At 61.7% G+C, this 228,743-nt stretch carries 215 protein-coding genes, 1 tRNA gene, 1 other RNA gene and 1 pseudogene (2 of these 218 only partly in view); 109 read left to right on the top strand and 109 right to left on the bottom strand.

The genetic code is table 11. The features are described 5' to 3' along the window. The 4 genes from LPB73_RS23045 to LPB73_RS23030 form a co-directional block, all read right to left on the bottom strand. Positions 1-738, bottom strand: the start of a protein-coding gene (locus tag LPB73_RS23045; RefSeq protein WP_231078327.1) for an ATP-binding protein. Its footprint begins 876 nt before the window's first position; only the first 738 of its 1,614 coding nucleotides appear in the window; the start codon lies at positions 736-738; its stop codon lies off the left edge, out of view. A gap of 93 nt (positions 739-831) precedes the next feature. Next, positions 832-1,242, bottom strand: coding sequence for a response regulator (locus tag LPB73_RS23040; protein ID WP_231078326.1), 411 nt, complete (start codon positions 1,240-1,242; stop codon positions 832-834). 221 nt (positions 1,243-1,463) lie between these two features. Beyond that, a complete protein-coding gene (locus LPB73_RS23035; RefSeq protein WP_089266877.1) occupies positions 1,464-1,922 on the bottom strand; it encodes a PaaI family thioesterase in 459 nt (152 codons plus the stop codon). Between the two features lie 1,209 nt (positions 1,923-3,131). Beyond that, positions 3,132-4,133: an NADP-dependent oxidoreductase gene (locus LPB73_RS23030; protein ID WP_231078325.1), complete on the bottom strand. Its 1,002-nt coding sequence runs from the start codon at positions 4,131-4,133 to the stop codon at positions 3,132-3,134. A 234-nt stretch (positions 4,134-4,367) separates the two neighbouring features. Here LPB73_RS23030 and LPB73_RS23025 point away from each other — a divergent pair, with 234 nt between their 5' ends. Both LPB73_RS23025 and LPB73_RS23020 read left to right on the top strand, forming a co-directional pair. Then, on the top strand, positions 4,368-5,663 hold the full coding sequence (locus tag LPB73_RS23025) for a dicarboxylate/amino acid:cation symporter (RefSeq protein WP_120288203.1): 1,296 nt from the start codon (positions 4,368-4,370) through the stop codon (positions 5,661-5,663). An 8-nt stretch (positions 5,664-5,671) separates the two neighbouring features. After that, positions 5,672-6,589, top strand: a complete 918-nt coding sequence (locus LPB73_RS23020) for an amino acid ABC transporter substrate-binding protein (RefSeq protein WP_231078324.1) — start codon at positions 5,672-5,674, stop codon at positions 6,587-6,589. Positions 6,590-6,740: 151 nt separating this feature from the next. Here the strand turns inward: LPB73_RS23020 and LPB73_RS23015 are convergent, their stop codons facing one another. Both LPB73_RS23015 and LPB73_RS23010 read right to left on the bottom strand, forming a co-directional pair. Further along, on the bottom strand, positions 6,741-8,060 hold the full coding sequence (locus tag LPB73_RS23015; protein WP_231078323.1) for a bifunctional folylpolyglutamate synthase/dihydrofolate synthase: 1,320 nt from the start codon (positions 8,058-8,060) through the stop codon (positions 6,741-6,743). Beyond that, on the bottom strand, positions 8,053-9,060 hold the full coding sequence (locus tag LPB73_RS23010; protein WP_231078322.1) for an ATP-grasp domain-containing protein: 1,008 nt from the start codon (positions 9,058-9,060) through the stop codon (positions 8,053-8,055). The genes LPB73_RS23015 and LPB73_RS23010 overlap by 8 nt, the downstream gene beginning before the upstream one ends. A gap of 374 nt (positions 9,061-9,434) precedes the next feature. On the opposite strand from LPB73_RS23010, the gene LPB73_RS23005 reads away from it, so the two are divergent. Further along, positions 9,435-10,208 (top strand): ferredoxin--NADP reductase, encoded by a 774-nt coding sequence (locus tag LPB73_RS23005; protein ID WP_231078321.1) that lies wholly within the window; start codon positions 9,435-9,437, stop codon positions 10,206-10,208. Positions 10,209-10,420: 212 nt separating this feature from the next. Next, positions 10,421-12,070, top strand: a complete 1,650-nt coding sequence (locus LPB73_RS23000; protein WP_231078320.1) for an FMN-binding glutamate synthase family protein — start codon at positions 10,421-10,423, stop codon at positions 12,068-12,070. 49 nt (positions 12,071-12,119) lie between these two features. Here LPB73_RS23000 and LPB73_RS22995 read toward each other — a convergent pair whose 3' ends face one another. The 3 genes from LPB73_RS22995 to LPB73_RS22985 form a co-directional block, all read right to left on the bottom strand. Further along, complete coding sequence (locus LPB73_RS22995) at positions 12,120-14,105, bottom strand: carbohydrate porin (protein ID WP_231078319.1); 1,986 nt, start codon at positions 14,103-14,105, stop codon at positions 12,120-12,122. Positions 14,106-14,516: 411 nt separating this feature from the next. After that, a complete protein-coding gene (locus LPB73_RS22990; RefSeq protein WP_068733822.1) occupies positions 14,517-14,777 on the bottom strand; it encodes a hypothetical protein in 261 nt (86 codons plus the stop codon). Between the two features lie 191 nt (positions 14,778-14,968). Continuing rightward, positions 14,969-15,790, bottom strand: a complete 822-nt coding sequence (locus LPB73_RS22985) for a creatininase family protein (protein WP_231078318.1) — start codon at positions 15,788-15,790, stop codon at positions 14,969-14,971. An 88-nt stretch (positions 15,791-15,878) separates the two neighbouring features. On the opposite strand from LPB73_RS22985, the gene LPB73_RS22980 reads away from it, so the two are divergent. From LPB73_RS22980 to LPB73_RS22955, 6 genes are all read left to right on the top strand, one after another. Then, positions 15,879-16,901 (top strand): ABC transporter substrate-binding protein, encoded by a 1,023-nt coding sequence (locus LPB73_RS22980; protein ID WP_089266314.1) that lies wholly within the window; start codon positions 15,879-15,881, stop codon positions 16,899-16,901. 8 nt (positions 16,902-16,909) lie between these two features. Beyond that, positions 16,910-17,716, top strand: coding sequence for an ABC transporter ATP-binding protein (locus LPB73_RS22975; protein ID WP_231078317.1), 807 nt, complete (start codon positions 16,910-16,912; stop codon positions 17,714-17,716). Between the two features lie 56 nt (positions 17,717-17,772). After that, complete coding sequence (locus LPB73_RS22970) at positions 17,773-18,549, top strand: ABC transporter permease (RefSeq protein WP_231081230.1); 777 nt, start codon at positions 17,773-17,775, stop codon at positions 18,547-18,549. Beyond that, complete coding sequence (locus LPB73_RS22965) at positions 18,549-19,532, top strand: 2-hydroxyacid dehydrogenase (protein ID WP_089266316.1); 984 nt, start codon at positions 18,549-18,551, stop codon at positions 19,530-19,532. Before LPB73_RS22970 ends, LPB73_RS22965 begins: the two co-directional genes overlap by 1 nt. A gap of 56 nt (positions 19,533-19,588) precedes the next feature. Continuing rightward, complete coding sequence (locus LPB73_RS22960; RefSeq protein ID WP_231081229.1) at positions 19,589-20,239, top strand: AprI/Inh family metalloprotease inhibitor; 651 nt, start codon at positions 19,589-19,591, stop codon at positions 20,237-20,239. A gap of 155 nt (positions 20,240-20,394) precedes the next feature. Further along, positions 20,395-21,201 (top strand): tetratricopeptide repeat protein, encoded by an 807-nt coding sequence (locus LPB73_RS22955; RefSeq protein ID WP_231078316.1) that lies wholly within the window; start codon positions 20,395-20,397, stop codon positions 21,199-21,201. A 15-nt stretch (positions 21,202-21,216) separates the two neighbouring features. On the opposite strand, the gene radC is transcribed toward LPB73_RS22955, so the two are convergent. The 4 genes from radC to LPB73_RS22935 all read right to left on the bottom strand — a co-directional run bounded on the left by radC (position 21,217) and on the right by LPB73_RS22935 (position 25,034). Continuing rightward, positions 21,217-21,936, bottom strand: a complete 720-nt coding sequence (gene radC / locus LPB73_RS22950; protein WP_231078315.1) for a RadC family protein — start codon at positions 21,934-21,936, stop codon at positions 21,217-21,219. Positions 21,937-22,033: 97 nt separating this feature from the next. Then, entirely contained in the window at positions 22,034-22,861 is an 828-nt protein-coding gene (gene map / locus LPB73_RS22945; RefSeq protein WP_231078312.1) for a type I methionyl aminopeptidase, read from the bottom strand. A gap of 131 nt (positions 22,862-22,992) precedes the next feature. Beyond that, complete coding sequence (gene sfsA, locus LPB73_RS22940; RefSeq protein ID WP_231078311.1) at positions 22,993-23,706, bottom strand: DNA/RNA nuclease SfsA; 714 nt, start codon at positions 23,704-23,706, stop codon at positions 22,993-22,995. A gap of 5 nt (positions 23,707-23,711) precedes the next feature. Then, the gene (locus tag LPB73_RS22935; protein ID WP_231078309.1) at positions 23,712-25,034 is read right to left on the bottom strand and encodes a mechanosensitive ion channel family protein; all 1,323 of its coding nucleotides are present in this window, start codon (positions 25,032-25,034) and stop codon (positions 23,712-23,714) included. A gap of 239 nt (positions 25,035-25,273) precedes the next feature. Between LPB73_RS22935 and LPB73_RS22930 the strand changes: the two genes are divergently transcribed. Beyond that, the gene (locus LPB73_RS22930; protein WP_231078307.1) at positions 25,274-27,070 is read left to right on the top strand and encodes a potassium/proton antiporter; all 1,797 of its coding nucleotides are present in this window, start codon (positions 25,274-25,276) and stop codon (positions 27,068-27,070) included. 5 nt (positions 27,071-27,075) lie between these two features. Here LPB73_RS22930 and modC read toward each other — a convergent pair whose 3' ends face one another. From modC to mepA, 6 genes are all read right to left on the bottom strand, one after another. Further along, positions 27,076-27,756, bottom strand: a complete 681-nt coding sequence (gene modC, locus LPB73_RS22925; RefSeq protein WP_089263657.1) for a molybdenum ABC transporter ATP-binding protein — start codon at positions 27,754-27,756, stop codon at positions 27,076-27,078. 2 nt (positions 27,757-27,758) lie between these two features. Continuing rightward, on the bottom strand, positions 27,759-28,454 hold the full coding sequence (gene modB / locus LPB73_RS22920) for a molybdate ABC transporter permease subunit (RefSeq protein WP_068733848.1): 696 nt from the start codon (positions 28,452-28,454) through the stop codon (positions 27,759-27,761). Positions 28,455-28,457: 3 nt separating this feature from the next. Continuing rightward, the gene (modA, locus tag LPB73_RS22915; RefSeq protein WP_089263656.1) at positions 28,458-29,243 is read right to left on the bottom strand and encodes a molybdate ABC transporter substrate-binding protein; all 786 of its coding nucleotides are present in this window, start codon (positions 29,241-29,243) and stop codon (positions 28,458-28,460) included. A 192-nt stretch (positions 29,244-29,435) separates the two neighbouring features. Then, positions 29,436-29,933 (bottom strand): hypothetical protein, encoded by a 498-nt coding sequence (locus tag LPB73_RS22910; RefSeq protein WP_231078305.1) that lies wholly within the window; start codon positions 29,931-29,933, stop codon positions 29,436-29,438. A 2-nt stretch (positions 29,934-29,935) separates the two neighbouring features. After that, a complete protein-coding gene (locus LPB73_RS22905; RefSeq protein ID WP_089262895.1) occupies positions 29,936-30,145 on the bottom strand; it encodes a TOBE domain-containing protein in 210 nt (69 codons plus the stop codon). A 152-nt stretch (positions 30,146-30,297) separates the two neighbouring features. Beyond that, complete coding sequence (mepA, locus tag LPB73_RS22900; RefSeq protein WP_175368545.1) at positions 30,298-31,233, bottom strand: penicillin-insensitive murein endopeptidase; 936 nt, start codon at positions 31,231-31,233, stop codon at positions 30,298-30,300. Between the two features lie 378 nt (positions 31,234-31,611). Between mepA and LPB73_RS22895 the strand changes: the two genes are divergently transcribed. Next, positions 31,612-33,846 carry a putative bifunctional diguanylate cyclase/phosphodiesterase gene (locus LPB73_RS22895; protein ID WP_231078304.1) on the top strand — a complete coding sequence of 745 codons (2,235 nt, stop codon included), beginning with the start codon at positions 31,612-31,614 and terminating at the stop codon, positions 33,844-33,846. Positions 33,847-34,239: 393 nt separating this feature from the next. On the opposite strand, the gene LPB73_RS22890 is transcribed toward LPB73_RS22895, so the two are convergent. The 3 genes from LPB73_RS22890 to LPB73_RS22880 form a co-directional block, all read right to left on the bottom strand. After that, positions 34,240-35,217, bottom strand: a complete 978-nt coding sequence (locus LPB73_RS22890) for a Bug family tripartite tricarboxylate transporter substrate binding protein (RefSeq protein WP_176454493.1) — start codon at positions 35,215-35,217, stop codon at positions 34,240-34,242. A gap of 154 nt (positions 35,218-35,371) precedes the next feature. After that, positions 35,372-36,595, bottom strand: coding sequence for an FAD-dependent oxidoreductase (locus LPB73_RS22885; protein ID WP_231078303.1), 1,224 nt, complete (start codon positions 36,593-36,595; stop codon positions 35,372-35,374). An 89-nt stretch (positions 36,596-36,684) separates the two neighbouring features. Beyond that, complete coding sequence (locus tag LPB73_RS22880; RefSeq protein WP_068733870.1) at positions 36,685-37,071, bottom strand: cupin; 387 nt, start codon at positions 37,069-37,071, stop codon at positions 36,685-36,687. Positions 37,072-37,275: 204 nt separating this feature from the next. On the opposite strand from LPB73_RS22880, the gene LPB73_RS22875 reads away from it, so the two are divergent. Next, the gene (locus LPB73_RS22875; protein WP_120288225.1) at positions 37,276-38,256 is read left to right on the top strand and encodes a LysR substrate-binding domain-containing protein; all 981 of its coding nucleotides are present in this window, start codon (positions 37,276-37,278) and stop codon (positions 38,254-38,256) included. A gap of 67 nt (positions 38,257-38,323) precedes the next feature. Here the strand turns inward: LPB73_RS22875 and LPB73_RS22870 are convergent, their stop codons facing one another. Beyond that, positions 38,324-38,863: a DUF6428 family protein gene (locus LPB73_RS22870; RefSeq protein WP_231078301.1), complete on the bottom strand. Its 540-nt coding sequence runs from the start codon at positions 38,861-38,863 to the stop codon at positions 38,324-38,326. Positions 38,864-38,905: 42 nt separating this feature from the next. Between LPB73_RS22870 and LPB73_RS22865 the strand changes: the two genes are divergently transcribed. The 4 genes from LPB73_RS22865 to LPB73_RS22850 are packed head-to-tail and all read left to right on the top strand — an operon-like array spanning position 38,906 to position 41,944. Next, a complete protein-coding gene (locus LPB73_RS22865) occupies positions 38,906-39,259 on the top strand; it encodes an ArsR/SmtB family transcription factor (RefSeq protein ID WP_231078300.1) in 354 nt (117 codons plus the stop codon). Then, positions 39,252-39,704, top strand: coding sequence for an arsenate reductase (glutaredoxin) (gene arsC, locus LPB73_RS22860; protein ID WP_231078298.1), 453 nt, complete (start codon positions 39,252-39,254; stop codon positions 39,702-39,704). The genes LPB73_RS22865 and arsC overlap by 8 nt, the downstream gene beginning before the upstream one ends. 31 nt (positions 39,705-39,735) lie before the next feature. Continuing rightward, the gene (arsB, locus tag LPB73_RS22855; RefSeq protein ID WP_231081228.1) at positions 39,736-40,767 is read left to right on the top strand and encodes an ACR3 family arsenite efflux transporter; all 1,032 of its coding nucleotides are present in this window, start codon (positions 39,736-39,738) and stop codon (positions 40,765-40,767) included. Between the two features lies 1 nt (position 40,768). Continuing rightward, positions 40,769-41,944 carry an MFS transporter gene (locus LPB73_RS22850; RefSeq protein ID WP_093759866.1) on the top strand — a complete coding sequence of 392 codons (1,176 nt, stop codon included), beginning with the start codon at positions 40,769-40,771 and terminating at the stop codon, positions 41,942-41,944. An 88-nt stretch (positions 41,945-42,032) separates the two neighbouring features. On the opposite strand, the gene LPB73_RS22845 is transcribed toward LPB73_RS22850, so the two are convergent. The 3 genes from LPB73_RS22845 to lepA form a co-directional block, all read right to left on the bottom strand. Beyond that, complete coding sequence (locus LPB73_RS22845) at positions 42,033-43,253, bottom strand: ABC transporter substrate-binding protein (protein ID WP_231078297.1); 1,221 nt, start codon at positions 43,251-43,253, stop codon at positions 42,033-42,035. 205 nt (positions 43,254-43,458) lie between these two features. Then, positions 43,459-43,929 carry a DUF1801 domain-containing protein gene (locus LPB73_RS22840; RefSeq protein ID WP_231081227.1) on the bottom strand — a complete coding sequence of 157 codons (471 nt, stop codon included), beginning with the start codon at positions 43,927-43,929 and terminating at the stop codon, positions 43,459-43,461. A gap of 47 nt (positions 43,930-43,976) precedes the next feature. Beyond that, entirely contained in the window at positions 43,977-45,782 is a 1,806-nt protein-coding gene (lepA, locus tag LPB73_RS22835; protein ID WP_089262869.1) for a translation elongation factor 4, read from the bottom strand. Between the two features lie 126 nt (positions 45,783-45,908). On the opposite strand from lepA, the gene LPB73_RS22830 reads away from it, so the two are divergent. Beyond that, on the top strand, positions 45,909-47,540 hold the full coding sequence (locus tag LPB73_RS22830) for a glycosyltransferase family 39 protein (protein WP_231078296.1): 1,632 nt from the start codon (positions 45,909-45,911) through the stop codon (positions 47,538-47,540). 33 nt (positions 47,541-47,573) lie between these two features. Here LPB73_RS22830 and LPB73_RS22825 read toward each other — a convergent pair whose 3' ends face one another. The 5 genes from LPB73_RS22825 to LPB73_RS22805 form a co-directional block, all read right to left on the bottom strand. Further along, a complete protein-coding gene (locus LPB73_RS22825) occupies positions 47,574-47,876 on the bottom strand; it encodes an HPr family phosphocarrier protein (RefSeq protein WP_231078294.1) in 303 nt (100 codons plus the stop codon). Then, on the bottom strand, positions 47,873-48,274 hold the full coding sequence (locus LPB73_RS22820) for a PTS sugar transporter subunit IIA (RefSeq protein WP_068733893.1): 402 nt from the start codon (positions 48,272-48,274) through the stop codon (positions 47,873-47,875). Before LPB73_RS22820 ends, LPB73_RS22825 begins: the two co-directional genes overlap by 4 nt. A 131-nt stretch (positions 48,275-48,405) precedes the next feature. Beyond that, entirely contained in the window at positions 48,406-48,870 is a 465-nt protein-coding gene (locus LPB73_RS22815) for an HPr kinase/phosphorylase (RefSeq protein WP_374725710.1), read from the bottom strand. Positions 48,871-48,926: 56 nt separating this feature from the next. Further along, positions 48,927-50,732 carry a sensor histidine kinase gene (locus tag LPB73_RS22810; protein WP_231081226.1) on the bottom strand — a complete coding sequence of 602 codons (1,806 nt, stop codon included), beginning with the start codon at positions 50,730-50,732 and terminating at the stop codon, positions 48,927-48,929. Between the two features lie 135 nt (positions 50,733-50,867). After that, complete coding sequence (locus LPB73_RS22805; protein WP_068733897.1) at positions 50,868-51,569, bottom strand: response regulator transcription factor; 702 nt, start codon at positions 51,567-51,569, stop codon at positions 50,868-50,870. Between the two features lie 215 nt (positions 51,570-51,784). Between LPB73_RS22805 and LPB73_RS22800 the strand changes: the two genes are divergently transcribed. The 3 genes from LPB73_RS22800 to LPB73_RS22790 all read left to right on the top strand — a co-directional run bounded on the left by LPB73_RS22800 (position 51,785) and on the right by LPB73_RS22790 (position 54,938). Then, the gene (locus LPB73_RS22800) at positions 51,785-52,522 is read left to right on the top strand and encodes a HugZ family protein (RefSeq protein WP_231078293.1); all 738 of its coding nucleotides are present in this window, start codon (positions 51,785-51,787) and stop codon (positions 52,520-52,522) included. 183 nt (positions 52,523-52,705) lie between these two features. Next, positions 52,706-54,319, top strand: a complete 1,614-nt coding sequence (locus LPB73_RS22795; RefSeq protein ID WP_093759852.1) for a phosphoenolpyruvate carboxykinase — start codon at positions 52,706-52,708, stop codon at positions 54,317-54,319. A gap of 181 nt (positions 54,320-54,500) precedes the next feature. Continuing rightward, positions 54,501-54,938: an EamA family transporter gene (locus tag LPB73_RS22790; protein ID WP_231078292.1), complete on the top strand. Its 438-nt coding sequence runs from the start codon at positions 54,501-54,503 to the stop codon at positions 54,936-54,938. A gap of 12 nt (positions 54,939-54,950) precedes the next feature. On the opposite strand, the gene LPB73_RS22785 is transcribed toward LPB73_RS22790, so the two are convergent. Continuing rightward, the gene (locus tag LPB73_RS22785) at positions 54,951-57,482 is read right to left on the bottom strand and encodes a glycogen/starch/alpha-glucan phosphorylase (RefSeq protein WP_374725709.1); all 2,532 of its coding nucleotides are present in this window, start codon (positions 57,480-57,482) and stop codon (positions 54,951-54,953) included. 230 nt (positions 57,483-57,712) lie between these two features. Between LPB73_RS22785 and LPB73_RS22780 the strand changes: the two genes are divergently transcribed. Continuing rightward, positions 57,713-58,144 carry a hypothetical protein gene (locus LPB73_RS22780; protein WP_089262853.1) on the top strand — a complete coding sequence of 144 codons (432 nt, stop codon included), beginning with the start codon at positions 57,713-57,715 and terminating at the stop codon, positions 58,142-58,144. A gap of 1 nt (position 58,145) precedes the next feature. Here the strand turns inward: LPB73_RS22780 and LPB73_RS22775 are convergent, their stop codons facing one another. The 3 genes from LPB73_RS22775 to pyrE all read right to left on the bottom strand — a co-directional run bounded on the left by LPB73_RS22775 (position 58,146) and on the right by pyrE (position 61,111). Next, on the bottom strand, positions 58,146-58,967 hold the full coding sequence (locus LPB73_RS22775) for a DUF2865 domain-containing protein (protein WP_414716819.1): 822 nt from the start codon (positions 58,965-58,967) through the stop codon (positions 58,146-58,148). A gap of 100 nt (positions 58,968-59,067) precedes the next feature. Next, entirely contained in the window at positions 59,068-60,432 is a 1,365-nt protein-coding gene (locus LPB73_RS22770) for a sodium:proton antiporter (protein ID WP_231081224.1), read from the bottom strand. Positions 60,433-60,547: 115 nt separating this feature from the next. After that, complete coding sequence (pyrE, locus tag LPB73_RS22765; protein ID WP_231078288.1) at positions 60,548-61,111, bottom strand: orotate phosphoribosyltransferase; 564 nt, start codon at positions 61,109-61,111, stop codon at positions 60,548-60,550. A 175-nt stretch (positions 61,112-61,286) separates the two neighbouring features. On the opposite strand from pyrE, the gene LPB73_RS22760 reads away from it, so the two are divergent. Continuing rightward, on the top strand, positions 61,287-61,913 hold the full coding sequence (locus tag LPB73_RS22760; protein ID WP_231078287.1) for a glutathione S-transferase family protein: 627 nt from the start codon (positions 61,287-61,289) through the stop codon (positions 61,911-61,913). 219 nt (positions 61,914-62,132) lie between these two features. Here the strand turns inward: LPB73_RS22760 and LPB73_RS22755 are convergent, their stop codons facing one another. From LPB73_RS22755 to polA, 3 genes are all read right to left on the bottom strand, one after another. Next, positions 62,133-62,768: a LysE family translocator gene (locus tag LPB73_RS22755; protein WP_089262849.1), complete on the bottom strand. Its 636-nt coding sequence runs from the start codon at positions 62,766-62,768 to the stop codon at positions 62,133-62,135. Positions 62,769-62,940: 172 nt separating this feature from the next. After that, a complete protein-coding gene (locus LPB73_RS22750; RefSeq protein WP_231078286.1) occupies positions 62,941-63,228 on the bottom strand; it encodes a GIY-YIG nuclease family protein in 288 nt (95 codons plus the stop codon). Positions 63,229-63,325: 97 nt separating this feature from the next. Further along, positions 63,326-66,412 (bottom strand): DNA polymerase I, encoded by a 3,087-nt coding sequence (polA, locus tag LPB73_RS22745; RefSeq protein WP_231078285.1) that lies wholly within the window; start codon positions 66,410-66,412, stop codon positions 63,326-63,328. A gap of 139 nt (positions 66,413-66,551) precedes the next feature. Between polA and LPB73_RS22740 the strand changes: the two genes are divergently transcribed. Continuing rightward, positions 66,552-67,157, top strand: coding sequence for a hypothetical protein (locus LPB73_RS22740; RefSeq protein ID WP_231078284.1), 606 nt, complete (start codon positions 66,552-66,554; stop codon positions 67,155-67,157). Positions 67,158-67,160: 3 nt separating this feature from the next. Here the strand turns inward: LPB73_RS22740 and LPB73_RS22735 are convergent, their stop codons facing one another. Further along, positions 67,161-68,225 carry an acyltransferase family protein gene (locus LPB73_RS22735; protein WP_231078283.1) on the bottom strand — a complete coding sequence of 355 codons (1,065 nt, stop codon included), beginning with the start codon at positions 68,223-68,225 and terminating at the stop codon, positions 67,161-67,163. Positions 68,226-68,516: 291 nt separating this feature from the next. Here LPB73_RS22735 and hrpB point away from each other — a divergent pair, with 291 nt between their 5' ends. From hrpB to LPB73_RS22720, 3 genes are all read left to right on the top strand, one after another. Next, positions 68,517-70,991: an ATP-dependent helicase HrpB gene (hrpB, locus tag LPB73_RS22730; protein ID WP_231078281.1), complete on the top strand. Its 2,475-nt coding sequence runs from the start codon at positions 68,517-68,519 to the stop codon at positions 70,989-70,991. A gap of 141 nt (positions 70,992-71,132) precedes the next feature. Continuing rightward, positions 71,133-71,651, top strand: coding sequence for a TIGR02281 family clan AA aspartic protease (locus LPB73_RS22725; RefSeq protein WP_093759832.1), 519 nt, complete (start codon positions 71,133-71,135; stop codon positions 71,649-71,651). A 144-nt stretch (positions 71,652-71,795) separates the two neighbouring features. Then, positions 71,796-73,295, top strand: coding sequence for a phosphomannomutase/phosphoglucomutase (locus LPB73_RS22720; protein ID WP_231078280.1), 1,500 nt, complete (start codon positions 71,796-71,798; stop codon positions 73,293-73,295). Between the two features lie 57 nt (positions 73,296-73,352). On the opposite strand, the gene LPB73_RS22715 is transcribed toward LPB73_RS22720, so the two are convergent. The 6 genes from LPB73_RS22715 to LPB73_RS22690 all read right to left on the bottom strand — a co-directional run bounded on the left by LPB73_RS22715 (position 73,353) and on the right by LPB73_RS22690 (position 78,333). Continuing rightward, a complete protein-coding gene (locus LPB73_RS22715; protein ID WP_231078279.1) occupies positions 73,353-74,234 on the bottom strand; it encodes a LysR family transcriptional regulator in 882 nt (293 codons plus the stop codon). A gap of 10 nt (positions 74,235-74,244) precedes the next feature. Further along, complete coding sequence (locus LPB73_RS22710; RefSeq protein WP_231078278.1) at positions 74,245-75,282, bottom strand: YeiH family protein; 1,038 nt, start codon at positions 75,280-75,282, stop codon at positions 74,245-74,247. 145 nt (positions 75,283-75,427) lie between these two features. After that, complete coding sequence (locus tag LPB73_RS22705; protein WP_089262825.1) at positions 75,428-75,937, bottom strand: Lrp/AsnC family transcriptional regulator; 510 nt, start codon at positions 75,935-75,937, stop codon at positions 75,428-75,430. A gap of 78 nt (positions 75,938-76,015) precedes the next feature. Next, entirely contained in the window at positions 76,016-76,948 is a 933-nt protein-coding gene (locus LPB73_RS22700; protein WP_231078277.1) for a sugar kinase, read from the bottom strand. 18 nt (positions 76,949-76,966) lie between these two features. Then, on the bottom strand, positions 76,967-77,905 hold the full coding sequence (gene nudC / locus LPB73_RS22695) for an NAD(+) diphosphatase (RefSeq protein WP_231078275.1): 939 nt from the start codon (positions 77,903-77,905) through the stop codon (positions 76,967-76,969). 5 nt (positions 77,906-77,910) lie between these two features. Further along, entirely contained in the window at positions 77,911-78,333 is a 423-nt protein-coding gene (locus tag LPB73_RS22690) for an HIT domain-containing protein (RefSeq protein WP_231078274.1), read from the bottom strand. Between the two features lie 180 nt (positions 78,334-78,513). On the opposite strand from LPB73_RS22690, the gene ffs reads away from it, so the two are divergent. From ffs to LPB73_RS22665, 5 genes are all read left to right on the top strand, one after another. Further along, positions 78,514-78,610: signal recognition particle sRNA small type (ffs, locus tag LPB73_RS22685), an RNA gene on the top strand. Between the two features lie 170 nt (positions 78,611-78,780). Then, entirely contained in the window at positions 78,781-80,658 is a 1,878-nt protein-coding gene (locus LPB73_RS22680; RefSeq protein ID WP_231078272.1) for a DNA polymerase III subunit gamma/tau, read from the top strand. A 21-nt stretch (positions 80,659-80,679) separates the two neighbouring features. Beyond that, positions 80,680-81,000 carry a YbaB/EbfC family nucleoid-associated protein gene (locus LPB73_RS22675; RefSeq protein WP_089262819.1) on the top strand — a complete coding sequence of 107 codons (321 nt, stop codon included), beginning with the start codon at positions 80,680-80,682 and terminating at the stop codon, positions 80,998-81,000. A 1-nt stretch (position 81,001) separates the two neighbouring features. Further along, on the top strand, positions 81,002-81,604 hold the full coding sequence (gene recR / locus LPB73_RS22670) for a recombination mediator RecR (protein WP_089262818.1): 603 nt from the start codon (positions 81,002-81,004) through the stop codon (positions 81,602-81,604). A gap of 16 nt (positions 81,605-81,620) precedes the next feature. After that, positions 81,621-82,067, top strand: a complete 447-nt coding sequence (locus LPB73_RS22665; protein ID WP_231078271.1) for a hypothetical protein — start codon at positions 81,621-81,623, stop codon at positions 82,065-82,067. Between the two features lie 11 nt (positions 82,068-82,078). Here LPB73_RS22665 and LPB73_RS22660 read toward each other — a convergent pair whose 3' ends face one another. Next, positions 82,079-83,446 (bottom strand): AmpG family muropeptide MFS transporter, encoded by a 1,368-nt coding sequence (locus LPB73_RS22660; RefSeq protein WP_231078270.1) that lies wholly within the window; start codon positions 83,444-83,446, stop codon positions 82,079-82,081. Positions 83,447-83,679: 233 nt separating this feature from the next. Here LPB73_RS22660 and LPB73_RS22655 point away from each other — a divergent pair, with 233 nt between their 5' ends. Next, positions 83,680-83,976 carry a GIY-YIG nuclease family protein gene (locus tag LPB73_RS22655; protein WP_120288249.1) on the top strand — a complete coding sequence of 99 codons (297 nt, stop codon included), beginning with the start codon at positions 83,680-83,682 and terminating at the stop codon, positions 83,974-83,976. A gap of 194 nt (positions 83,977-84,170) precedes the next feature. Here LPB73_RS22655 and LPB73_RS22650 read toward each other — a convergent pair whose 3' ends face one another. Beyond that, the gene (locus LPB73_RS22650; protein WP_120288250.1) at positions 84,171-85,385 is read right to left on the bottom strand and encodes a DNA recombination protein RmuC; all 1,215 of its coding nucleotides are present in this window, start codon (positions 85,383-85,385) and stop codon (positions 84,171-84,173) included. A 231-nt stretch (positions 85,386-85,616) separates the two neighbouring features. On the opposite strand from LPB73_RS22650, the gene def reads away from it, so the two are divergent. Genes def through truA form a run of 3 tightly spaced genes read left to right on the top strand, consistent with a single transcriptional unit; the run spans position 85,617 to position 87,850 of the window. Further along, the gene (gene def / locus LPB73_RS22645; RefSeq protein ID WP_089262812.1) at positions 85,617-86,138 is read left to right on the top strand and encodes a peptide deformylase; all 522 of its coding nucleotides are present in this window, start codon (positions 85,617-85,619) and stop codon (positions 86,136-86,138) included. A gap of 39 nt (positions 86,139-86,177) precedes the next feature. Continuing rightward, positions 86,178-87,110, top strand: a complete 933-nt coding sequence (gene fmt, locus LPB73_RS22640; RefSeq protein ID WP_231078269.1) for a methionyl-tRNA formyltransferase — start codon at positions 86,178-86,180, stop codon at positions 87,108-87,110. After that, positions 87,110-87,850: a tRNA pseudouridine(38-40) synthase TruA gene (gene truA, locus LPB73_RS22635; RefSeq protein ID WP_184513178.1), complete on the top strand. Its 741-nt coding sequence runs from the start codon at positions 87,110-87,112 to the stop codon at positions 87,848-87,850. Before fmt ends, truA begins: the two co-directional genes overlap by 1 nt. Here the strand turns inward: truA and LPB73_RS22630 are convergent. The 12 genes from LPB73_RS22630 to rpmH form a co-directional block, all read right to left on the bottom strand. Continuing rightward, positions 87,847-88,407: a 5'-methylthioadenosine nucleosidase gene (locus tag LPB73_RS22630; RefSeq protein WP_089262806.1), complete on the bottom strand. Its 561-nt coding sequence runs from the start codon at positions 88,405-88,407 to the stop codon at positions 87,847-87,849. The genes truA and LPB73_RS22630 overlap by 4 nt on opposite strands. After that, on the bottom strand, positions 88,404-89,573 hold the full coding sequence (dapE, locus tag LPB73_RS22625) for a succinyl-diaminopimelate desuccinylase (RefSeq protein WP_231078268.1): 1,170 nt from the start codon (positions 89,571-89,573) through the stop codon (positions 88,404-88,406). Before dapE ends, LPB73_RS22630 begins: the two co-directional genes overlap by 4 nt. Then, a complete protein-coding gene (locus LPB73_RS22620) occupies positions 89,573-90,049 on the bottom strand; it encodes a DUF805 domain-containing protein (RefSeq protein ID WP_093759806.1) in 477 nt (158 codons plus the stop codon). Before LPB73_RS22620 ends, dapE begins: the two co-directional genes overlap by 1 nt. Positions 90,050-90,117: 68 nt before the next feature. Further along, entirely contained in the window at positions 90,118-90,963 is an 846-nt protein-coding gene (gene dapD, locus LPB73_RS22615) for a 2,3,4,5-tetrahydropyridine-2,6-dicarboxylate N-succinyltransferase (RefSeq protein WP_231078267.1), read from the bottom strand. 100 nt (positions 90,964-91,063) lie between these two features. Continuing rightward, positions 91,064-91,771 carry a pyrimidine 5'-nucleotidase gene (locus tag LPB73_RS22610; RefSeq protein ID WP_231078266.1) on the bottom strand — a complete coding sequence of 236 codons (708 nt, stop codon included), beginning with the start codon at positions 91,769-91,771 and terminating at the stop codon, positions 91,064-91,066. Between the two features lie 23 nt (positions 91,772-91,794). After that, positions 91,795-92,778: a DUF1036 domain-containing protein gene (locus tag LPB73_RS22605; RefSeq protein ID WP_231078264.1), complete on the bottom strand. Its 984-nt coding sequence runs from the start codon at positions 92,776-92,778 to the stop codon at positions 91,795-91,797. Between the two features lie 80 nt (positions 92,779-92,858). Then, positions 92,859-93,755: an acetylglutamate kinase gene (gene argB / locus LPB73_RS22600; protein ID WP_120288257.1), complete on the bottom strand. Its 897-nt coding sequence runs from the start codon at positions 93,753-93,755 to the stop codon at positions 92,859-92,861. A gap of 92 nt (positions 93,756-93,847) precedes the next feature. Beyond that, on the bottom strand, positions 93,848-94,225 hold the full coding sequence (locus LPB73_RS22595) for a DUF423 domain-containing protein (protein WP_231078263.1): 378 nt from the start codon (positions 94,223-94,225) through the stop codon (positions 93,848-93,850). Beyond that, complete coding sequence (gene yihA, locus LPB73_RS22590; protein ID WP_089262794.1) at positions 94,225-94,875, bottom strand: ribosome biogenesis GTP-binding protein YihA/YsxC; 651 nt, start codon at positions 94,873-94,875, stop codon at positions 94,225-94,227. Before yihA ends, LPB73_RS22595 begins: the two co-directional genes overlap by 1 nt. Positions 94,876-95,010: 135 nt before the next feature. Next, on the bottom strand, positions 95,011-96,879 hold the full coding sequence (yidC, locus tag LPB73_RS22585) for a membrane protein insertase YidC (protein ID WP_231078261.1): 1,869 nt from the start codon (positions 96,877-96,879) through the stop codon (positions 95,011-95,013). Between the two features lie 73 nt (positions 96,880-96,952). After that, on the bottom strand, positions 96,953-97,315 hold the full coding sequence (gene rnpA / locus LPB73_RS22580; protein ID WP_089262790.1) for a ribonuclease P protein component: 363 nt from the start codon (positions 97,313-97,315) through the stop codon (positions 96,953-96,955). A gap of 24 nt (positions 97,316-97,339) precedes the next feature. After that, positions 97,340-97,474 carry a 50S ribosomal protein L34 gene (gene rpmH / locus LPB73_RS22575; protein ID WP_011471298.1) on the bottom strand — a complete coding sequence of 45 codons (135 nt, stop codon included), beginning with the start codon at positions 97,472-97,474 and terminating at the stop codon, positions 97,340-97,342. Between the two features lie 447 nt (positions 97,475-97,921). Here rpmH and LPB73_RS22570 point away from each other — a divergent pair, with 447 nt between their 5' ends. Beyond that, positions 97,922-99,349 carry an ATP-binding protein gene (locus LPB73_RS22570; RefSeq protein WP_175368586.1) on the top strand — a complete coding sequence of 476 codons (1,428 nt, stop codon included), beginning with the start codon at positions 97,922-97,924 and terminating at the stop codon, positions 99,347-99,349. A 159-nt stretch (positions 99,350-99,508) separates the two neighbouring features. Next, positions 99,509-99,585 (top strand) — tRNA-Arg (locus tag LPB73_RS22565). A gap of 453 nt (positions 99,586-100,038) precedes the next feature. Here LPB73_RS22565 and LPB73_RS22560 read toward each other — a convergent pair. Together LPB73_RS22560 and LPB73_RS22555 are read right to left on the bottom strand one after the other, a co-directional pair. After that, on the bottom strand, positions 100,039-104,865 hold the full coding sequence (locus LPB73_RS22560) for an NAD-glutamate dehydrogenase (protein ID WP_231078260.1): 4,827 nt from the start codon (positions 104,863-104,865) through the stop codon (positions 100,039-100,041). A 436-nt stretch (positions 104,866-105,301) separates the two neighbouring features. Further along, complete coding sequence (locus LPB73_RS22555; RefSeq protein ID WP_414716817.1) at positions 105,302-106,090, bottom strand: IclR family transcriptional regulator; 789 nt, start codon at positions 106,088-106,090, stop codon at positions 105,302-105,304. 135 nt (positions 106,091-106,225) lie between these two features. Between LPB73_RS22555 and LPB73_RS22550 the strand changes: the two genes are divergently transcribed. From LPB73_RS22550 to LPB73_RS22525, 6 genes are all read left to right on the top strand, one after another. Continuing rightward, positions 106,226-107,191 (top strand): Bug family tripartite tricarboxylate transporter substrate binding protein, encoded by a 966-nt coding sequence (locus LPB73_RS22550; RefSeq protein WP_231078256.1) that lies wholly within the window; start codon positions 106,226-106,228, stop codon positions 107,189-107,191. A gap of 3 nt (positions 107,192-107,194) precedes the next feature. Further along, positions 107,195-107,803, top strand: coding sequence for a flavin reductase family protein (locus LPB73_RS22545; protein ID WP_068732840.1), 609 nt, complete (start codon positions 107,195-107,197; stop codon positions 107,801-107,803). An 89-nt stretch (positions 107,804-107,892) separates the two neighbouring features. Then, positions 107,893-108,753 carry a fumarylacetoacetate hydrolase family protein gene (locus LPB73_RS22540; protein WP_231078255.1) on the top strand — a complete coding sequence of 287 codons (861 nt, stop codon included), beginning with the start codon at positions 107,893-107,895 and terminating at the stop codon, positions 108,751-108,753. Continuing rightward, on the top strand, positions 108,750-109,559 hold the full coding sequence (gene hpaH / locus LPB73_RS22535) for a 2-oxo-hept-4-ene-1,7-dioate hydratase (protein ID WP_374725708.1): 810 nt from the start codon (positions 108,750-108,752) through the stop codon (positions 109,557-109,559). The genes LPB73_RS22540 and hpaH overlap by 4 nt, the downstream gene beginning before the upstream one ends. A gap of 22 nt (positions 109,560-109,581) precedes the next feature. Then, positions 109,582-109,974 (top strand): RidA family protein, encoded by a 393-nt coding sequence (locus tag LPB73_RS22530; protein ID WP_175368592.1) that lies wholly within the window; start codon positions 109,582-109,584, stop codon positions 109,972-109,974. A gap of 12 nt (positions 109,975-109,986) precedes the next feature. Further along, positions 109,987-110,859: an amidohydrolase family protein gene (locus LPB73_RS22525; protein ID WP_231078253.1), complete on the top strand. Its 873-nt coding sequence runs from the start codon at positions 109,987-109,989 to the stop codon at positions 110,857-110,859. A 152-nt stretch (positions 110,860-111,011) separates the two neighbouring features. Here the strand turns inward: LPB73_RS22525 and LPB73_RS22520 are convergent, their stop codons facing one another. After that, on the bottom strand, positions 111,012-111,923 hold the full coding sequence (locus tag LPB73_RS22520) for a DUF2189 domain-containing protein (RefSeq protein WP_231078252.1): 912 nt from the start codon (positions 111,921-111,923) through the stop codon (positions 111,012-111,014). Between the two features lie 601 nt (positions 111,924-112,524). Between LPB73_RS22520 and coxB the strand changes: the two genes are divergently transcribed. The 7 genes from coxB (at position 112,525) to LPB73_RS22485 (ending at position 117,699) form a co-directional block, all read left to right on the top strand. Continuing rightward, positions 112,525-113,358 (top strand): cytochrome c oxidase subunit II, encoded by an 834-nt coding sequence (gene coxB, locus LPB73_RS22515; protein ID WP_231078251.1) that lies wholly within the window; start codon positions 112,525-112,527, stop codon positions 113,356-113,358. Positions 113,359-113,439: 81 nt separating this feature from the next. Beyond that, a complete protein-coding gene (locus LPB73_RS22510; protein WP_175368595.1) occupies positions 113,440-115,215 on the top strand; it encodes a cbb3-type cytochrome c oxidase subunit I in 1,776 nt (591 codons plus the stop codon). Then, positions 115,212-115,916: a cytochrome c oxidase subunit 3 gene (locus LPB73_RS22505; RefSeq protein WP_231078250.1), complete on the top strand. Its 705-nt coding sequence runs from the start codon at positions 115,212-115,214 to the stop codon at positions 115,914-115,916. The genes LPB73_RS22510 and LPB73_RS22505 overlap by 4 nt, the downstream gene beginning before the upstream one ends. Before the next feature lie 16 nt (positions 115,917-115,932). Beyond that, entirely contained in the window at positions 115,933-116,655 is a 723-nt protein-coding gene (locus LPB73_RS22500; RefSeq protein WP_231078249.1) for a heme-copper oxidase subunit III family protein, read from the top strand. A gap of 9 nt (positions 116,656-116,664) precedes the next feature. Beyond that, positions 116,665-117,030 (top strand): cytochrome C oxidase subunit IV family protein, encoded by a 366-nt coding sequence (locus LPB73_RS22495; RefSeq protein WP_089262764.1) that lies wholly within the window; start codon positions 116,665-116,667, stop codon positions 117,028-117,030. 36 nt (positions 117,031-117,066) lie between these two features. Further along, on the top strand, positions 117,067-117,360 hold the full coding sequence (locus LPB73_RS22490) for a GYD domain-containing protein (protein ID WP_120288269.1): 294 nt from the start codon (positions 117,067-117,069) through the stop codon (positions 117,358-117,360). Positions 117,361-117,495: 135 nt separating this feature from the next. Continuing rightward, a complete protein-coding gene (locus LPB73_RS22485) occupies positions 117,496-117,699 on the top strand; it encodes a hypothetical protein (RefSeq protein WP_089262760.1) in 204 nt (67 codons plus the stop codon). A gap of 98 nt (positions 117,700-117,797) precedes the next feature. Here the strand turns inward: LPB73_RS22485 and LPB73_RS22480 are convergent, their stop codons facing one another. The 3 genes from LPB73_RS22480 to LPB73_RS22470 form a co-directional block, all read right to left on the bottom strand. Further along, entirely contained in the window at positions 117,798-118,562 is a 765-nt protein-coding gene (locus tag LPB73_RS22480) for a slipin family protein (protein WP_093759775.1), read from the bottom strand. Next, complete coding sequence (locus LPB73_RS22475) at positions 118,559-119,962, bottom strand: NfeD family protein (protein WP_231078248.1); 1,404 nt, start codon at positions 119,960-119,962, stop codon at positions 118,559-118,561. The genes LPB73_RS22480 and LPB73_RS22475 overlap by 4 nt, the downstream gene beginning before the upstream one ends. 330 nt (positions 119,963-120,292) lie before the next feature. Beyond that, on the bottom strand, positions 120,293-120,712 hold the full coding sequence (locus tag LPB73_RS22470) for a CBS domain-containing protein (protein ID WP_120288271.1): 420 nt from the start codon (positions 120,710-120,712) through the stop codon (positions 120,293-120,295). A gap of 327 nt (positions 120,713-121,039) precedes the next feature. Between LPB73_RS22470 and LPB73_RS22465 the strand changes: the two genes are divergently transcribed. Then, a complete protein-coding gene (locus tag LPB73_RS22465; RefSeq protein ID WP_089262752.1) occupies positions 121,040-121,840 on the top strand; it encodes an AMP nucleosidase in 801 nt (266 codons plus the stop codon). Positions 121,841-121,932: 92 nt separating this feature from the next. Here the strand turns inward: LPB73_RS22465 and LPB73_RS22460 are convergent, their stop codons facing one another. Further along, positions 121,933-122,403, bottom strand: coding sequence for an aminoacyl-tRNA deacylase (locus LPB73_RS22460; protein ID WP_089262750.1), 471 nt, complete (start codon positions 122,401-122,403; stop codon positions 121,933-121,935). 547 nt (positions 122,404-122,950) lie between these two features. Here LPB73_RS22460 and LPB73_RS22455 point away from each other — a divergent pair. Beyond that, complete coding sequence (locus LPB73_RS22455; RefSeq protein WP_231078247.1) at positions 122,951-124,129, top strand: M20 aminoacylase family protein; 1,179 nt, start codon at positions 122,951-122,953, stop codon at positions 124,127-124,129. A 30-nt stretch (positions 124,130-124,159) separates the two neighbouring features. Here the strand turns inward: LPB73_RS22455 and LPB73_RS22450 are convergent, their stop codons facing one another. Further along, positions 124,160-124,837 (bottom strand): GntR family transcriptional regulator, encoded by a 678-nt coding sequence (locus LPB73_RS22450; protein WP_231078245.1) that lies wholly within the window; start codon positions 124,835-124,837, stop codon positions 124,160-124,162. Between the two features lie 179 nt (positions 124,838-125,016). Here LPB73_RS22450 and LPB73_RS22445 point away from each other — a divergent pair, with 179 nt between their 5' ends. The 5 genes from LPB73_RS22445 to LPB73_RS29210 all read left to right on the top strand — a co-directional run bounded on the left by LPB73_RS22445 (position 125,017) and on the right by LPB73_RS29210 (position 129,555). Further along, positions 125,017-125,640, top strand: coding sequence for a TRAP transporter small permease (locus LPB73_RS22445; protein ID WP_231078244.1), 624 nt, complete (start codon positions 125,017-125,019; stop codon positions 125,638-125,640). 1 nt (position 125,641) lies between these two features. Then, positions 125,642-126,907, top strand: a complete 1,266-nt coding sequence (locus tag LPB73_RS22440; protein ID WP_089262743.1) for a TRAP transporter large permease — start codon at positions 125,642-125,644, stop codon at positions 126,905-126,907. Between the two features lie 28 nt (positions 126,908-126,935). Further along, positions 126,936-127,919 carry a TRAP transporter substrate-binding protein gene (locus LPB73_RS22435; protein WP_089262741.1) on the top strand — a complete coding sequence of 328 codons (984 nt, stop codon included), beginning with the start codon at positions 126,936-126,938 and terminating at the stop codon, positions 127,917-127,919. Positions 127,920-127,989: 70 nt separating this feature from the next. Then, positions 127,990-128,916: a dihydrodipicolinate synthase family protein gene (locus LPB73_RS22430; protein ID WP_231078242.1), complete on the top strand. Its 927-nt coding sequence runs from the start codon at positions 127,990-127,992 to the stop codon at positions 128,914-128,916. Between the two features lie 171 nt (positions 128,917-129,087). After that, entirely contained in the window at positions 129,088-129,555 is a 468-nt protein-coding gene (locus LPB73_RS29210) for a hypothetical protein (RefSeq protein WP_349768793.1), read from the top strand. A gap of 37 nt (positions 129,556-129,592) precedes the next feature. On the opposite strand, the gene LPB73_RS22420 is transcribed toward LPB73_RS29210, so the two are convergent. Both LPB73_RS22420 and LPB73_RS22415 read right to left on the bottom strand, forming a co-directional pair. After that, positions 129,593-129,847, bottom strand: coding sequence for a hypothetical protein (locus LPB73_RS22420; RefSeq protein WP_089262737.1), 255 nt, complete (start codon positions 129,845-129,847; stop codon positions 129,593-129,595). Further along, positions 129,847-130,083 carry a hypothetical protein gene (locus LPB73_RS22415; protein ID WP_068732887.1) on the bottom strand — a complete coding sequence of 79 codons (237 nt, stop codon included), beginning with the start codon at positions 130,081-130,083 and terminating at the stop codon, positions 129,847-129,849. Before LPB73_RS22415 ends, LPB73_RS22420 begins: the two co-directional genes overlap by 1 nt. 219 nt (positions 130,084-130,302) lie before the next feature. Here LPB73_RS22415 and LPB73_RS22410 point away from each other — a divergent pair, with 219 nt between their 5' ends. Beyond that, complete coding sequence (locus LPB73_RS22410) at positions 130,303-131,358, top strand: HoxN/HupN/NixA family nickel/cobalt transporter (RefSeq protein WP_175368607.1); 1,056 nt, start codon at positions 130,303-130,305, stop codon at positions 131,356-131,358. A 10-nt stretch (positions 131,359-131,368) separates the two neighbouring features. Here the strand turns inward: LPB73_RS22410 and LPB73_RS22405 are convergent, their stop codons facing one another. Both LPB73_RS22405 and LPB73_RS22400 read right to left on the bottom strand, forming a co-directional pair. Further along, positions 131,369-132,199, bottom strand: a complete 831-nt coding sequence (locus tag LPB73_RS22405) for a class II aldolase/adducin family protein (RefSeq protein ID WP_231078240.1) — start codon at positions 132,197-132,199, stop codon at positions 131,369-131,371. 50 nt (positions 132,200-132,249) lie between these two features. Beyond that, complete coding sequence (locus LPB73_RS22400) at positions 132,250-133,290, bottom strand: MBL fold metallo-hydrolase (RefSeq protein ID WP_120288278.1); 1,041 nt, start codon at positions 133,288-133,290, stop codon at positions 132,250-132,252. 145 nt (positions 133,291-133,435) lie between these two features. Here LPB73_RS22400 and LPB73_RS22395 point away from each other — a divergent pair, with 145 nt between their 5' ends. Both LPB73_RS22395 and LPB73_RS22390 read left to right on the top strand, forming a co-directional pair. Then, positions 133,436-134,116, top strand: coding sequence for a DUF938 domain-containing protein (locus LPB73_RS22395; RefSeq protein ID WP_231078239.1), 681 nt, complete (start codon positions 133,436-133,438; stop codon positions 134,114-134,116). Positions 134,117-134,230: 114 nt separating this feature from the next. Next, positions 134,231-135,469, top strand: a complete 1,239-nt coding sequence (locus LPB73_RS22390) for an MFS transporter (protein ID WP_231078238.1) — start codon at positions 134,231-134,233, stop codon at positions 135,467-135,469. Positions 135,470-135,557: 88 nt separating this feature from the next. On the opposite strand, the gene LPB73_RS22385 is transcribed toward LPB73_RS22390, so the two are convergent. Both LPB73_RS22385 and LPB73_RS22380 read right to left on the bottom strand, forming a co-directional pair. Beyond that, the gene (locus LPB73_RS22385) at positions 135,558-136,781 is read right to left on the bottom strand and encodes an LON peptidase substrate-binding domain-containing protein (RefSeq protein ID WP_231078237.1); all 1,224 of its coding nucleotides are present in this window, start codon (positions 136,779-136,781) and stop codon (positions 135,558-135,560) included. Between the two features lie 221 nt (positions 136,782-137,002). Further along, positions 137,003-138,319, bottom strand: a complete 1,317-nt coding sequence (locus LPB73_RS22380; RefSeq protein ID WP_089262725.1) for an ActS/PrrB/RegB family redox-sensitive histidine kinase — start codon at positions 138,317-138,319, stop codon at positions 137,003-137,005. Between the two features lie 109 nt (positions 138,320-138,428). On the opposite strand from LPB73_RS22380, the gene LPB73_RS22375 reads away from it, so the two are divergent. The 4 genes from LPB73_RS22375 (at position 138,429) to LPB73_RS22360 (ending at position 142,625) form a co-directional block, all read left to right on the top strand. After that, positions 138,429-139,223 (top strand): ABC transporter ATP-binding protein, encoded by a 795-nt coding sequence (locus LPB73_RS22375; protein WP_231078236.1) that lies wholly within the window; start codon positions 138,429-138,431, stop codon positions 139,221-139,223. Beyond that, on the top strand, positions 139,220-140,035 hold the full coding sequence (locus tag LPB73_RS22370; RefSeq protein ID WP_231078235.1) for an ABC transporter permease: 816 nt from the start codon (positions 139,220-139,222) through the stop codon (positions 140,033-140,035). The genes LPB73_RS22375 and LPB73_RS22370 overlap by 4 nt, the downstream gene beginning before the upstream one ends. A 136-nt stretch (positions 140,036-140,171) precedes the next feature. Then, positions 140,172-141,497, top strand: a complete 1,326-nt coding sequence (locus tag LPB73_RS22365) for a polyhydroxyalkanoate depolymerase (RefSeq protein ID WP_231078234.1) — start codon at positions 140,172-140,174, stop codon at positions 141,495-141,497. A 291-nt stretch (positions 141,498-141,788) separates the two neighbouring features. Then, positions 141,789-142,625 (top strand): M48 family metallopeptidase, encoded by an 837-nt coding sequence (locus LPB73_RS22360; protein ID WP_089262719.1) that lies wholly within the window; start codon positions 141,789-141,791, stop codon positions 142,623-142,625. 51 nt (positions 142,626-142,676) lie between these two features. Here the strand turns inward: LPB73_RS22360 and LPB73_RS22355 are convergent, their stop codons facing one another. Continuing rightward, positions 142,677-144,947 carry a transglycosylase domain-containing protein gene (locus LPB73_RS22355; RefSeq protein ID WP_231078233.1) on the bottom strand — a complete coding sequence of 757 codons (2,271 nt, stop codon included), beginning with the start codon at positions 144,945-144,947 and terminating at the stop codon, positions 142,677-142,679. 918 nt (positions 144,948-145,865) lie between these two features. Here LPB73_RS22355 and LPB73_RS22350 point away from each other — a divergent pair. The 4 genes from LPB73_RS22350 to LPB73_RS22335 all read left to right on the top strand — a co-directional run bounded on the left by LPB73_RS22350 (position 145,866) and on the right by LPB73_RS22335 (position 148,459). Continuing rightward, positions 145,866-146,789: a ParA family protein gene (locus tag LPB73_RS22350; RefSeq protein ID WP_231078232.1), complete on the top strand. Its 924-nt coding sequence runs from the start codon at positions 145,866-145,868 to the stop codon at positions 146,787-146,789. Next, positions 146,789-147,232 carry a hypothetical protein gene (locus LPB73_RS22345; RefSeq protein WP_175368616.1) on the top strand — a complete coding sequence of 148 codons (444 nt, stop codon included), beginning with the start codon at positions 146,789-146,791 and terminating at the stop codon, positions 147,230-147,232. Before LPB73_RS22350 ends, LPB73_RS22345 begins: the two co-directional genes overlap by 1 nt. Before the next feature lie 12 nt (positions 147,233-147,244). Continuing rightward, positions 147,245-147,949, top strand: coding sequence for a hypothetical protein (locus tag LPB73_RS22340; RefSeq protein WP_175368617.1), 705 nt, complete (start codon positions 147,245-147,247; stop codon positions 147,947-147,949). A gap of 147 nt (positions 147,950-148,096) precedes the next feature. Then, complete coding sequence (locus LPB73_RS22335) at positions 148,097-148,459, top strand: hypothetical protein (RefSeq protein WP_231078231.1); 363 nt, start codon at positions 148,097-148,099, stop codon at positions 148,457-148,459. Positions 148,460-148,626: 167 nt separating this feature from the next. Here LPB73_RS22335 and LPB73_RS22330 read toward each other — a convergent pair whose 3' ends face one another. The 3 genes from LPB73_RS22330 to LPB73_RS22320 all read right to left on the bottom strand — a co-directional run bounded on the left by LPB73_RS22330 (position 148,627) and on the right by LPB73_RS22320 (position 152,528). Beyond that, positions 148,627-149,829, bottom strand: coding sequence for an ABC transporter substrate-binding protein (locus LPB73_RS22330; protein WP_231081223.1), 1,203 nt, complete (start codon positions 149,827-149,829; stop codon positions 148,627-148,629). A 404-nt stretch (positions 149,830-150,233) separates the two neighbouring features. Continuing rightward, on the bottom strand, positions 150,234-150,599 hold the full coding sequence (locus LPB73_RS22325; protein WP_231078230.1) for a DUF1304 domain-containing protein: 366 nt from the start codon (positions 150,597-150,599) through the stop codon (positions 150,234-150,236). Between the two features lie 174 nt (positions 150,600-150,773). After that, positions 150,774-152,528 carry a phosphodiesterase gene (locus tag LPB73_RS22320; RefSeq protein ID WP_231078229.1) on the bottom strand — a complete coding sequence of 585 codons (1,755 nt, stop codon included), beginning with the start codon at positions 152,526-152,528 and terminating at the stop codon, positions 150,774-150,776. A gap of 207 nt (positions 152,529-152,735) precedes the next feature. Between LPB73_RS22320 and LPB73_RS22315 the strand changes: the two genes are divergently transcribed. Then, positions 152,736-153,062 carry a hypothetical protein gene (locus tag LPB73_RS22315; RefSeq protein ID WP_231078228.1) on the top strand — a complete coding sequence of 109 codons (327 nt, stop codon included), beginning with the start codon at positions 152,736-152,738 and terminating at the stop codon, positions 153,060-153,062. A 15-nt stretch (positions 153,063-153,077) separates the two neighbouring features. On the opposite strand, the gene LPB73_RS22310 is transcribed toward LPB73_RS22315, so the two are convergent. The 3 genes from LPB73_RS22310 to mtgA all read right to left on the bottom strand — a co-directional run bounded on the left by LPB73_RS22310 (position 153,078) and on the right by mtgA (position 155,167). Next, complete coding sequence (locus LPB73_RS22310; protein WP_231078227.1) at positions 153,078-153,746, bottom strand: hypothetical protein; 669 nt, start codon at positions 153,744-153,746, stop codon at positions 153,078-153,080. Between the two features lie 274 nt (positions 153,747-154,020). Further along, on the bottom strand, positions 154,021-154,206 hold the full coding sequence (gene rpmF, locus LPB73_RS22305) for a 50S ribosomal protein L32 (protein ID WP_068732923.1): 186 nt from the start codon (positions 154,204-154,206) through the stop codon (positions 154,021-154,023). Positions 154,207-154,504: 298 nt separating this feature from the next. Further along, on the bottom strand, positions 154,505-155,167 hold the full coding sequence (gene mtgA, locus LPB73_RS22300) for a monofunctional biosynthetic peptidoglycan transglycosylase (RefSeq protein ID WP_231078226.1): 663 nt from the start codon (positions 155,165-155,167) through the stop codon (positions 154,505-154,507). Positions 155,168-155,335: 168 nt separating this feature from the next. Between mtgA and LPB73_RS22295 the strand changes: the two genes are divergently transcribed. The 3 genes from LPB73_RS22295 to LPB73_RS22285 all read left to right on the top strand — a co-directional run bounded on the left by LPB73_RS22295 (position 155,336) and on the right by LPB73_RS22285 (position 158,747). Further along, on the top strand, positions 155,336-156,262 hold the full coding sequence (locus LPB73_RS22295) for a polyprenyl synthetase family protein (RefSeq protein WP_231078225.1): 927 nt from the start codon (positions 155,336-155,338) through the stop codon (positions 156,260-156,262). A gap of 13 nt (positions 156,263-156,275) precedes the next feature. Next, the gene (locus LPB73_RS22290) at positions 156,276-156,974 is read left to right on the top strand and encodes a DUF1345 domain-containing protein (protein WP_231078224.1); all 699 of its coding nucleotides are present in this window, start codon (positions 156,276-156,278) and stop codon (positions 156,972-156,974) included. A 168-nt stretch (positions 156,975-157,142) separates the two neighbouring features. Next, complete coding sequence (locus LPB73_RS22285; RefSeq protein ID WP_231078223.1) at positions 157,143-158,747, top strand: Na+/H+ antiporter; 1,605 nt, start codon at positions 157,143-157,145, stop codon at positions 158,745-158,747. A gap of 6 nt (positions 158,748-158,753) precedes the next feature. On the opposite strand, the gene LPB73_RS22280 is transcribed toward LPB73_RS22285, so the two are convergent. The 5 genes from LPB73_RS22280 to LPB73_RS22260 form a co-directional block, all read right to left on the bottom strand. After that, entirely contained in the window at positions 158,754-159,143 is a 390-nt protein-coding gene (locus LPB73_RS22280) for a hypothetical protein (protein ID WP_231078222.1), read from the bottom strand. A 240-nt stretch (positions 159,144-159,383) separates the two neighbouring features. Beyond that, a complete protein-coding gene (ispG, locus tag LPB73_RS22275) occupies positions 159,384-160,667 on the bottom strand; it encodes a flavodoxin-dependent (E)-4-hydroxy-3-methylbut-2-enyl-diphosphate synthase (protein ID WP_089262692.1) in 1,284 nt (427 codons plus the stop codon). A gap of 49 nt (positions 160,668-160,716) precedes the next feature. After that, positions 160,717-161,631 (bottom strand): DMT family transporter, encoded by a 915-nt coding sequence (locus LPB73_RS22270; RefSeq protein WP_231078219.1) that lies wholly within the window; start codon positions 161,629-161,631, stop codon positions 160,717-160,719. 42 nt (positions 161,632-161,673) lie between these two features. Further along, positions 161,674-162,159 carry a Fur family transcriptional regulator gene (locus tag LPB73_RS22265; RefSeq protein ID WP_092139844.1) on the bottom strand — a complete coding sequence of 162 codons (486 nt, stop codon included), beginning with the start codon at positions 162,157-162,159 and terminating at the stop codon, positions 161,674-161,676. Between the two features lie 158 nt (positions 162,160-162,317). After that, positions 162,318-163,313, bottom strand: a complete 996-nt coding sequence (locus LPB73_RS22260; RefSeq protein ID WP_231078217.1) for a helix-turn-helix transcriptional regulator — start codon at positions 163,311-163,313, stop codon at positions 162,318-162,320. Positions 163,314-163,571: 258 nt separating this feature from the next. Here LPB73_RS22260 and LPB73_RS22255 point away from each other — a divergent pair, with 258 nt between their 5' ends. The 4 genes from LPB73_RS22255 to LPB73_RS22240 all read left to right on the top strand — a co-directional run bounded on the left by LPB73_RS22255 (position 163,572) and on the right by LPB73_RS22240 (position 167,796). Beyond that, positions 163,572-164,414 (top strand): outer membrane protein, encoded by an 843-nt coding sequence (locus LPB73_RS22255; RefSeq protein WP_231078216.1) that lies wholly within the window; start codon positions 163,572-163,574, stop codon positions 164,412-164,414. 179 nt (positions 164,415-164,593) lie between these two features. Next, a complete protein-coding gene (locus tag LPB73_RS22250; protein ID WP_231078214.1) occupies positions 164,594-165,073 on the top strand; it encodes a MarR family winged helix-turn-helix transcriptional regulator in 480 nt (159 codons plus the stop codon). Further along, entirely contained in the window at positions 165,066-166,220 is a 1,155-nt protein-coding gene (locus LPB73_RS22245) for an HlyD family secretion protein (protein WP_175368626.1), read from the top strand. The genes LPB73_RS22250 and LPB73_RS22245 overlap by 8 nt, the downstream gene beginning before the upstream one ends. 4 nt (positions 166,221-166,224) lie before the next feature. Further along, positions 166,225-167,796 (top strand): DHA2 family efflux MFS transporter permease subunit, encoded by a 1,572-nt coding sequence (locus tag LPB73_RS22240; RefSeq protein WP_231078213.1) that lies wholly within the window; start codon positions 166,225-166,227, stop codon positions 167,794-167,796. 205 nt (positions 167,797-168,001) lie between these two features. Here the strand turns inward: LPB73_RS22240 and pcaG are convergent, their stop codons facing one another. The 3 genes from pcaG to pcaF are packed head-to-tail and all read right to left on the bottom strand — an operon-like array spanning position 168,002 to position 170,552. Beyond that, the gene (gene pcaG / locus LPB73_RS22235; protein ID WP_231078212.1) at positions 168,002-168,583 is read right to left on the bottom strand and encodes a protocatechuate 3,4-dioxygenase subunit alpha; all 582 of its coding nucleotides are present in this window, start codon (positions 168,581-168,583) and stop codon (positions 168,002-168,004) included. Then, positions 168,583-169,284 (bottom strand): protocatechuate 3,4-dioxygenase subunit beta, encoded by a 702-nt coding sequence (gene pcaH, locus LPB73_RS22230; protein ID WP_068732948.1) that lies wholly within the window; start codon positions 169,282-169,284, stop codon positions 168,583-168,585. The genes pcaG and pcaH overlap by 1 nt, the downstream gene beginning before the upstream one ends. 59 nt (positions 169,285-169,343) lie before the next feature. After that, positions 169,344-170,552 (bottom strand): 3-oxoadipyl-CoA thiolase, encoded by a 1,209-nt coding sequence (gene pcaF / locus LPB73_RS22225; protein WP_231078210.1) that lies wholly within the window; start codon positions 170,550-170,552, stop codon positions 169,344-169,346. 254 nt (positions 170,553-170,806) lie between these two features. Here pcaF and mutS point away from each other — a divergent pair, with 254 nt between their 5' ends. Next, positions 170,807-173,530, top strand: a complete 2,724-nt coding sequence (gene mutS / locus LPB73_RS22220; protein WP_231081222.1) for a DNA mismatch repair protein MutS — start codon at positions 170,807-170,809, stop codon at positions 173,528-173,530. 100 nt (positions 173,531-173,630) lie between these two features. Here the strand turns inward: mutS and LPB73_RS22215 are convergent, their stop codons facing one another. The 5 genes from LPB73_RS22215 to LPB73_RS22195 all read right to left on the bottom strand — a co-directional run bounded on the left by LPB73_RS22215 (position 173,631) and on the right by LPB73_RS22195 (position 177,897). Continuing rightward, a complete protein-coding gene (locus LPB73_RS22215; protein WP_231078209.1) occupies positions 173,631-174,428 on the bottom strand; it encodes a hypothetical protein in 798 nt (265 codons plus the stop codon). Between the two features lie 62 nt (positions 174,429-174,490). Continuing rightward, complete coding sequence (locus tag LPB73_RS22210) at positions 174,491-175,000, bottom strand: OsmC family protein (RefSeq protein ID WP_089262662.1); 510 nt, start codon at positions 174,998-175,000, stop codon at positions 174,491-174,493. Between the two features lie 58 nt (positions 175,001-175,058). After that, positions 175,059-175,838, bottom strand: coding sequence for an ABC transporter ATP-binding protein (locus LPB73_RS22205; protein WP_231078208.1), 780 nt, complete (start codon positions 175,836-175,838; stop codon positions 175,059-175,061). After that, positions 175,838-176,686: an ABC transporter permease gene (locus tag LPB73_RS22200; RefSeq protein ID WP_414716816.1), complete on the bottom strand. Its 849-nt coding sequence runs from the start codon at positions 176,684-176,686 to the stop codon at positions 175,838-175,840. The genes LPB73_RS22205 and LPB73_RS22200 overlap by 1 nt, the downstream gene beginning before the upstream one ends. Positions 176,687-176,922: 236 nt before the next feature. After that, complete coding sequence (locus LPB73_RS22195) at positions 176,923-177,897, bottom strand: aliphatic sulfonate ABC transporter substrate-binding protein (RefSeq protein ID WP_231078207.1); 975 nt, start codon at positions 177,895-177,897, stop codon at positions 176,923-176,925. Positions 177,898-178,168: 271 nt separating this feature from the next. On the opposite strand from LPB73_RS22195, the gene LPB73_RS22190 reads away from it, so the two are divergent. Then, positions 178,169-180,964: a [protein-PII] uridylyltransferase gene (locus LPB73_RS22190; protein WP_120289092.1), complete on the top strand. Its 2,796-nt coding sequence runs from the start codon at positions 178,169-178,171 to the stop codon at positions 180,962-180,964. On the opposite strand, the gene LPB73_RS22185 is transcribed toward LPB73_RS22190, so the two are convergent. Together LPB73_RS22185 and phaR are read right to left on the bottom strand one after the other, a co-directional pair. Then, complete coding sequence (locus tag LPB73_RS22185; protein WP_231078206.1) at positions 180,961-181,485, bottom strand: methylated-DNA--[protein]-cysteine S-methyltransferase; 525 nt, start codon at positions 181,483-181,485, stop codon at positions 180,961-180,963. The two genes, LPB73_RS22190 and LPB73_RS22185, sit on opposite strands and share 4 nt — an antisense overlap. Before the next feature lie 88 nt (positions 181,486-181,573). Next, entirely contained in the window at positions 181,574-182,173 is a 600-nt protein-coding gene (phaR, locus tag LPB73_RS22180; RefSeq protein ID WP_089262652.1) for a polyhydroxyalkanoate synthesis repressor PhaR, read from the bottom strand. A 308-nt stretch (positions 182,174-182,481) separates the two neighbouring features. Here phaR and LPB73_RS22175 point away from each other — a divergent pair, with 308 nt between their 5' ends. From LPB73_RS22175 to LPB73_RS22165, 3 genes and pseudogenes are all read left to right on the top strand, one after another. Beyond that, complete coding sequence (locus tag LPB73_RS22175) at positions 182,482-183,660, top strand: acetyl-CoA C-acetyltransferase (RefSeq protein WP_089262650.1); 1,179 nt, start codon at positions 182,482-182,484, stop codon at positions 183,658-183,660. Between the two features lie 183 nt (positions 183,661-183,843). After that, on the top strand, positions 183,844-184,569 hold the full coding sequence (gene phbB, locus LPB73_RS22170) for an acetoacetyl-CoA reductase (protein WP_231078205.1): 726 nt from the start codon (positions 183,844-183,846) through the stop codon (positions 184,567-184,569). Between the two features lie 69 nt (positions 184,570-184,638). Further along, a pseudogene (locus tag LPB73_RS22165) lies at positions 184,639-184,871 on the top strand (EamA family transporter); the annotation flags it as partial. On the opposite strand, the gene LPB73_RS22160 reads toward LPB73_RS22165, so the two are convergent. The 3 genes from LPB73_RS22160 to LPB73_RS22150 form a co-directional block, all read right to left on the bottom strand. Then, positions 184,868-185,302, bottom strand: coding sequence for a cupin domain-containing protein (locus tag LPB73_RS22160; protein WP_231078204.1), 435 nt, complete (start codon positions 185,300-185,302; stop codon positions 184,868-184,870). The pseudogene LPB73_RS22165 and the gene LPB73_RS22160 sit on opposite strands and share 4 nt — an antisense overlap. Continuing rightward, on the bottom strand, positions 185,302-186,069 hold the full coding sequence (gene gloB, locus LPB73_RS22155; RefSeq protein WP_231078202.1) for a hydroxyacylglutathione hydrolase: 768 nt from the start codon (positions 186,067-186,069) through the stop codon (positions 185,302-185,304). Before gloB ends, LPB73_RS22160 begins: the two co-directional genes overlap by 1 nt. A gap of 84 nt (positions 186,070-186,153) precedes the next feature. Beyond that, positions 186,154-186,501, bottom strand: coding sequence for an MliC family protein (locus LPB73_RS22150; RefSeq protein WP_231078201.1), 348 nt, complete (start codon positions 186,499-186,501; stop codon positions 186,154-186,156). A 180-nt stretch (positions 186,502-186,681) separates the two neighbouring features. On the opposite strand from LPB73_RS22150, the gene LPB73_RS22145 reads away from it, so the two are divergent. Continuing rightward, positions 186,682-187,464, top strand: a complete 783-nt coding sequence (locus tag LPB73_RS22145) for a class I SAM-dependent methyltransferase (protein WP_089262642.1) — start codon at positions 186,682-186,684, stop codon at positions 187,462-187,464. A 3-nt stretch (positions 187,465-187,467) separates the two neighbouring features. Here LPB73_RS22145 and xerD read toward each other — a convergent pair whose 3' ends face one another. The 3 genes from xerD to LPB73_RS22130 all read right to left on the bottom strand — a co-directional run bounded on the left by xerD (position 187,468) and on the right by LPB73_RS22130 (position 189,988). Next, a complete protein-coding gene (xerD, locus tag LPB73_RS22140) occupies positions 187,468-188,421 on the bottom strand; it encodes a site-specific tyrosine recombinase XerD (RefSeq protein ID WP_231078199.1) in 954 nt (317 codons plus the stop codon). A gap of 83 nt (positions 188,422-188,504) precedes the next feature. Beyond that, complete coding sequence (locus LPB73_RS22135; protein ID WP_231078198.1) at positions 188,505-188,915, bottom strand: nuclear transport factor 2 family protein; 411 nt, start codon at positions 188,913-188,915, stop codon at positions 188,505-188,507. 32 nt (positions 188,916-188,947) lie between these two features. Next, positions 188,948-189,988, bottom strand: coding sequence for an NAD-dependent epimerase/dehydratase family protein (locus LPB73_RS22130; protein ID WP_231078196.1), 1,041 nt, complete (start codon positions 189,986-189,988; stop codon positions 188,948-188,950). Between the two features lie 100 nt (positions 189,989-190,088). Here LPB73_RS22130 and LPB73_RS22125 point away from each other — a divergent pair, with 100 nt between their 5' ends. Next, entirely contained in the window at positions 190,089-190,667 is a 579-nt protein-coding gene (locus LPB73_RS22125) for a TetR/AcrR family transcriptional regulator (RefSeq protein ID WP_231078194.1), read from the top strand. Here LPB73_RS22125 and LPB73_RS22120 read toward each other — a convergent pair. Further along, positions 190,657-190,803 (bottom strand): histidine kinase, encoded by a 147-nt coding sequence (locus LPB73_RS22120; RefSeq protein ID WP_089262632.1) that lies wholly within the window; start codon positions 190,801-190,803, stop codon positions 190,657-190,659. The genes LPB73_RS22125 and LPB73_RS22120 overlap by 11 nt on opposite strands. A gap of 176 nt (positions 190,804-190,979) precedes the next feature. Here LPB73_RS22120 and LPB73_RS22115 point away from each other — a divergent pair, with 176 nt between their 5' ends. The 5 genes from LPB73_RS22115 to LPB73_RS22095 all read left to right on the top strand — a co-directional run bounded on the left by LPB73_RS22115 (position 190,980) and on the right by LPB73_RS22095 (position 196,346). Further along, on the top strand, positions 190,980-191,621 hold the full coding sequence (locus LPB73_RS22115; RefSeq protein ID WP_231078193.1) for a shikimate kinase: 642 nt from the start codon (positions 190,980-190,982) through the stop codon (positions 191,619-191,621). Beyond that, entirely contained in the window at positions 191,618-192,760 is a 1,143-nt protein-coding gene (aroB, locus tag LPB73_RS22110) for a 3-dehydroquinate synthase (protein WP_231078192.1), read from the top strand. Before LPB73_RS22115 ends, aroB begins: the two co-directional genes overlap by 4 nt. A gap of 55 nt (positions 192,761-192,815) precedes the next feature. After that, entirely contained in the window at positions 192,816-194,165 is a 1,350-nt protein-coding gene (locus LPB73_RS22105; RefSeq protein WP_231078190.1) for a hemolysin family protein, read from the top strand. Between the two features lie 78 nt (positions 194,166-194,243). Beyond that, entirely contained in the window at positions 194,244-195,209 is a 966-nt protein-coding gene (locus LPB73_RS22100; RefSeq protein ID WP_231078188.1) for a Bug family tripartite tricarboxylate transporter substrate binding protein, read from the top strand. A gap of 177 nt (positions 195,210-195,386) precedes the next feature. Beyond that, entirely contained in the window at positions 195,387-196,346 is a 960-nt protein-coding gene (locus LPB73_RS22095; RefSeq protein ID WP_231078186.1) for a Bug family tripartite tricarboxylate transporter substrate binding protein, read from the top strand. A 122-nt stretch (positions 196,347-196,468) separates the two neighbouring features. Here LPB73_RS22095 and LPB73_RS22090 read toward each other — a convergent pair whose 3' ends face one another. The 6 genes from LPB73_RS22090 to LPB73_RS22065 form a co-directional block, all read right to left on the bottom strand. Then, on the bottom strand, positions 196,469-197,179 hold the full coding sequence (locus tag LPB73_RS22090) for an ABC transporter ATP-binding protein (RefSeq protein WP_231078185.1): 711 nt from the start codon (positions 197,177-197,179) through the stop codon (positions 196,469-196,471). After that, positions 197,172-197,951 carry an ABC transporter ATP-binding protein gene (locus LPB73_RS22085; RefSeq protein WP_231078184.1) on the bottom strand — a complete coding sequence of 260 codons (780 nt, stop codon included), beginning with the start codon at positions 197,949-197,951 and terminating at the stop codon, positions 197,172-197,174. The genes LPB73_RS22090 and LPB73_RS22085 overlap by 8 nt, the downstream gene beginning before the upstream one ends. Beyond that, positions 197,948-198,886, bottom strand: a complete 939-nt coding sequence (locus LPB73_RS22080; RefSeq protein ID WP_231078183.1) for a branched-chain amino acid ABC transporter permease — start codon at positions 198,884-198,886, stop codon at positions 197,948-197,950. Before LPB73_RS22080 ends, LPB73_RS22085 begins: the two co-directional genes overlap by 4 nt. Beyond that, a complete protein-coding gene (locus tag LPB73_RS22075) occupies positions 198,883-199,749 on the bottom strand; it encodes a branched-chain amino acid ABC transporter permease (RefSeq protein WP_231078182.1) in 867 nt (288 codons plus the stop codon). The genes LPB73_RS22080 and LPB73_RS22075 overlap by 4 nt, the downstream gene beginning before the upstream one ends. Positions 199,750-199,755: 6 nt before the next feature. Then, positions 199,756-200,916, bottom strand: a complete 1,161-nt coding sequence (locus tag LPB73_RS22070; RefSeq protein ID WP_231078181.1) for an ABC transporter substrate-binding protein — start codon at positions 200,914-200,916, stop codon at positions 199,756-199,758. A gap of 110 nt (positions 200,917-201,026) precedes the next feature. Next, positions 201,027-201,458 (bottom strand): nuclear transport factor 2 family protein, encoded by a 432-nt coding sequence (locus tag LPB73_RS22065; protein WP_231078180.1) that lies wholly within the window; start codon positions 201,456-201,458, stop codon positions 201,027-201,029. A 268-nt stretch (positions 201,459-201,726) separates the two neighbouring features. Between LPB73_RS22065 and LPB73_RS22060 the strand changes: the two genes are divergently transcribed. After that, positions 201,727-202,962, top strand: coding sequence for an amidohydrolase family protein (locus LPB73_RS22060; RefSeq protein WP_231078179.1), 1,236 nt, complete (start codon positions 201,727-201,729; stop codon positions 202,960-202,962). Between the two features lie 32 nt (positions 202,963-202,994). Beyond that, positions 202,995-204,179 carry an amidase gene (locus LPB73_RS22055; RefSeq protein WP_231078178.1) on the top strand — a complete coding sequence of 395 codons (1,185 nt, stop codon included), beginning with the start codon at positions 202,995-202,997 and terminating at the stop codon, positions 204,177-204,179. A 94-nt stretch (positions 204,180-204,273) separates the two neighbouring features. Here LPB73_RS22055 and LPB73_RS22050 read toward each other — a convergent pair whose 3' ends face one another. Then, entirely contained in the window at positions 204,274-206,616 is a 2,343-nt protein-coding gene (locus LPB73_RS22050; RefSeq protein ID WP_305801556.1) for a Tex family protein, read from the bottom strand. A gap of 239 nt (positions 206,617-206,855) precedes the next feature. Here LPB73_RS22050 and LPB73_RS22045 point away from each other — a divergent pair, with 239 nt between their 5' ends. The 18 genes from LPB73_RS22045 to LPB73_RS21955 all read left to right on the top strand — a co-directional run. Next, the gene (locus LPB73_RS22045; protein WP_089262612.1) at positions 206,856-208,109 is read left to right on the top strand and encodes an Hsp70 family protein; all 1,254 of its coding nucleotides are present in this window, start codon (positions 206,856-206,858) and stop codon (positions 208,107-208,109) included. 94 nt (positions 208,110-208,203) lie between these two features. Beyond that, entirely contained in the window at positions 208,204-208,785 is a 582-nt protein-coding gene (locus tag LPB73_RS22035; RefSeq protein WP_089262610.1) for a TetR/AcrR family transcriptional regulator, read from the top strand. A gap of 115 nt (positions 208,786-208,900) precedes the next feature. Continuing rightward, complete coding sequence (locus tag LPB73_RS22030; RefSeq protein WP_120288329.1) at positions 208,901-210,247, top strand: MFS transporter; 1,347 nt, start codon at positions 208,901-208,903, stop codon at positions 210,245-210,247. Positions 210,248-210,359: 112 nt separating this feature from the next. Next, the gene (locus LPB73_RS22025; protein ID WP_231078176.1) at positions 210,360-211,466 is read left to right on the top strand and encodes an efflux RND transporter periplasmic adaptor subunit; all 1,107 of its coding nucleotides are present in this window, start codon (positions 210,360-210,362) and stop codon (positions 211,464-211,466) included. A 27-nt stretch (positions 211,467-211,493) separates the two neighbouring features. Then, positions 211,494-214,634: an efflux RND transporter permease subunit gene (locus LPB73_RS22020; RefSeq protein ID WP_231078175.1), complete on the top strand. Its 3,141-nt coding sequence runs from the start codon at positions 211,494-211,496 to the stop codon at positions 214,632-214,634. Positions 214,635-214,653: 19 nt separating this feature from the next. Beyond that, positions 214,654-215,253 carry a TetR/AcrR family transcriptional regulator gene (locus tag LPB73_RS22015; protein ID WP_231078174.1) on the top strand — a complete coding sequence of 200 codons (600 nt, stop codon included), beginning with the start codon at positions 214,654-214,656 and terminating at the stop codon, positions 215,251-215,253. A 36-nt stretch (positions 215,254-215,289) separates the two neighbouring features. Then, a complete protein-coding gene (locus LPB73_RS22010; RefSeq protein ID WP_089262600.1) occupies positions 215,290-215,913 on the top strand; it encodes a flavin reductase family protein in 624 nt (207 codons plus the stop codon). A gap of 230 nt (positions 215,914-216,143) precedes the next feature. Further along, entirely contained in the window at positions 216,144-218,420 is a 2,277-nt protein-coding gene (locus LPB73_RS22005; protein WP_231078173.1) for an acyl-CoA dehydrogenase, read from the top strand. Beyond that, positions 218,420-219,703, top strand: a complete 1,284-nt coding sequence (locus LPB73_RS22000) for an acetyl-CoA C-acetyltransferase (RefSeq protein ID WP_231078172.1) — start codon at positions 218,420-218,422, stop codon at positions 219,701-219,703. The genes LPB73_RS22005 and LPB73_RS22000 overlap by 1 nt, the downstream gene beginning before the upstream one ends. 7 nt (positions 219,704-219,710) lie before the next feature. Continuing rightward, entirely contained in the window at positions 219,711-221,807 is a 2,097-nt protein-coding gene (locus LPB73_RS21995; RefSeq protein ID WP_231078171.1) for a 3-hydroxyacyl-CoA dehydrogenase NAD-binding domain-containing protein, read from the top strand. A gap of 25 nt (positions 221,808-221,832) precedes the next feature. Beyond that, positions 221,833-222,264, top strand: a complete 432-nt coding sequence (locus tag LPB73_RS21990; RefSeq protein WP_093759634.1) for an acyl-CoA thioesterase — start codon at positions 221,833-221,835, stop codon at positions 222,262-222,264. Between the two features lie 86 nt (positions 222,265-222,350). Further along, positions 222,351-222,545, top strand: a complete 195-nt coding sequence (locus LPB73_RS21985; RefSeq protein WP_093759633.1) for a hypothetical protein — start codon at positions 222,351-222,353, stop codon at positions 222,543-222,545. Between the two features lie 108 nt (positions 222,546-222,653). Next, on the top strand, positions 222,654-223,472 hold the full coding sequence (locus LPB73_RS21980) for a DeoR/GlpR family DNA-binding transcription regulator (RefSeq protein WP_231078170.1): 819 nt from the start codon (positions 222,654-222,656) through the stop codon (positions 223,470-223,472). Between the two features lie 139 nt (positions 223,473-223,611). Then, positions 223,612-225,156: a glycerol-3-phosphate dehydrogenase gene (gene glpD, locus LPB73_RS21975; RefSeq protein ID WP_231078169.1), complete on the top strand. Its 1,545-nt coding sequence runs from the start codon at positions 223,612-223,614 to the stop codon at positions 225,154-225,156. After that, a complete protein-coding gene (locus LPB73_RS21970; RefSeq protein WP_231078168.1) occupies positions 225,153-226,241 on the top strand; it encodes an ABC transporter ATP-binding protein in 1,089 nt (362 codons plus the stop codon). Before glpD ends, LPB73_RS21970 begins: the two co-directional genes overlap by 4 nt. A gap of 1 nt (position 226,242) precedes the next feature. Beyond that, the gene (locus LPB73_RS21965; protein ID WP_231078167.1) at positions 226,243-227,328 is read left to right on the top strand and encodes an ABC transporter ATP-binding protein; all 1,086 of its coding nucleotides are present in this window, start codon (positions 226,243-226,245) and stop codon (positions 227,326-227,328) included. Beyond that, the gene (locus LPB73_RS21960) at positions 227,328-228,230 is read left to right on the top strand and encodes a carbohydrate ABC transporter permease (RefSeq protein WP_231081219.1); all 903 of its coding nucleotides are present in this window, start codon (positions 227,328-227,330) and stop codon (positions 228,228-228,230) included. Before LPB73_RS21965 ends, LPB73_RS21960 begins: the two co-directional genes overlap by 1 nt. Further along, positions 228,230-228,743, top strand: partial view of a carbohydrate ABC transporter permease gene (locus LPB73_RS21955; protein ID WP_093759629.1) — the 5' portion only. The gene runs 293 nt beyond the window's last position; 514 of the gene's 807 nt are visible here — the first part of the coding sequence; its start codon is at positions 228,230-228,232; its stop codon lies beyond the right edge, outside the window. The genes LPB73_RS21960 and LPB73_RS21955 overlap by 1 nt, the downstream gene beginning before the upstream one ends.

Here is a 228,743-nt window from a genome sequence, read left to right as displayed (position 1 = left end):
GAAGAAGTCCGACATGCCGTGGAGCAATCCGTTGACATTGATGGTCTTCGGGTCGAGCGGCTGCTTGCGTGCGAAGGCGAGCAGGCGCTGCGTCAGCACCACGGCGCGCTGCGCGCCGCCGGCCGCGCTGGCAATGACGCGCCTGAGGCGATCGCGCGACGATTCCGTCCAGGTCGAGATGCTGTGCTCGGCGATTTCGAGATTGCCGATGATGATGGTCAGCAGATTGTTGAAGTCATGGGCGACACCGCCGGTGAGATGGCCGATCGCTTCCATCTTCTGGGTATGGCGCAGCATGTCCTCGGCCTCGCGCCGGTGCCGGCCTTCCTCGATCAGCGCCAGTTCGGTTTCGCGCAACTGTGCGGGCGAGGGGATCGCCAGTAGCCGCGGCAGCAGCGGCCAGAGAATCGCAGCGGTGACGACCGAGGCGATGGCGGTGATCGCCTTGAGGATTCCTTCGGCGCCATAGGCCGGAACCCACAGCGTGTAGATCGACATCACATGGGTCAGGCCGCAGGCCATGATGAAGAGCGCGAAGGCCCAGAAGATCCAGCCGAACTCCACATCGCGGCGCTTCCAGACGAAGATCGTGAGTACGACGGGAATCGAGAAATAGGCCGCCGCGATCAGTGCGTCCGAGGCGACGTGAAGCCAGATCAGGCCGGGATCCCACAACAGACAAATGCCGTGCGGCGCAAACATGGAGCTATCGAGAAAGTTCTGGAGTGATGCCCACATCGCCTGCCCTCGCCGATAGCTGGTATCTAGCAACCGAGGGTGACCGGGCGGTGTGGAGGCGTCAAGCGTGAGCGCAATTGCGAACGGGGCTTATCAGACGCCGAATGCGCTGCGAGAATTGGCGAATTCGGTGAGGGCGCCGATGATCTGGTGCTGTCGATAGGGTTTGGGAATGAAGCGACCGCCATCCGGCAGGTCGCGTTCGCCTATCCTGAAGTGGCCCGATGTTGCGATGATGCGAATGGGCGGCCAGCGATTGGCGACCGCATGGGCGAGCTTGAGCCCGTTCATCGAGCCGGGCATGTCGATATCGGTAAAGATGATCCGGATATCGTTGCGGGCTTCGAGTACGCGGATCGCAGCGTCAGCATCCTGCGCCTCGATAACCCGGAAACCGGCTTCCTCGATCATCTCGACCGCAAACATGCGCAGCAGTACATCGTCCTCGACGACCAGGACGGTGGCGGGGAGGGCGGCGTCGTTTACGGCAGCGTCTTGGGCCATGGGATTTGAACCTTGATCGCCGGTTCCATGGGCCACAGGGCCGGGATGGTTCGGGTCGAAAGCATCGGTCAGTCTAAACGTGATCAATCGAATACGAATATAGGTCGCGTAAAAACTGTTTTGGTTCGCATGTCTTTGCTAAGCGAGCTGATCGCGCTTTCGTTCCGCCGCGTGCGAAAAAAAATCCGTGAAGATGACGAAAATCCGCGGCGGCCGTCAGGTCAGTCGTTCTTGCGCCCGGCATCGGTGCGGTCGCGGACCGTCTTGAACACACCATGTGCCGTGGCGACCACGTGATCGTTCACGCTGACCTCGGTGCTCATGAAGATCAGGCTCTTGGTGGCACGCACGACCTTGGGCCGGGAGATCATCAGGTCGCCGATCCGCGCGGCATCGACGAAATAAGTATCCATCTGGACGGTGGCGAGCGCCTCGACCCCCGCGGCCTCGCGCGCCGCCATGCCGCAGCTCCGGTCGGCTAGCGTCATCACCGCCCCGCCCTGAACCACGCCGCGGCGGTTGCGGTGCTTGTCCTGGCCGAGAATGGCGAATTCATTGATGCCATCGACGACCCGGTGCCACATCGGGCCGACGAAATGGATGAACCCGTCATCGTCCATGATGCTCCAGCCGGCGGCTTCGAGTTCAGCATAGGCCGCGTCAGTCGCCGCATCAGTCATGGATTTTCCTTCTTGCGAGATATCGATGGGCTGGAGGGAGTGAGTGCTAGGTCATACAAAAGCGCGGCACGGGTGGATAGGACGTCGCGGCGTGGGGGGCGCGTCGCAATCTGCATGGCTCGTCGCCGGCGAAGCTGGCAGAGCGCGAACCCCGCCACTCCATTTGGAGTGGCGGGGAAGCCCGATCCACACCCGTCATTCCGGGGCAGGACGGACCGCGAAGCGGGCCGAACTGAACCCGGAATCCCGGAGTGTTTTGCGCTGAACATGCCGAGATTCCCCGCCACTCCAAATGGAGTGGCTGAGGTTCGCGATACGCCGCCTTCGGCGTCTCCTCGCGCCCTCAGGCAAACCAATTAGTTTGCCGGGGAATGGCAGTTTGGCGCACCCAAACATTTTTTCCTATCTCCCGTTGACAGTATCCCAACCTTGATTATATTCCCCTTCGTCCTGCCCCACCGAGAGGGGCGATCGCGATCGTCACGTTCGCGGGGCAGGATGCGGTGGACGCCGGAGATGCGGCGTCACGCGGTTCATGGGGAACGTCTGTCTTCGGGCAGGACGGATCTGCGCCAGCACTGCCACTGGCAAGGAGACGACCGGCCTTGAGATGGAAAGAATCCTGGACAGTGTGACGGACGACCAATTCGAAACGCGTTCGGCTTACTCGCTTGAGGCTCCCTTCCCATCGCCTTGGGACTTTAATTCGCGATCGGAGCGTTCGTCGAGGCAAAGTGCAAGCAACCGAAAAAACACCGCAGGCGGAACGTCGGGCACTTGCCTGACGCCTCCGAAAGTCCTGATGCACTCTAAATTGCGGAAGACCGCATTCGCATCAGGCCCAAGGGTGCAACGGGCACCCGGCGTTCCGCACGCCCTCTCACAAGAGGGTGGGAATGCAAAACACGACGGCGCCCCCGCGCCGCAAACAATGGGGGCGATGACGCATGTCTGCAGAGCAGTGGCTGTTTGACATTCACATCCGCGATGACGCGCAGGCGTTAGAGGCATCCCTCCCTCTAGCATTGCGTAGCAATGCGCAGTGGGGAGGGTCGGCCGATAGGCCGGGGTGGGGCCTCTCCCCTATGCGAGGACAGCATTCGTGGCACCACCCCACCCGTCTCGACCGCTCCGCGGTCGATCCAACCTCCCCACGGCGCGGCTTCGCCGCTTGGGGGAGGGACAAGAAAGCCCCGCTACACGATCTCCCTACACCTTCACCATCCGCTTGCCCCGGTTCTCACCGGCCAGCAGACCGATCAGGGCCTGCGGCGTGTTCTCCAGCCCGTCGATAACGTCTTCCTGGACCTTGAGCTTGCCCGCGGCGACCCAGGACTGCAGGTCGGCCAAGGCCTTTTCGCGCTGGTTCATATAGTCCATCACGATGAAGCCCTGCATGATCAGGCGTTTCACCACGATCAGACCGGGGACGCCGCGCGGGCCGGTCGCCGAGGGCGCGCCGTCATATTGCGAGATGGCGCCGCAGCAGGCGATGCGGCCGTTGAGATTCATTTGTGCCAGACAAGCCTCGAGAATGTCGCCGCCGACATTGTCGAAATAGACGTCGATGCCACCCGGCGCCGCCGCCTTCAGCGCCTTGAACACCGCGCCGTCCTTGTAGTCCACCGCGGCATCGAAGCCGAGTTCTTTGGTCAGCCAGTCGCATTTGTCCTTGCCGCCGGCGATGCCGATCACCCGGCAGCCCTTGATCTTGGCGATCTGGCCGACGATGGAGCCGACCGAGCCGGCCGCCGCCGAGACGACGACGGTCTCGCCCGCCTTGGGCTTGCCGACGTCCAGCAGGCCGAAATAGGCTGTCAGTCCGGCGATGCCATAGACGCTGAGCAGATGCGTCATCGGCTCCATTGATGGCATCTTGTTGAGATGCTTGGCCGGCACCGCCGCGTAATTCTGCCAGCCGGTGTCGCCGAACACGATGTCACCGGGCTTCAGCGCAGGCGACTTCGACGACACGACTTCGGCAATGCCGCCGCCCGCCATCACCGTATTGGCCTCGACCGCAGCGCGATAGGTCGCGCCATGCATCCATGCGCGATTGGCAGCGTCGAGCGAGATGTAACGCACGCGCAGCAGCGCTTCGCCATCTTTCGGCTCGGGAATCTGGCCCTTTGATAGTTTGAAATGCTCGGGCCCCAATTTTCCTGTGGGCTTTTCGACGAGCAGCACCTGATGATTGACGGTGTCGGTCATGGCCGTTGTCTCCTTGTTTCTTCCTGTGTCGAAACTTGTTGCAGTCGCCGCGTACAAAACAATCAGACTGCACAGTTTTTGTAGTTGGCGATGACGCTATGCGGCAGCGCGGCATTCCACAACGGCTATTTGCCGCCTGATGATACCGAAACGGTACGCGGCTGACGAAGCTTGTTGCGCGCTCTGATCAATATGACAGACTGTCGCAGTTGGGAATGTGTAACGGGGGACGGTATGTCGAACAGGTTTACGCAATACATTCTGATCGCAATGGCGCTGGGCATCGTGATGGGCTCGCTGGTTTTCAACTATTTACCCGATAGCCGCGTCGAGATCGCGGCCGACGTCAATCTGATCGCCATGTTGTTCCTGCGCCTGATCAAGATGATCATCGCGCCCCTGGTCTTCGCCACGCTGGTCGGCGGCATCGCCCATATGGGCTCGGGCTCCAAGCTCGGCCGCATCTTCGCCAAGACCATGGGCTGGTTCGTCAGCGCCTCCTTCATCTCGTTGCTGCTCGGCCTCGTGATGGTCAACCTGTTGCAGCCCGGCGCGAATTTCCCGGGAACGCTGCCGGCTGCGGGGCAATCGACGGGCCTGCCGGTGTCGGCTTTCTCCATCGAGAAATTCCTCACCCATTTGATCCCGACCTCCATCGCGGACGCGATGGCGCAGAACGAGATCCTGCAGATCGTCATCTTTGCCGTGTTCTTCGCAGTTGCGATGGGCGCCATGCCGGAACGCTCCAAGCCGATGCTGCAACTGATCGATGACCTCGGTCACATCATGCTGAAGGTCACCGGCTATGTGATGCTGTTCGCACCGCTTGCGGTGTGGGCGGCGATCATGGCGACGGTGTCCAAGAATGGCTTGGGCGTGTTGTGGAAGCTGATCGTGTTCATGGGCGGCTTCTATCTGTCGCTGGCGATTCTGTGGGGTATCCTCGTGGTGGTCGGCTTCATCGTCATCGGGCCGCGCTACAGCCATCTGCTGCGGTTGATCCGCGAACCCTTGATGATTGCGTTTTCCACGGCAAGTTCGGAAGCTGCCTATCCGAAGACGCTGGAAGGTCTTAACCGCTTCGGTGCCTCGTCGCGCATCTCCAGCTTCGTGCTGCCGCTGGGCTATTCGTTCAATCTCGACGGCACGATGATGTACTGCACCTTCGCCAGTATCTTCATCGCGCAGACCTATCACATCGAGATGTCGCTCGGAACGCAGCTCGCGATGCTGGCGACGCTGATGATCACCTCGAAGGGCGTGGCCGGCGTGCCGCGCGCCTCGCTGGTGGTGATCGCGTCGACGCTCAGCCAGTTTAATATTCCCGAAGCGGGCCTGTTGATGATCATGGGTATCGATACGTTCCTCGATATGGGCCGCAGCGCCACCAATGTGATCGGCAATTCGCTGGCCACGGCGGTGGTTGCTAAATGGGAAGGCGAACTCGCGCCCGAACATGAGCTCGGTCCCGACGATGTGGTGCCTGGCGACATGATTCCCGGAGAAATCCCCGCCCTCGGACATGGTTGAGGTGCGTGATGCGCTACTATCTGACCGGTTCGATCACCGGGCTTCTGGCAGCTTTGCTGCTGGCGACGAGTGCGCAGGCGCAAGCGCTCGCGGAAGGGCTTAGCCCGACGCTGGCGGCGATCAAGAAGGCGCATGTGGTCAAGCTCGGTTATCGCGAGAGCTCGCCGCCGTTCTCGTTCCTGGATCAGGCGGGCCGGCCGATCGGCTACAGCCTCGAACTCTGCGAGGCCATCGTCGAGGATATCGGCATCGAGGTCGACGATCCCCAGCTCAAGATCGAATATGTAAAAGTGACGTCGGACGATCGCATTCCCGCGGTGGTCGACGGCAAGATCGATCTCGAATGCGGCTCGACCACGGCCAATGCCGAACGGCGCAAGCAGGTTGCGTTCTCGCCGCTGATGTTCGTCGCCGGCACCAAGCTGATGGTGCCGAAAACCACGACCGGCACGGCGCCGACCGACTTCAAGGGCAAGACCATCGTCGTCACCAAAGGCACCACCAACGAACAGGCGATGCATGCGGTCGACAAGAAGTTCAATCTCGGCCTCAACATCGTGGTCTCGCCCGATCACGAGCAGAGCTACCAGATGCTGGTCGACGGCAAGGCCGATGCCTTCGCGACCGACGATATCCTGCTGTCGGGTCTGATCGCGCGGCACAAGTCGCAGGACAAATTCCGCGTCGTCGGCGATTACCTGTCCTATGATCCCTACGGCATCATGTTTCGTAAGGGCGAGCCGCAGCTTGCGGCTGTCGTCGAGCGCGCATTTCGGCGGCTAGGTTCAAACCGCGACCTGATCCCGCTCTACAACAAATGGTTCGTCGCGCGCCTGCCGACCGGCGAGCGCATGGGTGTCTCGATCTCGCCGCAGCTGGAAGAGAGCTTCAAGGTGCTGGACGATTCAGCGGGCGGGACGAATTAGCCACACACTGTCATTCCGGGGCGCGGGCAGCGCCAGCTGCACGCGAACCCGGAATCCCGGTGTGTTTGGCTCTCCGGAGACTCCCATGTCGAGATTCCGGGTTCGCGTCCGGCAAGTGCCGGCCACGCCCCGGAATGACGAGTGTGGAACTTTAAAAAAACTGTAGATCCTGCGCCTTGCCGCCGCGCAGCACCGTGGCATATTCGATCGCCGCAAACAGTCCACCCGCCACATAGATCTTGCGCGGCACGGCGCGAGCGAGTTGCTGGCTGAGGCGCACCGCGTCTTCCATGGCATTGGCCACATGAATGCGCGCCGCCGGGTGGGCCTTGCGCGCTGCAGCGCCGACCACGCGCGCGTCTGCACCCTTGTGATAGGCGCGGGTGCACACGATCGTATCGAAGACGGGCGCGAGATGCTTGGCGATATCGTCGACGTTCTTGTCGCCGGACACGCCGAGCACCAGCAACCAGTTGTCATCACCATGGATGGCGCGAAGGCTCTTCAGGGCCTGTGCCACGCCATCGGGCGTATGGCCGACATCGATGACGGTCAGGGGATCGCGCTGAACGATCTCAAGCCGTCCCGGCCATCTGGTATCGCGCAGCCCGGTCCGGACCGCGAGATCGATGGCGCTGGTGGTCGCATCGGGATGCATGCGCTGCATCCAGAGAATGAACAGCGCAGCCGCAATGGCGGCGTTGTTGAGCTGGAACTCGCCGGCCAGCATGAGTTCGAGCGCGCGCAGGTCGAATGCGCCGAGCCGGCAGTTGAAGGCCTGGGCCTTGGCTGATGCAAAGACGTTGCTGATCGTGATCTCGTCGCCGATATGCAGGCCGGTGACGTTGCGGTTGCGATTGTACTCGGCGAGATTGCCGCGCATGGGCAGGCAGTTCTCACCATAGACGACGGTGCCGCCCGAAATGCATGCATCGCTCTTGTCGCAGGCGATCAGCTCCAGCGAGTTGCCGAGCAGGTTGACGTGTTCGAGATCGACCGAGGTGACGCAGGTGATGTCGGCGCCGACCAGTCGAACCGGATCGTAGCGTCCGCCGATGCCCGCTTCGAACACGGCGAATTCGCATTCGGTCTCCTGGAAATACAGGCAGGCCAGCGCGAACTGAGCCTCGAAGGCACCGAAAGTCTCATGCAGCGTGTGTTGCTTGAGATCTGCGATGGCAGTGGCCACGCGCAGGACGAGGGCTTCGAGCAACTCGTCATCGACGGGGACGCCGTCGACCTGGAAGCGCTCGTTGAAGCGATAGAGATGTGGTGACGTGAACAGGCCCGTCCGCAGGCCGAAAGCGCGTCCGATGCTGGCGCAGAATGCCGCGGTCGAGCCCTTGCCGTTGGAGCCGGTGACGACGACGGAATGTTTGCGCAGCCTGACACGGTCGATCGACAGCGCGTCGAGTAGCATCGCCAGCCGGGCGAGGCATAGGCCGTCGCCATATTTGGGCAGGTTAAACATCGAGCAGGCCAATCGCCGTGAATGTATGCCGCCAGATGCGCAGGATCAGATCCTCGCGGCCGCTGTCTTCGAGAAAGCGGATCGAGGGATTGGCATTGACCTCGATTACGCGCAAGGCCGCAGCATCTCCGTCGATATCCGTAAACAGGTCGACCGCGCCAGCGCGCAGGCCGAGCGCCTTGGCGGCCTGTAGCGCCATCGCAAAGGCGACAGTCTCGTTGCCCGGCGCCGCAAAGCTCATGCTGCCGCCTGCGCTGCGATTCATCCGGCCGGGAATCGCGCGCCGCTCGCCATATGGCAGCACGCGATCGAGGGAGGTGTCGTCGGGACCTGTGGCGGCCGACGAAATCCCGTGGCGGTCCAGCGCGGACGTCTCCGCGGCGATCAATTGCCTGAGCGTCGCCTTGCCGTCGCCGGTCACAAAGGGCGACGTCTTCTGCGCGCAATACACGACCTCGTCGTCGAGGATGAACACGCGATATTCCTGGCCGGTATAGATGCGCTGCATCAGGATCGCGTCATAATACTGCGCAACCTGCCTGAGATAGGCCATCAGCGCATCGCCGCCCGTGACAATCTCCGCAAAGTCGCCGCGCGATCCCATCAGCGGCTTAATGAAGGCCCGGTCGCCGAGTTCGGCGAAATGCCAGACGGCGTCAGCATGTTCGTGACCGGGCGGGCGATGGGCGCGATAACGCTCATGCAGGAAGAAGTATTTCCCGCCCAAAGTCGGGACGCCGGCGCGCTCCATCAGCACATTGGCGAAGTACTTGTCATTCGCCAGCGTCGCAGCCGTGGCGTTGTTCTGCGGAAAGAACGAGCCGCGTCCGGCGCCGAAGGATGCGCTCCTGCCATTGCGGCCGACGGTGAAGATCAGGCCCGTTCCGCCATCCACCTCGGCGAATTCCAGCCCGAACTGGCGGCAAGCGTATTCGGCATAGATCGACTGGTCGGGATAGGATGGGGGCTTTCCGCCCCGGATGTCGCGAAGGGATGTCATCAAGAACCAGGCCGACGATTGAACGAAAAGCCGCCTGCGACGACTTTAACGAGGTGGCCGGAAACTACCGGATCAGGATCACGCGATCCAGCCGGATACCATTAACGGTGTCCGGCAAGAAACTGAACGAAACCTCCCATATCGGGTAATTTAATGTCGCGGCCAGATGGGCTGCTGCTGCATGGGTAACCTGCTTTGGAAATTAATCGACCGCCTCCCTCAGTCCGCAATTGCACTTCATGGCTACTTTGACTAATTGTCATTCGCAGCTGCGAGAACCAAAATTAGCCAATAGCCGCAATGGTTTCTCGGCATCGTGACGCGGCAAACAATGGACTTGTTCTAAAAAAGCCCGCACTGGAAAATCAAATCTCATGAGCGCCTTTCACAGAGAGAAAGTTCTTTCTGTCCAGCATTGGACCGATACACTTTTCAGCTTCAAAGCCACCCGCGACACCTCGTTCCGCTTCCAGAACGGCCAGTTCGCCATGATCGGCCTGGAAATCGATGGCAAGCCGCTGCTGCGCGCCTATTCGATGGCCAGCGCGAACCACGAGGAAGAGCTGGAATTCTTCAGCATCAAGGTGCCGGACGGTCCGCTGACCTCGCGCCTGCAGAAGATCAAGGAAGGCGACACCATCCTGGTCGGTCGCAAGGCAGTCGGCACGCTGATCACCGACAATCTTTTGCCCGGCAAGCGCCTGCTGATGCTCTCCACCGGCACCGGCCTCGCGCCGTTCGCCAGCCTGATCAAGGACCCGGACGTCTATGAGCGCTACGAGCATGTGGTGCTCGTGCATGGCTGCCGTCAGGTTTCCGAACTCGCTTACGGCGAGCGCCTGGTCGCCAAGCTGGCCGAGGACGAGCTGTTCGGCGAGCTGATGAAGGACAAGTTCACCTATTACCCGACGGTCACTCGCGAGCCGTTCCGCAACCGCGGCCGGATCACGGACCTGATCGCGTCGTCGCAGCTGTTCAACGACATCGGCCAGGACCCGCTTTCGATCGAGACCGACCGCATCATGCTGTGCGGCAGCCCGAGCATGCTCGAAGATCTCAAGATCATGTTCGAAGAGCGCGATTTCATCGAAGGCAGCGGCTCGAAGCCGGGCCACTTCGTGATCGAGAAGGCGTTCGTCGAGCGCTAAGGCAGCCCGAGACCATCAAAATTCACTGCACTGCAAAACCCGCGCTCCGGCGCGGGTTTTGTCGTCTGGGGCCCTCGCTTTTTGCAACGATTCATTGAGCGTGGCGCGATAGATTAGGCACTCTGGTGCGATGCTCTGCGGCAACGCGCTTGTGATGTTTGCGTCATCGGGTCTGTGTAACGCTAGCGCCATTCATGTCAGGCAGGATTTTTATGGAAACGTTGATGCTTCCCCTCTCGCCGCGCTTCATCGTTTTGACGATCTGCAGTGTCGCCACCTTGCTGCTGGTCGGCATTGGCATTCACGACCCGAAAGTCATCCCTCTCGTTGTCATCCCGGTCATCGTCTTCGGCGGCCTGACCATGCTCGGCATTCACGACGTGCTGCAGAAGGATCATGCGGTTCTGCGCAACTATCCGATCTCGGCGCATATCCGCTTCCTGCTCGAAGAAATCCGTCCGGAGATGCGGCAGTATTTCTTCGAGAGCGAGAAGGATGGCATGCCGTTCAGCCGCGACACGCGCGCGGTGGTCTATCAGCGCGCCAAGATGGTGCTCGACAAGCGTCCCTTCGGCACCCAGAAGAACGTCTACGAAGAGGGTTATGAGTGGATGCACCATTCGGTCGCGCCGCGGCCGCATGCGACTGAGCAGTTCCGCATCACCATCGGCGGCCCGGATTGCCTCAAGCCTTATTCGGCCTCGGTACTGAACATCTCGGCTATGAGCTTTGGTGCACTCAGCCCCAATGCGATCCGCGCGCTGAATGCTGGCGCCAAGCGTGGTGAATTCGCGCATGACACTGGAGAAGGCGGCGTCAGTCCGTATCATCAGGAGAACGGCGGCGATCTGATCTGGGAGGTCGGCTCCGGCTATTTTGGTTGCCGCACGCGTGATGGCAACTTCGATCCCGACGCCTTCGCGAAGCTTGCCGTCAACGATCAGATCAAGATGGTCGAGCTCAAGATTAGCCAGGGCGCAAAGCCGGGCCACGGCGGCGTGTTGCCTGCGGCGAAAGTGTCGGAAGAAATCTCGCGCATCCGCGGGGTCGCGATGGGCGAGGACTGCATTTCGCCGGCCTATCACAAGGCGTTTTCAACGCCGATCGAGATGATGGAGTTCATCGACAAGATGCGTCGGCTGTCCGGCGGCAAGCCCGCCGGCTTCAAGCTGTGCATCGGTCATCCCTGGGAATTCCTCGCGATCTGCAAGGCGATGCTGCAGACCGGCATCTATCCGGATTTCATCGTGATCGATGGCAATGAAGGCGGCACGGGCGCGGCGCCGCTGGAGTTCATGGATCATCTGGGCATGCCGATGCGCGAGGGCGTCAACTTCGTGCACAATGCGCTGATCGGCATCGGCGCGCGTGACCGCATCAAGATTGGCGCCTCCGGCAAGATCGCGACGGCCTTCGATATCGCCCGCGCGATGGCGCTCGGCGCCGACTGGTGCAATTCGGCGCGCGGCTTCATGTTCGCACTGGGCTGCATCCAGTCACTCAGCTGCCACACCGATCGTTGCCCGACCGGCGTCACGACGCAGGACCCGACGCGCAATCGCGCCCTTGCCGTGCCACAGAAGACCGATCGCGTTTACAACTATCACGAGGCGACGTTGCATGCGCTGGCTGAGCTGATCGCGGCAGCCGGGCTCGCTCATCCGCAGGATATTCGCCCGATCCATTTCTCGCACCGCGCCTCCAGTACCGACGTCCTGTCTTTCACGCGGATGTATCCAGCACTGCGCCACAACGAGCTGGTCGATGGCACCGGTGACAAGCGCTTTCGCGATGCATGGGAGATGGCGCAAGCGGGCTCGTTCCTGCCAGCAGCCCTGGAACGTTCGGCCTTGATATCGTAGCCCGGATATCGCTGCGCTCATCCGGCTACAAACGGCGCAGGATGTGTCGTCAGAACTCGCCGTGCAATCGGCCTGAAAAGATCGAGACCGGCCCGCGATCCTTGTTATAGGCAGGGTTCGCAATCAGCTGGTAGTCGGCCGTGAGGGTGAAGTTCTTGTCGATGGCATAGGCATAATAGGTTTCGAGGATGCGCTCGGTGCCGTAATTTAGCCGTCCGTCGCCGATCAGCAATCCGTTGCCGCCAGCGGCGAGGAAGTCGCGATGCGCAGCGGACAGGCCGTTGATCGCGCCTCCAAGGCCGATCGTGTCATTGGCGCGACCCCAATGGCTGCCCTTGATCGACACGCCGGCAGAGACGCTGCGGTCGATATCGGTGAAGGACAGGATCTCGTTCTGGCCATCGTTCCAGCTGACGCGCCCGAAGATGCCGACGTCGGTGGCAACCTGCTGCTCACCGTTGACGTAGAAACCGTATTTGTCGCTGGCGCGGCGGATCGAGGACATCACGTCGTTGATATCCAGCGTGGGATCATTGGCCTCGATCGCCAGTGCGCCGCGATAGCTGCCGGTATTGCCGCGATTGATGAAGGCACCGACGCGCAACTTGCCGGGCTGGTCGAAGATCTGGTGACGCTCCTCGAATTCGACGACCGCGCCGCCAGTCTTGAACGTCAGGACGTCGTTGTTAGGCTGCGCCGGCACCTGAAACAGGCCGGCTCGGATCGCCCAGTCCTTGCGGTTCAGTTCAACGATGGCGCCGCGGGTGAAGCCCGGCAGGTCGGCTGGAAAGTCGTAAGCGGCCGATGACCACATTGCCCAGTTCATGAAGTCGGCGCGCGGATCCTTGGCGTAGGAATTGCCATCGAAGAAATCACCCACCGCGAAGCGTCCGACCGTGAGCGTGATGCGGTCGATGTCGCGCTTGCCTGCCAATTGATTGGCGGCGTCGGGGACGTCTTCCTGCTCGCCGCCCAGGCCAAGCGTCTGGCGGAAGTAATAGCGCTGCATCCGAAAGCGCGGAAACGGCGCGCCGCCCTTTTGCGCCTCGCCATTGGGGAAGCCGGCGAGGCCGAGCGTGGAGTTGAGGCCGAAGCCCTGCGCCAGCTCGGGATTGAGATAGAGCTCACCGCCCTGCCACAGTCGCCAGCCGAGGAACGCCGTCGTCGTAAAAGTCTCGCGCCCTTGGCCGCCGCCAGGAAGGCTGTTGGTGCCTTCATAGGGCGAGCGAATCCGCGGATAGGCGGATGCGATGAAAGTGGTCTGGGCGTGAACGTTCCAGTCTGTCGATTCCGGCAGCACAGTCTTGCCGGTGATGGGAGCTGACGGCAACCATGGCGGCGTGTCCCACAGCCGATAATTCAAGCCGACTTTGACGGTGTGAATATTCGGATCAACGCTCACATTCGGCAGTCCGGCATTGCCGAGGTCATAGGTCTGCCGCATCAAATCGAGATAGGCGTATTCGGCCTTCGCGGTCCAGTTGCCGCCAACGGCAAATTCGACGCCTGCGCCCGCGGTCCAGCCGAAATGATCGCGACTCGCGGAGGCGATGAGATCGCCGTCGGCATTGTTGAGATTGAGTTTGGTGCGTCCCCACGCTACGCCGCCGGTGACGTAAGGCATCAGCGCGCCGAAGGCGTAGCCGATGCGGCCGCGTGCGGTTGCAAAATAGTCGAAGGTCGTATGGAAAGGCGCCGGCATCAACCGCGCTGCGTCCTGCGGACTGCTGAACGTGGCGTCGGCCTCGAAGCCCAGCACGACGTTGTTGCTGAGCTGCCTGTTGTAGCCGATCTGGTAGCCGCCGATCAGGCCAGTCGGCGAAGGCGGCAGGAAAACGCCCTGCGCGGGCAGCGGATTGCTGCCGGGACCAAAGCTGCCGCCGCCATAGCCGATGTGACCGCCGAGATAAAACCCGGTCCAGTCGTAAACCAGGCGGGGCGCTTTCAGCGCCATGCCGGGCGAAATATCGGCCGCGATCGCAGAGCCATCGAACGCCAATGCGCCCAGCGCAAAACCGGCCAAAACGCGCTTCACGACAATGCTCGTGATCGGTCGGGGTACTTCATGCGGCCGTCGTTTCTCGCTTTAGGTCGCCGCCGATCATGCGACGAACCGTTTGATATTCCACAAAAATAGTCGATTCGCCCATAACGTTGGGGGTATCGAGGGTCGTCGTGAGACAAAACGAAACAGAATGAGCAACCCGTCGACTCCCTGACTATAATTGCAACTAATTCGCAATAGCAAGAAGCAACTGGAGAAGCATGTTTCAGTGGCAGCCGATCATGACGGTTGGATAACAGCAGCTGGCCGGCACGGCTCGAAAGGCATTTGGCGAGCGCAAAAAAATGACCCGCTCGGGGGGACAACCGAGCGGGTCTGGTGCGACACGGGGTGGATGAGGCGCCCGTGTCGGACGCAAATCCACGTCAGTCGATCAAGAGATTAGTAGTTGCAGGTCCGGACGCGGCCGACATAGTTGCCGTAGCCGTCATACTGGCGGACCCAACCGCAGCGATATCCGTAACCGTAGTAGCCGTTATTGGCGGCAATGGCGCTACCGACGACTGCGGCGCCGACAACACCGGCAGCGATGCCGAAGCCGATGCCCGGGCCCTTGGCCTGAGCCTGCTGGGACGATGCCATGGTGCCGGCAGCAGTGAGAGCAACGAGAGCGAAAGCGGCAATCTTGGACTTGATCGACATGGGATAACTCCATCCTGTTGAAGTGCAGCCATCGTGGCCTGCATGCCAATCAGTCGGAGCCCAAACGGATCGGGTTCGAGACCCGGTCGAACTATTTGGTTTCAGGCAAATTCTTTTGGTTTCAGGATTGTGTCGTCATCCGCGCGGAATATGTCGTCGCGTGAATCGCGCAATCCGCGGTTAACCACATCTCACGCGCCGGCATCCGGTTCGCGATCAAACGCTGTCACGTCGAAGCAATGCATGTCCGCGAGCAGTTCGCAGAATCCTTTTGCGCCGTGTGCCAGCAGTTTCTCGCCCTTGTCGGCTGATGCCTGCGTGGCGTCGCCAATCGCGCCGCTGGGATGCAGGTCTTCGGCCTGCCACGCGAATGGCGCGGGCCGGCTTGCGGACAGCCAGCGATAGTTCTTCTCCATCGCGATCGCCGACGATGCGAAGTTCGCGATCTTGTCGTTGCACACATGCTGCGGATAGCGCGCCAGCATGATCGATGTTTCCACGGCGCCGCCATGAATCCCGTGACGCAATTCTTCGTCGGTGAACAGGCCATCCGGCGCACCGAACCGATTCCATCCGGTGGTGGCGACCAGCATGCCGTATTCGGCGCGCAGGTCCTGCGCCGCGAGCGTCATTGCTGCACTGTTGCCGCCGTGGCTAGTGACGATCACGAGTTTCTGAACGCCGGCGCGCGCGACGCTTTCGCCGATCGCGGTCCAGGTCTGCAATGCGATCTCGGTCGGCAAGGTCAGCGTACCGGGAAAGGCGAGGTGCTCGGTCGAAATGCCCACAGGTTGAAGCGGCAGGAACGTTACCGGAATATCGGCGGGCAGCAGGCGCTGGACCTCTGCAAGATAAGCCTCCGCAATCATGACGTCAGTGCCGAGGGGCAGATGCGGTCCGTGCTGCTCGGTCGCGGCCAATGGCAGCACTGCAATCCAGGAGGCCGGATCGCTCTTGGCGATGTCGGGCCAGTGAATGGCAGTCCAGTCGCGGGGCGGCATATTGGCAGTCATCGAGGTGCGTTTCTTTGGTCAATTTTGCAGGGTAGTCTGGCAGCAGATTGCTTCCTATCATGGGCCATAACGGTCGACGGAGTCCAATATGAGCCCGATATCCCTGCTGCGCGCGTTAACCATTGGCGCATTGGCCGTGATGGCCGTGTGGTCGCCTGCCGCGGCGGAAACCAGGCTCGACAAGGTCAGTTTCGGAACCAACTGGGTGGCCGAGGCTGAACATGGCGGCTTCTTCCAGGCGGTCGCGGACGGCACCTACAAGAATTACGGCCTCGACGTCACCATCGTGCCGGGCGGCCCGAACGTGAACAACCGCATCCTGTTGATCTCGGGCAAGCTCGACTTCTTCATGAGCGCGAACACGCTGCAATCCTTCGATGCCGTCGCCAATAATGTGCCGGTGGTCGCTGTCGCCGCGATCTTCCAGAAGGACCCGCAGGTCTTTCTGGCGCATCCCAATCCCAAGGTGACCAAGCTCGAAGATCTCAAGCCGATGACGCTGCTGATCTCGAAGGAGGGCGTCGCCGGCTATTTCCAATGGATGCGATCCGAGCTTGGCTTCAGCGCGTCCAAGGTCAAGCCTTACACCTATAATGCGCAGCCTTTCATCGTCGACAAGAACAGTGCGATGCAGGGCTATGTTACGTCCGAGCCGTTCGTGGTCGAGAAGCAAGCCAATTTCAAGCCAACCGTGATGCTGCTCGCGGATTACGGTTTCGATGGCTATTCGACCTTGATCGAAACGCGCCGCGAATGGGTCGACAAGAAGCCGGACCTTGTCCAGCGTTTCGTCGATGCCTCGATGATCGGCTGGTACAACTATCTCTATGGCGACAACAAAGCCGCCAATGAGGTCATCAAGAAGCTCAACCCGGAAATGACCGATGACCTGCTTGCCTATTCCATCGCCAAGATGAAGGAATACGGTATCGTCGACTCAGGTGACACGCTGAAAGACGGCATCGGCGCCATGAGCGAAGCGCGTGTTGCCAGCTTCTTCGACAAGATGTCGCGCGCAGGCGTGGTCAAGCGCGACATCGACTATCGCAAGGCCTATACGCTGCAGTTCATCAACAAGGGTGTCGGTCTCGATCTCCGGCCGAAGAAGTAGCCCGGCAGATGGTCGAACCTGCCTTGTCGTCGAGCGATGCCCCCACCGCCGTCCGCCTGCGCGGCGTCGCGAAGGTCTATGACAACGGCACCGTGGCGCTGGGGCCGCTTGATCTCGATATCCGCAAGGGCGAATTCGTCTCGCTGTTGGGCTCGTCCGGCTGCGGAAAATCTACTGCATTACGTCTGATAGCCGGCCTGATCGCGCCGTCAGCGGGCACTTTAGATGTCGCTGCGCAGAGCAGCGGTCACGCCATTGGGTTCGTGTTCCAGGAGCCGACGCTGATGCCGTGGAGCACAATCCGGGAGAATGTGCGGCTGCCGCTGAAGCTGGCACATATGCCGGATGCGCAGTCGACGGCGCGGGTGGATGAGGTGCTCGCACAGGTCGGTCTCGCGGACTTTGCCGAAGCCTATCCGCGCGAATTGTCGGGTGGCATGAAGATGCGGGCGTCGCTGGCCCGCGCGCTGGTGACTGAGCCGGATATCCTGCTGATGGACGAGCCGTTTGCGGCGCTCGACGAGATCACGCGCTTCCGGCTCAACAACGACCTGCTGGCGCTATGGCGTGAACTCGGCAAGACGGTCATCTTCGTCACCCATTCGGTGTTCGAGTCGGTTTATCTGTCGCAGCGCGTTGTGGTGATGACCTCGCGGCCTGGTCGCGTCAGCGCCGAATGTCGTATCGAATCCTCTGAACCGCGCGCCGACGCGTTTCGCACCTCGATGGCCTATGCCGGCTATTGCCGCGCCGTCTCGCAGGCGCTGATGCAGGCCAGTGACGAGATGGCCAATGACGCAAAGGCACGGGCATGAAAGGGCTGGAGCCACTGCCCACAGTCGATCGCGGTTCGGTCGTGCCGGGCAGCGATATGCAATGGCAGCGCATTGTCTGGCCCGTCGTCGTGTTCATTGCGGGCATCGTGTTGTGGGATCTCGTCGTTCGGATCGGCGAAATCCCGCCCTATTTGCTGCCCGGCCCCTTACTCGTTTTCAAGACGCTGATCGCCGACTGGCCGGTTCTGTCTGAATCCCTCGGCGTGACGCTTTTGACCGCGCTGGAGGGCTTCATCGCCGCAGCCATCGGCGGCATCGCATTGGCTCTGTTGTTCAACCAGTCCAAATGGCTGGAATATTCGCTGCTGCCCTATGCCATCGTGCTGCAGGTGACGCCCGTCATCGCCATCGCGCCGCTGATGCTGATCTATCTGCCGCAGCAGACGGCCGTCGTTGTCTGCGCCTGGATCGTGGCATTCTTCCCGGTGCTGGCCAATACGACGCTCGGTCTCAATTCGGTAGATCGCAATCTGGCCGGGCTATTCCAGCTCTACCGCGCATCGCGCTGGCAGGTGCTGCGCTATCTGAAGTTTCCGGCGGCACTGCCATTCATACTTGGCGGATTGCGCATTGCCGGCGGATTGTCGCTGATCGGCGCGGTGGCGGCGGAAATCGCTGCAGGTGCGGCGGGTGCTGGTTCAGGCCTCGCCTATCGCATTTCGGAATCCAGCTATCGCCTCAATATTCCCCGAATGTTCGCTGCGTTATTGTTGCTGTCCGTTGCGGGGATTGTGATTTATATGCTGCTCGCGCTGGTATCCCACATTGTGTTGCGGCGCTGGCATGAGAGTGCACTGCGAAAGGAAAAATAATGGGGACGGGAATCTCTTCGGACAAAATCGACCTGCTGATCTATGGACCGACGAAGCCGCTGATCAATAACGGTTTCTCGGATCAGTTCGTATTGCATAAATATGAAACCCAGCACGATCTCGAACGGCTGCCGGCGGGCGTCGCCGAGAAAATCCGTGGCATTGCCGTGACCGGCCTGGTGCCAACCAACAGCGCCGTGCTGGCGAAATATCCCAAGGTCGAGATCATCTCCTCGTTCGGCGTCGGCTACGATCACATCGACGCGAAATATGCCGCCGAGAACAACATCCTCGTTACCAACACGCCGGATGTGCTGACCGAGGAAGTCGCCGATACGGCGCTCGGCCTGTTCATCGCGACTGCCCGCGAATTCATCAAAGCGGACAAATATGTCCGTTCGGGCCTGTGGCTGACGCAGCCCTATCCGCTCACAGTCGGCTCGCTGCGTGATCGCAAGGTCGGCATGGTGGGCATGGGCCGCATCGGTCAGGCCATCGCGCGCCGTCTCGACGCCTCGCTGGTACCGGTGGTCTATCACTCGCGCAACCCCGCCGCTGGCGTCTCGCACAAGCATTATCCGAACCTGATCGAGATGGCGAAGGCGGTGGATACGCTGATCGTCATTACGCCGGGCGGACCGTCGACGGCCAATCTCGTCAACGCGGAAGTCATGCAGGCGCTCGGTCCGCGCGGCATCATCATCAATATCGCGCGCGGTTCGGTGATCGACGAGCCTGCACTGATTGCGGCCCTCAAATCGGGCACTATTCTGGCCGCTGGCCTCGACGTGTTTGCGCAAGAGCCCAAGGTGCCGGACGAGCTGAAGTCGATGCAGAACGTCGTGCTGCTGCCGCATGTCGGCTCGGCGTCGGTGGTGACGCGCAACGCGATGGATCAGCTGGTGGTCGACAACCTCAAGCTCTGGTTCGCCGGCAAGGCGCCGACGACGCCGATTGCGGAAACACCGATAAAGGGGCGCTGATCGTGAGACTCGCGACGGGGCGCTGTCGATATTTTGCGCTGGCAGTTGCCGGCGCGATGCTCGTCGGCGCACCGGCGCGAGCGCAGGACGCTGCCACCCTTCGAAAAAACATGATCGGGCAGTGGGAGCTCTCCACCACCGAGCGCAGCAAGACCTGCGTGGTGACGCTGAAGAACGACACGTCGCCACAGGGGCTGAAGCTCGAACTCGAACCGGATTGCGCAAAGGCGCTGCCCTTCACCAAGGACATCGCAGCCTGGAACATCAAGGGGCTCGATATCGTCCGGCTGCAGAATCCGACGGGCGAAGCGGTGATCGATTTCACCGAAGTCGAGAGCGGCATCTTCGAAGGCATTCGTACCGGCGAAGGCGTCTATATCCTGCAGAATCTCGCTGCAGCCCGCTCGCTGACCAAGTCGATGGACCAGATGATTGGCGATTGGTCGATGGTGCGCGGCAGCGGCCGCGTGGTCTGCGGTCTGACGCTGACCAATACCGAGACGACCCAGGATAATTTCGCCGTGTTCCTGAAGCCGCGCTGCGACCCCCTGGTGGCGAATTTCAATCCCAAACAGTGGCGCCTCGAACGCGGCGAATTGCTGATGATGTCAGCATCGGGCGAGACCTGGCATTTCGAGGCTGACGACAACGCGCAGTGGCGCCGTGTGCCGGATAGTGCTGATCCGCTCATCCTGCTGCGACAGTAAATTTATCGCTCTGGTGAAGGACGCGTAACCACTGCGGCTGGGGCAGCGGATTCCGGACGTCGTTATCTTCAGCGGATCGCTGCCAGCCAGGCGTAAGACTGTTCCTCCCGAAACTCTGTGGAGCGACAGTAGAGGACTGTTTGATATTGCACTGCGTGACCGGCCTGTCTGCCAAATTCGCTGAGTTCGAAATCTCAGTCGGGTTCGAACCTATTTCCGTTGTGAATGACCAAGATGAAATGGTTCAAACCCGATTGGAGGGTGAGATGAAATTTTTCGCCTTGGCTTTTTCGTGCCTTTTATTTTTCTCAATGCCTGCCAACGCAAATGACGCAGGCACCTTTAATGCAATGGTCGCATTGGCGAACAAGGGAGATGCAGAGGCGCAATATCATGTGGGCATGATGTACAATAATGGCATCGGCACACAACAGGACCGTAGGCAGGCCTTTGGGTGGTTTCAAAAATCGGCTGCGTCGAACGACCCGTTGGGAGCCTATAAGCTTGGTTGTTACTATGACGGGCAAGGCGCAGGCATCGTGGAGCCTGACTCGGATCAAGCTTTAAAATACAAGCTTGTTTCTGCCGAAGCCGGCTACGCGCTTGCGCAGCACGATGTCGCTAATCTGTATGACAAGCGAGGAAATTCAGAAGAAGCGCTCAAGTGGTGGAAGAGGGCGGGTGATCAGGGATATCCCGGTGCCCTCTTTGGTCTGTCCCGTTTGTATTCCGCCGGAAAAGGAGCGCCAAAGGATCTGTCTTTGTCATATGCGTATTTCAAACTCTCGAAGCTGGCGCCCGCGAAAAATGTGAATGAGATGGCTGCACTGTTGTCCGAACAAGAACTCAAGAACGCAGAAAAACTGGTGTCCGAATGGAAGCCGCGGACAACTGCTTTAACACTCAAGGCAAAGAGCGGTATTCGAGCAGCAGAAGAATACGTTAAGGCCTTCAAAAACTAAGCGTTCTGATTTGCCTTAGATCAGCTTCAGCCCCTTCAAACTCGAATGGCCGTGTTTGCCGACGATGATGTGATCATGCACCGCGATGCCGAGCGGTGCGGCAACATCGATCACGGCCTTGGTCATCTGAACATCGGCCTGTGATGGCGTCGGATCGCCGGATGGATGGTTGTGCACCATGATGATCGCTGTCGCGGATAGTTCGAGCGCGCGCTTCACGACCTCCCGCGGATAGACCGGTGTGTGATCGACGGTGCCGACCTGCTGCACCTCGTCCGAGATCAACTGGTTGCGCTTGTCGAGGAACAGGATGCGGAACTGCTCCTTGTCGGCGAAGGCCATGGCCGTGCGGCAATAGTCGATCACCGTGGCCCATGACGACAACGCGGTGCGCTGCTTCAATTGTCCCTTGGCGACGCGGCTGGTGGCGGCGGCGATCAGCTTGATCTCGGTGATGGCGGCTTCGCCGAGGCCGTCGATCTCGCGCAGCCGCATGTCCGGGGCATGCACGGTCTCGGCGAAGGAGCCGAACTTGGTGATCAGCGATTTCGCCAGCGGCTTCACATCCCGGCGCGGCAGCGCACGGAACAGCACCATTTCCAGCAGCTCGTAGTCGCTCAGCGCATCGGCACCGACACTGCGAAAGCGTTCCCGCAGTCGCTCCCGGTGGCCATGATAATGCGGCGCTTCGGCAAGACCCGGCGGCACAGTCGGATCGATGGGGCTAACGGGCATGTGGCGCAAACGCTCGCATGGACATTATCCGCGAGCATGCCGTGCCCGGCTGCATTTGCAACCAGAAAGTGTTCGATGTCGTGTGGCGATTTGAAGTTTAGGCGACGGGCGCGGGCGGCTGTTCGTTATGCCGCTTGGACAGCGTGAAAATCTCGACGCCGGTGGCGGTCACGCCAACGGTGTGCTCGAACTGCGCCGAGAGCGACCGGTCGCGGGTCACGGCGGTCCAGCCGTCGGACAGAACCTTCACATGCGGTTTGCCGAGATTGATCATCGGCTCGATGGTGAAGAACATGCCGGGGCGCAAGGTCACGCCTTCGCCGGGGCGGCCGACATGGATGATGTTCGGCTCGTCATGGAACATGCGGCCGAGGCCATGGCCGCAGAAGTCGCGCACCACGCTCATCTGCTGCGGTTCGACGAAGCTCTGGATCGCATGGCCGATATCGCCGGTGGTATTGCCCGGCTTGACCACGGCGATGCCGCGCATCAGCGATTCATAGGTGACCTCGACCAGTCGCTCCGCCTTGCGGGCGAGTTCGCCGACGCCATACATGCGGCTGGAATCGCCATACCAGCCCTCGACGATGAAGGTGACGTCGACATTGACGATGTCGCCTTCCTTCAGCGCGCGGTCGCCGGGCATACCGTGGCAGACCACGTGATTGATCGACGTGCAGGTCGAATAGCGATAGCCGCGATACATCAGCGTGGCCGGAAAGGCGCCATGGCTGAAGGCGAATTCCCGCACGAAATCGTCGATCGCCGAAGTCAGCACACCCGGCTTCACCAGATCGGTCAGCTCGTCCAGGCACAGCGACACCAGCGCGCCGGCCTTGCGCATGCCAGCAAAAGCGGCGGGACCGTGCAGCTTGATCTGGCCGGTTTTGCGCTGGGAGGTTTCGGAGGCTTCGACGTAGCTCATCAGGTGATCTTGCCAGGCAGGATGCGACGGGAATGCGTGATTTGAGGCCCCAATTTAATGGCTGGGGCGGTCAGCGCAAGCCAAAGCAGCCCCTCCAGGACCTCATCGCTCGGTCCCCAAGCCGGCCATATTCATGGCTGAATCGGCACTCGGCCGGCCAAAACGATGCTGCCGTGGTCGATCCGGCAGGTATAGGCGACGGCTTCGACGCCTGCGTTGCAGGCTTTGTCGAAGGCGCTGCCATAGGCCGGGTCGATATCCCGCGCCAGCGCAAAAGCCGTGGACGAGCCGATCTGGACCACGAACAGCATCATGGCCCGTGCACCCGTAGCGACCATAGCGGCCAGTTCGTCGAGATGGCGGGCGCCGCGCGCGGTGACGGAATCCGGGAATTCGGCCAAACTTGGCTGGCGCATCATGTGGACGTTTTTGACCTCGACATAGCAGGGCGGCCGTGACGGGTGTTCCAGCAGGAAATCCACCCGCGACGCAGCGCCGTATTTCACCTCACGGCGGATGGTGTCGTAGCCGGCGAGTTCGGGGATCGCATTGGCGGCCAGCGCCTCGGCGACAATGGCATTGGGGTGCATTGTATTGACGCCGACCAGTTCCGGGCCATTGCCGAAATCGGCTTCGATCAGCTCCCATGAAAAAGGCAGCTTGCGGGTCTTGCTCGGCGACTTCGACAGCCAGACCCGCGCGCCGGGCGCCTGCAGGCCGAGCATCGCGCCGGGATTGGCGACATGGGCGGTGATCATGCTGCCATCGGCGAGCTCGACATCGGCAAGGAAGCGCTTGTAGCGCCGCAGCAGCGTCGCCGGAACCAGATCGGCCTGTAGCTTCATCGGAACTACTCCGGACCGGATGCGACTTCGACAATGGTTTCGACCGGTAGTGCACCGCCACGGATCTTCAGCTCGCGGACCGGATAGGGCACGCGGATGCCCTCACGCTTGAAGGCATCCCACAGTCCCAGCATCACCTCGCTCTTCACGGCATCCATGCCGTCGGGCGAGTCGATCCAGAAGGTCAGCGAGAATTTCATGCCGGCTTCGGCGAATTCAGTGAGGATGCAGTTCGGCGTCTTGGCCGTATTGGCCCGTGGCGATGCCGTTGCGACGTCGATAGCCAGCTTGCAGACGACGCGCGGATCCGCATCGTAATTGGCGCTGAAATTGACCTTCACCAGCGTGTCCTTGTCCGTATAGGTCCAGTTCACCACCTTCTGGGTAATGAGGTCCTCGTTGGGGATCAGGAACTCGCGGCCGTCGCCCGCGGCGACCGAGATGTAACGCGTATTCATCGCACTGATGCGGCCGGAGCTGTCGCCGATGGTGACGAGGTCGCCGGGCTTCACCGATTTGTCCGCCAGCAGGATCACGCCGCTGATGAAATTGGCGACGATTTTTTGCAGGCCGAAACCGATACCGACACCGACCGCGCCGGAGAACACGGCGAGCGCCGAGAGATTGATGCCGACCGCACCCATGACGAGAGCGACGGCGAACACCATCAGTAGCAGGCGCACCAGCTTGATCAGCAGGACCTGGATCGAGGGCGTGAGGTCATGGGACTGCCTGATCCGGCCTTCCAGAAAATTGCTGGCAATGTTCGAGAGCCATAGCGCTACCGCGAGCAAGACGCCGAGCTTGATCAAGAGTAGCGGGGTCAGCCGGAGGCCGCCGAGGTCGATCCCGTTCGCATCCAGCATGGTGATGGTCGGCTGCAACTGGCCGACAATGCTGAGGGCCGCCACGAACCAGGCCGAGATCGACACCAGCCGGACCAAGAATTCGTTACGGATCACGCTGGTGACAAGCCGGATCACTAGCCACGCGAGTGCAAGCTTCGCGGCCACTGACAGCAAATAGCTGCGGCTGGGCCATGTCACGCTCAGCATGATCATGCGGTCGAGGGTCATCAGGATCGCAAAGGCCGCAGTGGCCGCGCTGCCGACGAGAATGCGCATGAACATGCGCAGCGGCGCCGGCCAGCCCATCGCCAGCGAGGTCATATCGACTCGCGAGCGGATTGCGGCCCCGATGGCGAAGGCAATGCCGCCGCCGGCCATCATAAGTCCGAGCTGCAAATAGAACCACGGCGAGGTTACCTCGGCGCCGAACGATCGTGCGGTTGCCAGCACGAATTCGTGGGTGTCGGTCAGGTCAAGCATCGCGCAGCTCTCGTTGTCGTGAATGTATCGTGTGGTGTGGAATCATCGCTGGACGGCGCATTTGATTCGGATGGGCAGAGATTCACACAAGCACCACGTCGGCGCCATCGAGCGGAGCTTCGGTCTTGAGCAATTCCCGAGAAATATACCTGCAAATAGGTATCACGCAGAAAACGTTTGGCGTCTCGGGGTGACGACGATAAGCATGGATTTACAAGTATTTCCGGCCTCGGAGCCTCATGGCGTCACTTGATTCCGTCAGCATTGCCATCCTTCTCGGCGCAGTTCTGGTCATGGCCGGCATCCTGTCCAGCCTGCTTGCGCTTCGCTTCGGCGCGCCCTTGCTGCTGTTCTTCTTGTTTATCGGCATGGTGGCAGGCGAAGCGGGCCCCGGCGGACTGCGGTTTGACGACGTCCATACAACCTATGTGGTCGGCTCGGTTGCACTCGCGCTGATCCTCTTTGACGGTGGGTTGAAGACACGATTTCAGGCCATTCGCGCGGTGCTGGCCCCGTCGATGGTGTTGGCCACGATTGGCGTGTTGTTGACGGCGTTGATCACGGCACCGGTCGCCAAATATGCCCTCGACCTGAATTGGACCCAGGCGCTGCTGACCGGCGCGGTGGTGGCTTCCACCGACGCGGCTGCTGTCTTTCTGCTGGTCCACGCGCAAGGCCTGCGCCTCAGACCGAGGGTTGGCGCGACACTCGAAGTTGAGTCCGGAACGAACGATCCGTTCGCCGTCTTTCTGACTCTGACGCTGGTCAAGCTTCTGTCGCTGGGGGACGCCTCCGCCGGTCATGTGGCAATGGAGTTTGTTCAGGAAGCCGTGCTGGGCACCCTGATCGGCGTCGTCGGTGGCCGGTTGGTTGTCTTGGCCATGAATCGCGTGGCGCTGCCGCAGGGGTTGCATGCGCCCTTCGTCTGCACCGCGGCTCTGGTGATCTTCGGGCTGGCTCAGATCGCTCACGCCTCAGGCTTTCTGGCGGTCTATCTTGCCGGCATCATCATCGGCAATCGTCCGACGCGGGCGCATAATTCCGTGGTGACGTTCCTCGACGCTGCGACGTGGCTGGCGCAGATCGTGATGTTCGTCATGCTCGGTCTTCTGGTGTCGCCGGAGCGGCTGGTGGGCAGCATCATTCCGGCGGTCGGCGTTGCCCTGGTTCTGATGTTCGTGGCGCGCCCGGTCGCGGTCTTCCTGTGTTTGCAGCCCTTCCGCTTCAACTGGCGCGAAAAGATGTTCGTTTCGTGGGTCGGCCTGCGCGGTGCCGTCGCAATCTTCCTTGCCTCGATCCCGATGCTGGTTGGTCTGCCCAAGGCGTCGCTGTATTTCGACGTCGCTTTCGTGGTTGTGATCATTTCGCTGTTGTTTCAGGGGTGGACGCTGGCTTTTGCCGCCCGGAAGCTGCATGTCGCTCTGCCGCGCACCGACAGGGGGCCGCGCCGTATCGAACTCGATTTGCCAGGTCAGCTCGAACAGCAACTGGTCGGCTATGCCGTGCGCCCGAAGAGCCTCTACCTGAAACGCAACCTTATTCCGTCATGGTCGAAGCCGACGCTGGTCATTCGCGATGAGCGCATCCTGACGCCGGCGGAGGCCGAGCCTGTTACGGCCGGCGATTACATCTATCTGCTGGCGCCGCCGGAAAAGGCCGAGGCGCTGGATCGCTTCTTTGTCGACATGCCGCCGAGCACGGCGCCGGACCCGCATCTGCTTGGTGACTTCATGGTGTCTGGTGAAATCACTCTCGGCGATCTTGCGGCGATCTACGGCATTGCCGTCGATCCAGCCCAGGAGTCGCTGACGCTGGCCGATTATTTCGACATCCATCTCGATCATGCGCCGACCGTTGGCGCCGCCTTGCCGATCGACAGCATCGATCTCGTCGCGCGCAGCCTTGGCGGCGGACGCGTCAATGTGGTTGGCCTGCGTCTGCCCGAAGACGAAGATCCCGCGCCGCCAAAGCTGACACGCAGGCAAGCCCTCAAGGCGAAACTGAAGCGAGGCTGGACCACGCTGTCCGGCGCCTGATTGGCTCAGGCTGCCGGGATGATACGCGGCAGGATCTCGGTGCCACCGAAGGCCGCGACACGGCCACGCTTCAGCATCACGACCTGCGTCGCCAGTTGCCGCATCTCGTCGGCATCGTGACTGACGAAGACCATCGGCACATCGCCTGCATCGCGCAGCCGCTTGAGGTAGGGCAGGATCTCTGCCTTCCGCTCCTCGTCGAGCGCCCCCATAGGTTCGTCGAGCAGTAGCAGCCTCGGTTGAGATAGCAGCGCACGTCCCAGCGCCACGCGTTGACGTTCACCGCCCGAGAGGCCGCCGGGACGACGATCGAGCAGATGTCCGATATCAAGCATCTCTGTAATGCGCGTTTCCTCAGCAGAATCGCGTGTCAGGCGGTTCATCCGGCGTCCGTAGTCGAGGTTCTGCGCGACGCTCAGATGCGGGAACAGTCGCGCATCCTGAAACACATAGCCGATTCGGCGCCGATGCGGCGGAACGTGGACGCGCGCGCTGCCGTCATAGAGCACGTCGCCATCCACGGCGATGATGCCGCGATCCGGCTGCACGAGGCCGGCGATCATGCTGACCAGCGAGGTCTTGCCCGCACCTGAGGAGCCGAACAGGCCCGTCACGCGGCCTTCGCTGGTGAAGGCGACGTCGACCGAAAACTCGCCGAGTTGTTTGAACACGTCAACGCGCAGCACGATCAGTTTCCATGCAGCCGTTGCGTCGCGCGGCGCGCGAACCATTCCGAAGCGATAAGCGCCAGTACGGCGATGCCGATGGAGATCATCACCAGACGTGAAGCTGCCGCGTCACCGTCGGGCGTCTGGATCAACGAGTAGATCGCGGAGGAAATCGTCTGGGTCTCGCCGGGAATGTTTGAGACGAAAGTAATGGTGGCGCCGAATTCGCCGATGGCCTTGGCAAAGCCGAGGACCATGCCGGCCAGGACGCCGGGCAGCGCCAGCGGCAGGGTCACCGTTGCAAATACTTTCCACGGCGATGCGCCGAGCGTGCTCGATGCCTGTTCGAGCCGCCGGTCAACCGCCTCAATCGAGAGCCGGATCGGCCGCACCAGCAGAGGGAACGACATCACGCCGCATGCAAGCGCGGCACCCGTCCAGCGAAAGGCGAAGACGATGCCGAGATGTTCGGCGAGCCAGGCGCCGAGAAGGCCGCGTTTGCCGAGCAGCAGCAGCAGCAGATAGCCGGTGACGACGGGCGGCAGCACCAGCGGCAGATAGATTATGGCGTCGATGATCGGCTTGCCCCAGAAGTCACGCCGCGCGAGTAGCCAGGCGACGCCGATTCCAATCGGCGTCGAGATCAATGTCGCGATCACGGCGACCCTGACTGAAAGCAGGATCGCCGTCCATTCTTCAGGAGAGATGTCGGACACGTGTCAGGACGTCGGCTTGACCAGGAACGTGAAGCCGTACTTCTCAAGAACCGTCTTTGCGGCCGATGACCTCAGGAAGGTCAGGTAGTCGGCGGCTTCGCTCTTGGCGGTGGTGGTCGCAGCTATCGGATAGATGATCGCCGGGTGCGAGTCCGACGGGAAGGTGCCGATGATCTTCACGCCCGGATCGATCTTGGCATCGGTCGCATAGACGATGCCAAGCGGAGCTTCACCGCGTGAGACCAGCGTCAGCGCAGCGCGCACGCTCTCGGCCATGGCGAATTTCGACTCGGCGGCGGTCCAGCTGCCGAGCTTCTCAAGCGCGGCCTTTGCGTATTTGCCGACCGGGACCGACTTCACATCGCCGGTGGCGATCTTGCCGTCGCCGGCGAGCTTGGCGAGATCGAAGCCTTGACCGATGGTGACGTTGTCGAGCTTGGCGTCCTTGGCGGCGATCAGCACGATGCTGTTGCCGAGGAGGTCGGTGCGCGTGGCGACGTTGATGTTCTTTTTGCCGATGGCGTAGTCCATCCAGTCGGTGTCAGCGGACACGAAGACGTCGGCCGGCGCGCCCTGTTCGATCTGCTTGGCGAGCGCCGAGCTTGCAGCATAGCTGGCGGTGATCTTCACGCCGGTCTTGGCAGTGTAGGCGGCATCGAGCTCGTCGAGCGCGTTCTTCATCGACGCTGCGGCGAACACGGTGAGGGTTTTGTCCTGCGCATGGGCAGGCGTGAAGGTCGATCCGAGCAGGATCGAGAACGCAGCGAAAAGTCCGGCAAAACGGTTCATGTGGCGCTCCATGCGTGAGCACAGCGCAAAGTGCGCGCAACTCAGGCGTTGGTTGGGTGGGACATGCGACAGGCGGAAGCGCCGTTCCGGCAATCCCGAGGACTTACGGTCCGCAGGGATATCGCTGGGGAATAATATCAGGCTGGCCAAGGGGGTAAAGGCCCTTGGGCGCGGAGGCCTCTAAGGCTGCCGTCACTCGGACGGCAGCACGGCCAAGCTGATGGTGTTTTCAGTCACGCCGCTGACCTGGATCACAAACGGACCTGCCGCAAGATCGTACTTCATGGTCTTGCGGATGCCGGCGCAGTCGGTCGCGCCGCTGAACTCCATCGGCTTCAGGATTTCGCCATCCTGGACCACGTCGACCCACGCCGCCGCCGACAGGCTGACGGTGTATGTGCCAGCCTTCGGCGCCTTCTGGAAGCGCGCAAAGCCTGCAAATGTGCCGTCTTTCGGCTTTCGCTCTGGAGACGTCGGCAGCTTCGCCTCAGCGGGTGTCTTCAAATCAAGGATCGCTGCGGCGGGAATTGCGAGGTCGGCGCCAGAGGCAATCTTGAGGCGATCTTGCGCCGTCAGTGCGGCGCGCTCCTTGTCGATCGGCCACTTGAACTTGTCACAGCCGCTGGGCTCGGCAGCCCATGCAGGCGCCGAACCGAGCAGTATGAGCGCGACAATCAGACGCGCATACATAATCAATCCACCGCGATCATGACGTCGGAGGCTTTCACCACGACGATGCATTTGCCGCCGGCCTTGAGCGCCAGATCGTCAACGGCTTCGTTGGTGATCGACGAGGTCACGACCTGGCCGCCGCCGATGTCGACGCGGACATGCGAGGTGGTCGCGCCCTTGGTCACTTCGAGGACGGTACCCTTGATCTGGTTGCGTGCACTGATGCGCATGTTGGATCTCGCAGGATTGGGCCGGGCAGCTGACAGCCGCGGCTGATATGGAAGGAGTGCGGGAGGGGCGCCCGTTGTTGATCGTCGGCTTACGGCACAACGATGGCGTGTTCTAACCCGGTTTCACGACAATGCGATAGCCAGTCGGCCGATCACGGTGCCGTCAGAACCTGTCGGCACGCAGCCGGCATTTCTGCGAGCGTCATCGGCGGCTTCGGCTTGGGCGGAACCGGCGGCGGTTTCGGATGCAGTACGGCATCGCTGAACCAGTAAGCCAGATCGCCGGCGCTGCAGCCCTCGGAATCAGTCGGCGGTGGCTGGGCTTCGCATTCGGCACTGCCGACCGGGCATTTGATGCGGACATGGAAGTGATAATCATGGCCGTACATCGGCCGCACCTTCGACAGCCAGCTGCGGTCGCCCTTGGCTTCGCGGCACAGCGCCTTCTTGATGGCGGCGTTGACGAAGATGCGCTCCACGCTGGGCTCCAGCGCCGCGGCGCGGATCACCGGCAGATGGGACGGCGTCCAGGTAGTCGGATCGATGTCGAGCCGGTCGTGCCGCACCATCATTACCGCCGACATCTCCTCACGCTCGTTGCGCGAGAGCTGGCGGTTCGGCATCGGCGTCAGCCAGATATCGGCATCAAGCCCGACCTGATGGCTGGCATGGCCTGTGATCATCGGCCCGCCGCGCGGCTGCGACATGTCGCCGACCAGGATGCCTGGCCAGCCGGCGTTCTTGTTAGCCCTGACCGACAGCCGCTCCAGCAGCTCGACCAGTTGCGGATGCGCCCAGTTGCGATTGCGCGACAGCCGCATCACCTGCCAGGTCGGCCCGTTGATCGGCAGCGCTTCGGCGCCTGCGATGCAGCCCTTGGCGTAGAAGCCGACCACGCGCACCGGCGATTTCGTCGGCAGCACCTTGCGGCCGAATAGTTCTTTGGCGCCGATGGCCGGGTCGTTCGGATTGGCCAGCGGCGGCAGCGGTTTCAGATCGACGCTGCCTTTGGTTTGCGCCAATGCCAGCGGCGTTGAAGCAATGACGGCGGGCAGGAGTATGAGGCTGAGAATCAGGCGAAGGCTCATGCTGCGACTATAGCTGAAGCTGTCGACGAGGTGAGTGACCTGCGGCACGTATGATTTTAACGCGCGGGTAACCACACCTGACGCTGGCGCTTTTTTTTGCGTTTGGGTTTGCCGGTCCTCCTGTTGCCACTGGCTCAGTCGTTTTATCAGCGTTTCGAGCCGCTTGCGTCTCTCACTTGGTGGGGATGATCGCGCGTGACCCGGTAACGTCCAGACATGGGTAACCATACGCCCACGGTTTTTGCCTGTTGTGAAGGCATGGGATGTGTACAGGCGCGCAGTTCAGACGGTAATCGGTTGCTGTGAACGGGCATTGATACCGTTTTTTCAGACACTTCTTGCACATATTGTCACACGCGCGTTGCGAGTGGATCATTGATGCTGAAGTTCCGGCCTGAAGCGAAAAAGAAAGCGAAAGCCGGACTGGCGTCTCGGACCACCCGGCCGAGCCGGGCGATCGCGGCTGCGCCGAAACTGGCGCCGAAAAAGGGTCTTGTCAGCGGTCCCATTCGCGAGATCGTGCGCCAGCGTGCCCAGGCCGAGGCGGCGATCGCGGAAGCCCGTAAATCCCATGAGCGTCTGCGCGAGGCGATCGACATTCTGCCGCAAGGCATCGTGTTTCTCGATTCCGACGGGCGCTACATCCTCTGGAACAAGAAGTACGCGGAAATCTACAACCGCAGCTCGGATCAGTTCGTGCCGGGTGCGCGTCTGCAGGACACGATCCGCGTCGGTGTCGAACGCGGCGACTATCCTGAGGCCATCGGTCGCGAGGACGAATGGATCGCGGAACGCGTCGCCAAACTGTTCCATCCAGGTGAACGTCACGAACAGGTTCTGGCCGACGGCCGCGTCGTCCTGATCGAAGAGCGGCTCACCGAAGACGGCGGTGTCATCGGTCTGCGCGTCGACATCACCGAGCTGAAACAGCGCGAGGCGTCGTTCCGCCTGCTGTTCGAGAGCAATCCGGTGCCGATGATCGTCTGTGCGCTCGATGACGAACGCATCCTCAGCGTCAACGACGCTGCGATCGAACATTACGGTTACACGCGTCCGGAATTCGAGAAGCTCACCATCCGCCAGTTGCAGGCCTTCGAGGCCGCCCCGCCCTGGGTCGGCGATCACGCCAATGACGAGCAGGCCGCGCGAACCTGGAAACACGTCAAGGCCGACGGCTCGCTAATCGATCTGGCGATCTATTCGCGGCACCTCGTCTACAACGAGGAGCCAGCCGTGATGCTGGCGCTGATGGATATCACGGAGCGCAAGCGTGCCGAGATGCGGCTGGCTTTCATGTCGCATCATGATGGCCTCACCGGCCTGCCAAATCGCAACCTGCTGCGCCAGCGTCTCGACGAGGTCCTCGCACATACCCGGCGCACCGGCGAGAAGGTCGCGGTGCTGTTTCTCGGCCTCGACAACTTCAAGGGTGTCAACGACACGCTCGGCCATGGTATCGGCGACAAGCTGCTGCGCGGCGTGGCGCGGCGGTTGCGGTCGTCATTGCGCGAGGAAGACGCGCTGGCGCGGCTGAACTCGGACGAATTCGCCATCATCCAGACCGGCATCAACCGTCCCGAGGATGTCGTGCTGCTGGCGCGCCGGCTGCTCGACGCCGTCGGTGAGACCTATCTGCTCGACGGTCATTCGGTGGTCATCGGCGCCAGCATCGGCATCGCGATGGCGCCGAGCGATGGCGATGAATCCGAGCGGTTGCTCAAGAACGCCGACATGGCACTGTCGCGCGCCAAGAACGACTCGCGCGGTACCTTCAGCTTCTTCGAGTCCGGCATGGACGCTCGTGCACAAGCGCGTCGCAAGATCGAAATCGATCTGCGCTCCGCCATTCAGGACGATCAGCTCCGACCCTTCTACCAGCCGCTGATCGATCTCAAGACCGGTCGCATTACCGGCTGCGAGGCGCTGGTGCGCTGGCCGCATGCGGAGCGCGGCATGATCTCGCCGGCGGATTTCATCCCCGTTGCGGAAGACACCGGCCTGATCAATGCGCTCGGCACGCAGATACTGCGCCGGGCCTGCAATGAGGCTGCGCGCTGGCCCGATGAAGTGCGCGTCGCAGTCAATCTGTCGCCGCTGCAGTTCCGCGTTGGCAATCTGCTCTCGGTGGTGATGGATGCGCTGAAGCATTCGGGACTGCCGCCGCGGCGGCTTGAACTGGAGATCACCGAGACGCTGCTGCTGGAAAAGAGCAATCAGGTGCTGGCGACCCTGCACGCGCTGCGCGCGCTCGGCGTGCGCATCTCGATGGACGATTTCGGAACCGGCTATTCGTCGCTGAGCTATCTCAGAAGCTTTCCGTTCGACAAGATCAAGATCGACCAGTCCTTCGTGCGCGATCTCGGCTCCAATCGCGACGCGCAGGCCATCGTGCGTTCGATCATCAGCCTCGGCATGGGCCTCGGTGTCACCATCACGGCGGAAGGCGTCGAGACCGAATCTGAACTCGCCTGCCTGCGCAGTGAAGGCTGCCATGAAGGGCAGGGCTTCCTGTTCAGCCGCGCGCGACCGAACGAGGAGATCATCGAGCTGCTGCGCGCTCAGGCCATTGCTGCGCCGGATGCGGAACTGTCCGTCCGCGCGCAGGTCGCATAAGGCACGCGCCGATCTCCGCTTCAGCGAGGGCGCGGACGACCCTTCATCCCGTTTCCCATTGCGAGAATGGAGCGCCGGGAGGCGCCAGGGGTTTGCGAGACCCCTTGAGGCTAGCCTTGCGAGGGCCGGCCCGCACGTCAGCACCGGCGGGATTGCGAGTCCCGCAGGGAGGACGCGCGCGTTACGACATCGGTGGGGGTGCGAAGCCCGCCGAGCGAACGCTGCGCCTCCCGGCGCTCCACCAGCAGCTGCCCGGATGACCGGGTCGCCGCTGCAGTCTGATCGACGCTGTGTGTCATGAGCACGCAGCAATCGAGCAGGCTGGAAGCGAGGTAACTCAATCTAGGACTAAAGTCAATACCAGTTTAAGCTCGGAGGGATGCCGAAAAATCCCTAGTTGGAAATCTTCGCTTTCGAGCGCTTCACGATATTTTCCATCCGCGCAGAATCCTTGGCGATAACAGCTCCGAACTGATCGGGCTTGTCCGCGATCACGGTCAAACCAAGGCCTTCCAGGCGAGCCGAAACAGTTGAATCTCGCAACGCCTCCACGATCGATGTGTTGAGCTTCTCAATCACGTCCTTGGGGGTCGCCGATGGAGCGACAAAGCCGTACCAGTTGCCCGCGAGGAGATCGGGATAGCCTGCCTGCGGTGACGTCGGCACATTGGGCAGCTGTTTGCTTGGTTCAGGCGCGGTCACGACGATGGGCCTCAGCGCTCCGCTTTGTACCTGCTGGACCGTGTTCGACAGATTATCGCACATCATGGACACCTGACCACCGATGACATCCTGAAGTGCCGGAGCTGCGCCCTGATACGGGATGTGGACGGCATCGATGCCTTCGAGCACCTTCAGCGTCTCGCCGCACAGATGGCTCGTGCTGCCGATACCGGCTGACGCAAATGTCAGCTTGCCCGGCTCGGCCTTGGCCAGCGCCACCAGTTCCTTCAGCGAGTTCGCCTTGACCGAAGGATTGACGACCAGGATGTTCGGCGTCGAAGCGCCATTGGTGATGGGCGCGAAATCCTTTTCGGAATTATAGGCGGGCTTTTCATAGATCCACGGATTGATCGCCATCATGCCGGTTGTCGCGAGCAGAATCGTATAGCCATCCGCCGGCGACGCGGCGACGCGAGCCGCCCCGATCGAGCCGTTGGCGCCGCCGCGGTTCTCGATGATCACGGTGACGCCGAGCGACTTCGACATCAGCGGAGCCACTAGTCGTGGAATCGCGTCCGCCGTGCTTCCAGCCGGATAAGGGACCACGATTGTGATCATTTTTTCCGGAAAGCCGGCCGCTGCCGCGCCGGGCACGCCCAAGGCGACAGGCGCTACCAGCGCCGCCAAAAGAAACGTCGTCCACTTCATCCGTAAATCCTTGCTTGGCATTCTGAAACTCCTGCATGACATCTTGGGAACCATGGTGTTGGCTCCTCCAGGCTTACTGGCGCTTCCACTGCCGCGGTTCTTATCCAGCCGAGTGACCGGTTGCCGTCGACATCGTCTCAGAGAGAGTTGCTGATCACCCCGGGCGGTGCTCAGCCACATGCAACGCACCGGCCCGCTCAAGCGAGTCGAGCATCGCGATCCGGCGCAATAGCGCTCGTGCCTTTTCCGGATCGGCGGCTGCTGCGCGAATGTCGTCGCGGAAACGCGCACGATCGGCTTCGTCTTTCGCTTCGAGGTTCTTCTTGTTGCGGATGGTGTCGCCCTGAATGGCCTGCATCGTGACCGTCCGGCGCTGCAGATCGTAATCGGCAAGAATGCTCTCATCAGCCGTGCCGTTGATGACCGGACCCAGCTTCGCGGTCAGGTTCAATGCATCATGAATGCCGCCATTCATGCCCATGCCGCCGAGCGGGTTGTTGATATGGGCGGCGTCACCGGCCAGGAATGTGCGGCCTTTCTGGAAATTCGCGGCGACGCGCTGGTGCACACGATAGAGCGTGGTGTGGAGGATGCGGGCCTCCAGCTCTGCGGGAACGATCCGCCGGATCGACGCCGTCACATAGGCTTCGGACAGTGCTTCCTCATCGGATGTTTCCGCGGCCACCGGCATCATCACGCGCCATGCGCCGAGGATACGCAGAAGGAAGTACCAGCGTTCGGGATCGGCGACATAGCTGACCGACGAGACGCCCGGCCGAAGCGCGGTGAAATCGACCGGTGTCGTCATCACCAGGAAACGCTCGGGCCAGGTGAAGCCCTCGAATTCCATATCCTGGCTGCGGCGGACGATGCTGTTCGCACCATCGGCGCCGATCAGCCAGGCGCATTCATGCGTGGTGTCGTGGCCGTTGGCCGTGACCACCACCTTGACGGTATCGCTGGTCTGCTCGACCGATTTAACCTCGCTGCCGAACGCGATCGAGAACAGCGGATTGCCGGACAGGGCGTCCAGAATGATGCGTGTGAGCTTGAACTGTTCGGCTTGCAGGCGGAACGGATGCCGCACCAGATCGGAGATCGCCGCGAAATCGAATGTGCCGAGCACACCGTCTTCGGACGAACTGTACTGGACCGTCGGTGCCTTCAGCCCCTGTGCAATCAACGTGCTGGCGAAACCGAGATCGTCGAGCATGTCCAGCGTGGGCGGATGGAACGTCGATGCGCGCGACTCGCTGCTCAGCACGTCGTTCTTCTCGAGCACCAGAACCGGAATGTTCTGTCGCACCAGATCTGCGGCAGCCACCATGCCGACTGGCCCTGCACCGGCGATGATGACGGGAAGCTTCGCATTACTCATTCTATCAAGACCTCTTGCGGGGATTTCAGGGAGCATCGGCTCTGATCGGCGGCCCCTCCAAGAGGCTGCCGTCATCGTCTCTGTGGCTCTCAGGCGGGATCGTAGTAGTGCATTTCGAGAAGCAGGCAGCCGCCCTCGGATTTGAACGGACCATGCCACGCGCCTGGCGGTCTGACGGCGTAGGTGTAGCCGGCGAACGGCGTGCCGCCTTGCCCGTTCTCGTCATTGCCAACGATCAGGTCGCCGGAGACGAGAAAGACTTCTTCCCAGTGGTCGTGAACGATCTGCTGTGTGGTGAAGAGACCCGGAGGGAACTTCAGCAATCGCGTCCGGCTGCCGCGTTTGTTCGCGGTATCGAGCGATCCGGACAGTATCTTCTCCAGCGCGCCCGACGCGGGATCGTAGCCCTCGGGCAATTGCCAGCCGCTCTCCATGTCGAGCGTGTGGAATTCGTCATGCAATTTGTTGACTGCCACTGATGTGCTCCTTGAAGTTGATGACCGAAGCACCTGTGCGGGGCACCGTGCTGCAGTCTGCATGTCTTGAGACCGTTGCCGGGGCGTAATCTCGCCAGAGGTCGCCGCCCGCCATGACTTTTGTCATCGCGGGGAGATTGTTGCCTTGTGCTTAGGCGTGCAAACAATTTAATCTGCGGACATCTTGCGTTTTTGGAATGAACTATGCGCCGCAGAATACCGAGCCTCGGCGCGCTGATGGCGTTCAGCGCGGCTGCCAAACACCTCAGCGTCACCCGCGCCGCCAGCGAACTCGCGCTGACCGAAAGTGCGGTGTCGCGCCAGATTGCGCAGCTGGAGACGCAGCTCGGCGTGAAGCTGTTTCATCGGATCAAGAAACGCATCACGTTGACGCGGGCAGGGGCGGCCTACAGCACCCGCGTGGCGCAGACGATCGAGCGGATCGAGCGCGATGCGCTCGAGATCATGGGCTATGAGGCCGACGGCATGGTTCTGGACGTCGCGGCGCTGCCCACTGTCGGCGCCCAGTGGCTCATTCCGCGCCTGCCGGACTTCTATGCGCGCCATCCCGGCGTCGCTGTCAATGTGAGTGCGCGCAACACGCGCTTCTTCTTCAGCGAGACCGCGCTCGATGGCGCGCTGTACTTCGGCGAACCGGACTGGCCGGGCACGCAGGCCGACTATCTGTTCGATGAAATTCTTCTGCCGGTCGGATCGCCGACGCTGATCGGCAGGCGCGGCGAATTGCCGCCGAGCGAGGTCGCCGAGCTGCGGCTTCTGCATCTCGTCACACGCGCCGATGCATGGCGTCGCTGGTTCGATGCTGCGGAGCTCGGCGGCACGAATGTGATCCGCGGGCCGCGTTTCGATATCCAGTCCACTTTGATCAGCGCGGCAAGCTCGGGTCTTGGTGTTGCCTTGCTTCCCGAATTCCTGATTTCCGACCAACTCAGGTCGGGCAAATTGAAGGTGTTGTCGAGCCTGACCCTGAAAAGCGTCGGCTCGTACTATTTCGCCTGCCCGGAGGAGAAAGCCGGGAATCCTTTGCTGCAGGCATTCCGGGCGTGGTTGCTGTCGCAAGCCCAGGCGTCTGCGCATCCCGGCTCCTCGCCAGGAGCTTTGCAAAAAGAGACTGGTCGCCTCGCGGATCGACGCAGCGCAACGACTGCAGGTGGCAAAGGATAATGATTGTGGGCTCTACCGCGTACGATCGTTGAGTCCAGTAACAGGTCTCCGGTCTGAACCGCGGCGTTTACCGGTAGCACGCGCTTTTGGACGATACCGGCGCGCAGCATGCACTGGCTTCCTTCTGCGCCTCCAGCCAGCGGTCGCGTGGCTTGCAACTCGCCGGACGCGGGGCAAGCGCCACCGTGAGATTGCCACCCTCCAAGCGCGGTGTATCCGCGCAGTGTAGTTGCATCGGCGCGACGCCATCGCTCACTTCGAAGGTCAGCCGCGCATTGGCATCGAGAGCGACATGGTCGGAGACTTTCCGGATGATGGCGGCGAATTTAGCCGCCGTCATATGGGTCCGGTCACCTTCGACGATGTCCCACAACTGTACGAAGATCTCCGACCACGCTTCGGGATTGCCGCCGCAATCAAGTGCGGAAAAGGCGCCCGCCTTGACTTCGGTGATGTGGTAGCCCGCCTGAATGCTGTGACCGCTATAGGTGAACACCAAAGGCAATGCCGGTGCCGCGTCGCAGGCGGCGAGGAGCGCCCCGATGCTGATGTCGTCGGCGGTGATCTGCGGCGAAGGCGGAATTTCCGGCTTGGCAAGGTCCAGCATCGATGTTACTCCATGATTCGATATTTTTAGGATTATTGAAATATGGAAGAACGTCAAGCCCTGTCGGCTTTCGCAGCGCTGTCCCAGGAGACACGGCTTCGCATCGTGCGCCTGCTCGTGCAGGCCGGTCCCGCCGGGATGCCGGCCGGCGCCATCGCGGAGGCTGCAGGCGTGTCGGCCTCGAACGTGTCCTTCCATCTGAAGGAGCTGACCCAGGCTGGCCTTGCCAGCGCGAAGCGGGAGGCCCGCTCGATTGTCTACACCGCCGATTACGACGCCCTGTCGGGCCTCATCCAGTTCCTGATGCGGGATTGCTGCGCGGGTCATCCCGACATCTGTATGCCGGCCACGGCGTCCGCATGCACCTCGGACAGCAAGGAGCTGTCACGTGCCTGATAGCGTCGACGTCATCATCTATCACAACCCTGATTGCGGTACCTCGCGCAACACGCTGGCCATGATCCGCAATGCCGGCATCGAGCCGCACATCATCGAGTATCTGAAGACACCGCCGTCGCGGGTCCTGCTCGTTCAATTGCTCGCGCGCGCCGGCATGTCGGTGCGCGACATCCTGCGTGAGAAGGGAACGCCCTATGCCGAGCTGGGCCTCTCCGACACCAGTCTGACCGACGCGCAGTTGCTCGACGCCATCGAAGCCGATCCGATCCTGATGAACCGCCCGATCGTGGTCTCCGCGCTGGGCGTGAGACTCTGCCGGCCATCCGAAGCGGTTCTGGACATCATGCCCACTCGGCAGCTTGGAGCGTTCTCGAAAGAGGATGGCGACCGGGTCGTGGATGCGAGCGGCCAGCGGATCGCAGGACAACGTCATGACCAGTGAAGTCATTGGCAGGCCGGTTTCCGCTCCGGCGATGGGCTTGTTCGAGCGCTATCTCACGATCTGGGTCGGTCTCTGCATCGTCGTCGGCATTCTGCTGGGCCGATGGATGCCGGCCGTTTTCCATGCGCTGGGCTCGGCGGAGATTGCACAGGTCAATCTGCCGGTGGCTGTCCTCGTCTGGCTGATGATCATTCCCATGCTGCTCAAGGTGGACCTCGGAGCGCTCGGTCACGTTGGCGCACACTGGCGCGGCATTGCCGCGACCGTCGGAATCAACTGGCTGGTGAAGCCGTTCTCGATGGCGCTTCTCGCCTGGCTGTTCATCGGCCATCTGTTCAGGCCGTATCTGCCCGCGGACCAGATCGATAGCTATACGGCCGGTCTGATTCTGCTTGCCGCTGCGCCTTGTACGGCGATGGTGTTTGTCTGGTCGAACCTGGTCGATGGCGAGCCGAATTTCACGCTGGGACAGGTCGCGCTCAACGATACCATCATGGTGGTTGCCTTCGCGCCGATCGTCGGACTTCTGCTCGGACTGTCATCCATCACCGTGCCTTGGGGCACGTTGCTGTTGTCCGTGCTGCTCTACATCATCGTGCCTGTGGCGATCGCGCAGTTCTGGCGGCGCGCATTGCTGGCGAGGGGAGGCGAGGCGGCGCTATCGCAGGCGCTGTCGCTGCTCGGTCCGGTATCGCTGGTCGCGCTCCTGCTAACTTTGGTGCTGTTGTTCGGCCTGCAAGGCGAGCAGATCACCCGGCAGCCGATGGTCATTGCACTGCTCGCCGTCCCGATCCTGATCCAGGTCTATTTCAATGCCGGTCTCGCCTACTGGCTCAACCGCCGCCTTGGTGTCGCCTGGTGCGTGGCCGGCCCTTCCGCCCTGATCGGCGCATCGAACTTCTTCGAGCTCGCCGTGGCCGCAGCGATCGCACTGTTCGGCTTTCAATCGGGCGCAGCACTGGCAACGGTCGTCGGCGTTCTGATCGAGGTGCCGGTGATGCTCTCCGTGGTTCACATCGTGAAGGCGACACGGGACTGGTACGAGCGGGGAGCTGTGACCTGAGGTGGCAGTCGTTCGTTGGCAAGTCGTATCCGCGCTCGGTACGACGCAGACACTGGCATGGGCTTCCAGCTACTATGTTCCGGCCGTATTCGCGGATCCCATTTGCGACGACCTGCATCTGTCCAGGACTTGGTTCTTCGCCATGTTCTCCGTGGCGCTGCTGGTGTCGGGTTTGCTCGGTCCGCTCGCCGGCCGCATGATCGACCGCAGCGGTGGCCGGGACGTGCTTGTCGCCACCAATCTGATGTTTGCGGCGGGGCTGGCCTTGCTTGCGGTTGCAACGGGACCGATCACGCTGGCCCTGGCCTGGCTGGTCATCGGCGCCGGCATGGGGTTCGGCCTGTATGAGGCTGCGTTTGCGACGGTTGCGGGATTGTGGGGGCGACAGGCCCGCAGTGCGATCACCGGCATTACCCTGTTCGCCGGCTTTGCGAGTACCATCGGCTGGCCCCTCAGTGCCGCGATGATCGATGCCTTCGGCTGGCGCGGCGCCTGCTTCGCATGGGCCGCGTTGCACATCGTCATTGGTCTGCCGCTCAACCGCTTTCTCGTTCCGAAGGCGCCGCCGCATGCGCATCTGGATGAGCCTGCCGTCCCCACATCAGGCATTCCATGGGCGATGATCGTTCTGGCGGGCGTCTTTGGTGCGACCTGGTTTGTCACCACCGCCTTTGCCGCGCACATGCCGCGCCTGCTGGAAGCGCTCGGGGCCACCCCGGCGCAGGCCGTGCTCGCCGGGGCTTTGATGGGGCCTGCGCAAGTCGCAGCCCGGATCGGGGAATTCGGTCTGCTACGACATGCGTCGGCGATGATATCCGCACGCCTGGCTGCGGGTCTGCATCCCGTCGGCGCCGGATTGCTGATCCTGTTCGGAGCGCCAGTCGCGCTGCCATTCGCCCTTCTGCACGGCGCCGGCAATGGCCTGTTCACGATCGCGCGCGGAACGCTTCCGCTGGCCATGTTCGGCGCCGTGGGATACGGCATGCGAACCGGCTGGCTGGCCGCGCCGGCGCGCATCCTGCAGGGTGCAGCGCCGCTGCTGTTCGGCCTTGTGCTGGATCACGGTGGCCCGCGCGTCGCGCTGGCGCTCACAGGCGGGCTGACGTCGCTCGCATTCCTGGCGCTGTTTTGGCTAAGAACCCCAGCGGCGAAGCCGGCAACGAGTGCCATCGTTTAAATGCGATGAAAACTAACGTGCCGCCCGGCCAGGCGTGCAATTGCGCGCCAGGCCGGGCGACGGCCGTTGTTGCTGATGCGAAAGACCCTCAGTCCTTCTTCACATACTGGCAGCCGCCGTCCTTCATCGGACGGAACACCTGATCGCCGGGGACCTCCGCGAGCACCTTGTAGTAATCCCATGGCGCCTTGGATTCTTCCGGCTTCTTGACCTCGAGCAGGAACATGCTGTGCACCATGCGGCCGTCCTCGCGCAGGACGCCGTTATCGGTGAAGGCGTCGCGCACCGGCATCTCGCGCATCTTCGCCAACACCGGCTTGGTGGCACGTGTGCCTGCCGCCTGCACCGATTTGAGATAGTGCAGCGTGGCGCTGTAGGTCGCCGCCTGGTTCATGGTCGGCATCCGCTTCATCTTGTCGAAGAACTTCTTGCCGAAAGCCCGGGTGCGATCGTTGAGATCCCAGTAATAGGCTTCGGTGATGATCAGCCCCTGCGCCATCTTCAGGCCGAGCGAGTGGATATCGGAGATGAACATCACGATGCCGGCGAGCTTCTGGCCGCCGGCGACGATGCCGAACTCGGACGCCTGCTTGATGGTGTTGATGGTATCGCCGCCGCCATTGGCCATGCCGATGATCTTGGCCTTGGACGATTGCGCCTGCAGCAGGAAGGACGAGAAGTCCGCCGTGTTCAGCGGATGCTTGGCGCTGCCGACCACCTTGCCGCCCGCGGCGCGCACCACGTCGCCGGTGTCACGTTCGATGGAATGGCCGAACAGATAGTCCGCTGTGATGAAGTACCAGGAGTCGCCGCCCTGCTTGACGATGGCGCTGCCGACCGTGTGAGCGTTGCCATAGGTGTCGTAGGTCCAGTGCGCGGTATAGGGCGAGCACGACTTGCCGGTGATGTCCGACGACGCGGCGTCGGTGACGATCATGATCCTCTCGAACTGCTTTGACATCTCCATGCCGGCCAACGCAGTGGCCGATGTCGGCATGTCGATGATCATGTCGACATTCTCGGCCTCATACCATTTGCGCGAGATGGTGGCGGCGACGTCGGCCTTGTTCAGCGCATCGGCGGTGACCAGTTCGATCGGCTTGTCGAACATCTTGCCGCCGAATTCCTCGATGGCGATCTTCGCTGCTTCGACGTTGCCCTGGCCGCCGATGTCGGCATAGACCGAGGCGAAGTCGGCGAGCACGCCGATCTTGAGCGGAAGCGTGTTGGCCTGCTGGGCCAGCGCGGAAGCGCCGAAAAGCAACGAAACAGCAAACGTCGTAGCCGCAACCGTGCGGTGCGCGATCATTCAATCCTCCCCAAATTTTTATACGCGCCGTTTTCGGCGTCGTGGGACGCAGCATGAGGGGCGAAGGGCGGGGAGGCAATAGCGGTCGTGGGGGATGTTTGGTCGCAGAAATCTGCCGCATTGCGGCGGGCGGAAAATTGTGCCGGCGGAATCCGTTCATTCACGGCGCTGTTCGTTCCCGGACGACAGCCAGTTGTCGCCGCGCTCATTCAGCCTGAGATGACCTCGCTGAAGGCCTGCGCTTGCGGAGATGATAGGTCAGCGCCAGTCCGACGCAGTGACTCAGAGCTTGTTCCGGCACGGGATCATCGACGTGCAGCACGATGCTGCGGTTGCCTTCGAAGCTTAGCTCCGTTGGATACAATTCACGAAAGGTCGCGACCAGATCGGTCTGGCAGTGAAAGAACAGCGCGTACTGCTCTGTGGCTCCCATGCGATCAAGCCGGATGGTGCTGCCGCTTTTCGTCTCGCTTGTCAGATAGCTGGGCTGATTCCACTTGAGGGTCTCCTGCAGCGGACCGACGCCATCGATTCCCGCGGCGGTCCCGAAGATCAGTTGCCGGAGGACCATGAGCCGCGCCTTGAAGGGCGGCGGATGCTGGTCGAATGCTGCTTTGACGGTCGGATCGGAAAAACCGGAGGGGTGTTGCTGGGCCGCTTTGCTCAACTTCCGCATCGCTGCCACGTGGTGCCCCTCCTGTCAGATCTGCAAGTGATATGCCCTCAGCTATCGACCTTCAGCGCCGCGATAAACGCTTCCTGCGGGATGTCGACCTTGCCGAACTGCCGCATCTTCTTCTTGCCTTCCTTCTGCTTCTCCAGAAGTTTGCGCTTGCGGCTGATATCACCGCCATAGCACTTCGCGGTCACGTCCTTGCGCAGCGCGCGGACGGTTTCGCGGGCAATCACCTTGCCGCCGATCGCCGCCTGGATCGGAATGACGAACATGTGTGGTGGGATCAGTTCTTTCATCTTCTCGACCATGGCGCGGCCGCGGCCTTCGGCGCGGGTGCGATGCACCAGCATCGACAGCGCGTCGACCGGCTCGGCATTGACCAGGATCTGCATCTTGACGAGATCGGCGGCCTTGTAGTCGGTCAGATGATAGTCGAACGAGGCGTAGCCCTTCGAGATCGACTTCAGGCGATCGTAGAAATCGAACACCACTTCGTTGAGCGGCAGCTCGTATTTCACCATCGCGCGGGCGCCGACGTAAGTAAGTTCTTTCTGATTGCCGCGGCGTTCCTGACAGAGCTTCAGCACGCTGCCAAGATATTCGTCGGGCGTCAGGATCGTGGCTTCGATCCACGGCTCCTGGATCTCGGCGATCTTCACCACATCCGGCATGTCGATCGGATTGTGGATCTCGATCTCCTCGCCGTCGGTGAGATGCATCTTGTAGATCACTGACGGTGCGGTCGCGATCAGGTTGAGATCGAATTCGCGGCTCAGGCGCTCCTGGATGATTTCCAGATGCAGCAGGCCGAGGAAGCCGCAGCGGAAGCCGAAGCCCAGTGCAGCCGAGGTTTCCATTTCGAAGGAGAACGACGCGTCGTTCAGCCGCAGCTTGCCCATCGCGGCGCGCAGCGTCTCGAAGTCGTCGGCATCGACCGGGAACAACCCGCAGAACACCACGGGGATGGCGGGCTTGAAGCCCGGCAGCATCTCGGTGACCGGCTTGCGATCGTCGGTGATGGTGTCGCCGACGCGGGTGTCCGCGACTTCCTTGATGGCGGCCGTAATGAAGCCGATCTCGCCGGGACCGAGTTCGTCCACATTGACCATCTTCGGCGTGAAGTAGCCGACGCGCTCGACATCATAGGCGGCGTTGGTGCCCATCATGCGGACGCGCTGGCCCTTCTTCATGACGCCGTCGACGACGCGGATGAGGACGACGACGCCGAGATAAACGTCGTACCAGCTATCGACCAACAGCGCCTTCAGCGTGGCGTCGCGGTCACCCTTCGGCGGCGGCAGCCGGTGCACGATGGCTTCCAGCACGTCAGGCACGCCCAGACCTGTTTTTGCCGAGATCATCAATGCGTCCGAGGCGTCGATGCCGATGACGTCCTCGATCTGCTTCTTCACCTGCTCGGGTTCTGCCGCGGGCAGATCGACCTTGTTGAGGATCGGCACGATTTCGAGATTGGCGTCGAGTGCGTGATAGACGTTGGCCAGCGTCTGCGCTTCCACGCCCTGCGAGGCGTCGACCACCAGCAGTGCGCCTTCGCAGGCCGCCAGCGACCGCGAGACCTCGTAGGCGAAGTCGACGTGGCCGGGCGTGTCCATCAGGTTGAAGATGTAATCCTTGCCGTCCTTGGCCTTGTAATGCAGGCGGACGGTCTGCGCCTTGATGGTGATGCCGCGCTCGCGCTCGATATCCATCGAATCGAGCACCTGCTCCTTCATCTCGCGCGCCTGCAACCCGCCGGTGATCTGGATCAGGCGATCGGCCAGCGTCGATTTGCCATGGTCGATATGGGCGACGATGGAGAAGTTGCGGACGTTCGAAATCGGGGAGGTTGTCATGCGCGCGGGATAGCATTCAGGCCCCGATGCGGCAACCTTAATGCGGGTTTCGGCCTGATTCCCGGCCCTGTTTCCGTCACGGCATCCTGATTTTACTCCGGCCCGAAACACGCTAGGCAGGGGCCCATGAGTACAATCGCTTCCTCTACCCCCGCCAAACGCCGGGGCTTGCTGTCGATCGGCCGCCGCGGCGCTGCGCGGCTCGTTGCCTGGGCGTGTGATCCGCAATTGAGCGTCCTGCTGGTGCTCGGCTTCACGATCGCCCATGTGGTGCTGTGGACCGCGATCCTGACCCAGGTAAAGGCGGCGCAGGACATCCATTTCGACGTCTCCGAGGGCTATGCCTGGGGGCAGAAGTTCCTGATGGGCTACGGCAAGCATCCGCCGCTGTCGGGCTGGATCTCGGGCGTCTGGTTCAAATTTTTCCCGCCGGTGGACTGGGCGACCTATCTGCTCGCCATGGTCACGGTCGGCATCGGAATGATCCTTTGCTGGGCGATTGCGCTGCGCGTGGTCGATCGGCGCCGTGCCTTTTTCGTGCTGCTGATGGTCGCGATCTATCCGATCTTCAATTTCAAGGGCTTCAAATACAATCCGGACCTGCTGCAGCTGGTAACTTTGCCGCTGGTGGTGCTGGCCTATTTGCACGCGTTCGAGAAGCGCTCGATTCGCTCCGGTGTATTGCTTGGCCTCGCCGCTGCGCTGGCGCTGATGACCAAATACTGGGTGGTGACGATGATCGGCGCCATCGGTCTGGCCGCGCTGATCCATCCGCAGCGGATGCTGTTCCTGCGCTCGCCGGCACCATGGATCGCCATCGCGACGATGGCGGCGGCGATGATTCCGCATCTCGACTGGGTGCGGCAGGTGGAATACGCGCCGTTTCGTTACGCCGGCAATACCTATGCGATCTCGTCACGCTGGGAGAGCCTGCAGCTGGCGTGGGGTTATGTCGGCCACAATGTCGCGCTGCTGCTGTTGCCGCTGGGTCTGGCCGCTGCGGTGCTGGCCTGGGGCCCACGCTGGTGGGCGTTGGTGGCGCGCGATCCCCGCGCATTCGTCAGGCGGCCATGGTCACTGACGACCAATCCCGGTGTCTGCAAGGATCAGGCCCTGAATATCTGGCTGATCCAGGCCATCGTCGCCGTCGGCCCGCCCATCGGCGCGCTGTTGTTTGACATCTACATCAAGACGGATTGGGGCATCTCGCTGTTCTTCCTGGTGCCGCTGGCAGTGATCGCGATTCCATCGCTGAAGGTGGCGCGGGTCGCACTGGTACGGCTCGCCGCGATCTGGCTCGTGCTGTCGCTGGTCACGCTCGCCGCCGCACCGCAGATCGCCATCGCGTCACTGCCGCGCGATGCCAACGGCAATTTCGCCCACATCTCCTATTCGCAGCTCGCGCGTGAACTCACCGAGGTCTGGCACAAGCGCTTCCACACGCGCTGGAGCGAGGTCGTGGGCTTCGTCGATGTCGCCGAGCAGATGACGTTCTACAGTCCCGATCATCCGCTGCCGCTGACGCCTTACGAGCCGTGGCCGTCAGGCGTGACGTCGATGGCCGAAGCGAAGCGTAACGGCTTCATCGGAATCTGCATGGTCGGTGACTGGAAATTCGATCGCTGCGAAGCGTGGATGAAGGACAATCTCCCGAATGCCGAACGCATCGTGATGTCGACGCGACGCTTCTTCAAGGGCAATGTCGGCACGACCACGCGGTGGAATGTCTATGTGGTGGCGCCTGGAGCGATGAAATAGCCGCTCGCTGACGAAGCAGCTTTTGGCGAACCGCTACTCTTCGCCGAACTTGTTGGTCACAAGCTCGGTGATCGCATCCAGCGCCGCTTGAGCTTCGGCGCCTTTGGCAGTGACCATGATGCTGGTCCCGGGTCCGGCGGACAGCATCATCAGGCCCATGATGGATGTACCGCCAACGGTCTCGCCGTTGCGTGTCACCGTGACGTCGGCATTGAAGCGTTCGACCATCTGCACGAATTTGGCAGAGGCGCGCGCATGAAGGCCACGCTTGTTGGTAATCGGAATCTCGCGGGAGACGCTGCCGGACACCGTCGTATCGTCAGGGCTGTCGTTCATTTGCCGGCGAGAACGCGGCTGGCGATGGTGACGTATTTGCGGCCGGCTTCCTGTGCCATGGCGATCGCATCGGGCAGTGTGCGCTCTTCGCGCACCTTTGCGAGCTTGACCAGCATGGGCAGGTTGATACCGGCGAGAACCTCGACCTTCGGCCGGCTCATGCAGGAGATCGCCAGATTCGATGGCGTGCCGCCGAACATATCAGTGAGGATGGCAACGCCATCGCCACTGTCGACGCGATTGACCGCTTCGATAATGTCGCTGCGACACAAATCGGAATCGTCTTCGGCGCCGATCGTCACGGCTTCAATTTGTTTTTGCGGACCCATTACGTGCTCAAGCGCCGCCTTAAACTCGTCGGCAAGGCGCCCATGGGTCACAAGTACTAGACCAATCATCGGAAACTCCTCGTGGGTGCTTTTGGTGCACCGCACGAAAGGGCCACTTTGACCATCCAGAGCCCCTATGCAAGAGGGCTCTTCGCGAATCTCCCTTAAATTGCACGGATGCGGCGGGAAGTAGCGCGGGTCTATTCGGTGGCGATAGTGGGACTAATATGGTTACCAATTCCCTTCGAGCAATCGTCCAAAGGTCGCACTGCGGCTAAACCATCGTTTGTAATAAGCGCGGCTACGACCAATGGTAGTGGTGAAAAGCCTGTCCCGACCGGGATTCGGGGCAATTCGACGCCCTCCAGTGTGGTTTTGAGCGCTTCCGGCTCTGGCAGGCGCGCAGCGTCGGTGGCGGCGAGATCGACCACCAGCCCGACGATGGCGCCGGTAGCGCAGTCCAGACGCCGGATTCCGAGCCCCCTGACCTCAAGCAGCCCGACCAATTCGGGCGCCGGCCGTACCCACAGTTTTCCATCCCTGACATCCAGATGCACCCGGTCGTCGCCGACCAGCATGGCCTCGGGAAGCTGTCCGCTCTGAGCGGCGAGGATCAGGTCGAATACCAGCCGCGATTTTCCGGAACCGGACGGCCCCCGGATCAGGACCGCGCGCTCATCGACCAGTACGGCGGAGGCATGGATGCTTTTGCCATCCGCGCTCATGTGGCCGGCAACCGTACCACGAAGCGCGCACCCAGCACCGGGATCTCGCCGTCGGCATTGGCCGGGCCGATGCGGTTCTCCGCCCAGATCGTACCGCTATGGGCTTCGACGATCTGTTTGGAGATCGACAGGCCCAGACCGGAATTCTGGCCAAAGCCCTGATGCGGGCGGTCGGTGTAAAAGCGTTCGAAGATCCGTTCGAGTGCATCCAGTCCGATGCCGGGGCCGTCGTCATCGACGACGATCTCGATCTTGCCTTTCAGGCGACGGCAGACGATCCGCACCTTGCCGCCCGGCGTCGAGAACGACTGCGCATTGGTGACGAGATTGGTGATGACCTGACCGAGGCGGGAATCGTGGCCCGGCACTGAAAAGGCGTCGGTGGCAGCGCCTTCGAAGCGGACTTCAACGCCGACGTCATGACCGAGCTTGGTTTCGTTGGCGACCGAGGTCAGCGTGGTCAGCAACCGTCGGACATCGACGGGCGCTGTGTCGTTGCGCTGCAGTTCGGCATCGAGACGGCTGGCGTCGGAAATATCCGAGATCAACCGGTCAAGCCGGCGCACGTCGTGTTCGATCACTGCGAGCAGGCGGCCGCGGCTGTTGTCGTTCTTCGCCAGCGGGAGTGTTTCCACGGCGGAGCGCAGCGAGGTCAAAGGATTCTTGAGCTCGTGGGAGACGTCGGCCGCGAACATCTCGATCGCCTCGATGCGGTTATAAAGCGCATCGGTCATGTCGCGCAGCGCGCCGGAGAGATGGCCGATCTCGTCGCGGCGGCGCGTAAAATCCGGGATCTCGACACGCGTGCGGATGCGGCGACGAACGCGTTCGGCGCTGTCGGCAAGACGTCGCACCGGACCTGCGATGGTCGATGCCAGCAGCAGGGACAGCACGATCATCACCACGGCCGCGACCGCAAAGACTTTCAGAATTGCTAGACGTTCGGCGGTCACCATCTGATCGATGTCGTCGCCCTGGGTCGACAGCATCAGCGAACCATGCACGGCGCGGAAGCGCTGCACTGGTACGGCGACCGAGACGATGACTTCGCCCCGTTCGTTGATGCGCACCATGCTGCTCTTCAGACCGTCGAGCGACTGTTGCACTTCCTGATAGCCGTTGCCGTTTTCCGGACCAAGTTCGCGATACAGCGGAAGGTCGCCGCGATTGAGCCAGGTTCGGACCGCGATCATTGTGCGTTCGGCAAAGCCGGGCTTTTCGGTGGTCGGGGGCGGCAGTTCGAAACGCAGCACATCGCCGCGACCATAAAGGCTGCGGCTGTCGAGGATCAGCACGCCATCGCGGTCGTAAATGCGCGCACGAGTCTTGGTCGGCGAAATCAGCCGCCGCAGCACCGGCGCAACGCGTTCGGGATTGATCGGGAAATCGAGGCCGGAGAGTTCGTCCGGCACGCCATAGGTTTCACCGGGCTTGAGATCGAGCAAGCGGTCGGGGTCGATCGTGATCGTATTGGTTTCGACGGTTGCCGAAGCGGCAATGGCGCTGGCGATGATTTCGGCCTGCACCAGCAAGCTCTGCGCACGCGCGTCGATCAGGCCGGCGCGAAACTGCGAGAGATAGAGAATACTGGCGACCAGGGCGCAGAGGCCGGCGAGGTTGAGCGAGACGATGCGGCGCGTCAGACTCGAAAAGGTCAGTGCAACGAAGAACTGCCGGGCACGGCGGAGCCAGTCGAGCGGGCGCTGCCAGCCGCGACGGGTGCGATCGGTATCGCCGCCTGCCGCATGCGGCGACGTGCCGTCGGCGTCCAGGCTTTCATCAGGCTGCGTACGATCCAGCAATGCCAAAACTGCCCGGTTGTTGTCGATATCTGCGATGCGCCACGCGGCGCGCATTGTTGCGTGTGCGGATGCGCATTCTAGCGCAGCACGGCTGAGCCGTCAGGCCCCAACCGTGCCGCGGGAACCTTCTACAGATCAGGTTTCCTTGAAGCGATAACCGACGCCGTACAGCGTCTCGATCATCTCGAAGTCGTCGTCGACGACCTTGAACTTCTTGCGCAGGCGCTTGATGTGGCTGTCGATGGTGCGATCGTCGACATAGACCTGATCGTCATAGGCCGCATCCATCAGCGCGTTGCGGCTCTTCACCACACCCGGGCGCGTCGCCAGCGCCTGCAGGATCAGGAATTCGGTGACGGTCAGCGTGACCGGCTCGTTCTTCCAAGTGCAGGTGTGACGTTCCGGATCCATCCGCAGCAAACCGCGATCGAGCGCCTTGGCGTCGGTCTCCTTCGGAGCGGCAGTCGGGTCCTTCGGCGCGGCGCGGCGCAGCACGGCCTTGACGCGCTCGACCAGCAGACGCTGCGAGAACGGTTTGCGGATGAAATCGTCGGCGCCCATTTTCAGGCCGAACAGCTCGTCGATCTCCTCGTCCTTCGACGTCAGGAAGATCACCGGCAGATCGGACTTCTGGCGCAGACGGCGCAGTGTCTCCATGCCGTCCATGCGAGGCATCTTGATATCGAGGATTGCGAGGTCCGGCTGGCTCGTGCGGAAGCCATCGAGTGCGGAAGCACCATCCGTATAGGTCATGATGCGGTAGCCCTCGGCTTCCAGCGCGATCGATACGGATGTGAGAATGTTACGGTCGTCGTCGACCAGTGCGATAGTTGGCATGAGCCTGCTTTCCGAAGCGGGATGGGCTATCCGGCAGAATTCAACAATCCGCCGTATGAGGTGGCCTTAAGAACACAGTCAACGAGCAATGCAAGCTGGGCTGAAGTGTGGCCGAGTTCCCTGAACGCTTGAATGACGCGTGGGTTCCGTAGATGTATAGACCTCCCGGGGAAGAAGAAATAGCCACTTTTTGCAATGAAATACGGGATTTAACCATGCAGCCGACCCCTGATTTCGACCCCTCGCGCGTCACCCGGTCGCTGTTGCGGCGCAGTCGGCAGGGGGCGCTTGCCACCCTGGCCGTCGGTTCCGGCGATCCTTATTGTGCGCTGGCCAATGTCGCCAGCCACCCGGACGGGTCGCCGATTCTCCTGATTTCCCGGCTGGCGCTGCATACCCGCAATATTCTGGCGGATGCCCGCGTCTCGCTGATGCTGGATGAGCGGGCGCCCGGGGACCCCCTGGAGGGCTCACGCATCATGCTCGGAGGTATCGCGCAGGAGGCCAGCGACTGCGAAAGATCGCTGCTGCGCCGGCGCTATCTCAGCGTCCATCCATCCGCGCAAGTCTTTGTGGATTTTAAGGATTTTTCGTTCTTCCGGATCAAGCCGAAGAGTGCCCATCTGGTGGCCGGCTTTGGCCGCATTAACGACCTGAAGCCAGAGCAATTTCTGACCGATCTCACCGATGCCGAAGGCATGCTCGAGGCCGAGGAGGGCGCCGTTGCTCATATGAACGCCGATCATCTCGACGCGCTCAATCTCTATGCAACCAAGCTTCTCCACGCGGACGCAGGCGACTGGCGGTGCACCGGATGCGATCCGGATGGCATGGACCTGCAGAACGGCGCGACGGTGATCCGGCTGGACTTTCCGCGGCGGATTGTCACTCCGGGTGCATTGCGGCAAGTCCTGAAGGAACTCGCAGAGCAGGCCCGCGCTTTGAAGAATTGAGCGGTATCAAGTGCCGTGCTGGAATAAACCAAATATGCGGACAGCAGCTTGGCATTTCACATCTTCGTCACTATTAGATCGCCGGGTTACGGCCTCGGTGGTTATAATGACGGCTACCGCTGCTGACGTGCGATTGAAGACAGTTGCACAGGTCGGATATGCGGACTCAAGGAGGAATATTCCGTGCAAGAGACGGGCGTACGCAACGGTGCCTATGGCGCCGACAAATTCGGACTGAAAAATCTCAAAGCGGTGAACTGGAATCTCGGCGCGCCGCAGCTTTACGAATATTCGCTGCGTAACGGCGAAGCCGAATTGTCGTCCGATGGCGCGCTCTGTGCTGACACGGGTGAATTCACCGGCCGCAGCCCGAAGGACAAGTTCACCGTCAAGGACGCTTCCACCGAACAGATGTGGTGGGCTGGCAATCAGGCGATCACGCCGGAGCAGTTCGAAGCGCTCTATATCGATTTCAAGAAGCACGCCGAAGGCATGACCCTGTTCGCGCAGGACCTTTATGGCGGCGCCGATCCGAGTTTTCAGATCAAGACCCGCGTGTTCACCGAACTCGCATGGCACTCCCTGTTCATCCGCACGCTGCTGATCCGTCCGGAAGCCGCTGCGTTGAAGGACTTCGTGCCTGAACTCACCATCATCGACCTGCCGAGCTTCAAGGCCGATCCCAAACGTCACGGCTGCCGCTCGGAAAACGTCGTGGCCATCGATTTCGCCCGCAAGATCGTCCTGATCGGCGGGTCTTATTATGCCGGCGAAATGAAGAAGTCGGTCTTCACTACGCTGAACTACTATCTGCCTGCCAAGGGCGTGTTGCCGATGCATTGCTCGGCCAATGTCGGCCCCGACGGCGACAGCGCGATCTTCTTCGGCCTGTCGGGCACCGGCAAGACCACGCTCTCGGCCGATCCGAAGCGCACGCTGATCGGCGACGACGAGCATGGTTGGGGCAAGGACGGTATCTTCAATTTCGAAGGCGGCTGCTACGCCAAGACCATCAAACTCTCCGAAGAAGCCGAGCCCGCGATCTATGCGGCGAGCAAGCGCTTCGGTGCGGTGCTGGAAAACGTCGTGCTCGACGCCAATACCCGCCTGCCGGATTTCGACGATGGCTCGAAGACCGAGAACACCCGTTCCGCCTATCCGCTCGACTTCATCCCGAATGCCTCGCGCACCGGCCGCGCGCCGCAGCCGAAGAACGTGGTGATGCTCGCCGCCGACGCGTTTGGCGTGCTGCCGCCGATCGCCAAGCTGACTCCGGCGCAGGCGATGTATCACTTCCTGTCCGGCTACACCGCCAAGGTCGCCGGCACCGAGCGCGGTCTCGGCAACGATCCGGAGCCGGAATTCTCGACCTGCTTCGGCTCGCCTTTCCTGCCGCTCGATCCCTCGGTCTATGGCAACATGCTGCGCGACCTGATCGCCAAGCACAATGTCGACTGCTGGCTGGTCAATACCGGCTGGACAGGTGGCAAGTACGGCGTCGGCTCGCGCATGCCGATCAAGGTGACCCGCGCGCTGCTGACCGCCGCGCTGAACGGCTCGCTGCGCAACGTGGAATTCCGCACCGATAAGTATTTCGGCTTCGCGGTCCCGACCGCGCTGGATGGCGTGCCGTCGGAAATCCTCAATCCGGTAAACACCTGGAAGGATAAGGCCGAGTTCGATGCCACCGCGCGCAAGCTGGTCGGTATGTTCCAGAAGAACTTCGCCAAGTTCGAAGCGCAGGTCGATGCGGATGTCCGCGCCGCTGCGCCGGATGTGAAGCTGGCCGCGGAGTAATTCGCTGCAGCGATTATGAATGCGAAAGGGCGGCCGCAAGGCCGCCCTTTTTGTTTGATGGACAAAATTTAAGGCCATCCTCGGGCAAGGAGTGATGCAGTCCAGTGTTACAAGCGAAGATGGGATTGTCGCCGCGAGGGCCGCTTGCCATGACAGCTAAGAGTTTGAGGGCTGCTTCGATATGAAAAACGTCATGCTCACCTGGCCGTTCTGGGCGCTGCTGTCCGCGGGCTTTGCGGCGCTCACGGCGATCTTCGCCAAGGTCGGCATCGAGAACGTCAATTCCGATTTTGCCACTTTCATCCGTACCATCGTTATCCTGCTGTCCGCGGGCATGATGGTCTATGTCACCGGCAACTGGCAGTCGCCGTCCAATGTATCAGCGAAGACGTGGGTGTTTCTGGTGCTGTCTGGTTTCGCGACTGGAGCATCGTGGATCTGCTACTTCCGCGCGCTGAAACTTGGCAATGCCGCGCAGGTGGCGCCGATCGACAAGCTCAGTGTGGTGTTCGTGGCGGTGTTTGCCGTGTTGTTTCTTGGCGAGAAATTGTCGCTGCCGAACTGGCTCGGCGTCATCCTGATCGCCTGCGGCGCGGTGCTCGTTGCGTATCGCGCGTGAGCACCGTCGCGCTTACGTTGCCTTTCGTGCCTGCAGACTCGGTGTGCCCGGCAGATCGCCAGCAACCGGCACGCCCCAGATATCATCGGCATATTCGCGGATGGTGCGGTCTGACGAGAACCATCCCATCCGGGCGGTGTTGAGAATCGCAGCGCGGCTCCAGGCTGAGCCGGCCCTCCACCGCGTGTCGATGCCGCGCTGGGCTTCGTAATAGGAGTCGAAGTCGGCCGAGACCACATAGTGATCGAGGTGGCGCAGCGCGTGGCCGACGGAAGCATAGCGGCCGGGATCATCCGGCGAGAATGCGCCGGTCTCGATCGCCTGGATCGCGCGGCCGAGATTGGGCGACTTGTTGATGACGTCAGAGGCATCCAGGCCCTTGGCACGGCGCTCGACAACTTCGGCGGCGGTCATACCGAAGATCGCGATATTCTCCGGGCCGACATTGTCGCGGATTTCGATATTGGCGCCGTCCAGCGTGCCGATGGTCAGCGCGCCGTTCAGCGAGAGTTTCATATTGCCGGTGCCGGAGGCTTCCATGCCGGCGGTGGAGATCTGCTCGGACAGATCGGCCGCGGGAATGATGACTTCCGCTAGGCTGACATTGTAGTCAGGCAGGAACGCGACCTTCAACTTGCCGCCGATCGTCGTATCGTTGTTGACGGTCTCGGCGACGTCATTGATGAGGCGGATGATCAGCTTGGCGTAACGATAGCTCGCCGCCGCCTTGCCGGCGAAAATCTTGACGCGCGGCACCCAGTCCTTGCTGGGCTCGTCCTTGATCGCCTGATACAGCGCGACTGTTTCAATGAGGTTGAGCAATTGTCGCTTGTATTCGTGGATGCGCTTGATCTGCACGTCGAACAGCGCCGAGGGATCGGCCTGTACGCCGAGCTTCTCGCCAATCACGCGCGCGAGCGCGAGCTTGTTGTGATGTTTGACCTTGCGGAATTCTTGCTGGAACGCGGCATCGCCGGCAAAAGCCTCGAGCTTGATGAGCCGCGTGGGATCGTCGAGCACGGCTTCGCCGCAAGTGGCGCGCAACAGGTCGGTGAGCTTCGGATTGGCCAGCATCAGCCAGCGGCGGAAAGTAATGCCGTTGGTCTTGTTGGTGATGCGACCGGGATAGAGCTGGTTGAGATCGTGGAACACGGTCTCCTTCATCAGCTCCGAATGCATCGCCGAGACGCCGTTGATGCGGTGCGAGCCGATGAAAGCGAGATTGCCCATGCGCACGCGCCGACCTGACGTCTCGTCGATGATCGAGACCGAAGCGCGATAGGCGGTGTCGCCGGGGCGCGTCGCATCGGCGCGGTCGAGATGCGCTTCGTTGATGCGGTAGATGATTTCGAGATGCCGCGGCAGCAGACGCTGGAACAGTTCGACCGGCCAGGTCTCCAGCGCTTCGGGCAGCAGCGTGTGGTTGGTATAGGACAAGGTCGCGTTGGTGATCTGCCAGGCGGCATCCCAGCGCATATTGTGCTGATCGACCAGGATGCGCATCAGCTCGGCGATGGCCAGGCTCGGATGCGTGTCGTTCATCTGCACCGCCGCCTTGTTGGCGAGGCCACGCAGATTGCCGTCGGAATGGAGGTGACGCTTCACCAGATCCTGCAGCGAGGCGGAGACGAAGAAGTATTCCTGGCGCAGACGCAATTCGCGGCCGGCGGCGCTCTCGTCGTTCGGATAGAGGAATTTGCAGATCGCTTCGGCGCGCGCCTGCTCGGCGCTGGCGCTGACATAGTCGCCGGTGTTGAAGACGTCGAGCCGCAGCGGATCCGGCGCGCGCGCCGACCACAGCCGCAGCGCGTTCACATGTTGGCCGCGCCAGCCGACGATGGGCGTGTCATAGGCAACGGCCTCGACGGTCTCGCCGGGATGCCAGATGACCTGCTTGCGGCCCTTGCCGTCCTCGACGGTCTCGATGCTGCCACCGAAATAGACGTTATACGTGACTTCCCGCCGCGGTAGTTCCCACGGATTGCCAAAGCCGAGCCACTCGTCGGGATATTCCTGCTGCACGCCGTGCGAGATGACCTGACGGAACAGGCCGAAGTTGTAGCGGATGCCGTAGCCAAAAGCTGGAATGCCGAGCGTTGCCATGCTCTCCATGAAGCAAGCGGCGAGGCGGCCGAGGCCGCCATTGCCGAGCGCTGCATCGGGCTCGCATTTGCGGAGTTCGTCGAGGCCGACACCAAGATCGCCGAGCGCGGCTTCGAACAGCGGCAGCAGGCCCATATTGTTCAGCGCATCGGTGAACAGGCGGCCGATCAGGAATTCCAGCGAGAGGTAATAGACCCGCTTGCGGCCGGCGTCGTAGCTCTCTTTGTCCGAGCTCAGCCAGCGATGCACCATGCGGTCGCGCAGCGTCAGGGCGGCAGCCTTGTACCAGTCGTGCTTGGTGGCGAATGCGGCTTCCTTGCCGATTGCCAGCCTCAACTTGACGAGGATAGCGCTCTTGATGTCGGCAAGCGCCAGTTCATCGACAGCCGTATTCTCGGGCTGGAATTTTGCTGGGACTGATAGATCTGACAAACCGGCCATCCTGAGCTGTGTCACTGACCAAAATCATACGCGCATTTGGCTGCTCCCGGAACCCGTGGGGGTGGCGAGCTTTTGCCATGGAGCTGCCCGGGATTTGGGCAGGCACGCGAGAACCGAATTTATAAAAATTGGAACAAATTAAGAACAAATTAGTAAGCTATTGATATTCCGAGGTGATTCGTTTCCTTCGCCTACAATATCTATGGTCTGTTCAAGCTCGCGAGGACTAGATGTCCACCATTGCCTTCGATCAGTTTGCTCTCACCCGCATAGCCGACTTTGCGCGGTCGCTGTCGCGGCTGCATTTGATGGCGCGCCGGCATCCGATCGATGACGATCAGATCGATCGCGAGTTCAACACCGTTTGCCTCTCGGTCTGGGGCTATACGACGGACGACATCAGCGATGACCTGTTCTCGCTGGAAGATCACGCCTGGCTCGATCAGCTCGACGAGGCGCATGCGCGGATTTTCGCCGCGGAACAGGGCTACGACCTCGTCGACGACCACGGCATGCTGACGGACTGGTGGGGCTATTGCTGGATGATTCTCGCCGAGAAGCGCGGATTGCTGACGCCGGAGAATCGCGCTGCGGCGCGTGCCGAGATCGAAGAGAAGTATCTCTCGGCGCCGAACGTGATCGGCGTCATCGTCGGGCGATGATCTACTGAAGCTCGGCGCGCTTGGCACGGGCCGTTGGCGCGCTCTTCGGCACGACGGTCGTAGCAGCAGCCGGCGCTGCATCACGCGCGGCTTCGGACATGGGCGCTTCGTCGGTGATCATTTCTGCAGAGACCGGTGCCACCTTCATCTCGCCGAGCCGGGCACGGACATCCGAGGTCAGGCCGGGATAATTCGCCACCGGCGTGAATTCCGCGGTCTGGGTGTTGCCGGTACGGACGCCCGAGAAAGCGACGAGACCGTTGGTCGTCGCGATCACATCGCCGGGACGCAGCGATGTATCGAGCGTCAGATCGACCGGCGCGAGGCCGGAGGGATCGCGGCCGTTGCAGGTGCAGTCGGCCTTCAGCGCCTTGCGATAGGCGAAGGCGTTTTCCAGATCGTTGTAACGCTCACCGGTGCTCGATGATGCGTTCTCGATGCTGCTGCCGAACAGGACCTTGGTGGTCGCCGCCGGGCAGAATGCCTGGCACATCTGCGCCGGGCTCATGCCGCGACCTAGCGGAAAATACTTGCCGTCGCAGGTGCGCACGCAGAAGGCGGGACCGGAGCCGCCGATAGATGCGCTGCGCTGGGGCGGCGGCGCTTCGGCCGGCGTGTTGAGGCCGAACGGATCGGAGAAGAAATTGCTCTCCGGCGCGGGCGCGCCGCGGCGCTGTTGCTGTTTCTGCGGCTGGCCGCCGCCGAACAGGAAGTCGAAGAAATTTTGCGCAGATGCCATCTGCGGGGTCAGTGCGACGAGACTCATCGCCGTCAGCAGCACCAGGGGACGCACGACACGCGAGGATGTTCGATTGTGACGCAACGCCAGCTCCGCGACCGCATGTCAGTGCCCGAGCGAAAACGCTCCGGTGCGGTGTCATGTTAGGGCGTCATGGTAAATGAATGGTAACCAGCGCGGCGCGCTAGATGAAAAACACCCATGTCATCACCAGGAAGACCGGGATCAGCACCGCACCCGACCACAGGATGTAACCGAAGAAGCTTGGCATTTTTATGCCCGCGTCGCGGGCAATGGCATAGACCATGAAATTCGGCGCGTTGCCGATATAGGTGTTGGCGCCCATGAACACTGCGCCTGCTGAAATCGCCGCCAGCGTCGCCGCGCCCGATGCCATCAATGTCTTGGCGTCACCGCCGGTGAGTTCGAAGAACACCAGATAGGTTGGCGCATTGTCGAGGAACGACGACAGGATGCCGGTCAGCCAGAAATAAGCGGCATTGTTCGGCGTACCGTCGGCATGGCTGACGAGCGCCACCAGCGGCGCAAACGGGCCATTGGCGCCAGCCTGCAGCATGGCCATGACCGGCACGATGCAAATGAAAATGCCGGCGAACAGCAGTGCGACTTCCTCGATCGGCCCCCATTTGAAATCGTTCGCCTTGCGGTGCTCGGTCTTTGTCAGCCACAGCGACGCAAATGTCACCAGCACGAAGGTCACGTCGCGCAGCAAATCCTGCAATGCAAGCGGCGTGCCGAGTACGGTGAAAGTGATGCCGGGCTTCCAGCTTGCACTCATCAGGATTGCGCCGATGATCACGACCAGCAGCAGCAGGTTGATCTTACCATGGAGATGCAGTGGCGAATCCGGCGTCGGATCTTTCTTCGCAGGCAGATTGCCTTCGCGGTGATGCAGCCAGACATCGAGCACCATGAAGATCGCCAGCACGATGCCGGCCGCGAACAGCGTTTCCGGAAAAATGTGCACCGTGGTCCAGAAGAAATCGACGCCGCGGAGGAAGCCGAGGAAGAGTGGGGGGTCGCCGAGTGGTGAGAGCGAGCCGCCGATATTCGAGACGAGGAAGATGAAGAACACCACCACGTGGACGTTAGTGCGACGATCGTCATTGGCGCGGATCAGCGGCCGGATCAGGATCATCGACGCGCCGGTGGTGCCGACGACGCTGGCGATCAGCGTGCCGAAGCCCAGCAGCGCCGTATTGGTGAACACGCTGTCATGCAGGTTGCCCTCGACATAGATTCCGCCGGCCACGGTGAACAGCGCCAGCAGTAGCAGAATGAACGGCAGATATTCGAGCAGCACGGTGTAGGAGAGCGTGTGCACCACGGTCGTTGCATCAGTCACGAAGAACAGCGGCACGATCACCAACGTGGCCCAGAACGCGGCGAATTTGCCGTAATGGTGCTCCCACAGATGATGATAGAGCACCGGCCCCGTGGCGATGCAGAGCAGGATGCCGGCAAATGGTAATGCCCACAGCAGCGACAGCCTGGTGCCATCGAGGCCGCCCTCGGCTGCATGCGCCATGTCGGGCGCAAGCGTGACAATGAGGAGCAAAGCAGCGAGGGCGATGAAGCGAAGCAAAAGGTGACCTTTCACTGCATCCTTGCGCGCATTGTGCGCGAACGGAGCCGATGAAGGATCAACCCTTCAGAAATTCGCCGGCCTTGTAAAGCGAGCGAAACGCCACGCCGGCCTTGGCAAAGGTCTCGGCTGCGCCTTCGTCGCGGTCCACCATGGTGAAGACCAGCACGACTTCGCCGCCGGCCTCGCGCACGGCTTCGAGCGCCTTCACGGCAGAGCCACCAGTGGTGGTGACGTCCTCGACGATGACGATGCGCTTACCCTCCAGCGTCTCGCCCTTGGCGAGGCCTTCCACAGCGAGGCGCGCGCCATGTTCCTTCGGCTTCTTGCGGACGAAGAAGGCCGCGATCGGATGGTTCTTCAGCCAGGAGAGCTGCGCCAGCGCGCCGGCCAGCGGTACGGCGCCCATTTCGAGGCCGCCGACATAATCGAGATTGTCGTCGCGCAGCGCGTCGTAGGTCAGCTCAGCCAGCAGGGCCGCGCCTTCCGGGTGGCACATCGTGGGTTTCAGGTTGAAATAGAAATTGCTCTTGCGGCCCGAAGCCAGCGTGATCTCGCCGTAACCGAACGAACGGTCGCGGATGATCTCGAACAGGCGGGCGCGGGCGGCTGATTTGGTCAATGGCATGTCTCTGTTGAAACGGTCTCTGTGCTGAACCGGGCGCAATCTATCGGCGCTTTCCGGCACATTCCAGACTGGCACGGGCCTCGTCAACACTCTCGGGCCGTTTTACCGCCCATCGTGACGATGCTACAGACCGGGCAACAAGATCGGGCAAGACCGGAAGAGGAATCGCATGACTATCGAGCTGCACACCTGGAATACGCCGAATGGCCGCAAGATCTCCGTCGCACTGGAGGAAATGGGCCTACCTTACAAGGTCTTCCCGGTGCATATCGGCAAGGGCGAGCAGATGAAGCCCGAATTCCTGAAAATCAGCCCGAACAACAAGATCCCGGCCATCGTCGATCCCGACGGGCCGGATGGCAAGCCGGTCAGCGTGTTCGAATCCGGCGCCATCCTGCTCTATCTCGGCGAAAAGACCGGCAAATTCCTGCCGAAATCTCTCGGCGAGCGGATTCCGGTGCTGGAATGGCTGATGTGGCAGATGGGGGGCTTCGGTCCGATGCCCGGCCAGGTGCATCATTTCATCGCGCTGGAAGATGAGACCCAGCGGGCCTATGGGCTGAAGCGCTATTCCGATGAGACGCGCCGGCTCTATGGCGTGCTGGATCGTCGCTTGGCCGACCACAAATTCGTCGCCGGCGCGCTGTCGGTGGCCGATTTCGCCGTCCTCGGCTGGGCCTGGCGCCATGAGCGCCACAAGGTGTCGTTCGCCGATTTCCCGAATGTCGGCCGCTGGTACGACACGCTGATGGCGCGGCCCGGCGTGAAGCGCGGCATGGAGGCGAAGCTGGATTGAGGTCGGCTCCCTCTCCCCGCCCTTTGCGGGGAGAGGGCTGGGGTGAGGGGCATGGCGCTGACGTCACAACGTCCGTGCTACTCGCGTATTACGCAACGCGTGGTTCGACTTTCCGATCCGATAGACTGTTCGTGAGGCAGGCCCGGTGTCCTGCCCCTCACCCGCGCGCAAAGGTGGGCGCGACCTCTCCCCGCAAAGAGCGGGGCGAGGTTAGGAAGATCACGCCTTCCGCGTTTCCAGCGCCATCCGCACGGCGAGGCCGGCCAGCACCGTGCCCATCAGCCAGCGCTGCAGCTTGAGCCAGGTCGGTCGTTCGCCGAGAAACAGCGCGATCGACCCGGCGCCGAGCGCGATCAGTCCGTTGACGCCGACGCTGATGATGGTCTGCGTCGATCCCAGCACCAGCGACTGCGTCAGCACGCTGCCCGCCGTGGGATCGATGAATTGCGGCAGCAGCGCCAGATACAGCATCGCGATCTTCGGATTGAGCAGATTGGTCACGAAGCCCATGACGAACAGTTTGCGTGGGCTGTCGATCGCCAGCTTCTTGACCTGGAACGGCGAGCGTCCGTTCGGCTTCAGCGCCTGCCATGCCAGCCACAGCAGATAGGCTGCGCCTGCAAGACGCAGCGCGTCATAGGCATAGGGCACCGCGAACAGCAGCGCCGTGATGCCGAAGGCCGCGCACAGCATGTAGAAGATGAAGCCCAGTGCCACACCGCCGAGCGACACCATGCCGGCCGCAGGCCCCTGCGTGATCGAGCGCGAGATCAGATAGATCATGTTCGGTCCCGGCGTCAGCACCATGCCGAGCGAGACGAGGGCAAAACCGAGCAGGGATGTGAGATGGGGCATGGGACCATTCGCTGGCTGGGAATGGTCGTTGTTTAGCCCATGGGATGGCGTCGAACCATTTCAGATTCGGCATCGCAGATAGTCGAAATCGTTTGTGAATCTCACTGGGCTGGTAAGCGGATGTGCCCACAGGTGTCATGGCCGGGCTTGACCCGGCCATCCATCGTCCGCGTCAGCGGACTATATCATGCCACAAGTCGCGCCAATCCGGATTCATCGACCGGATCAGATCGATTTTCCACTCACGCGACCAGTGCTTGATGTTCTTCTCGCGCTGGATCGCGATGGTGATCGAATCGTGCTGCTCGAAATAGACAAGGCGCGTGACGTCGTACTTTTTCGTAAAGCCTGGCGCCAGTTTTTCACGGTGTTCGTAGATGCGGCGAATGAGATCATTGGTCACGCCCACATAGAGCGTTCCACCCAGCTTGCTTGCCAGAATGTAGACCCAATAACTCATGCGAAGATGATGGATTGCCGGGTCAAGCCCGGCAATGACAATTTTTATGTGGTAGCCGGTCGTGAACTACACGAGCCGGTGCATCTCACATCCGGCGTTAATGTGCCTCTTCCCAGTTATCCGCCGCGCGCGCATCGACCTGCAGTGGCACCGACAGCAGCACCGCCGGGAACGGCGCGTCCTGCATCGTGTGCTGCACGACCGGCAGCGTCGCCGCGACTTCGTCGTCGGGGACCTCGAAGATCAGTTCGTCATGCACCTGCAGCAGCATCTTCGCTGACAGCTTCTTCTCCGCCAGTGCATCTTCCATCCGAGTCATGGCGCGGCGGATGATATCGGCCGCGGTGCCCTGCAGGCGCGCATTGATGGCGGCGCGTTCGTTGAAGGCGCGGATCGAGGCGTTCGAGGCCTTGATGTCGGGGTAATGACATTTACGCCCGAACAGGGTCTGCACATAGCCGTGCTCCCGGCAGAAATCACGCGTCTGGTCCATATAGGCGCGGATGCCCGGGAAGCGCTCGAAGTATTTCTTGATATAGGCTCCGGCTTCCTCGCGGGGGATGCTGAGCTGGTTGGCGAGGCCGAAGGCCGAAATGCCGTAGATGATGCCGAAATTGATCGCCTTGGCGCGGCGGCGGATTTCCGCCGGCATGTCCTTGACCGGCACGCCAAACATTTCCGAAGCCGTCATGGCGTGAATGTCGAGCCCGTCCTGGAAGGCCTGTTTCAGCACAGCGATATCGGCGATCTCTGCCAGCAGTCGCAATTCAATCTGCGAATAATCGGCAGACACCAGCTTGTGGCCGGGCGCGGCGATGAAGGCACGCCTGATCTTGCGGCCATCCTCGGTACGCACCGGAATGTTCTGCAGGTTCGGTTCGTTGGACGACAGGCGTCCCGTGGTCGTCGCTGCCAGCGCGTAGGTGGTGTGAACGCGGTGGGTCTGCGGATGCACGTAATTCGGCAGCGCGTCGGTATAGGTCGAACGCAGTTTCGACACCTGTCGCCAGTCGAGAATCTTGCGCGGGAATTCGTGGCCCTGTTCGGCGAGGTCATCGAGCACCTGCGCGGACGTCGACCAGGCGCCGGTCTTGGTCTTGCTGCCGCCCGGCAGGCCCATCTTGCCGAACAGGATGTCGCCGAGCTGCTTGGGACTGCCGATATTGACCTCTTCGCCGGCAATCTCTCGGATTTCGGCTTCGATGCGCGCAGCGGTCTGCGCGAAGTCGGCCGAGAGTTTCGACAATACCTGACGGTCGATGGAAATGCCGCGGCGCTCCATGCGGGCCAGCACGGAAATCAGCGGCCGCTCCAGCGTTTCATAGACGGTGGTCATGTGCTCGGCCGCAAGCCGCGGCTTCAGCACATTCCACAGCCGCAGCAGCACGTCGGCGTCTTCGGCGGCATAGGCCGTGGCGCGGTCGATCTTGACCTGCTCGAACGTCAGCTTGCCCTTACCGGAGCCGATCAGTTCGCCAAAGGTCAACATGGCATGGCCGAGCCAGATCTCGGCGAGCGCATCGAGGCCATGGGCGTTGCGCCCGGCGTCGAGCGCATAGGACATCAGTTGCACGTCGTCATGATTGCGCAGCGTGATGCCGTGCTGTGCGAGCAGCACCGCGGTAAACTTGATGTTGAAGCCGATCTTCAGCAGGCCCGCGGATTCCAGCACCGGTTTCAGCGCTTCAAGCGCATCGGCAGCCTTGATCTGGTCGGGCTCGAGATCGGCGGCGAACAGGCCTGCGCCATCGCCGGATTGGCGATGGGCCAGCGGCACATAGCAGGCATCATTCGGACCGAGCGACAGCGCGATGCCGACCATGTCGGCCTGCATCGGATCGATCGACGACGCCTTGCATTCGAATGCGACGTGACCGGTATCGAGGATGCGGGAGATCCATAGCTCGAGCTCTTTCAGGGAGCGTACAGGCTGATAGGTCTCGCGCTTCACTGGCATCTTGCGCGCGGCTTCGGCGCGGGCCTTGGCCAGCGAGATCGGGGTGAGGGCAGAACGGTTGGCGTGAACAGGTGCTTCGATATGAGCGCTGCTGCTCGACGGACGCGAGGGACTCCCTCCCCCCCGCGCGGAGCGAAGCTCCGCTAGGCGGGGGAGGGTTGGGGAGGGGGGTGAGCCAAACAGATCGCCCTCGCTTGTGGACCCACCACCCCGGCCCTCCCCCGCAAGGGGGGAGGGGGCGGAGGGCGCGGAGCTGCTCTTCGTCGCGCTGTCGGCCTCCACATCCGCCGGATCGATCTCGGCATATTCAGCGACACGGCGCGTCAGCGTCGAGAATTCCATCGCCTTCAGGAACGCGATCAGCTTGCGTGCGTCGGGCTCATGCACCGCGAGGTCATCGAGCGGCACGTCGAGGGCGACCTTGTCGTCGAGTAGCACGAGCTGCCGCGAGATGCGCGCCTTCTCGGCGTGCTCGATCAGCGACTCACGGCGCTTCGGCTGCTTGATCTCGCCAGCGCGGTTCAGCAGCGTTTCAAGATCGCCATATTCGGTGATCAGTTGCGCAGCGGTCTTGATGCCGATGCCGGGGACACCCGGCACGTTGTCGACGCTGTCGCCGGCCAGTGCCTGCACTTCGACAACCTTGTTCGGCGGCACGCCGAATTTCTCGATCACCTCGGCGATGCCGAGGCGGCGATCCTTCATGGTGTCGTACATGGTGACCTGTTCGGTCACGAGCTGCATCAGATCCTTGTCGGAGGATACGATGGTGGCGGTGGCGCCGCGTTCACCGGCCTCGCGGACATAGGTCGCGATCAGGTCATCGGCTTCGAACCCACCTTGCTCGATGCTCGGCAGGTCGAAGGCGCGGACGGCGTCGCGGATCAGCGCGAATTGCGGGATCAGGTCGTCCGGCGCCGGTGGCCGGTGCGCCTTGTATTCGGGGTAGAGCTTGTTGCGGAAGGTCACTTCCGACTTGTCGAAGATGATCGCCAGATGCGTCGGCCGGTTGTCCGGCGGCATGTCGCGGATCAGCTTCCACAGCATGTTGCAGAAGCCCAGCACCGCATTGACCTGCAGCCCGTCGGATTTGCGGTTCAGCGGCGGCAGTGCGTGATAGGCGCGGAAAATATAGGACGAGCCGTCGACCAGAAAGACATGGTCACCCTTCGCGAGGGCCTTGACGGTGGCGGGCTTGGCGGCGGCTGTTTCTGAGGTTTTCGGCATGGCCGCAACTTAAGGATTTTCGCCGGAAATGACAGTCTGTCAGCCAGTCATCCCGCCGGTTTTTGTGATGCCGCCCGGCTTGCGTCGCGCCCTGTTCCATGTGCCCTTGCGCCGGTCATTGCCAATCGAAGGACCATTCATGCCCGAGCTCGCTGAACTGATGGACAAGTTGAAGGGCGTGGAGGCCGAGATCGAGGCCGAGCTGACCCGCCGGCGGGAAGAGCTGCGCTTCCGTTTCGAGCGGCGCAAGATTGTCTTCGAGCAGGATATCGAGAAGCTGCAGCGCGCCATCAAGGTGGGGGCGTCGAAATACCTCTTCAGCGCCAATCCGCTGATCGTGTTGTCCGCTCCGGTGATCTATTCACTGATCATCCCCTTCGTACTGATCGATCTCTGGGTGATGGCCTATCAGGCGGTCTGCTTTCCGATCTACGGTATCCCCAAGGTGCGGCGGCGCGACTATCTGGTGTTCGACCGGCATCACCTCGCTTATCTCAACATCATCGAGAAGGTGAACTGCGCCTATTGCTCATACTGTAACGGCGTGGCCGCCTTCGTGCGCGAGGTTGCCGCGCGCACCGAGGTTTATTGGTGTCCGATCAAGCATGCGCGCCGCGTGCTCGGCCCGCATCCGCATTATGTCGGATTTGCAGATTTCGGCGATGCGGAAGCTTTCCGCGCCAAAATTGAGGGCATGAAGGACGGCGTGAAGCTCGATGACGGAAGGTCGCCGACGGCGGTGTAAGTTCTACTCCGCCGCCTGCAGCGTCGCGCTTTTCTTTTTCGGCGCAATCCAGAACGCGGCCGGGCGCTCGAACAGGAAGTTCGCACGGACCATCAGCGCGAGCCTCCAGATCACCAGCGCGCCGATGACGCCGCAGAGTGTCACCAGCAGCGAGATCGTGCCGATGTCGAACGGGCTGAATTTCAGCAACAGCGCGCGGGATGTCGCCATCGGCAGGAAGAAGGCGAGATAGATCACGATGGAATGCTCGCCGAAGAAGCGGATGAAGCCGAGCCACTGCATCTTCGCTAGCAGCGTGCCCATCACGATGATCGCGACCGCGCCGGCAAAGCCGAGCATCAGCGAGATCACTGGCCATTCGCTGCAGCCGTCATAGACGAGAGCGGCATTGACCAGCGCCCAGGCCGCAAGGCCGACCAGCGCCATCACTGGTTTGGCCCGTGCGCGATCGGACAGCGCGAAGACCTGCGTCGCGAACAGGTAGCCCGAATAGAAATAGACGAAGCGCGAGCAGAACTCGTCGATCATCGTCCAGCCGGTGCTGATATGCGCCATCTCCAGTGCGGCGGCGATGCCCCAGATCAGCAGCGGCGGCACGCGCCGCGCCAGCTTGGTGACGATGAAGAACACCGGCAGCATATAGATAAACCACAGCGTACCGAACGGCTCGATGTAGGAGATCAGATAGAGATTGGCGACGTAGGCCCAGCCGTGTTCGGCAGCAAAGCCGGGCGCCTTGAAGCCGAACTGGATGGTCACCCACAGCACATAGAAATACAGGAAGTGGACGACCTTGCGGTCGAGATAGGTCCGCCAGTCGCGGTCGATGACACGGGCCAGAAAGAGCCCGGAGATCAGGAAGAAATCCGGCATCCGGAACGGTTTGGCGAAGGCCACCAGCAGATGCATGTAGCCGGTCTGGCCGGCGGCCAGTTCGACGCCCAGCACCGAATGCATCATCACCACCATGATGATGCAGATGCCCTTGGCGTAATCGACCCAGTCGATTCGCTCTGTCCCTGACAGCGCCGCGCGATCGGCGACGGCGAAGGTGCCACTGGTGGTCATCGGTATCCCCTGTTCGGCGCTTCTTTTGGCCGGATCATGAGACGAGATCGGTTTCAATTGCCTTTCTCTAAACCCCAAATATGCCCCGCAAATGGTCGCGGCAGGGCGAGTTTGGCGGGGTGGTTAACGGGCGTTAAGGAGTGGGGAATGGGGCGCAACGTCCTCTCCACCGTTATCGCCGGGCTTGACCCGGCGATCCATCTTCTCGCGAAGCAAGATGGATACGCGGGTCAAGCCCGCGTATGACACCTGAGATTGGTATGCCCCCGAGAACATCGCGAAGATGACGATTTGACCCGAACCTTCGATACATCCCTGCCCATCGATGCTGTGCTCGACGACCTGTCAGGCGCGCTGGAGGCCGGCAACGCCGCGGTGCTGGTGGCGCCGCCGGGCGCCGGCAAGACCACGCGCGTGCCGCTGGCGCTACTCGATGCGCCGTGGCTGAAGGGCAGGAAGATCATCATGCTGGAGCCGCGGCGCATTGCAGCCCGCGCCAGCGCCGAGCGGATGGCGAAAACGCTGGGCGAGCGCGTCGGCGAGACCGTCGGCTATCGCGTCCGCTTCGGCTCCAAGATCTCGCGCAACACCCGGATCGAAGTAGTCACCGAAGGCATCTTCTCGCGGCAGATCCTCGACGATCCCGAGTTGAAGAATATCGGCGCGGTACTGTTCGACGAATTTCACGAGCGCTCGCTCGATGCCGATATGGGCCTCGCGCTCGCGCGCGATGCGCAGACCGGATTGCGCGAGGATCTGCGCATCCTGGTGATGTCGGCAACCATCGACGGCGCACGTATCGCGAAGCTGCTTGGCGATGCACCGGTCATTGCCAGCGAGGGGCGGGCCTATCCCGTGGAGACGCGCTATCTCGGCCGCAAGCCCGACATCCAGCTCGAGCGGCAGATGGCCGACGCCATCGCGACGGCCTTGCGTGCCGATCCCGGCTCGGTGCTGGCCTTCCTGCCGGGTGCCGCGGAAATCCGTCGCACGCAGAACTTTCTCGCCGAGCGCGTGCAGGACGCGTCCATCGAGATCGTCCCTTTATTCGGTGCACTCGATGCCGGCGTACAGGACCGTGCCATCCAGCCCGCGCCCAAGGGACAGCGCAAGGTGGTGCTGGCAACCTCGATTGCCGAGACCTCGCTGACCATCGAAGGCGTGCGCATCGTGGTGGATTCCGGCGTCGCCCGTGTGCCGCGCTATGAGCCGGATATCGGACTGACGCGGCTGGAGACCGTGCGGGCCTCGCGCGCTGCGGTCGATCAGCGCCGCGGCCGCGCCGGCCGGACCGAGCCCGGCATCTGCTACCGGCTATGGGACGAGCCGCAGACTGCCTCATTGCCCGCCTACACACAGCCGGAAATTCTCAGCGCGGATCTGTCCACGCTGGTGCTCGATCTCGCGCAATGGGGCGTCAGCGATCCCGCGCAACTGACCTTCCTCGATCCGCCGCCCGCGCCGGCGCTGAAGGAAGCGCGCGGCCTGCTCGGCGAGCTCGGCGCGCTCGATGGTGATGGCCGTATTACCGAGGAAGGCCATGCGCTGCGCGCGCTGGCGCTGCCGCCGCGGCTGGCGCGCATGATCGTGGATTCGGCGCGGTTTGGTTATGGCGAGGAGGCGTCCGAGATCGCTGCGGTCCTTACTGAACGTGGCCTTGGTGGCGACAGCGTCGATCTCGACCACCGCCTCGATCAATTCCGCCGCGACCGCTCGCAGCGCGCCGGTAGCGCCCGGCAGCTCGCAGAGCGCTGGGCGTCGCAGGTTGAAAAATCCTCTTCTGCCCAAGAGAACGAGGAGCTTTCCACCGGCACCATGCTCGCTTTCGCCTTCCCGGATCGCATGGCCAAGAACCGCGGCAATGGCAGTTTCGTGCTGGCCAATGGTCGCGGGGCGTCGATCGAACAAAGCGCCGCGCTTGCGCGGGCGCCTTACATCGCCGTTGCCGAACTCACCGGAACCGCCGCCAATGGCCGCATCCTGCTGGCAGCGCCGATCGCGCAGGCCAATATCGAAACGCGCTTCGCCGATCAGATCGAGAATACCGACGATGTCAGTTTCGATCGCGCATCGATGTCGCTGCGTGGCCGTCGCAAGCGTGTGCTGCATGCGATCACGTTGTCGGAAGCACCGTTCACGCTGAAACCGTCCGAAGACACCGCGCGTGTCTTCGCCGACGGTCTGGTCGCCGCGGGTATCGACCGCCTGCCATGGTCCAAGGCGCTGCAGCAGTGGCGCGGACGCGTGATGTTCCTGCGTGCGTCGGAAGGCGACGCGTGGCCCGATCTGTCCGACACTGCGCTTGCCGCGACGCGCGAAAGCTGGCTGATGCCGGCGCTGTTCGACAAGATCTCGCTGAAGGACTTTTCGGCGGGCGATCTGTCCGACGCCGTGATGGGCCTGCTGCCCTGGGATCTGCGCGCGCGGCTCGACAAGGAAGCGCCAACGCATTTCGAGGCGCCGACGGGGACGGTACTGGCGATCGATTACGAAGCCGAGCAGGGGCCGACCATTGCGGTCCGTCTGCAGGAATTGTTCGGGCTCAACACCCATCCGTCGGTCGCCAAGGGCAAGGTGCCGCTGGTGCTGGAATTGCTGTCGCCGGCGCAGCGGCCGGTGCAGGTGACGCGCGATCTACCGGGCTTCTGGCGGGGCAGCTACCTCGACGTGCGCTCGGACCTTCGCGGCCGCTATCCGCGACATCCCTGGCCGGAAGATCCCGCCAATGCGCTGCCGACGCGCCGCGTGAAGCCGCGCGGGACGTGATCATCAGGCAAAGTGCCGCTCATTAACGCTTCGCTCATCCTTTTCGCGAAAATAGCAGTCTGTAAGACCGTCCTGAACGGACGGTGGTGAGCCCGTGTGATGAACTCGCGGTTCCCCTGATTGCGTTCAGTGAGGTTGCGTATGCGTAGTATCATGTTCTTCGCGGCGATCCTGATCGGTCTGGGCACCGTGATGGCGCAGATGGCCGACAAGATGACGGCGACGACGCCGGCCATGGCGAAGGCGTCATCCCCCGCACCCACCACACAGGCCAATGCAAAGGCCGGTGTCCGCAGCCTGTCGATTGCGCGCGATGCGCGCGGTCACTTCCAGACTGAGGGGAGTATCGAGGGCCAGCGCATCGGTTTCATGGTCGATACTGGCGCGTCCGTCATCGCATTGAATGAAAAGTCGGCGGCACGATTTGGTTTGCGTCCGTCGCGTGCTGATTATAACGCCACGGTGACAACGGCGAACGGAACGCTGAAGGCTGCGCGCACGCGAATCGCTGTCGTGCAGGTCGGTGAGCTGACCGTGCGTGATGTCGATGCGATGGTGCTGCCCGATGAGGCACTGTCCGAGAATCTGCTCGGCCTGTCGTTTCTCTCGAAGTTGAAACGCTTCGAATATGCAAATGGCCGGATGGTACTCGAACAGTAGTACCTCATATCCCCCACGCATTCACGCCGCAGCCCAATTCTAAACAAACTCGCATTCTTGAATGCCCGTGCTCCTTCCCACAGGCGTGCGCAAAGGCTAAGCCTGCGCATTCAAGATTGATCCCAATTGATGCGAGGTCCTGCGATGTTTCCGAAGCCGAAGCCCTTGCTCGTGCCGAATACCTACGCTTACGAATCCGAGCCGATGGTAAAGGCCACGGGTTTTCGCGAATATGACGCGCGCTGGCTGTTCGGCAAGGAAATCAACCTGATGGGCATTCAGGCGCTGGGCATGGGGCTCGGCGCGCTGATTGCAGAACTCGGCCAGAAGCAGGAAATCGTCACCGGACATGATTTCCGTGGCTACTCCGCCTCGATCAAATACGCGCTGATGACGGGCCTGATGGCCGCCGGCTGCAAGGTCCATGATATCGGCCTCGCGGTAACGCCGATGGCCTATTTCGCGCAGTTCGATCTCGATGTGCCCTGTGTCGCCATGGTGACGGCCTCGCATAACGACAATGGCTGGACCGGTGTGAAGATGGGCGCCAGCAAGCCGCTGACCTTCGGTCCGGACGAGATGACCCGGCTGAAGGAAATCGTGCTCAATGCCGAGTTCAAGAACAAGGCCGGTGGTTCCTATCAATTCCACGAAAACTATCCGGCGCGTTATATCGCCGATCTCACCAATCGCCCGAAGCTGAAGCGCAAGCTGAAGGTTGTCGTGGCTTGCGGGAACGGCACTGCCGGCGCTTTCGCACCACAAGTGATGGAAGCGATCGGCTGCGAGGTGATCCCGCTCGATACAGAGCTCGATCACACCTTCCCGAAATACAATCCGAACCCGGAAGACATGGAGATGCTGCATGCGATCCGCGATGCGGTGCTTGAACACAAGGCCGATGTCGGTCTCGGTTTCGACGGTGACGGCGATCGCTGCGGTGTTGTCGACAACACCGGCGAGGAAATTTTCGCCGACAAGGTCGGCGTGATGCTCGCGCGCGATATGTCCGCGGTCCACAAGGATGCGACCTTCGTGGTCGACGTGAAATCGACCGGTCTGTTCGTGACCGATCCGGTGCTGCAGAAGCAGAATGCGAAGACGACCTATTGGAAGACCGGCCACTCCTACATGAAGCGCCGCACCAATGAGCTGAATGCACTCGCCGGCTTCGAGAAGTCCGGTCACTTCTTCTTCAATGCGCCCGTGGGGCGTGGTTATGACGACGGCCTCGTCTCGGCGATTACGATCTGCGAAATGATGGACCGCGCGCCGGGCAAGACCATGGCCGATCTCAAGGAGGCGCTGCCGAAGACCTGGTCGTCGCCGACCATGTCGCCGCATTGTGCCGACGAGACCAAATACGGCGTCGTCGCTGCGGTGGTGAAGCATTTCGAGGATGCGCAAAAGAAAGGCGACAAGGTCGCAGGACAATCGATCCGCGATCTCGTCACGGTCAACGGCGTGCGCGTCACCTGCGAGGACGGCAGCTGGGGTCTGGTGCGGGCGTCATCAAATAAGCCGGAGCTGGTGGTCGTGGTCGAAAGCCCGGTCTCCGAAGCGCGGATGCACGACATGTTCGAAGCCATGAATGTGGTGCTGCGGACGCATCCGGAAGTCGGCGCGTATAACCAGACGATCTGATTCTCGACGACGCTTGGCGGCGCTCCGCTCACCTCTCCCCGGCGGGGAGAGGTTAAGTTAGGGCGTTGCAATCATCTCCGACATCTCCCTTGCCGCCTGCGTCACATAGCGCTCCTTGTGGCGCAGCTGGATGAAGCGCCGTGTTGGCAGCGAGGCTTCGAGGGCGATGAGATCGCCGCTGCCGATCAAGGCGGCGGCAGCCAGGCGTGAGATGATGCTCGCACCAGCGCCGGCCACGACGGCCGCGCAGACGGCTTCGTTCGATGGCAGCTCCATGGCAACGCGAATGTGGTCAGGCGCGATTCCTGATTGGTCCAGCACCGATTGCGCGATGGCGCGCGTGCCGGAGCCGGCTTCACGCAGCACCCAGTCTGCCTCGGCGAACTGACCCGGTACGACAGCATGTTGCTTCGCCCATGGATGCGATTGACCGACCACCAGCACAAGTTCGTCGTCGCCCACGGGCTGGGTCGCGAGCGCCGGATCGTCAACCGCGCCTTCAACGATGCCGAGATCGACTTCGCCATCGCGCACCCAGTCGGCCACCTGTTCGGTATTTCCGATGCGGAGGCTGAGGTCGATGCCGGGGAAGTGCTGGCGATAGCGCGCCATGATGGGTGGTAGAAAATAGTTGCCGACGGTCTGGCTCGCGGCCAGCGCAAGGGAGCCGCGCGTCATGCCGGCCATATCGGTGAGGACGGTCGTCGCGGCGGCAGCGCGTGCCAGCACGGCCCGGGCTTCGATCAGAAAGGCGCGGCCAATCTCGGTCAATTCGATGCGGCGGCCGACGCGGTGAAACAGCTGCGTCGCATAGCGCGTTTCCAGCGCCGCAATGGCGGCGCTGGTGGCCGATTGGGTGAGATGCAGACTCTCGGCAGCCCGCGTCATGTGCTCGTGTTCGGCGACGGCGACGAATATCCGGAGCTGTTCGAGCGTCATGGCATCTCCGTCAGGTAGTCAGTTTCACCAGCATGAGGCTGAAGCCGGCAATGAACAGGAAGGCTGCGGCGCCGAGCAGCAGCGGGCGCAGGCCCTTGGCGCGCAGCTTCTGGATATTGGTTTCCAGCCCCATTGCGGCGAGCGCCATGGTCAACAGGAAGGTCGTGATCGGAATGATCAGGCTCATAGCTGCATGCGGCACGTCAACGAGGCTATTCAGGATCACCATCGCCACGAAGCCGAAGGCGAACCACGGCATCGGCACCTTGGCGCTGCCGGATTCCGCGCCGATGGCGCGTGCGCGCTGTGTCGCCAGCAGGCCAAGTGTGATCACCACCGGTGCCAGCATCATCACGCGCGCGAGTTTCGCGACGGTACCGAATTCGCCGGCGTCGCGGCTCTGCTGGAAGGTGGCCGCGACCACCTGCGCGATCTCGTGGATCGATGCGCCAGCCCAAAGCCCGAAATGATGTGGGTCGAGCTGCAGCACGCTACCGAGTAGCGGATAGACGAACATGGCGATCGAGCCAAAGATGGTGACGCAGGCGACCGCGTAGGCGACATCCTCATCGGGCGCGCGGGTCACGGTGTTGGTTGCGATCACGGCGGACGCGCCGCAAATCGATGTGCCGGCGGCGATCAGTTCGACCAGTCTGCGGTCGATACCCATCGCGCGGCCAAGCCATGTGGTGAAGATGAAGGTTGTAAGGAGCGTCGCCGCGATCACCGCGAAGCCGATGCCGCCAACTTCCAGCAACTGCGCCGCGGTGAGCTGCAGGCCGAGCAGGATGATGGCGAAGCGCAGGATGCTGCGCATGGAGAAACTGATGCCGGCTTTGGCCGCAGCCGGCGCGCCGGATGTGTTCTGGATCGCGATACCGATGCCGATGGCCAGGATCATCGGACTGGCGACGCCGACATAGGGGATTTCACGCAAAGCGAATGCGACGCCAGCGATTGCGGCCGTGAGCGCCAATCCGGGGAGAAGCGGGAGGCTGCGAGCAGCAAGCGGGCTGGTGCGGTTCGCATCTTGGGCAAGAACGGTCATGGGCCAAACTCCGGTTTGGCCACATCCTCATGCCGTTTGATCAATAAATCTAATTGATCATTATTGTTGATTCAATCGAATTATATGATTGATTTGTTTCGGCGTCGTCGCCCGGTCCGACAGGGCGACGACAGCGCGGTATTTCTCAAGCAGCCGGCATGGGCGGCACCGGCAGTGCCGTGACCGACTTGATCTTCTCCATGGCGAAGCGGGAGGTGACGTTCTTCAAGGCCACGGCACTGATCAGCTTCTTGTAGAAGATGTCGTAGCTCTGCATGTCGGCCACGACCACGCGCAGCATGTAGTCGACGTCGCCGGCCATCCGGTAGAATTCCATGACTTCGGGCATGGCGCTCACGGCATCGGCGAACTTCTTCAGCCAGGCGTCGGAATGGTCGCCGCTCTCCACCGAGACAAACACCGAGATACCGAGGCCGATCTTGTTCTGATCGACCAGGGCAACCCGGCGGAGGATCACGCCATCGGCCTCGAGGCGCTGGATGCGCTTCCAGCACGGTGTCGACGAAAGCCCCACGCGGTCGCCGATCTCGGCCACCGACAGCGAGGCGTCTTCCTGCAGGACGGTCAGGATCTTGCGATCGATCGCATCGAGGCGGCGGGTGGATTCAAGGGGCTGGTCGGCGACATCGGTCATGGGAAGAACTTTGTTCTAATTATGGGGTCGAGTAACCTCATATATAGAACATTCTTCCAAGGCAAGCCCTGTACCGCCTCAGCTAAGGGCGCCGACTCTGGATTCCCTCAAAAGCTGTTCGACTTCAGCACGTTGCGGGCAGGCAAAAGCACCGCCATAGCGGGTGCATTTCAGGGCCGCGGCGGCGGAGGCGAAGCGCAGCGCCTCCGGTACCGACTTGCCGCCCGCGAATTCCAGCGCGAAGGCGCCATGGAAAATGTCGCCGGCGCCGAGGGTGTCCACGGTGTGAACGGGGAAGGCCGGGGTTTCCTTGGGATGTCCCTGCTCGTCGAGCCACAGGGTGCCCTTGGGGCCGCGGGTGACAGCAAGGAAGGACGAGGTGAGCGTCGCCATCTTCTGCAGCGCTTTCAGATTGTCGGTGATGCCGGCGGTCGATTGCAGCGCATCGTCCGAGAAGATCAGGTGCGAGGAGGCGGTCAGCAGGCCCTCGCGCTGCGACAGCGTGCTGTCGATGTCGACGACGACGGGAATGCCGCGATGACGTGCCTCGATGCACAGCTCGGTGGCAAAGCCGGCGCAGCGGCTCTCGACCAGAATGGCGTTGCAGTCCTTCAACAGCAGGTCGTGGTCGGGCAGCTTTACCTTCCAGAGTTCGGGATCGCGAAAGGTGACGATGGTGCGCTCGCCCGAAGGGTCGATCATGACGGCCGAGATCGGTGTCACCAGACCCGGCATATGCACCAGATGCGCGGAGTCGATGCCTTCCTTGGCGAGGTCATCGAACAGAAACTGGTCGGCGGTCTCGTTCTTGTCGCCCATCGGCCCGGTCATCGACGCCCGGCCACCCAGCCGGCTGACGCCGATGGCGGCGTTGAGCGCATTGCCGCCGATGATCTGGGCGAAACGTTGGGAGGGGAATTTCTGGCCACGCCCCGGGACGGCTTCGACGGCAAAGGTCAGGTCGCGAACCGGCAGGCCGATACACAATACGTGGACAGGCTTGGCACTCATGAAGGATTCCCCGTGTGGTCAGGCTTGGTCGGGATGCAGCCAGCGACCGAGCAGATGATGCGCGATGGCGAATGGGTGCGGCCCCGCGAGCCCGTCCGGGTGTTCGCGTTTCCACATCAGCATCGCCTCGTCACGGTCAAACCACCGGGCGTCCTCAAGTTCCATCTTGTCGACGGTAATCTCGTCGCTGATGGCGCGCGCCGAACAGCCGATCATCAGGGATGACGGGTAGGGCCAGGGCTGCGTCATGTAATAGGTGACGTCGGTGCAGCGGATGCCGGATTCCTCGAAGATCTCGCGCTTCACCGCGTCCTCGATGGTCTCGGCCGCTTCGACGAAACCGGCAAGGCAGGAATACATGCCCGGAGCGAACTGCTTCTGGCGGCCGAGCAGGCACTTGTCGCCCTTCTCCACCAACATGATGACGACAGGATCGGTACGCGGGAAATGCTCGGTCTTGCAGCTCGGGCAAACGCGCTTCCAGCCGCCTTCGGCCATCGACGACTTGGCGCCGCAATTGGCGCAAAACCCGTGGCGCTGATGCCAGGAGACGAGCGACTTGGCCTGTGCAACCGCCGAAAGCTGCTCCGGCGGCACCATGCCCTGCATGGCCATGCCGCGGAGTTCGCTGACGACGACATCGTCGCGGGTCAGCAGCTTTTCCACTGCGGGTGCGCCGATGCCCATGCCGAATACGGCATCGCCATCACGTAGGCCCAGAAAGACAGTGCCAGGATTGGCGCCGAATTTCAGCGCCTCGTCGATGGTCAGCAGCGCGCGCTGGGCATCGCCATCCTTCTTCATGACCAGCGAGTCGCGGTAGATCACATAAGCGCGCGAGGAGCTTTTGCCCTCCAGCGCGAACAGTTTCTCGTCGCTGAAGCGCAGATGCGCGGCGCGGTCGAGCGTGTCGGAGACGAAGGCCGGACGGCCGAGCGGAAACAGCTTGCTTGTCATGATGGTCAACCGAGCCAGATCTTGCGGCGGAGTTCTGAGATGAAGCGCTGCACTTCTGCCGCGTCATGGGCGAGTGGTGGCATCACGCCCCAGATCGGCCGAGGCCAGGCGGCATCGGTCTTGCGGCGCGCGATGATGTGGACGTGCAACTGCGGCACCATGTTGCCGAGCGCCGCGACATTGAGCTTGTCGCATTTGGTGATTTCTTTGAGCGCGCGGCCGACGCGGTTGATCTCGGTCACCAACTGGCCCTGCGCGACCTCGTCGAGATCGATGATCTCGGTCGTGTCGGCGCGGCGCGGCACCAGCATCAGCCAGGGGTAGTGCGCGTCCTTCACCACCAGCACGCGGCTGAGAGGGAGGTCGCCGATGTCGATGGTGTCTTGTTGCAGCTGCTCGTGCAGCGACCAGGAGGAGGGAGCGGCCATTCTGACTCTCGATTAAGGCGCACAGCGTCGCAGGAAGCGGCTGCGCAGACAACTCCCGTCATGGCCGGTTTTGCGCGTCTGGACCACGTTTTCTTGCGGCTTTCCTGCGCAAAACTTGCGGCGGACTTGCGACACGCGCCGCGCTTGCTTTCCGACCATTTTGGCCCCAAATAAGCACCGGGAGATTGGCGGTGGACGAGCCACTCGCCAATCGGGTCAGGTCCGGAAGGAAGCAGCCCTAACGAGATCCGGATCGGGTCGCTCGTCAGTCTCCTACTTGTTTTATCGAGCAAATTCAGCGTCCTGCACATGGGTCGTTAGCTCGGTGGGCGCCTTGTTCGATGAGTGAGGCAGCATCGAAGGCCGGAACCTGTGTCCCGTTCCGCCTATGATGCGCCAGATGTTCCGCAAGCCGGCTTTACGAGACAACACATTGCGGATTCCTCGATGACCGACGCTGGCACGTCCCCTCCTGATGATCACCAGAGCGGTTTCGATATGGGCGCTGCCCCGTCGCCTGCTGCCGCCACGCCCTATCGCGTGCTCGCGCGTAAATACCGCCCCGGCAGTTTCGACGATCTGATCGGCCAGGAAGCGCTGGTCCGCACCGTTTCCAACGCGTTCGAGACCGGCCGGATTCCGCAGGCTTGGATCCTTACCGGTGTCCGCGGTGTCGGCAAGACAACGACGGCGCGTATTCTGGCGCGCGCGCTGAATTATGAAATGGCCGATGGCTCGGTCAAAGGCCCGACCATCCATATGCCGACGCCGGGCATCCATTGCCAGGCGATCATGGAAAGCCGGCATATCGACATTCTCGAAATGGACGCCGCGAGCCACACCGGCGTCGACGATGTTCGCCAGATCAATGACAGCGTCCGCTATGCGCCATCCAGCGCGCGCTACAAGGTCTACATCATCGACGAAGTCCACATGTTGTCGACCGCCGCCTTCAACGCGTTCCTGAAGACGCTGGAAGAGCCGCCGGAACACGCCAAGTTCGTGTTCGCCACGACCGAAATCCGTAAGGTGCCGGTGACGGTGCTGTCGCGCTGCCAGCGCTTCGACCTGCGCCGCGTCGATGCCGACGTGCTGATGTCGCATCTGTCGAACATCGCGGGCAAAGAGAATGTCGAGGTCGAGCCGGAAGCGCTGGGCATCATCGCCCGCGCCGCCGAAGGCTCGGTGCGCGATTCGCTGTCGCTGTTCGATCAGGCGATTGCGCATGCCGCGGGCACGGTCCGCGCCGATGCTGTGCGGCAGATGCTCGGCCTTGCTGACCGCACCCGCGTGATCGACTTGTTCGATTCGCTGGCGCGCGGTGACATCGCCAGTGCATTTAAGGAATTTCGCGAACAATACGACGTCGGCGCTGATCCGATTGTGGTGCTGAGCGATCTTGCCGAATTCGTCAATTTCGTCACCCGCGTGAAGATCGTGCCGGCAACCGCCGACAATGTCGCGTTTGGAGAGACCGAACGTCTGCGCGCGCGCGATTTCGCCTCGAAGCTGTCGATGCGGGTGCTGTCGCGGATGTGGCAGATGCTGCTCAAGGGCATCACCGAGGTGCAGGGCGCGACGCGTCCCGCCGCCGCCGCAGAGATGGTGCTGGTGCGCATCGCTTACGTTGCCGATCTGCCGACGCCGGATGAAGCGATCCGGATGCTCGACCAGAATGGCGGGACGTCGCCGATGATCCCAACGAATGGTGGAGGCCGTGCCGCGCCATCGTCCGCTCCCTCGGCATCTTTGCCGTCAGCGCAGATGCCGTCCGCCATGCCGACGATGTCAGCGAGTGCGTCGCGTGGTCCGACCATGCAGCGCGGCGGCGCGGAACCATCGCCGCGGCCGCAAGTCGGCATGGCAGATGCACCGCCCGCAGCGGTGCTGAAGATTTCCACCTTCCCTGAACTCGTCGCACTGGCCGGCGAGAAACGCGACCTGATGGTGCGCGGAGCGCTCGAAGCCGATGTGCGCCTGATCAGGATTGAGGACGGGCGGCTTGAGCTGGCGATGGAGCGCACCGCGTCGCGCACGCTGATCAACGATCTGTCGCGGAAGCTCGAACAGTGGACCGGCCGGCGTTGGGCCGTGATCGTGTCCAACGAGCAGGGACAGCCGACGCTGCGCGATCAGCAGCTCGAGCAGAAGAACGAACGCCAGCGCGCGGCGGAAGCCGATCCGCGGGTCAAGGAAGTGCTGGCACGGTTTCCGCGTGCGAAGGTCGAGGTTCGTGTCATCGCCCCTGAGCCGCCGGACTTCAACGGCAGCGATAGCGACCTGATCAGCGATGACGCGACCGACGGTCTCAACGACGACGATTAATCGAACTGCGAAGGAAAACTCATGGCTGATTTTCTCGGCATGATGAAACAGGCAGCGCAGCTGCAATCGAAGATGAAGGCGATGCAGGACGAGCTCGACCATGTCGAGGTCGAAGGCATTTCCGGCGGTGGTCTCGTGTCGGTCCGCATGACCGCGAAGACCGAGGTGAAGGCCGTGAAGATCGACCCGTCGCTGGTCAAAGCCGATGAAGTCGAGATTCTGGAAGACCTACTGGTGACTGCATTGGGCGATGCGCGCCGGAAGGCGGAAGCCGCGATGCAGGAGAAGATGCAGGCGCTGACCGGCGGCCTCGGTCTGCCACCGGGGATGGGCCTCACCTGAGATGGCATCCACGGCTGGCCCGGAAATCGAGCGCCTGATTCAACTGCTGGCGCGGCTGCCCGGTCTTGGCCCGCGCTCGGCCCGGCGTGCCGCGCTGCATCTGATCAAGAAGCGCGAGGCGCTGATGACGCCGCTAGCCGGTGCCTTGCAGGTGGCGATCGACCGGATTCAGGTCTGCAAGGTCTGCAGCAATATCGATACGCAGAATCCCTGCACGATCTGCACGGACCCGCGCCGCGATCCCTCGACCATCGTGGTGGTCGCCGATGTCGCGGACTTGTGGGCGCTCGAACGCGCCCATGCGACGACGGGCAAATATCATGTATTGGGTGCAACGCTGTCGCCGCTCGACGGCGTCGGCCCGCAGGATCTGACCATCGACGCGCTGGTGTCACGTGCGCATGATTCAGAGGTGAGCGAAATCATCCTGGCGCTGAATGCGACGGTGGATGGGCAGACCACGGCACATTACATCACCGACCTCCTGCAGGAGGCCAATGTGAAGGTGACGCGGCTGGCACATGGCGTGCCGGTTGGTGGTGAACTCGATTATCTCGACGAAGGCACGCTGTCGGCAGCAATGCGACAGCGGACGCTGTTTTAAGACTGGAAGAGCATTGATGACACGATATGACTTGAAGGCTTTGCCGACCTGGGCCGCTGCGATTTGTGCGGCCGGCCTGTTTGCTACGGCTGCCAGAGGCGCGACCGAAACGCCGGCTCCGCCAGCCGCACCGGTGGCACCGAAGACCATGAAGATCGGCGATGTGCTGACCGGGCAGCTCAACGCCATGCGCAGCCGCGATGCCAAGGGCAAGCGCACCAATGTGTATCAAGTGGTCAGCGAGCCGCGTCGGCTGCCGGCGCCTGCAGGGCTGTGCAATCTTGAGACCGGACCTGAGACGTTCGAGATCGTCGTTGCCAATGACGTGCAGGCCACGCAGCTGAAGAAGCTTGTCGGCAAGGAAGTTGCGCTCAAGGTTGCTGAAGTCACCTGCGCCGAGCAGGCCGGGCAGATGAGTGAAGCGCTGGTGACGAAATGGAGCGTGGTGACGAAGCCGAACTGAGTTCGCTTCGGTTAAACCCTTACCGGCCCCAGCATCTCGAAATGCGCGCGGCGCTGCAGCCAGATCAGGAGGATCAGGCTCGGCACCGCGACGACCACGCTGATGACGAAGAACATCGGCCATCCCGTCGCCTGCGCGACGTAACCTGCACCTGCCGACAGATAGGTCCGCCCCACCGCAGCGAGCGCCGTGAGCAGCGCATATTGCGTGGCTGTGTGCAGCGGGTTTTTGCACAGCGCCGAAAGGTAGGCCACGAAGATCACCGTACCGATGGCGCTGGTGAAATTCTCGACCGAGATGGCCAGTGCCAGCGCCCATTGATTGACGCCGACGATGGCGAGCCACGAGAAGGCGAGATTGGACACCGCCTGCAACACGGCGCCGATCCACAAACTCGCCGCAAGCGAATAGCGCCGCGCGACAAAACCTCCAGCGAAACCGCCAATCAGCGTCGCGGCAAGGCCGACGCCTTTGACGATGGCCGCATAGTCATTCCGCGTGAAACCGAGATCGATCACGAAGGGCGCGGTCATGGTGCCGGAAAAGGCGTCGGTAAATTTGAACAGCACCACGAACGCCAGCGCCGCCCAGGCGTCCTTGCGCGCCAGGAATTCGGAGAACGCGCCGATTGCGGCCTGCAGCACGCGCGTGAAGGCGCTGTCGCCGCGTGTGGCGGCTTCGGCCTGCGCGGATTGCTCGGGCTCGGTGGCCGCAAGCGCTGTGACTGTGCCGATCAGCACCATCGCAGCCATCGCCACATAGCCCCACATCCATGCGGTGGAGCGCGCGATGCCGGTGCTTTCGAAGGCGCTGACCAGAAACAGCACGCCGGCGGTCGAGATCAGCATGCCGATGCGATAGGCCGCGACATAAGACGCCATGCCGGCCGCCTGTTCGCTCTCCGGCAGGCTCTCCACACGAAACGCATCGACGACAATGTCCTGCGTCGATGACATCGCAGCGACCAGCAGCGCACCAAGGGCGACGAACAGTGGCGAGCGGGCGGGGTCGGTCAGTGCAAGGAGCAGGATCGCGCCGATAAGCAACAGTTGCGAGAACACCAGCCAGCCACGGCGGCGGCCGAATTGCCGCGTGAAGAACGGCACATGCAGCGCGTCGACCAGCGGCGCCCAAAGGAACTTCAGCGTGTAGGGCGTGCCGACGAGGGCGAACAACCCGATGGTACCGAGATCGACGCCGGATTCGCGCATCCACACCAGCAGCGTGGAACCGGACAATGCAAGCGGCAGACCCGACGACAGACCAAGCAGCAGCACGATCAGCACCCGCGGCTGCAGATACACCGCCATGCTCTCGCGCCAGGTGGCACGGGGCTTCAGGGCGTGGGCGGCTTCGGACGAGTCTGGCGCGCTGGTCATGGGGAAGGGTTAGCAGATTCGGGAAGGAGCGGCCTGTGGCTTCGTATCCTTCCCCTCGGTTGTCATCGCCCGGCCTGGCGCGCAATTGCGCGCTAGGACCGGGCGATCCAGTATCCGGCGTTGGTTGTGTTTGGCAGCGTCGTACGAACGTAAGGTCGGTGTATACTGGGTCAACCGGTCAAGCCGGGTGACGACAAGTGAGTTTGGTGCAACGGCAGTGGCGAGTCCTGACGATGCGTGCCTACAACTTTTACGTCTACATTCTAGCAAGCGACATCGGCGGAACGCTTTATATCGGCGTGACGAACGATCTCATTCGCCGCGTATACGAACACAAAACGAAAGCCGCAGAGGGATTCACGAAGCAATATGGTGTGGATCGCCTCGTTTACTTCGAACACTTCGACAATATCGAATACGCGATGCTTCGTGAGAAGCGGCTCAAGAAGTGGAAGCGGGAATGGAAGATTGCGCTGATCGAGAAGGATAATCCGAACTGGGACGATCTGTATCCGATCATCTGCCGGTGAGGGCGCAATAACTCAGTTGCCTCTCGGCACCACTTTCTCAGTTGTTATCGCCCGGCTTGTCCGGGCGATCCAGTATACACTGCCCTTAACGTTGATACTTCATAGCAAACTACAACCGCCGCCGGATACTGGATCGCCCGGTCCAAGCGCGCAATTGCGCGCTCGGCCGGGCGATGACAGTTGGAGTTCTGGAGCTATTCCCCTGCCTGAATCTTGCGCGGCAGTGGCGCGAACATGTCGGGGGCGGCGGTCTTCGCGATGACCGGGGCTACCTCGGCCGCGGGCTCGCTCTTGCTGAAATCCAGTTCCTCGATGCGGCCGGCGCGCTTCTCGATCTTGTCGGCGGAGATCAGGATCTGGCGGACGTCCTCATTGGCCTGCCCGAAATGCGTCTGCAGCTTCATCACGCGATCGCGCAACCGGGTGAGGTCGTCGCCCAGATTCAGTACCTCGGTGCGGATCTGGTCGGCGGCGTCGCGCATCCGCGCGTCCTTCAGGATTTGCTGCATCACCTGGATAGCCAGCATCAGCAGCGAGGGGGAAACCAGCACGACGCGGGCGCGATAGGCCTTCTGGATGATGTCGTCGAAGCCGTCATGGATTTCCGCATAGACGGACTCCGATGGCACGAACATCAGCGCCGTATCCTGCGTCTCGCCGGCCACCAGATACTTCTCGGCGATGTCGGTGACATGTTTCATCACGTCCGCGCGCAAGCGCTGCGCTGCGTATTTCTTCTCGTCATCGCTGCGCGCGTCATGCAGCGCCGTGACGGCTTCCAGCGGGAATTTCGCGTCGATGCACAGCGGGCGCTGGTCCGGCAGGAAGATCACGCAGTCCGGCCGCTTGCCCGACGATAGCGTGTGCTGGAACGCATAGGCGCCGCTCGGCATGCCGTCCTTGACGATGCTTTCCATCCGCGCCTGACCGAAGGCGCCGCGTGACTGCTTGTTGGCGAGCACGTCACGCAAGGTCGTCACCTGCGAGGTGAGGTCGGTGAGATTCTTGTGGGCGTTGTCGATAATGCCCAGGCGCTCATGCAGCGCGCTCAGGCTTTCCATGGTGTTGCGCGTGGTCTGTTCCATGGATTGGCCGACGCGATGGGTCACGGAGTCCAGCCGCTCGGACACCGCGCGTGCCATGTCGGCCTGACGGCCCGCCAAGGCCTGGCCCATGGCGTCGACGCGGCCGGTGGCTTCGTTCTGTGCTTTCAGCACTTCGCTGAGGCGTTCTTCCAGTTCGTCGGCGCGGATCGCCTGGGCCATGGCCATGGCGGCGCCGCGGCTACCGGAGCGAGCGATGATGATGGCGATGGTGAGCAGCAAACCCAGCGCCAGAGCACTGAAGCCCATCAATGCCACGCCGGCGGTGACCGGCATGTCGCCGATCATGAAAAGAATCTCGTTCATCCCATCCTTGTAGCCGATTCGGTCGGTTGCGCGAACGAAGAGGGAACATTTATGGTTAATGCAAAATGAATTTTCCTGGTTAACCCAAGCCTAAGAAATGTGGTTAAGCGGACCTTAACCAGCATGGTTAACCGCGCCTCAATTTTCATGGTTAGCGGGGAGTTAACGTCCTTCAAAGTCCAGCTTTTCCAGCGGATTGACCCGGACCGGCGCGCAGATTAAATCGCCGCCATGGCCATTCGTGAAATCATTATCCTGCCCGACAAACAGTTGCGGCTGATCTCCAAACCAGTCGAGAAGGTGACGTCAGAGGTGCGCAAGCTCGCCGACGACATGTTCGAGACGATGTATGACGCACCCGGGATCGGGCTGGCGGCGATCCAGATCGCGGTTCCGCTGCGGCTGATCACCATGGACATCGCCAAGAAGGACGACGAGGAGGACGGCAAGAAGCCGCGCGTCTTCATTAATCCGGAGATCATCTCGGCCTCGGAAGAACTCTCGGTCTATGAGGAAGGCTGCCTGTCGATTCCCGAATATTACGAGGAAGTGGAACGCCCGGCGACAGTGCGGATTCGCTATATGGACCTCGACGGCAAGACCATCGAGGAAGAGGCCTCTGGTCTGTTCGCCACCTGCATTCAGCACGAGATCGACCATCTCAATGGCGTGCTGTTCGTCGATTACCTTTCCAAGCTGAAGCGCGACCGCGTGCTGAAGAAGTTCACCAAGCTCGCCAAGCGCGCGGAGTAGGTTTCTCCGCGTAACGCTGCAACAGATCGGCTCCGACCTATGTCGCTTCGTTTGATCTTCATGGGCACGCCGGATTTCGCGGTGCCGACGCTGCTCGAACTCGTGGCCCATGGCCATGAGATCGTGGCGGTCTATACCCGCGAAGCAAAGCCCGCTGGCCGTGGCATGAAGCTGCAGCCGACGCCGGTGGCGCGCGAGGCGGAACGGCTCGGCATTCCCGTGTTCACGCCGAAGACGCTGCGGACGCCGGAGGCGGAAGTCGAGTTCCGGTCGCTTGAGGCCGAGGCTGCGGTCGTCGTCGCCTATGGCATGATCCTGCCGCAGAATATTCTCGATGTTCCCCCCATGGGCTGTTTCAACCTGCACGGCTCGCTGCTGCCGCGCTGGCGCGGCGCGGCGCCGATCAATCGTGCCATTATGGAGGGCGACGCCGAGAGCGGTGTCATGGTGATGAAGATGGATGTCGGCCTCGACACCGGCGATGTCGCCATGGCCGAGCGCCTGGCGATCACCGATGCGATGACGGCGCTGGACCTGCACGATGCGCTGGCGCCGCTTGGTGCCGACTTGATGGTGCGGGCCATGGGTGCGCTGGAAAGGGGACGGCTGAGCCTGACCCCGCAGAGCGCAGACGGCGTCACTTACGCGGCCAAGATCGACAAGGCGGAGGCCAAGATCGACTGGTCGAAGCCGGCGCGCGAGGTGCTCAGGCATTGCCATGGGCTGTCACCGTTTCCCGGCGCGTGGTGCGAAGTGCCGATCGAGGGCGAGGCGGTACGCGTGAAGGTTCTGCGCTGCGAGCTTGCAAAGGGCGCGGGTGCGCCCGGCGAGATCATCGACGATCAGCTCACCGTCGCCTGCGGCGAGGGCGCGATCCGCGTCATCGATCTGCAGCGCGCCGGCAAGCAGCCGATGAAGGCCAGTGAATTTCTGCGTGGCACGCCGTTGAAGCCGCCGCTGCGGGTGGGCTGATGCCGCGCTACAAGATGATCATCGAATATGACGGCGCGCCATTTTCCGGATGGCAGGTGCAGGCCAACGCGACGCTGACCGTACAGGGCGCGCTGGAGCGTGCCGCCGAGGCCATTTGCGGCGAGCCGATCCGCGTCCATGGCGCCGGTCGCACCGATGCCGGCGTCCATGCGCTCGGCCAGGTCGCCCATTGCGACGTGCCGAAAGTGCTGGTGCCGGGTCGCTTTCGCGATGGCATGAATGCCCATCTGCGGCCGCATCCGGTCGGCGTGCTGTCGGCGGATATCGTGCCGGATGATTTCGAGGCGCGGTTCTCGGCCATCAAGCGCCACTATGTCTATCGCATCACCAATCGTCGCGCGAACCTCGCCGTCGATGCCGGCCGGGTCTGGCGCGTGCCGCGCCCGCTCGATGTCGCTGCCATGAGCGAGGCTGCGAAGCGTTTGCTCGGTCGACACGACTTCACGACCTTTCGCGATACCGAATGCCAGGCCAAGTCGCCGATCCGCACGCTCGATCAGCTCGATGTGGTGCAGAACGGTGAGGCGATCACCATCACGACCTCCGCACGTTCGTTCCTGCACAGCCAGGTGCGCTCGATGGTTGGCTCACTGGTCTGGGTCGGCAACGGCCGCTGGACGCCGGACGATCTGGCTGCGGCGCTTGCCGCGAAGGACCGCAGCGCCTGCGGCATCGTGGCGCCGCCGGATGGGCTGTATCTGGTAAAGGTCGACTACTAGACTTTCACGCCCTTCATCGCGTCCCAGAACAGATCCTGTCCATTCGCGACATTCGCCGTCCAATGCTCATGCGCAAAATCATTGGCGTCGTCGGTGATGAACTTGAAGGCGCGCCAGGGAATGCCGTGGCGCAGGCAGACCTGCGCGATGGCAAACAGTTCCATATCGACGATATCGACATTGTTCGACACCAGCCAAGGATCGGTGGAGGTGACGAAACTGTCACCACTGCCGCAGATCACGCCGCGCTGGCCCGAGACCAGGCGGTCGAGATCGGGCGCAAAGGGCGTGCGGCCGCGCGGCGCCAACGGCTCGGCATTCATGTCGCGCTGGATCACGTCGCTGACCTCGACCAGGCCGTTGAGTTTGGTGTTTAGCTTGCCGGCGGTGCCGTAGTTCACGACGAGCTTTGGCTGCATGGCCTGCACAGCCTGAAGTGTTGCGATCGTGGTGTTGATCTTGCCGACGCCGGTGAAAATCACCTCGATCTCGGCAGGCGCGCGTGATTTGTCGAGCTCGCTTTCGAGCGCGGTGAGGACGAGAATCTTGCCGTTCATGCGAAATACCGATCCAGCACGCCACGATAGATTTGGGTGAGCTTCTCCAGATCGGCAACCTTCGTGTGTTCGTCGATCTGATGCATGGTCTGCCCGACCAAGCCGAATTCAATCACCGGGCAGTAGTTCTTGATGAAGCGCGCATCCGAAGTTCCGCCGCCCGTGTTGAGATCCGGTGTACGGCCGGTGACATCCTTGATCGCGGCGACGACCGTATCGGTAAAGGCGCCGGGCTTTGTGACGAAGCTGTCCGAATTGCTCGGCTCCCAGATCACATGCGCGCGAATGCGATTGCCGGCGGCAGTTGCGACGCGTGCATCGATCAGGTCGCGCAATGACGCCTGCGTGTGATGGTCGTTGAAGCGGATATTGAACTTCGCCCGCGCTTGCGCGGGGATGACGTTGGTCGCCTTGTTGCCGACATCCACCGAGGTGAATTCGAGATTGGACGGCTGAAACTGCGCATTGCCCTGATCGAGCGGATCGCTGCTCAGCGCTGTGATCAACGCGGCGATGTCGGGCACCGGATTCGATGCGCGATGCGGATAGGCGACATGGCCCTGCACGCCATCGACGACCAGCGTGCCTGATTGCGACCCGCGGCGTCCGATCTTGATGGTGTCGCCCATCTCCTCGACATTCGAGGGCTCGCCGACGATGCAATGATCGAACCGTTCGCCACGCTCGGCCGCCCATTGGAGCAGCTTCACGGTGCCATTGACGGCAATGCCTTCTTCGTCGCCGGTGATCAGGAAGGAGATCGAACCGCCGCCGTCCTTTTGCGGCTTGCCGTCATTCGCCGCCAGATAGTCCAGCACGGCGGCGACTGACGCGGCGATGCCACCCTTCATGTCCACCGCGCCGCGGCCGTAGAGCAGGCCGTTCGTCACGTCGCCGGAGAAAGCGCCATGGGTCCACGCCGCTTCATCACCGGGCGGCACCACGTCGGTATGGCCAGCAAAACAGATATGCGGCGCGGAAGTCCCGATACGGGCATAGAGGTTTTCGATGTCGGCGCTGCCTTCCTCGCTGAAGGTGACGCGATGGACTTCGAAGCCAGCCGACGTCAGCAGGCTCTCCAGCACGCCGAGGGCGCCGGCGTCAGCAGGAGTGACTGAGGGGCAGCGGAGAAGATCTTGAGCGATGGAGAGAGCGTCGGTGGACATCAGACCCTTGGTGCAGTGGCAAGCGCGGCAAGCGGATCGGGACCGTATTCGTTCGGCCCGGCGGTGCCGCGCAGGAAGCCAAGTTCGACGATGGCCCAGATGGTCACGGCGAAGCTGGCGATATGAAAGACGAAGCTGGTGCTCGCGCTGCTGGTGCTGCCGATGCCGCTGAGGACGCTGGGGCCGAGCCAGAACACCAGGATCCACCATCCGCTCTTCTCGCGGTCATGCAGCCGCTTGATGCCGGTGGCGATGCCGGACCATGTACCGGCGGTGATGAGGACAATGGCGGCCAGCCACAGCAGCAACGCGCCGCCGACCATGCTGAACAGGCGATCGGTGTCAAAGCCGCCGAGCCACATCACGGCAGCAGCCACGAAGGCGATCCAGGCCACTATGTAGATCAGGATCGCGAGCCAGTATTTGCCGCGGTTGATCCGTCCCTTGAAGCTGAAAAGCAGCGTGGTCCAGTCCATGGCAGCCCCCAGGTCAACGGATCGGTCCGGTCTGCGCGATGCTACGCGCAAACCGGTCCGAACGACAATCAGTCGCGCAGCAACTCGTTGATGCTGGTCTTGGAGCGGGTGCGCTCGTCGACACGCTTCACGATCACGGCGCAGGCGGTGGAGGGGCCGATCTGGCCGTTCTTCATCGGCTTGCCGGGCAGGTTGCCGGGGACCAGCACCGCATATTCCGGCACTTCGCCGACGAACACTTCGCCCGTTTCGCGATCGACGATCTTGGTCGATGCGCCCAGGAAGACGCCCATGGCCAGCACCGCGCCCTTGCGCACGATCACGCCTTCAGCGACTTCCGAGCGGGCGCCGATGAAGCAGTCGTCTTCGATGATCACCGGGCCCGCCTGCAGCGGCTCCAGCACGCCGCCGATGCCCACGCCGCCCGAAATGTGCACGCGCTTGCCGATCTGGGCGCAGGAGCCCACCGTCGACCAGGTGTCGACCATGGAGCTCTCATCGACATAGGCGCCGAGATTGACGAAAGACGGCATCAGCACGACGTTCTTGGCGATGAAGGCCGACTTGCGCACGATAGCGCCCGGTACAGAGCGGAAGCCGGCGTCGCGGAAGCTGTTGTCGCCCCATCCCTCGAACTTCGAGGGCACCTTGTCCCACCAGGCCGCGCCGCCGGGACCACCAGAGATCTGCGCCATGTCATTGAGGCGGAACGACAGCAGCACGGCCTTCTTCAGCCACTGGTTCACGGTCCACTTGCCGTCGTCGGCGCGGACGGCGACGCGGGCCTCGCCCTTGTCGAGCAGGTTCAGCGCCTGATCGACGGCGTCGCGGACTTCACCCTTGGTCGAGGCGTTGACGTTATCGCGCGCGTCGAAGGCGGCATTGATGGTGGATTCGAGGGCGGTCAGCGACATCGCGATTTCCTTGGGCAGATCGTGGGTAAAAGGTGATTTCTTGAAGCTTTTGTCGGGATTTGGCCGGGGAGAGTCAAGACGCGCGGGCGGCCATCCCGCCCTACCGGGCCTTGTTCAGCGCCGCCAGAAACCCGGTCAGATCGTCGGTGACGTGATCGACATGGTCGTCGTCACGGCCTTCCAGCTCCCAGTCCTCGCGGACGACCTCCTTGGCGCCGTCAGGCACGATCAGCACGGTGGTCATGCCGAGTTGGTGCGGCACCATGAGGTTGCGTGACAGGTCCTCGAACATGGCCGCCTTGGAGGGATCGACGCCGTGCAGGCGCAGGAACTTGTCATAGGTCTGCTGAGCCGGCTTCGGCTCCAGATCGGCGGCGATGATGTCGAAGATCGCTTCGAACTGATTGGCGAAGCCGAGGCGCTCCAGTACCGCGCCGGCATGGGCGACCGAGCCGTTGGTCAGGATCAGTTTGCGGCCTGGCAGTTGTGCGATCGCGGCGCCCATCACCGGATTGGGCTCCAGCGGCGAATGATCGATCTCGTGGACGAAAGCCAGAAAGTCGTCGGCGCGGACCCCGTGTTCGGTCATCATGCCGCGCATGGTGGTGCCGTAACGCTTGTAATAGTCCTTCTGAACCTTGAAGGCCGCGTCGGGTGAAATCCTGAGGAAGTTCGCGACGAAGTCGCGGATCTTGCCATCGACCTGCTGCCACAGGTTCACGTGGTGCGGATACAGCGTGTTGTCGAGATCGAACACCCATGTCTCGACATGGTTGAAGGCGCGCGGCGATTTGGTCGGCAGGGTCATTGATTGTCTCTGTTGTCTGGCCGTCACGGTGTCCCAAAGCGCAGCGTCTTGCCGCCGCCGGACATATCGACGATGGCGAAGCCGGCGCTGGTGAGGCCGCGGGTATTGCAGTCACTGTGTTCGCGAATCTCGAATTTGCTCTCGCGTGTGCACAGCATGCGAACGCCGCCCCAGTTCAGCGGCTTGTCGTTGAGCTTAATGGCACGGCCATTGTCGTCGACGGCCTCGGCGAAACTGAGGATCTGGCGGGGTTGGCCGACAATATCCGGTCGCAGGCATTTGCCTGGCTCGATGCGATACCAGCCGCGGCTGACAACGCCCTTGCCATCATCGGTCGCGACTGACGCCATCACCTTGTAGGACGTGTCGTTGCACCAGGTGAGGCCTGTTGCGGAGGGCGCCTGCACGGCGGCGATCATTGTCTCGAAGAAATTCGGCGTTGAAACCACATCGGCAGCAAGACTACGGCTCTTGAGGAAGGACGAGAGCGCGCTCTGGGTCTTGGGCCCATCCACGCCGTCGATGGGCGCGGCGTCGTAACCGGCGATCACCAGCAGGCGCTGGATCGCGGCGAGCTTGGCCTGTTCGTCGTCATATTCGCTGTCTTCCGCGAGATAGGCGACCATATTGCCGTCGTCGGTCTGCGTCGGCTTGATCATCGTGAACGGCACTTGTGACTGTCCGGCACGGCATTGCCGGGCAGCGGCGATGACGAAGTTATCCGGCGCGATACACAGGTTGTCGGTGCCGTTCTGCGCCACGGGTGAGGCGCCGTAGATGCTGAGCGCGCGGGCATGCAGCAGGATGCGGTCGGCCGTCAGCGTGCCCTGTACGACGACACGACACTGTGCGGGATCGATGCGAAACCAGCCGCGCGTTGCGGTAGCGCTCTTGTCGTCAATGCCGATGGCGGCTTCGACGACATAGCTCATGCGGTTGCAGAGTTTGAGATCGGCGCGGGCGGCCGTGCTGGCAAATAGCCAGATGACGCTGGCAAGAAGCGTCAACGATGTTTTTCGCGCCCACCAGCCAGACGCGAATGGCCGGGACAAGCCCGGCCATGACGACGTGTGGTGTGGTGTGTCCATCACTTGTGGATCAGCGTGCCCGTGCCCTGATTGGTGAAGAGTTCGAGCAGCACGGCATGGGGAGTCTTGCCATCGATAATGACGACGCCTTCGACACCCTGTTCGAGCGAATAGATGCAGGTCTCGACCTTTGGGATCATGCCACCGGAAATCGTGCCGTCAGCGATCAGCTTGCGGGCATCCTTGATCGACAGTTCCGGGATCAGCTTCTTCGACTTGTCGAGCACGCCCGGCACGTCGGTGAGCAGCAGCAGGCGCTTGGCCTTCAGCGCGCCTGCGACGGCGCCGGCAAAGGTATCGGCATTGACGTTGAAGGTCTTGCCGTCTTTGCTTGCTGCGAGCGGCGCCAGCACCGGGATCAGCTCATAGCCGATCAGCTGGTTCAGCAACGTCAGGTCGACTTTTTCCGGCTCGCCGACAAAGCCGAGATCGACCACCTTCTCGATGTTCGAATCGGGATCGACCATGGTGCGCGTCGCCTTCGACGCGGTGACCATGTTGCCGTCCTTGCCGCACAGGCCAACGGCCTTGCCGCCGGCTTCGTTGATGTAGCTGACGATCTGTTTGTTGATCGAGCCGGCCAGCACCATCTCGACGATCTCGATGGTCGCCGCGTCGGTGATGCGCAATCCGGCGGCGAATTCCGACTTGATGCCGAGGCGCGTCAGCATCTGCGCGATCTGCGGGCCGCCGCCATGCACAACCACCGGATTGATGGCGGTCTGTTCCAGGAGGACGATATCGCGGGCAAATGCGCGGGCCGTATCCTCGGCGCCCATGGCGTGCCCGCCATATTTGATGACGATCGTCTCTTCGTCATATTGCTGCATGTGGGGCAGCGCCTCCGACAGGATGCGGGCCTGGTCGAGAGCACTGATGATGGGCGCGTCGGTCATGAAGCGGATCTCACGGTGAGCAATCTGCGGCGCGTTCTAGCCGATTGATTGCCGCCGCGCAAAGCATCGCTGCTCTGTCCAGTGGCCCGGCGTCAGGTGGGGCGCGGCCAAGCTGCGGATACCGCCAGCGCCAGCCAGCTGAGGATCAGCAGGGTGCCGCCGGTCGGTGCGGCCATTGTGAACAAGCCGTGACCGACATATTGGCGCAGGGTCAGGTCGCCGGCGAAGAGCGCGGCAGCGACGACGAAGCCGAAGGCGGCCGTCAGACCGATTTGCAGATGGGCGATGCCGCGCTCGATCAGAGCGACGGCGCCGAGAATGGCGGCAGCATGAAACAGCAGCATCGAGGAGGCTGAGGCCAGCCGCGTCGCGTCCGGCTGGTGCGCCGAAGCCGCGGCGAGAATGACGCCGTCGGCGCCCATCACGCCGGCCAGGATGACAAGAATGCGAAACAGGCTAAAGCGGGTCATCAGTTGCGCTCGTTCAACAGGCGGACCATTGCAGCCCGCAATTCGGCCATGCCGTCACCGGTGCGCGATGATGTAACCAGCACGTCCGGAAAGGCTGCCGGATGAGTCCGCAACTCGGTGCGGACCTCTTCGAGCGTCTTTTCGAGTTCGCTCTTCTTCACCTGATCAGCCTTGGTCAGCACGATCTGGTAACTGACCGCCGAGCGATCGAGGGACTTGAGCACGTCGAGGTCGACATCCTTCAGGCCATGCCGGGAGTCGATGAGAACGTAGACACGGGCGAGGCTCGCCCGGCCCTGGAGGAAATTGTAGATCAGTTTGGTCCAGGACGCGATCTTGACCTTCGGCGCGGATGCATAGCCATAGCCGGGCATATCGACGAGCCGGAAGTCGGAGCCATCGGGACCTTCGAAGAAGATCAGCTCCTGGGTGCGGCCTGGTGTATGCGAGGTCCGCGCCAGCGCGTTACGGCCGGTCAGCGAATTGATCAGGCTGGATTTGCCGACATTGGAGCGGCCGGCAAAGGCCACTTCCATCCCTGCCATTGGCGGCAGCGTCTCGATCGAGGGCGACGCCCAGATGAACGTCCATTCGCCTGCAAAAAGCAGGCGGCCCTGTTCGATCAGCTTCGCATCGGTGTCAGTGGTCATGCGAAGTGGCTTTCTGTGCTGCTCCGGCCCTCATGGTGAGGAGGCGCGCAAGCGCCGTCTCGAACCATGAGCGCCCCGCCCTCGTCCTTCGAGACGCGGCCAAGTGGCCGCTCCTCAGGATGAGGGCTCCAAGGGTTACGTCTTCTTTTCAGCCGGCTTCTTCGCGAAGGTCGACTTCACATTGTCGAACAGTTCGACCTTCACGCCGTTGCGATTCATGATGTAGGCCTGCTGCAGCACCGAGAGGGTGTTGTTCCATGCCCAGTAGATCACGAGGCCTGCCGGGAAGCCGGCCAGCATGAAGGTGAAGATCAGCGGCATCCAGTCGAAGATCATCTTCTGCGTCGGATCCGGCGGTGTCGGATTCAGCTTCATCTGGAACCACATCGTGATGCCCATGATGATCGGCCAGATGCCGAGCGCGAGGTAGTGACCGAACACCGGAATCGTCGTCGGATCGAAGGGGATCAAGCCGAACAGGTTGAAGAGATTGGTCGGATCATGCGCCGACAGATCCTTGATCCAGCCAAAGAACGGCGCGTGGCGCATTTCGATGGTGACGAACAGAACCTTGTAGAGCGAGAAGAACACCGGGATCTGCAACATGACGGGAAGACAACCGGCGATCGGGTTGATCTTCTCCTTCTTGTAGATCTCCATCATCTCCTGCTGCTGCTTCATCTTGTCGTCAGGGAAGCGCTCCTTGAGTGCCGCCAGTTGGGGCTGCACGGCCTTCATCTTCGCCATCGAGGCGTAGGACTTCGAGGCCAGCGGGAAGAAGATGATCTTCACCAGCACCGTCACCAGCAAAATAGCGATGCCGAAATTGCCGAACAGGTGGAAGAACCAGTCGAGCGCCAGGAACATCGGCTTGGTGATGAAGTAGAACCAGCCCCAGTCGATCAGAAGGTCGAAGTGGTTGAGGCCGAGCGCCTGATTGTAGCCGCCGAGGCCGACCGCCAGCGGAAAGTTGATGCCGACAGTGGCCGCTTCCTTGGCGCCGGCGAACAGGCGGGCATTGGCCGTGCCGGTGCCGCCGATGGCGATGGTCTGCGCGTCCTGCAGATAATCGGTCTGGTAGGTCCGCTGGGTGCCGGTCAGGTTCGACGAGAAACGGGCCTGCAGCTGCGCATTGGTGTCGGGCAGCAGCGCCGAAGCCCAGTATTTGTCGGTGATGCCGAGCCAGGCATTGGTGACCTTGAAATTCACCGCCTTGGCTTCGTCGATCTTCTTGTAACCGTATTCCTGCAGGCCCTGGTCGCCGAGATAGCCGACGAGGCCTTCATGCAAGATGTAATAGCCTTCGACATGCGGCGTGCCGTGGCGCGAGATCAGCGCGAACGGATACAGCGTCACCGGCGCGTTGCCGATATTGCTGACGTCATCCTTGACCGAGAACAGGTAGCGGTCGTCGATCGAGATGGTGCGGGTGAAAGTCAGGCCGTCGCCGTTGTTGTACTTGAGCACGACAGGCGTGGTCGGCGTCAGGGAGTTGGAGCCTTCCTGCTGCCACTGGGTGTTCTGGTCGGGAATCTTGGTGTTCGCACCGGCGGCGGCGACCCAGCCGAACTCGGCATAATAAGGCGCGGCAGTGCCGGAGGGGGAGAACAGCACGATCGCCGGCGACTTCGGATCCACGGTGTCGCGGAACTTGGTCAGCGAGATATCGTCGAGGCGCGCGCCCTTCAGCGCGATGCTGCCGGAGATGCGCGGCGTGTCGATCTTGACGCGCTGCGACGCTGCAATGGCACTATCGCGGCTGATGATCGGAGCGTTGGCCGGCGCCACATTCGTGGGTGCGCCGCCTGCGGCGGTGGAATTCGCGGTCGGCGTCGTGCTGCCGGGCGTGGCGTTTGGTTGTGCGGTCGGGTTGGCGAGCTGGGTCTGCGTCGCGGTCTGTGCGCGCTGCTTCTCCATCTGCGGGATGTTGTAGAAATATTGCCAGCCGATCAGCACCAGGCCGGACAGAATGACGGCAATGATGGTGTTGCGATTGTCGGTCATCGTTCAGGTCTCGTCATTCAAATGCGGGTGCGGCTCTCGCTTCCGGCTGCGCGCTTGTCGCAGGCTGAAAGCGTCAGGTCACGCTGGTTTTAGAAGATTGCGTCTTAGAAGATTGCCGATCGAGGCGGTGCAGCGCCGAGCGGAGGTCGTCGAGCATCATCGTGAAATCGCGTTGGAGCGCGACACGACGGCCGACTAGCACATAATCGCTGTGGGGTCGCATGGATAAGACATCGACGCGCTTCACCAGTTCGCGAAGCCTGCGCCGGATACGGTTCCGCTCGGTGGCGGTGCCGTTTTTTTTGGTCACGGTAAAGCCGACCCTGATCGGGCCGTCGTCGTCACGTCGCCGGGTTTGCATCACAAAGGCAGGGCTGTTCACCCGCGGCCCATTGGCAGCGGCGAGAAAGTCCGCCCGCTGCCGTAACCGGTCCATGATGAACTCTCGGAAGAGATCCGATCAGGCGCTGAGGCGCTTGCGGCCACGTGCGCGGCGCGCAGCCAGAACCTTGCGGCCGCCAACGGTCGCCAAGCGAGCGCGGAAGCCGTGACGGCGCTTGCGCACCAATTTGCTGGGTTGATAAGTCCGCTTCACGGGTCGTTCTCCGCTGACCGGGCAATTCGCCGAGTAATTTGAGGTAAGTCCTAAGATGTTGGCTCAACGAGCCATTTCCGGCCCAAAGACGAGCCGCACCCGATCCAAAACCGGGTCATCGCGGACAGTTGGCGGGCTTATACGGGAGCGTCCTGTTTTCGTCAATGTTGCCCTGTAGCGGTGTTCTGATCCGCCAAATTCTTGGAACGATGGGATTAATCCCAATTTCCCGGTGTTTTCAGGTTGTTGGCGGTTGTGAAATTGATCTATGGCTTAAGGACGTTCGCTCAGCGGACAAATTTAAGAACTGGTCCCAAACATCATCGTAACAAATCGTCGTTGGACCCGTATCTCTCGATAGTTCAGCGTCAGACCGTGAGATCAGAGGCCAATATTGTGTCTTCGGCCGGCGAAAAGCCCATCGAGCCCGCGTTCAGGCTCGGCCCCATGCGACGGCTGGGGCTGTCGGGCAAGCTGTTGCTGCTCACCATTCCACTGGTGCTGATTGCCGAAATTCTCATTTATGTGCCCTCGATCGCTAATTTCCGGATCAACCGGCTGAACGACAGGCTGGCAGCGGCCAATACGGCAGCACTGGTGCTGGACGCCGCGCCGCTCGGCATGGTCCCGGAATCGCTGTCGCGACAAATTCTGAGCAGCATCGGCGCCCGTGCGGTGGCCATCAAGATGGGCCAGCAGCGCCGTCTGCTCGCCAGCGCTGATCTGCCGGCGCAGATCGATCATGACATCGACATGCGGTCGATGACGGTGTGGTCGGCGATCGTCGATGCCTTCGAAGTCATGCTGGAAACTGGCGATCAGACGATGCGCATCATCGGGCCGGCGCCCGGCGGGGCGCAATTCATTGAAGTGGTGGTCGATGAATTGCCGCTGCGGCAGGCGATGTATCGTTTCTCCAGCAATCTATTGTGGGTGTCGCTCGGACTGGCGATTCTCTCTGCCGGGCTGGTCTATCTGGCGCTGCATTATCTGTTCGTGCGGCCGATGCGGAATTTGACGGCTAATCTCGTCGCTTTCCATGAAAACCCCGAGAGCTCGGCGCGGATCATCGTGCCGAGCCAGCGCGCCGACGAAATCGGCGTGGCGGAGCGCGAATTGTCCGACATGCAGCGCGATCTCGTTTCGATGCTGCATCAGAAGAGTCGTCTCGCTGCGCTCGGCCTCGCGGTCTCGAAGATCAATCATGACCTGCGCAACCTGCTTGCGTCGTCACAATTGCTGTCGGATCAGCTCGCCAGCGTGCCCGATCCGCGCGTGCAGCGCTTCGCGCCGAAGCTAATGCGCTCGCTGGAGCGCGCCATCGCCTTCTGCCAGTCGACACTCTCTTATGGCCGCGCGCAGGAAGCTGCCCCTGATCGCAAGATGATTCTCGTTGAGCCGGTGGTCAACGAAGTCCGCGAATCGGCCGGGCTTGCGACCGACGTGTCGATCGGCTGGGTCAACGCCATCGAGCGCGGGCTGATGATTGATGCCGATCCCGACCAGTTGTTTCGCATTTTGCTCAATCTGGTCCGCAATGCGGCCCAGGCGCTGGAGGGGCAGCCGCAGAGCGACGTCGCCCCGCAGCAGATTCGCATCACCGGCCGCCGCGAAGGCGCTGTCACCATTCTCGAAGTGTCCGACACTGGCCCCGGCGTCCCGCAGCGGGCGCGCGACCACCTGTTTGAAGCATTTCAGGGCTCGTCCCGCCCCGGTGGTAGCGGGCTGGGCCTCGCGATCGCGGCCGAATTGGTCCGCGCTCATGACGGCGATATTCACCTTGTGGAAGGCACTTTGGGCGCCACCTTCCGGATCAGCCTTCCCGACCGGCCGGTGGAACTGCACAGCATCCGTAACGAACGCGCGCGGGCCTGAGCCGTCTTTTCCGGGTATGTCACGGGAGTGAAATAAGCGGCTCAGGGCGCTTGCCAAGCCGGGCTCGACCCGGTAGCTATGGCCCGCTTTCGCAAACATCGTTTCCGAAACGCATCCGGTGTTGGCGGCTCTGACTTTTGGCCCCACACATCGCGGCACGCGCCCGTAGCTCAGCTGGATAGAGCACGTGACTACGAATCACGGGGTCAGAGGTTCGAATCCTTTCGGGCGCGCCATTTCCGCTTCATTGTGATGCGCCAATCATCGTCGCCATTGCTGCGCTTCTCGTAGCTTACGGGATCCTTGCCACAAGGTCGGGCCGGTTTTTCTCGAGCCAGGCTACGGCCTCGGGTCCATCGACGACGCACTCGAAGGTTTCCCAGGTGGGGTCCTCCAGGGATTCCGGTTGCAGTCGCTTCGCTGCATACTCAACGAGGTCGTGCAAGCGTTCGTATCCTCGTCGGCTCTCGAGGGAATCTGCAATCGCTGTGCTGGCCCATCCGCGTTCGGCCAAATCGATAATGCTCGGAGCGTTAGCCTCGCTGAACCAGGGTGTGGCATCGAACTCGATGCAGCGGACATTATCAGCGGTATGGCAAGTAGCGTGGATCATTGGGGTCCTCCGTTCGCTGGCTAACAACCTGCGCTAGCATTGCTCTTTAGAGTTTCACATCGCTGCCCCGCACGCCTCAGCCTTTGACCAAGTCCCCCAGCAGGTTTGCCGCCACCATCAGCTTGGCGAGCGTCAGGCCGCCAGCAGCAATCTCCTCGACTGCGCGGCGGATGCGCGTCGCCTCGGGATGAGCTGCAAGCCAGGTCTCCGCAGCCTGCTGGCCGGATTGGCCGGTTGCCAACATATCCGCAGCGAGGCCTCTTTCGGCAGCCGCGATCAGGTCGACGGCGCGGTCGATGGCGAGGCGTTCGAAACGATCGCTGGCGGGCACGCTGCGCGCGGCAGCGATGATGCGGTCGAGACGGAAATTGGCCTCGGCGGCAAAGAACGTCGCGGTGGCATCGCCGATGCTGCGGCCGGTGCGCTCGGCGACCGTCACGATGTCCGGCGCCGAGACCAGGGTGTCGAGATCGGCCAGTTCGCCGGCGAGGCCGGACGGGACGCCGGCATCGGTCAACTCCTGCCGGCGCTTGCCGCGCGCGGCCTGCAAGTCCGGTGGCAGGGTGTTGTCGAGAGAGGCGCTGATCTCGCGGATACCCGGGCCGAAACGGGCGATCACCGCCTCGAGGCCATCCTTGAAATCAATATTGCGCACGTACCAGACCATGCGGGAAAGCAGAAGGTCCTGGACCGCCTCATAGAGGGACAATTGCAACTGCCCTTCGATGCAGGCGTCGAGCGTATCAATCGCATCATTTAGCCACTTGAGCCCGTAGGATTCATCCACCGCCACATAGGCCATGACGATGGTGGGGATATCGGCATCGGTTTCGTCGATCAGGCGCACGATACACGCCGGGCCGCCGCGGTTGATGACCGTATTGACGAGGCTGGTCGCGATGATTTCGCGTCGGAGGCGATGGCACTCTACCGCTGTCGGGAACCTGTCCTGAACCTGGCCTGGAAAATACCCGGAGAGCTCGCGGGCGAGATAAGGATCGTCCGGCACGCTGGTGCCGAGCAGGTCGTCGTAGAGCGTCAGTTTGGCGTAGGCGAGCAACACGGCAAGTTCAGGCCGCGTCAGGGACTGCCCGCGTCGTGTGCGCTCGGTGATCGCGGCGTCGTCGGGCAGGAATTCGACTGCCCGGCTGAGCAGGCGGCGCTGCTCGAGCGACTGCATCAGGCGAGTGAGAAAGCCGGTTTCGGCCACGCCCTTGCGTTCAGCGAGCGAGAGCGCGAGCGTCTGCAGATAGTTGTTGCGCAGGACCAGCGCACCGACATCGTCGGTCATCGCGGCAAGCAGGGTGTTACGGTCAGCCGGGCTGAGGCGTCCCTCGCGCTCGGGGCGGGCCAATGCGATCTTGATATTGACCTCGACGTCGGACGTATTCACACCGGCCGAATTGTCGATCGCGTCGGTGTTGAGCTTGACGCCCGTCTGCGCCGCTTCGATGCGGCCGCGCTGAGTGACGCCGAGATTGGCGCCTTCGCCGATCACCCTGGCGCGAACGTCGGTCCCGGTGATGCGGATCGGATCATTGGCGCGGTCGCCGGCCTGATCGTCGCTCTCCACCGACGCCCGGATATAGGTGCCGATGCCGCCAAACCACAGTAGGTCTGCGCGCGTCTTCAGGATCGCCGTCATCACCTCGAAGGGCGTCGCCTGCGGCTTGTCGAGATCGAGCAAGGTGCGCACTTCCGGTGCGAGCGGAATCCCCTTGAGGGAGCGCGAGAACACGCCGCCGCCTTGCGAGATCAGCGATTTGTTGTAGTCCTGCCAGCTCGATCGCGGCATGTCGAACATGCGCTTGCGTTCGGCGTAGCTGATCGCCGGATCGGGAGAGGGATCGATGAAGATGTCGCGGTGATCGAACGCCGCAACCAATTTCGTCGCGGGCGAGAGCAGCATGCCATTGCCGAAGACGTCGCCGGACATGTCGCCGACGCCAACTACAGTGAAAGGCATGGTCTGAATGTCGGTGCCGAGCTCGCGGAAGTGGCGTTTGACCGCCTCCCAGGCGCCTCGCGCCGTAATCCCCATCTTCTTGTGGTCGTAGCCCTGGCTGCCGCCGGAGGCGAAGGCATCGCCGAGCCAATGGTTCTTCTCGGCCGAAATCGCGTTGGCGATGTCGGAGAAGGTGGCGGTGCCCTTGTCGGCGGCGACGACCAGATAAGGATCGTCGCCATCATGCCGCAATGTCGAGTCGGGCGGGAGGAGGTCGTCGCCGTCGAGATTGTCGGTGAGTTCGAGCAGCGAGCGAACGAAGATGCGATAGGCTTCGGTGCCTTCCGCGAGCCACGCATCGCGGCTGGAGAGCGGCGGCAGGCGCTTGGGCACGAAGCCGCCTTTGGCGCCGACCGGCACGATCACGGCGTTCTTGACCTGCTGGGCTTTGACCAGGCCGAGAATCTCGGTGCGGAAATCCTGCGGCCGATCGGACCACCGCAGTCCGCCGCGCGCAACCTTGCCGAAGCGCAGGTGAATGCCTTCGACGCGGGGAGAATAGACGAAAATCTCGTAGAGCGGTCGTGGAGCCGGCAGGTCCTCGATTCCGCGCGCGTCGAACTTGAATGAGATCACCGGACGCGGATGTCCGTCCTCGCCGACCTGCCACAAATTGGTGCGGATGGTGGACTGCACCAGATTGGTGAAACGGCGGAGGATGCGGTCTTCGTCGAGCGATGCGACGGATTTGAGCTGCTCCTCGATATCAGCAAGGAGGGCGGTCTCCCGGGCCGAGCGCTCGGCATCAGTAAGGGTGAGGCGTGGATCGAGGCGGGCCTGGAATAGCGCGACGAGGTTGGCGGTGATCGCTGCGTTCTTGCGCAGAGTCTCCCACATATAATCCTGGCTGAACGGCGCGCGGATCTGGTGCAAATAGCGGGACAGCGCCCGGATGGTCGAGACTTCGCGCCAGCCCAGGGCCGTGCGCAGGATCAGCCCGTTATATCCGTCGGATTCGGCTCGATCACCGACCACCGCCATGATCGAGGCTTCGAGCCGATGGCTGAATTCCCGGTTGATCTCGATCGGCTGGCCGTCGCTGGTCTCGATCGTCATGTCGTGCAGCCACACCGGCTCAGGCCTGGCTCCGGGCACGATCTGATAGGTACGTTCATCGACCACGCGCAGGCCGTGATTTTCGATCACCGGCACGCGATAGGACAGCGACAGCGGCGCGGCATCCGAGAACACCTTCAGGCCGAAGCGTCTGGGATCGTCCTCGCCCTCGAAGCGATGAACCGAAATCGTCACCGGGCGGGTTGGCGTGAGCCTTTCGATGGTGGCGATATCGGCTATTGCCTGTTCCGCCGTGGAAACCTCGGTATAGCCGCCGGTAAAGGCCTGGGCATAGCGATTGGCGAGCATGCGCGCCCGCATGCCATCGGTAGACGCAGTCAGCGCGGCCTTCAGCTTGTCGGCCCAGGTCGCGGCAATGGCGCTGATCCCGGCTTCCAGCGTGGCGCGCTCGACGGCAGGAGTCTTACCTTCATAGCGTCCGATGATGTAGTGAACGCGCGTCAATGCTCCTTCGGGGAAAGACACGTAGGAGGCGGCCTGCATCCCTTTGTAGATCTGCGACAGGAAGGCGCCGACGCGCATGCGCACATCAGTGTCGTATTTGTCGCGCGGAATGAAGACGAGGATGGAGACGAAGCGATCGAACTTGTCGACCCGAGCGAGGGCCCGGACGCGGGGGCGCTCATAGAGGATCAGGATCTCCATGACGAAATTGAAGAGGGTGTCGATGTCGACCTGGAATAGTTCGTCTCGCGGATATTCCTCGAGGATATGCATCAGCGCCTTGCCCGAATGGCTGTTCGGATCGAAGCCGGCGCGCTGGAGCACCCGCGATACCTTGTGGCGAACATAGGGGATCTGTCGTGCCGAGCGCGTATAGGCGCCTGAGGTGAACAGGCCGACGACTCGTAGTTCACCCTCGAGCCGGCCGTCGGGCGCATAGAGCTTGATGCCGATATAATCCATCCGGATGCGGCGATGAACGCGGCTACTCACATTGGCCTTGATGACGATGAGTAGGGTCGGCTCGCGCATGAACTCGCGAATTTCCGACGTCATCACCACCATTTCGTTGCCGCGGCGCAGGACCTTTACATCGGGGTCGCGGAGGATGCCGAGGCCCTCAGCGGTCGTGATGTCGTCCGACGCATCGCTGTCGGGCGAGAAGCGATACTCGCGCACGCCGAGAAAGGTGAAATTGTCCGCGCACAGCCATTGCAGGAACTGGTTGGCCTCGGCGACCTCGTCGATCGGCAGCGGCGGTGGATTGGAAGAGAAAGTCTTGATCGCGTTCTCGACGCGGTCGCGCATGACGCGCCAGTCCGCGACGCTGGCGCGCACGTCGCTTAACGTCCTGGTGAGGCCGTCAATCAGCCTCTCGCGGTCAGCGTCGGCGTCGAGGCGGGTGATGTGGAGGTGAATCAGGCTCTCGCGCGCGCCCTTTGCCCCTTCCGGCAGTGCTTCACCGTGGAAGTGCAGGAGCTTGCCTTGGTCATCGCGCTCCACCGCGATGATGGGGTGAGCGACGAGGGTGACTTCGATGCCCTGCTCGGCGAGCTCCGCCATGATGGAATCGAACAGGAAAGGCATATCGTCGTTGAGAATTTCGAGCACGGACATCTCGCGTCCGTCCGGCATCATCGGATTGACGACGCGGATATCGGCACGACCCGCCGTGCGTCGCTGTGCATGCTCCCAGGCTTGCTCCGCCAGGAAGGCAAGCGAGGAGGCATCGTAACTGGCGAGGTCCTCGGCATTGGTGTAGCCGAACATAAGCTCGGCAAAGGTTCGGGGAGCCTTGCCCGGCTGCACGCTTCCCGCCGCGTCGCGGATCAGAGTTGCCCGGGCCTTGTCGTCACGCCACGCCATAGCGTCCTCCACGTCCCAGCCAACTCACCGCAATTACGGTCGGCGGTTGTTTTTGGAGTGCATCTCTTCGTGCGCCATCGTTTCCCGACCGCGTTTCAATCGCACAGGTGAAATCTTCGGTCGTGCGGTCTTGACTATGTTAGCACCCCGGAGCCGCCGTGGCGCGCGGAGTTGTGAGGTGTGTCTTGAGGCCAGAATCGATGCGACGAGCCTCGCGCCATGAGGCATCTTATAAAATCACAAGCAATTTCAACGATATATGAGTTCGTGGTTGTGTTCCGAATGGCGCGCCATTTTGCGCGGGCAACGGGAGGGGTGGCGCAGTTTTATCCCGAATGGCCCGCCAGACTTTCCGTTCAAATTAGAACAGCCAACCGTCGATTGGCTGCTCAATCGCTGCCCATGTCGAAAGCGGACCTTTGCCTTGGATTGGGCGACGCCTGCTTTCTTATCGGATTTTCTGCTCGACCTCGTAAGCTGCCTTCAAAAGCGTTTCGACAACTTCCTGCTCGCGTCGCGGGCCGAGCCGTGTTCGGACGGCCGATATGGTGAGGGCCGCCGCCGGATCGCCATCGGCTGTCTTGATCCAGGTCGAAATCGATTTCGTGCCCTGGACCAACCCGACTTCGCGCACGCCATAGCCCCTGCGCCGGGCGTCGGCGATCTCTGACAACACAGTCTGCCGATCGGTCCGATATCCCGCAAATCGAGGCTCATTCGTCATAGCGATCCGGCGTGATTCTTGAGCCGGTAACGCGGCCAGGATGGCAACGCCTGCGCTGCTGACGCCCAGCGGCCGCCGCGCACCGACGGCGATCGAGAGTACCTGGATCGGATATGAGCCAATTCTCCTATCCACGCATAAAGTGTCGTTGCCGGTGCGCACCGTTAGAAACAGTGTGTCGCCGACCCGTTGCGATGTTTCGCGCAAAATGTCGTCCGCTGCGGCGAGCAATGGCGAGCGCGATGGGCGAGCGAGTGCCAATTCAGGGACCTGCGTGCCGATTGCATAGCGACCCGAGCGCTCGTGGCGCTCGACGAGCCCCTCCTCCATCAGGACATGAATGATCCGGTGAACGGTCGGGCGCGATAGACGTGTCGCTTGGACGACTTCATTCAACGGCAATCCGCTCTCACCGCCCGCTGCAAGCACGCGAAGGAGGAAGAGCGCGCGCCGGATCGCCTGCGCGCCTTGTCGCGGCTCCGGGTCGAGTGTTGTCGGCAATCCGTTGTCCATAATGTGGACAATAACGGCACATTGGCATCGACAAGTAAAGCGGGTGAACCAATGGTTCGCCGCAAGAGCGCTGGTCCCAATCGGCGTCGAACATACGGTTAGCGGCGTGAAAGCCGCATCTGGCGGGAGGAAATGATGAGGTCGCTATGGATCGCTGCAGCCATTGTTGCGACGCTGGTTAATGGCGCGGCGACGGCTCAGGAATGGCCCACGCGCATTGTCAAACTGATCGTGCCCTATCCGGCCGGCGGCAATGTCGATAGCGCGGCGCGCATCGTCGCGGATCGGCTGCAAGAGAAATTGGGCCAGCCCTTCGTGATCGAAAACAAGTCGGGCGCTGGCGGCATGATCGCCGGGGAAGCGCTGGCGAAAGCGCCTAATGATGGCTACACGCTCATGGTCGGCGCCAATGGTCCGGTTCTCTTCGCTCCCGAAATCAACAAGCGCGACGCCTACAACTGGAAGCGCGACTTCCTGCCGATCTCGAGCATCTCGATGACGCCGCTGGTGCTCGAGGTTCATCCGTCCGTGAAGGCTACGTCGTTCGCCGAATTGCTCGAACTGGCGAAGCGCGATCCGGGCAAGCTGACCATGGCCTCTCCGGGGCCGGGCACCACCAATCACCTGCTTAGCGAACTCATGCAGTCCAAGCTCGAGATTCGTTGGGTGACGGCGCATTATCGCGGCAACGCGCCCGCGACCAATGACCTTCTCGGCGGACAGGTTCAGTTCGCATTCGATCAACTGTCGGTCAGCCTTCAATATATCAAGAGTGGAATGGTGCGCGCCTTGGCGGTCACGAGCCCACATCGACTGAAGACGCTTCCGGAGGTGCCCACTTTCGCTGAGCTCGGCTATCCGGATTTCGACGGCCAGACCTTCACGGGGCTGTTTGCCCCGGCGGGCACCCCCGCTCCCATCGCCGATAAATTGAACAAAGTGCTGGTTGAGATACTCAAAGAGCCAGGCGTGATCGACAAGTTCGAAAAGCTTGGCGCCGAAGCGCTCCCGATGACGCCAGGTGAGTTCAGAGCCTATCTCGATCGCGAGGACGCCAAGTGGATTCCGGTCGTGCGCAAGGCCAACGTAAAGGCGGATTGACGAATGAAGATCGATCCCGCTGAACTTGGTGCCGAAAAGGCTTATCGTCTGCTCACCGGCATCGTCGTCCCGCGACCGATCGCATGGGTGACCAGCCTGTCGCAGGCAGGTACCGTCAACCTTGCGCCGTTCAGTGCCTTCACCTTCGTCTCGCCCAAGCCGCCGATGCTGGCAATCAGCGTCGGCCGCAAATCAGGCGTCTACAAAGACACGGCGCGCAACATCCTGGATCGCGAAGAATACGTCATTCACATCGCGGATTCGCCGTTGATGTCGGCGGTTCACGAAAGCTCCGCGGAACATCCGCCGGAGGTGAGTGAGGTCGAAGTCCTCGGTCTCGAGACGACTCCCAGCGACCATATCGGGGTGCCGCGGCTGACGGCGGCGCCTATTGCGATGGAATGCCGATTTCGGCAATGCCTCGAATTCGGCGATACCCGCAGCCGGTTGATCGTCGGCGAAGTGGTCGCATTTCACATCAAGGATGATCTGCTCGCCAACGGCAAGATTGAAACCGAGAGCCTCGATCCGATCGCCCGCATTGCCGGTCCGCGTTACGCGCGGCTAGGCGAGATCTTCACGTTGAAGTCCGTATTCCAGACATCGAAGTAATTGGAAGAACGCCGCGGGCGCAGCTCGAGCAGCCGGTCCGGCACCGCGATCCGGCGGCAATCGATCCAGTGAATTATTCAGGAGCCTTCATGAAACTATGCAGCTATTCGACCGGCGGAAACAGCCGCTACGGCGTGGTGGCCGATGACGGCGTTATCGATCTCAGTGCATTGCTTGGATCGGAGTTTCCCGATCTGCGCAGCTTGATCGCCGGCAACGGGCTGGCGAAGGCGAAACAGGTGAGCGCCGGCCGCAAGCCCGATCATCGACTGTCGGATCTGATCTTGCTGCCGCCGATCCCGGCGCCGGAGAAGCTCTGGTGCATCGGGGTCAACTACAAGGACCGCAATGCTGAATACAAAGACAGCTCGGATTTGCCGAAATATCCGAGCCTGTTCGTCCGCAACCCGTCGTCGGTGGTCGGCTCCGATCAGCCGATCGAAAAGCCGAAGATCTCCGAGCAGCTCGACTACGAAGGCGAGCTCGTGATCGTCATCGGCAAGGAAGGTCGTCATATCGCGCGCGAGAATGCGTGGTCGCACATCTTCGGCATGACTCTCTGCAACGAAGGCTCGGTGCGGGACTGGCTGCACCACGGCAAGTTCAACGTCACCCAGGGCAAGAATTTCGATCGGTCCGGCAGCGTCGGGCCGTGGATCGTCACGGCGGACGAATGCGATCCGCAAGGGACGCACGATATCGTCACGCGGGTGAACGGGGAGGAGCGTCAGAACGACTCGACCGAGCGGCTGATGTTCACCTTCGACTATCTGATTTCCTATCTGTCGACATTCGCCACCTTGAAGCCCGGCGACATGATCGCGACCGGAACGCCGACCGGCGCCGGCGCCCGCTTCACGCCGCCGCGTTGGCTCAAGCCAGGCGATGTCGTCGAGGTTGAGTCCAGGCAGATCGGCATTCTTCGCAACGTCGTCGCAGAGGAGAAATAACGGTGCTTGATCAGACGGTCATCGATACGCTGGCGCGTCGCCTCGACGAGGCGGAGCGGACCAAGACGCTCATCACCATGTTCACCGCCGACTATCCCGATCTCACCATCGAGGATGCCTATGCGATCCAGCGGACCTGGACGGCGCTGCAGCTTGAACGCGGGCGAGTGATCAAAGGCCACAAGATCGGCCTGACCTCGAAGGCAATGCAGAACGCGGTCAGCATCTCCGAGCCGGATTACGGCGTGCTGTTCGCCGACATGTTCTATCAGGATGCCGGCAGCATCCCTTATGAACGGTTTTTCGCGCCGCGCATCGAGGTCGAACTGGCCTTCGTGCTCAAGACCGATCTGCGCGGGCCGGATTGTACGATCTTCGACGTGCTGAACGCGACAGCCTACGTCACTCCGGCGCTCGAAATCCTGGAAACGCGCATGCACCGCGTGCATCCGCAAACCAAGAAGCCCCGCACGGTGGTGGACACGATCTCCGACAACGCAGCGAATGCCGCGCTTGTGGTCGGCGGTCGTCCATTCCGTCCGCTGGATGTCGATCTGCGCTGGGTCAGCGCGCTGCTGTTCCGGAATGGCCAGATCGAGGAGACCGGCGTCGCCGCCGGCGTGCTGAACCATCCGGCAAACGGCATCGCGTGGCTCGCCAATCGCCTTGCGCCGCACGACGAATATCTCGCTGCAGGCGAGGTGGTGCTCGCCGGATCCTTCACGCGTCCGATCGAGGTCAGCCGCGGCGATACGATACATGCCGATTACGGGCCGTATGGCTCGGTGTCGTGCCAATTCGTTTGACCGTTATCCGGAGACTGCAGCCATGACATCTTCCAGGCGCCGCCGCAGCGTTCATATCGGCGAGTTTAAGCACGCAAATCCGATTCCCAATGCCTGCCGCATCAACAATCTGCTGATGTCCGGCGTCATCCTCGGCCGCGATCCCAAGACAAGCGAGATGCCGCCCGATCTAGAAAGCCAGTGCGCCAACATGTTCGTGCATATGAAGGCGATCGTGGAAGCCGGGGGCGGCAGCACCGACGACATCATCAAGATGACGGTCTGGCTCAAGGATCGCAGCAATCGTGGGCCGGTCAATGTCGAGTGGCTCAAGATGTTTCCGGACGAACATTCGCGCCCGGCCCGTCATGCGCTCTCCATGGAGATGGAGGGCGGCGCCCTGGTGCAATGCGATTTCACTGCGGTGATCGATTAAAGGAGCAGACAGATGCCCGACTATCTTCCATTTGATCCAAACCCGCGCACGCCATCCCGCAAGCCGCCGCCGAAGAGCATCGACAGTCAGTTCCATGTGCTTGGTCCCGTGGAGCGCTATCCCGTCCGGTCCGGCGCTGCCTATCAGATGCCGACGGCGACCTGGGAGGCCGCACTTCGGGTACACAAGGCGCTTGGTATCGAGCGTGGCATCATCGTGCAGACGACGACATATGGCGCCGATCATTCGGTGGTTCTGGACGGGCTGGCGGCGATGGGGCCGAACTACAAGGCCTGCGCGAATGCGCTGGTTTTCGCCGAACGCGACGATGCATATCTCGCCAAGCTGAATGACGCCGGCGTCGGCGGGGCGCGGTTCAGCTTCCGCAAGGAGCTCGGCGCCGTGCTTTCGGACAGCGACTACGAGCGCGCCATCGCACGTATTTCCGAACTCGGCTGGTACGCTAAATTCCAGCCGGAGAAGGACGGCATCGTCGCCAATCTCGACAAGATCGCGTCTCTCAAGGTACCGGTCCTCATCGATCACATGGGCCGCCCGGATCCAACCCTCGGCAAGAACGATCCGAATTTGCGTGCGGTTCTCGATCTGCTGTCTAAGGGCAATTTCTGGGTGATGCTTTCGCTCGGCGAAAAGACGTCCAAAAAAGGCCCGCCGTGGGACGACGTCGTTCCTATCGCGCAAGCCTATCTCGAAGCCGCGCCCGATCGCTGCGTCTGGGCAAGCGACTGGCCGCACCCCGTATCGGTCGTCCAGCCGCCGAACGACGCCGACCTGCTTGAATTGCTCTATCGCTACGCGCCGGACGATGCCTTGCTGGAAAAGATACTGGTCACAAATCCGGCAAAGCTGTTTGGGTTCTCTTAATAGATAGTGGGCGGACACCCTGCCGGGAGCGGAGTCCGCTTCCGGCGGATATCCGAGATCGCCCCTCATCCGAGCTGGGTTTCATCCGCGCGGGCGCGGGTGGTTCGACTGATTGCGAAGCCTGAACGCGCGTCCCGGTCGTTTGTTTCGATCTACGGCTTATCACGGCCCCACGGGAAGAGAGAGACCGGAAAATCGGCCGCATAGCGCCGCCCTTTCGGCGGACGGGGAGGGTCCTGCCGAGGATTCGGGTCTGGTTCCAGCACCTTGCGATAAAGATGCCAGGTGGCATGACCGAGTAGGGGCAGAACAACGGCGAGACCGACGAATAACGGCAGCGAACCGGCCACCAGCAGCGCGGCCACAATCAGACCCCATGCCGCCATGGTCACGGGATTTTTCATCACGACCCGCAGCGAGGTCTGAACTGCGTCTGTCACGCTCGCATGTCGGTCGAGCATCAGCGGAAACGCCACGACGCTAACGCACAGGGCCATGATAGCGAACAATAGTCCGACGCCGCAGCCCTGGACGATCAGTTGGTGCCCCTCTGTGGTTGTGAAGATGCGCGATGCGAAATCAGGAATGCTGGCCGCAGGGGCATTGCCGAACTTGGAAACGTAAATCGCATTCGCAGTGGTCACCCAGACCACGAACAGAATGAGCAGGAGCGTGCCGAGGCCAAGCATGGCTCCAAAGGACGGCGAGCGCAGCACGCCGAGTGCATGCCACGCCGACGCCTCTTCGCCGCGTTCGCGGCGGCGGCTGAGTTCATAGAGACCGAGCGCGGCAAAAGGACCAATCAACGCAAAACCGGCGGCTAGCGGGAAAAGCAGCGGTAACACCGAATAGCCAAGCGTCATTCTGGCCAGCACAAGCCCGAGAACAGGATAGATGACGCACAGAATAATGGCGTGACTCGGAACGGCCTTGAAGTCCTCCCAGCCCAGCCGCAACGCATCATGCAGATCGGACAACCCGATCTTGCGAATGACGGGCGCGGCGACGCTATCGGAAGCGCCTGGCACTGTCTGCGAGATCTTGTCAGAATACGGAGTAGCCATGGTCACGATCTCCCATGCGTTCGCACCGGCGAGATCTGGTCATTTTCAAATGACGAGTATTCGCCTTCGTGCGCAGAAATCGCGACTGGGTTCTGGAAGACGGCCAAGTTCAACGAAGAGAGCTTTGCCGAGCAAAACCTGTCGCAACCTGTGCGGCAAGTTTAGCGCAATCCGGAAAGAATAGCACGCACTGTTCGGTGAATTCTTACTTTGTAAGGTTTACGTTTCGCCGCGTGGCTGATGGCAACTGACGCATCACTTTGTCTGTCATGCGGACGCACGGCGTCGTGTATTGCAATGCGATATCAAAATCCGTTGCGCGTGCCATTGCTCAACGGTTCGATCGTGGTGCTATCGTCGTCGTGAGGAATAGGCCGGTCTATTGACAATCAAGCCTGCCGGGGAACATCCTGTAGTGGCAAGTGCCCGTAGTTCGACGACACCAGCGATCGCAACTTTTCGAATTCGATGTTGCGACCGGTTAGAGGGCAAGGCGGCCAGCATTGTGATGGCGAGCTCGAAATCAGCCATCGATGCAGACATGAACTGCGCCCTTTTCTAAGTCTTGTCCGCAGCCTCTAGAGGCAAGGATGAACAAGGGATGGCTGTAGCATTCATACTGCTGTTGGTCGCAGTCGCTTCGGTGCTGTTTCACCTCCTAAGCCCATGGTGGTGGACGCCAATCGCATCGAATTGGAGTTACATCGACGACACGATCACCATGACGTTCTGGATCACCGGAGCGGTCTTCTTCGCGATCGTCGCATTCATCGCCTATTGCATCTTCCGTTTTCATCACAAAGAAGGAAGACAAGCGGCCTATGAGCCCGAAAACAAAAGGCTCGAATGGTGGCTCACCATAGGGACCGCGATCGGTGTCGGAGCGATGTTGGCGCCCGGTTTGGTTGTCTGGCATCAGTTTGTGACGGTGCCGTCCGATGCAACAGAGATCGAGGTCATGGGCCAGCAATGGCGCTGGAGCTACCGGCTGCCAGGAAAAGATGGCCGGCTCGGGACGGTCGATGCCCGCAACGTCAGTGCCGAGAATCCACTGGGCTTGAATCCGAACGATCCCAATGGTCAGGACGACGTCGTGGTTGAGAACGACGATTTGCATCTCCCGATCGGGAAGCCGGTCAAGGTATTGCTCCGTTCAATCGACGTTCTGCACGATTTCTACGTACCTGAGTTCCGGGCGAAGATGGATATGGTGCCGGGCTCGGTCACATACTTCTGGTTCACTCCCACGCGCACAGGAACATTCGAGGTTCTTTGCGCGGAATTGTGCGGCATTGCGCATGCGCAAATGCGGAGTAACGTCATCGTCCAGGAAGAGAGCGAATATCATGCATGGCTGGAGAAGCAGCAGACATTCGCAGCGTTATATGGCCATCGCATCATCATGAAGGCGACTTACAAGATCCGCGGCAAATAGCAGGACCGGTGCGGCGGCATTGTACGTCGTAGCGCTCACGATGAGCGACGATCAGAGGATAGATCCAGGAGGACCATTTTAATGGTTGATGTCCCGTCTGACGTACTCGCAGGAATCCCGCCGGCCGAAGTGGGTGAGGTCGATCTCTATCACCCGCGAAGCTGGTGGACGCGATATGTCTTCTCGCAAGACGCCAAGATCATTGCGGTCCAGTATGCGATTACGGCAATGGCTATTGGTATGGTCGCGCTGGTGCTGTCGTGGCTGATGCGGCTGCAGCTCGGCTTCCCCGGAACGTTTTCGTTCATCGATCCGAGCCAGTATCTCCAGTTCATCACCATGCATGGCATGATCATGGTGATCTACCTTCTCACGGCGCTGTTTCTCGGAGGCTTCGGGAATTATCTCATCCCGCTGATGGTCGGTGCTCGCGACATGGTGTTCCCCTATGCGAACATGCTGAGCTACTGGATCTATCTGCTTGCCGTGCTGGTGCTGGTTGCGACCTTCTTTGTACCGGGTGGGCCGACCGGCGCTGGCTGGACGCTGTATCCGCCGCAGGCCATTCTTTCCGGAAGCCCCGGACAGGAAGCAGGCATCATCATGATGCTGGTGTCGCTGATCCTGTTCATTATCGGCTTCACCATGGGCGGCTTGAATTACGTCGTGACGGTGCTGCAGGGTCGCACGCGCGGAATGACGCTGATGCGGCTGCCTTTGACGGTGTGGGGCATTTTTACAGCGACCGTGATGGCCTTGCTCGCATTTCCAGCCTTGTTCGTCGCCTCGGTGATGATGCTGTTCGATCGGCTTCTTGGCACCAGCTTCTTCATGCCAACGCTCGTGGAGATGGGTCAGCTGGGGAAGTACGGCGGTGGCAGTCCGCTGCTGTTCCAGCACCTGTTCTGGTTTTTCGGCCACCCCGAAGTCTATATCGTTGCGTTACCTGCTTTTGGCATTGTCTCTGACCTCATCAGCACGCATGCGCGAAAGAATATTTTCGGTTATCGCATGATGGTGTGGGCGATTGTCGGAATCGGAGCGATGAGCTTCGTGGTGTGGGCGCACCACATGTATGTCAGTGGCATGAATCCGAAGTTCGGATTTTTCTTCGCAACAACGACCCTCATCATCGCGATCCCCACGGCGATCAAGGTTTACAATTGGATACTGACCCTGTGGCGTGGCGACATTCACCTCACCGTTCCGATGCTGTTCGCGCTCGCATTCATTATCACGTTCGTTAATGGCGGCCTGACTGGCCTGTTCCTCGGCAACGTCGTCGTGGACGTTCCGTTGTCCGATACCATGTTCGTGGTCGCCCATTTTCACATGGTCATGGGGGTTGCGCCGATCATGGTCGTGTTTGGTGCGATCTATCACTGGTATCCGAAAGTGACGGGACGGATGCTGAACGAGACGATGGGACGCTTCCATTTCTGGGTCACATTCCTTGGAGCTTACGCGATCTTCTTCCCCATGCATTATCTCGGGCTGCTGGGTGTGCCGCGCCGCTATCACGACATCGGCGGGACGGCATTCGTCCCGGCGTCGGCCCATGACCTGAATGCATTCATGAGTATCGCTGCGCTCATCGTTGGCTTTGCCCAGCTCGTATTTGTGTTCAACATGATCCGGAGCCTGTCCAAGGGCGAGGACGCCGGCGGCAATCCGTGGAACGCGACCACGCTCGAGTGGCAAACGCCGCAGACGCCGCCGGCACATGGCAACTGGGGCAAGGAACTCCCGGTCGTCTATCGCTGGGCTTATGATTATAGCGTGCCCGGCGCAGCACGGGATTTCATCCCCCAGAATGAACCGCCGGCCAGCTCGACGCCGAAGGGAGCGCATCCATGACGGCCGTCGTCCTGTTCATGGCTGGAATAGCGGCCATTGCGGGATGGTGGCTCTCGCAGCAACGGCTTGCGGCCAAGCCCTGGCTGGAGGAGGGGGCGGTCGGCGATTTTCCCGGCGGAAGTTCGATGTCGTTGCCGGCGGCGAAAATAGGTTTGGGTGTGTTTCTCGCGGTCGTCGGGTCGTTATTTGCGCTCTTCGTCAGCGCTTACTCCATGCGCATGCAACTGATCGACTGGCGGTCGCTGCCCGTGCCCGGGTTGCTGTGGTTCAACACCGGTGTTCTGATCGTGAGCAGTGGCGCACTGCAATGGGCGCAGGTTTCCGCACATCGCGACGACAGCGAAAATGTGCTGATCGGCCTGCTTGCAAGCGGCCTTTCCGCCGTTGTTTTCCTGATAGGTCAGTTGCTGGTGTGGCAGCAGCTCAACACCGGGGGCTACTTTCTGGCGGCCAATCCTGCCAACGCCTTCTTCTATCTGATCACCGCAGTCCATGGACTGCACTTGCTCGGCGGTCTCGTCGCTCTGGGCAGAACCATCGTCAAGGCATGGCGTGGTGTTGAAATCCCGCGCCTGCGTTTGAGTGTGGAACTGTGCACGATGTATTGGCATTTCCTGCTTTTGGTCTGGTTGATCCTGCTCGCTCTGCTGACAGGCTGGGCGGATGACTTCGTCACCATCTGTCGCCAGTTGCTGACATAGGGAAGGCATCGATGCGATGACAGAGACTGTGCTGACAAACATCGAAAAGCGCCGAACGACGACCGCAGGCTGGCAAGGTATTGTCGCCGACTGGTCCTCGGATCAACGGGCATTCAAGAATGTATCCTGGGGAAAGGCCATGATGTGGATCTTTCTCCTCAGCGATACCTTTATCTTCGGTTGCTTCCTGCTGTCGTACATGACGGCGCGCATGTCCACGACGGTGCCCTGGCCAAACCCGAGTGAAGTCTTCGCTCTGACGATTGCAGGACAACACATCCCGCTCATTCTGATTGCCATCATGACCTTCGTGCTGATCAGCAGCAGCGGGACCATGGCTATGGCCGTCAATTTCGGCTACCGCCACGATCGCCGCAAAACGGCGATGCTGATGCTGGTGACCGCCGCGTTCGGTGCGACATTTGTCGGAATGCAGGCTTTCGAATGGACCAAGCTGATCATGGAGGGGGTGAGGCCCTGGGAAAATCCGTGGGGGGCAGAGCAATTCGGCTCATGCTTTTTCATGATTACAGGATTCCACGGCACGCACGTAACGATTGGCGTGATTTTCCTGATCATCATTGCGCGAAAGGTTTGGCGCGGAGATTTCGAGACTGAACGTCGGGGATTTTTTACAAGTAGGAAGGGGAACTACGAGATCGTCGAAATCACTGGCCTGTATTGGCATTTCGTCGATTTGGTATGGGTGTTTATCTTTGCCTTTTTCTATCTTTGGTGAGGGAAAAACATGGCTGAAGTCACGCTACATGCAACACCTCATGCAACTCCCGCAGCACATGCCGAGGGACACCAGCATCCGATCAAGCTTTATCTCGTGGTCTGGGGATGGCTGTTTGTTCTGAGTACATGCTCTTACCTCGTCGACTACTTTAACCTGCAGGGATATCTGAGGTGGTCTCTCATCGTGGTGTTCATGATGTTGAAGGCAGGCTTGATTGTTGCGGTCTTCATGCACATGGCGTGGGAGCGTCTGGCTTTGGCCTATGCCATCCTGCTCCCGCCGTTGGTGTTGTTGGTTTTTGTCGGGATCATGGTGTTTGAATCGGACTACACGTTGTTGAGTCGGATCATTTTCTTCAAGACTGGGGCGTGAAGATGAACGGGGGTCTCGTGCGCAAGGAGGACTTCCATGACTACATATATCATGCTTGCAAACTGGACTGATCAAGGTATCCAACACGTCAAGGACTCGCCGCGTCGTCTCGATTTGGCGAAGAAAGCTCTTAAGGATATGGACGGAGAGTTCAAATCGTTCTTTCTGACCATGGGCGACTATGACATCGTCGCGGTTTACGAAGCGCCGGACGATGCCGTCGCCGCGCGATTCAATTTGCAGTTGGGCATGCTGGGAAACATTCGAACGCACACATTGAAAGCGTTTCCCGAAACAGCTTACCGGGAGATCATCAAGTCGCTGGGCTGATTGCGGACCGGAAGCGCGTCCGCGAGGTGCCACGCGCCGGCCAAATGTCATGTCGACAGGAAAGAAGGCCGAGATGGCGCCCGCTGGCGGAAAGTAGGCGGGCGAGACAATTAGTGAAGACGAGGTGGTGCGCAGATGCAATTTACCGTTGGATTCAAGCTGAAGGGCAAGGCGGGTCATGTCGTCGTAGACGCCGAGGACGCGCTTGTCGCCGCTCTGAAAGTCAAGGCGGAGCTCCCGGAAGCGATGACGATGTATGTGCGCCCGCAAAACCGGCGCGGCGACGCACGACACCCGTCACATGTGCCTGTCGACGAGCGCGCCGAGGATACTCATTGATGGTAAATTGGGGTGATGAGCAAGCCAGCGCAAGCCATGGTTCGTTCGGCCCATGGCAGACTCAAGCTGAAGCTGGCGCAGAAGCACAAGAAATAAACTCACGGTACTCCGCCCGGCCGCGGCGTCATATGGCTGAGCAGATCCATCGGCAGCGGAAAGACCACAGTCGATGACCGCTCGCCTGCAATGTCGTGCAACGCCGCAAAATAGCGCAGCTGCATCGCCTGCGGCTCCTGAGCAAGGATCCGGCCGGCCTCGACGAGCTTCTCAGCGGCTTGCTGCTCGCCTATCGCATTGATCACTTTCGCCCGCCGCAGCCGCTCCGCTTCGGCCTGCTTGGCGATGGCACGCACCATGTTCTCATTGAGGTCGATATCCTTGATCTCAATGTTGGTGACCTTGATACCCCACGCGTCAGTTTGCTGATCGAGGATCTCCTGAATGTCGGCGTTGAGTTTGTCGCGCTCTGCGAGCATTTCATCCAGCTCATGCTTGCCGAGCACCGAGCGCAGCGTGGTCTGTGCCAACTGGCTGGTCGCGGCCATGAAATTCCCGACCTTGATGATCGCACGTTCCGGGTCGACGATGCGGAAATAGAGAACGGCGTTCACCTTGACGGAAACGTTATCGCGGGAAATGACGTCCTGCGGCGGCACATCCTGCACCATCACCCTGAGATCGGCCTTCACCATCTGCTGCACGAACGGAATAAGGATGATGAGCCCCGGACCTTTCACGCCGGTGAACCGTCCGAGCGTGAAGACGATGCCGCGCTCGTATTCCCGCAGGATGCGAATGGCGGAGGAGAGAAAGGCGATCACGATGATCGCGAGCAGCGAATAGGCTATGTAATCGAGCATCATCGCACACCTCCTTCACCGGCGCTGAGTGCCGGCCGGCGACGCACCATCAGCGTCAGATCCGTGATGCTGGCGATCTCGACCGTCTCTCCGGGCTTGAATGTTTCCATGCCGCGGGCTCGCCAGCGCTCACCCTGCGTGAAGACGTGACCTTCGATGTCATTCCAGTCGAGAACTTCGGCGGGCAGGCCGCGCATGGCCTGCGCGCCGACTCGTGCCGGAGCTTTGCGCGCGCGCTGAAGCGAGCCGAGCACAATGAGTAGCAGTCCGATGAACATCGCCGTCACGATGCCGACGAGTGTCCATGACAGCCGGTATCCGGGCGCTTCGATCCTGAACAACATCAACCCACCGAGGATCAGGGCGATGGCACCGCCGAGGCCAAGAACCACGGTCGGGTTGAAGGCCTCGACAATCAGTAGCGCGATCCCCAACATCATCAGCCCAAGGCCGGCATAGTTGGTCGGCAGCAGGTTGAAGGCATAGAGGCCCAGCAACAGACAGATCGTACCGACCACGCCGGGCGCGACGGCGCCAGGAGACATGAATTCAAAAATCAGACCGTAGATGCCGACCAGCAGAAGAATGAAGGCGACGTTGGGGTTGGTGATCACAGACAGAAATTGCGCGATCCATCCGGAGTCGATCGTCTCGATCGTCGCATCCTTTGTCGCCAGATGCCGTCTGTCGCCACCGGGAAGTTCCACGACGCGACCATCGACCTGCCTGAGCAGTTCGACCGGGTCGCGCGCAATGAGATCGATGACACTCGCTTGCAACGCAGCACTGGCGGAAAGACTGGCTGCCTCGCGGACAGCCTTCTCGGCCCAATCGGCGTTACGTCCGCGTAACTCGGCCAGGCTGCGGATAAAGGCGACGGCGTCGTTTGTCGCCTTCGCCATCATCGCATCCTTCGGCTCCGTTTGTTGGGAGCTGTCTTTCTTGTCCTTGCCGTCTTTGTCAGGGGTGATGCCCGGCAGGCCTGGCACCGGACTGCCGATTTGCACTGGCGTCGCTGCGCCAAGATTGGTGCCCGGCGCCATTGCGGCGATATGCGTTGCATAGAGGATATAGGTGCCGGCGCTGGCAGCATGGGCTCCCGACGGGGCGACATAACCTATGACAGGAACGGGCGAGGCCAGCACGTCGGCGATGGTCTCGCGCATGCTGGTGACGAGACCGCCCGGCGTATTCAGACGCAGAATAACAGCTTCGGCACGCCGTTCGCTTGCCTTGGCGAGTGCGTCTTTCACGTAGCTGGCGGTTGCCGGTCCGATCGCTCCGTCGATTGCGATCGTCAGCACAAGTTTTCCACTCCCCTCCGCCGAGACAGGCGTGGTGGGGGAGACGGCCAGAGCGACAATCGCAACTGTCGCCGCAAGAGTGGCCTGTACGGTCTGCACAGCCTGGACTCCCTTATCAAGATGATGTGGGAGGTCCTGGCAGAATCTCAATACGACCGGGATTGGCGAGCCATCGCCCGTTGTCGAAACGAATGTGAGGGCTGCGTAAGACGAGAAGAATCGTCGATATTATCAGGCAGTCTCAATGGCATAAGAAGTTCGCAGTTTCGATCCACGCCCTCGCTTCGCCTCCGAACAATGGCGTGACCGCGTAGGCACGGCCTTCTTCATCGCGGCTCGATGAGCAAAGTTCTGTCATCGAACTGTTCGACGATCGTGCCGACTGGCCGCGCCCCTCCGCCGGATCGCAAGAGGAGCGCTGGCCGTGTTTCAGTGATGGGCCGAAACGCTCTTGACGCATTCGGACAACAAATCACCTGACGCAGAATGGCTGACGTCGCCCAGACTGACGATGCCGACCATCCGTTTACTCTTGTTGATTACCGGCAGCCTGCGGACCCGCAGTTTCTCCATGTGATGTATTGCCTTTGCGAGATCGTCGTCCTCCCGGCAACAATGGATACCTTCGGTCATCACATCGCGCGCCGTCGCGCGGCCGGCATCGAAGCTGTTCCTCGCGAGCCCTTTGCAGACAATGTCGCGGTCAGTCACCATCCCGATCAGGCGGTCGTCCTCGCCAACCGGAACGCAGCCAATGTCATGCCCCCGCATCAATTTCGCGAGCTCGGTGACAGGAGTGTCGGGGCTGACCCAGTCGACACCTTTGTGCATCACCTCTTTGACTTTCATGGCGAACCTCCGTTCCTAGAGTTCAGATGAATTGATGCAATGCAGTATGTCTCGCCTCCCTCCATGTTCTCCAACTATACAATCAATTACGTGCGAGGTCGCAGAAGAAAACATCATTCCTGCGCGATCAGACCGGACAAACGCGGCCGCTGTGGCAATCCACCCTCCTGAACAGCGCGCATTCGACGCAAGGCCCGGACCATTCACGGTTGCAAGTGGATTAATGGAACCCAAATAATCCAAGAGTGCCTCATTGGACAGGGAACGGTCCTATCCACTAGTTTGACAGGCGGCGGCGTTGCACAATTCCGGGCGAGATCATCGGGAATGAAAGAGAAGAAGGATATCGTAGAAAACTGGTTGCCGCGTTACACCGGCACGCCGCTTGCTGAGTTCGGAGAGTATGTTCTCTTGACCAACTTCGACAACTACGTCGAATGGTTCGCCACGGCGTATGGCAGTTTGGTAAAGGGCGCAGATCGACCGATGCCCAATGCGACTGCCGATGGGATCACTCTGATTAACTTCGGCATGGGAAGCCCGAATGCTGCAACCGTGATGGATCTGTTAAGTGCCATCGCGCCGAAAGCCGTGTTGTTTCTCGGCAAATGCGGTGGGTTGAAACGCAAAAATAAAATTGGCGATTTGGTGCTACCGATTGCGGCTATTCGGGGCGAAGGCACCTCAAATGATTACTTGCCCCCGGAGGTTCCTGCGCTGCCCGCGTTCCAGTTGCAACGCGCGGTGTCGACCATGATCCGCGATCTCGGTCACGACTATTGGACCGGCACCGTGTACACGACCAATCGTCGTGTCTGGGAACATGATGATCGCTTCAGGGATATATTGCGTCGTACACGGAGCATGGCGATCGACATGGAGACCGCAACAATCTTTGCTGCGGGATTTGCCAATCACATTTCGACTGGCGCACTGCTTCTCGTGTCCGATCAGCCAATGATTCCCGAGGGTGTGAAGACCGAAGCGTCGGATCAGGAGGTGACCGCGAACTATGTCGAAAGGCATATCAGGATCGGGGTGGAGGCCTTGAAACTTGTGCGGCGCCGCGGCCGCAGCGTCAAGCATTTGCGTTTCGAAGACGATTTTGATGCAGGGCATGAGACGTAGAAAGGCGTCGTACCGCTGCAGCAACAGTTAAGCAGCGGCATAATCTTCCCATTCGGGACCGCGACGGTCGCCGCGGATCGTCCGACTAATCATCAGTCATGCGCGCTAAAGCGCCCGTGCTGCGCGTTGGCCATCAGGCGCGCAAACTGCGCGTGACCCATATGAAGCAGCGTCTCGTGATCGCCAGCTTCCAGATAGACCTCCGGCTGCGCCTGGATGCTGTCGTCGACGATGATATCCAGCCCGTAACACTTACCGACGGCAGGAACTGCACCATGTGCGCAGTCGCGGAACAGCTGATGGATCTCGGTTTCATCGGCCATGTGGACATTGTCGCCGAGTGATGTCCTCAGGTCCGACAGGCGGAGGTGATGCGATGCGGGCAAGACGGCCAGTATATATTCGCCGTCACGCCGCAACACGATGCCCTTGGCGAGGCGATCGCCCGAGATGTGGCATGCCTCAGCCGTGCCGGACGACGTCATGCGAAGTTCGTGCGGGATCACCTCGTATTGGATGTTTTCAGCGGCCAGGTATTTCTGGAGTGTGGGAGCAATGGTCATGGCGTGACCTCCGGGGCAAAATGCAAGCCATCCATCGTAAGGTCTTTGTCTGCAGACTCTCGCCGTGCGATGGGCGGCTGCGTGGTTATAGGCTCAGCATAGGCCTCCCATCCGACAGCTGCAATTCGTTATCGATGACCAACTCTCTCGCGAGATAGTCAGGCCCCCGCGCTGTCGATGGTGAGTGCGCGAGCGCCGCGACACTTCTTCTCTTCCCCAAAGGGGGGGCTGCTGTCCATTTGAGTGCATGCGAGGATCGCGTGAGGTATTCAATCGAAATTATATATCTATTTCAAAAGCATAGGAGTTCGCAGTTTTATTCTGAATGGCATGCCATTTTCCAGAACGCACAGCATTCACATAGAGGCTGATCGATCACGATGTCGATCATGTGGTGGCGCGCATCTCGCAGCCGCTAATCCCAACTGCTTGGTGTCACCACGGAGCGCTGAAGTGTGTGGCGCGCGCAGCGTGTGCGGCCGGTTGGTTGCGAGGGCATGATCACCGGGCTAGCCTATGGGCAGGACAAGCCCAAAGGTGAGAACATATGACCCCGCGCGAACGTCTCGACCAATTGCACCCGGAAATGACCGCATGGCGCAGGGATTTCCATGCGCATCCGGAGATTGGCTTCGAGGAGGAGCGCACCAGCGCGCTGGTCGCGGAGCGGTTGTCGGAGTGGGGCATCGAGGTGCATCGCGGCTTCGGCGGTACCGGCGTCGTCGGCGTGATCCGCGGCCGTCACCAGGCGGCCGGTAGCAACCGCGCCATCGGATTGCGGGCCGATATGGACGCGCTGCCGATGGAGGAGGGCGACGGTGTCGAATATCGCTCGCAGAATCATGGCCGCATGCATGCGTGCGGCCATGACGGGCACACCACGATGTTGCTTGGTGCTGCGAAATATCTTGCCGAGACGCGCAATTTCGCCGGCACTGTGCATCTGATCTTTCAGCCGGCCGAGGAAGGGCTCGCTGGCGCCAAGGCGATGATGGACGACGGGTTATTCGAGCGTTTCCCCTGCGATTCCATCTATGCGATCCACAACAGCCCGGACATGCCGCTCGGTACGGTCAAGGCGCTGACCGGCACGGCGCTGGCGGCGATCGACTATTTCAAGGTGACACTGCGTGGCCGCTCGTCCCACGGCGCGCATCCGCATCAGGGCATCGATACGGTGGCCATGGCAGCGCAGGTGGTGAATGCGCTGAACGCGATTCCGTCCCGTCAGGTCGATGCGCTGGAATCCGCCATCATCAGCATCGGCCAGATCCACGGCGGTACCTCGGACATCGTTCTGCCCGAGACGGTCGAGTTGCGTGGCTCGGTACGTACGCTGAAGCCCGAGGTGCGCGAACGCGTCGAGGAGTTGTTCATGCGCGCGGTGACGCTGACCGCGCAGGCCTGCGGCGGCACGGCGGAGATCGAGTATCGCCACGCCTATCCGGCCACCATCAACACGGCCGATGAGACGGTGCGCGCGGCAGAAGCCGCGGCGGCGGTGCCGGGCGTTACGGAGGTGCTGCGCGAAGGCAATCCAATTCTTGCCGGTGAAGATTTCGCGTTCATGCTCGAACGCAACCGTGGTGCCTATCTGATGTTCGGGCAGCGCACCGCCGACAAGGGCGGCGTGCCCGTTCACAATCCCGGCTACGATTTCAACGACGATCTGCTGCCGATCGGTGCGAGCTATCTCGCCGGGCTGGTGGAGCAAGAGCTCGCATAGACCGCGATCAGCGCGATTCGAGCGGCGCGTCTATGTCGCGCCGCTCTTCGGAATGGTGCGGCCGATCACGCGCAAAAGGTCTGCGCGCACCGACTCGATGTGACGTTCAAGGAAACGGCAGGCGTCATCGATCTTCTGGCTGCGGCACAGCGCGATGAGTTCGGCGTGTTCTTTCTCAGCGATGCCCATCGCGGTGGTGGTCGAGAGTTGCATGCGCGTGTAGCGGTCGCTGGTTTGCAGCAGCGCCATCACGATCGTCTGTGTGCGCGGCTGCCGCGCCCGGACATACATCGCCATGTGGAAATCGGCGTTGAGCTGTCCCCATTCGCTGATATTGCCGGCGGCAATCGCCTTCTCGAAGCGGTGCTGGATGTCGTCGAGTGCAGCGAAGTCGTTGTCCACAAAATGCGGCGCGGACTGCGCCAGCATCCGTGGCTCGAGGATGACCCGGAGATCGAACACGTCGTTGATTTCGTCGAGCGACAGTTCCGAGACGATGGCGCCCTTCTGCGGGACGATCTTCACCAGCCCTTCGGCCTCAAGCTGAAACAGGGCTTCCCGCACCGGAATCCGGCTGACGCCATAGGCCTCGCCCAAGGCATCCTGGCGCAACTGCGCGCCGGCCGGGTGGGTGCCGTCGAGGATGGCCTGGCGGAGTTGATCCGCGATCATGGCCGACAGGGTGCGGTGCTTTAGCGGCGCGCTCATTGATTTATCGAGCCTTTTCTCTGGATTTCGGCCGGATTGATCTCAGATCTCGTCCCGTCTTCGCTGCCGCACAAAAACTCCTCAAGGCGCGAATTTGTGCAAATCAGCGTTTGACAGGGAAATTGTATAAATTATACGATCCAAAAATCATATCACAATCGTGACAGCGGGGGCAGTTTATGAGTGACCAGACGATGTCGACGGCCCCGGCCATCGGGGCCCGCCGGGTCATCCTGGTGGCGTCCGCCGGGCTGCTGGCCTTCGAGCGGCTGGCTCTGATGGGCCTGATGTATCTGCTGACGGCGCTGATCCTGGTGAATGTCGTCACCCGCTATTCGCACTTCCCGATCTACTGGATCGATGAGTCGGCGGTGTATTCGGTGGTCTGGCTGACCTTCATCGGCGCCTCCGCGATGACCCGCCTGCGGCTCGACTTTGCGGTCACCATGATGACCGAGCGCCTGTCGGCGAGAAGCCAGCAGATCTTCAAGATTATCGCCACGAGCACAGTGATCGTGTTCGGTATCGGCCTGATCGTCACCTGCCTGCTGTGGATGGATCCGATCGGCCTTGCGCAAGCAGGCTTCGACGCGAAGACGTTCGCGGGCCAGACCTTCAATTTTCTCTACACCGAGCGCACCCAGACGCTGAACTGGCCGACATGGGTCCTCTATCTAACACTGCCCATTTTCGCGGTGTCGATCACCATCCATGGCATTGCGAATCTGCTCGAGGACCTCGGCCTCGTCGCCAAGGTGCCGCCGAAAGGCTTCCAGCTCTCCGAACTCGACGGGGTGAACTGATATGATCACCTTCGCCGCATTCACGGTGATCATGCTGGTCGGCGTGCCGATCGGTCTTTGCCTTTGCCTCGCCGGCTTCGTCTACATCATGGCGTCCGGCAATCCGGTGCTGTTCCAGTCCTATCCGCTGCAACTGTTCGGCGGCGTCGACAGCTACGGTCTGATCGCGATCCCGCTGTTTATCCTGATCGGCGAGATTATGAATGGCGGCGGCATCACCAAGCGCATCGTCGACATGGCGATGGCCTTTGTCGGCTCACTGAAGGGCGGGCTGGCTTACGTCAACATTCTCGCCAACATGTTCATCTCTTCCATTCTCGGTTCGGCGACCGCGCAGGTTGCGATCATGGCGCAGATCATGGTCCCGGAAATGGAAAAGAAAGGCTACGACAAGACCTTCGCTGCCGGTCTCACCGCCTACGGCGGCATGCTCGGCCCGATCATTCCGCCCTCGGTGATGTTCGTGGTCTACAGCGTGCTGGCGCAGGTGTCGGTCAGCGACATGCTGATCGCCGGTATCATTCCCGGCGTAATCCTGACCGGCATGTTCTGCGTCGTCATCGCGCTGATGGGCTACATCTACAACTATCCGCGCGCTGAATATCAGACGCCAAAACAGCGCGTGATGACCATCCTGCGCACCTCGCCGACCCTTTTGATTCCCATCGTCATCGTCGGCTCCATCCTCGGCGGTCTGGCGAACGCAACAGAATCGGCTGCCGTCGGCGCTGTCGCCGCTGCTGTTGTCGGCAAATACTGGACCAAGGAATTCGAGTGGTCGCAATTGCCGCAAATGATGCTGCGCTCGGGCATTTATTCGGCGATCGTGCTGTTTCTCGTTGCCGCGGCCGCCGTGTTTTCCTGGGTTTTGATTTTCGGCAAGGTGCCGCAGGAGACCGCCGCCTGGATCCAGACCGTCGCCAAGGATCCGATCAGCTTCATGCTGATCTGCAATGTCATCCTCTTGGTGATCGGTACCGTGATCGACGGCGTGCCCGGACTGATCATGACCGTGCCGATCCTTCTTCCCGTGGCCACCGAGATCTATCACATCGATCCTAGGCACTTTGGCGTCGTCGTCGTGATCAATCTCGTACTAGGCCTGCTGTCGCCACCTGTCGGGCTCTGCTTTTTCGTCGCCGCTGCCGTCACCGGCGCCAAGCCCGGCAAGATGTTCATGGTGACGCTGCCGTTCTTCTTCATCTCCTGCATCCTGTTGGTGCTGCTCTCGCTCTATCCGTATCTGTCTCTCGCCCTCATCAAGTAAGCCCCATACCCATCAAGGAGCCTCCGTCATGACCATCTCACGTCGTCGCTTCCTCGCCGCATCGGCAGCTGCTTCGGTGTTTGCGCCGTCGCTCGCATTGGCGCAGGCCAAGGAGCTGCGTCTCGGCCTGATCACGCCGAACGGCCATTCCTGGAACAAGGCTGCGCTGAAGCTCGCCGATCAGCTCAAGGAAGAGACCAAGGGCCGTCTCACCATGACGGTGTTTCACTCCGGCCAGCTCGGCAACGAAGCAGCGATGATGCAGCAGTTGCAGACCGGCGCGCTCGATATGGGCTTCATCCAGGCTGCCGAACTCGGTTCGCGCGTGCCGCATATCGCGGCGATCAACGCGCCCTATATCGTGCGCTCCACGCCAGCCGTGGCGAAATTCGTGCGTCATCCGGCGGCCGTCAAACTGTTCGACGTGCTGCCTGCGGAAACTGGCACCATTGGCCTCGGCTGGGGCATCACCGGCATGCGCGCGGTCTTCGCGGTCAGGGATCTCAACACGCTCGCTGACATCAAGGGCATGAAGCTGCGTATCAATCCGACGCCGGTCTATCGCGACTTCTACTCATCGCTCGGCGCCGCACCGACGCCGATTCCGACGCCGCAGGTGTTCGACGCCATGTCGAACGGCCAGGTCGATGGTCTGGAAGCCGATCTGGAATTCTCCTGGAACCAGCGCTTCGACAAGGTGTCGAAGTCGATCCTGCAGATGAATGCCGTCTTTATGCCGATGGCCGCCGTCGTGTCCGGCCGCGTCTGGCAGTCGCTGCCCGCCGCCGACAAGGAGCTGATCACCAAGGCTGTCAAATCGACGCTGGATGCGCAGATCGACGAATTGGCCGCCGGTGAGCCGGCGCTGATCGAGAATTTCAAGGGCACGTCGGTGCCCGTGCGTCAGGTGGCCGTCAAGGATACCGAAGCCGTCATCGCTGAATTCGACAAGATCTGGCTGCCCAAAGCGCCTGTGCTCGCCGAGCTGCGCAAGGTCGGCGCGACGATCTGATCTTCAATTCCAACCCATCGTCCTCATCAGCCGGCGCGCTATGCGCGCCGGCATCACACGGAGTTTTGCCATGAGTCCCCGCATTTCCTGGGAAGGCGTCTTCCCGGCTGTCACTACGCAATTTCATGACGATCTGTCGCTCGACATCGACGCCACCGCGAAGGTCATGGACGGCCTGATCTGTGACGGTGTGTCCGGCCTGATCATCTGCGGCTCAGTCGGCGAGAACACCTCGCTCGAGCGCAAGGAAAAGATCGCGATCATGGAAGCGGCCAAGTCGGTCGCGAAGGGCCGCGTGCCCGTGCTCTGCGGTATCGCCGAATTCACCACGGCCTTTGCCGTGGATACCGCCAAGGAAGCCGCGCGCGTCGGCATCGATGGCATCATGGTGATGCCTGCTTTGGTCTATTCGTCCAAGCCGCACGAGACTGCCGCCCACTTTCGTTCGGTCGCCACCGCCACCGATCTGCCGGTGATGCTCTACAACAACCCGCCGATCTACAAGAACGATGTCACCCCCGACATTCTCGCTACGCTGGCCGATGTCGACACGGTCGTCTGCTTCAAGGATTCGTCAGGCGATACACGCCGCTTCATCGACACGCGCAATATGGTCGGCGACCGCTTCGTGTTGTTCGCCGGCCTCGACGACGTCATTGTCGAGAGCGTAGCGATGGGCGCAGTCGGCTGGGTGTCCGGCATGTCCAATGCCTTCCCGCGCGAGGGCGAGACGCTGTTCCGTCTGGCCAAGGCCGGACGGCTCCAAGAGGCGATGGCGATCTATGAGTGGTTCATGCCGCTGCTGCATCTCGATGCGCGCCCGGATCTCGTCCAGTGCATTAAGCTGTGCGAAAACATCATGGGCCGCGGTACCGCACTAACCCGGCCGCCACGTCTGGCGCTGTTGCCGCATGAAAAGGCGGAAGTGGAGGGGATCATGACCAAGGCGCTGCGTCACCGTCCGATGCTGCCGGATGTCGGCCTCAAGGCAGCTTAACGACTCGTCGCTATCTGAAATTTATCGGCGCGTCAGTCGTGGCGCGCCGATGTCTTATGTAGCGATGCCTTCGCACAGCTAGATATCTTCGTCGTCGCGATCGCGTTTCGGTGTGGCGATATCGCCGTCTTCCTCGTCGTCGTCAGGCCGCGGCGGCGTGGGGACGGGTTTTTGCTTATCGTCCTTGGCCGGTTTGTCGTCGCGGGCTCCGCCCACTCGTCCGCTCATCATTTTCCCCGCCGGATTGCTTGTGTTGACCTCATTCTGACCGTGATTGAAGCAGATATTGCCGTAATCCCGCAATTGCCCTGTGTTTTTCCGCATGACCGTGTAAACGGGGGGCGAATCCTGCCCGCTTTGAAATCGGGCGAATCTTGTTCTGGAGTGACGATGAAAAAACCGAAGTTAGAGCTCGACGAACCGCAGGCGCGCAAATTCATTCGCGCCGACAGGGCGCCGACCGAAGGTTATTCACTGGTGGTGGATGGCCATTTCAAATCCCATCACGATACGGTCGAAGCCGCGGAAGAAGCTGGCATGAAGCTGAAGAACCAGTTTCAGATGCTTCAGATCCAGGTCTACGATTCTGCGACCAAGACCCGTACCATGATCGAATGGCCTGCGCCGAGCGCGGCCTGAGATAGATCAGACCCTGCGAAAGCAGGTCCTGCGATAGTCAGGTCCTGCGGCCGCCGCTGCGCTGATCGGCGAGCCACGCTGCCAGGGCTTGTGCTTTTTCCGCCGACTTGCTTGACGATGTCTTGCTCGAAGACGTCTTGCCCGATTTCGTTGCGGTCTTCTTCTTGGCCGGCGCGGGGGGCGATACCGCTTCGCGGGCAAGGCGCATGGCCTTTAGTCGGGCCATGTTGTCGAGTACCGCTTTGGCCGCGGCGTCGCGTTCGGATTTCGTCGCTTTGTCGTCAGTTGGCATCAGCTCGTTTTCTTTTTTCTGGTAGCTTTCGGTTTGGGTTCGGGCGGGTTGGCCAGTTCTTCGGCTTCCCTGGCAAGGCGAAGCGCGCGCAGTTCCTCGGTCCGCTTGCGGATGGCGACATCGGCGGCCGCAATGTCGGCCATCGCCTTCACGCCTTCGGCTTCCTGCGCCGCCTTGCGGGCAAGCCGGATTTCCTTCAGTTCTGCGGGTGTCTTCTGTTCCTGTTCGGTGTCCATCAACGCCTCGGGTTAGGCCACGCGATCGGCGCGCAGCGAACTCTGTGTCATTCTTATCACGTAGATATAGGAAGCGGCACCCCTGCTGCCACCTAACTGGCCGCTGCAGTTAATCGCTTTGTGCCGGAAATGCGGCGAATTCGACGCGAATGAGGCCAGGTTGCGTCCGTCAGGCCTTCCTGAGACAATCCGGTGGTAATCCGGACTGCAAGAATCTCCATGATCCGCACACTGTTCAACGATGGCGCCGACAACCTGCGCGGCCGCATCATCGCCATCTACGCCATTCTGATCCCGGCCAATGTGCTGGCCTGGATATGGGCCCTGATCGCCTTCCGCGACCAGCCGGTTCTGCTGGGCACCGCGCTGCTCGCCTACACCTTCGGCCTGCGCCACGCCGTTGACGCCGACCACATTGCAGCCATCGATAATGTGACGCGCAAGCTCATGCAGTCCGGCAAGCGGCCGCTGTCCGTGGGCCTGTTTTTCTCGCTCGGTCACTCCACTGTGGTCGTCGTAGCATCCATCTTCGTGGCGCTGGCAGTGTCGGCACTGCAGGAGAAATTCGCGGACTTCAAGGAAATCGGCGGCCTGATCGGCACGAGCGTCTCGGCTTTCTTCCTGCTGATCGTGGCAGTGGCCAATATCTTCATTCTCGTATCGGTGTATCGCCTGTTCAAGGCAGTGAAGCGCGGTGAGCGATTCATCGATGAAGATCTCAATGTTTTGCTTTCGCAGCGCGGCGTCATCGGCCGCATGCTGCGTTCGGTCTTCGCCGTGATCTCGAAGAGCTGGCACATGTATCCGCTCGGCATCCTGTTCGGTCTCGGCTTCGACACCGCGACCGAAATCGCGCTGCTGGGTATCTCCGCCTCGCAAAGCGCCGATGGCATGTCGATGTGGTCGATTCTCGTGTTTCCTGCACTGTTCACGGCGGGAATGTCGCTGGTCGATGCGACGGACTCGGTCTTGATGGTGCGCGCCTATGGCTGGGCTTTCGTGAAGCCGATCCGCAAGCTGTATTACAACATGATCATCACGCTGGTGTCGGTGATCGTGGCGCTGGTGATCGGCGGCGTCGAGGCACTCGGCCTGATCGGCCGCAAGCTCGACCTGTCAGGCAGCTTCTGGGACGGCATCGAAGCGCTGAACGAGAATTTCGGCGCGCTCGGCTATCTCATCATCGCGATTTTCATCCTGAGCTGGATGATCTCGGTGATCGTGTATCGCGTCAAAGGCTATGACGACATCGAGGTTCGGGTTCACGAAGCCTGATGCGGCGCCGCTATTTGGGCGCCATCTTTTCCAGCGCTGCGCGCTTCCACAGATCCCAGGCCCGGCCATGAATCTGGTCGATCACAGCCAGCGTTTTCTGGCTTTCCTCGCCCAGCAGATAGCTCACGGATCCGCCAAGCGCGAGCGCCTGGGACTGTAGCTGCGCATTGACGTTGCTGTAATGGGCGCGGAACACCGCCATCGGAATTGTGCTCGCCACGACAACACTGCCATGGCCCCGCATCAGTGCCACGCTGCGGTCGCCGAGCGTACTGGCCAGCGCCTTGCCCAGTTGCGTGTTGCTGACCAGCATGTTGCTCATGCCGGCGCTATCGCGGATCTCGAACACCGGCACGTCGGGAAACAGGAAGGCGCCGAGGTGGAACACCGGCCGTAACGGCGTGCTGCTGACGCTGAAGGGGATGATCCCCGGCGAATGTGTATGGACGATGGCTTTGACGTCGGGCCGGGCCTTGTAGATTTCGCCGTGGATGAAGCGTTCGAGGAAACTGGCGCGTCCCTTCGCATCGACCGGATTGGAGTCTAGGTCGTATTCCATGATGTCGTCGGCCGTTACCAGCGCCGGAGCCACGGAGCGCCCCATCAGGTAGCGATTGGGGTCGGTCGGGTGGCGCATGCTGACATGGCCGAATCCGTCGATGACATTGAGGTCGGTGAGGACGCGGTTCGCCACCACGAGGTCCTGCATCAACGCTGGGTCGACGGTGCCGGCAGATGTTGGCGCGGGGGTCTGTGCTGCGGTTTGTGCGGAGGCCGGTTGTAGGGAGAGTGCGAACACCATTGCCAGCAGCATTGGCGCAGCCGATCGTGTCGACGCCATTATCATCCTCCCCCTGTCGAGTGGCGGGTTGGTCCGCCTTGCTCGCTATATCATGCGGCCAGCACCGGGCCGCCAGCTTTCTTCCACGCATCGATGCCGCCGTCCAGATGTGCGGCATTGTCGATCCCAGCATCCTTTGCGGCAGTGACCGCCATGGCCGAGCGCTCCCCAAAGGCACAGAAGAACACGATGCGGCGCTTGGTGGCAGTGGCGACCTCCCGCAACATGCCGCCGGGCTTGAGGCTGTCCGATATCGACGGGTAGGGCGCATGCAGCGCGCCAGCGAGCACGCCGTGCTTGGCGCGTTCGCTGCTCTCGCGCAGATCAACCAGCAGGATGGCGGGATCGCCGAGATGAGCAATGGCCTCCCGCGGAGACAGCGCCAGGCCTTGCTTCTTCAGCGCGTCCGGCTTCAGCCCGACTTTCATATTGGCCGGGATCACCACATCCATCAGTTTCGGGTTCGGCAGGTTGAGCTTGCCCATTAGCTCGATGTAGTCCTCCACGGACTTCACCTGCAGGCGCGGATTGTAGCGCTTCTCTTCGCCGATGGTGCTCACGGTGTCGCCCTTGTAGTCGTGTGCCGGGAACACCATCGTCTCGTCGGGCAGCTTGAGCAGGCGGTTGAACAGTGAATCATATTGCGCCCGCGCGCTGCCGTTCTGGAAATCGGTGCGGCCGGTGCCGCGGATCAGCAGCGTGTCGCCGGTGAAGACGCGATCGCCCATCAGATAGCTGTAGGAGTCATCGGTGTGGCCGGGCGTATACATCACGTCGAGCTCGACGCCTTCGATCGTCACCTTGTCGCCGTCGCTGACACGCATGGCGACGACGTCGGCCTTGCTCTGGTCGCCCATGATGGTGACGCAATGGGTGCGATCGCGCAGTTCGGCGAGGCCGGTGACGTGATCCGCATGGAGATGCGTATCGACCGCCTTCACGAGCTTCAGGTCGAGTTCGCGCAACAACTGGCAATAGCGATCGACCTTTTCCAGAACCGGATCGAGGATCAGCGCCTCGCCGCCGTGGCGGCTGGCAAGCAGGTAGCTATATGTGCCGGACACACTGTCGAACAGCTGACGGAAGATCATGGGCGCACCAATTCTGCGTGGTCGATCCTTCTTCAGATCGGGTATTCGTCAGAATATTAACCCATTTGGCTGCGTTTGAACGATCTCTTTCTTCTCTTGTTCGTGAAGGCAACTTCGGGATACTGCCCGCAGCAGTGAGGGCCTGATGGCGGAATATGTGGTCGAATTCGGTCGGGATGGCCGGCGCGTGGAAGATGATGGCCGGCTCGATGCCGCAGCTTTCCATCGCAACCACGAGGCGATATGGCGGGTTCTTGCGACTTTCCTGCAGCAGGCTTGCGGCGATGTTGTGGAGGTCGGGAGCGGCACCGGCCAGCATGTCATTCACTTCGCTGGACAAACGCCCGACATCACCTGGTGGCCCAGCGATCTCAATGACGCCCATCTCAAAAGCATCGCCGCCTGGCGCACCCATGCCCAATTGACGAATGTCAGACCGCCGCTACGGATCGATCTGACCGATCCGGCGTGGTGCCCGGAGATGGAGAACGGCAACGGCCCGGATGCGCTGCTCGCGGTGTTCTGCGCGAATGTCGTCCACATTGCGCCATGGCCCGTCGCCGAAGGTTTGATCGCGGGCGCAGCAAGATATCTGCGGCCGGATGGACGTCTCTTTATCTATGGCCCGTTCAAGCGCGGCGGCAAACATACGGCCGTGAGCAATGCCGTGTTCGACACCAGCCTGCGCGACGGTAATCCTGACTGGGGCGTGCGCGATGTCGAGGATCTGGAGCACGTCGCGCAGGGCGGCGGCCTTCGGCTGGCTGAGGTCATTGAGATGCCCGCCAACAATCTGATCCTTGTATTTGCCCGGTTGCCCGGATGATCAGCGCATGGTGCATGCGCGCTGGCGTGTGTTGATCTGCCGCAGGGCGGTCGTCATAGTCGCGCTGAACAAAGGCCCCGGGACGAACCGGGCCACATCCGGGCGGATTTCCCCATGATCGACGCGGCTACCCCAGAGATTCACGATGATGCGCGCGCACGCTCCAACGTGATCAGGCTGGCGGCAGCGCAGGCGCTTGGCGGCGCCAATTCGGCTGTCATCTTCGCCACCGGTGCCATCGTTGGTGCAACGCTGGCGCCGAGTGTCTCGCTCGCGACGGTGCCGATCTCGGTCTATGTCGTCGGCCTTGCCTGCGGAACGCTGCCGGTCGGCATGATCTCCCGCGCCTATGGCCGCCGCGTCGCCTTCATCATCGGCAGTGGCGCCGGTGCGATCTGCGGCCTGCTCGGCGCCATCGCGATCCTGAAAGCATCATTCGCACTGTTCTGCTGCGCGACATTCTTCGGCGGCTTCTACGGTGCTGTCGCGCAATCCTATCGCTTCGCCGCCGCCGATGGCGCCAGCCCGTCCTATCGTCCGAAAGCCGTCTCCTGGGTGATGGCTGGTGGCGTATTCGCCGGCGTGCTGGGCCCGCAGCTCGTGCAATGGACCATGGATATCTGGTCGCCCTATCTGTTTGCCGCGAGCTTCGCGGCGCAGGCGGTCGTTGCCCTGATCGCGATGGCGCTGCTCTCTACCGTGGATGCGCCGAAGCCTGCGCCCGCGGACATGCATGGCGGCAGGCCGCTGCTCGAGATCGTGCGGCAGCCGCGCTTCATCGCGGCTGCAATTTGCGGCGTGGTGTCGTATTCAATGATGAATCTCGTGATGACCTCGGCACCGCTGGCGATGAAGCTTTGCGGGCTGACGCTGAGCGATTCCAATTTCGGCCTGCAGTGGCACATCGTGGCGATGTATGGGCCGAGCTTCTTCACGGGATCGCTGATCGCGCGCTTCGGCGCATCGAAGGTCGTGGCCGCAGGACTGGCGCTGGAGGCGATCGCTGCAGTGATCGGCATCGCCGGAAACAGCGCCATGCATTTCTGGGTCTGTCTCGTCGTGCTCGGCCTCGGCTGGAATTTCGGCTTCATCGGCGCCTCCGCACTGGTGCTGGAGACCCATCGGCCGCAGGAGCGCAACAAGGTGCAGGCCTTCAACGACTTTCTGGTGTTCGGCCTGATGGCGGTTGGCTCGTTCTCCTCCGGCCAGTTGCTGGCGAATTATGGCTGGTCCACGGTCAATGCTGTGGTCTTCCCGCCGGTCGTTCTCGGGCTCGTGGCGCTGGTCATGGCCGGTTTCATCAAGCGCCGGGCGTCGCAGCAGGCCGCGGCCTTTCCCGATCCGGCGGTCTAACCAAGGTGCATCACACACTTGCCGGCCGGGCGATCACCATCGCCCAAGCCGGCATTTGTGAACGACACTCTGAGACGTCCGGACGTCGTCAGGCCGTTCCTGTGTTTCCAGTGATCGAGGCAGCCACCAGTTTCTGGGTGATGCCTTGTCCGCTCAGCAGGCGGACAGCCGGACTTCTTGTTTCGGGAAAGATGGCCAGCAGGGTGTTTGACCCTTTCACTTCAGACCAGCCAAGCTCCTGCGCGTGAATCGCAGCACGCTGAGACACACGCACAAATGCTGCCGTCGGCTGGCCATTCTTGCCGGTCTCGATCATCAGATTTTTCAGTTCCTTATCGAGATAGCGGATCAGGTCGGCTTTCAACGTTCCGAAATCGGCATTGCAATCCCGCAGCACCGCGGCGGCATCGGTGTCATCGACCAGTGCAAGTAACAGGTGCTCCAAGGTTGCATATTGATGGCCTCTCTGGTCGGCATATTCGATAGCGCGTCGCCGTGTCGCGTGAAGCGCGGGCGAAAGCGGCAGCGTCGACAGGTCGATGAGGGCATCGGCGCTTTTCAGCCTCTTTACGGGGTCGAGAGTCGCTAGCAGCTTCTGCTTTTCGCTGATCGGCAGGACGATATGCGAGGCGATGACGTCGGCAACCCGTCCGGGGTCGAGGGTTCTCTCCAGTGGCGGCCAAATCGGTGGCACGCGCATGTCGTGAGCCGAAATGTAGCTCTCGAACCGTTTGACTGCCTGCTGGATCAGTTCCGGTTCATCAGGAATCGGACCCTCACTCACGCCTGTAACGTCGGCTCTGTACGAGCCGGTCTCGCCTACGAAGCGCTGAATCACGACGCGTTGACGTCCCTGTGCCAGAACCCTGAGCGTGCCGTCATCAAGCCTTTGAATTTCAAGCAACTGGGCGAGAACCCCAATGTCGTAGATGTCCTCGAAGCCAGGTTCGTCAACAGTTTCGTTCTTTTGAATAGCAAGCACGACCTCCCGCTGCCGCGCGAAGGCATCTTTCAGAGCGAGTATTGTTTTCTCCCGTCCGACAAAAAGCGGGTAGGTCGTTGTCGGGAATGGAACGAGATCTCTCAGAGGAATGGCCGGGTAGCTTGATATTCCGGTTTGAAGTTTGATAGTCGGCACTTCTGGCGAAGTTCGACCGACCTGCAGCATCGCAGACAAGGTATTCCAGTCAGCGACACCCAATATTCTCGATATCAGCTCCAGGCTTTCGCTGTGACTGATCGTGACGGCTTTGGTGGTGAGGTTTTCGCGCAGGGTCTGCGCCATAGCCTTTGCATCGCGAAAATCGCGCATCTGTTTCGTCCTTTGCGTGAGCGAACCAGGGGGCATCAGGTGGTTGCGTTGCTGACCCGGTCGCTCGGACAAAGGGTGTCGGCAAAGGAAGTGATACGTTCACCGTCCCGTTCAGGGCGCAACCGGCAGGTCGTATCAACCGAGATAAAATTGGCTCAAAGGCGTCTAGCTGTCAATGAGGTGCAACTGTCGGCTGCGGTCACGCGACAGTGAGACCTGTATCAGTCGACATCGGCCAACTGGTCCGCGGTTTCGAACGCGTCGCGAGGCCATGAGATTTGCACCACCGCGCCGTGATCCGGAAAGACACGATTGCTGAAGGTCACCCTGGCGCCGGTGCGCTCCAGCAGCGTGCGCGCGATGAACACGCCGAGGCCGAGGCCGCGATGTTCGCCCTCTTCGGCGGGGCGCCGACGCGACAGATAGGGCTCGCCGATCCGCTTCAGCAGATCTGGCGGAATGCCCGGGCCATCGTCCGAGATCGAGATCACGATACTTTCCGCATTCCACCAGGCGTTCACTTCGACCTGCTCCCGCGCGAAATCGACCGCATTCTCCAGAATGTTGCCGACGCCGTAGAGGATCGCCGGATTGCGCATGCCGGCCGGTTCGGGGGCGTTGGCGACGGCGATACGTATCTTGATGGCAATGCCGAAGTCGCGATGCGGCGCCACGGCTTCCTCGATCAGCTGCGAGAGCGGCATACGGTCGAATGGCGCGCCGCTCGAATTCAGCTGCGTGATCTTGGACAGAATCTCGCGGCAGCGCTGCGCCTGTTCGCGGACGGTCTTCAGGTCGTCGGCAAGTTCCGGGTTGTTGTGGATGTTCTTCTCAAGCTCGCGGGAGATCAGGAAGATGGTCGAGAGCGGCGTTCCCAATTCATGCGCGGCAGCGGCGGCGAGACCGTCGATCTGGGTCAAATGCTGCTCGCGCGTCAGCACCAGTTCGGTGGCGGCGAGCGCGTCCGAAAGCTTGCGGGCTTCCTCAGTGACCTGAAACGCATAGAGGCTGGTCACGCCGATGGCGGTCAGGATCGAGAACCAGACACCGAGCAGATAGATCTGTGGCAGCACTAGCGGTTCTGCGGAATCCCACGGTAGCGGCAGATGAAAGAAGGCCAGCACGGTGGCAGAGGCTGCGGCGAGAACGCCGAGCGCGATGGTGAAACGCGTCGGCAGTGCCGTCGCCGAGATCAGCACCGGTGCCAGAAACAGGAATGAGAACGGATTCTGCAATCCGCCCGTGCAGTAGAGCAGGCCCGCCAGCTCGATGATATTGAGCGCGAGCAGGGCAGCTGCGAAGAGCGGTTCCAGCCGGTGGACCGGATTGAACAGCGTCTGCAGCACGAGATTGAGGGTCGCCGAAAGGCCGATGATCGTCACGCAGGGAATGATGGCGACGTCATATTCGAGCCCCTGCACCACGACGAAGATCGCAGCCAACTGGCCGAGCGCCGCGAGCCAGCGCAAACGCAGGATCGTGTCGAGGCGAACATAACGGCGCGGCTGGCGAAAGTCGGAGGCGGAAATATCGGTCATATCAGGACATTAGACGCCCCGGGCGATGACCACAAACCCATGCGGGCTGCGGCCACTTGAAGCGCCCAAGCTTGCCTTCGCCGCCACAATGCCGCATGGAACGGCAGCAATGACGATTGAAGACACCAAGTCAGGTCATGCGGCGACGGTTGATCGCAATGCTGCGGCGGCGATCGACGTCGCTCATCTCGTCAAATTCTACAAGACCAACTGCGCCGTGGACGACATCTCGTTCAAGATCGCGCGCGGCAGCATCACCGGTCTCCTGGGCGGCAACGGCGCCGGCAAGACCACCACCATTGCCATGATCATGGGGCTGACGCTGCCGACCTCGGGCAAGGTCTCGGTGCTCGGCTGTGCGATGCCGGCGCAATCAGCCGAAGTGCTCGGCCGGATGAATTTTGAAAGCCCCTACGTCGACATGCCGATGCGACTCACGGTCCGGCAGAACCTCACCGTGTTCGGAAAGCTCTATGCCGTGCCTGACCTCAAGGGCCGCATCGCGCAACTGGCCGAAGACCTCGATCTCACCGATTTTCTCGACCGCGCCAGCGGCAAGCTCTCTGCAGGCCAGAAAACGCGCGTCGCGCTGGCCAAGGCGTTGATCAATGCGCCCGAGCTGTTGCTGCTCGATGAGCCGACGGCCTCGCTCGACCCGGATACGGCCGACTGGATCAGGCGACATATCGAGACCTATCGCAGGAGCAACAACGCCACGATCCTCTTGGCCTCGCACAACATGCTGGAAGTCGAGCGGCTATGCGACCGCGTCATCATCATGAAGAAGGGCCGCATCGAGGACGACGATAGCCCGGAGCAGATTTTGCTGCGCTATAACCGCACGACGCTGGAAGACGTGTTCCTCGACGTCGCGCGCGGTCGCGACCGGGAGCAGGCGCCATGAGCCTCGTAGAGCGGTCACACGGCATCGCCATGCATCGCATCAATGCGATGGTGCTGCGCTACTGGTATCTGTTGGTGTCGTCGTGGCCGCGCATGCTGGAACTGGTCTATTGGCCGGCGCTGCAGATCATCACCTGGGGCTTCCTGCAGAATTACATCTCGCAGAACGCCGGGTTCTTCGCCCAGGCCGGCGGCACGCTGATCGGCGCAGTGATCCTGTGGGACATCCTGTTTCGCGGCCAGCTTGGTTTCTCCATCTCCTTCCTCGAGGAAATGTGGGCGCGCAATCTCGGTAACCTGATGATGAGCCCGCTGAAGCCGATCGAGTTTCTGATCTCGCTGATGATCATGAGCCTGATCCGCCTCGCCATCGGCATCATCCCGATGGTGATTCTCGCAATGTTCTTCAAATTCAACCTGTTCGCGCTCGGCCTGCCGCTGATCGCGTTCTTCTGCAACCTGATCTTCACCAGCTGGTCGCTCGGTATCTTCGTGTCGGGTCTGGTGCTGCGCAACGGCCTCGGCGCCGAGAGCATTGTCTGGACGCTGATGTTCGGGCTGATGCCGCTGGCCTGCGTCTACTATCCAGTCTCGGTGCTGCCGACGTGGCTGCAATATGTCGCCTGGGCCTTGCCACCGACCTATGTGTTCGAGGGCATGCGGGCGCTGCTGTTCGATCACACCTTCCGCGCCGACCTGATGTTGACTGCGCTGGGCATCAACGTCGTGCTGTTTATTGTTTCATTCGCGATATTTCTTGGGCTTTTGAATAGCGCCAGGCGCGCCGGATCGCTGATCTCCGGCGGCGAATAAGACCATTTATCAAGGGATAACCGCTGTTTTTACCGCCAATGGCCTGAAAGCCATGTGTGCGGCGCATTGACGCTTTCTTACGCAGACACCAGTATATACTGCAGCGCAAAAGCAGACGCTCAACGAGTGAGGACAGATGCCGATAGGTGAATTTGGCAGGCCGCCAGCCCTGCCGTCCGAGAAGAGCCCGGCTCTGACCACCCCGATGTACTGGATGTATGAGATGGCCTACGCGTCGCTCAATCCGGCGCGCGCGATGACAGACGCTACCAGGATGCTGTTTCAGAATCCGCTGAATCCGTTCTCGCAGACTGAGTTCGGCAAGTCGGTGACGGCGGGCTGCGAATTGTTCGAACGCACCACGCGCCGCTACGGCAAGCCGGAATGGGGCCTGCACGATACCGACGTGAACGGTGTGCGGACGCCGATCGAAATCCGTTCGGTGTGGGAAAAGCCGTTCTGCCGTCTTCTCTATTTCGATCGCAAACATCCGCGTCCGCTGCGCGCACCGCAGCCGCGCGTGTTGATCGTGGCGCCGATGTCCGGCCATTATGCGACATTGCTGCGTGGTACCGTCGAGGCCTTCCTGCCGACCCATGAGGTCTACATCACCGACTGGTCGGATGCGCGTCAGGTACCTCTGGCCGTGGGCCGCTTCGATCTCGAAGACTACATCGACTATGTGATCGAGATGTTCCACGTGCTCGGCGGCAACGTCCATGTTCTCGCCGTCTGTCAGCCCGCCGTGCCGGTGCTTGCTGCGGTGTCGGTGATGGAAGCCGAGAACGATCCCTATGTGCCCCTGTCGATGACGCTGATGGGCGGCCCGATCGATACGCGCCGCAATCCGACCGCTGTGAACAATCTCGCTGCCGAAAAGGGCATGGATTGGTTCCGCAACAACGTGATCACCAAGGTGCCGTTTCCGCATCCAGGTATCATGCGCGACGTCTATCCAGGCTTTTTGCAGCTCAGCGGCTTCATCAGCATGAATCGCGACCGCCACGTGGAAGCACACAAGAAGCTGTTCGAGAACCTGGTGAAGGGCGATGGCGATCTCGTGGACAAGCATCGCGAATTCTACGACGAATATCTGGCGGTGATGGATCTGACTGCAGAGTATTACCTGCAGACCGTCGATACCGTGTTCGTCAAACACGCGTTGCCGAAGGGCGAGATGACCCATCGCGGCAAGCCTGTTGATCCGTCGAAGGTCGTCAACGTTGCGCTGATGACCGTCGAAGGCGAGAACGACGATATTTCCGGCCTCGGTCAGACCGAAGCGACGCATATGTTGTGCAGTTCGATCCCCGATGAGCGTCGTGTGCATTACGTTCAGAAGGGCGTTGGACACTACGGCGTGTTCAATGGATCGCGATTCAAATCTGAAATCGTGCCGCGCGTGTCTGACTTCATGCTGAGTGCAGCAAGCGCGCGCCATCGCGCCGCTGCTGCGGAGTGATTCAACACGCGCACATGCGGTGACGAAGCATCGTCATCGCATGTGCGCGATCACCATCGATGAATCGAAAACAACATCGTTGAAATGCGCGATGATCGCGTGTGAGTTGCGATGGCGCGCTTTCTAAGCCCTTGAAAATAGGCATGGAAACCGGATTTTCCGCCTATTTCTAACAGCGGTGCGCGATTCACTCTTAGATTCCGAAATTCAACGTTCTTTTGAATCCAGATTCCTGTTCCGGACCCCATCCGGTAGGGGACAAATCGCCTTTTGACCCCGTATATTGGGCAAATGATTTGTTTTTGCGCCGAGCAATTCCCGTGGCGGCGGTTATGGCAGAATCCGGTCGATCTACTGACGACCGGGACTACTGACATGGCCTTCCGCGCACTTCTCTACCGCCGCCCCACCGAACCAGACACGCTTGCCGTCAAACACGGCTCCCAGATCTTCGCCATACGCCTGCGCAGGCATCGCCGTGCGACGCGTTATACGCTGCGCATTCATCCGAGCGAGCGCGAAGCCATCCTAACCATGCCGCCGCGTGGGTCATTGGCCGATGCAAAGGACTTTGCACAACGTCATGGCGCCTGGATCGCCGCGCGTCTCGGCCGTTTGCCGAAGGCGGCGCCATTCGAACACGGCACAACGGTTCCGCTGCGGGGAACTCCGCATAGAATCGTGCACCGTGCGGGGCGGGGGACGGTGTGGACCGAGACCCGCGACAACGGCGAGAAGATCATCTGCGTCGCCGGCGATGTCGAGCATATCGACCGACGTATCCACGATTTCCTCAAGCGCGAAGCCAAGGCCGATCTCGTCAAGGCATCGAACCGCTATGCCGCGCAGCTGAACGTCAAGGTGAAGCGGATCTCGATCCGCGATCAGTCGAGCCGCTGGGGGTCCTGCACCACCGAGGGATCGCTGTCGTTCTCGTGGCGTCTGATCCTCGCGCCGCCCTTCGTGCTGGATTATCTCGCGGCCCATGAAGTCGGGCATCTCGTTGAGATGAACCACTCGGTGAAGTTCTGGCGCGTGGTCGGGCGGATCTGCCCGGCGACCGAACGCGCCAAGGCCTGGCTCGATACCCATGGCAACGACCTGCATCGTTTCGGCGTGCAGGATTGAGCTCTTGGTCCCGGCCGCGGTGCTGTGCATCGCGTGTCCGGGACATCGGCTCTATCTCCCGAACAAACGCTCCGTCAGCCAGCCATCGAGCCCGCTCGCGGCTTCCGGCCGCACGTTTTGCTGTGGCTGCTGGCGCGCAGCGGGGTAGTTGGTCTGGGTCGGTGCCGGTGGCTGTGGACGATAGCCGTTATAGACGGGGGCGCTTGGCACATAGCCGCGTTCCGGTGGCGCTGATGGCGACGGTGCGTTCGATCCGGGCAGCAGGCTCGACAGGGCCTGGCCGATCGGATTGGTGCTGAACGAATTCGACGGCGCCAGGCCAGGCACGGGCTGCGGCTGCAGGCCCTGATGCGCCGATTTCATGAAGCGCGACCAGATCTCCACCGGCAGTCCGCCGCCGGTGGCCTTCTTGGTCGGCGAATTGTCGTCATTGCCGAGCCAGACGCCGGTGACGAGCTGCGAGGTGTATCCGATGAACCAGGCGTCGCGGAAATCCTGGCTGGTGCCAGTCTTGCCCGCGGCCTGCCAGCCCGGCAGTTCGGCCTTCTTGGCGCTGCCGGACAGGATGGTCTGCTGCATCATCGTATTCATCATGGCCACGGCGCGCCCATCGATCACCTGGCTCGCGCTCTCCGCCGGCCGCGCATAGAGCGTCTTCTTGCCTTCCACCGTGCGGATCCGGTTCACCACATGGGGCGACACGGCGAGGCCGCCATTGGCGAAGGGCGCATAGGCGCCGACCAGTTCGGTCATCGACACTTCGGAGGTGCCGAGCGCGATCGAGGCATTGGCCTCGAGCTTGGAGGCGATGCCCAGCCGATGCGCGGTGCGCACCACGCTGGCCGGACCGACCTCGATGCCGAGCCGCACGGCCACCGTGTTCAGCGACATCGACAGCGCCTGGGTCAGGGTCACCGAGCCGAAATATTCGTGGGTGTAGTTCTCGGGCTTCCAGCCCTTGATATCGATCGGCGCGTCGGTGCGGATCGTCTCCGGCGTCAGCCCCGCCTCGATGGCGGTGAGATAGACGAACGGCTTGAAGGAGGAGCCTGGCTGGCGCTTCGCGGTCACCGCGCGGTTGAACTGGCTCTCCGAGTAGTTCCGGCCGCCCACCATGGCGCGGACCGAGCCGTCCGGCGTCATCGCCACCAGCGCGCCCTGCGTGACGTTGAACTTCACGCTCTTGGCCGCCAGCTCGTCGATGATGGCGGCTTCGGCGACGCTCTGTAGCTTCGGATCGATGGTGGTCTCGACAATGATGCTCTCGTCGACCTGGCCGACGAGATCGTCCAGCACTTCGCCGATCCAGTCGGCGACATAATTCACCGTGCCGGCGCCGACCGGCTTGACGTTGTATTGCGGCACGCCGGTCGCGCCCTTGGCCTGGGCTGCGGTGATGAACTCGGCGTCCTGCATTGCCGCCAGCACCACCTTGGCGCGCGCTTCCGCGCCTTCCGGATTGCGGTTCGGTGCCAGCCGCGACGGCGACTTCACGAGCCCCGCCAGCATCGCCGCTTCCGCCACCGTGACGTTCTTGGCGGGTTTGCCGAAATACTTTTGCGCGGCCGCTTCGACGCCATAGGCGCCGGAGCCGAAATAGACCCGGTTGAGATACAGTTCCAGGATCTCGGCCTTGGAATGTTTGCGCTCCAGCCAGAACGCCAACTCCACTTCCTGCAGCTTGCGCGCCATGGTGCGCTCCTGCGTCAGGAACAGGTTCTTGGCGAGCTGCTGCGTCAGCGTCGAGCCGCCCTGCGACACGCCGCGATGCATCAGGTTGGTGGCCGCGGCGCGCGCGATGCCGATGGGGTCGACGCCGTAATGCGAATAGAACCGCCGGTCCTCGATGGCGATAAACGCCTTCGGCAGATAGGGCGGCAGATCCTTCAGCGACACATTGGCGCCGGCCTGTTCGCCGCGCGTCGCCAGCACCGTGCCGTCCATGCCGACGATCTGGATCGTCGGCGGGCGCTTGGGAATTTCCAGCGACTGGATCGGCGGCAGATGCGCGCCGACATAGATCACGACGCCGACAATGGCGATCGCCGCCCACAGGCCGAGCACCGCGCCCCAGTAAAACAGCCGCTTGAGGCCCTTGCCGAAACCGCCGGAGCTGCGCGCCTTGCTGGATGTTCGGGATTTGCGCGGCTTGTCGCCGCCGCCACTATTGGACTCGCGTTTCGGCGCCTGCTTGGGCGTTTTCTTGGGCCGGTCATCGCCGCCGGGCACGCGATCATCCGCCGTGAGGCGCAGATCGGACAGCGCCGCGCCGATCCCGAAGGTCGGCTCCTTGCGCCCGCTCTTTTTCTTGCCCCACGCCATACGCAAACACCACGCCACCCGATACCGCGAGCCTAGCGGGCGCGGTTTAAGGGGCGGTTACGCAGAAGTTAACGTAAGGGAAACGCGGTTCCATGGTCGGGCCGCTATGTGTACGCGCTCGATGCGCGAAGCCTCTGCAAACATGGCTGTCATCCCCGCGAAGGCGGGGATCCATAACCCCCGAGTTCGTGTTGCGCGGCGAAGGTTACGACGTTCTCGCCCTGACTATTTCTGCACGTGTGTATGGATCCCCGCCCCGCGTGCGCCTTCGGCGCACTAGGCGGGGATGACACCTGAGTGTTGTGTGGCTGCACTGCGCAACACACGCACTGTTCCTCGCACGCTCACGCACCGCTTCACCTGTCAAACAGCCACGTCATTCCCTGGAAAAATCTCTGCGCCCACGCGCCGTCCGTATCGCGCCCTCGGCGCAAAGCGGGTGGACCGGTTTTCCCCTCCCCGAACAATGAGGGGGATGACGCGCCGAAAGGCGCAACTTGGTCGTTCTCGCGTTTCGCTCCGGCTTGCGAAAGCCCTTGCGATCCGCGCATCGCCTTTCGGCGCGCCATCGCGGCTTTTCTGTTCGAGGGACCGTGCTTCCGGGTACTGGGCAGGACTAATGAAAGTCCTTCGTTCCGGTCAGGCTTTCGCCTGCCTTCACCCGCACCCGTCCAGCCGTTTCCGGCAGAGCCCCGTAGTGGGCCCGGACGGTGACCCCCGACCTCCCGAGTCCGTGCTTGCGAGGCACGTCCGCAGGCGCCGCATCCCAACTCCACTTCGAAAGCGCCCTCGAGAAGCGCCCCTCGTGAGTAGGACGAAGAGGAAATTGCTTGGCTGTCAACCTTAAGATGGATAAATCCGACTCTCATGGTAACAGGTTGTAATCGCCCTTTCGCTGTATGTGAGAGTTGGTGCAACTTGAATAGACGCGCAGGTTTAGCGCAAAGAAACATTTTTGATGGGGGAAATATGGGAAGCGTAATCACAATAATGAACATGAAAGGAGGAGTAGGAAAAACGACTATTGCTGCTCACCTTGCTGGAATTTTAGCGCGTTATGCAATGGGAGGTAAGCCAAGAAAAGTTCTCGTAATAGATTATGATCCTCAGTTTAATCTTTCGCAGGCTTTCCTCCCAGCGAAAATATACTTCGCTCTAGAGAAAGCCAGAAAAACGACGTTGTCGATCTTGCTTGATGATGACGTAAATCTGAATCCGTACCAATTACAGGTTTCGGGAAATCACACCCCTCCCAGTGTTGGAAGTATAGTAACGCGGGTGTTTGGGACGCACGGAAACAAAAGCTTCCTAGATATTTTACCGTCAACTTTGGATCTCATGTACGTTGCTCTCGGCCAAGGGGCTGCGCAGACCGCGCCCTTCGAGGAACGTTTTGAAAAATTTATCGACGAGGCGAAGTCGATATATGACGTAGTCCTTATTGATTGTCACCCAGCTGGGTCGCTCTTTACAAAGACTTCCTTGAGGAACTCAGATCACGTGGTAATTCCGGTCGTGCCCCAGCAGTACGCACTACGTGGAATTGGTCTGATGTTGAATTTCATTAAGTCTAAGAAAACAGGTGCGAGTTCGACAACGCCTCATATTCTATTCAATCTTACTTCGAGAGTAAAAATCTCAGCTCAGGAAACAGCTATTCGGGCAAACGCTGAGTTTTCGGATCTCTGCATGGTCAACACGCTGAAGAAGTACAAGGGGCTATCTGAGCCAGAAGGTGGGAAGGGATTTGTTTGGTCGAGCAAAAAGCCCTACAGCACCGAGGCGTTTACGAATCTTCTGAAGATTGGCCGAGAGCTTTTGGAGCGGACTGGAGTGAAATGATGAATACGAAAGCGCGTCAACGAACGATTCGAAACTTTATAGCCTCTATGCTGATGTCGGATTTGAATCGATCAGAATTGCGCCAAGTTGCGGATGATCTTCAGCACGGTGAACTGGCGTTTGAGCTCGCTACATTGGTGAGAGAGGCTTCCGAAATGCTCAAAGAATCTCCGGCCGATCTGCGGCCCGATAGGACACTTGCGCGTCTCAAGGATAATATACTTGAAATGGTCACCAAGCAGAAAATTACAAGAAAGAATTTAGGTGACGTCATCCTGCTCGCCGCACCGAGATTGAAAAAACTTGTCGCGGTGGCATCAACTACAAGGGGGCTTCTCAATAAATTCCTGGATGCCGCAAATGAGCAGGAGATAGCGCGTCTCGGGAATATCCTGAATGGAGAATTCCAGGATGCGTATCTAAAAGGTATCGTTGGCCGTTAGTGGAAAGCAATCATGCCTATTGCTAAGTTAAGTGCAGCGTTAACTGCGGTCGATTGGGCTGGCAATGTGGCTTCGTTTTTGGGGCAGTCGCAAGCTAAGGATCTGGCCGAAGCCAATCTCCGAATGGCTATTTGGGCAAAGCAACTAGAGACAGTGGACAAGGGGAATCCTGCTCTGTGCTTCGTTCGAGAGATGCAAATTGAAGGCCAGTATGTGGCGACGCTCATCGCGCTTTCTTTGTACAAGCCTGCTGCAAGTTCGATGAGGGCGATGTTGGAGACGGCATTGTACTATACATTTTTTCGTACTCATCTTTCTGAGCTTGAGACGTTAGTCCGAGACGATGATTACTATATAAGTAAAAAATACATCTTGGAGTATCATAAGAAGCATACCCCTGACTTCTCTACGTTTCAGAATAAGCTTGGTGTGGTAGATCGCCTTGATAAATGGTACAGTAAGGTTTCAGCCGTTATACATGGCCAGATACCGGGGGCTTGGGTTGAGCACAAGTCGCTTGCCGAAATAGCGCCTATAGCCGCTACTCAAAATCTAGTTGTAGATGCCTTCAAAGAAGGCGAAGAATTGGTCCATAGGTTTTTTCTATGCACCGTAGCGCAAACTCATTGGCACTCGTTCTCAACTACAGCAAAGCAAAAGTTTCTGCATGGCCTTACTGGTGAGGTTAAGACCCTCCTTGATTTGGATGCGGCTTGAAAGGAACGCGCTGATTTGAGTGACACGCCCAGCCCTCTTGATCTCGATCTCGCCTTATTCCTTTCACGGCGCTGCCGCTTCCTCATCAGACCTTCCGCACACTTCCCCGCTATTACTTCGCTCCTTCCCAACCGGAAAGGAACGACCATGCGCATTATGACAGCGACGGCCCTCGCGGCCATTCTCTCGCTCGGCACGCCGGGTTTCGTGCTCGCACAGGGAGCTGCGAACCAGGCTGAGAAGGCTCCGGCCAAATCCGGCGAGCGGACCAGCGCCAAGATTTCCAGCATTCAGGTGGTGGATGTGAAGCAATTGCCGGAGGCGGTGAAGAAGCAGGTCGAGGAGGTCGTGTCGAAATCCAGCGAGGAGGATTTGAAGGCGCTGCGCGCCTCGATCGATGCCTCGCCGGCGGCGGCGAATGCGCTCAAGGAAAAGGGCATGAGTTCGGCGCAGGTGGTGGCGATCAATATCGCCGACGGCGTGCTGACGATGTTTGCGAAGGTGGCGTAGGATCGCGATGCGGTGTTTGCGCCAGACGCCTCTGCCACACGCACCAAACTTTCGTCATGGCCGGGCTTGTCCCGGCCATCCACGTCTTATGTGCGCTGTGCCCAAGACGTGGATGCCCGGCACAAGGCCGGGCATGACGGCGTTTATGATACTTATGACGGCGTGTGCTAGCCCGCCGAATCGTCCTCGATGATCGGGCCGAACAGTTCCCAGCGCTCGCCGTTGAAGCGCTGCATCTGCAGCTGCTTGTTGACGCGGTAGTCGGTGGGCGAGGTGGAGAGGCTCATGCCGGGCAGGCCGAGATCGGTCTTGAAGCCCGAAATGCTGCTGGCCTGCTTCATCACATTGGCGCGGGTGAGGTCGTCGCCGCAGCGCTTCAGCACTTCCACCATGAGCTGGGCATTGCCGTAGCCATAGGTGTTGAAGTTCGAGTTCTTGTCGCCGTCGGGATAATATTTGTCCATGAAGGCCATGTAGCGCTTCATGCCCTCGTCGTCCTTCCACTGCGGGTCCAGCGGGTCCTTGCCGTAATTGGTCGAGATGAGACCCTTGGAATTGTCCAGCCCCGCAGGCACCAGCACCGCGCCCACCGAGGTCGCATTGATGTCGACGATGTGGATCGGCTTCCAGCCGAGATCAGCCACCTTCTTGATCGCCTGGGCGGCGAATTTCGGCGTCGAGGCGTTGAACAGCAGGTCGGCACCGGAGGACTTCAGCTTGACGATCTGCGAGTCGATGGTCGGGTCGGCCAGTTCATAGGACGCTTCCGAGACGATCATCGACGCGGCCTTGTCGCCGAGCCCGGCTTTCATGCCGGTGAGATAGTCGCGGCCGAGATCGTCATTCTGCCAGAGGATCGCGATCTTGGCGGTCGGATGGTTCTTCAGGATGTATTTGGCGTAGATCCGGCCTTCGGTCTGGTAGTTGGGATTGTAGCCCATGGTCCAGGGGAAGTTCTTCGGATCGGTGAAGCGTGTGGCGCCGGTGGCGGCGAACAGTTGCGGCACCTGCTTCTGGTTCAGATATTTCTGCACGCCCGCATTGGACGGCGTGCCGATGATCTGGAAGGTCAGCAGCACCTCGTCGGATTCGACGAGCTTGCGCACCTGCTCCACGGCCTTGGGCGGCGAATAGGCGTCGTCATACTGGATCAGGTTGATCTTGCGGCCGTTGACGCCGCCCTGGTCGTTGACCATCTTGAAATAAGCGAGCTGCGTTTTTGCGATCGACGAATAGGCCGAAGCGGGGCCTGAGAACGGCACGGTCTGGCCGATCTTGATTTCGGTATCGGTGGCGCCTGGATCGTATTTCTTCTGCGCGGATGCCGGATTGATCGCGGCGGATGTGGCCGTGAGCGCAATCGCCGCCATCCCGAAGAATTTGGCCGATGTGGCGAAGCGATGAAGAAGCGTAGTTCTCATGTCGTTGCCTCCCTGATGATATGTCACTCGACAGTCGTTCCCGTGCGGGCGCCGTCGTTACCGGGGAGTGTGAGGCAAGGATTTCGCGTTGGCAAGGCGAGGAGATGGGCACTTTCCCTCACCTCTCCCCGCCTAGCGAAGCGAAGCTTCGCTAGGCGGGGAGAGGTCGCCGCGTCTTCGCGGCGGGTGAGGGGCCATGCACACGGGTTGACCCTAACTCCGTCGGTGCGGGTCGGTGAGCCGCTGCGCAGTTTGTGCGATCCGAGGGGAGCCTTTGTCGCGGCTGCGTGCCATGCCCCTCATCCCACCCTTCTCCCCGCAAGCGGGGAGAAGGAGCCGCGCGGCGCTCCAGGCTAACTTGCCAGCCACAACACGATCAGCGCCAGCGCTGCCGGCGCGGCCTGCACATACAGAATGCGCTTGCTCACCGTCGCTGCGCCGTAAGCACCGGCGACGATCACGCACAGCAAAAAGAACGCCTTGATCTGGAATGCGAAGGCTGGCGTGGAATGCAGCAGGCCCCAGATCAGACCGGCGGCGAGGAAGCCGTTATAAAGGCCCTGATTGGCGGCGAGCACTGCGGTGATCTCGGCCTTCTCCGGCGTGTTCCTGAAGGTCTTCAGGCCCTGCGGCTTCTGCCAGAGAAACATTTCCAGCACGAGAAAATAGATGTGCAGCGCCGCGACCAGCGCGGTCAGAAGATTACCGATGAAGTTCATGATGAGGCCCCATAAAAAAACTGTCATTCCGGGGCGGGCCGGCGCCGAAGGCGACGGGACCGAACCCGGAATCTCAATGTGTTCATACTATATCGGGATTCCCCACCACTCCCATTGGAGTGGCTGAGGTTCGCCCGCAGCTAACGCTGCGTTCGCCCCGGAATGACGCGTGAACTATCCCACCGCCGGCTTCGGCAGCGATGCCGGGTCCAGCCACGGACGTGCGGATGATGCCAGGCCGGTGAGGCGACCCTGAATGTAGTCGCAGCCCCAGTCGCGCAGCATCAGGCCGGACTCCTCGTCCTGCACCCATTCGGCGACGGTCTTGATGCCAAGCCGGTGGCACAAATCGATCAGGGTCTGCACGAAAGCGCGGTCGTCGGCGGAATGCGCGATGTTCTGCACGAAGGCGCCGTCGATCTTGACGATATCGACGCCGAGCTTGCGCAGGTTGCGGAATGAGGTGTAGCCGGCGCCGAAATCGTCGATGGCGATGCGGCTGCCGAAATTCTTCAGCCGCGTGACAAAGCCGCGGACGTCGTCGAGGTCCTGGATGGCCACGGTCTCGGTGATCTCGACGATCAGCCGCTGCGCGACGCCGGGATGGGCCGCCATCATCGACTCGATGGAGGTCCACCAGTCCGGATCCATTGTCGTATCCGGCGAGATGTTTAGCGAGAGCTGCACATCCGGCGCGGCGGCCAGCTCGGCAACGACCAGTTCGAGCACGCGGTGATCCACCAGCCGGATCAGCCCGAGTTTCTCGGCGACCGGCACGATATCCGGCGCCAGCAGCAATTGACCATCATCCTGCTTCATGCGCACCAGCGCCTCATAGAAAGCGGGGGTACGGCTGTCGGCATGCATCACGGGTTCGAAGGCCGTGACGATGCGGCGCTCGTTCAGCGCAGTCACGATCTCGTCGGTGACGCGGATATTGACGCGGCGCTGCGCGTCGCGCTCCACATTCGGCCGCCACAAAGCAAAGCTGCCGTGGCGGCGGCGCTTGGCGCCGTTCAGGGTTTCCTGCGCGCGGTTGACGGCTTCGTTGACGTTCTGCGCATAGCGGGGAACGCTGACGGCGCCGATGGTGGCGGTCACCGAGACCGGGCCAGACTGCGTCGGGATGACGTCGTCGCGGATGCCGACCAGAAAGCGCTCGGCGGCGATCGTGGCATCGTCAACAGTGCAGTTCTTCAGGATCAGGCCGAACTTGTTGCCGGAGAAGCGGCCCATCACGTCGCCGCCGCGCAGCCGCGCGCGAATCCGCCTGGCGATCTCGACGATCACTTCGTCGGCGATATCGAAGCCGAAGGCGTCGTTGATCCGGGCCAGATGATCGATGCCGATCAGCATGAAGGCAAAGGACGAGCGGAAGCGGGTGGCTTCCTCGATGGCTTCGGCAAGCGACGCCAGAAGATGCGCACGATTGAGTTCGCCGGTGACGGGATCGTGCTGCGCCAGTTTCAGCAGTTGTTCGTCGCGGGCATGGCGTTCGTTGTCGATGCGGACGACGCCTTCGACACTCACCGCCTTGCCCGCGGCATCGGCACGGCAATTGCCACTCTCCTCGATCCACAACACGGCGGCCGTGGTCGAGGCGCGTAGTCCGTATTCGATCCGGTAGGTGCCGCCGCCGGAAGCGAGTGCCTTGGCCAGTGCCTCGGTGCGAATGCCGCGTTGCGGCTCAATCAGCGTCGCAAGCTCGGCGCCGCTGGCGATGGTCGCGGGGGAAATGTCGGTGAAGATGGCGGCGGCCTGGTCGGTCCAGGTGATCCGGTCGCTGGCGATGTCCCAGATGAAGGCGGCCTGGCCGAGTGCGGCCAGAATCTCTGCTGCCTGCGGCTCGGAAGTGCGACCTGCCTGCAAGGAAGAATCGGCACTCTGGGAAACAGCGGATGTCAAAGTCGCCTCGTTTTGGGACGTCATCGGGTGATTCGCCCCCCGACAATACGGCTCAGATCGCTACAATCGTTAGTCAAAGTTCCTAAAGACTTAAGAAAGTGTAGCCGGGCAGGCCTTCGCAAACCTGATGAGGCCTCGATCTGAGTTGTGGAGAGCCGCGGCACGACCCTTGCGACGCAGAGGGGGGAGGGGCAACCCTCGTCCCGTATTGAGACGCGAGCACTGTTAACGATGTCGATTTCCGCGACCCGCGCTTACGCCACGACGCCGCAGCCGATGCGGCGCGCCGGCGATTTCGTGGTCGAAAAAGAGTCGGTCATCGTGGAGGCCGTCGCGCTGACGCGGCTTGAGCCGCTGCAGCATACCAACCCGGTGTCGTCGCGCGTGGCGCGGCCCGATGCATCCTTCATCGCACATCTGATCGCGACCGCCGAGCAGGCGCCACAAACGCGGGTGCTGCGCCGCGCGGATGTGGCCGATGTCGAGGCGGCTTACCGGACGGCGGCAAATATGTATGTTGCGGGATCGGCGATCAACCGCACGCAGCGTATGGCCTGACTCGGTACTCTCCGCTTACGTCTTCGGCTTGTCTTCCGGCGACGCGACGCCACCCGGCTGCAAATCCGGCGATGTAATCTGCGGCGACGTATGCGCGACGACTTCCGGCGGGACCGGGGTCGGGGTCGATTCAATCTTCGGTTCGATCCGTTCGACCTTTGGCTCCGGACGATCGGTCAACACCGCTTCGGCGACCGACGTTGCGGCGGGAACGGGGGCGGGCGGATGCGTCGGAGCGACCGGCGCTGGCGCGGGCTCATAATGCGGTGCCGGCTCCGGTGCATAGACCGGCGCGGCGACGCGGCGCGGACGGCGGGCGCGGAGCGAGATGCCGGCGAGGAAATCCACCATCGCCGTCAGGGTGATCAGGAAGAACGTGGCGTTGCCGAATTTCGGCAGCATCACGAATTCGGCGGCGGCAGCGCCGAACACCAGCAGCGACAGGAAATGATCGGTGAAATATTTCGGCGCCGGGCGCGCGGCGCGCATCACTTCGAGCCACAGCAAGAGAATGCTGAGCGCAACGAGCAGGTCGTTGAGCGTCACCATCCAGATGTCTTTCGACATCAGCGTGATCGGGAAGAGGGGGATCGGCCCCGACAGCGCGAGGTCGGGCATCAGGAAGGCGATGATGTTGCAGATCGCCACTGGAATCAGCAGCAGCGGGAAACCGATCGACGCCATCGAAGGCCTTCTTTGCGAGCGAGAGAACCAGAACGCATGTGGGCGATGCAGGACATCACCAAGGTGACGACATCACCGAGGTGACGCGCGCGCATCACCGGGACAACGCATTAGCTCCAGAGTTGGAGCGAATTCGGGCGGAAGACCAGTTCAGAATTATAGTCTGAACAGCTTTCTCGGCTTGCCCGCTGGCGCTTCGACCCGCCTGACCCGGACCTTACGTGGACGAGCGAAGGCGGCGCCACCTGATGTGGCGCTGCCCTCCATCCAGTGGTCAGGATTCTTTCTTCACCTTCAGAACCTGACGACCCTTATACATGCCGGTCTTCAGGTCGAGGTGGTGCGGACGGCGCAGTTCGCCGGAGTCCTTGTCCTCGACATAGGTCGGGGTCTTGAGTGCGTCAGCCGAACGACGCATGCCACGCCGCGACGGCGATGTTTTTCTTCTCGGAACGGCCATAGGAAAAGTCCTTGCAGGTTCTTGGCAGATGGTTTCGATCGGCGCCCGGTGACAGGCGGCCAGCACAGAACGCGCGGGCAAAATCGCTGATAAGGCCGGGCTTATAACGGAATGACGACGCGATGGCTAGGGCGGGGCCGCGGGAATTTTACGGCAAATGGGGCCCCGAACTCGTCGTTCCGGGACAGGACCGGCGGCAAAGCCGACGGGCATGGGCCCGGAACCTCGAAGTGTTTTGAACATATCGGGATTCCGGGCTCGTTCGCAGCTGACGCTGCGCCCGCCCCGGAATGACAGCCTAGTTCCAGCACCTCTGCAGCTCCGCCGCCTGCGCCCGCGCCATATAGGTTCCCGCCAGCCGCCGCACCCCCGGCCCCGGCGTCCGGGCACTGCGGGTGACCGGATTGGGCAGGATCGCGGCCAGGAGCGCGGCTTCCCGGGCCGACAGGCTCGAGGCCGGCCGATTGAAGGCATATTCGGCGCCGGCCTGGGCGCCAAACTGCCCGGATGGGCCCATTTCGGCGATATTCAGGTAGATTTCCAGGATCCGCTGCTTGGACAGCATCAGATCGACCCACATGGCCAGCGGGATTTCGAGGCCCTTGCGGATCACGCTGCGGCCCGACCACAGGAACAGGTTTTTCGCCACCTGCTGAGTGATGGTGGAGCCGCCGCCGGAGACTTCGCCGTCCTGGGCGTCCTCGATGGCGTTTTGCAGGGAATCCCAGTCGATGCCGCGATGGCTGCAGAATTTACCGTCTTCGGACGCGACCACGCTGCGCGGCAGCGCCGGCGACATGGCCTTGAGATCGACCCAGGTCCGCTGCACGGGGGAACCGGTGATCCAGCGCCATGCCATCAGCGCCGAGATCGGCCGGCCGACGGCATAAAGCGGCGTCAGCAGATAGGGCAGTGCGACAAGCAGGATCCCGATCAGGATGAGGCGGCGGATGAGGCGCAAGAGGAGCGTTCCCGGTCGGAGCTATGCCGCTGATAAAGCGGGCTTTCCCCGCTCTTTTCAAGCCGGTTAAGCTTGCCGCGACCAATCGCGGCGGGACGCCGCAGGCGCAATTGACGTGGCCTTTGCCATAGAGGATTGTCCGGCCAAATTGTTCTGGAGCTATTCTTAATGTCGACCGGTGCTTCCACCAAAGATTTTGCCTCGCGCCTGGACCAGACCGCGGACGATACCGAAGCCGTACTGACCAAAGTGCTCGCCGATGGCGTGCTACCCGATGAAATCGCCCGGCCGAAGCGGCTGATGGATGCGATGCGCTACTCCTCGCTCGGCGGCGGCAAGCGGCTGCGACCGTTCCTTGTGGTCGAGAGCGCAGCGGTATTCGGCGTGCATCGCGAGCAGGCGCTGCTGGTTGGCGCCGCTCTCGAATGCATCCACTGCTACTCGCTGATCCATGACGACCTGCCGGCCATGGACAACAGCGACCTGCGCCGCGGCCGTCCGACCCTGCACAGGGCCACCGACGATGCCACCGCGATCCTCGCCGGTGACGCGTTGCTGACGCTGGCCTTCGACATCGTCACCCGCGACGAGATCCATTCGGATGCGACGGTGCGCCTGCTGCTGACCCGAGCCCTCGCCCGCTGTGCTGGTTTGGGCGGCATGGTCGGTGGCCAGATGCTCGATCTCGCCGGCGAAGGCCGTTTCGGCGACAAGGGGCCGGTGGACGTTGCGCGTGTTCAGCAGATGAAGACCGGTGCGCTGCTGCGTTACGGCGTCATCGCCGGCGCGCTGCTCGGCCAGGCCACGCAGAAGGAATACAAGGCGCTCGACGATTACGGCCGCGCGCTCGGCGAAGCGTTCCAGATCGCCGATGATTTGCTCGACGTCGAAGGCGACGCCGCGGCGCTCGGCAAGCCCGCGGGCGCCGATGCCGCGCTCAACAAGACGACGTTCGTCACCCAGCTTGGCGTCGAAGGCGCCAAGAAGCGTGTCGCCGATCTGATCGCCACCGCCGACGCATCGCTGTCGATCTTCGGCGCCAAGGGCGACGTGCTGCGCGCTGCTGCCCGCTTCGTGGCCGAGCGCAAGAACTAAGGAAGCCCTGATCATGTCGGAGACGGACAAGGATCTCGATGAGCTCCTTGTCCGTTTTCGCAAGATGCCGGCGCCGCTCCGCGTCGTCTATGGGCGACCGCGCACGTTTCTGGCGCTTCTGATCGGCATCGTCGCGTTCTTCGTCCTGCCGTCGTCGCTGCGGCTGGTGACGCGCCTGCTGATCGGCTGGGACGTGTTCATCGCGTTCTATCTCATGCTGGTCTACGGCATGATGTTGCGCAGTGGCGGCCAGAAACACATCCGCCGCAACGCCGCCCTGCAGGACGATGGCAGTTTCATCATCCTGCTGGTGGCGGCCCTGGGCGCCTTTGCCAGTATCGCGGCCATCGTCTTCGAACTTGGCGAGGGCCATCGCACGGGCTGGGAGTTGACGCTGGCGATCGTCACCATCGCCTCGTCCTGGGCCGCCGTGCACACGACTTTCTCGCTGCATTATGCCCATCAGTTCTATCGCGGAGCCAAACCCGGCGGGCTGGCATTTCCGTCTGGCGATGACGACACGAAGGAACAGCCCGATTATTGGGACTTCGTGTATTTCTCTTTCGTCATCGGCATGACCGCGCAGGTCTCCGACGTCGGCATCACCGTGAAATCCATCCGCCGCACCGCCACGGCCCACGGCATCGTCTCCTTCATTTTCAACACCGCGCTGGTGGCGCTGATGGTCAACATCGCGGCAAGCGCGATCTGAGCTTCGACCTCTCCGCCGTCATTGCGAGGAGCGAAGCGACGCGGCAATCCAGAAGGCCACAAGCGAAGTAAGACTGGATTGCTTCGTCGCAAGGGCTCCTCGCAATGACGATCACATTGACCTCACTTCTCATCCGGGCAAATTAGGCACGCAAAGGATGCCGCCCGCGTGGAAGCCAAATTTCAGATTTTCCTGGTCCTGATCGCCGCCCTCGCATGCACCGCGTGGCTGGCCAAGCGCATCAGCATTGCCCCGGCCATCCTGCTGCTACTGGCCGGCATTGCACTGGCCTTCGTGCCGGGCATGCCCTCGATCCAATTGCCGCCGGATGTGGTGCTGCTCGGCGTGCTGCCGCCCCTGATCTATTCGGCTTCCGTCGCCATGAGCTGGCGCGAATTCCGCGCCAATCTGCGGATCATCACGCTCCTGGCCGTCGGCTGCGTGATCTTCACGGCGTGCCTCGTCGCCACCGCGACGCATTTTCTGATCGGGCTGCCGTGGTCGGTCGGCTTCCTGCTCGGCGCCATCGTCGCGCCGCCGGACGTGGTGGCGCCGCTGGCGATTGCGCGCAAAATCGGCCTGCCGCGCCGCATTCTGGTGGTGCTGGAAGGCGAGGGTCTCGCCAATGATGCGACGACGCTGATCCTGTATCGCTTTGCGGTGGTGGCGATCACCACCGGGGCGTTCTCGCTGCCGAAGGCGGCCGGCACCTTCGTCGCCATCCTCGCCTGCGAATTGGTCTTCGGCCTCGCCATCGGCTGGATCAGCCTGCGCATGCGTCACCGCGCGCGCGATCCGCAGGTCGAGATTACGCTGTCGCTGCTGACACCCTATGTCGCCTATCTCATTCCCGAACATTTCGGTGGCTCCGGCATCATCGCCACCGTGGCCTGCGGTCTCTACATCTCCTGGAACGGCCCGCTGCTGATCTCGGCGGCGACGCGCCTGCAGGGCATCTTCTTCTGGGATTTGGTGATCTATCTGGTCGAGGGTCTGCTTTTCCTTTTGACCGGCTTCCAGATGCGGGCGCTGATCGAGAAATCGAAAGCGTTTCCGTTTGCCGAGATCATGTGGGCCACGGTGCTCGTCACCGCCGTGATCATCGTGGCGCGTTTCGTCTGGGTCTATGCGGCGATCTATGTACCGCGCTGGCTGAGCGCTGACCTGCGCAAGCGCGATCCCGCGCCGAACTGGCAATGGACCTTCGTCGTCGCCTTCACCGGCGTGCGCGGTGCCGTATCGCTCGCCGCAGCGCTGGCGCTGCCGTTCACGCTGGTCTCGAACGAAGGCTTTCCGTCGCGCGACCTGATCCTGTTCGTCTCCTTCAACATCATTCTCATCACGCTGGTTGGCTTCGGCCTGTGCCTGCCCATCGTGGTGAAGTGGCTCGGCGTGACCAAAATCGGCCGCGAGGAATATATCGCCGAGCACGAGGCCGAGCTCGCGACACGCCGCGAGGCGCTGGCCACAGCCCTGGCGCGGCTCGATGCCATGACCGACGATCGCGAACTGTCCGACGAGGTCGTGAAGCTGCTGCGCGCGCGCCATGAAAGCCGCTCGAATCAGTTGCCGGGCGAACTCGATCCCGACGTCGACGTCTCCGCGGTGGGTATCGATCTGGTGCGCGAACTCATCAAGGCGGAGCGCAAATTCATCCACGCGCAACTGCGCGACGGCAAGATTACCGACGAGAGCCGCCGCCGCATCGAGCGCGATCTGGATCTGGAAGAAGCGGGGCTGAGCAACCGCGAGTTCCGGCGAATTCCGCTGTAGTGTCGCTCAGCGGATGCGCTCGGTGAAGACCGGCTCGAAGAAGCGCCACTCGTCGTAAGAGGCATCGGGAAGCCTGTAGGGCTGGCAGCTCTCGAGCGCACGCATGCAACTCAGCTGATACGCCTTGCTATAGGGCGTGGTCGAGGTGATCGATATCGGGCGCGCCTCATCGATCATGCCATCGCGATTCAGCTTGATCACGAAGATCGCCTCGATCGGCTCCTTGCCGCCGCCACCGGGCTTTTTCCAGCATCGCTCCACCTGGGCTTTGAAGAGTGGTCCCCAGTGAGCTGCAGCGTTGCCGGTCCGCTTCGGCACCTGAGGGGGCGCTGCCGGCGGCGTCTGCTGTGATGGCGCGATGTCAGGTCGCGTGAAGCGGCCGGGCAGGCCAAACATCTGAGCGTTGCAGACGGGCATCCACGTCAGAAGAAACACGGATACGAGGACCGCGAGCCTGGCGAGGTTTTTTGAAGATAAGCGTTGGCGATCGACAATCATGCCATTCTGCCAATGAATGCGGACTCAATAAAATAAAACTATAGATTGAATATTACTCCGAGGGCAATCGAGGTGGTCAATAAAAAAGCCGGCGACGGATGATCCGGTCGCCGGCTGATTTTGGAGCAGCTGCTTGAATTACTCGGCCGCGGTGACGACTTCCGGCGCCTTGGCGTTGGCGCCGTAGCGCTGATCGATATAGTCGATCACCAGCGCCTTGAAGTCGGCCGCAATGCTTGGGCCGCGCAGGGTGCGGAATTTCTCGCCATCGACGAACACCGGAGCGGCCGGGCTTTCGCCTGTGCCGGGCAGTGAGATGCCGATATTGGCATGCTTGGATTCGCCGGGGCCATTCACGATGCAGCCCATGACCGCGACGTTGAGGTTCTCGACGCCGGGATACTGCGTCTTCCAGCCTGGCATCGAGTCGCGGATGAAATCCTGGATCGAACGGGCCAGTTCCTGGAACGTGGTCGAGGTGGTGCGGCCGCAACCGGGGCATGCCGCAACCAGCGGCACGAAGGTGCGGAAGCCCATGGTCTGCAGCAGCTCCTGCGCGACCTGAACTTCCACCGTGCGATCGCCGCCGGGCTCGGGGGTGAGCGAAATGCGGATGGTGTCGCCGATGCCCTGCTGCAGCAGGATGCCGAGCGCGGCCGAGGAGGCGACGATGCCCTTCGAGCCCATGCCGGCCTCGGTGAGACCGAGATGGATCGCATAGTCTGAGCGCGAGGCGAGCGTCTGATACACCGCGATGAGGTCCTGCACCGCCGAGACCTTGGCGGACAGGATCATCTTGTTCTTCGGCATACCGAGTTCTTCGGCGCGCGCCGCCGAGAGCAGTGCCGACTGCACCATCGCTTCACGCGTCACCGCGCGGACGTCCTTCGGGTTCGCGGACAGCGCGTTCTCGTCCATCAGCTTGGTGAGCAGTTCCTGATCGAGCGAACCCCAGTTCGCGCCGATGCGGACGGCCTTGTTGTTCTTGTTGGCGATCTCGATGATGTCGGCGAACTGGCTGTCACGCTTGCTCTTGAAGCCGACATTGCCGGGATTGATGCGGTATTTGTCGAGTGCCGCGGCGCAGGCCGGATATTCGGCGAGCAGCTTGTGGCCGATGTAATGGAAGTCGCCAACCAGCGGCGTGGTGATGCCCTGCTTGTCGAGCGCTTCGCGGATATGCGGAACGGCGGCGGCTGCTTCGTCGCGGTCCACGGTGATGCGGACCATTTCCGAGCCCGCGCGCGACAGCGCTGCGACCTGGTCGATGGTGCCCTGGATGTCGGCCGTGTCGGTGTTGGTCATCGACTGCACGACGATCGGTGCACCGCCGCCGACAGCGACGTTGCCAACCATGACCTGTGTGGTGAGGTGCCGGGGCGCCGGACCGGCGATATCAGACGGAATTTCAATCTTGTTCATGGGGTCTCGAATATCAGATTTAGATGACATCCAGCAATGCGTTAGTGGCCTAGGCCCTGACCGGTCGGTTAACGAGGACCAGCCCGGCAACGACCAATAACGCAGCGAGGCCGAAGGCGGGGGTCAGGTGGTCGCCCATGATGAGATAGCCTGCCGCGACGCCAAACAAAGGGGTAATGAAGGTAAAAGCCGACAATTTGCTGGCGGAATAGGTCTTGATCAGCCCGAACCAGAGCAAAAACGTGAAGCCGACCACCCAGAAGGCCTGAAACGAGAGCAGTGACAGCGCCAGCGGACCGGGAACCCGGGTCACGGTCTCGCCCGCCAGCAGCGCCGCCAGGCCCAAAATCGGGACAGACAGCCCGACCTGGTATCCCAGTGCCTTCTCGGGCGGTGCGTAGAGGAGTGGCGTCATCTTGACCACCAGCGTGGTCGCGGCCCACAGCCCCGCACCGCCGACGATCATCAGATCCCCGATCAGGACATCGGTGGTGACGTCAGGCTGCGGGACGCCGATGGCCACGGCGACGCCGGCGAAGCTCACCGCGAGCCCGGCCCATTGCACCGGGCGCAGGCGTTCACCCAGGAACTGATAGGCACCGAAAGCGACGAAGAACGGCATCGTGTAGAGGAAAACCGCGGCGCGCGAGGCCGTCGTGAATTGCAGGCCGTGAAAGATCAGCACGAATTCGATGCCGAACAGCACGCCGGCGAACAGGCCGGCCTTCAGCGTGCCGTCGCGTTCGAACAGCTTGACGCCGCGCATGCGCGCAATGGCCAGGATGACCAGCAGTGCGCCGGCCGAGCGCAGCATCGCCTGCGTGTAAGGCGGGATATCGTGCAGCACCAGCTTGATGGCGATCTGGTTGAAGCCCCAGGTCAGGCACAGCATCAGCACGAGGGCGATGGCGCCGGCGGTGAGTGCGCGTCCGCCGGGTGGGCTGATGATGGTTTCTGCAGACATGAAGCCTCGGGCCCGGCTTGTCGCCGTGTTGTTATGGGATCGTCACGCCTGACAGTGCGCGCAGGTTCCGGTGATTTCGACAACAGACAGTTTTGGGACGAAGCCAGTCGTCCGTGCGGCATCATTCAGGCTCTGCGCGACTTTCGTGGCCGGCACTTCGCCGACCGACCCGCACTGGTCACAGATCAGAAACGCGACCATCGAGGCCGTGCCGTGGTCGTGCGCGCAGGCCAGGAAGGCGTTGCGGCTCTCGATGCGGTGAACGAGGCCGTTCTCCATCAGGAAATCAAGTGCGCGATACACGGTGATGGGTGCCGGACGCGAAGTGGTCTTGGCCAACTCATCGATGATCTCGTAGGCCCCAAGCGGCCGATGGCTCGCGAGCAGCGCTTCAAGCACCTGCCGGCGGATCGGGGTCAGCTTTTGCGATCGGGCTGCACAGACATGCTCGGCATGATGCATCGCGTCCGCTGTACAGCGGTCGTGATCGTGGCCAGGAGCCGGGAAAGTTGGTTTCGGAACTGCCATATGGAGGTAGCTTAACCCGTTGGGTGTGATTGTGCCCGTCTTTTTGGCGTTGGGGCCCAGTCTTACACCAAATCCTGCGCTGCCAAACGACGAGCGTTCCCTGCAAATGGGGGGACAGTCGGGCGATTGCAAAGGTTGAATGGGCGATACCGGGCCGATCAGGTGGAGCTTTTGCGCTCCCGGCGCAGATCCGATGGCGAGGTGGCATATCGGCGCCGGAATGTCCGGTTGAAATACGACAAATCGTTGAAGCCGGCCTCGTCCGCGATCTTCCCGATCCGCTCATCGGCCCGCAATGGGTCGAGTAGCAATGCATGAGCAAGGGCCAGACGCCGTTCGAGCAAATATTCCGACAGGCTGAGGTCGTGTTCGCGAAACAGCTTGCGGACATAATCAGGCGAGATTTTCTGAGCCGCCGCCAGCGTTTCGGCCGAGAGGTCGTGATTTCCGAGGCCTGCTTCGATGGCTGCCTTGATCGCCTGCAAGCGCAGCATGCGGGTGCTGCAAGGTGGAGATGTCTCGGAGCGGTTCTCGCAACCGATTGTCAGAAGTGCGATCAGGCTACACAGATCGGCCACGACATGGTGTTGAAGATGGGTGGGGGCGGACCCGTCGAGGTCGATTGCTTCCTGACAATGCGCCATCAATAGCCGCAACGTCTGAGCCTCCAGGAGGACAGGTCGCATGAGCCAGGCGCCAAGATTGGGCACCTTGATCGACAGCGCAGCACGGTCGATCTGAACGATCAGATGCTGCGTCTCACAAGATGACGTATGCCAACCGGCGTCCCTGGTTGTCATCAAGACCGCATGGTTCTGCTCGATGATCTCTTCGCGGCCATGCTGTGATGCGCGAGCCCGACCTTTCAGAACGACTGCAAACACAACATCGTCGGGCGGTGACGCAGTCGCAGCATCCGGCATGCGATCGTTCGCCGGAAATCCCGTGCCGATAAAAACAATCGCGCCGGGCAGCCTGTGCAATGCAGTATCGGTTGAAAACGGGGTGTCCGTCGGAAAAGGGGATTCGACGTTGAATGTCAGGCGCCCGAATTGGAGCTGCGGTGTCGGCAGATTTTCGGAAGCAGCCGCGATTAATGAATCGGGCGTTTCGGGACCGGGCCTTGAAGTCACGAGGATCAGTCCTGCAAGCATTGAACTATATCTTGGTCGTGCCAGTACGGATCGCGTTCATATTCATCGCTTTGCTGCGTCTTTGGGCGGTTTCTCTTTTGATAGTTCGCGATGCGCCATGTGGCCTGAACGCAACAAGCAGAACGAATTGCGGTGCCAGTCTCGCCCAGTCCTGCCGCGTCGCGTCCGTTCCAAGTCGCTGATGTCTCATTCAACTACACATCATCGAAGCAGGGCCTTGGGCCTGCCTTCGTTGATCTGTTGCTGAGGAGACTGATGGTGAAACGTACCGTATTGGCCGCTGCAGGCCTCGCCATCATGGCGTTTTCGTCGACCGCGGGCGCTGCGGATCTGTCGCCCCGCATGTACGCCAAGGCGCCGGTTCTGGTGGACCCCGGCATCAACTGGACCGGATTTTATGTCGGCCTCAACGGCGGCTATAGCTGGGGCAAGGGCGACGCCACTTTCCTGCCGGGCACCGCCTTTGCGTCGCCGGTCAAGCAGGACGTCAATGGCGGCCTGGGCGGCGGCCAGATCGGCTACAACTGGCAGCTCGACCGCACATGGGTCGTCGGTCTCGAAGCCGATATCCAGGGGACTGGTGAACGTGGCAGCGCGAACTCTCCAGTGAGTTCGCTGCGGAGCACCTTGCCCGGCGGTGACTTCAATCTGCTCGCACTGACCTCGGCAAACAGCTCATGGAGCTTCCCGTGGTTCGCCACATTCCGCGGCCGGGTCGGCCTGCTGGCGACACCGGACCTGCTGCTTTACGGTACTGGCGGTCTGGTTGTCGGTGAGGTCAAATATTCCACCCAGACGACAGTAACGGGTCAGATCTTCGGGCCAGGCTCTGCTGGCACGACACCGGCCAGCGCGGCCGTGACGATTCCCGGCACGCTGCTGTCGGAATCGCAGACCCGTGTCGGCTGGACCCTGGGCGCCGGTCTGGAAAAGAAGTTCGGCACCAACTGGTCGGCCAAGCTCGAATATCTCTATCTCGATCTGGGTTCGGCGACCTATTTCGGGGGGACAGCCAACCAGACCTCGGTCGGCTTCCACGACCACGTCTTCCGCGCCGGCATCAATTACGCCTTCAGCCCCGCGGTCGTCGCCAAATACTGATCCTTTCGATCCTCCTGACGACCTCAAGCCCGGCCTCGTGCCGGGCTTTTTGCTGTGTCGCCCATTTGTGGGAGGTTCGGAGATCTAGCCATGCGCTAGTCGCGGGGCTGCGTCGTATCGTCCACCGATGCGCTATTCATAAGCTTGCTTATAATAAGCTAAGTTTACGGAGCGCCACCATGTCCTGCCAGCCTGACACCGGCACCGATTTCCTGTCCGCTTTGTTCGAGACCCAGCGCATGTTGCGGCTGCTGGCCGACAAGGAAGCGCGCCAGTTCGGCATGACCCGCGCCCAATGGGCGGTGCTCGCCAAGGTCGAGCGCAATGAGGGGCAAAAACAGACCGATCTCGCCGACGCCATGGAAATGGCGCCGATCAGCCTGACGCGGCTGATCGACAAGCTCTGCGACAGCGGCCTGATCGAACGCCGCAATGACGATACCGACCGCCGCATCAAGCGCCTCTATCTCACCGAGGCCGCGCGCCCGCTGACGGCAAAGCTGGCGGTGCTGCGCGGCAACCTGATGAAGGTCGCGTTCGACGGCGTGAGCGAGGCCGACATGCACCAGCTGGTCGCGCATCTCGAAACCATCAAAGACAATATCCGCGCTGCGCTGAACCCCGCAGCCACAAAGACCAAGGAACAAGTCTATGGCTGAGCCCGTGCTGAAATTTCCCGACAAGGATGCGCCTGAGGGCGGATCCGATGGCGCCGCGACCACGCAGCGTCAGGGCGCGAAAGGTTTCCTGAAGCGCTATCGGCGAACGTTGCTGCTGGTCGTACTGCCTGCCATCGTTCTTGTTGGCGGCGTCGCCTTCTATCTGTCGGGTGGTCGCTATGTCGGCACTGACGATGCCTATGTCGGTGCGCAGAAGGTGCTGATCACGCCGGATATCTCCGGCAAGGTCGACAAGGTCGTGGTGCGCGAAGGCCAGCATGTCAAAGAAGGCGACGTGTTGTTCGAGATCGATCCGGTCCCGTTCCGGCTGGCGCTCGACGATGCCAGGGCAAAGCTGGCGCAGGCGAAAACCACCTATGACAACCTCGTCAGCAACGTGAAGATCTACGGCCAGATGCAGGATCTGGCGCAGCAGGGTGTCGACTTCAAACAGCGCGACGTCGAACGCAAGTCGACTCTGGTCAAGAGCAACTTCGGCTCGCAGCTCGATCTCGACAATGCGGCGACTGCGGCGGTGACCGCGAAGGCGCAGCTCGAACTCCTGAGGCAGCAGCTCGCGACCTCGATGAACCAGTTGCTCGGCAATCCCGACCTGCCGTTGGCTCAGTTCCCGCCCTACGCGCAGGCGCAGTCGGCGCTCGATCAGGCGCAGCGCAATCTCGACCACACCGTGCTGAAGGCGCCGATCTCCGGCGTCGCGACGCAGGTCGATAACATCCAGCTCGGCCGCTTCGCGATGGCCGGCACGCCGATCCTCACGGTGATCGACGACAACAGGCCATGGGTCGATGCCAATCTGAAGGAATCTGATTTCACTTACATCGCCGTCGGACAGACTGTGGAGATCGACGTCGATGCGTTCCCGAACCACGCCTTCAAGGGCACCGTCGGTTCGCTGAGCCCTGGCACCGGCGCGCAATTCGCGATCCTGCCGCCGCAAAACGCCACCGGCAACTTCGTCAAGGTGGTGCAGCGCGTGCCGGTGCGGATCTATCTCGATTATGCAGATCCCTTCGTGAAGCGACTGAAGGCCGGCATGAGCACTTACACGACAATCGATACCAAGCATCATCGCTCGCTGGCGGGCCTGCTCGGCCTGTCATCGGCCAAGGCTGCTCAGGACTGATCCCATGAGCACGTCGGCGCCATCTCCCAGTGCGGTCCCCGGCTTTCGCCGGAATATGGTGACGATCTGCGCCATGACCGCGACCATCATGCAGGCGCTCGACACCACCATCGCCAATGTGGCCCTGCCCTACATGCAGGGCACGCTGTCGGCGTCGCAGGATCAGGTCAACTGGGTGCTGACCTCCTATATCGTCGCCGCGGCTATCATGACCGCGCCCGTCGGCTGGATCGCCAACCGGTTCGGCCGCAAGAAGATCCTCATCGTCTGTTCGGCGGGCTTCACGGTCGCCTCGGTGCTGTGCGGCCTCGCGCAGGACATCAACCAGATGGTCGGCTTTCGCCTGTTGCAGGGCGTTTTCGGCGCGGCACTCGTGCCGCTGTCGCAGGCGGTGATGCTCGACAGCTACGCGCTGCATGAGCGCGCCAAGGCGATGTCGATCTGGGGCATGGGCGTGATGCTCGGCCCGATCATGGGGCCTTCATTGGGCGCCTGGCTGACTGAAACTTACTCCTGGCACTGGGTGTTCTTCGTCAATCTGCCCTTCGGCATCGTCACGGTGTTTGGCCTGCTGGCCTTCATGGACGAGACCAAGACCAATGCAGACCTGAAATTCGACTGGTTCGGTTTCGGCGCGCTGGCCATCGGTATCGGTGCGATGCAGCTCGCACTTGACCGCGGCGAGCAGCTCGGGTGGCTCGAATCCAATGAAATCGTCATCGAGGCGATCGTTTCGATCATCGGCTTCTATTATTTCTTCGCGCATTCCTTCACGACCTCGAAGCCGTTCATCCAGTTCGCCATCTTCAAGGACAAGAATTTTGTCGGCGGCTGCGTGTTCATGGCCGTCATGGGGCTGGTGCTGTATTCGACCATGGCACTGTCGTCGCCCTATCTGCAGAACGTGATCGGCTATCCGATCCTCACGGCGGGGCTATTACTGGCGACGCGCGGCTCCGGCACCTTCGTGGCGATGATGCTGGTCGGGCGCATCATGAAATATGTCGAGGCGCGTACACTGATCATGGTGGGAATGGCACTGATGTCGGTGTCGCTGTTCTTTACGTCGATGTGGACCGACCAGACCGGCGTGCCGGAGATCGTGATCGTCTCCATCGCGCAGGGATTTGGCCTTGGTCTCGTCTTCGTGCCGCTGTCCACCGTGGCGTTCCTGACGCTGCCAAATCATCTGCGCACCGACGGCACCTCGATGCTCACGCTGCTGCGCAATGTCGCGAGTTCGATCGGCATCTCCATCGTGATCGCGCAGCTCACCTCAAACACCCGTATGGCCCATGCGGTGCTGGTCGAGCACATCACGCCGTTCAGCAATGCGCTGCAGATGCCCAATGTGACCAGCGCGATCAACCTCGCCACCGACAGCGGCCGCGCCATGATGGACGCCATCGTCACGCTGCAGGCCACGATCATCGCCTTCGGGCTGGATTATCAGATGGTGATGCTGGTGACGCTCTGTGCGATTCCGATGGCGCTGATCATCGGCTCGTCCAAGGCGACCTTGCGCGCGCAAGCGGCGAAGCCGGGTGCGGACGAGCATCCGGCGGTGATGGAGTAATTGAAGCGGAGACGCTGATGGTTTTCCTCCCTCAAGTCCAGCGAAGCTGGACGCAGTGGGGAGGGTCGGCCGATAGGCCGGGGTGGGGTCTCTCCCCAAGCGAGGACGCCGTGTGTGGCTCCCCACCCGTCTCGACCGCTTCGCGGTCGATCCACCCTCCCCACCTGCGCGGCTGCGCCGCTTTGGGGGAGGGATAAGAGAGACATCACACGTCGAAGAACACCGTCTCGTTGGCGCCTTGCAGGTGGATATCAAACCGATACACGCCAAGGGCCGTCTTCTTCGCGATGATCGTCGCGCGGCGGTCGGCCGGGACGAGGTTCATCACCGCATCATCAGCCGTCGCGGCTTCGTCCTCGAAATAGATACGCGTCATCGACTGCATGGTCATGCCGCGGCCAAACACGGCCATCACGATATGTGGGGCCTGCGGCTTGCCATCATGGCCGGGCACGGCGCCGGGCTTTACAGTGTCGAACGAATATTCGCCGGCATCGGTGGTGCCGGAGCGGCCGAAACCCCTGAAGCTCGAATTCGGCAGCCCGCGGGTATCCTGCGGATCGGCGAAGCGGCCCTGCGCGTCGGCCTGCCAGATTTCCAGCACGGCATCGGGCACAACCTTGCCATCGCCGTCATAGATCACGCCTTCGATGCGGATCTTGTCGCCGGTGACATCAGGCGTCAGCAGGTTGTTGGTGAAGGCGTCGTTCCAGGCGTATTTGCCGTTCGGTGTCAGGCCGTAGGCATAGAACGGACCGACGGTCTGCGACGGGGTAATTCCGGGCATCAGTGATTCTCCGTCGGAGTGGCGTTGCGACCACGCAGTACGATGTTGAAGCGATAGGCCAGCGCCCAGCCAGGCTCGGTGACGTCGAGGTCGAAATCCGACACCATGCGCAGGCGCGCCTTTTCGTCGGTGACCGAGTTGAAGATCGGGTCGAACGGAAACAGCGGATCGTTCGGGAAATACATCTGCGTCACGAGGCGCGAGACGAAGGAGTGGCCGAACACCGAGAAGTGGATATGCGCAGGGCGCCAGGCATTATGGTGATTGCCCCACGGATAGGCGCCGGGCTTGATAGTGACGAACTTGTAGTTGCCCGCGGCGTCGGTGACGGTGCGGCCGGCGCCGGTGAAGTTCGGATCGAGCGGCGCGGGGTGTTGGTCCCAGACATGCACGTAACGTCCGCAGGCATTGGCCTGCCAGAGTTCGACCAGCGTGTTCGGCACGCCGCGGCCGTCCTCGTCCATCACCGTGCCGTGCACGATGATGCGTTCGCCGAGCGGCTCGCCCGCATGCATGGTGGTGAGGTCATGATCGCCGGGTCGTACCGTCTCGTGGCCATAGACCGGTCCTGTCGTTTCCGACAGCGTGTGCGGCATCAGGATGCGCTGCTTCTGCGGCGCGCGCTTGATGGTGCTCTTGTAGCCGGGTGAGAGGCGCGGCGCGTGCGCCGCATTGCTCTCGACGGGATAGATTAGCGTCATGCTGGTTTCCCCTTTGGCCGCCGCGGATCCCGCGGCGGCTTGCTTGTGGACGTAGTTTTTTAGTTCAGCTTCTCGATCGCCATGGCGACGCCCTGACCGACGCCGACGCACATGGTGGCGAGCGCGAGCTTGCCGCCGCGCTTCTCCATGCCGTGCACCGCCGTCATCGCCAGGCGCGCGCCGCTCATGCCGAGCGGGTGGCCGAGCGCGATCGCGCCGCCGTGTGGGTTGACGAAATCAGCATCTTCCTTGACGCCAAGCTGGCGCAGTACGGCGATACCCTGCGATGCGAAGGCCTCGTTGAGCTCGATCAGGTCGAAGTCGCTGATCTTCAGACCAAGGCGTTCCATCAGCTTCTTGGTCGCAGGCACCGGGCCGATGCCCATGATGCGCGGCGCGACGCCGCCCGAGGCGAGGCCGAGAATGCGGGCGCGGGCCTTGAGGCCGTGCTTCTCGACCGCAGCACCCGAGGCGAGGATCATGGCGCAGGCACCGTCATTGACGCCCGAGGCGTTGCCCGCGGTGACCGTGCCGTCCTTGCGGACGATCGGGCGCAGCTTGGCGAGGCCTTCCAGCGTGGTTTCGGGGCGCGGATGCTCGTCCTTGTCGACGGCGATCGGGCCGGCCTTGCCGCCGGGCACCATCACCGGGATGATTTCTTCGGCGAAATAGCCCGAAGCGATCGCCTTGCCGGCGTTCTGCTGCGAGCGGATCGCAAAGGCATCCTGGTCGGCGCGCGAGATCTGGAAATCCTGCGCGACGTTTTCGCCGGTCTCAGGCATAGCGTCGACGCCGTATTTTTCCTTCATCAGCGGGTTGATGAAGCGCCAGCCGATGGTGGTGTCGAAGATTTCCGCCGAACGGGAGAAGGCTTCGGTGGCCTTGCCCTGCACGAATGGCGCACGGGTCATGGATTCGACGCCGCCGGCAATGGCGAAATCGATTTCACCGGCGCGGATGGCACGGGCGCCGGCGCCAACGGCATCGAGGCCGGAGGCGCAAAGACGGTTCAGTGTGGCGCCGGGAACGGAATCCGGCAGGCCGGCCAGCAGCGCGGCCATGCGGGCGACGTTGCGGTTGTCTTCACCGGCCTGGTTGGCGCAGCCGAAATAGACTTCCTCGACGACAGCCCAATCCACACCGGGATTGCGGTCCATCAGGGCTTTAATGGGGGCGGCGGCGAGGTCGTCGGCGCGAACTTTGGCAAGGGAGCCGCCGAAACGGCCGATGGGGGTGCGGACGGCGTCGCAAATGAAGACATCGCTCATCAATTCTCTCCCTGGAGACTGCATCCGCGCTCGATTGCCGGATTTTCGCGGTGGTTTTAAGAACCCCCGCTGACCCGGTCAAATGCCGCTGCTGGATGGCAGCGTTGTCCCTGGGAATTCAAAGAATTCCCTTGAGAACTGCGGATATGAAATCGCAGTTGACTTGTCAACTGTCTCGCCGCGGTGGGGAAAACTACGGTTTGCGACAGCCGCGGGTGGGATCGGCGGAGCAAAATTTGCTAGCGTCCGCCGCCATGACGATCCAGCAGCCCATTACCGCCCCAGAACCCGCTCCCCGTGTGGATGACACCGCAAAAGTGTCTCCCATGATGGAACAGTACCTTGAGATCAAGGCCGCCAATCCCGGCCTCTTGCTGTTCTACCGGATGGGCGATTTCTACGAGATCTTCTTCGAGGACGCTGAGCTTGCCTCGCGCTCGCTCGGCATCGTGCTGACCAAGCGCGGCAAGCATCAGGGCATGGATATCCCGATGTGCGGCGTGCCGGTGGTTCGCGCCGATGATTATCTGCACCGCCTGATCTCGCTCGGCATCCGTGTCGCCGTCTGCGAACAGATGGAGGATCCGGCCGAGGCGAAGAAGCGCGGCGGCAAGAGCGTGGTTCGCCGCGACGTCGTGCGCGTGGTTACGCCGGGCACGCTGACCGAAGAAAACCTGCTCGACGCGCGGGCCAATAATTATCTGCTGGCGATTGCGCGCAGCAAGGGCTCAAGCGGTGCGGATCGCATCGGTCTGGCCTGGATCGATATTTCGACTGCCGAATTCATTGTCACCGAATGTGCGACAGGCGAACTCGGCGCGACGCTGGCGCGGATCAATCCGAACGAGGTGCTGGTTACGGATGCGCTCTACAGCGATCCGGATCTCAGCCAGCTGCTGCGCGAATTGCCGGCGGTGACGCCGCTGACCCGTGACGTGTTCGATGGTGCCACCGCCGAACGCCGGCTGTGCGATTACTTTGCCGTCGCCACCATGGACGGCCTCAGCGCCATGTCGCGGCTGGAAGCGACCGCTGCAGCGGCGTGCGTCACCTATGTCGAGCGCACGCAAGTCGGCAAACGCGTGCCGCTGTCGCCGCCGACCCACGAAGCGGTCGGCACCACCATGGCCATCGATCCGGCGACCCGCGCCAATCTCGAACTGACGCGCACGCTATCAGGCGAGCGCAAGGGCTCGCTGCTGGATGCGATCGACTGCACCGTGACCGCGGCTGGGTCGCGGCTGCTGGCGCAACGGCTGGCCGCGCCGCTCACGGATGAAGTGGCCATCGGCCGCCGGCTCGATGCCGTCGCGAGTTTCGTATCGGACAGCGGGCTGCGCGACGATCTGCGCTCGGCCCTGAAGACCGCGCCTGATATGTCGCGCGCACTGGCGCGGCTTTCGGTCGGTCGCGGCGGTCCGCGCGATCTCGCCTGTCTGCGTGATGGTGTGCTTGCCGCCGATCAGGTGCTTGATCGTCTCGGCGTCATCGACAATCTGCCAGCGGATATCACGGCTGCCATGGCCGGCCTGCGCCGTCCGTCACGTGAGCTCGCGGCGACCTTCGCCCGCGCACTGGCCGACGACCTGCCGCTGCTGAAGCGCGATGGTGGTTTTGTCCGCGAAGGCTTCGAAGCTGCGCTCGACGAGACCCGCAATTTGCGCGATGCCTCGCGTCTCGTGGTCGCCGCGATGCAGGCGCGCTATGCCGATGACACCGGCGTGAAGGGCCTCAAGATCCGTCACAACAATGTGCTCGGCTATTTCGTCGAAGTCACCGCGCAGCATGGCGACAAGTTGATGCAGGCCCCGCTGAACGCGACCTTCATCCATCGCCAGACACTGGCAGGGCAGGTGCGCTTTACCACGTCCGAACTCGGCGAGATCGAGGCCAAGATCGCCAATGCCGGCGACCGTGCGCTTGGGTTAGAGCTCGAAATCTTCGAACGGCTGTCGGCGATGGTCGCCGAGGCGTCGGAAGATCTGCGCGCTGCCGCCCATGCCTTCGCACTGCTGGATGTGGCGACCGCGTTGGCGAAACTGGCGGTCGACGACAATTATGTCCGCCCCGAAGTCGACAATTCGCTGCTCTTCGCCATCGAGGGCGGCCGGCATCCGGTGGTCGAACAGGCGCTGCGCCGCGACGGCCAGCCGTTCATCGCCAATGCCAGCGATCTGTCGCCCGGGCCGGGGCAGAAGTCCGGCCAGATCTGGCTGATCACTGGTCCGAACATGGCCGGTAAATCGACCTTCCTGCGCCAGAACGCATTGATCGCGCTGCTCGCGCAAATAGGCAGTTTCGTGCCGGCCTCGCGCGCCCGCATCGGCATTGTCGACAGGCTCTTTTCGCGCGTCGGCGCTGCGGATGATCTCGCGCGCGGTCGTTCGACCTTCATGGTCGAGATGGTCGAGACCGCCGTCATCCTCAATCAGGCCACCGAACGCGCGCTGGTAATTCTCGACGAAATCGGCCGCGGCACGGCGACCTTCGACGGTCTGTCGATCGCCTGGGCCGCGATAGAGCATCTGCACGAAAGCAACCGCTGCCGCGCATTGTTCGCGACCCATTATCACGAGCTCACGGCGCTCTCCGCTAAACTGGCACGGCTGTTCAATGCCACGGTGCGGGTCAAGGAATGGCATGGCGACGTGGTGTTCCTGCACGAGGTGCTGCCGGGCTCGGCGGATCGCTCCTATGGCATCCAGGTGGCCAAGCTCGCGGGCCTGCCGCCGGCGGTGATCGCGCGCGCGAAGTCGGTGCTGGCCAAGCTTGAAGCGCAGGATCGCGGCCAGAGCGCCAAGGCGCTGATGGATGACCTGCCGCTGTTCGCGATCACAGCGCGTGCACCGGTCGAGGCGGCTCCTCCGTCGGAGGCGGAATTGCTGATGGACGCCGTGAAGGCGCTGCATCCCGACGAGATGTCGCCAAGGGAGGCGCTGGATGCGCTCTATGCGCTGAAGGCGAAACTGCCGAAGTAACATTCTCTATCGTCATGCCCGGCCTTGTGCCGGGCATCCACGCCTTCGATCGGCGAAGACAGACGTGGATGGCCGGGACAAGCCCGGTCATGACGGCGTTTCAAATGAAGCGCGCGCGCCTGCGTCCCCACGACCACAGGCCGAGATTCCACACCACGCAAGTCGCCAGCGCGAGGCTCAGGGCGACCACCGAGCCGAAGCGCGTGGCGGTGACATGCATCACGGCCACCGCGATACCGAAACCCATCAGGCCCCAGCCACCATTGGCGATCACGGCGGCGGTGGGCGGGCCACCGATCCGCGGATGCAGGATCAGCATCAGGCTGGTGAAGACCACGGGATAAAGTGCGAGAATGCCGCTGCCGGTCGGGCCGATGGTCGAGGACAGCGTCACCACGGTGGCAACCAACGTCGCGACGAGAGCGGCACGCAGCGGGATGTCGTACCAGCGCCGGGTGATGAGCGGCATCTTCGCATGGCGAAACCGCGCCATCAGCGGCAGGCAGATGCCGAAGGCCACGACATTGGCCGCGATGCCGCCAAGCAAAGTCCATTCGAACTGCCGCACCAGCAGGGCGAGGGCGAACCACACCAGCACAGCGGCGCCGAGGCTGACGATCACGTTGTGGCGTTGCGCCAGCAGCACGTAAGTCAATCCGAGAAACATCGTCGCGCCATTGATCGGCAGGCTGGCCAATGCACCTTGCGCGATGAAGGCGGCGTCATGATCGAGCGCGAGAAAGACGTAGGACGGTCCCGCCGAGATCGGCAGCGTCGCTACCAACGCGCCGATCACCGGGCCGGATCGTTCGGTGATGATGGAGGCCGTGATCACGAAGGCGGCGGTGATCGCCATGCGCAAAGTGAGCGTCAGGAGGAAGGCAAGTTCGGGAGACATGGCAGCCTGACGAGAGGAGGTGCTTGGCCTCCTCTTTCCTTGGTGGGAGTCGTCCGGCCTGCTTACACCCTGTTGAGGGACACCGAAACCTTCGGGCCATGCTTGATGGTCTGGTAGACCACGCAATAACGCTCGGTCAGCTTCAGCAGCAGATCGAGCTTGTCCTGCGGCGCGTCGGTGTCGACATCGAAGCGCAGGCGGATTTCGGCAAAGCCGACCGGGGCTTCCTTGTCGACGCCGAGCGTGCCGCGGAAATCGAGATCGCCCTCCGCTGTCACATTGCCGGACTTCAGCGGAATTTCGACGGCGGTGGCCACCGACTTCAGCGTCACGCCGGCGCAGGCAACGAGTGCTTCCAGCAGCATATCGCCGGAACAGAGTTCAAGCCCGGAGCCGCCCGTTGCTGGATGCAGGCCGGCGGCAGCGATTTGCCGGCCTGTCTCGACCTTGCAGGCGATGCCGTCATTGTCGATCGAGCCCTTGGCCTTCAGCGTGATGAAGGCGGCCTTGGGATCGGTCTTGTAAAGTTCCTTGATGGGGGCCTGGGTGGCGCGAAGCGCGGCGGCGTCCATGAATATCTCTCCCTGAGATTTTGTTAGTTGCAGCTTTTATTCGCCTGCGACGATGTTGTCACCACCACGCGCCGACAGTCTCGGCAGGTGCGCTATCGGGCACGTCACGATCCAGCGATCGATCCAGTGCGGTGAGCACGCGGCGCTTCACGGCGTCGAACAGTGGCGATGCGCGGTCGCGCGGGCGGGCAAGGCCGACATCGATCTCGGCGAACAGCCGACCCGGACGCGGCCGCATCACCAGCACGCGGTCTGCCAGCACCACGGCTTCGTCGACATCATGGGTGACAAGGATCAGCGTCGGGCGTGTGTCGGCCCAGAGATCGAGCAGATGATCCTGCAGATCGCGGCGCGTGAAGGCGTCGAGCGCGGAGAACGGTTCATCCAGCAACAGCACCTCCGGCTGCGGTACCAATGCGCGGGCAATGGCCACGCGCTGCGCCTGTCCACCGGATAGTTCGCGCGGCCATGCCTTGGCTTTATCCGACAGGCCGACGCGCGCCAGGGCCTGCGCGACTTTCTCGCGGCGTGCGGCGACAGGAAGCTCGGACAGGCCGAAGTCGATATTGTCGGCGACGCTGAGCCACGGCAGCAACCGCGGTTCCTGAAAGATGATGCCGATCTTCTCGTGCGGCGCGCTGATATTGATATTGTCGATGCGGATGCTGCCGGTCGAAGCGCGATCGAGCCCCGCAACGGCGCGCAGCAGTGTCGATTTTCCGCAGCCGGAGCCACCGATGATGGCGACGATTTCGCCCTGCGGGATTTGCGCGGTGAAGCGCTCCAGCGCATGGACGCCGTTGGGATAGGTCTTGCCGACCTTGTCGAGTGCGAGCATCAGGTCTCTCCGCCCGGACGGAACGCATCCTGCCAGCGCAGCAGTGGCGTGGTGATCAATTCGATCAGCCAGTCGGTGGTCTTGCCGAGCAATGCGAAAATGGTGATGGCGGCGAGGATCTGCGCGGGCTTGCCGAGCTGCTGGCCGTCGATCAGGAGATAGCCGAGCCCTTCGGAGGCGCCCATGAATTCGGCGGCAACCACGAACATCCAGCCGAGCCCGAGGCCAACGCGAAGTGCAACAACATAGGCCGGCAGCACCGCTGGCAGCAGGATGCGGCGGATCATGGCGGGGCCAGAGAGGCGGAAGGTACGACCGACCTCGACGATCTTGCGATCGACCGAGAGGATCGCGCCCATCACGCCGAGATAGACCGGAAAGAACACGCCGACGGCAATCAGCGCGACCTTCGAGGTCTCGAAAATGCCGAGCCACAGGATGAATAGCGGCACCCAGGCGATCGATGGGATGGCGCGCAGCGCCTGAACGGTGGGATCGAGCAGTCGCCGCGCGATTCCCCAATAGCCGGAGATAGCGCCGAGCAGCGTGCCGGCGACGACACCGAGGCCGAAGCCGGCGGCAACGCGCGACAGCGTCGTGGTGATATGGCGCCAGAGTTCGCCGCTTCGGGCGAGCTCCATGATGGTGGCAAAGACGCGCGATGGCGGCGGCACCAGGCGGCCGTTCGACCAGCCGGACCACACCGCGAGCTCCCATGCCAGCGCGAGTGTCAGCGGCAGTACGACGCCCAGCGCCGGCCGCGCGAAACGCTGCCAGCGGCGATTCGGTGCGGCACTGTCGATCGCATCGGAATGTTCAAGCGCGGGTGTTTCCAGCGTCATGGTCATAGGAGATTGCGTCTCGTCGGTGATTGCAAGCAGCGCCTTGCTTTCTTCCCCTCGCCCCCGGGCGCAGCGAAGCTGCGTCAGGTGGGAGAGGGTGGATCGAACACGCGAAGCGGGTTCGAGACGGGAGAGGGGGCGCTTCGCGGAAGAAAGAACCCTCTCCCGCCTTCGCTGCGCTCAGGCACCCTCTCCCGCGGCGCGCAGCTTTGCTGCGCTGGGGGAGAGGGGAAGTTAGAGCGTCAGCTCTTTGGCAGCGGCACCTGATCGTCGATCAGTGCATCCACCGTAGCCTTCACATCGACCTTGGCGTCGATGACGCCGGCTTGCTGCAACGCGAGACCGGCGGCGAGGATGGACTCGCGCTGCGGTGCGCCAATGCGGCTGTGGGTCAGCTCGGTGCGTTCCTTGAGCTGCTTGTCGACGACGGCGTCGGGCAGTTTGGTCACGCCGATGAACGCCTTCTTCAGCTCGGGATAGTTCTCCAGCGAATATTTCCGGGCGTCTTCATAGACGGCGAGCACGCGGCGCGCGGCATCCGGATAGTCCTTCAGAAATTGCTCGCGCACATTGAGGATGCCCCAGGTGTTGGCGTCCGGCTTGCGGAAGAACAGCTTGGCGCCGTCCTCGACCTCGGCCTGCGCCATCATCGGGTCGAGTCCGGCCCATGCATCGACGTCGCCGCGGATCAGCGCAGCCTTGCCGTCGGCATGCTGCAGCAGAACTGGCGTGATGTCCTTGTCGGTGAGGCCGGCGCCGAGCAAAGCGCGGACCAGGAAGATGTGGGGATCGGTGCCGCGGGTCACCGCGACGCGCTTGCCCTTGAGATCGGCGACGGAGGCGATCTTGGAATCTTTGCCGGTTACCAGCGCCGTCCATTCCGGACGCGAATAGACGTAGACCGACTTGATCGGGTTGCCGTTGATCTTCGCCACCAGCGCAGCGGAGCCCGCGGTCGAGCCGAAATCGATGGACCCCGCATTGAGGAATTCGAGCGCCTTGTTGGAGCCGGCCGACTGTACCCAAGTGATCTTCACGCCGTCCTTGGCGAATTCCTTCTCCAAGAGGCCGTTCTGCTTGAGGATGATCGAGACCGGATTGTAGGTCGCCCAGTCGAGCCGGATTTCCTTGAGCGGTTCGGCGGCGAAGCTAGCTCCGGGCAGCAGTGCAGCCGCAGCAATCAGACCGGCGACAGCGCGCCGTGACATCGTGAACATTCTGGTCTCTCCCTGGTGGACTGTCGAAACGTGAGGTTCGAAGGCGACTTGCATCCTGCGGGCGTCATGGCACCATGCTGGGGTCGCTCTCTGTGCGAAAACGTGCTTTAATTTCAATTAGTTATGGCGTTTCGTCAACGAGAAGATATGATGCGCCAAGGTCACCGCCGCGAGAACGTTGTTGCCCGGATTGCGCAAAAGGCAGCATGGACTAGCTGTGGGGCTACAATCACCGTGACAGCGCTTGCGCCGTCCGATATCCGGGTTGTTCATGGACAGCGTTGCTACACAAGACAGACCGACAACCGAAACCGACTTCGACACGACGCGGATTACCGCCGAGATCGATGCGCTTGCAGCGCAGCATCGCGGCAAGAACGATTTGTTTCGTGCCGCGGTCGCCAAGCTGCTGAAGGCGGAACTGCTCAAGGCCAGTGAAGCCGCCGAGGCCGTGTTGCTGAAGGACCGCCACGGCCGACGCTGTGCCGAGCAGCTCTGCCAGGTGCAGGATGAAATCATCCGCATGCTGTTCGCCGCGGCGACGAAGCATCTGTATCATTCGCCAATCCCGTCTGGTGCCGAACGGATGGCGGTGGTCTCCACCGGTGGCTATGGCCGTGGGCTGATGGCGCCGGAATCCGACATCGATCTGCTGTTCATCCTGCCCTACAAGCAGACCGCCTGGGGCGAGCAGGTCGCCGAAGTCATTCTGTATTGCCTGTGGGACATGGGCCTGAAGGTCGGCCACGCTACGCGTTCGGTGGATGAATCGATCCGCCAGGCGCGCGGCGACATGACGATCCGCACCGCGATCCTGGAAACGCGCTTCCTCACCGGCGATCAGGCTCTCTACGACGAACTGGTCACGCGCTTCGATGCCGAAGTGGTGCAGGGCACCGCCGCGGAATTCGTCACTGCCAAGCTCGCCGAACGCGAGGAGCGCCATCGCCGCGGCGGCCAGTCGCGCTATCTGGTCGAGCCCAACGTCAAGGACGGCAAGGGCGGCCTGCGCGACCTGCACACTGTGTTCTGGATCGCGAAATACGTCTATCGGGTGCGCGACAGCAAGGAGCTGGTGGCGCGGGGCGTGTTCGATCCGCAGGAATACCGCACCTTCAAGCGTTGCGAAGACTTCCTGTGGTCGGTCCGCTGCAATATCCACTTCCTGACCAAACGGCCGGAAGAGCGGCTGTCGTTCGACCTGCAGCGCGAGATTGCGGTCCGCCTCGGCTATACCTCGCATCCCGGCATGCAGGACGTCGAGCGCTTCATGAAGCACTACTTCCTGATTGCCAAGGAAGTCGGCGATCTCACCGCGATCCTGTGCGCCAAGCTCGAAGACCAGCAGGCCAAGCCGGCGCCGGCGCTGACGCGCATGATGGCCAAGCTGCGGCCCGAGATGCATCGCCGCCGGCTGCCGGACAGCGATGCGTTTATCATCGACAACAACCGCATCAATCTTGCTGCGCCTGACGTGTTCAAGGAAGACCCGATCAATCTGATCCGATTCTTCCGACTGGCGCAGAAGCACAATCTGGCCTTCCATCCCGATGCGATGCGGACCGCGACGCGCTCGCTCCGGCTGATCACGCCGGAGATCCGCGAGAACGCCGAAGCCAACGCGCTGTTTATGGAGATACTGACCTCGGATAACGCCGAGATCGTGCTGCGGCGGATGAACGAGACCGGCGTACTCGGTCATTTCATTCGTGCCTTCGGCCGCATCGTGTCGATGATGCAGTTCAACATGTATCATCACTATACGGTGGATGAGCATCTGCTGCGGTGTGTCGGCATCCTTCAGGAGATCGAGCGCGGCGGGAATGACGAGTTCGTTGTCGCCAGCGATCTGATGCGTAAGATCCGCCCGGAACATCGGGCGGTGATCTATATCACAGTGTTGCTGCATGACATCGCCAAGGGGCGTCCGGAGGATCACTCCATCGCCGGCGCCAAGGTGGCGCGGCGGCTATGCCCGCGGCTCGGATTCAACGCTGCGGACACGGACCTCGTCGCATGGCTGATCGAGGAACATCTGACCATGTCCACGGTGGCGCAGTCGCGCGACCTGTCGGATAGCAAGACCATCGAGAATTTCGCTGCCGTCGTGCAGTCGGTCGAGCAGATGAAGCTGCTGACGATTCTCACCACCGCCGATATCCGCGGCGTCGGTCCCGGCGTCTGGAACGGCTGGAAGGCGCAGCTGATCCGGACGCTGTATTACGAAACCGAGCCGGTGCTGACCGGTGGTTTCTCCGAGGTCAATCGCGCGCAGCGCATCGCCTCGGCGCAGGCCGAATTCCGCCGTGCCTTCACCGAGTGGCCAGAGCAGGATCTCAACGCCTATATTCTGCGGCACTATCCGGCCTACTGGCTCAAGGTCGAGCTCGACCGCAAGATCCGCCACGCGCGCTTCCTGCGCGCATCGGAAGAGGCCGGGCACAAGCTCGCCATCAATGTCGGCTTCGATGAAGCCCGCGGTGTCACCGAGCTGACAATCCTCGCTGTTGACCATCCCTGGTTGCTGTCGATCATCGCCGGCGCATGCGCCGCAGCCGGCGCCAACATCGTCGACGCGCAGATCTACACCACGACCGATGGCCGCGCGCTGGACACCATCGCGATCTCCCGGGAATACGATCGCGATGACGACGAAGGCCGCCGTGCAACACGGATCGGCGACATGATCGAGGACGTGCTCGAAGGCAAGGTGCGGCTGCCGGAAACCGTGGCCAAGCGCGCCTCGACCAAGGGCAAGATCAGGGCCTTCACGGTGGAGCCGGAAGTTATCGTCAACAACCAGTGGTCAGATCGCTACACCGTGATCGAGGTCTCCGGCCTCGACAGGCCGGGTCTGTTGTATCAACTGACCACGGCGATCTCGAAGCTCAACCTCAACATCGCTTCGGCGCATGTCGCGACCTTCGGCGAGCGCGCGCGAGACGTGTTCTACGTCACCGATTTGCTTGGAGCGCAGATCAATGCCCCGACGCGTCAGGCTGCGATCAAGCGCGCGTTGATCCATCTGCTGGCAAACGGCGATATCGCGGAGAAGCCGGCGGCTTAGGACACCACCACGACACCCTCATGCTCTAGCAGCCAGCGTTTGCGCGCGATGCCGCCGCCATAGCCGGTGAGCGAACCGTTGGCGCCGATCAGGCGGTGGCAGGGCACGACGACACTCAGGGGATTGGCGCCATTGGCATGGCCGACCGCGCGCATCGCATTGGGCACGCCGAGTTGCGCGGCCAGCGTGCCGTAGCTGAGTGTGCTGCCTGCAGGGATTTTTCGCAGTGCCGTCCAGATGCGGTTCTGAAACGGCGTGCCGGGGATGTGGCAGGTGATGCCATCGAGCTGGTCGAGGTCGCCGTCGAAATAGCGTAAGAGTGCACTGCGGATCTCGGATGGTGCCGAGTTCTCGGTCAGTTCGACCGTCCCATAGTAACGACGCAGCAAAGTCAGCAAGCGCTCTTCGTAATCGATCCAGTCGAGTGCGCAGAGTGCGCCACCGTGGTTCGTCACCAGCAGCGCGATGCCGATCGGGGTGTCGAGCCGGTCGAGAGTGAGTGGGGTGGGTTGCTTCGCCATGGCGATGTTGCGCTCATCAAATGGAAACGCCGACCGTAGGTGTAGCCACGGCCGGCGTCATTCCGATTTCCGATAAGTGAGCCGTGAACTATTCCGGCTTCGGCTCGTGCGACATGCGCTCGAGGCGTTCCTGCATTTCCTTCATCTGGCGACGCAGGTCATCCATGGTGTCGGCAGGCTCAGCGGTCGGCTCCGGCGCCTTTTCCGGCTCCGGCGACGCAGCGCCGCCGCGCGGCGGCACGAACGGCTTGAACATCGCGAAGGTCTGCTGAAACAATTCCATGTTGCGACGAACGGTTTCCTCAAGTGGCGCGAACGGCGTCATGCTGAACGTGTTCGTCATCTGCTTGCGGAATTTCTCCTGCTCGCGCGTCAGGCTGTCGATGGACTGCTCGAGATACTTCGGCACCACCATCTGCATGCTGTCGCCATAGAAGCGGATCAACTGGCGCAGGAAAGTGGTTGGCAGGAGATTCTGGCCAGCCTTGTTTTCCTGTTCGAAGATGATCTGGGCCAGCACCGAGCGGGTAATATCGTCGCCGGTCTTGGCGTCATAGACGAGAAAATCCTCGCCGTCCTTTACCATCGCAGCGAGATCTTCAAGCGTCACGTAAGTGCTTGTTCCGGTATTATAAAGCCGGCGGTTCGCATATTTTTTGATTGTCGTGGGTTGATCTGATTTCGCCATGGGGGCTCACACATACGGACCGAGGACAGGGAACCTTACGGCAGCGCGCCATAAGGTTGTCGAACAACGCAATGCAATAAAGTAAGCACTTTCAAAGGGGCTCGGCTACCGTTTTGTGCGTCACGGTTAAAATGGCAGCAGTCTTGTGCTATGCAAAGCGACATCCGTGCCATTTTGCGTGCGTTGCGGCCGTAATTTGGCGTCTGGCCAATTGACAGTCCAACCCTCAGTTAACAGGATAGTTTGCAACGCGGCCCCCGCCATCCTGGCTCTGACCGTCGAAAAAACCTCAACAACAGGAGATGTCCATGTCAGACGATGTCGTCATCGTCAGCGCTGCCCGCACACCCGTCGGCAGCTTCAACGGCGCTTTCGCGACCATGCCGGCGCATGATCTCGGCGCCATTGCCATCAAGGCGGCGCTTGAGCGCGGCAAGATCGATCCGGCCCGCGTCTCCGAAGTCATCATGGGACAGATCCTCACTGCTGCGCAGGGCCAGAACCCCGCGCGTCAGGCCTCGATTGCCGCCGGCCTGCCGGTGGAAACTTCGGCCTGGGGCGTCAACATGCTGTGCGGCTCCGGCCTGCGCACGGTCGCGCTCGGCTATCAGGCGTTGCTCAATGGTGATTCGGAAATCGTCGTTGCCGGCGGTCAGGAATCCATGAGCATGGCCCCGCATGCGCAATATCTGCGCGGTGGCGTGAAGATGGGTCCGGTGGAATTCGTCGACACCATGATCAAGGACGGTCTGTGGGATGCCTTCAACGGCTATCACATGGGTAACACCGCCGAGAACGTGGCAAAGCAGTACCAGATCACGCGCCAGCAGCAGGACGAGTTCGCTGTTGCATCGCAGCAGAAAGCGGAAGCTGCGCAGAAGGCCGGCAAGTTCAAGGACGAGATCGTTCCGGTCACCATCAAGGGCCGCAAGGGCGACGTCATCGTCAGCGATGACGAATATCCGCGCCACGGCGCCACCATCGAGGCCATGGCCAAGCTGCGCCCGGCCTTCGAGAAGGACGGTACCGTCACCGCCGGCAGTGCATCGGGCATCAATGACGGCGCTGCCGCCGTGGTGCTGATGACCGCCAAGCAGGCCGCCAAGGAAGGCCTCAAGCCGCTCGCCCGCATCGTGTCGTGGGGCCAGGCCGGCGTTGATCCGAAGATCATGGGCACTGGCCCGATCCCGGCATCGCGCGCTGCGCTGAAGAAGGCCGGCTGGACCATCAACGATCTCGACCTGATCGAAGCCAATGAAGCTTTTGCTGCGCAGGCTTGCGCCGTGAACAAGGATCTCGGCTGGGATACGTCGAAGGTTAACGTCAACGGTGGCGCGATCGCGATCGGTCATCCGGTGGGTGCATCCGGTGCGCGTGTTCTCGTTACGCTGTTGCACGAGATGGAAAAGCGCGACGCGAAGAAGGGCCTTGCCACGCTGTGTATCGGCGGCGGCATGGGCATCGCGATGTGCATTGCACGCGACTAATCCTTACGCGCTGCGTGCTGAAAACATCAGCTCGCGCGTGCACTGCACACACTGCTACAACAAAATGCCCGGCGCTTTGCGTCGGGCATTTTCGCTTGATGGTCCAATTCTGCTTGATGTTCAGCGTATCGCCAGATTAATTCGAAGCTATAACTACAAAAGAGATTGGTGGAGGGATCGATCATGGCGCGCGTTGCATTGGTGACCGGGGGAACACGAGGGATAGGCGCCGCGATCAGCAAGGCGTTGAAGACTGCGGGCTACAAGGTCGCGGCGAGCTATGCCGGCAACGATACGGCCGCCGAGAAATTCAGAAGCGAGACCGGTATTCCCGTTTTCAAATGGGACGTCAGTTCCTTCGAGGCCAGCGCCGAGGGTGTGAAGAAGGTCGAGGCCGAACTCGGACCGGTCGATGTGCTGGTCAACAATGCCGGCATCACGATGGACGGCGCGTTCCACAAAATGACGCCCGATCAGTGGAACAAGGTGGTCAACACCAATCTCGGCTCGCTGTTCAATGTCACGCGTCAGGTGATCGAAGGCATGCGCTCGCGCAAGTTCGGACGTGTCATCAACATTTCATCGATCAACGGGCAGAAGGGGCAGTTCGGTCAGGTCAACTATTCCGCGGCCAAAGCTGGCGACATCGGCTTCACCAAGGCGCTGGCGCTGGAGAATGCCAAGCTTGGTATCACGGTGAATGTGATCTGCCCCGGCTACATCAACACCGAAATGGTGCAGGCGGTGCCGAAGGACGTGCTCGAGAAGAACATCCTGCCGCAGATCCCGGTCAATCGCCTCGGCGAGCCCGAGGAAATCGCGCGCGCCGTGGTGTTCCTGGCCGCAGACGAGTCCGGCTTCTTCACTGGCTCGACCATGACCATCAATGGCGGGCAGTATCACGCGTAACGGGCCTTGAAGCTCGGACCTCATCCTGAGGAGCCCGCCCTTGCGGGCGTCTCGAAGGATGTGCGCAATTGCGCCAACGTCGCGTTTCTGGCCTTCGCCGTACATCGCTTTACGGAGGACGCGTATGGCCATCGAGCCCGCTGGCATGGGCGGCGATCATCGCGCTCGGTGCCGCCTCCTATGCGACGCCGCTGCTATCGACGGCGTTCCTGATTCTGGCCGGCTTCGCGCGGGCGAGCGCGAATGTTGCTGTCGCGGCAGCATTGATCGCAGCGAAGGATATGATCTGGAAGCCGAGCTAGTCGGGCTTCCAGCCCTTCGGGGCCAACTCAAACGTCGCGAAATCGAAACCGGGTGCCACGGTGCAGCCGACCAGTGTCCAGTCGCCAGTGGTGGAGGCGGTCTGCCAAGCATGCGGTGGGACAATGCCTTGTGGCTCTTGTCCAGCGGCGACGTCCGGCCCGAGCGTGATCGTGCGCTGGCCGACGTCGCTGGCGATTTCCAGCGCAAGCGGAGCGCCCGCATGATAGTGCCAGATCTCGACGGCATCGATGCGATGCCAGTGCGAGCGTTCGTCTGATGCCAGCAGGAAGTAGATCGCCGTCGAAGCCGCCCGCCCGCCGGCATCTACGCGACTGTCGCGAAACGTCTCGCGGTAGTGGCCGCCTTCGGGATGCGGCTGCAGGCCGAGCGTTGCGATGATCTCGGCTGCAGTTGGCGTCTTGCCTGTCATCAGGACTTGTTCTTGCGTTCACGGAGTTCGCCGAAAACGTCGTCCTCGCTGAATCCCTTGAGGCGGACCGCGGCGGCGATGGCCGGATCGTCGGCGCGCAGAAACACGTTGGTCTTCTTCTCAAGCCCGAGCAGCACCGGGATGGTTGGTTTGCCGACAGCGCGCAGCTGCGCCACTTCGTCGGCGCGATTCTTCAACGCTTCGTTGTTGGCGTCGATGCCGAGGCAGAACTTAACGTTGGCCGCGGTGTATTCGTGGCCGCAATAGACCCGGTAGTCGTCGGGCAGTGTGCGCAGCTTCTTCAGCGATTGCCACATCATCGGATAGGTGCCTTCGAATACCCGGCCGCAGCCGCCGGAAAACAGCGTATCGGCCGAGAACAGCGCCAGCTCGCTGTCGAACACGTAGCAGATATGGTCGAGCGTATGGCCGGGGGTCTCGAACACCCGTGCGGTGAGCGCGCCGACCTGCACGGTATCGCCTTCGGCGACGCGGACGTCGACTTCAGGAATTGCCGTGCCCTGATCGTGGGGCGCTATGACCTTGCAGCCATAGGTCTTCTTCAGCTCAGAGATGCCGCCGACATGGTCGGCGTGGTGATGAGTCACCAGAATATCCGTGAGCTTCCAGCCTTCGCGCTGCAGCACCTTCATGATCGGACCGGCCTCCGGCGCATCGATGGCGGCGGTCTTCAGGCTCTGTGGATCATGTATCAAGTAGCCGAAATTGTCGGACAGGCAGGGGAAGACGCGAATTTCAGCAGCCATGGTAACTCCGTTGGATCACGTCGTGATGCGCTCGCACATACGTGCGGCAAATTGATGGGGATGAATATGGGCGATGCATGACGGTCAGCGCGGTGTCACACATTGGCGCGCGGGCTGGCCGGCAATCTGCAGCGTGATGGTGGTCTGGCCCTTGCCGGCAATCCCGACATTGCCTTCGCCGTAGCGGAAGCCCGAGCCGGATCTCTGGATCGGCATGCGGAGCGTTTCGTCATTAGGATAGAACAGGGTGATCGACTTGCCGCCTGAATTGTAATCGACGGAGATCTTGTTGCCGCCCGGCAGTGCGGGGGTGCAGATGTAATCGACCGTCGCCGGATTGGCCTCGGCGGAGAATGGCGCGAGTGCTGCCACGGCCAGACCCGCAGCCGTCGCCGCCGTCCTTGTGATCGTTTGACCTCGGCGTGACAGCATTTTTGTCTCTCCTGCAACGACGTCGCGGCGCCTGTTTCTTCGACTAGGCCGCAGCCGGGCCGGGCTTGTCAATTGGTGCAACTCACCACCCGCGATGGTCTGGATATCTGGCGTTAACACTGCCCCGGCAATGCGCGATTCGGGGGATCGTGGGCCGCCGCAACGTGTTAGAAAGTCATCATGACCATCGATGTGATCGATCTCCGGGATTTCTATTCGCGCCGCCTCGGTATCGTGGCGCGGCGGCTAATCAATCGCGGTATTCAGGCGCATTGGCCGGATGCCGAAGGCCAGCGTGTGCTCGGTCTGGGGTACCCCACACCGTATCTCGGCCTTTTCCGGGAGAATTCCGAACGGTGCATCGCCTTCATGCCGGCGGCGCAGGGGGTGCTGAAATGGCCGACGGCAAAGCCCGCGCTGGCTACACTGGTCGACGAATTCTCGCTGCCGCTGCCGGATGCCGCCGTCGATCGCATCATCCTGGTGCACGCCCTGGAAATGTCCGACGATCCCGAAGGTCTGCTCCGCGAGGTTTGGCGCGTGCTCGCGCCGTCCGGCCGGTTGATGGCGGTGATTCCGAATCGCCGGGGCGTCTGGACCCGTACCGACTCGACGCCGTTCGGTCACGGCCGCCCCTATTCGCGCTCGCAAATCACGCAGTTGCTGCGACAGACCTGGTTTACGCCGACGGCGTGGAGTGAGGCGCTGTTCATGCCGCCGGTGGGCATGGGCTGGTTTCTGCGCTCGGCAATGGCCTGGGAGCGAATCGGTGCGGCGCTGTCGATGCCGTTTGCCGGCGTGCATATCGTCGAGGCCACCAAACAGGTCTATCGCGCGATCCCCGCCAAGCGCGAACGCACGCGGCTGATTCCGGCGTTGCAGCCGGTGCTGGTGCCGACCTCCGGGATGCGGCGCGACGATGAGACGGATCATCTTGGCGAGGCCGAGCCGCACTCGCGTTGAGCGCTATTTTTCCGCGAGCGGATGCAGGTCGCGGACCAGGCTCTTGAGCCGCTCTTCCACCACATGGGTGTAGATCTGTGTGGTCGAAATATCGGTATGGCCGAGCAGCGTCTGCACGATGCGAAGATCGGCGCCGTTATGCAGCAGATGGCTGGCAAAGGCGTGACGCAGCACGTGTGGCGACACCAGCCGCGGCGCAATGCCGGATGCTGCGGCAAGTTCTTTCAGGTCGCGCGCGAAATGCTGCCGGGTCAGGTGGCCGCTCTCGCCAAAAGACGGAAACAGCCATTTCGAGGCGGCGCTCTTTTTTGGTTGAGACTTCTGCAACTCGGCCATCGCAGCGAGATATTCGGCCATCGCCTGTTTGGCGGTTTCGTTGAGCGGCACCAGCCGCTCCTTGTTGCCCTTGCCGCGCACCACGATCATGCGGGCATCGCGGCGCGCCGCGGTGAGCGGTAGCGAGACCAGCTCGGAGACGCGAAGCCCGGTGGCGTAGAGCACTTCGAGCAGACAATAGAGCCTGGCGTCGCGCAGCCGCTGTTGCGCTGAGGCTTCGGTATTCTGTGCCTGCGCCCGCGCCTGCACCAGCATGCGGTCGACGTCTGCGATCGACAGTACCTTGGGCAGGCTGCGGCCACGCTTCGGGCCCGACAGGATGGCGGCCGGGTCGTCGGTGCGGATTTTTTCGCTGAGCAGAAAGCGAAACAGATGCCGTATGGCGGACAGCCGCCGCGCCGCGGTGGTCGATTTGAAGCCGCGCTCGTCCAGGTCTTCGAGATAGTCGCGCAGTAACTGGGTGTCGGCTGCCATGAAACTGGATTTCGCTCCGGTGGCGAATTCGGAGAAATCTTCGAGGTCGCGGCGATAGGCGTCCAGTGTATTGACGCCAGCACCTTGTTCGGCGGCGAGCATGTCGAGGAACAGATTGGAGAGCTTGGCGTCTGAGGAAGTGGTCATGTGCCATCATAACCCATGATCCGGGCTGCAGCAGCGGTTTTCACTGGCTGCAGCAACCCGGAGCGAATGCAGATCCACAAAGATCAGGCAAGCTGTGTGATCGATGTGGCCTGCGACCAGACCACCATCCACTGCCGGTCACGCATTTCATAAGCATCGGTGTGCCAATAGTCGCCTGGCGGGACCTTGTGGCCCCCGAAAACCACCTCAATGCGGGCGCGATAGCGGATCACGGCACTCATGCCATACAGCCGCACGGCAATGTCACCGGGCGTCCATGTCAGGTACTTGATGTGGCCACCTGCAACGGCACCAAGATATTCGGCTTTTGACAGTGCCGCGCCGATCGGCGTGATCAGCTGGAAGTCTGCGGCGTGCAGCGGCTCGGCCGCTGCCATGTCGGCGCTGACAAGCGCACGAAGCCGCGCGCGTTCGATACCTTGGATGGCTTCCGCTTCCGGATGCTCTTTCGGATCGATGATGGATGAGGTCATAGGCTGGTTCCGTTGTTGTGAGGTGTGGGAATTCAGGAGGTCGCGAGCAGGCCGTGGTCGATCAGGCTTTGTGCACTGGCGCGAATGGCCTCGTCGGCGGACCTTGGTTGCCAATCCAGCATTCGCTGCGCCTTCGCGGCACTGACACTCAGATCGACGTCGAGTTCGTGGACGATCATGCGCGAGCGTGCGCTGAACGGCGCCATTGCTTTGATCATCCAGTTTGGCACCTCGCCCGAGGGCAGAGCCGGCGCATAATTCGGAAATGACTGCGCCAGTACGGCAGCCATGTCGCGCATCCATAGAAACTGCCCGGCAGCGATGAAGCGCTGACCTGACGCATCCGGATGGGTCATCGCCTTGATATGCGCGTCAGCCACATCGCGGACATCGACCACCGCGATGCCGAAGCGCGGCACACGTTTGAGCTTGCCGCTCATCATCTGCTGAACCAGCCCGATTGACGTGCCGTAACTCGGACCTAGCAGAGGTCCGAAAATGATGCCGGGATTGATGACCGCGAGATCCAGTCCGGTTTCCGCAGCAAAGGCCCATGCCGCCCGTTCGGCCAGCGTCTTGGATTTATAGTAGGGCGTTGCTCGCTTGCCCGTCGGATCGGTCCAGTTGTCTTCCGTATACGGCGCCTTGCCACCGCCGTGATTGGTGGCCGCGATTGAGGACGTCAGCACCACCCGCGTCACGCCTGCGCGGTGCGCGGCACGTAGTACCCGTAACGCGCCGTCCCGCGCTGGTTGGATCAGTTCATTTTCATCCTTCGGAAGGCCTGCCGGAAACGGCGATGCCGTGTGGATCACATAGCTGCAGCCTGTGACGGCGGCATCCCATCCGATGTCGGAGCAGAGGTCGGCTTCGACGAAACTGAGCGAGTGCGAGTCGGTTGGCGTCGCACAGATCTGCTTCGCGATCCGGTCGCAGCCGCTCATGCGACGAACGCTACCGCGGACGGCGTAGCCCTTGGCCAGCAACTGCCGGGCGATATGTCCGCCCAGAAAGCCGCCGATGCCCGTGACAAGAACAATGGTCTCTCGATTGCCGACCGATTCCGAATGCATGTTCGCTCCTGTCCCATGTGGAATGCGTGAATTGGACAATTGGACTATTATTGTCTAATTGTCTTTTGACGCTTTGGACACGAACTGTCAATCTGTCTGAATGAGCGAACGAGATGCCAAAACCGATCACATTCTGGATGCCGCACTCCCGGTGTTCGTCCGCCACGGTTTCCGCAAGGCGTCCATGGCCGATATCGCGCGCGCCGCGGGAATTTCCCGGGCGTCGCTCTATCTGAGCTTCAACAGCAAGGAAGATCTGTTTCGGGCGGGCTCGACGCGTGCCCATGCGCGGACCATGCGCGATGTCGAGGCGGCACTCTCAGGCGCTGGCGACGTGTTCGGTCGCATGGAGACGGCGATGGCTGTGTTTCAGCGCGAATTGATCGCCCCTTTCGCGGGCAGCGCCGACGCCATTGAACTGTTTGACGTCAACATAGCTCTGGCCAAAGACATCACGCTCGCCGCGCGGGCCCGACTGGTCGCTCTGCTGGCGCAGGCGCTGAGCGATGCCGAGACCGCGGGCATGATTAATCTCGGCTCATTGCAAGCCAGACCCGCCGACGTCGCGGGAGTCATTGTCGCCGCGATCGATGGCATCAAGCTCGCGGAGGGAGCCGGTCCGAAATTCGCGGAGGATATGCAGCTCTTCATGCGCCTGCTGCGCGCAGCTATTTCTTGAGAAACTTGTCCGGCTGGATGGTGACCGTCATGTCGCGCGGCTTCGGGTTGACGAAATTGGCCAGCGCGAAAATCACGCCATAGACCACGCCGACGATCACCGCGACGACCGTCAAAAAGCGGAACAGGCTGGGCATGATCAGGGAACTCGGCGGCGAAATGGGACGATTCGTTCCGCCGGGGGCGGTCACCCTGTCCGGATACAGACTGCAAGAGGTGCTGGCAACGCTGGCGCTGGGGGTAGTATAGGTGACCGGAATGCGGCAAACCTCTGCGATCCCTTGTCGCTCACTGATTTTGCAGGTGTTTTTTGATGTCCGAGACCATCTTGCCGGCCATTGCCAGCGCACCCCAGGAGGCCGCCATCGTCGCGGCGCTGGGAAAGCGTTCGGTCGTGCTGGTGGGCATGATGGGGGCAGGTAAATCGACCATTGGCCGGCGCATGGCGACGCGGCTGCGGCTGCCTTTCGTCGACGCCGACAACGAGATCGAGGCGGCGGCCGGGATGTCGATCCCGGACATTTTCGAGGTCCATGGTGAGCCGCATTTCCGCGATGGCGAGGCGCGGGTGATCGCCCGGCTGCTGGACAGCGGACCGATCCTGCTGGCGACCGGCGGCGGCGCCTTCCTGCGCGAGGAGACCCGTCAGCGCATCCGCGACAAGGCGATCTCGCTGTGGCTGAAAGCTGACGCCGACGTGATTCTGCGCCGGGTCCGGCGCCGGGAGAACCGTCCGCTGCTGAAGACCGCCGATCCCGCCGCGACCATTGCGCGGCTGATCGAGGCGCGCCATCCGTTCTACGAGCAGACCGACATCACGATCGACTCGCGCGACGTGCCGCATGAGAAGATCGTCGAGGAAGGCATCATCGCGCTGCATGAGCATCTGTTCCGCCCGCATGCAGCTTCCGCCATTTCCGAACCGACAGGCGATCCCTTGAGTCCTCAACTATGACCGCCCCGCTGAAACATTCCGATCCGATCGTCGTGGACGTCGCGTTGGCTGAGCGCGCCTATGACATTGTCATCGGCCGCAATGTACTGCCGTCGCTTGGTGCGCGGATCGCCAGACTGCGGCCGGGCGTGCGCACAGCGATCGTGACCGATAGGACCGTTGCCAAGCATTGGCTCGCTGCAACGGAAGCCTCGCTGGCGGAAGCCGGCATTCCGACCTCGCATATCATTGTTGAGGAAGGCGAGGGGTCGAAGAGCTATGCGGGCCTGGAGAAAGTTTCCGAAGCACTGATCGCGGCGAAAATCGAGCGCAACGATCTCGTCATCGCGCTCGGTGGCGGAGTGGTTGGCGATCTCGCCGGCTTTGCCGCAGCGATCATCCGCCGTGGCGTCGATTTCGTGCAGGTGCCGACCTCCCTGCTGGCGCAGGTCGACTCTTCCGTCGGCGGTAAGACCGGCATCAACTCGCCGCAGGGCAAGAACCTGCTCGGCGCGTTCCATCAGCCGGTGCTTGTTGTGGCCGATACGGCGGTCCTCGATACGCTGTCGCCACGGCAATTTCGTTCGGGCTATGCGGAAGTCGCCAAATACGGTGTGCTCGGCGATCACCAGTTCTTCACATGGCTTGAAGCCAACCATGCCGACATCATGCGCGGCGGTAGTGCTCGTGAACATGCGATCGCCACCTCATGCCGTGCCAAGGCGGGCGTCGTGTCGCGCGACGAACGTGAGAATGGCGAACGCGCACTGCTCAATCTCGGTCATACCTTCGGACATGCGCTGGAAGCGGTGACCGGCTTCTCGGACCGGTTGTTCCATGGCGAGGGCGTGTCGGTCGGCATGGTGCTGGCTGCGCAACTGTCGGCGCAGCTTGGTATGATCGCGGAGAGCGATGCGACCCGCGTGCAGCATCATCTCGCCGATGTGGGTCTACCTACGAAGCTGCAGGACATTGCCGGCTTCGCGCAGGAAGGCCTCGCGGACGCGGATACGCTGATGGCGCTGATGGCGCAGGACAAGAAGGTGAAACGCGGCAAGCTCACCTTTATCTTGCTGGAGGCCGTCGGCCAGGCCGTCATCGCTGGCGATGTCGATCCCGCGACGGTTCGCGCCTTTCTGCATCAGAAGCTGACGGGATAGAACTGACCGTGTCCGGTTTGGGATTTACCAAAGCCGGCGCCGTCGCAGGACTTTCATGAATTCGATTACCGTCAATCTGCTGATCGCGATCTTCCTGCTCGCTGCCAACGCGTTTTACGTGGCGGCGGAGTTTGCGCTGGTCAAAAGCCGAGGCTTCCGCGTCAAGAGCATGGTCGAGCAGAACCGCTTCGGCGCGCGTCTGCTGCAGAACATGATGGGCAATATCGAAGCCTATCTGGCCTGCTGCCAGCTCGGCATCACCATGGCATCGCTGGGACTCGGCTGGGTTGGTGAGCCCACGGTGGCCGCACTGCTGAAACCGGTGCTCGATCCGCTCGGCCTGTCGGAATCCGCGCTGCACTTTACGTCCTTCATTACCGGCTTCCTCGTCTTCTCCTCGCTGCATATCGTGATCGGCGAGCAGGTGCCGAAGACGCTGGCGATCCGGCAGCCGGAGCCGGTGTCGCAATGGATCGCCTATCCGCTTTATGCGTCCTACATCCTGTTTTATCCGCTGAACTGGCTGCTCAACGCGGCGTCACGCGGCACGCTGGCACTGCTCGGTGTGCAGGAGGCCTCGCCGCATGAAATTCTCACCGGCGTTGAGATTGAGGGCCTTGTCGGTGAATCCGCGGAACATGGTGGCATCGCGTCAGGCGAGGCTGAGTATATCCAGAACGTGTTTCGCTTCGGCGATCTCGCGGTGTCCGATGTCATGGTCCATCGCACGGCGATGGTGACGCTGAATGCGGACCTGCCATCCGAAGAGCTAGTGCGCGAAGTGCTGGCCACTGAATACACCCGCATTCCCCTCTGGCGTGAGAAGCCGGAAAACATCATCGGCGTGCTCCACGCCAAGGACCTGCTGCGCGCGATCCGCGCCGTCGATGGCGATACCGCAAAGATCGACGTAGCTTCGATCGCGCTGCCGCCGTGGTTCGTCCCGGAGATGCGTCCACTGTCGGATCAGTTGAAAGCCTTCCGTCGCCGCAAGACTCACTTTGCGCTCGTGGTCGACGAATATGGCGAAGTCGAAGGCATGGTGACGCTGGAAGACGTGTTGGAAGAAATCGTCGGCGACATCGCGGATGAACACGACGTGGTCGTCGCGGGTGTGCGCGCGCAGGCCGATGGTTCGGTGGTGGTCGATGGTTCGGTGCCGATCCGCGACCTCAACCGCGCCATGGACTGGCATCTGCCGGATGATGAAGCCACCACGGTGGCCGGCCTTGTCATTCACGAGGCGCGTTCCATCCCCGAACGCGGGCAAAGCTTCACGTTCTACAACTTCCGCTTCCGCGTGCTGCGCCGTGAGCGCAACCGCATCACCGCGCTGCGCATCGGGCCGGTGCCGACCGAGCCGGAAGTGCCGGAGAAAAAGCCGCGGGCCGGGACCTCGTTCTAGGCCATCGCCGGTCCAGTTCTTGCTTTTGCCTTCTTCCATGAGCTGCCATTCCATTGAATGGCGCAACTGGAGCGAGCGATGAACAAGTCCTGGCGATTGTCGTGCGTATTGGCCGCTGTATTGATGTCCGGCGCTGCGCTGGCCGACACCAACTGGCCGACGAAGCCGATCAAGGCGGTCAATCCGTTCGGTGCCGGCAGTGCGGGTGACGTGGTCCCGCGCCTTTTCTTCGAAAAACTGAGCACGGAGCTCGGGCAACCGATCGTGATTGAAAATCGCGTGGGTGCGGGCGGCTCGGTGGGCACGGGCGCGGTCGCGAAGAGCGATCCGGATGGCTACACCTTGCTGTCGCAGACCAACGCCATCTCCATTGCGCCCGCGATCTTCCCCAACCTCAACTACGACACCACCAGGGAGCTGTCCTCGGTGCTGATGATTGGCTATGCGGCCAATGTGATGATCGTGCCCAACGAACGGCCATGGAAAACGATTCAGGATTTCCTGGCTTCCGCGAAGACCAAGGGCACTGTGATCAATTACGGCTCGGTGGGCGTTGGCAGCGCCGTGCATATCAGTTCGGAAAAATTCCGCGCCGCTGCCGGGTTCGAGGCCACGCATATCCCCTATCGCGGCGGCTCCGAGGTGATCACCGATATCATCGGCGGTCGCATCGATTTCTACTTCTGCCCGCTGGCCACGGCGCTGCCGTTGATTCGCGAAGGCCAGGTCCGCGCGCTGGTGGTGTCGACGCCGACGCGGGTGCGGGATCTGCCGGATGTGCCGACACCGATCGATGCCGGTCTCAAGGATGCGGACAGCTCAATCTGGTTCGGCGTGTTCGTGCCATCGAAAACGCCGCCGGAGATCGTCGAGAAACTCTATGTGACTGGCACCAAGGTGCTGAACACGGCTGACATGCAGGCTTCGCTGAAGAAGATTGGTGTCGAGCCGATGCCGATGAAGTCATCCGAGATGGATGCGCTGCTGGTCAAGGAAATCGCCGACAACAAGGTGCTGCTCAAAAGCGAGATCGCGGGCAAGTAGGCAGACTGCCGGCCTTGCCAGCACGGGTGAGGCCGGCATTGTCCTTTGTCTGGGCTGGATCACCGCGCGTTCGGGCGTTGTTTTAGGCTTCAAACGGTCCGAAACTTGCTTCGTTGTCGCCGATTGGCCCCATCACTGGGCCGCCATTCCCTGTGGATGGTATTATTGGAGCAAGTAATGAATAAGCTTATGCGGTGGTCGTGTGTTTTCGCCGGTGTGCTGCTGTCGTCTGTCGCGGCGCAGGCCGAAAACAACTGGCCGAGCCGTTTGATCAAGGCCACCATCCCGTTCGGCCCCGGCAGCGCCACCGACGTGGTGCCGCGGATATTCTTTGAGCGCCTCGGGCCCGAGCTCGGTCAGACGATCGTGGTCGAGAACCGGGTCGGTGGTGGTGGCTCGATCGGCACCAACGCGGTGACAAAGGCGGAGCCGGATGGCTACAGCATCCTGGCGCATTCCTCGGCGCTGGCGATCACGCCGGCAATCTTTCCGAACCTGCCCTATGACACGTCGAAAGACCTGTCGTCAGTCATCATGATCGGCTCCATCCCGCAAATCATGATCATTCCGAAAGAACGTCCGTGGAAGACCGTGGACGACTTCCTGAAGGATGCGAAAGCCAAGGGATCGCAGATCAATTTCGGTTCGGTGGGCGTCGGCAGCGCCGTGCATATCAGCGCCGAGAAATTCCGCCTTGCTGCCAAATTCGAAGCGACCCACGTGCCGTATCGCGGCGGTCCGGAAGTGATCGCCGATATTCTCGGTGGCCGTATCGATTTCTACTTCTGCCCGGCGGCGACCGCTTTGCCGCTGATCCGCGAAGGGCAGGTGCGTGCACTGGTTGTCTCCACCGACAAGCGCAGCAATGAACTGCCCGACGTGCCGTCGATGACCGAAGTCGGCCTCAAGGACGGCGTCAGCGAGAGCTGGATCGGCGTATTCGTGCCCTCCAAGACGTCGCCCGAGATCGTCGCCAAGATGCACGACGCCGGCGTCAAGGTACTCGCCAAACCTGAGATGCAGGCGGCTCTGAAGAAGATCGGCGTGGAGACGATCACGATGGAGCCGAAAGCGATGGATGAGCTGGTGGCAAAGGAAGTCGCCGCAAACATCGCGCTGTTGAAAGACGTGAAGTAACGCCTCGTCGATGCGAGCCTTGGCGAATTGGCAAAGCCAATTCGTTGGGCGAAGCAATCCAGTTCTTGGCCAAAGACTGGATTGCTTCGTCGCAAGGGCTCCTCGCAATGAGGGGAATTGGACTACCCACCCAGATACGCCTCGCGAATACGCGGATCGTCTGCCAGAACGGATGCCGGTCCGGACAGTGTGATCGATCCGGTTTCCAGCACGAAAGCGCGTGCCGCAACCTCCAGCGCCATCGCGGAATTCTGCTCGACAAGCAACACGCCAAGCCCGGTTCGCTTGTTCAGTTCAACGATCTTGTCGAACACCTGTTCGATCACGATGGGTGCGAGGCCCAGTGACGGCTCGTCCAGCATCAGAAGGTTCGGCCGCGACATCAGCGCACGGCCGATCGCAAGCATCTGCTGTTCGCCTCCCGACAGCGACCAGCCGCCTTGCTTGATGCGCTCCTTCAGGCGCGGAAACAGTTCGAACACCAGCGCCAGATCGTCTTCGACCTCGGCCTTCCTGTAGGCGCGCGATGCGGTGCCGGTGATCAGGTTCTCGCGCACGGTCAGCCCCGGAAAAATCCGGCGGCCTTCCGGGCAATGGGCGAGGCCGGTGCCGACGATGGTTTCCACAGCCGTGCCGTGAATGTTCTCGCCCTTCCATGAAATCGTGCCCGATGTCGGTCGCAGCAGGCCGGAGATGGTGCTGAGCGTCGTGGTCTTGCCGGCGCCATTGCCGCCGATCAGGGCAACGATCTCGCCCATCTCGACGCTGAAGGAGATTCCCTTCAGCACTTCGATATGACCGTAGGAGACGCGGAGATTGTCGACCTTAAGCATGGCGGTGCCGCCTGCCGAGATAGGCCTCGATCACCAACGGGTTTCGCTGCACGTCGGATGGCGCGCCTTCGGCGATCTTCTTGCCGAAATCGAGGACGGCAACGCGGTCGCTGATCCCCATTACCAGTCGCACATTGTGCTCGACCAGCAACACGGTGATGCCCTTACCTTTTAGCTTCGCGATGGTGTCGAGCAGCGTCATGCTCTCGGTCATGTTCATGCCCGCGGCAGGCTCATCCAGCAAAAGCACGCTGGGTTTCGACGCCAAGGCCCGTGCGATTTCCAGCAGGCGCTGCTGTGCGTAGGGCAACTGGGTCGGGCGGTCGTCTGCGCGTGCGGCGAGGCTGACGATCTCCAGCGCTTCGCGCGAGGTGCTCTCGATCTCAGCCTCGCGTTGTCGCTGCGTGCCGTTCGACAGCATGATGTTGAGCATCGACATGGGCGTGTTGCAGGCTGCAGCGACTTTCACATTTTCCAGCACGGTGAGATTGGAGAACACCCGGATGTTCTGGAACGTGCGTGCCAGCCCGAGCCGCGCGATGCGGTTGGGCCTGAGGCGGAAGATCTCCTTGCCGTCGATGCGGATCGAACCGGCATCGGCATGTGAGGCGCCGGACAGCGCATTCAGCAGCGTGGTCTTGCCCGAGCCGTTGGGGCCGATGATCGCCTGCACGATTCCCTTGGGGACGTCGAGATCGACGTCGTCGAGCGCGACAAGGCCGCCGAAACGGCGCGTCACGCCGCGCGCGGTGATGATCGCTTGATCCGTCATCGCGCACCCGCCCAGCGTGGCAGCCGTGATGCCAGCGATGCGAGGCCGCCGGGCGCCAGCACGATCACGGCGATGACGCCGAGGCCATAAAGCACGAGGTACCATTGCCCGAGGAAACGTAGCGCCTCCGGCAAAATGGTCAGGCCGACGGCGCCGATGATGCAGCCGGGGATCGAGCCCATGCCGCCAACGATAAGCATGGTCATCAGCAGGATGGCCTGGGTGCCGGAGAAGCTGTCCGGGCTGATGAAGCGGATCGAGGAAGCGTAGAGGCAACCGGCGAGGCCGGCATAGACCGCGCCGATCATAAAAGCGATCAGCTTGGTACGCGTAGTGTCGACGCCGCTCTGCTCGGCGGCGATCTCGGAATCCTTGGTGGCGATCATGGCGCGGCCGAGCGACGATTGCCGAATCCGCGCGGCGACGAGGGCCGCAATCGCCAGCACTGCGATGAGCAAATAATAATGTTGAACCTGTCCTTGCGGGCCGATGCCGAACACGCTGATCCCCGGAATGGTGCGCAAGCCCGAGGTGCCGCCGGTCACCGGCTCCCAATGCACGATGATCAGACGGACGATCTCGCCGAAGCCGATCGTGGTCATTGCGAGATAATAGGTGCGCAGCCGCAACGTCGGCAGGCCAAGCACGAGGCTCGCCGCCATCACGATGACCACCGACAGGAATGGCGTCGTGATCCAGGGCAATCCGGCTTTGGCGGCGATGCCTGTAGTGTAGGCGCCGAGGCCGTAAAATGCGGCCTGGCCGAAATTGATCTGGCCGACCCAGCCGGTGGCGAAGTTCAAGCCGAGCACGACGATGGCGTTGAGAATGGCGATGTTGAGGAGCTGAATGACATAGTTGTCATGGGTCACTGCCGGGATCAGCAGCGCCACCACAACGCCAAGCGCGAGCGGAAACCAGTGTTTCACTGTCATACCTTCTCGCTGCTCTTCTCGCCGAACAGTCCGCGCGGCCAGGCCACGAGCACGGCGATCATCACGATGAAGGCATAGGCATCGCGAAAGTTCGAGGAGATGTAGCGCGCGCCGAAGGTCTCGATCAGGCCGAGAAACAACCCGCCGATCACCGCGCCCGGCAGATTGCCAAAGCCGCCGATCACGCTGACGACGAAGCCTTTGAGACCCAGACTGCCGCCCATGGTCGGCTCGGCCAGGAAAATTGGTGCCACCAGCAGGCCGGCGATACCCGACAGGATCGCGCCAAAGGCAAAGGCGACGGCGATGGTGCGGTTGACGGGAATGCCGACCAGCCGCGCGGTGTGCAGGTCCTGCGCAGTGGCCTGCATCAGGATGCCGAAGCGTGTTTTGCTGAGCATCAGATATTGCAGCAGCAGGATCACTGCGAGCGTGCAGAAGATGAAGAGCTGGTGCATCGAAATGACGACACCGGCAAAACGCAGCGGCGGGCCGCGCACCGGCGAAGGCAGCGACACCGGCAGCGGCCCCCAGACGATCAGCGCGATGTTCTCCAGCACAATGCCCATGGCGATGGTGGTGAGGATCACCAGGAATGGTGGCCGCCCGCGCAAGGGGAAATAGACTAGCACCATGAAGACGATGCCGATCAGCGCCATCGCCAGCATGGTGGAGGCCCAGGCCAGCGCCATCGGCAGTTCATGCGTCACCGCGCCCGAAATACCGATAAAGGCACCGAGCATCAACAACTGTCCCTGCGCGAAATTGACGATCTGAACGGTGTTGAAAATCAGCAGCAGACCCAGCGCCACGAGAGCATAGATGCTCCCGAGCGCCAGGCCGTTGACGACGAGCTGGCCCATGAAGTTTTAGAACCCGCTCTCTTTGATCGGTCCGGTGAATTCCGGGGTCTTGCCCTTGTTGCGATAGATGCCGAGCGTATGGGTGAGGTCGCCGTTGGCATCGGCCTGGTAGGAGATCAGCATGCCCTTGAAGTCCTTGGTGGCGGCAAGGGCATCACGGATCGCCGGCTTGTCGCAGCCGACTTTCTCAATGATCGACTTCAGCATGAAGACCGAGTCGTAATAGGAGACGGTGAAGTTGTCGGCCGGCACTTTGTATTTGTCCTGCACGCGCTTTGCCCAATCCAGAATTTTCGGATCGGTCGAGGTTTGGGGGATCATGCCCCCGATCGCGTAGTTGCCGTCGGCTTCGGCTGCGGACAGATTGTTCAGGGTGGTCTGCGCGACAATGCTGGTATTGCCGATGGTGGTCAGCTTGATGCCGAGATCGCCCATCTGCTTCAGCACCAGCGTGATGTCGGAGGGACGACCGAACAGGATCAGGCTGTCGGCGCCCTTGTCCTTGATCTCCAGAAGCTGCGCGCTCATGTCCTTGTCGGACGGGGCATAAGAGGCTGTCGCGACCGGCGTGACATTGAGTTTGGTGAGTGCCGCCTGAATGCCCTTCGACGCGCCGAGGCCGTAATCGTCGGCAACGACGAGAATGCCGGGCTTGGTCTTCTTCAGTGAATTCACGAGATATTCGGGGATCAGCTCGGCGAGCTGGCCGTCATGGGCGTGGGTGCGGAACAGCCACTTCGAGCCCTGCGCGGTGACTTTCGCGTTGGTGGCGCCGACGATGAACGGGGTCTCGGATTTGTTGACGCTCTCGGTCTGTGCAAACACATGCGGCGAGATCATCGACGACATGATGACCAGCGGCTTGCTCTCGATGATGCGATTCATCGCATTCAGAGCGTCGGTCGACGAGGCGCCGGTGTCCTCGGTGGTGAGTGCGATCTTCTTGCCGGAAATGCCGCCGGCGGCGTTGATCTCGTCGACAGCGAATTCAGCGCCGTTGCGGGCTTGGGTGCCGAGCAATGCAAGGTTACCAGTCAGCGGCGTGGTCAATCCGAACGGGATCGTCGCTGGGCAGGCCGCTGCATCGGCCTTGGCAGTGTTGGTGACAGCGATCAGGCACAGCAGCGCCGCGCCTGTCATCATGGTCTTGGAGAATCCCTGCAACATCGACGTTCCCTGGTTACACTCGGCTTGCATTGTGTATGCAAACCGAGTGCCAGATCGTCGACATTTCGAGATGCTGAACGCCGGCCCGCGATCAAGCCGCCGTGTTTGCGCTAAGCTTCGATATCCATGCGCACGAGAATGCGTTCAGCGCTGTCGTTCCAGACATCCATTTTCACGATCTTGCCGTCGCGCACGACGAAGCGATCGACATAGCGATTGCTTTCGAACGGCGTGCCGTCATGCCATTCGCCGAAGAGCGTTCCGGTATTGTAGACGATGGTCTCGCCATTCCCCGGCGACACGTCGGTGCGCTCCATCTTCTTCTTCACCCATTTGTAGCGCATGGCGTTGAAGGCGGTGGCATCGCGCGGATGCTTGAACTTGCGGCCGCCGGTGAAGGTGATCGCGACGTCGGCCGACATGAAGGTGCCGGCGGTTTCCGGGTCCGGCACCATGGAGGCCACGAGAAACCGCTCGACGAGGTCGGCAGCCTGGGCGGTTTCATCGGTGACGGGCGCAAGCGCGGTGGGGGATTGCGACATCGGGTTTCTCCTGCGGGCAGATGCTGGCGCCATCATAGCAAAACCGATGCCAGAATTGTATTCGGTAGATGCATCAGATCGTATACAATTCTTGTGTGGCGCGCCTCATTATTGGGCGTTCCTTGAAGCAAGATTTGAAGATATTGTCTTATTTTCAGATAGTTAATCAGAGGTTGAATCGCATGCGTCTTGGCACATGCCTTGCTTGCCCGCGCATATACTTTCGCTACGTCCCGATCGGCGGCGTGGCCTCTTCAGGAGTCCTCCCATGACCTTCGATCTCATCCTGCGCAACGCGCGCATTGCCGACCGGCCCGATGGTCCGGTGGATATCGGCATTCGCGGCGGGCGGTTCGAGGCCATCGAGATCGGCCTGCCGCGCGGCGTCGCGCCGGATCAGGATGTCGGCGGCCGGCTGCTCGTGCCGGGCTTCGTGGAGACGCATATCCATCTCGACAAATCCTGTCTCCTCGGCCGCTGCAATTGCGCGAAGGGTACGCTCGCGGAGGTGATCAGCGAAGTCTCCCGGGCCAAACGCGACTTCACCGAAGAGGACGTCTATGCACGCGCATCGCAGACGCTGGAGAAAGCGATCAAGCACGGCACCAACCGCATGCGCACGCATGTGGAGGTCGATCCGCGTATCGGGTTGACCAGTTTTCGCGCGCTGAAGAAGTTGAAGCAGGAATACGCCTGGGCGATCGATCTGCAGCTCTGCGTGTTTCCGCAGGAGGGATTGCTCGATGATCCCGGCTGCGAGGAGGTCCTGCTGCAGGCGATGCGAGAGGGCGCCGATCTGGTCGGCGGCGTGCCTTACATCGACAAGGATTCGAATGGCCAGATCGTCAGGATTTTTGGTATCGCGCAGGAGTTCGGCGTCGATATCGATTTCCACCTCGATTTCGATCTCGACCCAACGCGGTCGGACTACGAAGAGGTCTGCCGCATGACCGAGGCGACCGGCTGGGGCGGCCGTGTCGCCATCGGCCATGCCACGAAACTGTCGGCGATGCCGCCTGCGGCCTTCGAGGCCGCTGCAAAGCGGCTCGCCGATGCCGGTGTCGCCGTCACGGTGTTGCCGGCGACCGACCTGTTCCTCACCGGCCGTGACAGCGATCACAACGTGCCGCGTGGCGTGACGTCGGCGCATAAGCTTCGCGCGCTCGGCGTGAACGCCAATATCTCCACCAACAACGTGCTCAATCCGTTCACGCCGTTCGGCGATGCGTCGCTGATCCGCATGATCAATCTCTATGCCAATGTGATGCAGGTCGGCGCCATCGACGATCTCGCTGGATGTCTTGATCTGGTGACATTGGCATCCGCCAAGCTGCTCAACCTGAAGCATTACGGCATCGCCGTCGGCAATCCCGCCGATCTCGTGGTGCTCGATTGCGAGACCAAGGCAGAGGCGGTATGCGAGATCGCGCAGCCGCTGTTCGGTTTCAAGAATGGCATCAGGACCTTCATCAGGCCGGCTGCGAGTCTGCTCAAGCCCCACTGAAGCGGGCGTCCTTTTGTCGTACGGAGACTTCGATGCCGATCAATGACACGCTCAACGCCTTTGTGGATCATGGCCACATCGAAGTGCAGACGACGACAGAGGGGCCTCTCGCGGGTCTCACCTTTGCGCTGAAGGATTTCTTCGATCTCGCCAATGTGCCGACCGGCGCCGGCAGCCCGGAATGGCTGGCGACACATCCGGTGCCGACAAAATCGTCGCCGGTCGTGGATCGTTTGTTGAATGCCGGCGCGAAGCTCGTCGGCAAGACGCATACCGATGAACTGGCCTGGAGCCTGAATGGCGAGAACGCGCATTACGGCACGCCGATTAATCCGGCTGCGCTCGGCCGCATTCCCGGTGGCTCGTCCAGTGGTTCCGCTGCAGCGACCGCTGGTGCGCTGGTCGATTTCGCCATCGGCTCCGACACCGGTGGTTCGGTGCGTTTGCCCGCCAGCTATTGCGGTGTCTACGGCATTCGCACCACGCATGGTCGCATTCCGCTTGATGGTGCGGTGCCGCTGGCGCCGAGCTACGACACCGTCGGCTGGTTCGCGCGCACGCCCGAATTGATGGTCGAGGTCGGCAAGGTGTTGCTCGACAAGGCGCGTGCCCCGCGCCGGGTGAAGAAGGTTCTGATCGCAAGCGACCTGTTTGGCGCTGTCGATGAGAAGGTTCGCAACCTGCTGCAGCCGTCGGTCGATCGCATCAAGGCGCTGGTTGGCGCGAGCGAGGAGGTGGATGTCGCGAGCGGTGAACTCAACGCTTGGCGCAACACCTTCCGTGTAGTTCAGTCGGAAGAAGCCTGGGCCGCGCAGGGCGAATGGATCAAGGCGACCCAGCCGAAGCTCGGCCCCGGCGTGAAGGAGCGTTTCGCGGCTGCGGCGGTTTTGGATCCCGCCGAGATCGCGGCTGCGCGGGCCATGCGAAAAGTCATCGTTGAACGCGTGCTGTCGCTGCTGACCACCGATACGGTGTTACTGCTGCCGACCGCGCCGGGCATTGCGCCGCTGCGCAACACACCGGATGCGACGCTCGACGTGTTCCGCGCCCGCGCGATCGAACTGCTGTGTGTGTCCGGCCATGCCGGCACGCCGCAGGTCTCACTGCCTGTGGCAAAGCTCGACGATTGCCCGATCGGCCTGTCGATTATGGGCGGGCGCGATTGCGACGAGGATATTTTGCAGTTGGCTATGGAGTTGGGGGAGGCGCAGGCCTAACAGCCGTCATTGCGAGGAGCATTTGCGACGAAGCAATCCAGACTGCGCTTTTGGCTTCTGGATTGCTTCGCTTCGCTCGCAATGACGGGGAGAGTTACTTCGCCTTTCCGGCGCCCTTCTCGGCTGCACGGCGGAGTGCCTCTGCAAATGCACCACCGCCACTGCTCTCCTGCTTCGCCGGAGCACGCGATGTCATCTGGCGCTCGTTGAAGCGCGGGCCGCGATCGGCTTGCGGGCGGTCGGCCTTGGCACCGACGGGGTCATCCATGCGCAGCGTCAGGGCGATGCGCTTGCGGGCGACTTCGACTTCCAGCACCTTCACCTTGACGATGTCGCCTGACTTCACGACCTCGCGCGGATCCTTGATGAAGGTCTTGGACATCGCCGAGATGTGCACCAGACCATCTTGATGCACGCCGATATCGACGAAGGCGCCGAAGGCAGCGACGTTGGTCACAGTGCCTTCGAGCACCATGCCGGGTTTGAGGTCGCTCAGCTTCTCGACGCCTTCCATGAACACCGCAGCCTTGAAGGCGGGGCGGGGGTCGCGACCGGGCTTTTCGAGTTCTTTCAGGATGTCGGTGACGGTCGGCAGACCGAAGGTGTCGTCGACGAAGGTCTTCGGCTGCACCTTGCGCAGGATCTCGGCATTGCCGATCAGCGCCTTGATGTCGCTCTTGGTAGCTTCGAGAATCTTGCGCACCAGCGGATAGGCTTCCGGATGCACGCCGGACTTGTCGAGCGGATCCTCGCCATCATTGATGCGCAGGAAGCCGGCGCATTGTTCGAACGCCTTCGGGCCAAGCCGCGGCACTTCCTTCAGCGCCTTGCGTGACTTGAACGGGCCGTTGGCGTCGCGGTGCTGCACGATGCTCTGCGCCAGACCGGTGCCGATGCCGGACACGCGTGCCAGCAGCGGCGCCGATGCCGTGTTCACGTCGACACCGACGCCGTTCACGCAGTCTTCCACCACGGCATCGAGCGACCGCGCCAGCTTGCTCTCGCCGAGATCGTGCTGGTACTGGCCGACGCCGATCGCCTTCGGATCGATCTTCACCAGTTCGGCCAGCGGATCCTGCAGGCGGCGCGCAATCGACACCGCGCCGCGCAGCGTGACGTCGAGTTCGGGCAATTCTTCGGAGGCGAAAGCGGAGGCCGAATAGACCGAGGCGCCGGCTTCCGACACCACGATCTTCGACATCTTCAAATCCGGCAGTAGCTTCACCAGCTCCATCGCCAGCTTGTCGGTCTCGCGCGAGGCCGTCCCGTTGCCGATGGCGATCAGATCGACCTTGTGCTGGACGGCGAGCTTGCCGAGCATGGCGAGCGACGCATCCCACTGGCGCTGCGGCTCATGCGGATAGATCGTGGTCGTTGCGACGACTTTACCGGTGGCGTCGATAATCGCGGTCTTCACACCCGAACGGAAACCGGGATCGAGACCCATGGTGACGCGCGCGCCGGCAGGCGCTGCGAGCAGGAGATCGCGCAAATTGGAGGCGAACACGCGGACGCCTTCTTCTTCGGCCGCAGTCCACAGCCGCATGCGCAGGTCGATGTTGAGATGCACCTGGATCTTGGTGCGCCAGGCCCAGCGGGTGGTTTCGGTCAGCCACTTGTCACCGGGGCGGCCCTGATCGGAGACGCCGAAGCGGTTCATGATCTTCAGCTCATAGGAGCTGGGTGTCGTTGTCGGAGCAGGCGCGGCCGGCACCGGCTCGGGCTGCATCGCGAGATCGAGGATCTCTTCTTTCTCGCCGCGGAACAGCGCGAGAATGCGATGCGACGGCAGCTTGTGCAGCGGCTCGCTGAAGTCGAAATAGTCCTTGAACTTCTCGCCTTCGGTCTTCTTGCCGGTGCGCACGGTCGAGGCCATCAGGCCGTTCGACCACATCTGCTCGCGCAGCGCGCCGATCAGATCGGCATCTTCGGCGAAGCGCTCGACAAGAATGGCGCGCGCGCCGTCGAGTGCAGCGGCGACATCGGCGACGTTCTTCTCGGCATTGACGAAAGCTTCGGCAACTTTCTTCTGATCGTTCTGCGGCTCGGTGAGCAGCAGTTCCGATAGCGGTTCAAGGCCGGCTTCCTTGGCGATCTCGGCCTTCGTGCGGCGCTTCGGTTTGAACGGCAGATAGATGTCCTCGAGACGGCCTTTGGTTTCGGCGGTCATGATCGCCGTTTCGAGCGCAGCGTCGAGCTTACCCTGTTCGCGCACCGATTCCAGAATCACGAGACGGCGTTCTTCGAGTTCGCGCAGATAGGTCAGGCGCTCTTCCAGCGTGCGCAGTTGCGCGTCATCGAGACCGCCGGTGATTTCCTTGCGGTAACGCGCCACGAACGGCACCGTCGCGCCGCCGTTGAGCAGTTCTACCGTCGCGGCGACTTGCTGTTCGCGCACGCCAAGTTCGTCTGCGATCTTCTGATTGATGTTTGCCACGCGTAGAGATTCCTTCGAAATTCCGTGGCGGGTCATACCGCCGTCGCAAACCGCTTATGGACCGATGCCGCACGATTCATCAACCCCGGCGGATGCAGTCGATTGTTCTGTGGATCGCGTTGTTTTGCTTCGAAAATTGCAGTGTTCGATGCGCTTCATGACAGTCCGGCTGTGCAAAAATATAATGCTAGATCGCGGCCTGCGAACTGTGTAGACGGACGTTCCTTTCGGGAGCGGCAATGTCGGTTTGTGGTCTGGATTTTGGGACGTCGAACACGACGCTCGGCACGGTCATCAATGATGTTCCGGTGCTGGCGGCGCTCGAAGACTATCATGTCACAATTCCGAGTGCGATCTTTTACAAGGCCGATACCGGCGCCTTCATCGGCCGCAAGGCGATTGAGGCCTATGTCGAGGGGGCGCCTGGCCGCCTGATGCGCAGCCTTAAATCCGTGCTTGGCACGTCGCTGATCGACGAGACGACGCGCGTCGGCCGCGAACGCGTCAGCTTCCGCAATGTCATCGCCTATTATCTCGGTGCGGTGAAGCGGCGTGCGGAACAGGCCACAGGGCTTGAACTCCGCCAGGTCGTCCATGGCCGTCCCGTCCATTTCGTCGATGACAATCCGGCGGGCGATGCCAAGGCCGAAGCTACGCTGCGCGCCATCGCGAAAGACGTCGGCTTCGAGGACGTCACGTTCCAGTTCGAGCCGATTGCCGCGGCGCTGGATTACGAGCGCCAGATCAATTCGGAGGAGATCGCGCTGATCGCCGATATCGGCGGCGGCACGTCGGATTTCTCCATCGTGCGCCTTTCGCCCGAGCGGCACCGTCATGCCGACCGCAAGGACGACATTCTCGCCAATGACGGCGTGCGCATCGGCGGTACCGATTTCGACAGACATCTCAGCCTCGGCGTGATCATGCCGCTGCTCGGCTATCGCTCGGCGATGAAGCGCGCGGGGCTCGATGTGCCGTCAGGCTATTTCCACGATCTGGCGACCTGGTCGAGCATCAACCGGATGTACGATTCCAAGGTCATGAATGAGGTGAAACAGGTGCGCTATGAGGCACAGCAGCCGGAGCTGCTGGATCGCTTGGTGCGCGTACTGGACGAGCAGCGCGGCCACACACTGGCCATGGAAGTCGAGGGCGCCAAGATTGGCCTGTCCGACAAGCCGAAATCGAGCATCGCGCTGGACTGGATCGAGCCGGGTTTGGCCGCTGGCGTCGCCCGCAAGGAACTCGTCAGCCACACCCAGTTGCTCGCCGATCGGATCACCGCGCGGATCAAGATCTGCCTGAACCAGGCCGGATTGAAGCCCGAAGCGATCGATGCGGTGTTCCTGACCGGCGGTTCGGTGCAGCTCGCCCATGTCCGCAAGGCGATCACGGCGGCGCTGCCGGCCGCCCGCGCTATCGATGGCGACACGTTCGGGGCCGTCGGCAAGGGTTTGACTGTCGAGGCGGCCCGCCGCTACGGGCACGGCTAGACCCAAAGGCCAGGGCAGTAAAAGGGGGCTGAACGCCTTGTGGTTATGCGCGGCGGTCGCTTGATCCGGCGCCCGGCACAGCCATATTAAGTCCATGGCGAAGCTCTCGAATCGCGACAGGATTCTCACCGCAGGCCTCGCGGTCGTGCATGCGCGCGGCTATGCGGGGGCCAGTGTTCGCGACATCGTGCATGCCGCGGGTGTGCCGCAGGGCACCTTCACCAACCACTTTACCTCCAAGGAAGAATTCGGCCTCGAGATCATCGATCTCTATTTCGCGAAGGGTCGCGAACTGATGGCGCAGACGCTGCGCAATGAGGGCCTGTCGCCACTGGCGCGGTTGCGCGCCTATATCGATGCCAATGTGGCCCGGCTCACCGAAGACCAGATGTGCAATGGCTGCCTGTTCGGCAACTTCACGGCAGAAGCCAGCGACCACAGCGACCTCATTCGCGACCGGCTGCTGACGATCTTCGCCGATGTTCAGCAGAGTATTGCCGAATGCCTGACCTCCGCGGTGAAAGCCGGCGAGCTGCCGGCCGACTTCAAATGCGCGGAGGTTGCGGGTTTCATCGTCTCCTCGCTGCAGGGCGCCAACCTGCTGTCGAAAGCCGAACGCAGCCCGGCACCGATTGAGCGCTTCGCGCAGGTGCTGTTCACGCAGGTGCTGCGCTGAGCTGATTGCTGCTCTGCACAGACATTGCCGCTCCCCGGGTCTTTCGCTAAACCGTGCGACATGACAGCGCGGCCCGCAGAGGCCGTTGCCGACAACAAGCGACCGGGAGTGAACCATGAGCCAGACCGCCGTCGGGGCGCGCGCCACGCGCAGCGCGAAATCCGACATCGAAGCCTCAACCATCCGCGCCATTTCCTGGCGGCTGATCCCGTTTCTGGTGCTGGCTTATTTCCTGGCCTATCTCGACCGCGTCAATCTTGGCTTCGCCGCGCTCACCATGAATGCCGAGCTGAATTTCTCGCCCACCGTTTTTGCGTGGGGCGCCGGCATCTTCTTCATCGGCTATTTCATTTTTGAAGTTCCCAGCAATATCGCGCTGGAGAAATTCGGCGCCAGCCGCTGGATCGCGCGCATTATGGTGAGCTGGGGCATCATCTCCGCGCTGATGGCGATCGTCAGTGGCCCGTGGAGCTTCTACACGCTGCGCTTTCTGCTCGGTGTCGCTGAGGCCGGCTTCTTCCCCGGCATTATCCTCTATCTCACTTACTGGTTTCCGGCAGAATATCGCGCGCGTTTCCTCGCCGCCTTCGCGATCGCGGTGCCCGTATCCACGGTGATTGGCGCGCCGATCTCCGGCATGCTGCTGGGGCTCGACGGTGTCATGGGCCTGAAGGGCTGGCAGTGGTTGTTCATCATCGAAGGCATTCCTTCGGTCATTCTCGGCGTCGTCACCTGGTTCTATCTCACCGACAAGCCTGAAAAGGCCGAATGGCTGACGCCCGACCAGAAGATGTGGCTGTCCGACAAGCTTGAAGGCGAGCGCCTTGCCAAGGAGAGCGCCCATGGCATGACGCTGGGGCAGGCGCTGTCGTCGCCGAAGGTGCTGATGCTGAGCGTGGTCTATTTCGGCTTTGTCGGCGCCCTCTATGGCATGCAGTTCTGGCTGCCGCAGATCGTGAAGGCGTTCGGCTTCACCAACCTGCAGACCGGTTTCGTCACCGCGATCCCTTATCTGTTCGGCTCCATTGCCATGGTGTTGTGGGCGCAGCATTCCGACAAGACCCGCGAACGCGTCTGGCATGTCGGTCTGCCGCTGCTGCTGACCGCCGTGGCGCTCGCGCTGTCCGGCATCTCCACCAATCCGACCCTGACCATGGTCGCGCTGACGATCGCTGCGATCGGCGTGTTCTGCACCTTCGCCTTGTTCTGGACGCTGCCGACTGCGTGGCTCAGCGGCACGGCGGCCGCGGGCGCCATCGCGCTGATCAATTCGATCGGCAATCTCGCCGGCTTCGGCGGTCCCTATCTGATCGGCTGGGTCAAGGAGCTGACGGGCAGCACCTCGACCGGGCTTCTGGTTCTGGCGGCCATGCCGCTGGTCGCCGGTATTCTCGTGCTGGTCGGCAATCACGGGACAGCAACGGAGTTCGCGGCTACCGGCAAACCGGCGCGGGTGAAATAAGGCCGGGACGGGGTGCGGCAATCTGCCGAAATTGTGACCACTGACGAATATTGACATTCGTCAGTGGTCACGCCTAAATTCCCTTCGAACATTCATTCGAAGGACGCTCGTGATGCTCGGCCACACCAAAGTCAGCGCTTCCCGCAAGCCATTCGCTGCCGCGCTCTTGCTGATCCCGGCCCTTGCTCTGGCCGGATGCGGCAAGAAAACTGAGGCGGAAGCCAAGCCAACCCGCCCCGTGCTGGTCGCGACTGTGCATTACGAGCCGGAATCGCCGCAGCGCAGTTTCGTCGGCACCATCCGCCCGCGGATCGAGACCGATATGGGCTTCCGGGTCACCGGCAAGGTCGCGAAGCGCCTTGTTGAGGTCGGCCAGAACGTCGAGATCGGCCAGCCGCTGGCTACGCTCGACGAGGTCGATCTGAAGCTGCAGGCTGAGCAGGCGGTCGCCGAACTCAACGCATCCACGGGCGTGCTGGCCAACGCCACTGCGGCCGAGGGCCGTGCCACGGAATTGCGCAGCAAGGGCTGGTCCACCCAGGCACAGCTCGATCAGGCCAAAGCCACGGGCGACGAAGCTCGCGCGCGTCTCAATCGCGCCGAACGCTCGGTCGAACTCACCAAGAACAGCCTCTCTTATGCGACGCTGATCGCCGACACCCGCGGCGTTGTCACCGCGACGCTGGTCGATGCCGGTCAGGTCGTCGCCGCGGGGCAAGCCGCCATCCGTGTTGCGCGTTTCGGCGAGAAGGAGGCGGTGGTTTCCATTCCGGAAACGCTGGTTGGCCGCGCCAAGGAAGGCAAAGCCGGCGTGACGCTGTGGTCTGAGCCCGGCAAGCAATATGCCGCCAAGCTGCGTGAACTTGCGCCCAATGCCGACACCGCGACGCGCACATATCTGGCCAAATTCTCGCTGCCCGAAGCCGACGACAAGGTGTCGCTCGGCATGACGGCGACGCTGACGCTGTCCGATCCTGCCACCGAACGCGTTGCGCGCGTGCCGCTCTCGGCGCTGTTCAGCCAGGGCAACAACCCTTCGCTCTATGTTGTGAGCGCATCGGGCGACGTCGCGCTGCAGCCGGTCAAGGTGAAGTCCTATGAGAGCAACGACGTGATCATCTCAGGTGGCGTCGATGAAGGTGCCAAGATCGTGACGCTGGGCGTGCAGAAGCTCGACCCGGCGCTGAAGGTCCACGTCGTCTCCGCATTGTCTTTTTAAGACGCTCGCATTCAAAGGACGAAGCCGATGCATCGCTTCAACCTCTCCGCCTGGGCCGTCGCTCATCCGGCACTGATTTTGTTTCTGATCATCGCGCTCGGTGTCGGCGGCTTCTTCTCTTACGAGAAGCTCGGCCGTGCCGAAGATCCATCTTTCACGGTGAAGGTCGTTAACGTCACGGCGATCTGGCCGGGGGCGACCGCCAAGGAAATGCAGGAGCAGGTTGCAGATCCCATCGAGAAGAAGATGCAGGAACTGCCTTACTTCGAAAAGGTGCAGACCTATTCGAAGCCGAACTTCACGGCGCTGCAGGTCACGTTCAGGGATAACGCGCCCGCCAAGGAAGTACCGTTCCTGTTCTATCTGCTGCGCAAGAAGCTCGCCGACGTGCAGGGCAGCCTGCCCGCCAATCTGATCGGGCCGACGGTCAATGACGAATTCAGCGACGTCGATTCCATTCTCTATATGATGACCGGCGACGGTGCCGACTTCAAACAGTTGAAAGTGGTCGCCGAAGGCCTGCGCCAGCGCCTGCTGAAGGTGAAAGGCGTCACCAAGGTCAATCTCTACGGTACGCAGGACGAGCGCATTTTCGTCGAATTTTCTCACGCCAAACTGGCGACGCTCGGCATCACGCCGCAGACGCTGTTCGATTCTCTCGCCAAGCAGAACGCGATCCAGCCGGCCGGTACCGTGGAAACCTCGTCGCAGCGCGTGCCGCTGCGCGTCACCGGCGCGCTCGATGGCGTGAAGACCGTCGCGGAGACGCCGGTGGAGAGCAACGGACGCACGTTCCGCCTCGGCGATATCGCGACGGTGAGCCACGGCTTCGTCGATCCACCGGATTTCAAGGTCCGGCAGAAGGGCCAATACGCGCTCGGCGTCGGCGTGGTGACGGCCAACGGCGCCAATATTCTGGAACTCGGCAAGGACGTCGAAAAGGCCAAGAACGAATTCATGGCCGCCGTCCCGCAGGGCATCAATGTCGAGCAAATCGCTGACCAGCCGCTGGTGGTCGAACATGCCGTTGGGGAATTCACGCACTCGTTCATCGAGGCGTTGGGCATCGTGCTGTTCGTCAGCTTTCTGGCACTCGGCTGGCGCACCGGCATTGTGGTGGCGCTCTCGGTGCCGCTGGTGCTCGGTATCGTCTTCATGGTCATGAATGCGATGGGCATGGACCTGCATCGCATCACGCTAGGTGCGTTGATTATCGCGCTCGGCCTACTGGTCGATGACGCCATTATCGCAGTCGAGATGATGGTGGTGAAGATGGAGCAGGGCTGGGACCGCGTGCGCGCGGCCTCCTTCGCCTGGGAGTCCACGGCATTCCCGATGCTCACCGGTACGCTGATTACAGCGGTCGGCTTCCTGCCGATCGGCTTTGCGAATTCCGCAGTGGGCGAATATGCCGGCGGCATTTTCTGGGTTGTGGCGATATCGCTGATCGCCTCGTGGTTCGTCGCGGTGATCTTCACGCCCTATATCGGCGTCAAGCTGCTGCCGAACTTTGCTGCCCACGGAAAGGCCAATCACGATCCGCATGCGGTCTATGAGACGCGCATCTATCGCGGGTTGCGCAGCGTCGTGCAGTGGTGCGTCACGCACCGCATCAAGGTGGTGGCTGCCACCGTCGGTATCTTCATCGCTGCCATCGTCGGTTTCGGCCATGTCCAGCAGCAGTTCTTCCCGTTGTCGGAACGTCCCGAACTGTTCCTGCAGCTGCGCCTGCCAGAAGGCACGGCCTTTGGCGTTACCGAAAAGGCGGTCAAGGACGCCGAGAAGCTGCTCAAGGACGACAAGGACATCGCCACCTATACGGCCTATGTCGGCCGCGGCTCGCCGCGCTTCTGGCTCGGCCTCAATCCGCAGCTCCCGAATGAGGCCTTCGCCGAGATCGTGATCGTGTCCAAGGATGTCGAGGCACGCGAGCGCATCAAGTCCAAGATCGAGAAGGCCGTCGCCGATGGCCAGCTGCCGGAAGCACGCGTGCGCGTCGATCGCTTCAATTTCGGTCCGCCGGTCGGTTTCCCCGTCCAGTTCCGCGTCATCGGGCCGGATACCGCGACCGTGCGGGATATAGCCTACAGGGTGCGCGAAGTAATGCGCGCCAACAAGAATATGGTCGATCCGCAGCTCGACTGGAACGAACAGACGCCTTCCCTCAGGCTGGTGGTCGACCAGGATCGCGCCCGTGCGCTCGGCCTGACGCCGCAGGAACTGTCACAATCCCTGGCGATGCTGATCTCCGGCGCGTCGGTCACGAACGTGCGTGACGGTATCGAGAAAGTGGGTGTCGTTGCCCGGGCCGTGCCGTCGGAACGCCTCGATCTCGGCCGTGTGGGTGATCTCACCATCATCTCGCGCAACGGCGTTCCGGTGCCGCTGTCGCAGGTGGCGAAGATCGAATACGCCCATGAGGAGCCGATCCTCTGGCGCCGTAACCGCGACATGGCGATCACCGTGCGCGGCGACGTCGTCGATGGCGTGCAGCCGCCGGACGTCACCAACCAGATCTGGCCGCAACTGCAGCAGATTCGCGACAGCCTGCAGCCGGCCTATCGCATCGAGATCGGCGGCGCAGTGGAGGAATCCAGCAAGGGCAATGCCTCGATTGCCGTACTGTTTCCGCTGATGATGATCATCATGCTGACGCTGCTGATGGTGCAGTTGCAGAGCTTCTCGCGCCTGATCCTGGTGTTCCTGACGGCGCCGCTCGGCATCGTCGGCGCCTCTTTGGCGCTGAACGTTGCCAACAAGCCGTTCGGCTTCGTGGCACTGCTCGGCCTGATCGCGCTGGCGGGTATGATCATGCGCAACGCCGTTATTCTGGTGGATCAGATCGAAACCGACGTGCGGCACGGTCTGACCCGCCGCGAAGCCATCGTCGAGGCGACCGTGCGCCGTGCGCGTCCGGTCATCCTGACGGCGTTGGCCGCCATTTTGGCGATGATCCCGCTGTCGCGCTCGGCCTTCTGGGGCCCGATGGCGGTCACCATCATGGGTGGATTGTTTGTGGCGACGTTCTTGACGTTGTTGTATCTCCCGGGTCTCTATGCGCTATGGTTTCGCAAGAGCCTGGATGAACGCGGATCGGGTGAGGACGTGGATCATCACGCACCGCAACATCACGACAAGCAACAGGCCTTTCCGCTTGCTGCCGAATAACTGAAGACTGCACGCCGAGATGACTCTGATTTCTGATCACGTCGAAGCCGATATGCGGGGCCGCATCGTTGTGGTCGCGGAAAAGCTGTTTCGTGAAATCGGCTACCAGAAGACCACCGTCGCCGATATTGCGAAGGTGCTGCGGATGTCACCGGCGAACGTCTATCGCTTCTTCGATTCGAAGAAGTCGATCATCGCGGCTGTGGCGCAGCGGTTGATGGGGGAAGTTGAAGAGGCCGCTGGAGCGATTGCTGAAAATCCGCAGCCGGCCGCCGCGCGGCTCCGCGAACTGCTGACGTCAATCCATGAGATGAATGCCGAACGCTATGTCGGCGATGCCAAGCTGCATGAGATGGTCGCCATCGCCATGGAAGAGAGTTGGGATGTCTGCACTGCTCATATGGAGCGCATCACCGTTACCATCGGCGGTGTCATCGCGGACGGTGCTGCCAAGGGTGAGTTTAAGGCTCCGGACGTCGAATTGGCAGCCATGTGCGCCTGCACCGCCATGATGCGGTTCTTTCACCCGCAGATGATCGCGCAATGTGCGACGAAACCTGGCCCGACCCTGGATCAGATGATCGACTTCGTTCTTGCCGGGTTGGCCCCGCGGGGCTAGACGATCTCTCTGACGTCAATTCAGGGGATCTTCCGCGTGACCGCATTCGATCTGCATTCTTACGAGCCCGTCAACGGCCACGGCCTCAAGCACGATCCCTTCAATGCCATCATCGGTCCGCGTCCGATCGGGTGGGTCTCCTCCCGGGATGCCAATGGACACGTCAATCTGGCGCCGTACAGCTTCTTCAACGCCTTCAACTACACGCCGCCGCTGATCGGCTTTTCCAGCATCGGGATCAAGGACTCCGCCCGCAACATGCAGGCGACGAAGGAATTCGTCTGGAATTTGGCCACCATGGATCTGGCCAAGCAGATGAACGCCACGGCGGCGCATGTCGGCCCGGAAGTCGATGAATTCGAGATCGCCGGCCTGACGCCGGTGCCGAGCAAGCTTGTCAATGTGCCACGGGTCGGCGAAGCCCGCGTTGCGTTCGAGTGCAAGGTGACTCAGATCATCGAACTCAAGGGCGCCAACGGTGCTTCGGCCAACGCCTTCCTCACCATGGGCGAGGTCGTTGCCGTCCATATCGACAAGACCCTGATCGTGGATGGCGTGTACCAGACCGCATTGGCTGGCCCGATCCTGCGCGCCGGCCGCCGCGGCGACTATTTCCACATCAAGCAGGACGCCATGTTCGAGATGAACCGGCCGGACTGAGGCCGGCTATTCTTCCGGCATTTCGGTCGCGCGACCACTGGTCACGCGGCGGGAAATCGCCTTTCGGGAACCGTTGCGGTATCCTGTCGTTAATGATGGCTCGATGCTGTCAAATTTCGCTTGAATATCAATGCGAAAGCTAAGGTGACACCGTCCCGCTAAGAGCGTCTGCCTTTGGGCGCCCGCGGTCCGCCCGGACTGCTGGTCGTCTCGATCGAGAGGAAGCCTCCATGAGCTCGTCCAGTCTGCGCCGCGACCATCTCACCAAGCCGATCTTTGGCTGGGCCAAGGGCGTGCTGCCGAAGATGTCGGACACCGAGCGCGAGGCGCTGGAAGCCGGCGACGTCTGGTGGGATGCGGATCTGTTCACCGGCAATCCGGACTGGGCCAAGCTGCTCGCCGTCAAGCCGGCCACACTGACGGATGAAGAACAGGCCTTCATGACCGGGCCGGTGGATCGCCTCTGCGAGATGATCGACGACTGGAAGATCAATTGGGAATTGCGCGATCTGCCGCCGGACGTCTGGGAGTTCATCAAGCGCGAAAAGTTCTTCGGCATGATCATTCCGAAGGAATTCGGAGGTCTCGGCTTCTCGCCTTATGCGCATTCGGAAGTGGTGCGCAAGATTTCGTCGCGGTCGGTGGTCGCCGCCGTCACCGTGATGGTGCCCAACTCGCTCGGTCCCGGCGAACTGCTGATGAAGTTCGGCACCGACGCGCAGCGCCAGCGCTGGCTGCCGCGCCTTGCCGATGGACGCGACATTCCCTGTTTCGGCCTCACCAGCCCGGAAGCGGGCTCGGACGCGGCCTCGATGATCGACAGCGGCATCATCTGCAAGGGCACGTTCGAAGGCCAGGAGGTTCTGGGCCTGCGCCTCAACTGGCACAAGCGCTACATCACGCTCGGCCCGGTCGCGACGCTGATCGGTCTCGCCTTCAAGGCCTATGACCCCGATCACCTCGTGGGCTCACAGGATGAGCTTGGCATCACGGTTGCGCTGATCCCGCATGATCTTCCAGGCGTCGAGATCGGCCAGCGCCATCTACCGTCGATGCAGGTGTTCCAGAACGGCCCGAACTGGGGCCGCGATGTTTTCATCCCGCTCGACTACATCATCGGCGGGCAGCAGCGTCTGGGCCAGGGCTGGAAGATGCTGATGTCGGCGCTCGCCGCCGGTCGTGGCATCTCATTGCCGTCGCTGTCTGCGGCCGGTGCCGCCTATGCCGCGCGCACCACTGGTGCCTATGCCCGCATCCGCGAACAGTTCAACATTTCGATCAGCAAGTTCGAAGGCATCGAGGAGCCGCTCGCCCGCATCGCCGGCACGGCCTATCTGCTCGATGCCGCGCGACGCCTGACCTCGGCGGCGCTAAATCTGGGCCATCATCCCGCGGTTATCTCCGGCATCATGAAGCTGCATGCCACCGAGCGCATGCGCATCGCCATCGACGATGCCATGGACATCCATGGCGGCAAGGCCGTCATCGACGGCCCGCAGAACTATATGGGCAATCTCTATCGCGCGGTGCCGGTGGGCATCACGGTGGAAGGCGCGAACATCCTGACGCGCAATCTCATCGTGTTCGGGCAGGGCGCCATCCGCGCGCATCCTTATTTGTTGCAGGAAATGAATGCGCTCGGCGATCCCGACAAGGCGAAGGGCTTAGAGGCCTTCGACACCGCGTTCTGGAAACATATCGGCCACAGCATTACCACGCTGTTCCGCGCCTGGGGCCGCTGCTGGACTGGTGGCGTATTTGCGCCTGCGCCGGATGCCGGCGATGCCACACAGTTCTATCGCCAGCTCTCGCGTTATTCCTCGGCCTTCGCATTGTGCGCCGACATGGCGTTGCTGACGCTGGGCGGAGCGTTGAAGCGCAAGGAAATGCTGTCGGCGCGGTTCGGCGATATTCTCTCCGAGCTTTATCTGCTCTCGGCTGCGCTGAAGCGCTGGGAGGACGAAGGCCGCCAGCAGGACGACCTGCCGGCACTTGAATGGTGTATGGCGTCCGGCTTCAAGACCATCGAGAACCGCTTTGCGGAGATTCTGGCCAACCTGCCGAACCGCTTTGTCGCCGGCATCCTCAAATTCATCGTGCAGCCATATGGTGCATCGGTGCTCGGGCCTTCGGATCGCGTGGTGCATCGCTGCGCGCAGATGATCCTGGAGCCGTCGGCGACGCGCGATCGCCTGACGCCGGATCTGTCGCATGTGGATGATGACCGCGGTCTCGCGCGGCTGGAGAAGGCGTTCAAACTGGTGACATCGAGTGACGATATTGCCAAGCGCATTCGGACGGCGAAGCTCAAAAACTGGAAGGATGCAGTGACACAGGGCGTCATCACTCAGGCCGAGGGCGAAAAGCTCGCCGCTGCGCAGGAAGCCGTCAAGCTGGTGATCGAGGTCGATCACTTCGCGCCGGAAGAGCTGTCGCCCGGCTATAAGAAGTCCGATAACGTGCACCAGTTCTTCCAGGAACTTGGTGAGCAGCGGGCAGCAAGCTGATGGCAAGACCAGTCTATATCGTTGACGGCAGCCGGACGCCGTTCCTGAAGGCGCGCAGCGGTCCCGGTCCGTTCACCCCTCTCGATCTTGCCGTTCAATGTGGCCGCCCGCTGCTGGCGCGGCAGCCCTTTGCACCGGATGCCTTCGACCAAGTGATCCTTGGGTGCGTCAATGTCATCGCGGATGAGATGAACCCGGCGCGCGTTGCGGGACTTCGGCTCGGTATGGGCGAGGCGATGGTGGCCTTCACCGTGCAGATCAATTGCGGCTCCGGCATGCAGTCGATCGACACCGGCTATCGCTATATCCGCGAGGGGAATGCCGATTTGATTCTCGCTGGCGGTGCCGAAGCGCTCAGCCACGCGCCGCTGGTCTGGCCGCAGAACGGCGTACGCTGGTTCGCCGGGCTTGCCATGGCCAAGGGTGTGCTCGGCAAGGTGGCGGCGATCGCCAAGGCCCGGCCGGCTTATTTCAAGCCGGTCATCGGCCTCGAGCGCGGTCTCACCGATCCGATCACCGACCTCAATATGGGCCAGACCGCCGAGAAGGTCGGGCACCTGTTCGGCATCACCCGTGCGCAGGCCGATGCCTATGCCGTCGAAAGTCACAAGCGCCTTGCGCATGCGCAGGAACAGGGCTGGCTGAAAGGCGAGGTTGAGACCGCCTTCGACCGCAAGGGCAATTTCTATGACCACGATGACGGCGTCCGCGCGGATTCGTCGGTCGACAAGCTCGCGACACTAAAGCCGGTATTCGAACGTCCGTGGGGGCAGGTCACCGCCGGCAATTCCTCACAGATCACCGATGGCGCATCATGGACGATCCTTGCGTCCGAAGAAGCGGTGGCGAAACACGGTCTCACGCCGAAGGCTGTGATCGTCGACAGCCAGTGGTCTGCGCTCGATCCGTCGATCATGGGGCTCGGTCCGGTGTTGTCGTCGAACGATCTGTTGAAGCGCAACAACATGACGATTCAGGACATCGAGACCTGGGAGTTGAACGAAGCCTTCGCCACGCAAGTACTCGGCTGTCTCGCCGCCTGGAAGGACGAAAAATTCTGCCGCGAGGTGCTCGGCCTCGATGGCGCTGCCGGCGAGATCGATCGCGCCAGGCTCAATGTCGATGGGGGTGCGATCAGTCTCGGCCATCCCGTCGGCACGTCTGGCAACCGTATTGTGCTGCATCTCGTCAATGCGATGAAGCGGCTCGGCACCAAACGCGGCATCGCTACCGAATGTATCGGCGGTGGCCTCGGTGGCGCGATGTTGATCGAGACGGTGTGAGGGCGTCATGGACAGCAAGATCATGGACGTTCTTGGGGATCGCGTGCTCGAACTCGGGCCGGGTCCCGACACATCGGGCACCTATCGCCACTTCAAGCTGACGCGCGATGCCGATGGCATCGCGTGGCTATTGTTTGACCGCGCCGATGCGAGCGCCAATACGCTGTCGGCCGTGGTGCTGGAAGAATTCGATCAGGTGCTGAACGCGCTGGAAGCTCAGCGCCCGACCGGCATCGTGGTTCGTTCGGCCAAGACGTCCGGCTTCATTGCCGGCGCCGACGTCAATGAATTTCGCGGCGCCAGCGACCCATTGGAAGTGGAAACGCAGATCAGCCGTGCTCACGCGGTGATCGACCGCTTCGAGGCGCTGAAGATCCCGACGGTGGCCGTCATTCACGGTTTCTGCCTGGGCGGCGGCCTCGAAGTGGCGCTGGCCTGCCAGATGCGCATCGCCATCGATGGTGCGCGTTTCGGTTTCCCTGAAGTGATGCTCGGCCTGCATCCAGGTTTGGGCGGCACGGCGCGTTTCACGCATCTGGTCAATCCGATGCAGGCGATGCCGCTGATGCTGACCGGCAAGACCATAGACGCGCGCAAGGCGAAGGCGATCGGTCTTGTCGATGCGGTGACCGAGGAACGCCATGTCCGTAACGCCGTGCGCGATGCGGTGTTCGGCAAGCTCAAGCGCGCCAAGCCGAGTGCGCTGATCCCGATCATGAACTTCTCGCCGGTGCGCGGCATTCTCGCCTCGCGCATGGTCGCTGAAGCCTCGAAGGCTGCGCCGCGCGAACATTATCCTGCGCCCTATGCGCTGATCGAGCTCTGGGAGAAACATGGCGGCGACCGTGCGGCGATGCTCAATGCCGAGAAGGCGTCCTTCGCCCGGCTGATGGTGACGCCGACGGCGCAGAACCTGATCCGCGTCTTCTTCCTGCGCGAGCAGATGAAGAAGCTCGCCGGTGACGGCAATAAGATCAAGCATGTCCATGTCATCGGCGCCGGCGCCATGGGCGGCGACATCGCGGCCTGGTGCGCGCATCAGGACATCCGCGTCACGCTGGCCGACATGAAGCCCGAGCCGATCGCGGGCGCCATCAAGCGCGCCGCCGATCTCTACAGCAAGATCATCCGCAAGCGCACCGATCAGCGTGATACGCTGGATCGCCTGATCCCCGATATGGACGGCGAGGGCGTACGCAATGCCGACCTCATCATCGAGGCGGTGTCGGAGAAGCTCGAACTGAAGCAGAAGGTCTATGCCGGCATCGAGCCGCGCATGAAGGCGGACGCGATCCTCGCCACCAACACATCGAGCATCCCGTTGCAGGATCTGCGCAGCACGCTCGCCAGGCCGGAGCGACTGCTGGGATTGCATTTCTTCAACCCGGTCTCGCGCCTGCAGCTGGTCGAGGTCGTCAGTCATGATGGCGTGGACCAGGACATGCTGAAGAAGGCCACGGCCTTCGTCGGCGCGATCGATCGTCTGCCGCTGCCGGTGAAGAGCTCGCCGGGCTTCCTCGTCAATCGCGCGCTCACGCCCTACATGCTCGAGGCGATGATGCTGATGGAGGAGAAGGTCGACAAGGAGACCATCGACGCCGCCGCTGAGCAGTTCGGCATGCCGATGGGGCCCATCGAACTGGCCGATCAGGTCGGCCTCGATATTTGTTTGGCCGTCGGCGACATGCTGCGCTCCAAATTCGGTGACCTGCTGCCGCCGACGCCGGCCTGGCTCCGCGAGAAGGTCAACAAGGGCGAGCTCGGCAAAAAGACTGGCAAGGGCTTCTATACATGGCGCGACGGCAAGGCCGAGAAGAGTTCCAGTGCGGTTGCCACCGCGCGTCCGACGCAGGAGATGATCGATCGCCTGGTGCTGCCGATGTCGAATGTCTGCGTCGCCTGTCTGCGCGAAGGCATCGTCGACAATGCCGATGTGGTCGATGGCGCAATGATTTTCGGAACAGGTTACGCGCCATTCCGCGGCGGCCCGCTGAACTATGCGCGGACGCGTGGAACCGAGAATATCACCGCCACGCTGCGCACGCTGGCGGCCCGGTTCGGCGATCGCTTTGCGCCGGATGCCGGCTGGGAAACCTTTAAATGATGACTCAATTTGCGGCAGGCTGCTTATGACTGAATCAACGACGCAGCCAGTGACGGGGCTGGATGCGGAACCGACCGGCGATCTCACCATCCGCACGGTAGCGATGCCGGCGGATACCAATGCCAATGGCGATATTTTTGGCGGCTGGCTGCTCAGCCAGATGGATCTCGGCGGCGGCATCTTTGCGGCCAAGGTGGCGAAGACGCGCACGGTCACCGTCGCTATCGAGGCGATGACCTTCCGCAAGGCCGTTCATGTCGGTGACGTCGTGTCCGTGCATGCGGAACTGGTGCGGATGGGCCGCACGTCACTTACCGTGCATATCGAGGCCTGGGTGCTTCGCCGCAACGAAAACGCCCCGATCCTGGTGACCGACGGCAATTTCACCTTCGTGTCCATTGACGAGGCGGGGCGCCCGCAGGTGATCAAGCGTCCGGATGCGACGATCTCGACCTGAGCGATTCTAAACACCGGCTGGAACGAAATACCCCCATTCGGGTTAGTGGCCCGGAATATGCATCGCCTATCGCGTAGGGGGCCGCCATGTCAGACACTTACATCATCGAAGTCTCATCGCAGGCTGCCGGCATCGTGGTTCGCGATCCCGGTGGGTACAGGTTCTTCGCAGCGTCTCACCGTTTCAACCCGATGGAAGGCCAGCTGTTTCGCAATGCGCGCGAAGCTGAACGCGCGGCTTTCCAGTTCGCGCAGGGTATCCAAGCCGCTGTGACGCCTTAGAAGGCGGTTCTCTGACGACATCGCGGCGCCGAAGCGCCTGCGCCGGTGATGCGTTGACCATCGCCGCCAACACCCGCACGATGGAAACACTCCATCTGAGGTGTTGTTGTGACTGCTGGCCTGACCCATCGCCAATCCGAAATCCTGAATCACGCGCGCGCCTTTGGCCGCGTGATGGTCGACGATCTCGTGCGCCGCTTCGAGGTGTCCGCACAGACCATCCGCAAGGATCTCAACGATCTCTGCGACCAGCGCCTGCTGACGCGTATCCACGGCGGCGCCATCGTCGCGTCGGGCGTGGAAAACCTCGCTTATGAAGCGCGGCGATTCGTGGCCGCCGAGGAAAAGAAGGCGATTGGTGTTGCTGCCGCGGCGCAGATTCCCAATGGCTCGTCGCTGTTCATCAATATCGGGACCACCACGGAAGAAGTCGCGAGCGCCCTGACCAATCACGAAAACCTGCTGGTCATCACCAACAATCTCAATGTGGCGATGATGCTTTATCGTCACCCGCATATCGAGGTAATTGTCGCCGGCGGTACCGTGCGTCGCTCGGATGGTGCGGTGATCGGCTCCACGGCGATCAAGCTGATCGGCCAATTCAAGGTCGATTACGCCATCATCGGTGCCTCCGCGATCGACGAGGAGGGCGCGCTGCTCGACTTCGACTATCGCGAGGTGCAGGCGGCGCAGGCGATCATCGCCAATGCCCGCAGTGTCATGCTGGTCTGCGATTCGACCAAGCTGCGGCGCTCGGCGGCCGTGCGCATCGCCCATATCAGCCAGATACAGACCTTCGTGACCGACGTCCCGCTGCCGCCCTCCTTGCAGGAGATCTGCCGGAGCCGGGGCGTTCAAGTGATCGCCGCCCTGCCGGGCTCCGCCGACGATGCGGACGACCTGGAACCCGAGCCGACCCCGCTTTAGAGCCTGTTCAGACCCCGAAAACGCCAGTTGCTTTCGTTTTAGGTTGTGGTTTAATCGAAAACGAAAGCCAAATCGCTGAAAGCGAAGATGGCGCGTCCGAAGGAAGGCGCCAGACAAGTGGCGCAGGAGGGGAGACGGGGTGGGTCAGATCTACGACCTCGCAATCATTGGTGGTGGTGTGAACGGCTGCGGCATCGCCCGCGACGCCGTCGGCCGCGGCAATTCCGTGTTCCTTTGCGAGATGAACGATCTGGCCAGCGGCACCTCGTCCTGGTCGACCAAGCTGATCCATGGCGGGTTGCGCTACCTCGAATATTACGATTTCAAACTGGTGCGCCACGCGTTGCTGGAACGCGAAGTTCTCTGGCAGATCGCGCCGCATATCATCCGCCCCTTGCGTTTCGTGCTGCCGCATCACGCCGGTCTGCGGCCCGCCTGGCTGCTGCGCTTGGGCTTGTTCCTCTACGACCATATCGGCGGCCGTAAACTTCTGCCCCCGACGCGCACACTCGATCTCACCCGCGACGAGACCGGCAAGCCGCTGGCGCCCGGCCGGTTCAAGCGTGGCTTTGAATATTCCGACTGCTCGGTCGATGATGCGCGCCTTGTCGTGCTCACCGCGCGTGATGCCGCCGACCGGGGCGCTGAGATCCGCACGCGCACGCGCGCAACCGAGATCAGGCAGGCCGACGGGATGTGGCAGGTCACGGTGCAGGATAAGGCGACGGGCGACCGCTCGACCATCAGCGCGCGCACGCTGGTCAATGCCGGTGGTCCGTGGGTCGAGAATGTTCTGGCGGTCGGTGCCGGCGTTAATGCGAAGGCGAAAGTCCGCCTCGTGCAGGGCTCGCATATCGTGGTGCCGAAACTTTACAACCACGACCGTGCCTACATCTTCCAGAATGCCGATGGTCGTATCGTGTTTGCGATTCCCTATCAGGACGATTTCACCCTGATCGGTACCACCGATATCGATTATGACGGCGATCCCGCCGATGTGAAAATCTCTGCCGACGAGATCAATTATCTCTGCAAGTCGGTCAGCGAATATCTCGCCAGGCCCGTGCTGGCCGAAGACGTGGTGTGGACCTATTCCGGCGTGCGCCCGCTCTATGACGACGGCGCCAACGAGGCCAAGGCGGCGACGCGCGACTATGTGTTCGAGCTCGATCTGCCCGGCGGCCTGCCGCTGCTGTCGATTTATGGTGGCAAGATCACGACCTATCGTCGTCTCGCCGAAGAAGCCTTGCAGAAGCTTGCGCCGTATCTGAAGGGCACCAAGGCCAGGGAAGGCTGGACGGCCCATGCCACGCTGCCTGGCGGTGATTTCGATGTCTCCGCGGTCGATGCGCTGATCGCCGAATTGTTGCGCGACTATCCGTTCCTGACGCCGGCCCATGCCAACCGCCTGGCACACGCCTATGGCACGCGCGCCGCAAAGATGCTGGGCACCGCGAAATCGCCGGCCGATCTCGGTCAGGCCTTTGGGGCAACGCTGACCGAGCGCGAAGTACGTTATCTCATAGCGCATGAATGGGCCGTCAGCGCCGAGGATATCGTCTGGCGTCGCTCGAAGCTCGGCTTGCGCCTGTTGAAGGAAGAGATCGCGGCACTCGATCAATGGCTGCAAGCCAATCGCGCGCAGCCCGCCAATCCGATGCGTGAAGCGGGGGCGCGATCATGAGCGTCGCACTGGATCACGTCTCGCAGATGGTCGATGGCGTCACGACGATCCGTGACGTGTCGCTGACGCTGGAAAGGGGCACACTGAACGTGCTGCTCGGGCCGACATTGGCCGGCAAGACCTCGATCATGCGGCTGCTGGCCGGGCTCGATAAGCCGACCCAAGGCCGTGTGCTGGTCGATGGCAAGGACGTCACCGGCGTTGATATCCGCAAGCGCTCGGTGGCGATGGTCTATCAGCAGTTCATCAATTACCCTTCGCTGACGGTCTATGAGAATATCGCCTCGCCGCTGCGCGTGCAGGGCAAGCCGAAAGCCGAGATTGAAACCCGCGTGCACGAAGCCGCGGCTTTGCTCAAGCTTGAGCCCTATCTGAAGCGCACGCCGCTGCAGCTCTCTGGTGGCCAGCAGCAGCGCACCGCCATTGCCCGCGCGCTGGTCAAGGGTGCCGATCTCGTGCTGCTCGACGAGCCGCTCGCCAATCTCGACTACAAGCTCCGCGAGGAATTGCGCACCGAACTGCCGAAGATATTCGAGGCCTCCGGCGCGATCTTTGTCTATGCGACGACGGAGCCCTCCGAAGCGCTTTTGTTAGGCGGCAGCACCGTGTGCCTGTGGGAAGGCCAGGTTTTGCAGGTCGGCCAGACTTCCAAAGTCTATCGCCACCCCGAGACTCTCAAGGCCGCCGAAGTGTTCTCAGATCCGCCGCTTAATCTGGTGGTGATCGAGAAGAAGAATGGCAATGTGCATTATGCCGGTGGCGCGACGGCGCCCGCCAGCGGGCTCTACGCAAACCTCGCCGACGGCAGCTATCGCGTTGGCTTCCGCGCGCATCAGCTCGAAGTTGCCAGTGGTCTCGCCGGACGGCATGCATTTCCCGCGGAAGTGACCGTGACCGAAATTACCGGGTCGGAAAGCTTCGTCCATCTGAAGCGCGACGCGTCGAACTGGGTTGCGGTGCTGCAGGGCGTGCATGAATTCCTGCCCGGCCACATGCTCGACGCCGTGCTCGATCCCGCCAATCTGTTCGTCTTCGATGGCAGCGACCGTCTGGTTGCCGCTCCCAACAGCACGCAGGGAGCGTAATATGGCCCGCATCGATCTCGTCGATCTCGCGCAGTCCTACAGCGGCGCCGATGCCGATCTGGAGAGCTTTGCCCTCAAGCCGATCTCCATGACCTGGCGGCAGGGCGGCGCCTATGCGCTGCTCGGCCCATCCGGTTGCGGCAAGACCACGCTGCTCAATTTGATCTCCGGCATCGTGACGCCGACGCGCGGCCAGATCCTGTTCGACGGTAAGGACATCACGCCGCTGTCGACCCAGAAGCGGAACATCGCGCAGGTGTTCCAGTTCCCGGTCATCTACGACACCATGACGGTCGGCGAGAATCTCGCTTTTCCGCTGAAGAATCGCGGCGTGCCGAAAGCGCAGATCGATGCACGTGTCGCCGAGATCGGCGAACTCCTCGATCTCACGCCCTATCTGGGCCGCAAGGCAACGCGGCTAACGCCCGATGCCAAGCAGAAGATCTCGCTCGGCCGCGGCCTCGTGCGTTCCGACGTTGCTGCGGTGCTGTTCGACGAACCACTGACGGTGATCGATCCCGCACTGAAATGGGAATTGCGCTCGAAACTCAAGGCGCTGCACCGCGCGCTTGACCTGACCATGATCTACGTGACCCACGACCAGACCGAGGCGCTGACTTTTGCCGATACGGTGGTGGTGATGCATGACGGGCGCGTCGTGCAGTCCGGCACGCCGCAGGAGCTGTTCGACAAGCCGGCGCATACATTTGTCGGCTATTTCATCGGCTCGCCCGGCATGAATATCGTGCCGGCCGAAGTCAGCGGCCGCGAGGCGCGTATCGGCGGGCACGTGATCGCGCTGCAGCGCAGTTACGACAAGTTGCCAGCGGGCGCGACAATCGAAATCGGCGTTCGCCCCGAATTTGTCCATGTTGCGACGCCCGCGCCGGGCTTGCTGTTGGCGCAGGTCGAGCGGGTCGACGATCTTGGTCGCATCAGTTTCGCGCGCGTCCGCATCGGCGGCGTCAAGTTCGCCGCGCGCGTCCCTCAGGGATTTTCTATTGCGGGGAGCGATGTCGGGCTGGTGTTCGATCCCAGCCGGGTGCACGTTTATGCTGACAGCCGCCTTGTCGAAGGGGTTGCATGATGGACAAGACCGTCAATCAAAAAGCCTGGTTCCTCGTCCTGCCGGTGTTTCTCATCGTGGCGTTCTCCGCGGTGCTGCCGCTGATGACGGTCGTGAACTATTCGGTGCAAGACACCTTCGGCAACAACCAGTTCTTCTGGAACGGCGTCGGCTGGTTCAAGGAGCTGCTTGATCCGTCCAGCGATCTCGGCGGGCGCTTCTACGCGTCCCTGCTGCGCAATTTGGCTTTCTCCGCGATCATCCTCGCCATCGAAGTGCCGCTCGGCATTCTGGTCGCGTTGTCGATGCCGCGTGACGGCTGGCGCGTCGCAGCCTGCCTCGTGATCCTCGCGCTGCCGCTTTTGATTCCATGGAACGTGGTCGGCACCATCTGGCAGATTTTCGGCCGTCCCGATATCGGCCTGCTCGGCTACACGCTCAATCACATGGGCATCGACTATAACTATGTGTCGAACGAGTTCGACGCCTGGGCGACTGTCATCGTGATGGATGTCTGGCACTGGACCAGCCTCGTCGCGCTGCTGTGCTATGCCGGCTTGAAGTCGATTCCCGACGCTTATTATCAGGCGGCACAGATCGATGGCGCTTCGCGCTGGGCAGTTTTCCGAACTATCCAGCTACCCAAGCTCAATCGCGTGTTGCTGATCGGCGTGCTGTTGCGTTTCATGGATAGTTTCATGATCTATACCGAGCCCTTCGTGGTCACCGGTGGCGGGCCCGGCAATTCGACCACCTTCGTCTCCATCGAGCTTGTCAAGATCGCGCTCGGCCAGTTCGATCTCGGCAAGGCCGCGGCCCTGTCGCTGGTCTACAACATCATCGTGCTGATCGTGTGCTGGATATTCTACACCGTGATGACTAATGCCGGCGTCGATCACACCAAGCGCGAGGGAGCGGTCTGATGCATACGATCCCTGGACGCCGCATTATCCTGTTGCTATTTTTGGTATTCCTGCTGTTGCCGATCTACTGGCTCGTCAATATGAGCTTCAAGACCAATGGCGAGATCGTCTCGACCATGACGCTGTGGCCGCACCAGCCGACGCTGGAGAATTACACACGCATCTTCACCGATGAGAGCTGGTATTCCGGTTATATCAATTCACTGAAATACGTCATCATCAACACCGTCCTGTCGATCTCCTTTGCCCTCCCGGCGGCTTACGCGTTCTCGCGCTATCGTTTCCTCGGCGACAAGCACCTGTTCTTCTGGCTGCTGTCGAACCGGATGGCGCCGCCCGCCGTATTCGCGCTGCCATTCTTCAATCTCTATTCGGCCATCGGCCTGTTCGACACGCCATGGGCCGTGGCGCTGGCGCATTGCCTGTTCAACGTGCCGCTCGCAGTATGGATCCTCGAAGGCTTCGTGTCCGGCGTGCCGCGCGAGATCGACGAGACGGCATTTCTCGATGGCT

It is taken from the genome of Tardiphaga sp. 37S4 (genome assembly GCF_021044645.1).
GTDB lineage: Bacteria > Pseudomonadota > Alphaproteobacteria > Rhizobiales > Xanthobacteraceae > Tardiphaga > Tardiphaga robiniae.
The sequence above is the reverse complement of the archived record's forward strand: the minus strand, read 5'-3'. Positions and strand labels throughout refer to the sequence as shown.

Bases quoted from the DNA above. Each gene is read 5' to 3' on its own strand.
- LPB73_RS22555 (WP_414716817.1), bottom strand. From the start codon at position 106,090: ATGGACAACGGATTGCCGACAACACTCGACCCGGAGCCGCGACAAGGC.
- sfsA (WP_231078311.1), bottom strand. From the start codon at position 23,706: ATGAAGCTACAGGCCGATCTGGTTCCGGCGACGCTGCTGCGGCGCTAC.
- LPB73_RS22655 (WP_120288249.1), top strand. From the start codon at position 83,680: ATGCGTGCCTACAACTTTTACGTCTACATTCTAGCAAGCGACATCGGC.
- mepA (WP_175368545.1), bottom strand. From the start codon at position 31,233: ATGAGCCTTCGCCTGATTCTCAGCCTCATACTCCTGCCCGCCGTCATT.
- truA (WP_184513178.1), top strand. From the start codon at position 87,110: ATGCCGCGCTACAAGATGATCATCGAATATGACGGCGCGCCATTTTCC.
- LPB73_RS22520 (WP_231078252.1), bottom strand. From the start codon at position 111,923: ATGGCTACTCCGTATTCTGACAAGATCTCGCAGACAGTGCCAGGCGCT.
- LPB73_RS22485 (WP_089262760.1), top strand. From the start codon at position 117,496: ATGCAATTTACCGTTGGATTCAAGCTGAAGGGCAAGGCGGGTCATGTC.
- fmt (WP_231078269.1), top strand. From the start codon at position 86,178: ATGTCGCTTCGTTTGATCTTCATGGGCACGCCGGATTTCGCGGTGCCG.
- LPB73_RS22310 (WP_231078227.1), bottom strand. From the start codon at position 153,746: ATGGCGTCGATCGGTTTCCCGCTGCTGCTGATTCCAGTGGCGATCTGC.
- LPB73_RS22705 (WP_089262825.1), bottom strand. From the start codon at position 75,937: ATGACCGATGTCGCCGACCAGCCCCTTGAATCCACCCGCCGCCTCGAT.
- LPB73_RS22020 (WP_231078175.1), top strand. From the start codon at position 211,494: ATGCATCGCTTCAACCTCTCCGCCTGGGCCGTCGCTCATCCGGCACTG.
- LPB73_RS22115 (WP_231078193.1), top strand. From the start codon at position 190,980: ATGTCCGAGACCATCTTGCCGGCCATTGCCAGCGCACCCCAGGAGGCC.
- LPB73_RS23035 (WP_089266877.1), bottom strand. From the start codon at position 1,922: ATGACTGATGCGGCGACTGACGCGGCCTATGCTGAACTCGAAGCCGCC.
- LPB73_RS21985 (WP_093759633.1), top strand. From the start codon at position 222,351: ATGTCAGACACTTACATCATCGAAGTCTCATCGCAGGCTGCCGGCATC.
- coxB (WP_231078251.1), top strand. From the start codon at position 112,525: ATGGCTGTAGCATTCATACTGCTGTTGGTCGCAGTCGCTTCGGTGCTG.
- LPB73_RS22245 (WP_175368626.1), top strand. From the start codon at position 165,066: ATGGCTGAGCCCGTGCTGAAATTTCCCGACAAGGATGCGCCTGAGGGC.
- LPB73_RS22355 (WP_231078233.1), bottom strand. From the start codon at position 144,947: ATGGCGTGGGGCAAGAAAAAGAGCGGGCGCAAGGAGCCGACCTTCGGG.
- LPB73_RS22700 (WP_231078277.1), bottom strand. From the start codon at position 76,948: ATGAGTGCCAAGCCTGTCCACGTATTGTGTATCGGCCTGCCGGTTCGC.
- LPB73_RS22530 (WP_175368592.1), top strand. From the start codon at position 109,582: ATGACATCTTCCAGGCGCCGCCGCAGCGTTCATATCGGCGAGTTTAAG.
- LPB73_RS22345 (WP_175368616.1), top strand. From the start codon at position 146,789: ATGAATACGAAAGCGCGTCAACGAACGATTCGAAACTTTATAGCCTCT.
- LPB73_RS22965 (WP_089266316.1), top strand. From the start codon at position 18,549: ATGGGGACGGGAATCTCTTCGGACAAAATCGACCTGCTGATCTATGGA.
- LPB73_RS22990 (WP_068733822.1), bottom strand. From the start codon at position 14,777: ATGTCGATCAAGTCCAAGATTGCCGCTTTCGCTCTCGTTGCTCTCACT.
- LPB73_RS22375 (WP_231078236.1), top strand. From the start codon at position 138,429: ATGACGATTGAAGACACCAAGTCAGGTCATGCGGCGACGGTTGATCGC.
- dapE (WP_231078268.1), bottom strand. From the start codon at position 89,573: ATGTCCACCGACGCTCTCTCCATCGCTCAAGATCTTCTCCGCTGCCCC.
- LPB73_RS23040 (WP_231078326.1), bottom strand. From the start codon at position 1,242: ATGGCCCAAGACGCTGCCGTAAACGACGCCGCCCTCCCCGCCACCGTC.
- LPB73_RS22665 (WP_231078271.1), top strand. From the start codon at position 81,621: ATGACACGATATGACTTGAAGGCTTTGCCGACCTGGGCCGCTGCGATT.
- LPB73_RS22545 (WP_068732840.1), top strand. From the start codon at position 107,195: ATGAAGATCGATCCCGCTGAACTTGGTGCCGAAAAGGCTTATCGTCTG.
- LPB73_RS22690 (WP_231078274.1), bottom strand. From the start codon at position 78,333: ATGGCCGCTCCCTCCTCCTGGTCGCTGCACGAGCAGCTGCAACAAGAC.
- LPB73_RS22415 (WP_068732887.1), bottom strand. From the start codon at position 130,083: ATGGACACCGAACAGGAACAGAAGACACCCGCAGAACTGAAGGAAATC.
- LPB73_RS22400 (WP_120288278.1), bottom strand. From the start codon at position 133,290: ATGATCTTCCGTCAGCTGTTCGACAGTGTGTCCGGCACATATAGCTAC.
- LPB73_RS22890 (WP_176454493.1), bottom strand. From the start codon at position 35,217: ATGAAGTGGACGACGTTTCTTTTGGCGGCGCTGGTAGCGCCTGTCGCC.
- LPB73_RS22430 (WP_231078242.1), top strand. From the start codon at position 127,990: ATGAGTCCCCGCATTTCCTGGGAAGGCGTCTTCCCGGCTGTCACTACG.
- LPB73_RS22885 (WP_231078303.1), bottom strand. From the start codon at position 36,595: ATGAGTAATGCGAAGCTTCCCGTCATCATCGCCGGTGCAGGGCCAGTC.
- LPB73_RS22330 (WP_231081223.1), bottom strand. From the start codon at position 149,829: ATGGCGGCGATTGCGCTCACGGCCACATCCGCCGCGATCAATCCGGCA.
- LPB73_RS22805 (WP_068733897.1), bottom strand. From the start codon at position 51,569: ATGCCAACTATCGCACTGGTCGACGACGACCGTAACATTCTCACATCC.
- phbB (WP_231078205.1), top strand. From the start codon at position 183,844: ATGGCGCGCGTTGCATTGGTGACCGGGGGAACACGAGGGATAGGCGCC.
- LPB73_RS22395 (WP_231078239.1), top strand. From the start codon at position 133,436: ATGGCGGAATATGTGGTCGAATTCGGTCGGGATGGCCGGCGCGTGGAA.
- LPB73_RS22045 (WP_089262612.1), top strand. From the start codon at position 206,856: ATGTCGGTTTGTGGTCTGGATTTTGGGACGTCGAACACGACGCTCGGC.
- LPB73_RS22785 (WP_374725709.1), bottom strand. From the start codon at position 57,482: ATGGCCGGTTTGTCAGATCTATCAGTCCCAGCAAAATTCCAGCCCGAG.
- LPB73_RS22800 (WP_231078293.1), top strand. From the start codon at position 51,785: ATGCAGCCGACCCCTGATTTCGACCCCTCGCGCGTCACCCGGTCGCTG.
- LPB73_RS22280 (WP_231078222.1), bottom strand. From the start codon at position 159,143: ATGTTTGGCCTGCCCGGCCGCTTCACGCGACCTGACATCGCGCCATCA.
- LPB73_RS22175 (WP_089262650.1), top strand. From the start codon at position 182,482: ATGTCAGACGATGTCGTCATCGTCAGCGCTGCCCGCACACCCGTCGGC.
- LPB73_RS22865 (WP_231078300.1), top strand. From the start codon at position 38,906: ATGGAAGAACGTCAAGCCCTGTCGGCTTTCGCAGCGCTGTCCCAGGAG.
- LPB73_RS22290 (WP_231078224.1), top strand. From the start codon at position 156,276: ATGTCGGAGACGGACAAGGATCTCGATGAGCTCCTTGTCCGTTTTCGC.
- mutS (WP_231081222.1), top strand. From the start codon at position 170,807: ATGACGATCCAGCAGCCCATTACCGCCCCAGAACCCGCTCCCCGTGTG.
- LPB73_RS22960 (WP_231081229.1), top strand. From the start codon at position 19,589: ATGCTCGTCGGCGCACCGGCGCGAGCGCAGGACGCTGCCACCCTTCGA.
- LPB73_RS21960 (WP_231081219.1), top strand. From the start codon at position 227,328: ATGGACAAGACCGTCAATCAAAAAGCCTGGTTCCTCGTCCTGCCGGTG.
- LPB73_RS22710 (WP_231078278.1), bottom strand. From the start codon at position 75,282: ATGACCGTTCTTGCCCAAGATGCGAACCGCACCAGCCCGCTTGCTGCT.
- LPB73_RS22035 (WP_089262610.1), top strand. From the start codon at position 208,204: ATGGCGAAGCTCTCGAATCGCGACAGGATTCTCACCGCAGGCCTCGCG.
- recR (WP_089262818.1), top strand. From the start codon at position 81,002: ATGGCATCCACGGCTGGCCCGGAAATCGAGCGCCTGATTCAACTGCTG.
- LPB73_RS22755 (WP_089262849.1), bottom strand. From the start codon at position 62,768: ATGCCCCATCTCACATCCCTGCTCGGTTTTGCCCTCGTCTCGCTCGGC.
- LPB73_RS22210 (WP_089262662.1), bottom strand. From the start codon at position 175,000: ATGGACGCCGCCGCGCTTCGCGCCACCCAGGCCCCCATCAAGGAACTT.
- radC (WP_231078315.1), bottom strand. From the start codon at position 21,936: ATGCCCGTTAGCCCCATCGATCCGACTGTGCCGCCGGGTCTTGCCGAA.
- pcaF (WP_231078210.1), bottom strand. From the start codon at position 170,552: ATGAGCGATGTCTTCATTTGCGACGCCGTCCGCACCCCCATCGGCCGT.
- yidC (WP_231078261.1), bottom strand. From the start codon at position 96,879: ATGACCGACAATCGCAACACCATCATTGCCGTCATTCTGTCCGGCCTG.
- LPB73_RS22820 (WP_068733893.1), bottom strand. From the start codon at position 48,274: ATGATTGGTCTAGTACTTGTGACCCATGGGCGCCTTGCCGACGAGTTT.
- LPB73_RS22015 (WP_231078174.1), top strand. From the start codon at position 214,654: ATGACTCTGATTTCTGATCACGTCGAAGCCGATATGCGGGGCCGCATC.
- LPB73_RS22840 (WP_231081227.1), bottom strand. From the start codon at position 43,929: ATGCGGAAGTTGAGCAAAGCGGCCCAGCAACACCCCTCCGGTTTTTCC.
- LPB73_RS22265 (WP_092139844.1), bottom strand. From the start codon at position 162,159: ATGGCAGTTCCGAAACCAACTTTCCCGGCTCCTGGCCACGATCACGAC.
- LPB73_RS22490 (WP_120288269.1), top strand. From the start codon at position 117,067: ATGACTACATATATCATGCTTGCAAACTGGACTGATCAAGGTATCCAA.
- LPB73_RS22500 (WP_231078249.1), top strand. From the start codon at position 115,933: ATGACAGAGACTGTGCTGACAAACATCGAAAAGCGCCGAACGACGACC.
- LPB73_RS22335 (WP_231078231.1), top strand. From the start codon at position 148,097: ATGCGCATTATGACAGCGACGGCCCTCGCGGCCATTCTCTCGCTCGGC.
- dapD (WP_231078267.1), bottom strand. From the start codon at position 90,963: ATGTCGCTGACCGCCCTCGAATCCACCATCAATGCCGCCTTCGACGCG.
- LPB73_RS22935 (WP_231078309.1), bottom strand. From the start codon at position 25,034: ATGCTTGACCTGACCGACACCCACGAATTCGTGCTGGCAACCGCACGA.
- xerD (WP_231078199.1), bottom strand. From the start codon at position 188,421: ATGACCACTTCCTCAGACGCCAAGCTCTCCAATCTGTTCCTCGACATG.
- map (WP_231078312.1), bottom strand. From the start codon at position 22,861: ATGAGCTACGTCGAAGCCTCCGAAACCTCCCAGCGCAAAACCGGCCAG.
- LPB73_RS22105 (WP_231078190.1), top strand. From the start codon at position 192,816: ATGAATTCGATTACCGTCAATCTGCTGATCGCGATCTTCCTGCTCGCT.
- LPB73_RS22780 (WP_089262853.1), top strand. From the start codon at position 57,713: ATGTCCACCATTGCCTTCGATCAGTTTGCTCTCACCCGCATAGCCGAC.
- LPB73_RS22610 (WP_231078266.1), bottom strand. From the start codon at position 91,771: ATGACCCTGCCGACCAAATCGCCGCGCGCCTTCAACCATGTCGAGACA.
- LPB73_RS21965 (WP_231078167.1), top strand. From the start codon at position 226,243: ATGGCCCGCATCGATCTCGTCGATCTCGCGCAGTCCTACAGCGGCGCC.
- LPB73_RS22185 (WP_231078206.1), bottom strand. From the start codon at position 181,485: ATGGCGAAGCAACCCACCCCACTCACTCTCGACCGGCTCGACACCCCG.
- LPB73_RS22030 (WP_120288329.1), top strand. From the start codon at position 208,901: ATGAGCCAGACCGCCGTCGGGGCGCGCGCCACGCGCAGCGCGAAATCC.
- LPB73_RS22510 (WP_175368595.1), top strand. From the start codon at position 113,440: ATGGTTGATGTCCCGTCTGACGTACTCGCAGGAATCCCGCCGGCCGAA.
- LPB73_RS22070 (WP_231078181.1), bottom strand. From the start codon at position 200,916: ATGTTGCAGGGATTCTCCAAGACCATGATGACAGGCGCGGCGCTGCTG.
- LPB73_RS22125 (WP_231078194.1), top strand. From the start codon at position 190,089: ATGAGCGAACGAGATGCCAAAACCGATCACATTCTGGATGCCGCACTC.
- LPB73_RS22100 (WP_231078188.1), top strand. From the start codon at position 194,244: ATGAACAAGTCCTGGCGATTGTCGTGCGTATTGGCCGCTGTATTGATG.
- LPB73_RS22495 (WP_089262764.1), top strand. From the start codon at position 116,665: ATGGCTGAAGTCACGCTACATGCAACACCTCATGCAACTCCCGCAGCA.
- LPB73_RS22150 (WP_231078201.1), bottom strand. From the start codon at position 186,501: ATGCTGTCACGCCGAGGTCAAACGATCACAAGGACGGCGGCGACGGCT.
- LPB73_RS22480 (WP_093759775.1), bottom strand. From the start codon at position 118,562: ATGATGCTCGATTACATAGCCTATTCGCTGCTCGCGATCATCGTGATC.
- LPB73_RS22000 (WP_231078172.1), top strand. From the start codon at position 218,420: ATGGCAAGACCAGTCTATATCGTTGACGGCAGCCGGACGCCGTTCCTG.
- LPB73_RS22145 (WP_089262642.1), top strand. From the start codon at position 186,682: ATGACCATCGATGTGATCGATCTCCGGGATTTCTATTCGCGCCGCCTC.
- LPB73_RS22135 (WP_231078198.1), bottom strand. From the start codon at position 188,915: ATGACCTCATCCATCATCGATCCGAAAGAGCATCCGGAAGCGGAAGCC.
- rnpA (WP_089262790.1), bottom strand. From the start codon at position 97,315: ATGGACCGGTTACGGCAGCGGGCGGACTTTCTCGCCGCTGCCAATGGG.
- LPB73_RS22550 (WP_231078256.1), top strand. From the start codon at position 106,226: ATGAGGTCGCTATGGATCGCTGCAGCCATTGTTGCGACGCTGGTTAAT.
- LPB73_RS22055 (WP_231078178.1), top strand. From the start codon at position 202,995: ATGCCGATCAATGACACGCTCAACGCCTTTGTGGATCATGGCCACATC.
- LPB73_RS22895 (WP_231078304.1), top strand. From the start codon at position 31,612: ATGCTGAAGTTCCGGCCTGAAGCGAAAAAGAAAGCGAAAGCCGGACTG.
- LPB73_RS22250 (WP_231078214.1), top strand. From the start codon at position 164,594: ATGTCCTGCCAGCCTGACACCGGCACCGATTTCCTGTCCGCTTTGTTC.
- LPB73_RS22930 (WP_231078307.1), top strand. From the start codon at position 25,274: ATGGCGTCACTTGATTCCGTCAGCATTGCCATCCTTCTCGGCGCAGTT.
- LPB73_RS22715 (WP_231078279.1), bottom strand. From the start codon at position 74,234: ATGACGCTCGAACAGCTCCGGATATTCGTCGCCGTCGCCGAACACGAG.
- LPB73_RS22770 (WP_231081224.1), bottom strand. From the start codon at position 60,432: ATGGCGCATGCAGCCGAGGGCGGCCTCGATGGCACCAGGCTGTCGCTG.
- LPB73_RS22410 (WP_175368607.1), top strand. From the start codon at position 130,303: ATGATCCGCACACTGTTCAACGATGGCGCCGACAACCTGCGCGGCCGC.
- LPB73_RS22270 (WP_231078219.1), bottom strand. From the start codon at position 161,631: ATGTCTGCAGAAACCATCATCAGCCCACCCGGCGGACGCGCACTCACC.
- LPB73_RS22195 (WP_231078207.1), bottom strand. From the start codon at position 177,897: ATGTTCACGATGTCACGGCGCGCTGTCGCCGGTCTGATTGCTGCGGCT.
- LPB73_RS22360 (WP_089262719.1), top strand. From the start codon at position 141,789: ATGATTTGTTTTTGCGCCGAGCAATTCCCGTGGCGGCGGTTATGGCAG.
- LPB73_RS22025 (WP_231078176.1), top strand. From the start codon at position 210,360: ATGCTCGGCCACACCAAAGTCAGCGCTTCCCGCAAGCCATTCGCTGCC.
- LPB73_RS22365 (WP_231078234.1), top strand. From the start codon at position 140,172: ATGCCGATAGGTGAATTTGGCAGGCCGCCAGCCCTGCCGTCCGAGAAG.
- LPB73_RS22660 (WP_231078270.1), bottom strand. From the start codon at position 83,446: ATGACCAGCGCGCCAGACTCGTCCGAAGCCGCCCACGCCCTGAAGCCC.
- LPB73_RS22200 (WP_414716816.1), bottom strand. From the start codon at position 176,686: ATGACCATGACGCTGGAAACACCCGCGCTTGAACATTCCGATGCGATC.
- modA (WP_089263656.1), bottom strand. From the start codon at position 29,243: ATGAACCGTTTTGCCGGACTTTTCGCTGCGTTCTCGATCCTGCTCGGA.
- LPB73_RS22975 (WP_231078317.1), top strand. From the start codon at position 16,910: ATGGTCGAACCTGCCTTGTCGTCGAGCGATGCCCCCACCGCCGTCCGC.
- argB (WP_120288257.1), bottom strand. From the start codon at position 93,755: ATGACCGACGCGCCCATCATCAGTGCTCTCGACCAGGCCCGCATCCTG.
- LPB73_RS22825 (WP_231078294.1), bottom strand. From the start codon at position 47,876: ATGAACGACAGCCCTGACGATACGACGGTGTCCGGCAGCGTCTCCCGC.
- ispG (WP_089262692.1), bottom strand. From the start codon at position 160,667: ATGAACAAGATTGAAATTCCGTCTGATATCGCCGGTCCGGCGCCCCGG.
- polA (WP_231078285.1), bottom strand. From the start codon at position 66,412: ATGCCGAAAACCTCAGAAACAGCCGCCGCCAAGCCCGCCACCGTCAAG.
- LPB73_RS22065 (WP_231078180.1), bottom strand. From the start codon at position 201,458: ATGTCGCAATCCCCCACCGCGCTTGCGCCCGTCACCGATGAAACCGCC.
- LPB73_RS22340 (WP_175368617.1), top strand. From the start codon at position 147,245: ATGCCTATTGCTAAGTTAAGTGCAGCGTTAACTGCGGTCGATTGGGCT.
- LPB73_RS22435 (WP_089262741.1), top strand. From the start codon at position 126,936: ATGACCATCTCACGTCGTCGCTTCCTCGCCGCATCGGCAGCTGCTTCG.
- gloB (WP_231078202.1), bottom strand. From the start codon at position 186,069: ATGGCTGCTGAAATTCGCGTCTTCCCCTGCCTGTCCGACAATTTCGGC.
- LPB73_RS22075 (WP_231078182.1), bottom strand. From the start codon at position 199,749: ATGGGCCAGCTCGTCGTCAACGGCCTGGCGCTCGGGAGCATCTATGCT.
- LPB73_RS23005 (WP_231078321.1), top strand. From the start codon at position 9,435: ATGAGCGCCTTTCACAGAGAGAAAGTTCTTTCTGTCCAGCATTGGACC.
- LPB73_RS22505 (WP_231078250.1), top strand. From the start codon at position 115,212: ATGACGGCCGTCGTCCTGTTCATGGCTGGAATAGCGGCCATTGCGGGA.
- LPB73_RS23015 (WP_231078323.1), bottom strand. From the start codon at position 8,060: ATGTTTAACCTGCCCAAATATGGCGACGGCCTATGCCTCGCCCGGCTG.
- yihA (WP_089262794.1), bottom strand. From the start codon at position 94,875: ATGACCACTGACACCGATGCGAAGCTGATCGAACAGGGCCGCCTGCTT.
- LPB73_RS22570 (WP_175368586.1), top strand. From the start codon at position 97,922: ATGCGACGGCTGGGGCTGTCGGGCAAGCTGTTGCTGCTCACCATTCCA.
- LPB73_RS22455 (WP_231078247.1), top strand. From the start codon at position 122,951: ATGACCCCGCGCGAACGTCTCGACCAATTGCACCCGGAAATGACCGCA.
- LPB73_RS22120 (WP_089262632.1), bottom strand. From the start codon at position 190,803: ATGCCCAGCCTGTTCCGCTTTTTGACGGTCGTCGCGGTGATCGTCGGC.
- LPB73_RS22370 (WP_231078235.1), top strand. From the start codon at position 139,220: ATGAGCCTCGTAGAGCGGTCACACGGCATCGCCATGCATCGCATCAAT.
- LPB73_RS22005 (WP_231078173.1), top strand. From the start codon at position 216,144: ATGAGCTCGTCCAGTCTGCGCCGCGACCATCTCACCAAGCCGATCTTT.
- LPB73_RS22725 (WP_093759832.1), top strand. From the start codon at position 71,133: ATGCGTAGTATCATGTTCTTCGCGGCGATCCTGATCGGTCTGGGCACC.
- LPB73_RS22215 (WP_231078209.1), bottom strand. From the start codon at position 174,428: ATGTCTCCCGAACTTGCCTTCCTCCTGACGCTCACTTTGCGCATGGCG.
- LPB73_RS22440 (WP_089262743.1), top strand. From the start codon at position 125,642: ATGATCACCTTCGCCGCATTCACGGTGATCATGCTGGTCGGCGTGCCG.
- LPB73_RS22980 (WP_089266314.1), top strand. From the start codon at position 15,879: ATGAGCCCGATATCCCTGCTGCGCGCGTTAACCATTGGCGCATTGGCC.
- LPB73_RS22740 (WP_231078284.1), top strand. From the start codon at position 66,552: ATGCCCGAGCTCGCTGAACTGATGGACAAGTTGAAGGGCGTGGAGGCC.
- LPB73_RS22675 (WP_089262819.1), top strand. From the start codon at position 80,680: ATGGCTGATTTTCTCGGCATGATGAAACAGGCAGCGCAGCTGCAATCG.
- LPB73_RS23010 (WP_231078322.1), bottom strand. From the start codon at position 9,060: ATGACATCCCTTCGCGACATCCGGGGCGGAAAGCCCCCATCCTATCCC.
- LPB73_RS22450 (WP_231078245.1), bottom strand. From the start codon at position 124,837: ATGAGCGCGCCGCTAAAGCACCGCACCCTGTCGGCCATGATCGCGGAT.
- pcaH (WP_068732948.1), bottom strand. From the start codon at position 169,284: ATGACGCTAATCTATCCCGTCGAGAGCAATGCGGCGCACGCGCCGCGC.
- LPB73_RS22970 (WP_231081230.1), top strand. From the start codon at position 17,773: ATGCAATGGCAGCGCATTGTCTGGCCCGTCGTCGTGTTCATTGCGGGC.
- LPB73_RS22160 (WP_231078204.1), bottom strand. From the start codon at position 185,302: ATGACAGGCAAGACGCCAACTGCAGCCGAGATCATCGCAACGCTCGGC.
- LPB73_RS22845 (WP_231078297.1), bottom strand. From the start codon at position 43,253: ATGATCGCGCACCGCACGGTTGCGGCTACGACGTTTGCTGTTTCGTTG.
- LPB73_RS22390 (WP_231078238.1), top strand. From the start codon at position 134,231: ATGATCGACGCGGCTACCCCAGAGATTCACGATGATGCGCGCGCACGC.
- LPB73_RS22720 (WP_231078280.1), top strand. From the start codon at position 71,796: ATGTTTCCGAAGCCGAAGCCCTTGCTCGTGCCGAATACCTACGCTTAC.
- LPB73_RS22630 (WP_089262806.1), bottom strand. From the start codon at position 88,407: ATGAACGGCAAGATTCTCGTCCTCACCGCGCTCGAAAGCGAGCTCGAC.
- LPB73_RS22190 (WP_120289092.1), top strand. From the start codon at position 178,169: ATGGACAGCGTTGCTACACAAGACAGACCGACAACCGAAACCGACTTC.
- LPB73_RS22060 (WP_231078179.1), top strand. From the start codon at position 201,727: ATGACCTTCGATCTCATCCTGCGCAACGCGCGCATTGCCGACCGGCCC.
- LPB73_RS22470 (WP_120288271.1), bottom strand. From the start codon at position 120,712: ATGAAAGTCAAAGAGGTGATGCACAAAGGTGTCGACTGGGTCAGCCCC.
- LPB73_RS22735 (WP_231078283.1), bottom strand. From the start codon at position 68,225: ATGACCACCAGTGGCACCTTCGCCGTCGCCGATCGCGCGGCGCTGTCA.
- arsB (WP_231081228.1), top strand. From the start codon at position 39,736: ATGGGCTTGTTCGAGCGCTATCTCACGATCTGGGTCGGTCTCTGCATC.
- LPB73_RS22085 (WP_231078184.1), bottom strand. From the start codon at position 197,951: ATGACGGATCAAGCGATCATCACCGCGCGCGGCGTGACGCGCCGTTTC.
- LPB73_RS22095 (WP_231078186.1), top strand. From the start codon at position 195,387: ATGAATAAGCTTATGCGGTGGTCGTGTGTTTTCGCCGGTGTGCTGCTG.
- LPB73_RS22205 (WP_231078208.1), bottom strand. From the start codon at position 175,838: ATGCTCGCACTCGACAAGGTCGGCAAGACCTATCCCAACGGCGTCCAT.
- LPB73_RS21970 (WP_231078168.1), top strand. From the start codon at position 225,153: ATGAGCGTCGCACTGGATCACGTCTCGCAGATGGTCGATGGCGTCACG.
- LPB73_RS22870 (WP_231078301.1), bottom strand. From the start codon at position 38,863: ATGCTGGACCTTGCCAAGCCGGAAATTCCGCCTTCGCCGCAGATCACC.
- LPB73_RS22090 (WP_231078185.1), bottom strand. From the start codon at position 197,179: ATGCTTAAGGTCGACAATCTCCGCGTCTCCTACGGTCATATCGAAGTG.
- LPB73_RS22465 (WP_089262752.1), top strand. From the start codon at position 121,040: ATGAAAGAGAAGAAGGATATCGTAGAAAACTGGTTGCCGCGTTACACC.
- LPB73_RS22905 (WP_089262895.1), bottom strand. From the start codon at position 30,145: ATGCGCATCAGTGCACGCAACCAGATCAAGGGTACCGTCCTCGAAGTG.
- pcaG (WP_231078212.1), bottom strand. From the start codon at position 168,583: ATGCCCGGAATTACCCCGTCGCAGACCGTCGGTCCGTTCTATGCCTAC.
- LPB73_RS22240 (WP_231078213.1), top strand. From the start codon at position 166,225: ATGAGCACGTCGGCGCCATCTCCCAGTGCGGTCCCCGGCTTTCGCCGG.
- LPB73_RS22130 (WP_231078196.1), bottom strand. From the start codon at position 189,988: ATGCATTCGGAATCGGTCGGCAATCGAGAGACCATTGTTCTTGTCACG.
- LPB73_RS23020 (WP_231078324.1), top strand. From the start codon at position 5,672: ATGCGCTACTATCTGACCGGTTCGATCACCGGGCTTCTGGCAGCTTTG.
- LPB73_RS22320 (WP_231078229.1), bottom strand. From the start codon at position 152,528: ATGACGTCCCAAAACGAGGCGACTTTGACATCCGCTGTTTCCCAGAGT.
- aroB (WP_231078192.1), top strand. From the start codon at position 191,618: ATGACCGCCCCGCTGAAACATTCCGATCCGATCGTCGTGGACGTCGCG.
- LPB73_RS22595 (WP_231078263.1), bottom strand. From the start codon at position 94,225: ATGACCCGCTTTAGCCTGTTTCGCATTCTTGTCATCCTGGCCGGCGTG.
- LPB73_RS21990 (WP_093759634.1), top strand. From the start codon at position 221,833: ATGACTGAATCAACGACGCAGCCAGTGACGGGGCTGGATGCGGAACCG.
- LPB73_RS22760 (WP_231078287.1), top strand. From the start codon at position 61,287: ATGACTATCGAGCTGCACACCTGGAATACGCCGAATGGCCGCAAGATC.
- LPB73_RS22260 (WP_231078217.1), bottom strand. From the start codon at position 163,313: ATGCTTGCAGGACTGATCCTCGTGACTTCAAGGCCCGGTCCCGAAACG.
- LPB73_RS22680 (WP_231078272.1), top strand. From the start codon at position 78,781: ATGACCGACGCTGGCACGTCCCCTCCTGATGATCACCAGAGCGGTTTC.
- rpmF (WP_068732923.1), bottom strand. From the start codon at position 154,206: ATGGCCGTTCCGAGAAGAAAAACATCGCCGTCGCGGCGTGGCATGCGT.
- LPB73_RS22540 (WP_231078255.1), top strand. From the start codon at position 107,893: ATGAAACTATGCAGCTATTCGACCGGCGGAAACAGCCGCTACGGCGTG.
- LPB73_RS22315 (WP_231078228.1), top strand. From the start codon at position 152,736: ATGTCGATTTCCGCGACCCGCGCTTACGCCACGACGCCGCAGCCGATG.
- LPB73_RS22385 (WP_231078237.1), bottom strand. From the start codon at position 136,781: ATGCGCGATTTTCGCGATGCAAAGGCTATGGCGCAGACCCTGCGCGAA.
- LPB73_RS22750 (WP_231078286.1), bottom strand. From the start codon at position 63,228: ATGAGTTATTGGGTCTACATTCTGGCAAGCAAGCTGGGTGGAACGCTC.
- LPB73_RS22620 (WP_093759806.1), bottom strand. From the start codon at position 90,049: ATGGACTGGACCACGCTGCTTTTCAGCTTCAAGGGACGGATCAACCGC.
- LPB73_RS22445 (WP_231078244.1), top strand. From the start codon at position 125,017: ATGAGTGACCAGACGATGTCGACGGCCCCGGCCATCGGGGCCCGCCGG.
- lepA (WP_089262869.1), bottom strand. From the start codon at position 45,782: ATGACAACCTCCCCGATTTCGAACGTCCGCAACTTCTCCATCGTCGCC.
- LPB73_RS22295 (WP_231078225.1), top strand. From the start codon at position 155,336: ATGTCGACCGGTGCTTCCACCAAAGATTTTGCCTCGCGCCTGGACCAG.
- LPB73_RS23030 (WP_231078325.1), bottom strand. From the start codon at position 4,133: ATGACCGACACCGTCAATCATCAGGTGCTGCTCGTCGAAAAGCCCACA.
- LPB73_RS22790 (WP_231078292.1), top strand. From the start codon at position 54,501: ATGAAAAACGTCATGCTCACCTGGCCGTTCTGGGCGCTGCTGTCCGCG.
- LPB73_RS22985 (WP_231078318.1), bottom strand. From the start codon at position 15,790: ATGACTGCCAATATGCCGCCCCGCGACTGGACTGCCATTCACTGGCCC.
- nudC (WP_231078275.1), bottom strand. From the start codon at position 77,905: ATGACAAGCAAGCTGTTTCCGCTCGGCCGTCCGGCCTTCGTCTCCGAC.
- LPB73_RS23000 (WP_231078320.1), top strand. From the start codon at position 10,421: ATGGAAACGTTGATGCTTCCCCTCTCGCCGCGCTTCATCGTTTTGACG.
- LPB73_RS22080 (WP_231078183.1), bottom strand. From the start codon at position 198,886: ATGACAGTGAAACACTGGTTTCCGCTCGCGCTTGGCGTTGTGGTGGCG.
- LPB73_RS22380 (WP_089262725.1), bottom strand. From the start codon at position 138,319: ATGACCGATATTTCCGCCTCCGACTTTCGCCAGCCGCGCCGTTATGTT.
- LPB73_RS22650 (WP_120288250.1), bottom strand. From the start codon at position 85,385: ATGAACGAGATTCTTTTCATGATCGGCGACATGCCGGTCACCGCCGGC.
- LPB73_RS22910 (WP_231078305.1), bottom strand. From the start codon at position 29,933: ATGTATGCGCGTCTGATTGTCGCGCTCATACTGCTCGGTTCGGCGCCT.
- LPB73_RS22325 (WP_231078230.1), bottom strand. From the start codon at position 150,599: ATGAACTTCATCGGTAATCTTCTGACCGCGCTGGTCGCGGCGCTGCAC.
- LPB73_RS22525 (WP_231078253.1), top strand. From the start codon at position 109,987: ATGCCCGACTATCTTCCATTTGATCCAAACCCGCGCACGCCATCCCGC.
- LPB73_RS22830 (WP_231078296.1), top strand. From the start codon at position 45,909: ATGAGTACAATCGCTTCCTCTACCCCCGCCAAACGCCGGGGCTTGCTG.
- LPB73_RS22875 (WP_120288225.1), top strand. From the start codon at position 37,276: ATGCGCCGCAGAATACCGAGCCTCGGCGCGCTGATGGCGTTCAGCGCG.
- LPB73_RS22405 (WP_231078240.1), bottom strand. From the start codon at position 132,199: ATGGCGTCGACACGATCGGCTGCGCCAATGCTGCTGGCAATGGTGTTC.
- LPB73_RS22420 (WP_089262737.1), bottom strand. From the start codon at position 129,847: ATGCCAACTGACGACAAAGCGACGAAATCCGAACGCGACGCCGCGGCC.
- LPB73_RS23025 (WP_120288203.1), top strand. From the start codon at position 4,368: ATGTCGAACAGGTTTACGCAATACATTCTGATCGCAATGGCGCTGGGC.
- LPB73_RS21995 (WP_231078171.1), top strand. From the start codon at position 219,711: ATGGACAGCAAGATCATGGACGTTCTTGGGGATCGCGTGCTCGAACTC.
- phaR (WP_089262652.1), bottom strand. From the start codon at position 182,173: ATGGCGAAATCAGATCAACCCACGACAATCAAAAAATATGCGAACCGC.
- LPB73_RS22460 (WP_089262750.1), bottom strand. From the start codon at position 122,403: ATGACCATTGCTCCCACACTCCAGAAATACCTGGCCGCTGAAAACATC.
- def (WP_089262812.1), top strand. From the start codon at position 85,617: ATGGCCATTCGTGAAATCATTATCCTGCCCGACAAACAGTTGCGGCTG.